The 230,686-nt window shown below is 60.8% G+C and carries 216 protein-coding genes, 1 tRNA gene and 2 pseudogenes (2 of these 219 cut by a window edge); 65 read left to right on the top strand and 154 right to left on the bottom strand.

Annotated elements, in window-relative coordinates:
* From J4E63_RS26025 to J4E63_RS25970, 12 genes are all read right to left on the bottom strand, one after another.
* Positions 1-18: the start of a phage tail assembly chaperone gene (locus tag J4E63_RS26025; protein ID WP_207283729.1), read on the bottom strand. 411 nt of this gene lie to the left of the window's left edge; only the first 18 of its 429 coding nucleotides appear in the window; the start codon lies at positions 16-18; the stop codon falls past the left edge of the window.
* A gap of 2 nt (positions 19-20) precedes the next feature.
* Positions 21-2,243: a phage tail protein gene (locus J4E63_RS31010; RefSeq protein ID WP_259334248.1), complete on the bottom strand. Its 2,223-nt coding sequence runs from the start codon at positions 2,241-2,243 to the stop codon at positions 21-23.
* Positions 2,244-2,879 carry a phage tail protein I gene (locus J4E63_RS26015; protein WP_092165883.1) on the bottom strand — a complete coding sequence of 212 codons (636 nt, stop codon included), beginning with the start codon at positions 2,877-2,879 and terminating at the stop codon, positions 2,244-2,246. It lies immediately after the preceding gene.
* Positions 2,876-3,871, bottom strand: coding sequence for a baseplate J/gp47 family protein (locus J4E63_RS26010; RefSeq protein WP_207283728.1), 996 nt, complete (start codon positions 3,869-3,871; stop codon positions 2,876-2,878). The genes J4E63_RS26015 and J4E63_RS26010 overlap by 4 nt, the downstream gene beginning before the upstream one ends.
* A complete protein-coding gene (locus J4E63_RS26005; protein WP_018607976.1) occupies positions 3,868-4,200 on the bottom strand; it encodes a hypothetical protein in 333 nt (110 codons plus the stop codon). Before J4E63_RS26005 ends, J4E63_RS26010 begins: the two co-directional genes overlap by 4 nt.
* 11 nt (positions 4,201-4,211) lie before the next feature.
* Positions 4,212-4,823, bottom strand: coding sequence for a phage baseplate assembly protein V (locus tag J4E63_RS26000; RefSeq protein ID WP_207283727.1), 612 nt, complete (start codon positions 4,821-4,823; stop codon positions 4,212-4,214).
* 3 nt (positions 4,824-4,826) lie between these two features.
* Entirely contained in the window at positions 4,827-5,339 is a 513-nt protein-coding gene (locus J4E63_RS25995) for a hypothetical protein (protein WP_207283726.1), read from the bottom strand.
* Positions 5,340-5,375: 36 nt separating this feature from the next.
* A complete protein-coding gene (locus J4E63_RS25990; protein ID WP_123342521.1) occupies positions 5,376-5,726 on the bottom strand; it encodes a phage holin family protein in 351 nt (116 codons plus the stop codon).
* Between the two features lie 130 nt (positions 5,727-5,856).
* Positions 5,857-6,285 (bottom strand): hypothetical protein, encoded by a 429-nt coding sequence (locus J4E63_RS25985; protein WP_207283725.1) that lies wholly within the window; start codon positions 6,283-6,285, stop codon positions 5,857-5,859.
* A 58-nt stretch (positions 6,286-6,343) separates the two neighbouring features.
* Entirely contained in the window at positions 6,344-6,925 is a 582-nt protein-coding gene (locus J4E63_RS25980) for a DUF642 domain-containing protein (protein WP_207283724.1), read from the bottom strand.
* Between the two features lie 4 nt (positions 6,926-6,929).
* Positions 6,930-7,118 (bottom strand): Com family DNA-binding transcriptional regulator, encoded by a 189-nt coding sequence (locus J4E63_RS25975; protein ID WP_192262318.1) that lies wholly within the window; start codon positions 7,116-7,118, stop codon positions 6,930-6,932.
* A 467-nt stretch (positions 7,119-7,585) separates the two neighbouring features.
* Positions 7,586-8,320 carry an XRE family transcriptional regulator gene (locus tag J4E63_RS25970; protein ID WP_003198297.1) on the bottom strand — a complete coding sequence of 245 codons (735 nt, stop codon included), beginning with the start codon at positions 8,318-8,320 and terminating at the stop codon, positions 7,586-7,588.
* Positions 8,321-8,856: 536 nt separating this feature from the next.
* Between J4E63_RS25970 and J4E63_RS25965 the strand changes: the two genes are divergently transcribed.
* From J4E63_RS25965 to fdxA, 3 genes are all read left to right on the top strand, one after another.
* Positions 8,857-9,198, top strand: coding sequence for a DUF6124 family protein (locus J4E63_RS25965; protein WP_060738978.1), 342 nt, complete (start codon positions 8,857-8,859; stop codon positions 9,196-9,198).
* Positions 9,199-9,771: 573 nt separating this feature from the next.
* Positions 9,772-12,339, top strand: a complete 2,568-nt coding sequence (mutS, locus tag J4E63_RS25960) for a DNA mismatch repair protein MutS (RefSeq protein ID WP_175459538.1) — start codon at positions 9,772-9,774, stop codon at positions 12,337-12,339.
* A 142-nt stretch (positions 12,340-12,481) separates the two neighbouring features.
* A complete protein-coding gene (gene fdxA / locus J4E63_RS25955; protein ID WP_207283723.1) occupies positions 12,482-12,805 on the top strand; it encodes a ferredoxin FdxA in 324 nt (107 codons plus the stop codon).
* A gap of 493 nt (positions 12,806-13,298) precedes the next feature.
* Here fdxA and rpoS read toward each other — a convergent pair whose 3' ends face one another.
* The 8 genes from rpoS to J4E63_RS25915 form a co-directional block, all read right to left on the bottom strand.
* A complete protein-coding gene (gene rpoS, locus J4E63_RS25950; RefSeq protein ID WP_047227588.1) occupies positions 13,299-14,306 on the bottom strand; it encodes an RNA polymerase sigma factor RpoS in 1,008 nt (335 codons plus the stop codon).
* 106 nt (positions 14,307-14,412) lie between these two features.
* Complete coding sequence (locus J4E63_RS25945; protein ID WP_060738980.1) at positions 14,413-15,258, bottom strand: peptidoglycan DD-metalloendopeptidase family protein; 846 nt, start codon at positions 15,256-15,258, stop codon at positions 14,413-14,415.
* A 211-nt stretch (positions 15,259-15,469) separates the two neighbouring features.
* Complete coding sequence (locus J4E63_RS25940; protein ID WP_161796107.1) at positions 15,470-16,105, bottom strand: protein-L-isoaspartate(D-aspartate) O-methyltransferase; 636 nt, start codon at positions 16,103-16,105, stop codon at positions 15,470-15,472.
* Positions 16,106-16,146: 41 nt separating this feature from the next.
* On the bottom strand, positions 16,147-16,896 hold the full coding sequence (surE, locus tag J4E63_RS25935) for a 5'/3'-nucleotidase SurE (protein ID WP_207283722.1): 750 nt from the start codon (positions 16,894-16,896) through the stop codon (positions 16,147-16,149).
* Complete coding sequence (truD, locus tag J4E63_RS25930; RefSeq protein WP_103308750.1) at positions 16,884-17,942, bottom strand: tRNA pseudouridine(13) synthase TruD; 1,059 nt, start codon at positions 17,940-17,942, stop codon at positions 16,884-16,886. The genes surE and truD overlap by 13 nt, the downstream gene beginning before the upstream one ends.
* Positions 17,939-18,412, bottom strand: coding sequence for a 2-C-methyl-D-erythritol 2,4-cyclodiphosphate synthase (gene ispF, locus J4E63_RS25925; RefSeq protein ID WP_192262321.1), 474 nt, complete (start codon positions 18,410-18,412; stop codon positions 17,939-17,941). The genes truD and ispF overlap by 4 nt, the downstream gene beginning before the upstream one ends.
* Before the next feature lie 43 nt (positions 18,413-18,455).
* Complete coding sequence (fghA, locus tag J4E63_RS25920; protein ID WP_192262322.1) at positions 18,456-19,301, bottom strand: S-formylglutathione hydrolase; 846 nt, start codon at positions 19,299-19,301, stop codon at positions 18,456-18,458.
* Between the two features lie 8 nt (positions 19,302-19,309).
* Positions 19,310-20,422, bottom strand: a complete 1,113-nt coding sequence (locus J4E63_RS25915; protein ID WP_207283721.1) for an S-(hydroxymethyl)glutathione dehydrogenase/class III alcohol dehydrogenase — start codon at positions 20,420-20,422, stop codon at positions 19,310-19,312.
* A 107-nt stretch (positions 20,423-20,529) separates the two neighbouring features.
* On the opposite strand from J4E63_RS25915, the gene J4E63_RS25910 reads away from it, so the two are divergent.
* Entirely contained in the window at positions 20,530-21,426 is an 897-nt protein-coding gene (locus J4E63_RS25910; protein WP_207283720.1) for a LysR substrate-binding domain-containing protein, read from the top strand.
* Positions 21,427-21,587: 161 nt separating this feature from the next.
* Here J4E63_RS25910 and ispD read toward each other — a convergent pair whose 3' ends face one another.
* From ispD to rpsB, 23 genes are all read right to left on the bottom strand, one after another.
* Positions 21,588-22,295, bottom strand: a complete 708-nt coding sequence (gene ispD, locus J4E63_RS25905) for a 2-C-methyl-D-erythritol 4-phosphate cytidylyltransferase (protein WP_207283719.1) — start codon at positions 22,293-22,295, stop codon at positions 21,588-21,590.
* Positions 22,292-22,570, bottom strand: a complete 279-nt coding sequence (ftsB, locus tag J4E63_RS25900) for a cell division protein FtsB (protein WP_003184873.1) — start codon at positions 22,568-22,570, stop codon at positions 22,292-22,294. The genes ispD and ftsB overlap by 4 nt, the downstream gene beginning before the upstream one ends.
* A gap of 171 nt (positions 22,571-22,741) precedes the next feature.
* The gene (gene eno / locus J4E63_RS25895; RefSeq protein WP_072408299.1) at positions 22,742-24,031 is read right to left on the bottom strand and encodes a phosphopyruvate hydratase; all 1,290 of its coding nucleotides are present in this window, start codon (positions 24,029-24,031) and stop codon (positions 22,742-22,744) included.
* Between the two features lie 246 nt (positions 24,032-24,277).
* On the bottom strand, positions 24,278-25,123 hold the full coding sequence (gene kdsA, locus J4E63_RS25890; RefSeq protein ID WP_053152762.1) for a 3-deoxy-8-phosphooctulonate synthase: 846 nt from the start codon (positions 25,121-25,123) through the stop codon (positions 24,278-24,280).
* A gap of 4 nt (positions 25,124-25,127) precedes the next feature.
* The gene (locus tag J4E63_RS25885) at positions 25,128-26,759 is read right to left on the bottom strand and encodes a CTP synthase (RefSeq protein WP_058542194.1); all 1,632 of its coding nucleotides are present in this window, start codon (positions 26,757-26,759) and stop codon (positions 25,128-25,130) included.
* Between the two features lie 274 nt (positions 26,760-27,033).
* A complete protein-coding gene (gene tilS, locus J4E63_RS25880; RefSeq protein ID WP_207283718.1) occupies positions 27,034-28,362 on the bottom strand; it encodes a tRNA lysidine(34) synthetase TilS in 1,329 nt (442 codons plus the stop codon).
* Between the two features lie 136 nt (positions 28,363-28,498).
* Complete coding sequence (locus J4E63_RS25875; RefSeq protein ID WP_060738991.1) at positions 28,499-29,446, bottom strand: acetyl-CoA carboxylase carboxyltransferase subunit alpha; 948 nt, start codon at positions 29,444-29,446, stop codon at positions 28,499-28,501.
* A gap of 149 nt (positions 29,447-29,595) precedes the next feature.
* The gene (gene dnaE, locus J4E63_RS25870) at positions 29,596-33,117 is read right to left on the bottom strand and encodes a DNA polymerase III subunit alpha (RefSeq protein WP_207283717.1); all 3,522 of its coding nucleotides are present in this window, start codon (positions 33,115-33,117) and stop codon (positions 29,596-29,598) included.
* A gap of 201 nt (positions 33,118-33,318) precedes the next feature.
* Positions 33,319-33,972 carry a ribonuclease HII gene (gene rnhB / locus J4E63_RS25865; RefSeq protein WP_192262326.1) on the bottom strand — a complete coding sequence of 218 codons (654 nt, stop codon included), beginning with the start codon at positions 33,970-33,972 and terminating at the stop codon, positions 33,319-33,321.
* Positions 33,969-35,099: a lipid-A-disaccharide synthase gene (gene lpxB / locus J4E63_RS25860; protein ID WP_207283716.1), complete on the bottom strand. Its 1,131-nt coding sequence runs from the start codon at positions 35,097-35,099 to the stop codon at positions 33,969-33,971. Before lpxB ends, rnhB begins: the two co-directional genes overlap by 4 nt.
* 2 nt (positions 35,100-35,101) lie before the next feature.
* Positions 35,102-35,878 carry an acyl-ACP--UDP-N-acetylglucosamine O-acyltransferase gene (gene lpxA / locus J4E63_RS25855; RefSeq protein WP_053118863.1) on the bottom strand — a complete coding sequence of 259 codons (777 nt, stop codon included), beginning with the start codon at positions 35,876-35,878 and terminating at the stop codon, positions 35,102-35,104.
* Complete coding sequence (gene fabZ / locus J4E63_RS25850) at positions 35,875-36,315, bottom strand: 3-hydroxyacyl-ACP dehydratase FabZ (protein WP_003184897.1); 441 nt, start codon at positions 36,313-36,315, stop codon at positions 35,875-35,877. Before fabZ ends, lpxA begins: the two co-directional genes overlap by 4 nt.
* Before the next feature lie 105 nt (positions 36,316-36,420).
* Positions 36,421-37,476: a UDP-3-O-(3-hydroxymyristoyl)glucosamine N-acyltransferase gene (lpxD, locus tag J4E63_RS25845; protein ID WP_092330646.1), complete on the bottom strand. Its 1,056-nt coding sequence runs from the start codon at positions 37,474-37,476 to the stop codon at positions 36,421-36,423.
* Positions 37,477-37,479: 3 nt separating this feature from the next.
* On the bottom strand, positions 37,480-37,983 hold the full coding sequence (locus J4E63_RS25840; RefSeq protein WP_003184901.1) for an OmpH family outer membrane protein: 504 nt from the start codon (positions 37,981-37,983) through the stop codon (positions 37,480-37,482).
* A 45-nt stretch (positions 37,984-38,028) separates the two neighbouring features.
* Entirely contained in the window at positions 38,029-40,404 is a 2,376-nt protein-coding gene (gene bamA / locus J4E63_RS25835) for an outer membrane protein assembly factor BamA (RefSeq protein WP_072408285.1), read from the bottom strand.
* A gap of 74 nt (positions 40,405-40,478) precedes the next feature.
* Positions 40,479-41,831, bottom strand: a complete 1,353-nt coding sequence (rseP, locus tag J4E63_RS25830) for an RIP metalloprotease RseP (protein WP_207283715.1) — start codon at positions 41,829-41,831, stop codon at positions 40,479-40,481.
* 52 nt (positions 41,832-41,883) lie between these two features.
* A complete protein-coding gene (gene ispC, locus J4E63_RS25825; RefSeq protein ID WP_207283714.1) occupies positions 41,884-43,074 on the bottom strand; it encodes a 1-deoxy-D-xylulose-5-phosphate reductoisomerase in 1,191 nt (396 codons plus the stop codon).
* Positions 43,071-43,877 carry a phosphatidate cytidylyltransferase gene (locus J4E63_RS25820; protein ID WP_207283713.1) on the bottom strand — a complete coding sequence of 269 codons (807 nt, stop codon included), beginning with the start codon at positions 43,875-43,877 and terminating at the stop codon, positions 43,071-43,073. Before J4E63_RS25820 ends, ispC begins: the two co-directional genes overlap by 4 nt.
* A complete protein-coding gene (gene uppS / locus J4E63_RS25815) occupies positions 43,877-44,632 on the bottom strand; it encodes a polyprenyl diphosphate synthase (protein ID WP_060739000.1) in 756 nt (251 codons plus the stop codon). The genes J4E63_RS25820 and uppS overlap by 1 nt, the downstream gene beginning before the upstream one ends.
* 13 nt (positions 44,633-44,645) lie before the next feature.
* The gene (frr, locus tag J4E63_RS25810; protein WP_060739001.1) at positions 44,646-45,203 is read right to left on the bottom strand and encodes a ribosome recycling factor; all 558 of its coding nucleotides are present in this window, start codon (positions 45,201-45,203) and stop codon (positions 44,646-44,648) included.
* A complete protein-coding gene (gene pyrH / locus J4E63_RS25805; RefSeq protein ID WP_024779012.1) occupies positions 45,200-45,943 on the bottom strand; it encodes a UMP kinase in 744 nt (247 codons plus the stop codon). The genes frr and pyrH overlap by 4 nt, the downstream gene beginning before the upstream one ends.
* A gap of 216 nt (positions 45,944-46,159) precedes the next feature.
* Positions 46,160-47,026, bottom strand: coding sequence for a translation elongation factor Ts (tsf, locus tag J4E63_RS25800; protein ID WP_060739002.1), 867 nt, complete (start codon positions 47,024-47,026; stop codon positions 46,160-46,162).
* A 195-nt stretch (positions 47,027-47,221) separates the two neighbouring features.
* Positions 47,222-47,959 carry a 30S ribosomal protein S2 gene (gene rpsB, locus J4E63_RS25795; RefSeq protein WP_003198231.1) on the bottom strand — a complete coding sequence of 246 codons (738 nt, stop codon included), beginning with the start codon at positions 47,957-47,959 and terminating at the stop codon, positions 47,222-47,224.
* A gap of 480 nt (positions 47,960-48,439) precedes the next feature.
* On the opposite strand from rpsB, the gene map reads away from it, so the two are divergent.
* The 3 genes from map to dapC all read left to right on the top strand — a co-directional run bounded on the left by map (position 48,440) and on the right by dapC (position 53,314).
* Entirely contained in the window at positions 48,440-49,222 is a 783-nt protein-coding gene (gene map, locus J4E63_RS25790; protein WP_053118843.1) for a type I methionyl aminopeptidase, read from the top strand.
* A gap of 53 nt (positions 49,223-49,275) precedes the next feature.
* Positions 49,276-51,978, top strand: a complete 2,703-nt coding sequence (locus tag J4E63_RS25785) for a [protein-PII] uridylyltransferase (RefSeq protein WP_207283712.1) — start codon at positions 49,276-49,278, stop codon at positions 51,976-51,978.
* Positions 51,979-52,114: 136 nt separating this feature from the next.
* Positions 52,115-53,314, top strand: a complete 1,200-nt coding sequence (gene dapC, locus J4E63_RS25780; protein ID WP_207283711.1) for a succinyldiaminopimelate transaminase — start codon at positions 52,115-52,117, stop codon at positions 53,312-53,314.
* Between the two features lie 250 nt (positions 53,315-53,564).
* Here the strand turns inward: dapC and J4E63_RS25775 are convergent, their stop codons facing one another.
* Together J4E63_RS25775 and J4E63_RS25770 are read right to left on the bottom strand one after the other, a co-directional pair.
* Entirely contained in the window at positions 53,565-53,924 is a 360-nt protein-coding gene (locus J4E63_RS25775) for a DUF6124 family protein (RefSeq protein WP_207283710.1), read from the bottom strand.
* Between the two features lie 344 nt (positions 53,925-54,268).
* Positions 54,269-55,915, bottom strand: coding sequence for a Na+/H+ antiporter (locus tag J4E63_RS25770; RefSeq protein ID WP_207283709.1), 1,647 nt, complete (start codon positions 55,913-55,915; stop codon positions 54,269-54,271).
* 298 nt (positions 55,916-56,213) lie between these two features.
* Between J4E63_RS25770 and J4E63_RS25765 the strand changes: the two genes are divergently transcribed.
* The 4 genes from J4E63_RS25765 to J4E63_RS25750 all read left to right on the top strand — a co-directional run bounded on the left by J4E63_RS25765 (position 56,214) and on the right by J4E63_RS25750 (position 59,423).
* Entirely contained in the window at positions 56,214-56,576 is a 363-nt protein-coding gene (locus J4E63_RS25765) for an ArsC family reductase (RefSeq protein WP_053119206.1), read from the top strand.
* Between the two features lie 32 nt (positions 56,577-56,608).
* A complete protein-coding gene (dapD, locus tag J4E63_RS25760) occupies positions 56,609-57,643 on the top strand; it encodes a 2,3,4,5-tetrahydropyridine-2,6-dicarboxylate N-succinyltransferase (protein ID WP_207283708.1) in 1,035 nt (344 codons plus the stop codon).
* Positions 57,644-57,816: 173 nt separating this feature from the next.
* Positions 57,817-59,022, top strand: coding sequence for an aminotransferase class V-fold PLP-dependent enzyme (locus J4E63_RS25755; RefSeq protein ID WP_207283707.1), 1,206 nt, complete (start codon positions 57,817-57,819; stop codon positions 59,020-59,022).
* Positions 59,019-59,423 (top strand): SufE family protein, encoded by a 405-nt coding sequence (locus J4E63_RS25750; RefSeq protein WP_207283706.1) that lies wholly within the window; start codon positions 59,019-59,021, stop codon positions 59,421-59,423. The genes J4E63_RS25755 and J4E63_RS25750 overlap by 4 nt, the downstream gene beginning before the upstream one ends.
* A 112-nt stretch (positions 59,424-59,535) precedes the next feature.
* Here the strand turns inward: J4E63_RS25750 and tcdA are convergent, their stop codons facing one another.
* A complete protein-coding gene (gene tcdA, locus J4E63_RS25745) occupies positions 59,536-60,348 on the bottom strand; it encodes a tRNA cyclic N6-threonylcarbamoyladenosine(37) synthase TcdA (RefSeq protein WP_404943344.1) in 813 nt (270 codons plus the stop codon).
* A 285-nt stretch (positions 60,349-60,633) separates the two neighbouring features.
* Between tcdA and dapE the strand changes: the two genes are divergently transcribed.
* From dapE to J4E63_RS25730, 3 genes are all read left to right on the top strand, one after another.
* Positions 60,634-61,785, top strand: a complete 1,152-nt coding sequence (dapE, locus tag J4E63_RS25740; protein WP_092202223.1) for a succinyl-diaminopimelate desuccinylase — start codon at positions 60,634-60,636, stop codon at positions 61,783-61,785.
* Positions 61,785-62,594, top strand: coding sequence for a putative RNA methyltransferase (locus J4E63_RS25735; protein ID WP_207283704.1), 810 nt, complete (start codon positions 61,785-61,787; stop codon positions 62,592-62,594). The genes dapE and J4E63_RS25735 overlap by 1 nt, the downstream gene beginning before the upstream one ends.
* Positions 62,595-62,678: 84 nt before the next feature.
* Positions 62,679-63,056, top strand: a complete 378-nt coding sequence (locus tag J4E63_RS25730; protein WP_116643089.1) for a hypothetical protein — start codon at positions 62,679-62,681, stop codon at positions 63,054-63,056.
* Between the two features lie 265 nt (positions 63,057-63,321).
* Here J4E63_RS25730 and J4E63_RS25725 read toward each other — a convergent pair whose 3' ends face one another.
* Positions 63,322-63,531, bottom strand: a complete 210-nt coding sequence (locus tag J4E63_RS25725; protein WP_003198198.1) for a cold shock domain-containing protein — start codon at positions 63,529-63,531, stop codon at positions 63,322-63,324.
* A gap of 234 nt (positions 63,532-63,765) precedes the next feature.
* Here J4E63_RS25725 and plsB point away from each other — a divergent pair, with 234 nt between their 5' ends.
* From plsB to J4E63_RS25705, 4 genes are all read left to right on the top strand, one after another.
* The gene (gene plsB / locus J4E63_RS25720) at positions 63,766-66,264 is read left to right on the top strand and encodes a glycerol-3-phosphate 1-O-acyltransferase PlsB (protein ID WP_207283703.1); all 2,499 of its coding nucleotides are present in this window, start codon (positions 63,766-63,768) and stop codon (positions 66,262-66,264) included.
* A gap of 187 nt (positions 66,265-66,451) precedes the next feature.
* Positions 66,452-66,823 (top strand): hypothetical protein, encoded by a 372-nt coding sequence (locus tag J4E63_RS25715; protein ID WP_092165823.1) that lies wholly within the window; start codon positions 66,452-66,454, stop codon positions 66,821-66,823.
* A gap of 95 nt (positions 66,824-66,918) precedes the next feature.
* The gene (locus J4E63_RS25710) at positions 66,919-67,314 is read left to right on the top strand and encodes a YbaY family lipoprotein (protein ID WP_207283702.1); all 396 of its coding nucleotides are present in this window, start codon (positions 66,919-66,921) and stop codon (positions 67,312-67,314) included.
* A gap of 33 nt (positions 67,315-67,347) precedes the next feature.
* Entirely contained in the window at positions 67,348-68,037 is a 690-nt protein-coding gene (locus J4E63_RS25705; protein ID WP_053118806.1) for a DUF4197 domain-containing protein, read from the top strand.
* A gap of 136 nt (positions 68,038-68,173) precedes the next feature.
* Here J4E63_RS25705 and J4E63_RS25700 read toward each other — a convergent pair whose 3' ends face one another.
* Positions 68,174-71,239 (bottom strand): efflux RND transporter permease subunit, encoded by a 3,066-nt coding sequence (locus J4E63_RS25700; RefSeq protein ID WP_207283701.1) that lies wholly within the window; start codon positions 71,237-71,239, stop codon positions 68,174-68,176.
* Positions 71,240-71,245: 6 nt separating this feature from the next.
* Positions 71,246-72,346, bottom strand: coding sequence for an efflux RND transporter periplasmic adaptor subunit (locus J4E63_RS25695; protein WP_103307891.1), 1,101 nt, complete (start codon positions 72,344-72,346; stop codon positions 71,246-71,248).
* Positions 72,347-72,440: 94 nt separating this feature from the next.
* On the opposite strand from J4E63_RS25695, the gene J4E63_RS25690 reads away from it, so the two are divergent.
* The gene (locus J4E63_RS25690) at positions 72,441-73,076 is read left to right on the top strand and encodes a TetR/AcrR family transcriptional regulator (RefSeq protein ID WP_207283700.1); all 636 of its coding nucleotides are present in this window, start codon (positions 72,441-72,443) and stop codon (positions 73,074-73,076) included.
* A 123-nt stretch (positions 73,077-73,199) separates the two neighbouring features.
* Here the strand turns inward: J4E63_RS25690 and J4E63_RS25685 are convergent, their stop codons facing one another.
* Positions 73,200-73,982: a class I SAM-dependent methyltransferase gene (locus J4E63_RS25685; protein ID WP_207283699.1), complete on the bottom strand. Its 783-nt coding sequence runs from the start codon at positions 73,980-73,982 to the stop codon at positions 73,200-73,202.
* Between the two features lie 91 nt (positions 73,983-74,073).
* On the opposite strand from J4E63_RS25685, the gene J4E63_RS25680 reads away from it, so the two are divergent.
* On the top strand, positions 74,074-74,694 hold the full coding sequence (locus J4E63_RS25680; RefSeq protein ID WP_207283698.1) for an energy transducer TonB: 621 nt from the start codon (positions 74,074-74,076) through the stop codon (positions 74,692-74,694).
* Here the strand turns inward: J4E63_RS25680 and J4E63_RS25675 are convergent, their stop codons facing one another.
* The 7 genes from J4E63_RS25675 to ppc all read right to left on the bottom strand — a co-directional run bounded on the left by J4E63_RS25675 (position 74,695) and on the right by ppc (position 82,091).
* The gene (locus J4E63_RS25675; protein ID WP_103307893.1) at positions 74,695-75,393 is read right to left on the bottom strand and encodes an extensin family protein; all 699 of its coding nucleotides are present in this window, start codon (positions 75,391-75,393) and stop codon (positions 74,695-74,697) included.
* Between the two features lie 16 nt (positions 75,394-75,409).
* Positions 75,410-76,231, bottom strand: a complete 822-nt coding sequence (locus J4E63_RS25670; RefSeq protein WP_207283697.1) for an oxaloacetate decarboxylase — start codon at positions 76,229-76,231, stop codon at positions 75,410-75,412.
* Positions 76,232-76,264: 33 nt separating this feature from the next.
* On the bottom strand, positions 76,265-77,125 hold the full coding sequence (locus tag J4E63_RS25665) for a DUF72 domain-containing protein (RefSeq protein ID WP_207283696.1): 861 nt from the start codon (positions 77,123-77,125) through the stop codon (positions 76,265-76,267).
* Complete coding sequence (locus J4E63_RS25660) at positions 77,125-77,433, bottom strand: hypothetical protein (protein ID WP_060739023.1); 309 nt, start codon at positions 77,431-77,433, stop codon at positions 77,125-77,127. Before J4E63_RS25660 ends, J4E63_RS25665 begins: the two co-directional genes overlap by 1 nt.
* 316 nt (positions 77,434-77,749) lie before the next feature.
* Positions 77,750-78,427 carry a tRNA (adenosine(37)-N6)-threonylcarbamoyltransferase complex dimerization subunit type 1 TsaB gene (tsaB, locus tag J4E63_RS25655; RefSeq protein ID WP_207283695.1) on the bottom strand — a complete coding sequence of 226 codons (678 nt, stop codon included), beginning with the start codon at positions 78,425-78,427 and terminating at the stop codon, positions 77,750-77,752.
* A 94-nt stretch (positions 78,428-78,521) separates the two neighbouring features.
* Entirely contained in the window at positions 78,522-79,169 is a 648-nt protein-coding gene (adk, locus tag J4E63_RS25650; RefSeq protein ID WP_192261557.1) for an adenylate kinase, read from the bottom strand.
* A gap of 291 nt (positions 79,170-79,460) precedes the next feature.
* A complete protein-coding gene (gene ppc, locus J4E63_RS25645) occupies positions 79,461-82,091 on the bottom strand; it encodes a phosphoenolpyruvate carboxylase (protein ID WP_103307895.1) in 2,631 nt (876 codons plus the stop codon).
* Positions 82,092-82,272: 181 nt separating this feature from the next.
* On the opposite strand from ppc, the gene J4E63_RS25640 reads away from it, so the two are divergent.
* The 3 genes from J4E63_RS25640 to J4E63_RS25630 all read left to right on the top strand — a co-directional run bounded on the left by J4E63_RS25640 (position 82,273) and on the right by J4E63_RS25630 (position 84,249).
* Positions 82,273-82,617, top strand: a complete 345-nt coding sequence (locus tag J4E63_RS25640; protein ID WP_003198166.1) for a hypothetical protein — start codon at positions 82,273-82,275, stop codon at positions 82,615-82,617.
* A gap of 378 nt (positions 82,618-82,995) precedes the next feature.
* Positions 82,996-83,409 carry a DUF4398 domain-containing protein gene (locus J4E63_RS25635; protein ID WP_003198164.1) on the top strand — a complete coding sequence of 138 codons (414 nt, stop codon included), beginning with the start codon at positions 82,996-82,998 and terminating at the stop codon, positions 83,407-83,409.
* A gap of 51 nt (positions 83,410-83,460) precedes the next feature.
* Positions 83,461-84,249, top strand: coding sequence for an OmpA family protein (locus tag J4E63_RS25630; RefSeq protein WP_207283807.1), 789 nt, complete (start codon positions 83,461-83,463; stop codon positions 84,247-84,249).
* Between the two features lie 178 nt (positions 84,250-84,427).
* Here the strand turns inward: J4E63_RS25630 and J4E63_RS25625 are convergent, their stop codons facing one another.
* The 15 genes from J4E63_RS25625 to J4E63_RS25555 all read right to left on the bottom strand — a co-directional run bounded on the left by J4E63_RS25625 (position 84,428) and on the right by J4E63_RS25555 (position 100,964).
* Positions 84,428-84,757, bottom strand: a complete 330-nt coding sequence (locus J4E63_RS25625) for a hypothetical protein (RefSeq protein ID WP_030139524.1) — start codon at positions 84,755-84,757, stop codon at positions 84,428-84,430.
* The gene (locus J4E63_RS25620; RefSeq protein WP_207283694.1) at positions 84,754-85,659 is read right to left on the bottom strand and encodes an alpha/beta hydrolase; all 906 of its coding nucleotides are present in this window, start codon (positions 85,657-85,659) and stop codon (positions 84,754-84,756) included. The genes J4E63_RS25625 and J4E63_RS25620 overlap by 4 nt, the downstream gene beginning before the upstream one ends.
* 148 nt (positions 85,660-85,807) lie before the next feature.
* Positions 85,808-87,085, bottom strand: a complete 1,278-nt coding sequence (locus J4E63_RS25615) for a flavohemoglobin expression-modulating QEGLA motif protein (protein ID WP_192261555.1) — start codon at positions 87,083-87,085, stop codon at positions 85,808-85,810.
* Between the two features lie 36 nt (positions 87,086-87,121).
* The gene (locus J4E63_RS25610) at positions 87,122-87,676 is read right to left on the bottom strand and encodes a hypothetical protein (RefSeq protein WP_207283693.1); all 555 of its coding nucleotides are present in this window, start codon (positions 87,674-87,676) and stop codon (positions 87,122-87,124) included.
* 151 nt (positions 87,677-87,827) lie between these two features.
* Positions 87,828-88,544: a TetR family transcriptional regulator gene (locus J4E63_RS25605; RefSeq protein WP_207283692.1), complete on the bottom strand. Its 717-nt coding sequence runs from the start codon at positions 88,542-88,544 to the stop codon at positions 87,828-87,830.
* A gap of 101 nt (positions 88,545-88,645) precedes the next feature.
* Entirely contained in the window at positions 88,646-90,148 is a 1,503-nt protein-coding gene (gene lysS / locus J4E63_RS25600) for a lysine--tRNA ligase (protein WP_060739030.1), read from the bottom strand.
* 108 nt (positions 90,149-90,256) lie between these two features.
* A protein-coding gene (prfB, locus tag J4E63_RS25595) for a peptide chain release factor 2 (RefSeq protein ID WP_095963568.1) occupies positions 90,257-91,352 on the bottom strand; the annotation gives its coding sequence in 2 pieces (ribosomal slippage) (positions 90,257-91,279 and positions 91,281-91,352; 1,095 coding nt in all).
* Positions 91,353-91,629: 277 nt separating this feature from the next.
* The gene (locus J4E63_RS25590) at positions 91,630-92,631 is read right to left on the bottom strand and encodes a PleD family two-component system response regulator (protein ID WP_060743078.1); all 1,002 of its coding nucleotides are present in this window, start codon (positions 92,629-92,631) and stop codon (positions 91,630-91,632) included.
* A gap of 43 nt (positions 92,632-92,674) precedes the next feature.
* Positions 92,675-93,685, bottom strand: a complete 1,011-nt coding sequence (locus J4E63_RS25585) for a chemotaxis response regulator protein-glutamate methylesterase (protein ID WP_207283691.1) — start codon at positions 93,683-93,685, stop codon at positions 92,675-92,677.
* Positions 93,682-95,946 (bottom strand): hybrid sensor histidine kinase/response regulator, encoded by a 2,265-nt coding sequence (locus J4E63_RS25580; protein ID WP_207283690.1) that lies wholly within the window; start codon positions 95,944-95,946, stop codon positions 93,682-93,684. The genes J4E63_RS25585 and J4E63_RS25580 overlap by 4 nt, the downstream gene beginning before the upstream one ends.
* Positions 95,943-96,611 (bottom strand): chemotaxis protein CheW, encoded by a 669-nt coding sequence (locus J4E63_RS25575; protein ID WP_207283689.1) that lies wholly within the window; start codon positions 96,609-96,611, stop codon positions 95,943-95,945. The genes J4E63_RS25580 and J4E63_RS25575 overlap by 4 nt, the downstream gene beginning before the upstream one ends.
* Entirely contained in the window at positions 96,608-97,873 is a 1,266-nt protein-coding gene (locus tag J4E63_RS25570; protein ID WP_207283688.1) for a protein-glutamate O-methyltransferase CheR, read from the bottom strand. The genes J4E63_RS25575 and J4E63_RS25570 overlap by 4 nt, the downstream gene beginning before the upstream one ends.
* The gene (locus tag J4E63_RS25565; protein ID WP_207283687.1) at positions 97,870-98,406 is read right to left on the bottom strand and encodes a chemotaxis protein CheW; all 537 of its coding nucleotides are present in this window, start codon (positions 98,404-98,406) and stop codon (positions 97,870-97,872) included. The genes J4E63_RS25570 and J4E63_RS25565 overlap by 4 nt, the downstream gene beginning before the upstream one ends.
* Positions 98,406-100,028 (bottom strand): methyl-accepting chemotaxis protein, encoded by a 1,623-nt coding sequence (locus J4E63_RS25560; protein WP_207283686.1) that lies wholly within the window; start codon positions 100,026-100,028, stop codon positions 98,406-98,408. Before J4E63_RS25560 ends, J4E63_RS25565 begins: the two co-directional genes overlap by 1 nt.
* A 225-nt stretch (positions 100,029-100,253) precedes the next feature.
* Positions 100,254-100,964, bottom strand: a complete 711-nt coding sequence (locus J4E63_RS25555) for a tellurite resistance TerB family protein (protein ID WP_060739037.1) — start codon at positions 100,962-100,964, stop codon at positions 100,254-100,256.
* Between the two features lie 183 nt (positions 100,965-101,147).
* On the opposite strand from J4E63_RS25555, the gene J4E63_RS25550 reads away from it, so the two are divergent.
* The 9 genes from J4E63_RS25550 to J4E63_RS25510 all read left to right on the top strand — a co-directional run bounded on the left by J4E63_RS25550 (position 101,148) and on the right by J4E63_RS25510 (position 110,245).
* Positions 101,148-102,062, top strand: coding sequence for a LysR family transcriptional regulator (locus J4E63_RS25550; RefSeq protein ID WP_060739038.1), 915 nt, complete (start codon positions 101,148-101,150; stop codon positions 102,060-102,062).
* Positions 102,063-102,267: 205 nt separating this feature from the next.
* Positions 102,268-103,725, top strand: coding sequence for a gamma-aminobutyraldehyde dehydrogenase (locus J4E63_RS25545; RefSeq protein WP_207283685.1), 1,458 nt, complete (start codon positions 102,268-102,270; stop codon positions 103,723-103,725).
* A 90-nt stretch (positions 103,726-103,815) separates the two neighbouring features.
* Positions 103,816-104,967, top strand: a complete 1,152-nt coding sequence (ydcS, locus tag J4E63_RS25540) for a putative ABC transporter substrate-binding protein YdcS (RefSeq protein WP_060739040.1) — start codon at positions 103,816-103,818, stop codon at positions 104,965-104,967.
* Between the two features lie 229 nt (positions 104,968-105,196).
* Complete coding sequence (locus J4E63_RS25535) at positions 105,197-106,234, top strand: ABC transporter ATP-binding protein (protein WP_207283684.1); 1,038 nt, start codon at positions 105,197-105,199, stop codon at positions 106,232-106,234.
* Between the two features lies 1 nt (position 106,235).
* Entirely contained in the window at positions 106,236-107,183 is a 948-nt protein-coding gene (locus J4E63_RS25530) for an ABC transporter permease (RefSeq protein ID WP_072408186.1), read from the top strand.
* Positions 107,173-107,991 carry an ABC transporter permease gene (locus tag J4E63_RS25525; RefSeq protein ID WP_060739043.1) on the top strand — a complete coding sequence of 273 codons (819 nt, stop codon included), beginning with the start codon at positions 107,173-107,175 and terminating at the stop codon, positions 107,989-107,991. The genes J4E63_RS25530 and J4E63_RS25525 overlap by 11 nt, the downstream gene beginning before the upstream one ends.
* 157 nt (positions 107,992-108,148) lie before the next feature.
* Positions 108,149-109,573 carry a gamma-aminobutyraldehyde dehydrogenase gene (locus tag J4E63_RS25520; protein ID WP_207283683.1) on the top strand — a complete coding sequence of 475 codons (1,425 nt, stop codon included), beginning with the start codon at positions 108,149-108,151 and terminating at the stop codon, positions 109,571-109,573.
* A gap of 146 nt (positions 109,574-109,719) precedes the next feature.
* Positions 109,720-109,983: a CopG family ribbon-helix-helix protein gene (locus J4E63_RS25515; protein ID WP_207283682.1), complete on the top strand. Its 264-nt coding sequence runs from the start codon at positions 109,720-109,722 to the stop codon at positions 109,981-109,983.
* Complete coding sequence (locus J4E63_RS25510) at positions 109,946-110,245, top strand: type II toxin-antitoxin system RelE/ParE family toxin (RefSeq protein ID WP_063322817.1); 300 nt, start codon at positions 109,946-109,948, stop codon at positions 110,243-110,245. The genes J4E63_RS25515 and J4E63_RS25510 overlap by 38 nt, the downstream gene beginning before the upstream one ends.
* A gap of 44 nt (positions 110,246-110,289) precedes the next feature.
* Here J4E63_RS25510 and J4E63_RS25505 read toward each other — a convergent pair whose 3' ends face one another.
* Positions 110,290-110,475: a hypothetical protein gene (locus J4E63_RS25505; RefSeq protein WP_003198116.1), complete on the bottom strand. Its 186-nt coding sequence runs from the start codon at positions 110,473-110,475 to the stop codon at positions 110,290-110,292.
* 361 nt (positions 110,476-110,836) lie between these two features.
* On the opposite strand from J4E63_RS25505, the gene J4E63_RS25500 reads away from it, so the two are divergent.
* Complete coding sequence (locus J4E63_RS25500; RefSeq protein ID WP_060739047.1) at positions 110,837-112,465, top strand: glucan biosynthesis protein D; 1,629 nt, start codon at positions 110,837-110,839, stop codon at positions 112,463-112,465.
* Positions 112,466-112,640: 175 nt separating this feature from the next.
* On the opposite strand, the gene J4E63_RS25495 is transcribed toward J4E63_RS25500, so the two are convergent.
* From J4E63_RS25495 to J4E63_RS25485, 3 genes are all read right to left on the bottom strand, one after another.
* Entirely contained in the window at positions 112,641-113,747 is a 1,107-nt protein-coding gene (locus J4E63_RS25495; RefSeq protein WP_060739048.1) for an NADH:flavin oxidoreductase/NADH oxidase, read from the bottom strand.
* Between the two features lie 332 nt (positions 113,748-114,079).
* Positions 114,080-115,789 (bottom strand): single-stranded-DNA-specific exonuclease RecJ, encoded by a 1,710-nt coding sequence (recJ, locus tag J4E63_RS25490; RefSeq protein WP_063322820.1) that lies wholly within the window; start codon positions 115,787-115,789, stop codon positions 114,080-114,082.
* A gap of 167 nt (positions 115,790-115,956) precedes the next feature.
* The gene (locus tag J4E63_RS25485) at positions 115,957-116,499 is read right to left on the bottom strand and encodes a YaeQ family protein (protein ID WP_060739050.1); all 543 of its coding nucleotides are present in this window, start codon (positions 116,497-116,499) and stop codon (positions 115,957-115,959) included.
* 147 nt (positions 116,500-116,646) lie between these two features.
* On the opposite strand from J4E63_RS25485, the gene J4E63_RS25480 reads away from it, so the two are divergent.
* A complete protein-coding gene (locus tag J4E63_RS25480; RefSeq protein ID WP_207283681.1) occupies positions 116,647-117,846 on the top strand; it encodes a CaiB/BaiF CoA-transferase family protein in 1,200 nt (399 codons plus the stop codon).
* A gap of 326 nt (positions 117,847-118,172) precedes the next feature.
* On the opposite strand, the gene J4E63_RS25475 is transcribed toward J4E63_RS25480, so the two are convergent.
* From J4E63_RS25475 to ffh, 11 genes are all read right to left on the bottom strand, one after another.
* Entirely contained in the window at positions 118,173-118,460 is a 288-nt protein-coding gene (locus J4E63_RS25475; RefSeq protein ID WP_207283680.1) for a DUF3509 domain-containing protein, read from the bottom strand.
* Between the two features lie 163 nt (positions 118,461-118,623).
* Positions 118,624-120,012 carry a transporter substrate-binding domain-containing protein gene (locus tag J4E63_RS25470; protein WP_103307909.1) on the bottom strand — a complete coding sequence of 463 codons (1,389 nt, stop codon included), beginning with the start codon at positions 120,010-120,012 and terminating at the stop codon, positions 118,624-118,626.
* 120 nt (positions 120,013-120,132) lie between these two features.
* On the bottom strand, positions 120,133-121,542 hold the full coding sequence (gene thrC / locus J4E63_RS25465) for a threonine synthase (RefSeq protein WP_063322824.1): 1,410 nt from the start codon (positions 121,540-121,542) through the stop codon (positions 120,133-120,135).
* A 104-nt stretch (positions 121,543-121,646) separates the two neighbouring features.
* Positions 121,647-122,951, bottom strand: a complete 1,305-nt coding sequence (locus tag J4E63_RS25460; protein ID WP_060739055.1) for a homoserine dehydrogenase — start codon at positions 122,949-122,951, stop codon at positions 121,647-121,649.
* A gap of 132 nt (positions 122,952-123,083) precedes the next feature.
* Entirely contained in the window at positions 123,084-123,815 is a 732-nt protein-coding gene (locus J4E63_RS25455; protein WP_092165745.1) for a DsbC family protein, read from the bottom strand.
* A gap of 282 nt (positions 123,816-124,097) precedes the next feature.
* A complete protein-coding gene (xerD, locus tag J4E63_RS25450; RefSeq protein WP_103307910.1) occupies positions 124,098-124,994 on the bottom strand; it encodes a site-specific tyrosine recombinase XerD in 897 nt (298 codons plus the stop codon).
* Between the two features lie 132 nt (positions 124,995-125,126).
* Complete coding sequence (gene rplS, locus J4E63_RS25445; protein WP_003175895.1) at positions 125,127-125,477, bottom strand: 50S ribosomal protein L19; 351 nt, start codon at positions 125,475-125,477, stop codon at positions 125,127-125,129.
* Positions 125,478-125,522: 45 nt separating this feature from the next.
* A complete protein-coding gene (gene trmD / locus J4E63_RS25440) occupies positions 125,523-126,296 on the bottom strand; it encodes a tRNA (guanosine(37)-N1)-methyltransferase TrmD (protein ID WP_170845966.1) in 774 nt (257 codons plus the stop codon).
* Positions 126,278-126,814 carry a ribosome maturation factor RimM gene (rimM, locus tag J4E63_RS25435; RefSeq protein WP_058544503.1) on the bottom strand — a complete coding sequence of 179 codons (537 nt, stop codon included), beginning with the start codon at positions 126,812-126,814 and terminating at the stop codon, positions 126,278-126,280. The genes trmD and rimM overlap by 19 nt, the downstream gene beginning before the upstream one ends.
* Before the next feature lie 5 nt (positions 126,815-126,819).
* Entirely contained in the window at positions 126,820-127,071 is a 252-nt protein-coding gene (rpsP, locus tag J4E63_RS25430; RefSeq protein WP_003198088.1) for a 30S ribosomal protein S16, read from the bottom strand.
* Positions 127,072-127,322: 251 nt separating this feature from the next.
* Positions 127,323-128,699: a signal recognition particle protein gene (ffh, locus tag J4E63_RS25425; RefSeq protein ID WP_207283679.1), complete on the bottom strand. Its 1,377-nt coding sequence runs from the start codon at positions 128,697-128,699 to the stop codon at positions 127,323-127,325.
* A gap of 195 nt (positions 128,700-128,894) precedes the next feature.
* Here ffh and J4E63_RS25420 point away from each other — a divergent pair, with 195 nt between their 5' ends.
* The 8 genes from J4E63_RS25420 (at position 128,895) to cmoB (ending at position 138,438) form a co-directional block, all read left to right on the top strand.
* The gene (locus J4E63_RS25420; RefSeq protein WP_092202315.1) at positions 128,895-129,707 is read left to right on the top strand and encodes an inner membrane protein YpjD; all 813 of its coding nucleotides are present in this window, start codon (positions 128,895-128,897) and stop codon (positions 129,705-129,707) included.
* Between the two features lie 12 nt (positions 129,708-129,719).
* Entirely contained in the window at positions 129,720-130,961 is a 1,242-nt protein-coding gene (locus J4E63_RS25415) for an HlyC/CorC family transporter (protein WP_207283678.1), read from the top strand.
* Between the two features lie 393 nt (positions 130,962-131,354).
* A complete protein-coding gene (locus J4E63_RS25410; protein WP_192261539.1) occupies positions 131,355-132,668 on the top strand; it encodes an MFS transporter in 1,314 nt (437 codons plus the stop codon).
* Positions 132,669-132,878: 210 nt separating this feature from the next.
* Entirely contained in the window at positions 132,879-135,293 is a 2,415-nt protein-coding gene (gene lon / locus J4E63_RS25405; RefSeq protein WP_259334247.1) for an endopeptidase La, read from the top strand.
* Between the two features lie 214 nt (positions 135,294-135,507).
* Positions 135,508-135,900 carry a protease inhibitor I42 family protein gene (locus J4E63_RS25400; protein WP_207283677.1) on the top strand — a complete coding sequence of 131 codons (393 nt, stop codon included), beginning with the start codon at positions 135,508-135,510 and terminating at the stop codon, positions 135,898-135,900.
* A gap of 2 nt (positions 135,901-135,902) precedes the next feature.
* Positions 135,903-136,538, top strand: coding sequence for a lysoplasmalogenase (locus tag J4E63_RS25395; protein WP_060739064.1), 636 nt, complete (start codon positions 135,903-135,905; stop codon positions 136,536-136,538).
* Positions 136,539-136,741: 203 nt separating this feature from the next.
* Entirely contained in the window at positions 136,742-137,485 is a 744-nt protein-coding gene (cmoA, locus tag J4E63_RS25390; protein WP_060739065.1) for a carboxy-S-adenosyl-L-methionine synthase CmoA, read from the top strand.
* Positions 137,482-138,438 (top strand): tRNA 5-methoxyuridine(34)/uridine 5-oxyacetic acid(34) synthase CmoB, encoded by a 957-nt coding sequence (gene cmoB / locus J4E63_RS25385; RefSeq protein WP_207283676.1) that lies wholly within the window; start codon positions 137,482-137,484, stop codon positions 138,436-138,438. Before cmoA ends, cmoB begins: the two co-directional genes overlap by 4 nt.
* A 119-nt stretch (positions 138,439-138,557) precedes the next feature.
* Here cmoB and tadA read toward each other — a convergent pair whose 3' ends face one another.
* The 8 genes from tadA to J4E63_RS25350 form a co-directional block, all read right to left on the bottom strand.
* A complete protein-coding gene (tadA, locus tag J4E63_RS25380) occupies positions 138,558-139,055 on the bottom strand; it encodes a tRNA adenosine(34) deaminase TadA (RefSeq protein WP_207283675.1) in 498 nt (165 codons plus the stop codon).
* Positions 139,055-140,431, bottom strand: a complete 1,377-nt coding sequence (locus J4E63_RS25375; protein ID WP_092464136.1) for a multicopper oxidase family protein — start codon at positions 140,429-140,431, stop codon at positions 139,055-139,057. The genes tadA and J4E63_RS25375 overlap by 1 nt, the downstream gene beginning before the upstream one ends.
* A gap of 153 nt (positions 140,432-140,584) precedes the next feature.
* Complete coding sequence (locus tag J4E63_RS25370; RefSeq protein ID WP_207283674.1) at positions 140,585-143,302, bottom strand: AAA domain-containing protein; 2,718 nt, start codon at positions 143,300-143,302, stop codon at positions 140,585-140,587.
* Between the two features lie 56 nt (positions 143,303-143,358).
* Positions 143,359-143,883 (bottom strand): AlpA family transcriptional regulator, encoded by a 525-nt coding sequence (locus J4E63_RS25365; protein WP_207283673.1) that lies wholly within the window; start codon positions 143,881-143,883, stop codon positions 143,359-143,361.
* Positions 143,884-143,887: 4 nt separating this feature from the next.
* Positions 143,888-144,163, bottom strand: a complete 276-nt coding sequence (locus J4E63_RS31005) for a hypothetical protein (RefSeq protein WP_103307916.1) — start codon at positions 144,161-144,163, stop codon at positions 143,888-143,890.
* 243 nt (positions 144,164-144,406) lie between these two features.
* The gene (locus tag J4E63_RS25360; RefSeq protein WP_060739070.1) at positions 144,407-144,814 is read right to left on the bottom strand and encodes a DUF6632 domain-containing protein; all 408 of its coding nucleotides are present in this window, start codon (positions 144,812-144,814) and stop codon (positions 144,407-144,409) included.
* A gap of 122 nt (positions 144,815-144,936) precedes the next feature.
* The gene (locus J4E63_RS25355) at positions 144,937-146,916 is read right to left on the bottom strand and encodes a lipopolysaccharide assembly protein LapB (RefSeq protein WP_207283672.1); all 1,980 of its coding nucleotides are present in this window, start codon (positions 146,914-146,916) and stop codon (positions 144,937-144,939) included.
* Between the two features lie 317 nt (positions 146,917-147,233).
* On the bottom strand, positions 147,234-147,791 hold the full coding sequence (locus J4E63_RS25350; protein ID WP_207283671.1) for a hypothetical protein: 558 nt from the start codon (positions 147,789-147,791) through the stop codon (positions 147,234-147,236).
* Between the two features lie 185 nt (positions 147,792-147,976).
* On the opposite strand from J4E63_RS25350, the gene J4E63_RS31000 reads away from it, so the two are divergent.
* Complete coding sequence (locus J4E63_RS31000) at positions 147,977-148,288, top strand: hypothetical protein (protein ID WP_259334246.1); 312 nt, start codon at positions 147,977-147,979, stop codon at positions 148,286-148,288.
* A 120-nt stretch (positions 148,289-148,408) separates the two neighbouring features.
* Here J4E63_RS31000 and J4E63_RS25345 read toward each other — a convergent pair whose 3' ends face one another.
* From J4E63_RS25345 to J4E63_RS25330, 4 genes are all read right to left on the bottom strand, one after another.
* A complete protein-coding gene (locus J4E63_RS25345) occupies positions 148,409-149,272 on the bottom strand; it encodes a class I SAM-dependent methyltransferase (protein ID WP_207283670.1) in 864 nt (287 codons plus the stop codon).
* 66 nt (positions 149,273-149,338) lie between these two features.
* Complete coding sequence (locus J4E63_RS25340) at positions 149,339-150,184, bottom strand: alpha/beta fold hydrolase (RefSeq protein ID WP_063321978.1); 846 nt, start codon at positions 150,182-150,184, stop codon at positions 149,339-149,341.
* 169 nt (positions 150,185-150,353) lie between these two features.
* Positions 150,354-150,731: an antibiotic biosynthesis monooxygenase gene (locus J4E63_RS25335; protein ID WP_072408112.1), complete on the bottom strand. Its 378-nt coding sequence runs from the start codon at positions 150,729-150,731 to the stop codon at positions 150,354-150,356.
* A 56-nt stretch (positions 150,732-150,787) separates the two neighbouring features.
* The gene (locus J4E63_RS25330) at positions 150,788-151,681 is read right to left on the bottom strand and encodes an NAD(P)/FAD-dependent oxidoreductase (RefSeq protein WP_207283669.1); all 894 of its coding nucleotides are present in this window, start codon (positions 151,679-151,681) and stop codon (positions 150,788-150,790) included.
* A gap of 105 nt (positions 151,682-151,786) precedes the next feature.
* Here J4E63_RS25330 and J4E63_RS25325 point away from each other — a divergent pair, with 105 nt between their 5' ends.
* On the top strand, positions 151,787-152,446 hold the full coding sequence (locus J4E63_RS25325; protein ID WP_207283668.1) for a TetR/AcrR family transcriptional regulator: 660 nt from the start codon (positions 151,787-151,789) through the stop codon (positions 152,444-152,446).
* A 68-nt stretch (positions 152,447-152,514) separates the two neighbouring features.
* Here J4E63_RS25325 and guaA read toward each other — a convergent pair whose 3' ends face one another.
* The 4 genes from guaA to J4E63_RS25305 form a co-directional block, all read right to left on the bottom strand.
* Complete coding sequence (gene guaA / locus J4E63_RS25320; RefSeq protein ID WP_045155136.1) at positions 152,515-154,092, bottom strand: glutamine-hydrolyzing GMP synthase; 1,578 nt, start codon at positions 154,090-154,092, stop codon at positions 152,515-152,517.
* A 79-nt stretch (positions 154,093-154,171) separates the two neighbouring features.
* The gene (gene guaB, locus J4E63_RS25315) at positions 154,172-155,641 is read right to left on the bottom strand and encodes an IMP dehydrogenase (protein ID WP_060739079.1); all 1,470 of its coding nucleotides are present in this window, start codon (positions 155,639-155,641) and stop codon (positions 154,172-154,174) included.
* 244 nt (positions 155,642-155,885) lie between these two features.
* A complete protein-coding gene (locus tag J4E63_RS25310) occupies positions 155,886-156,434 on the bottom strand; it encodes a sugar ABC transporter ATPase (protein WP_103307923.1) in 549 nt (182 codons plus the stop codon).
* A 66-nt stretch (positions 156,435-156,500) separates the two neighbouring features.
* Positions 156,501-157,268 carry a sulfite exporter TauE/SafE family protein gene (locus J4E63_RS25305; protein ID WP_207283667.1) on the bottom strand — a complete coding sequence of 256 codons (768 nt, stop codon included), beginning with the start codon at positions 157,266-157,268 and terminating at the stop codon, positions 156,501-156,503.
* A 245-nt stretch (positions 157,269-157,513) separates the two neighbouring features.
* Between J4E63_RS25305 and xseA the strand changes: the two genes are divergently transcribed.
* From xseA to leuA, 3 genes are all read left to right on the top strand, one after another.
* Positions 157,514-158,893, top strand: a complete 1,380-nt coding sequence (gene xseA, locus J4E63_RS25300) for an exodeoxyribonuclease VII large subunit (RefSeq protein WP_103307925.1) — start codon at positions 157,514-157,516, stop codon at positions 158,891-158,893.
* Between the two features lie 3 nt (positions 158,894-158,896).
* The gene (locus J4E63_RS25295) at positions 158,897-159,718 is read left to right on the top strand and encodes a peptidoglycan DD-metalloendopeptidase family protein (protein ID WP_207283666.1); all 822 of its coding nucleotides are present in this window, start codon (positions 158,897-158,899) and stop codon (positions 159,716-159,718) included.
* A gap of 461 nt (positions 159,719-160,179) precedes the next feature.
* The gene (gene leuA, locus J4E63_RS25290; protein WP_060739084.1) at positions 160,180-161,859 is read left to right on the top strand and encodes a 2-isopropylmalate synthase; all 1,680 of its coding nucleotides are present in this window, start codon (positions 160,180-160,182) and stop codon (positions 161,857-161,859) included.
* A 190-nt stretch (positions 161,860-162,049) separates the two neighbouring features.
* On the opposite strand, the gene J4E63_RS25285 is transcribed toward leuA, so the two are convergent.
* From J4E63_RS25285 to trmJ, 22 genes are all read right to left on the bottom strand, one after another.
* On the bottom strand, positions 162,050-162,463 hold the full coding sequence (locus J4E63_RS25285; protein ID WP_207283665.1) for a hypothetical protein: 414 nt from the start codon (positions 162,461-162,463) through the stop codon (positions 162,050-162,052).
* A 63-nt stretch (positions 162,464-162,526) separates the two neighbouring features.
* Positions 162,527-163,321 (bottom strand): amidohydrolase, encoded by a 795-nt coding sequence (locus J4E63_RS25280; RefSeq protein ID WP_192261526.1) that lies wholly within the window; start codon positions 163,319-163,321, stop codon positions 162,527-162,529.
* The gene (locus J4E63_RS25275; protein WP_103307927.1) at positions 163,309-164,457 is read right to left on the bottom strand and encodes a pyridoxal phosphate-dependent aminotransferase; all 1,149 of its coding nucleotides are present in this window, start codon (positions 164,455-164,457) and stop codon (positions 163,309-163,311) included. Before J4E63_RS25275 ends, J4E63_RS25280 begins: the two co-directional genes overlap by 13 nt.
* A 235-nt stretch (positions 164,458-164,692) precedes the next feature.
* A complete protein-coding gene (der, locus tag J4E63_RS25270) occupies positions 164,693-166,165 on the bottom strand; it encodes a ribosome biogenesis GTPase Der (protein WP_053118638.1) in 1,473 nt (490 codons plus the stop codon).
* Positions 166,166-166,299: 134 nt separating this feature from the next.
* Positions 166,300-167,451: an outer membrane protein assembly factor BamB gene (bamB, locus tag J4E63_RS25265; RefSeq protein WP_060739088.1), complete on the bottom strand. Its 1,152-nt coding sequence runs from the start codon at positions 167,449-167,451 to the stop codon at positions 166,300-166,302.
* Positions 167,444-168,085, bottom strand: a complete 642-nt coding sequence (locus J4E63_RS25260) for a tetratricopeptide repeat protein (RefSeq protein WP_003198017.1) — start codon at positions 168,083-168,085, stop codon at positions 167,444-167,446. Before J4E63_RS25260 ends, bamB begins: the two co-directional genes overlap by 8 nt.
* A 40-nt stretch (positions 168,086-168,125) precedes the next feature.
* Positions 168,126-169,415: a histidine--tRNA ligase gene (gene hisS / locus J4E63_RS25255; RefSeq protein WP_025212010.1), complete on the bottom strand. Its 1,290-nt coding sequence runs from the start codon at positions 169,413-169,415 to the stop codon at positions 168,126-168,128.
* Positions 169,416-169,439: 24 nt separating this feature from the next.
* The gene (ispG, locus tag J4E63_RS25250; protein WP_003185136.1) at positions 169,440-170,549 is read right to left on the bottom strand and encodes a flavodoxin-dependent (E)-4-hydroxy-3-methylbut-2-enyl-diphosphate synthase; all 1,110 of its coding nucleotides are present in this window, start codon (positions 170,547-170,549) and stop codon (positions 169,440-169,442) included.
* A 3-nt stretch (positions 170,550-170,552) separates the two neighbouring features.
* Entirely contained in the window at positions 170,553-171,578 is a 1,026-nt protein-coding gene (locus J4E63_RS25245; protein WP_207283664.1) for a RodZ family helix-turn-helix domain-containing protein, read from the bottom strand.
* Positions 171,578-172,336 carry a type IV pilus biogenesis/stability protein PilW gene (pilW, locus tag J4E63_RS25240; protein ID WP_060739090.1) on the bottom strand — a complete coding sequence of 253 codons (759 nt, stop codon included), beginning with the start codon at positions 172,334-172,336 and terminating at the stop codon, positions 171,578-171,580. The genes J4E63_RS25245 and pilW overlap by 1 nt, the downstream gene beginning before the upstream one ends.
* 12 nt (positions 172,337-172,348) lie before the next feature.
* Positions 172,349-173,497, bottom strand: a complete 1,149-nt coding sequence (gene rlmN, locus J4E63_RS25235) for a 23S rRNA (adenine(2503)-C(2))-methyltransferase RlmN (protein ID WP_053118626.1) — start codon at positions 173,495-173,497, stop codon at positions 172,349-172,351.
* A gap of 28 nt (positions 173,498-173,525) precedes the next feature.
* A complete protein-coding gene (gene ndk / locus J4E63_RS25230) occupies positions 173,526-173,951 on the bottom strand; it encodes a nucleoside-diphosphate kinase (RefSeq protein WP_042727994.1) in 426 nt (141 codons plus the stop codon).
* Positions 173,952-174,039: 88 nt separating this feature from the next.
* A complete protein-coding gene (gene iscX / locus J4E63_RS25225) occupies positions 174,040-174,240 on the bottom strand; it encodes a Fe-S cluster assembly protein IscX (RefSeq protein ID WP_060739091.1) in 201 nt (66 codons plus the stop codon).
* Positions 174,241-174,253: 13 nt separating this feature from the next.
* Positions 174,254-174,595, bottom strand: coding sequence for an ISC system 2Fe-2S type ferredoxin (gene fdx, locus J4E63_RS25220; protein ID WP_042727996.1), 342 nt, complete (start codon positions 174,593-174,595; stop codon positions 174,254-174,256).
* A gap of 3 nt (positions 174,596-174,598) precedes the next feature.
* Positions 174,599-176,461, bottom strand: a complete 1,863-nt coding sequence (hscA, locus tag J4E63_RS25215) for a Fe-S protein assembly chaperone HscA (RefSeq protein ID WP_207283663.1) — start codon at positions 176,459-176,461, stop codon at positions 174,599-174,601.
* A 50-nt stretch (positions 176,462-176,511) separates the two neighbouring features.
* On the bottom strand, positions 176,512-177,033 hold the full coding sequence (hscB, locus tag J4E63_RS25210) for a co-chaperone HscB (protein WP_060739093.1): 522 nt from the start codon (positions 177,031-177,033) through the stop codon (positions 176,512-176,514).
* Between the two features lie 8 nt (positions 177,034-177,041).
* On the bottom strand, positions 177,042-177,365 hold the full coding sequence (iscA, locus tag J4E63_RS25205) for an iron-sulfur cluster assembly protein IscA (RefSeq protein ID WP_003185155.1): 324 nt from the start codon (positions 177,363-177,365) through the stop codon (positions 177,042-177,044).
* A 24-nt stretch (positions 177,366-177,389) separates the two neighbouring features.
* The gene (iscU, locus tag J4E63_RS25200; protein WP_003185157.1) at positions 177,390-177,776 is read right to left on the bottom strand and encodes a Fe-S cluster assembly scaffold IscU; all 387 of its coding nucleotides are present in this window, start codon (positions 177,774-177,776) and stop codon (positions 177,390-177,392) included.
* Positions 177,777-177,819: 43 nt separating this feature from the next.
* Positions 177,820-179,034 carry an IscS subfamily cysteine desulfurase gene (locus J4E63_RS25195; RefSeq protein ID WP_060739094.1) on the bottom strand — a complete coding sequence of 405 codons (1,215 nt, stop codon included), beginning with the start codon at positions 179,032-179,034 and terminating at the stop codon, positions 177,820-177,822.
* A gap of 50 nt (positions 179,035-179,084) precedes the next feature.
* On the bottom strand, positions 179,085-179,576 hold the full coding sequence (gene iscR, locus J4E63_RS25190; RefSeq protein ID WP_003185160.1) for a Fe-S cluster assembly transcriptional regulator IscR: 492 nt from the start codon (positions 179,574-179,576) through the stop codon (positions 179,085-179,087).
* Between the two features lie 268 nt (positions 179,577-179,844).
* A complete protein-coding gene (cysE, locus tag J4E63_RS25185; protein ID WP_092165673.1) occupies positions 179,845-180,621 on the bottom strand; it encodes a serine O-acetyltransferase in 777 nt (258 codons plus the stop codon).
* A gap of 1 nt (position 180,622) precedes the next feature.
* Positions 180,623-181,393 carry a tRNA (cytosine(32)/uridine(32)-2'-O)-methyltransferase TrmJ gene (gene trmJ, locus J4E63_RS25180; RefSeq protein ID WP_038856918.1) on the bottom strand — a complete coding sequence of 257 codons (771 nt, stop codon included), beginning with the start codon at positions 181,391-181,393 and terminating at the stop codon, positions 180,623-180,625.
* A 144-nt stretch (positions 181,394-181,537) separates the two neighbouring features.
* Between trmJ and suhB the strand changes: the two genes are divergently transcribed.
* Positions 181,538-182,356, top strand: a complete 819-nt coding sequence (gene suhB, locus J4E63_RS25175) for an inositol-phosphate phosphatase (protein ID WP_003185165.1) — start codon at positions 181,538-181,540, stop codon at positions 182,354-182,356.
* Between the two features lie 498 nt (positions 182,357-182,854).
* On the opposite strand, the gene J4E63_RS25170 is transcribed toward suhB, so the two are convergent.
* The 6 genes from J4E63_RS25170 to queA form a co-directional block, all read right to left on the bottom strand.
* The gene (locus J4E63_RS25170) at positions 182,855-183,403 is read right to left on the bottom strand and encodes a glycine zipper 2TM domain-containing protein (protein ID WP_014336691.1); all 549 of its coding nucleotides are present in this window, start codon (positions 183,401-183,403) and stop codon (positions 182,855-182,857) included.
* Between the two features lie 117 nt (positions 183,404-183,520).
* Positions 183,521-184,435: a protein translocase subunit SecF gene (gene secF, locus J4E63_RS25165; RefSeq protein ID WP_106273613.1), complete on the bottom strand. Its 915-nt coding sequence runs from the start codon at positions 184,433-184,435 to the stop codon at positions 183,521-183,523.
* Positions 184,436-184,444: 9 nt separating this feature from the next.
* The gene (gene secD, locus J4E63_RS25160; protein WP_207283662.1) at positions 184,445-186,313 is read right to left on the bottom strand and encodes a protein translocase subunit SecD; all 1,869 of its coding nucleotides are present in this window, start codon (positions 186,311-186,313) and stop codon (positions 184,445-184,447) included.
* A 63-nt stretch (positions 186,314-186,376) separates the two neighbouring features.
* Positions 186,377-186,715, bottom strand: a complete 339-nt coding sequence (yajC, locus tag J4E63_RS25155) for a preprotein translocase subunit YajC (protein ID WP_007916913.1) — start codon at positions 186,713-186,715, stop codon at positions 186,377-186,379.
* Positions 186,716-186,758: 43 nt separating this feature from the next.
* On the bottom strand, positions 186,759-187,874 hold the full coding sequence (gene tgt, locus J4E63_RS25150) for a tRNA guanosine(34) transglycosylase Tgt (RefSeq protein WP_161951757.1): 1,116 nt from the start codon (positions 187,872-187,874) through the stop codon (positions 186,759-186,761).
* 14 nt (positions 187,875-187,888) lie between these two features.
* Positions 187,889-188,938 (bottom strand): tRNA preQ1(34) S-adenosylmethionine ribosyltransferase-isomerase QueA, encoded by a 1,050-nt coding sequence (gene queA / locus J4E63_RS25145; protein WP_027913127.1) that lies wholly within the window; start codon positions 188,936-188,938, stop codon positions 187,889-187,891.
* Positions 188,939-189,046: 108 nt separating this feature from the next.
* On the opposite strand from queA, the gene J4E63_RS25140 reads away from it, so the two are divergent.
* The 3 genes from J4E63_RS25140 to J4E63_RS25130 all read left to right on the top strand — a co-directional run bounded on the left by J4E63_RS25140 (position 189,047) and on the right by J4E63_RS25130 (position 190,699).
* Positions 189,047-189,131: transfer RNA gene (locus J4E63_RS25140), tRNA-Leu, on the top strand.
* A 230-nt stretch (positions 189,132-189,361) separates the two neighbouring features.
* Positions 189,362-189,691: a hypothetical protein gene (locus J4E63_RS25135; protein ID WP_207283661.1), complete on the top strand. Its 330-nt coding sequence runs from the start codon at positions 189,362-189,364 to the stop codon at positions 189,689-189,691.
* A 138-nt stretch (positions 189,692-189,829) separates the two neighbouring features.
* A complete protein-coding gene (locus tag J4E63_RS25130) occupies positions 189,830-190,699 on the top strand; it encodes a hypothetical protein (protein ID WP_207283660.1) in 870 nt (289 codons plus the stop codon).
* Positions 190,700-191,017: 318 nt separating this feature from the next.
* On the opposite strand, the gene J4E63_RS25125 is transcribed toward J4E63_RS25130, so the two are convergent.
* Complete coding sequence (locus tag J4E63_RS25125) at positions 191,018-192,403, bottom strand: IS4 family transposase (protein ID WP_207281278.1); 1,386 nt, start codon at positions 192,401-192,403, stop codon at positions 191,018-191,020.
* A gap of 325 nt (positions 192,404-192,728) precedes the next feature.
* Between J4E63_RS25125 and J4E63_RS25120 the strand changes: the two genes are divergently transcribed.
* On the top strand, positions 192,729-194,066 hold the full coding sequence (locus J4E63_RS25120) for a hypothetical protein (RefSeq protein WP_207283659.1): 1,338 nt from the start codon (positions 192,729-192,731) through the stop codon (positions 194,064-194,066).
* Positions 194,067-194,157: 91 nt separating this feature from the next.
* Here J4E63_RS25120 and J4E63_RS30995 read toward each other — a convergent pair whose 3' ends face one another.
* Together J4E63_RS30995 and J4E63_RS30990 are read right to left on the bottom strand one after the other, a co-directional pair.
* Complete coding sequence (locus J4E63_RS30995; protein ID WP_259334258.1) at positions 194,158-194,472, bottom strand: low molecular weight protein tyrosine phosphatase family protein; 315 nt, start codon at positions 194,470-194,472, stop codon at positions 194,158-194,160.
* Between the two features lie 11 nt (positions 194,473-194,483).
* Positions 194,484-194,675, bottom strand: a pseudogene (locus J4E63_RS30990) (hypothetical protein); the annotation flags it as partial.
* A gap of 688 nt (positions 194,676-195,363) precedes the next feature.
* Between J4E63_RS30990 and J4E63_RS25115 the strand changes: the two are divergent.
* The 3 genes from J4E63_RS25115 (at position 195,364) to J4E63_RS25105 (ending at position 200,214) form a co-directional block, all read left to right on the top strand.
* A complete protein-coding gene (locus J4E63_RS25115) occupies positions 195,364-197,322 on the top strand; it encodes an ATP-binding protein (protein WP_207283658.1) in 1,959 nt (652 codons plus the stop codon).
* A gap of 87 nt (positions 197,323-197,409) precedes the next feature.
* Positions 197,410-198,516, top strand: a complete 1,107-nt coding sequence (locus J4E63_RS25110; protein WP_207283657.1) for a protein kinase domain-containing protein — start codon at positions 197,410-197,412, stop codon at positions 198,514-198,516.
* Between the two features lie 9 nt (positions 198,517-198,525).
* Positions 198,526-200,214: a hypothetical protein gene (locus tag J4E63_RS25105; RefSeq protein ID WP_207283656.1), complete on the top strand. Its 1,689-nt coding sequence runs from the start codon at positions 198,526-198,528 to the stop codon at positions 200,212-200,214.
* An 800-nt stretch (positions 200,215-201,014) separates the two neighbouring features.
* Here the strand turns inward: J4E63_RS25105 and J4E63_RS25100 are convergent.
* Positions 201,015-201,374: a DUF6124 family protein gene (locus tag J4E63_RS25100; RefSeq protein WP_092223344.1), complete on the bottom strand. Its 360-nt coding sequence runs from the start codon at positions 201,372-201,374 to the stop codon at positions 201,015-201,017.
* Positions 201,375-201,893: 519 nt separating this feature from the next.
* Positions 201,894-202,460: a helix-turn-helix domain-containing protein gene (locus J4E63_RS25095; protein WP_103311147.1), complete on the bottom strand. Its 567-nt coding sequence runs from the start codon at positions 202,458-202,460 to the stop codon at positions 201,894-201,896.
* 150 nt (positions 202,461-202,610) lie between these two features.
* Here J4E63_RS25095 and J4E63_RS25090 point away from each other — a divergent pair, with 150 nt between their 5' ends.
* The 3 genes from J4E63_RS25090 to J4E63_RS25080 all read left to right on the top strand — a co-directional run bounded on the left by J4E63_RS25090 (position 202,611) and on the right by J4E63_RS25080 (position 204,645).
* Positions 202,611-203,393, top strand: coding sequence for an aldolase (locus J4E63_RS25090; protein WP_053152480.1), 783 nt, complete (start codon positions 202,611-202,613; stop codon positions 203,391-203,393).
* 19 nt (positions 203,394-203,412) lie between these two features.
* Positions 203,413-204,300: a dihydrodipicolinate synthase family protein gene (locus tag J4E63_RS25085; protein ID WP_207283655.1), complete on the top strand. Its 888-nt coding sequence runs from the start codon at positions 203,413-203,415 to the stop codon at positions 204,298-204,300.
* A gap of 84 nt (positions 204,301-204,384) precedes the next feature.
* Entirely contained in the window at positions 204,385-204,645 is a 261-nt protein-coding gene (locus J4E63_RS25080) for a Rho-binding antiterminator (RefSeq protein ID WP_207283654.1), read from the top strand.
* A 120-nt stretch (positions 204,646-204,765) separates the two neighbouring features.
* Here J4E63_RS25080 and J4E63_RS25075 read toward each other — a convergent pair whose 3' ends face one another.
* From J4E63_RS25075 to J4E63_RS25065, 3 genes are all read right to left on the bottom strand, one after another.
* Positions 204,766-205,449, bottom strand: coding sequence for a hypothetical protein (locus tag J4E63_RS25075; RefSeq protein WP_207283653.1), 684 nt, complete (start codon positions 205,447-205,449; stop codon positions 204,766-204,768).
* Between the two features lie 239 nt (positions 205,450-205,688).
* Positions 205,689-206,384, bottom strand: coding sequence for a hypothetical protein (locus J4E63_RS25070; protein ID WP_207283652.1), 696 nt, complete (start codon positions 206,382-206,384; stop codon positions 205,689-205,691).
* Between the two features lie 61 nt (positions 206,385-206,445).
* Positions 206,446-206,931 carry a DUF3592 domain-containing protein gene (locus J4E63_RS25065; RefSeq protein WP_207283651.1) on the bottom strand — a complete coding sequence of 162 codons (486 nt, stop codon included), beginning with the start codon at positions 206,929-206,931 and terminating at the stop codon, positions 206,446-206,448.
* Positions 206,932-207,213: 282 nt separating this feature from the next.
* Here J4E63_RS25065 and J4E63_RS25060 point away from each other — a divergent pair, with 282 nt between their 5' ends.
* Together J4E63_RS25060 and J4E63_RS25055 are read left to right on the top strand one after the other, a co-directional pair.
* Positions 207,214-208,407: a colicin E3/pyocin S6 family cytotoxin gene (locus J4E63_RS25060; protein ID WP_207283650.1), complete on the top strand. Its 1,194-nt coding sequence runs from the start codon at positions 207,214-207,216 to the stop codon at positions 208,405-208,407.
* The gene (locus tag J4E63_RS25055; protein WP_103311155.1) at positions 208,404-208,634 is read left to right on the top strand and encodes a hypothetical protein; all 231 of its coding nucleotides are present in this window, start codon (positions 208,404-208,406) and stop codon (positions 208,632-208,634) included. The genes J4E63_RS25060 and J4E63_RS25055 overlap by 4 nt, the downstream gene beginning before the upstream one ends.
* A 72-nt stretch (positions 208,635-208,706) precedes the next feature.
* Here the strand turns inward: J4E63_RS25055 and J4E63_RS25050 are convergent.
* Positions 208,707-209,072 (bottom strand): annotated as a pseudogene (locus J4E63_RS25050) (DUF6124 family protein).
* Positions 209,073-209,567: 495 nt separating this feature from the next.
* Here J4E63_RS25050 and J4E63_RS25045 point away from each other — a divergent pair.
* Positions 209,568-210,653 carry a sensor domain-containing diguanylate cyclase gene (locus J4E63_RS25045; protein WP_207283649.1) on the top strand — a complete coding sequence of 362 codons (1,086 nt, stop codon included), beginning with the start codon at positions 209,568-209,570 and terminating at the stop codon, positions 210,651-210,653.
* Here J4E63_RS25045 and J4E63_RS25040 read toward each other — a convergent pair.
* From J4E63_RS25040 to J4E63_RS25030, 3 genes are read right to left on the bottom strand one after another with little or no spacing between them, the layout of a single operon-like run.
* Positions 210,637-212,988 carry a TonB-dependent receptor gene (locus J4E63_RS25040; RefSeq protein WP_207283648.1) on the bottom strand — a complete coding sequence of 784 codons (2,352 nt, stop codon included), beginning with the start codon at positions 212,986-212,988 and terminating at the stop codon, positions 210,637-210,639. The genes J4E63_RS25045 and J4E63_RS25040 overlap by 17 nt on opposite strands.
* Before the next feature lies 1 nt (position 212,989).
* Entirely contained in the window at positions 212,990-215,377 is a 2,388-nt protein-coding gene (locus tag J4E63_RS25035; RefSeq protein ID WP_207283647.1) for a hybrid sensor histidine kinase/response regulator, read from the bottom strand.
* Positions 215,377-216,177 carry a helix-turn-helix domain-containing protein gene (locus tag J4E63_RS25030; protein WP_207283646.1) on the bottom strand — a complete coding sequence of 267 codons (801 nt, stop codon included), beginning with the start codon at positions 216,175-216,177 and terminating at the stop codon, positions 215,377-215,379. Before J4E63_RS25030 ends, J4E63_RS25035 begins: the two co-directional genes overlap by 1 nt.
* 399 nt (positions 216,178-216,576) lie before the next feature.
* On the opposite strand from J4E63_RS25030, the gene J4E63_RS25025 reads away from it, so the two are divergent.
* Positions 216,577-218,085 carry a hypothetical protein gene (locus J4E63_RS25025; RefSeq protein ID WP_207283805.1) on the top strand — a complete coding sequence of 503 codons (1,509 nt, stop codon included), beginning with the start codon at positions 216,577-216,579 and terminating at the stop codon, positions 218,083-218,085.
* Positions 218,086-218,281: 196 nt separating this feature from the next.
* Here the strand turns inward: J4E63_RS25025 and J4E63_RS25020 are convergent, their stop codons facing one another.
* From J4E63_RS25020 to J4E63_RS25010, 3 genes are all read right to left on the bottom strand, one after another.
* Complete coding sequence (locus tag J4E63_RS25020; RefSeq protein WP_207283645.1) at positions 218,282-218,827, bottom strand: DUF4256 domain-containing protein; 546 nt, start codon at positions 218,825-218,827, stop codon at positions 218,282-218,284.
* Positions 218,828-219,023: 196 nt separating this feature from the next.
* Positions 219,024-219,773 carry a hydroxypyruvate isomerase family protein gene (locus J4E63_RS25015; protein ID WP_207283644.1) on the bottom strand — a complete coding sequence of 250 codons (750 nt, stop codon included), beginning with the start codon at positions 219,771-219,773 and terminating at the stop codon, positions 219,024-219,026.
* Positions 219,774-219,814: 41 nt separating this feature from the next.
* The gene (locus tag J4E63_RS25010) at positions 219,815-220,468 is read right to left on the bottom strand and encodes an arylsulfatase (protein WP_060739121.1); all 654 of its coding nucleotides are present in this window, start codon (positions 220,466-220,468) and stop codon (positions 219,815-219,817) included.
* Between the two features lie 108 nt (positions 220,469-220,576).
* Here J4E63_RS25010 and J4E63_RS25005 point away from each other — a divergent pair, with 108 nt between their 5' ends.
* Together J4E63_RS25005 and J4E63_RS25000 are read left to right on the top strand one after the other, a co-directional pair.
* Positions 220,577-220,993 carry a VOC family protein gene (locus tag J4E63_RS25005; protein ID WP_207283643.1) on the top strand — a complete coding sequence of 139 codons (417 nt, stop codon included), beginning with the start codon at positions 220,577-220,579 and terminating at the stop codon, positions 220,991-220,993.
* 172 nt (positions 220,994-221,165) lie between these two features.
* Positions 221,166-222,215, top strand: coding sequence for a hypothetical protein (locus J4E63_RS25000; protein ID WP_207283642.1), 1,050 nt, complete (start codon positions 221,166-221,168; stop codon positions 222,213-222,215).
* Between the two features lie 200 nt (positions 222,216-222,415).
* On the opposite strand, the gene J4E63_RS24995 is transcribed toward J4E63_RS25000, so the two are convergent.
* A complete protein-coding gene (locus tag J4E63_RS24995; protein ID WP_207283641.1) occupies positions 222,416-223,129 on the bottom strand; it encodes a FadR/GntR family transcriptional regulator in 714 nt (237 codons plus the stop codon).
* Between the two features lie 97 nt (positions 223,130-223,226).
* Between J4E63_RS24995 and J4E63_RS24990 the strand changes: the two genes are divergently transcribed.
* Complete coding sequence (locus J4E63_RS24990) at positions 223,227-223,970, top strand: FadR/GntR family transcriptional regulator (RefSeq protein WP_060739125.1); 744 nt, start codon at positions 223,227-223,229, stop codon at positions 223,968-223,970.
* 123 nt (positions 223,971-224,093) lie between these two features.
* On the opposite strand, the gene J4E63_RS24985 is transcribed toward J4E63_RS24990, so the two are convergent.
* The 7 genes from J4E63_RS24985 to J4E63_RS24955 form a co-directional block, all read right to left on the bottom strand.
* Positions 224,094-224,816 carry an oligogalacturonate-specific porin KdgM family protein gene (locus tag J4E63_RS24985; protein WP_192261496.1) on the bottom strand — a complete coding sequence of 241 codons (723 nt, stop codon included), beginning with the start codon at positions 224,814-224,816 and terminating at the stop codon, positions 224,094-224,096.
* A gap of 131 nt (positions 224,817-224,947) precedes the next feature.
* Positions 224,948-225,715, bottom strand: coding sequence for an ABC transporter ATP-binding protein (locus tag J4E63_RS24980; protein ID WP_060739127.1), 768 nt, complete (start codon positions 225,713-225,715; stop codon positions 224,948-224,950).
* A 10-nt stretch (positions 225,716-225,725) separates the two neighbouring features.
* The gene (locus tag J4E63_RS24975) at positions 225,726-226,565 is read right to left on the bottom strand and encodes an ABC transporter ATP-binding protein (protein ID WP_103310123.1); all 840 of its coding nucleotides are present in this window, start codon (positions 226,563-226,565) and stop codon (positions 225,726-225,728) included.
* Positions 226,566-226,575: 10 nt separating this feature from the next.
* Positions 226,576-227,484 carry an ABC transporter permease gene (locus J4E63_RS24970; RefSeq protein ID WP_207283640.1) on the bottom strand — a complete coding sequence of 303 codons (909 nt, stop codon included), beginning with the start codon at positions 227,482-227,484 and terminating at the stop codon, positions 226,576-226,578.
* The gene (locus J4E63_RS24965; protein ID WP_207283639.1) at positions 227,484-228,521 is read right to left on the bottom strand and encodes an ABC transporter permease; all 1,038 of its coding nucleotides are present in this window, start codon (positions 228,519-228,521) and stop codon (positions 227,484-227,486) included. The genes J4E63_RS24970 and J4E63_RS24965 overlap by 1 nt, the downstream gene beginning before the upstream one ends.
* A gap of 34 nt (positions 228,522-228,555) precedes the next feature.
* Positions 228,556-230,178, bottom strand: coding sequence for an ABC transporter substrate-binding protein (locus tag J4E63_RS24960; protein WP_207283638.1), 1,623 nt, complete (start codon positions 230,176-230,178; stop codon positions 228,556-228,558).
* A 71-nt stretch (positions 230,179-230,249) separates the two neighbouring features.
* Positions 230,250-230,686, bottom strand: partial view of a mandelate racemase family protein gene (locus J4E63_RS24955; RefSeq protein WP_207283637.1) — the 3' portion only. Its footprint extends 718 nt past the window's final position; the window shows 437 of its 1,155 coding nt (coding positions 719-1,155); its start codon lies off the right edge, out of view; its stop codon occupies positions 230,250-230,252.

Genomic DNA, 230,686 nt, shown 5'->3' with positions numbered 1-230,686 from the left:
ACAAAAAAATACAGTCATGATCAATATCCCCAATATTCCCAGGTTCCAACGGTATTGCTGAGTGACACGGTGGAATTATTATTCACACAGACAGCGATAGAGGTCCTTGAAGAACCGTTAGGACGAGGCTGAGCATTCGACAAGCCTTGGCTATGGACTGCCCCTGAACCGGAAAGAAGTCCGTTTGGAAACGCTTTAGGTAGTGTGATAGTTAGGGTTGTATAAGCACCGCTCGCAATACTAGAGGCCGCGTTGAAGGTGCCCCATTGGCGAATCAGTCCACCCGGATAGTGCTGATATCCGCTCGCGCCGACCGATGCTTTGAAATCTTCATTGGTCACCCCTACCAGCCAAGCGGTCCACTCCCCCGCGTTTTGCATGACGCGCACGGCAAAGATCGGCGTCTGACCGCTGGACAAGCCTCCAGTAATCCGCTGAACCAGGTAGTTGTTACTAGCGTAGCCCTCGACAACAAGGCTGTAACGGACCGACGGAGACCAACCTGTCGGCAGGTTTAACAAGCCAGACAATGGAGTCAGATAATTACCGGGATTCAGATAATCATTCATATCGACATCAGTGCTTAGAAACCCGCGACCAACCCCAAAAGCGCCCGTCGTCAACATCGCACCAGGGGTAAAATCAAGCGGGTTAGCCTGTTTTGGCGTGTTGTTGCTACTCCATATCTGCGCCCAAGGAGTCCAGACTCCATTAGCAGTGCGCGTACGTATGCAGGTGATCGGCAGGATGGAATTCACCAAAGAATCCCAAACTTGCGTAGCCATGTTGCTGCTGCCGCGCTCCATGTGGAATACGGTGCCATTGGGGATCTGTCCCGTGCCTTGCTGGGCAGGGTATTCTGGCTTTGTTCCGGTGGTCGAAGCGCTAACCATGAACACGCCATTTTCTACGAGGTTGTCGATATTACCGGTGTAGCTGTAACCAGAAGCGCCCAGACCATAACGAGCCATGATGGCCCGAACCCCTCCATTGAATGTACTAGACAACGCATCCGGCACCGATCCGTTCTCCGCATACCAAGTGATGCCCGCGCCAGTGGACAACGTGATGCTGTCCATTGTCTTGAGCACCAACTGATTGGCGGCAATACCCGCTACATAATCCGTACCCTGCAGGACGATGGTTACGGTACCGCTCGACACGTTAAGTAGGTTGATAGTGCCGCCATTGAACCCCGTGCTTGCCTTCGGCAACGTGATATTCACCGGGTTGGCCGAGTTGATGATGAACGACCTACCGAACGCATCCGCAGTCAGAACGGTACTTGCGTCCAGCCCACCAACGCTTGAATGGTTACCGAGTGCGCGTTGCACAAACGCAGTCGTCGCGAGTTGCTGATTGTTGGTGCTGACCGGTGCAGTCGGAGCCGTCGGGACGCCCAGCAACGCGGGCGAATTGAGCGGCGCAAACCCTTGAGTGATGTTCTGAAACACCAACCCCGTAGCGCCCAACACAATCACACCATCGGTAACCAACTGCCAGATCGTGTTGGCAAGCGTCGCGCCCTCCTCCACCGAGACAATCAACCCCGAAGTCACGTCGACGCTCGCATCGGCATCCTTTGCCCGAACCCAAGCGCCGTTCGCAACCACGTAGATACCGTTGTCTTTCGCCAAGGTCTGGGACTTGACCAGGACCCGATTCCCAGCGATCACCGCAACACCATCGATGGCTTGCGCGCCACTCAAGACAATGTTGGCCGTCGTCGCCACCCGCACGGACTGTTTCCTGTCGAGCTTGGCCAATTCGTCGGCAACGTAGCTGGCAACCCAGGCCCGAGTCGCCTTGACCACCGTATCGTCGATAAGCAACGTCACCAGCTCGGCATTGCTGGTCTCAAAGATCGAGCGAATGTAGAACTCTTTCCCCGAACCGGACGTTGCCAGAATCGGCTTGAACGACTCCGGGTATTTGACGATGGCGTACAGGATGCCCGTATCCGTCCAGATCCCGGCCTCTCGCACATACCAGCCACCTACATCAGAAGGGATGGTGACCTCGGCCAGCAACCAGCTCGGGTTGGTTTCATCCTGGAACAGCGCATTGAGCGGCCCACGCCAGACTTCGCGCTTGAGTGCCGTCGCCGTTGCGGCCGGGTTGTATTCCGCGCCGCCGCCGTCACCAACGGAAATCTGCGACAGCTTGATGGGTGTGCCCGCTGCTTTGCAGGCGGTTTCGTAGGCGATCCCCGCATCGGTGAGCAGGGTGTAGTAGTCGGCCATTTAGGACCCCTGTGGATAAATAGTGGAGGTTTCGACGGTGTAGAGCCCAGCGGCCATGAAGGCCTGGCCCGAGGCTTCGAGCCCTTCGATGACAACCGGATAAACCGTGGTCAGTTCGCCGCACAGCGTCGCGGCGCCGATGACGTGCCTGCCGAAGGCCCTCAAGCCAACAGACACCGTCAAGGTGTCGCGTTCGCTCTTGGCATCGGCCAGGCGACGGTCGAGACGGGCGTCGATGGCTTCGCTGTAGGGTTGCTCGGTAAACGCCCTGACGGAAAAACTGTAGGGCGGGCCCGGTGGCGTTTGCTCATACCAGGCGCGTACTTCAGGCATCAGTTGCAAACCCTTGGCGGCATTTTCCAGCGCCTTTCGCGTCCCGGCCTGCCGGGCGGTGGGCCAGGCGAGTTCAACGGTCAGGCGCTTTTCAACTGCGGGCGCCGCGGAACTCCATTCACTGACCCCGCGGTCTGCTGCGAGATACGGCAGGAATGCGAGGGGCGTGGCCGCCGGGTTCATCAGCTCGGGAAATGGCGGATCGATGCGTTCGAGCAGCCGGGCGAAACCGAGATCCAGGGCCCGTTCCAGTGGCGAACTGTTGATCGGCAGCAGGCTCAGGCGAGGTGTGTCGTCACTCATAACGTGTCCACCTCGACCTCGACGCCCGTGCAGTACGGAGCTTGGAAAGCCGTCGTCACAATCGGTGCAAGCGGTTCGAGAATCTGGAGCTGAACCGCGCCGGCATTGTGCAGCGTGTAGTCGATCCAGCTCGGGTCCACTCGACCTTCCAATCGATGACACGCCTCGGCGTATTCCCGCAATTGCTGTTCGGCGGCAACCTGGGTCAAGCCCGAATCCGGGCCGGCATTGATCTTCGCCACGACGCGGATTTTGTAGGGTTTGATCTGCGCGCCCTGGACAATAACGAGGTCCGTTTCCGGTCGCACATCAGGCCGAGCGAAATGCTGGCGAACACCGTCGAGCAGCGTTTCGGATGGCGTCCCATCACCCTCACGGGACAACACCGTGACCGTGACCTGGCCCGGCGCCGTCCGGCGTGCGTTACCGTCCTTGACCTGCGCCGCACGACCGTCCGGGTCGAAGGTGTAGGTGACTGTCACCACACCGGCCGAGGCGTTTTCCACCTTCACGATGGGCCGTTCCCCCAAGGTAAAAATCTCCCGCCGATACTGCATCCGCGAGCCGGCTGCCGGGGCGTGGGGCGCCAGGTAATAACGCAACCGAGCGTCATCGTCGCTCTCGTAGACCGGTGGGATGGGCGGGAACGCCGCCGGGTCGCCCGGGTCGAGCAACTGACGTTCGAGCCCCATGTCCGCGAGGCGGGCATCGAGGTTGGTTCCGGTGGCCCACCACGCCAGCATCTGCTTGATGCGAGCGTTGTATTTGCGTTCGTGGGTTTGCAGCCGGACACAGAACGCCTCCAGGGCCAGGGTCAGCAGTTCGCTTTCGTTTTCGAGGCTGTCCACCAGCTTCGCCGCGCTGGCGGGAGAGCGTGCGGCGACGTACTCGACCACGAAGGTCTTGAACTCTGCAAGAAGGTCCTCGAATGCTTCGACGGTGACGATAGCCGGTTCCGCCAGTTGGTTCTGGCCGGGTATCAACATGCTCATGTCACCACCTCGAAAGTCTGTTTACGGTTTTTCCAGGTGCCAGCGAAACGCAGCAGCAATCCGGCACCCTGCCGGCTGGCGACAATGACCTGCGGCTCGAAATCATCGATGCCGTTGTCCGGGTTGTAGAACGCTTGGGCCGCGTGGCTCTGGGCGAGGATCAGCAGGTCGTCGCCGAGGTTTTGCCCCAGCAACTGCGTGAGTGCGCAGCCATACAACGGACGCTTCTGGCGAGTGCCCAACGGCGTGGTCAATGCACGGGTGGCGCGCTGCACGAACTGCAGCCAGTCGTCGACCGTGGCGCCGGTATTTCGATCGATTCCAATCATGAGGAAATCTCTTATGCGGTACTGATGACGCGTCCCTGGTGATCCACCACCGGGCCGCTCAGGTGCACACCGGAAGCGTCGAGCCGAATGCCGACGGCGCCGACTTGCAATTCGATGGCCTCGGCTGTCATCGCCAACCGCGACGAGCCAAGGTTCAACTGCAGGGCTTCACGAGAACCGCTGAACGCCGCCGGGCCGTTTTGCCAGTGCAGGACATGGCTGGCGTGGTCGTAGCCGTTTTCCGTACCGTCCTGATAGAGGCGCCGCGTCAGCGAGGCCTGGATCGAGACGGGCGGGAACTGACCGCCGTTGAGGCCGAACAACGCCACCGCCTGCCCGCCGCTCTCGCCGCCGCCATGGTTCAGCAACAGGCACTGCTCGCCCACGGATGGAATCCGCGACTCGCTCTGGGCGCCGGCGCTCGGGTTGAAAAAGCGGATCGCCGGTGTCAGCAACCCGCCATGGCTGACCTTGCAGGTATTGCTGGCCGCATCGACTTCCTGGCAAACGCCGATGCGGCAGAAACTCTCCGCACGTCGATGCAGGTCCTCCAGCTCGGTTTCCATCTGTGCCAGACGCTCGATGATCGGCCCCAGATGCATCCGTAACAACCCATCGAACATGGCTCAGCCCTCGAGTGCGGTGTATTGATCCGGGTCGTCGATGTTCGACACTTCCCAGGTACGGGCAAATTTCGGGATGCCCAACGGGTCCTCCAGCAGCGTCGGGCCGAGGTACAGGGTTTGGTTGAAGGAAAGGCTCCAGGCGCCGTACACCCGTGCTTCGTGGATGAACGTGGATGCGATGCCATCGATTTCCGTGGGCAGATCGCATTGATCGCCCGACAGGCCCCAGCGGTTATCCACGACCAGGTGTTTCAATTCACCGGCCAGATCGCAGGCCTCCCAGCCTGGAACGGCCATGACCACTTGCAGGGAAACCGTCAGGACATGGGCGATACGCCCGTCATTGGCGCGGCTGCCTGACGCATCGCGTTCAATGGCAATCAGCACCCAGGGTTGGTCGTCGGTGCCATCGAACTCCTGAGGGCTACCGACTTTCAAGGTGGGATAAGTGATGCGCAGCGTCTGGGCAATGGCAACAAACAGCTGCGACGGTTTTTCGATAAGGACGGACATTGATCGCCTCCTTGTGTATGGATCAGCGATGTGGGTTCACGGCTGGTCGGGAGGAACGTCCCGCGGTGGCACTTCGCAAACGCCGATCCGCTTGGCGACCCAGCGCTCGTAAAGACCGATCGCCACATCGGCACCGGCCATGGCGGTCAGGCAACCCAGGGCGCAGGCGCTCCAGATCGACATGCCGAGGGCATACAACAGCATGGTTGCCGAAACCCCGCAGACCACGCAGGCACCGGAGCGCAGCACCACGCGGCGCAGCAACGGCCAGCCACGGGCGCCCTCCTTGTCGGCGCGCCACATCTCGCCGGACACCCCGCCCACCAGGGCGAGCACGATGACCAGCCAGATCGGCATGTCCAGCAACGCTTGTTGCTCGTTTGTCATGTCTCGTTTCCTGGGGTGATTAAGATTGGGCGGGGAAGTTGTTTGAAGTTGAAAGAGACGTGGGTCGTTGCAACCCGTTAAGTCACTGGAAGCGGCGTTCAAACGTTTGTCAGGTCATTGAAGGCTGACATCACTTTGGCGCAGCGCAGGTCGCGCCTTTGTAAGTCATGGTGTAGGTGTAGTGTCTGTCCCAAGGCAGCGGCAGCGCACTGGGTGCTGCCCATTCCGCGTAGTTACCCGACATCGAACCTGCGGCGACGAACTTACCCATGGCAATGGTCGCGAGATTGTTGGCGCTCCCTGCACCCGGCATTGGCACACTCCCGTTCCATTGGAGATCGTCCCCGTTCTGGAACCATGCGCCCTTCCAGCCGGCCTGGGAGCTCGAGTACCAGGTATTGTCTTCTTTGAAACAGATCGTTTGGTTGGCATAAAAACCGCCACCCGGAACATGGTAGGAAGCGAATTGCCAGGAACCGACAGGCGAGGTTTCGGCAAACGCGTGGAGGGCCTGGGTCGCCAGGACGGCTGCGAGCAGCACGCTGAGCAATTTTTTCATTAATTGATTTCCTTTGGATAATTAAGCTTGACGGGATCGTGCGTAAGGCCAGCGACGTTTACAGTCGCTCGACAATGACGTTGTCGATAAAGGCGAAGTGAGCATTCGGATCCTGCTCATTCCAGAAGCTCAACGTGGTTTGATCGCTCACGGCGGTGAAATCGTAGGTTTTGGTTTCCCATACGGTCGCATCACTGGTGGCGACAGGGGTGTCGAAACGGGTGGTCTGGCCTGCCACCTTGACGTTGATGATGCCGGTCCCCGTGCGGTTCACGTACCTGGAACTGCCGGCACTGAACGTCAGGCGATAACGTGCGCCTACTACCGTATTGATGTTCTGCTGGATGCCACCGCCGTTTTGATAGGTGTAGTTGGCGAGATCGACGCTCATTACACCTTCGGCGGCGACCGAGCTGCCAATGGCAGCTCTGACATTGATGTACTCCACGCCTGACAGAAACGTGGTCCAACCGGTCACGAAGTCGGCTTGGGCCGGGGTATTCAGTACGCAGTCATTGCCACAACCTGGGGTTTCAAAGCTGCCGTTCACAACCAGGTTGGCTGCGAAGGCAGCACCGCTGGCCGCCAACAGCGCCATGGACAGAACGAACGAGCCGATAAGACGTTTGATTTTTTTCATGCGTTCACCTTAAGAGTCGATGTTTTTGCGCGGAGCATTCCGCATCCATGTCGCTCAAAGGCGATAACTCGAGGCTCAGGGCCTTCCCATGATTCAACGTCCCACACCGGGAACATTTGATCTGGAGTTCGGTGTTCTCGCCCACGCGGGCCAGAAGTCGTTTGCAGTGACCGCATCTGAAATCCTTCAGCATTGAAAGCCCTCCATTGGCGGCGGTGATGTGGTTGAACGCACCTCACGGTGCAGGCATTCCAAAAAGCCCGGTTGCCCAGGCTTTTCAGTAATGCGCTTGATCTTTCGGCGCGACTGGCGCGGTACGGATCCATTCAAATTGTTCCTCCGGCCGCGGTCCCTGCCCGCCGGATAACTGCTTCTGGTGCTTTACGCTGCACACCCGGGTCAGTTGCCAACCCTCTGAACCGTTAAGGCCGGTTCATCGCTGCCTGTTGGTGGAACTAAAGAGCTTTGTTGCCAGCCGCTTTGTCGAGCGGCTTGGACACAGAATATGCATGGATGCATATACAGTCAATGCGTAAATGCATTTATTTATGCACAAAAAATGCGTAGGCGCATAAGCCCCTCGTAAATACAGGGGTTGAGGGCTTTCGGGAGACGAAAAAAAACCCGCAAGGCGGCGGGTTTTATCTGACAGCGGAGGGGTTAACGGGCGTACATGCCCCACCAGAAGACGTGACCGAGGATGACGATTTGCTCGTCCTGCATTTCCTGGAACGTGTAGTCCTCATCCGGATGTTCGTCGCGGTTGAAGCTGCGCAGGCGGATGCCGGTGGGCAGGCGATAAAGCTGCTTCACCCGCAGTTGGCCGTTGTGATTGATGGCGTAGAGGTCACCGTCGACGATGTCGCCGATCCCGCATTTGCCTGCGTTCACCCCGACCGTGGCACCGTCGCGCAGCACCGGCAACATACTGTTGCCGCGCACCGTCACGCACTTGGCCTGGTCGAACTGCACGCCGTTATGGCGCAGGCTGCGCTTGCCGAAGCGCAAGCTTGAGCGCTCGCTTTCCTCGATGACGAATCTTCCTGATCCAGCAGCCAATTCAACCTCGCGCAGAAAAGGGACCGACACTTCGTCTTCTTCGACGGGTGTTTCGTCGTCCCACAGGCTTATGTCCTTGAGTTCGGAATGCGGCTCATCGCGGCGAGCATTGCCGGCGGGCACAACGTCCGCGCGCCCGCGCAACTGGTCGGTGCTCACGGCAAAATATTCGGCGATCTTCGAGATGTGTTTATCCGAAGGGTCGACGATCTTGCCGCTGAGGATCCGCGAGAGGGTGGACTGAGGCACGCCGGTACGCCGGTGAAGCTCCGTGGGGGAGATCCCGTGCTGATCGAGCAATGCTCTTAATACGGTAGAAACGTTGCGTTTTTGCATAACGCGCATAGTGCTTGTTCTTTTCGCAGAAGACAAATGCTGTTTTGCATAAATAGGCAATGCAGGCCTTTTGAATTCATTGTGGCGAGGGAGCTTGCTCCCGCTTGGGTGCGCAGCGCCCACAAAAAGGGTCTGCTGCGCAGCCCAGCGGGAGCAAGCTCCCTCGCCACGGAATCGCCCTACACTCCCTTAGGAAAAGGCTCCGCCCCCGTCCTTCAAATGTGCGACACCAGGCTACATCGCCTTGCGCCTCTGCCTACAACTGCGCCAGAATCCGCCGGCTTGTCCACCTTGGATCCCATCGGTACTTTGGACTCGTCACTGCCCATCAGTGATCGGGTTTAGTCGCTCGGTATTCCAAGGTGCTCATTGCTCCATTCAGTCAGGTACTTCTATTCCTGCGCTTGATGGTAGCTGTGCGCAGGGCGCCCTCGGGCGCGCCGGTTTCTTGGATCCCCGGTCGACTAACCTGCGTACAGCTGCCGCCCCTCGTTTAGTCGCGAGTGAGCGGTGGCTCAACTTCAAGGATCCATAGAATGCCGAAGAACACTCCAAATCCCCCGGACGATCACGTCTCCCGCAACACCAAGAAACTCGATGACGCGGCCACCCGCGCCCTGGACTATTACCTCAAGCCGAAAGCCGACAAAGAAACCTGCGACACACCCGACACCCTTTTCATCATCGCCCCCGACATCGACGCCGAGTGCCTGCTCGCCAACCTCAGCGAAACCCTGGCCTCGGCCAATGCGATGGTCAGTGACCTGGCGTTCGACCTGGAGGGCTCACGACGACATATCGCGTTGGGGGTCCAACAGATGATTGAGCTGGGCCAATTGCTGGCGAATCGGGCGTTGGATGTGGTTGAAGTGAGGTAGGCCTTCTAAGAGAAGCCCGAGCAATCACTGTGGGAGCGAGCTTGCTCGCGATAGCGGTAGTCCAGTTACCACCAAGTTGTATTGGCAGCCGTCATCGCGAGCAAGCTCGCTCCCACAGGGGAAACGCGGTCCCACCAAGAATCAGGTCGGCTATCAGGCCGCCTCGCGGTGGACGTTGATCTCGGCGCCCCATTAACCACGCTGGCTGAACGAAGGTATTGCGCAGTGGGCAACCCGGCATGGATGCCGGGTTAGCCGCGCTGGGCCATGGATGGCCCTTCGCGGCGGCCCACGGAGCAATGCCTTCGTTCAGGCATGCCGAGCCTAGGCGAGGCACCGAGTGGTGGGGCAAAAGCGCTTTGCTTACTTTCGCGCTCTTCGAAAGTGAGCCGCCGTAAGGGCGGAACCATAAGTAGCCGTTGCCGCAGCAACGGATATGCACACAATCCCAAACGCTGGGTAGCACCAGACCGCCCATGTTAACCTTGCGCCCATCGCGGAAAAGCCGGGCCAATGCCCCTCCTTTTGCCCCACACCTTTCAACGAGCTTCCCTGACACCCATGAATACAGCCGTGAACGACCTGTCCTCCCACACCCCGATGATGCAGCAATACTGGCGCCTGAAGAATCAGCACCCCGACCAGCTGATGTTCTACCGCATGGGCGACTTCTACGAGATCTTCTACGAGGACGCGAAGAAGGCCGCCAAGCTGTTGGACATCACCCTGACGGCGCGTGGGCAATCGGCAGGCATGGCGATTCCGATGTGTGGGATTCCTTACCACGCGGCGGAAGGTTACCTGGCGAAGCTGGTCAAGCTCGGCGAATCCGTGGTGATTTGCGAGCAAGTCGGCGACCCGGCCACCAGCAAGGGCCCCGTGGAACGCCAAGTCGTGCGGATCATCACCCCGGGTACGGTCAGTGACGAGGCCTTGCTGGATGAACGCCGGGACAACCTGATCGCCGCGGTGCTGGGGGATGAACGCCTGTTCGGCCTGGCGGTGCTGGACATCACCAGCGGCAATTTCTCGGTGCTGGAAATCAAGGGCTGGGAAAACCTGCTGGCGGAGCTGGAGCGGGTCAATCCGGTGGAGCTGTTGATCCCGGACGACTGGCCCAAAGACCTGCCGGCAGAAAAACGCCGTGGCGTGCGTCGTCGGGCGCCGTGGGATTTCGAGCGTGATTCGGCGCTGAAAAGTCTCTGCCAGCAGTTTTCCACCCAGGACCTCAAGGGCTTCGGCTGCGAAAACCTGACCCTGGCCATTGGCGCGGCCGGTTGCCTGCTGGCCTACGCCAAGGAAACCCAGCGCACCGCCCTGCCCCACTTGCGCAGCCTGCGTCACGAACGCCTGGATGACACCGTGGTGCTGGACGGCGCGAGCCGCCGCAACCTGGAACTGGACACCAACCTGGCCGGCGGGCGCGACAACACGTTGCAATCGGTGGTCGATCGCTGCCAGACCGCCATGGGTAGCCGCCTGCTGACCCGCTGGTTGAATCGGCCGCTGCGGGACCTGACCGTGCTGCTGGCGCGTCAATCCTCCATTACCTGCCTGCTGGATCGTTATCGCTTCGAGCAGTTGCAACCGCAGCTCAAGGAAATCGGTGACATCGAGCGAATCCTCGCCCGTATCGGCCTGCGCAACGCCCGTCCCCGTGACCTGGCGCGCCTGCGCGATGCCCTCGGTGCCTTGCCCGAACTGCAAGTGGCGATGACCGACCTCGAAGCGCCGCACCTGCAACAATTGGCGCGCACCACCAGCACCTACCCGGAACTGGCCGCGCTGCTGGAAAAGGCCATTATCGACAACCCACCGGCGGTGATCCGCGACGGTGGCGTGCTGAAAACCGGCTACGACGCCGAACTCGACGAGTTGCAAGCGCTGAGCGAAAACGCCGGACAGTTCCTGATCGACCTCGAAGCCCGGGAAAAAGCCCGCACCGGCCTGGCCAACCTCAAAGTCGGCTACAACCGCATCCACGGCTACTTCATCGAGCTGCCGAGCAAGCAGGCCGAGCAAGCCCCCGCCGATTATGTTCGCCGCCAGACCCTCAAGGGCGCCGAGCGCTTCATCACCCCGGAACTCAAGGCGTTCGAAGACAAGGCGCTGTCAGCCAAGAGCCGCGCCCTGGCCCGGGAAAAGATGCTCTACGAAGCACTGCTCGAGGACCTCATCAGCCAACTGCCGCCGTTGCAGGACACCGCCGGTGCCTTGGCGGAACTGGATGTGCTGAGCAACCTGGCCGAACGTGCGCTGAACCTGGACCTGAATTGCCCGCGCTTCGTCAGCGAGCCGTGCATGCGCATCAGCCAGGGTCGTCACCCGGTGGTCGAACAAGTACTGACCACGCCGTTCGTGGCCAACGACCTGAGCCTGGACGACAACACCCGCATGCTGGTGATCACCGGTCCGAACATGGGCGGTAAATCCACCTACATGCGCCAGACCGCACTGATCGTGCTGCTGGCCCACATTGGCAGTTTCGTCCCGGCGGCCAGTTGCGAATTGTCCCTGGTGGACCGGATTTTCACCCGGATCGGCTCCAGCGACGACCTGGCCGGTGGGCGTTCGACCTTCATGGTGGAGATGAGCGAAACCGCGAATATCCTGCACAACGCCACCGAGCGCAGCCTGGTGCTGATGGACGAAGTCGGACGTGGCACCAGTACCTTTGACGGCTTGTCCCTGGCCTGGGCAGCAGCCGAACGCCTCGCGCACCTGCGGGCCTACACGTTGTTCGCCACTCACTACTTCGAACTCACCGTATTGCCGGAAAGCCAGCCCCTGGTGGCCAACGTGCACCTCAACGCCACCGAGCACAACGAGCGTATCGTGTTCCTGCACCATGTGCTGCCCGGCCCGGCCAGCCAGAGCTACGGCCTGGCAGTGGCACAACTGGCCGGGGTGCCGAGCGAAGTGATCAGTCGGGCCCGTGAGCACCTGAGCCGCCTGGAAACCACCAGCCTGCCCCACGAAGCGCCACGCCCGACCAAGGGCAAACCGGCCGCACCGCAGCAAAGCGACCTGTTCGCCAGCCTGCCACATCCGGTGCTCGACGAGCTGGCCAAACTCGATCTGGACGACCTGACGCCACGCCGGGCGCTGGATTTACTCTATACATTGAAGACACGGATCTAACGCACAGGCTTTCAAGCTGTTAGAATCTCGCGCGGTTTGGGATGCTGCGGGCTTTTAGCCTGGTTCGCAGACTATCGCTCCCAAACCTTGCGAGCCCACCGTGAAGGGTCTTCGCTGCCGCCGCCTGAGGAGAGAATTAGAAATGACCTTCGTCGTCACCGACAACTGCATCAAGTGCAAGTACACCGATTGTGTAGAAGTCTGTCCGGTGGACTGCTTCTACGAAGGCCCGAACTTCCTGGTCATTCACCCGGACGAGTGCATCGACTGCGCCCTGTGTGAGCCGGAATGCCCTGCCGTGGCCATCTTCTCTGAAGATGAAGTGCCTGCTGGCATGGAGAATTTCATCGAGTTGAACGCCGAACTGGCGGACATCTGGCCGAACATCACCGAGAAAAAAGATTCCCTGCCGGATGCGGCTGAGTGGGATGGCAAGACTGGCAAGCTCGCAGACCTCGAACGCTGATCGTTCCTGCGCTCATCGAAAAGGCCCCTTGCGGGCCTTTTTGCTTTCTCGGATTCAAGAAATCGCAGGCAAAAAAAAGGGGCGGTTTGACCCGCCCACATTTTTTCCCTAATCCCTTTAATCCTATTCATCGTCCTGATGAATCGCGTCCTGCGATGTCCTTCCTTCCCATCATCCTTGACGGGTGTGTCTGTCCGTCGACACAGGACTGATATTAGTATTTTCCCAGGCGAGTGCAACGCGGCTGATACAGGTGGCTTGCTCTGTCACGCCACATTCACAAAATAAAAGTCTTTATAAATCATATAAGTACAAAAAAATAAGGACACTTATAGCTGTCTGTCCCGCCCATGAGGAACCGATCGCTTACGCAACACTAGGCAAAGGCTTACAAGTCGAACCTACAAAAATAGAGCGGCCCTGGAAAAACACCCCTTCGGAAACGGAAAAGCCCCGAACCAGTCGGGGCTTTTCTTGCTGCGCTGCAATCGGGTTATTGAAACAGCGACTCACTCGACAGGCCATTCTTCTCCAGGATCTCCCGGAGACGCTTGAGGCCTTCCACCTGGATCTGCCTGACCCGTTCACGGGTCAAACCAATCTCCAGGCCTACATCTTCAAGGGTGCTGCTTTCATGCCCCCGCAAGCCGAAGCGGCGGATCACCACTTCCCGTTGCTTGTCGGTCAGCTCCGAAAGCCACTGGTCGATGCTCTGGGACAGGTCATCGTCCTGCAACAGCTCGCATGGATCGGTAGGTCGATCATCGGTGAGGGTGTCCAGCAAGGTTTTATCCGAGTCCGGCCCCAGGGAAACGTCCACCGAGGAGACCCGCTCGTTGAGCCCAAGCATGCGCTTGACCTCACCCACCGGTTTTTCCAGCAGGTTGGCGATTTCCTCGGGTGACGGTTCATGGTCGAGTTTCTGGGTCAACTCGCGGGCGGCCCGCAGGTAGACGTTCAGTTCCTTGACCACATGAATCGGCAACCGGATCGTCCGGGTCTGATTCATGATCGCCCGTTCGATGGTCTGGCGGATCCACCAGGTCGCGTAGGTCGAGAAGCGGAAGCCCCGCTCGGGGTCGAATTTCTCGACGGCGCGAATCAGGCCCAGGTTGCCCTCTTCGATCAGGTCCAGCAGCGAAAGCCCACGATTGACGTAGCGTCGGGCGATTTTCACCACCAGGCGCAAGTTGCTTTCAATCATGCGTTTTCGACCGGCCGGGTCGCCACTTTGCGACAGCCGCGCAAAATGAACTTCTTCCTCGGGGGAGAGCAGTGGCGAGAAACCGATTTCATTGAGGTACAACTGGGTGGCGTCGAGCGCCCGGGTGTAATCGATGTACTTATGTTGTTTAAGTGAAGCGGAGTGTCTGGATTTGGCACGAACGGAAGGTGGAGTCGCCCCTTCATCATTCGACATCGAATCCATAGCGATGCCGGTCTCCATAAGGAGAACCTCATCGTCGATGTCAAACTCCGGCACTTCTTTACTGAGAGCCATTGTTATAGTCCTTTGGTGAGTTCGACCTCAAGCTCAAGCGACGCCTTTATCCTTGGCAACGCTGGAGCCTGTTCCCTCTACGTGACGGAACAGGCTGACAATCAAATCAACGACGTGGCAGGAATTGCAGCGGATCGACTGGTTTACCTTGTCGGCGAATCTCAAAGTGCAGTTTCACCCGGTCCGTTCCCGTTGATCCCATTTCGGCAATTGTCTGTCCGACCTTGACCTGCTGCCCCTCCCGAACCAACAGCCTGCGGTTGTGACCGTAGGCACTGACGTAGGTATCGCTGTGTTTGATGATCACGAGTTCGCCGTAGCCCCTCAAACCACTCCCGGCGTACACAACCGTGCCATCAGACGCGGCTAAAACAGGCTGTCCCAAATCCCCGGCGATATCAATTCCTTTATTCAAACTACCGTTTGAAGAGAATTTTCCAATGAGAACGCCATTAGAAGGCCATCCCCAGCCAGTCGGGGCGGGACCCGCAGGAGGCATCGGAGCAGGGGCCGGTTTGCTCGCGACGGACGGTATTACCGCTGTCCCAGACCCCGCCGGCCGGCGAATGACAGTGGTTTTGCTCGACGAGGAAGCCGTCGAACCGGACTGTGTCACCACTGCGGTAGGCGTTGAACCGCTACGGCCATCGAAGCGAATCGTCTGACCGGGGTGAATCGTATAAGGCGCAGGAATGTTGTTGCGTGCCGCGAGGGCCTTGTAGTCCCAGCCGTAGCGAAAAGCGATGGAAAACAGCGTATCGCCGCGACGGACTACATATTGGCCCGTCGTTACCGTAGGACGTTGAGGTGTTGCGCTGTTGCGATCGACAACCCGGACATTGCTCGACGGCGTACTGGAACAACCGACCAGCAAAGTGCTCAAGACAAGGCCAGTCACCAGGCGCTGAAAGCTCGTGATACCCATACGCTGCGCAATGACTGTGAGACTCACCCGCCGCTCCCTTTGTGGTGGCTGAAAAATTGGAGGCTGCCTGTCCAGGCAGCGTTCATACAAATATAGCTGGCAACCACTGCGCCTCTATTAATGAAGCGCAACGCGCCGCCGCACACGTTTGCTCGACGCCATTGGGCTCTGTTCAGCGAATCGGTGCCGCTGTAAGACACAGGCGTGGCCACGGAATTCAGCGCCTGTTTATAAATGCTCAGGCCAACGGTCCATTGAGCAACGGCACGAACCGCACCGCTCCCAGGACGTGTCGCGAAAAACCATGTTCTTCGCGCACGATCAGCATCAGTTGCTGGACTTCACCGGCGCCCACGGGAATGACCAGCCGTCCACCAGGGGCGAGCTGGTCCAGCAGGGCCTGGGGCACGTCGGTGGCCACCGCGGTCACGATGATGCCGTTGTAGGGCGCCAAGGCCGGCCACCCTTCCCAGCCATCGCCCCAACGAAACACCACGTTGCGCAGGTTCAGCTCCACCAGGCGTTCCTTGGCGCGATCCTGCAGCACCTTGATCCGCTCGACGGAAAACACCCGCTCGACCAGCTGCGACAACACCGCCGTCTGGTAACCCGAACCGGTACCGATCTCCAGCACCTTGTCCAGCGGCCCGGCCTCCAGCAGCAACTCGCTCATGCGGGCCACCATGTAAGGCTGGGAAATGGTCTGGTTGTGGCCGATGGGCAACGCCGTGTCTTCATAGGCCCGATGGGCCAAGGCTTCATCGACGAACAGGTGCCGCGGCGTGCGGCGAATCACCTCCAACACCTGGGCGTTGGACAGCCCCTCTTCGTAGAGACGCTGGATCAGTCGTTCACGGGTCCGCTGGGAGGTCATGCCAATCCCGCGGCGCATCATATCGTCTTGCTCACGAGCCATCAGCGCAGCCCCTCCAGCCAGCCATCGAGACTTCGAAAGGCGTCATTGAAGGTGCGGTCCAACTGCAACGGCGTGATCGAGACATAACCTTGCATCACCGCATGGAAGTCGGTGCCCGGCCCGCCGTCCTCCGCATCCCCGGCGGCGGCGATCCAGTAGCCGGCCTTGCCGCGTGGGTCGACCACGTGCATGGGCCTGGCAGCGCGGGCGCGGTGGCCCAGGCGAGTGAGCTGGATGCCACGGATATGATCGAGTGGCAGATTCGGGATATTCACGTTCAACACCGTACGTGGCGGCAGGTCCAGCGCACCGTGGGCTTCGACCAATTTACGGGCGAAGTAGGCGGCGGTCGGCAAGTTGTCGACCTGGCGTGAAACAAAGGAAAAGGCGAACGACGTTTTCCCCAGGAAGCGACCTTCCAGAGCAGCGGCGACCGTGCCGGAATACAGCACGTCATCGCCCAGGTTGGCGCCCAGGTTGATGCCCGATACCACCATGTCCGGCTCGCGCTCCAGCAAGCCGTTGAGGCCCAGGTGCACGCAATCGGTCGGGGTCCCGTTGAGGCTGATGAAACCGTTATCCAGATAGCAGGGGTGCAACGGACGGTCGAGCGTCAGCGAGCTGCTGGCGCCGCTTTTGTCCTGGTCCGGAGCGATTACCACGCACTCGGCAAAATCCGCCAGCGCAGCATAAAGCGCGGCAAGACCGGGTGCTGTCACCCCGTCGTCGTTAGAAATCAGAATACGCATGGGCTGTCCGTCTGCCCCACCGGCACCAGATCGACGAGTTCGCGCACCAAGACAGTGGCGAAACATCCGGCCGGCAGGACGAATTCCAATTGCAGAATGTCAGGCTGGGGATAATGCCACGACAGCCCGCCAATGGGCAGTCGCAGGATGCGACGTTCGTGACTCATTCCCGCGTTTATCAACCAGTCCCGCAGATCGGCCTCGCCCTCGGCGATGGCCTGTTCCAACTCAAAGGTCGCGCCAGCGGCAGGCGATGGTCCCTCACCCCACTGCGGCCCGGTCGGGTGTAGATCGAGGATCGCCAGGCGTGGGTCGCTGCATTCAGCCTCACCGGCCGGGAAAAAACTGCGGCTGTCAGTGAAGGCCAGCAAGTCGCCGACCTGCGCTTGTTGCCAGGTGCCATCGGCGACCCGCGCCGCCAACACCCGGTTGAACAGGAAGCTGCGGGCGGTGGACAACAGTCGCGAGCGTACATTGCGCTGTTCCGGCAAGGCCTTGCGCGCCGCCCAGGCACGGGCGTCGGCGACATTACCGCCGTCATGGCCGAAGCGCTGGGCGCCGAAATAATTGGGGATACCCTGGCGCATGATCTGTTGCAGCCGCGCCTCGATGGCGGCCACGTCCCCCTTGAACTGGGTCAGGCGCAGGGTGAAGCCATTGGCCGAGTGCGCGCCGCGTTGCAGCTTGCGTCGATGCCGGCCGGTCTTGAGGATCTTCAGCGTGTCGTTCTGCGCCGCCGACAGGTCGGGATCGGCCTTGCCCGGCAGTTGGACGCTGAACCACTGGCGGGTCAAGGCCTGGCGATCCTTGAGCCCGGCGTAGCTGACGGTGCGCAACGGCACGCCGGCGGCCTTGGCGATGCGCCGGGCGGCCTCTTCAGTGTTCAGGCCGCGCTTTTCCACCCAGATCCACAAATGCTCGCCATCGCCCGTCAACGGGATATCGAGCACTTCGTCGACCTGGAAATCTTCAGCGGTGGCCTTGAGGACCGCACTGCCCAGCGATGGGCCGTAGGCACGCGGCCCCAACAGTTCCAGTTCGGTCATGGGCGCAGCAACAAGGCAACGGAATGGACGGCGATGCCTTCTTCACGGCCGACGAAGCCAAGCTTTTCGGTGGTGGTGGCCTTGACGTTCACTTGGTCCAGCTCAACTTGAAGATCCTCGGCGATCAGGCGACGCATCGACTCGATGTGCGGCGCCATCTTGGGCGCCTGGGCGACAATGGTGTTGTCGACATTGCCGACTTTCCAGCCCTTGGCATGGATCAGCGAGACCACATGACGCAACAGCACACGGCTGTCGGCGCCCTTGAATTGCGGGTCGGTGTCGGGGAAGTGCTTGCCGATGTCACCCAGCGCCGCGGCGCCGAGCAAGGCATCGCTCAAGGCATGCAGCAGGACATCACCGTCAGAATGCGCGAGCAGCCCGAAGCCGTGTGCGATCCGCACGCCGCCCAGAGTAATGAAGTCGCCTTCAGCGAAACGGTGAACATCGTAGCCGTGGCCAATACGCATAAAAAAACGCCCCGATTTTTGTCAGGGCGTGATTCTACCTGCATTAGGCGTTTAGAGCGCGCGCATGATGCTGCAAGTGGTCGTCAATGAAGCTGGCGATGAAGAAGTAGCTGTGGTCGTAGCCCGGTTGCAGGCGCAACTCCAACGGATGGCCGGCGGACTTCGCCGCCTGTTGCAAGGCTTCGGGCTTGAGCTGGTTGGCCAGGAAATCATCGCGATCGCCCTGGTCCACCAGCAATGGCAGCTTCTCCTGCGCCTCGGCAATCAATGCACAGGCATCCCATTCCCGCCATTTCGAGCGGTCTTCTCCCAAGTAGCGGGAGAACGCCTTCTGGCCCCAAGGGCAATCCATTGGATTGTTGATCGGCGAAAAAGCCGACACCGAACCGTAACGCCCCGGGTTGCGCAAGGCGCAGACCAGCGCACCGTGACCGCCCATGGAGTGGCCACTGATGCCGCGCTTGTCCGAAGCCGGGAAATGCGCTTCGACCAGCGCCGGCAATTCCTGCACCACGTAGTCATGCATCCGATAGTGCCGCGCCCATGGATCCTGCGTGGCGTTCAGATAAAAGCCCGCCCCCAGGCCGAAGTCCCAGGCATTGTCCGGATCGCCCGGCACGTCGGCACCACGAGGGCTGGTATCCGGCGCGACGATGATCAGGCCCAGCTCGGCGGCCATGCGCTGGGCGCCGGCCTTTTGCATGAAGTTCTCGTCGGTGCAGGTCAGCCCGGACAACCAATACAGCACCGGCAACTTGCCGCCCTGCTCGGCTTGCGGTGGCAGGTACACGGCAAACACCATGTCACAACCAAGCACCTCGGAACGGTGCCGGTAGCGCTTGTGCCAGCCGCCAAAGCTTTTCTGGCAAGAAATGTTTTCCAGACTCATGACCGACCTCAGAAATGGATAACGGTGCGGATGCTCTTGCCTTCATGCATCAGGTCGAACGCCTTGTTGATATCTTCCAGGCCCATGGTGTGGGTGATGAAGGTATCCAGCGGGATCTCGCCCTTCTCGGCCATTTCCACGTAGCTTGGCAATTCGCTGCGCCCGCGTACGCCGCCAAAGGCCGAACCCCGCCAGACGCGCCCGGTCACCAACTGGAATGGACGGGTAGCGATTTCCTGCCCGGCCCCGGCCACGCCGATGATCACCGACTCGCCCCAGCCCTTGTGGCAGCATTCCAGCGCGGCGCGCATCAACTGGACATTCCCGATGCATTCGAAGGAGAAGTCCACGCCGCCATCGGTCATGTCGACGATGACTTCCTGGATCGGACGATCGAAGTCTTTCGGGTTGACGCAATCGGTGGCGCCCAGTTGCGTGGCGATTTCGAACTTGGCCGGGTTGATGTCGATGGCGATGATCCGCGCGGCCTTGGCCTTCACGGCGCCGATCACGGCCGACAGGCCAATGCCGCCCAGGCCGAAGATCGCCACGGTGTCACCCGGCTTGACCTTGGCGGTGTTGAGCACCGCGCCGATACCGGTGGTGACGCCACAACCCAGCAGACAGACTTTTTCCAGCGGCGCTTCTTTTGGAATCTTCGCGACGGAGATTTCCGGCAGCACGGTGTACTCGGAGAACGTCGAGGTGCCCATGTAGTGGAAAATCGTCTCGCCCTTGTAGGAAAAACGCGAAGTACCATCCGGCATCAGGCCTTTGCCCTGGGTGGCGCGAATCGCCTGGCAGAGGTTGGTCTTGCCCGACTTACAGAATTTGCACTGGCCGCACTCCGGCGTGTACAGCGGGATCACATGGTCGCCCACCGCCACCGAAGTCACGCCTTCGCCGATGGCTTCGACAATGGCGCCGCCTTCATGACCCAGGATCGACGGGAAGATCCCTTCCGGGTCGGCGCCCGACAAGGTATAGGCGTCGGTGTGGCAGACACCGGAAGCCACCACGCGCAACAGCACCTCGCCCGCCTTGGGCATGGCGACGTCGACTTCAACGATTTCCAGGGGTTTCTTGGCCTCGAAGGCAACGGCAGCGCGTGATTTGATCATTCCGGGACTCCAGCAAATAAATACAAGACCGGGAGTGTAATCCTCCGCCGGACAATGAATAATCCAGCCAAAAGCAAAACATTATTGCTGTACAGGGATAATCCTACATGTCCGATAACCGCTGGGAAGGCATCGACGAGTTTGTGGCCGTGGCCGAATGCAGCCAATTCACCGCTGCCGCCGAGCGTCTCGGGGTTTCGTCCTCCCATATCAGTCGACAAATCGTACGGCTCGAAGAGCGTCTACAGACACGCTTGCTGTACCGCAGCACCCGCCGGGTGACCCTGACCGAAGCCGGACAAACTTTTTTGCAGCATTGCCAGCGTCTGCAGGATGGACGCGAAGAAGCACTGCGAGCCGTCGGCGACCTGACCAGCGAACCCAAGGGCATGCTCCGCATGACCTGTGCCGTGGCCTATGGCGAACGGTTTATCGTGCCCCTGGTGACGCGGTTCATGGGGCTCTACCCGCAGCTGCGGGTCGACATCGAGCTGAGCAATCGCCCGCTGGACCTGGTGCATGAGAGCCTGGACCTGGCAATTCGCCTGGGTCGCTTGCAGGACTCCCGCCTGGTCGCCACGCGCCTGGCCCCCCGGCGCATGTACTTGTGCGCCTCACCCTCTTACCTGGAACGCTATGGCCGGCCCCACAGCGTGTCGGAACTGAGCCGCCACAATTGCCTGATCGGCAGCTCCGACATCTGGCAACTGGAGCAGAACGGGCGGGAATTTTCCCAACGGGTGCAGGGTAATTGGCGCTGCAACAGTGGGCAGGCAGTGCTCGATGCGGCGCTGCAAGGGGTGGGGTTGTGTCAGTTACCGGATTATTACGTGCTGGAGCATTTGCACAGTGGTGCGTTGATCTCGCTGTTGGAAGCCCATCAGCCGCCGAATACGGCGGTGTGGGCGTTGTATCCACAGCAGCGGCATCTGTCGCCGAAGGTGCGCAAGTTGGTGGAATATTTGAAGGAGGGGTTGGCGCAGCGGCCGGAGTATCGGGGATGACAGTGAATTTTATGTTGCCTGAACGATTGGTATCGCGAGCAAGCTCGCTCCCACAGGGGTTTATCGTCGAATGATGGGCACCGGTCCCCATTGTGGGAGCGAGCTTGCTCGCGATGGCGCCAGCCCAGATGCTGAAGATCTAACGAGGGGACAGGTCCCGCTTAATGCCGATTCGCCCAACGCTGGCGCAACCACTCCAGGTCTTCCGGCCGGGTGACCTTGATGTTATCCGAACGCCCCTCGATCAACCGAGGCGCCTGCCCCGCCCACTCCATGGCGGACGCTTCGTCGGTAATCACTGCATCCGCCACCAGGCTGTCGGCCAGGGCTCGGTGCAAGGCACCGAGGCGGAACATCTGCGGCGTGTAGGCTTGCCAGATCACGCTGCGATCAACGGTTTCCAGTACGCGGCCATGCTTGTCGACGCGTTTGAGAGTGTCGCGCGCCGGAACGGCCAGCAGGCCGCCGACCGGGTCGTTCGCCAACTCGCTGAGCAATGTGTCCAGGTCGGCCCGGCTCAGGTTGGGCCGTGCGGCATCGTGGACCAACACCCAATCGTGATCGTCGGCGCCCTGCCCGTGCAGATGCAGCAAGGCATTGAGCACTGAATCCGAACGTTGCTCGCCGCCGTCGACACGCTGGATGCGTGTGTCGCTGGCGCAGGCCAGGGTCGGCCAGTAAGGATCATCGTGTGCAAGGCTGACCACCACACCCTTGACGGTGGGATGGTCGAGGAAACAGCCGAGGCTGTGTTCGAGAATTGTGCGTCCGCCCAGTTGCAGGTATTGCTTGGGACGGTCGGCGGCCATCCGGGCGCCAACGCCCGCGGCAGGAATCACGGCCCAGAAGGCCGGCAAACGCATACTCATTGGGCCAACTGGTAGAGGGTTTCGCCCTCCTTGACCATGCCCAGTTCATGTCGAGCCCGCTCTTCAACGGTCTCCATGCCTTTTTTCAACTCTGTCACTTCGGCGTCCATCACCCGATTACGCTCCAGTAGCGCCTCGTTTTCGGCGTGTTGGTCGGCAATTTGCTGAGTCAGGTCGGCCACTTGCGCCAAGCTGCCATTGCCCACCCACAGGCGGTACTGCAGGCCGGCCAGCAACAGGAGCAAGACAAGAAACAACCAATTGGGACTGCGCATCGAATATCAGGTATCCAGTGAAAAAAGACCGCCATGCCAAACTTTGAAGCGTCTGATAGCACGAAGCCTGGAAGAACCAGGCTTGTGCTTGATAAGGCATCAGATTAGAGGCAAAACCGCCACCATGGGCGACTTTGCGACCAAACCCGCTGTCTTTTTACCATTTACCGCTTAGCCGCGAAACTCGGCGCGACCGTTGTACTTGGCCTTGCCATTCAATTGCTCTTCGATACGCAGCAGTTGGTTGTACTTGGAAACGCGGTCGGAACGGCACAGCGAACCGGTCTTGATCTGGCCTGCCGCAGTGCCCACGGCCAGGTCGGCAATGGTCGAGTCTTCGGTTTCGCCGGAGCGGTGGGAGATCACGGCGGTATAGCCGGCGGCCTTGGCCATCTGGATGGCTTCCAGGGTTTCGGTCAGGGTGCCGATCTGGTTGAACTTGATCAGGATCGAGTTGGCGATCTTCTTGTCGATGCCTTCTTTCAGGATCTTGGTGTTGGTCACGAACAGGTCGTCACCCACCAGTTGGGTCTTCTCGCCGATCTTGTCGGTGAGGATTTTCCAGCCAGCCCAGTCGGACTCGTCCAGACCGTCTTCGATGGAGATGATCGGATAACGTTCGGTCAGGCCCTTGAGGTAGTCGGCGAAACCTTCGGCGGTGAACACCTGGCCTTCGCCGGACAGGTTGTACTTGCCGTCTTCGAAGAACTCGCTGGCGGCGCAGTCCAGGGCCAGGGTCACGTCGGTACCCAGCTTGTAGCCAGCGTTGGCCACGGCTTCGGAGATCACTTTCAACGCGTCTTCGTTGGACGCCAGGTTCGGTGCGAAACCGCCTTCGTCGCCAACGGCAGTGCTCAGGCCACGGGCCTTCAGCACGGCCTTGAGGTGATGGAAAATCTCGGTGCCCATGCGCAGGCCTTCGGAGAAGGTCTTGGCGCCAACCGGCTGCACCATGAATTCCTGGATGTCGACGTTGTTATCGGCGTGCTCGCCGCCGTTGATGATGTTCATCATCGGCACCGGCATCGAGTAGACACCCGGGGTACCGTTGAGGTTGGCGATGTGCGCGTACAGCGGCAGGTCCTGATCCTGGGCAGCGGCCTTGGCAGCGGCCAGGGACACGGCGAGGATCGCGTTGGCGCCCAGGGTGGCTTTGTTCTCGGTACCGTCGAGCTTGATCATCGCGTGATCGAGGGCTTTCTGGTCGGCAGGGTCCTTGCCCAGCAACAGTTCACGGATCGGACCGTTGATGTTGGCGACGGCTTTGAGCACGCCCTTGCCCAGGTAACGGCTCTTGTCGCCATCACGCAGCTCCAGCGCTTCGCGCGAGCCAGTGGAAGCACCGGACGGCGCGCAGGCGCTGCCGATGATACCGTTGTCGAGAAGCACGTCCGCTTCAACAGTGGGGTTGCCGCGGGAGTCGAGAACTTCACGACCTTTGATGTCGACGATTTTTGCCATTGTTGTAAACACTCCAAAGTTGACTAGAACGTTGCAGAAAACTTGCTCGCGCTCAGCTGCGAAGCAGCCAAGCGCCTGGATGGGAGCGCTTCGCACTCCAGCGGGAGCAAGCTCCCTCGCCACAAAGAGCAAGGCTTGCCGACGATGAGCCCTGAAGGACACCATCGCAGGCCATGCTCCCACAAGAGCAGTGCGGCCAGCAGGCCAGAGCGATAATCGAGCGGTACTTTACCGGAGAAAACCGCGTTACGCGGTTTCTATCGTCGGAAAACCCTTGACCAGCTCATCCAATGCCTTGAGCTGAGACAGGAAAGGTTCCAGCTTGTTCAAGCGCAAGGCACAAGGGCCGTCGCACTTGGCGTTGTCCGGATCGGGATGGGCTTCGAGGAACAGGCCGGCGAGGGACTGGCTCATGCCCGCCTTGGCCAGATCGGTGACCTGGGCGCGACGACCGCCAGCGGAGTCGGAACGACCACCGGGCATCTGCAAGGCGTGAGTCACGTCGAAGAACACCGGGTACTCGAACTGCTTCATGATGCCGAAGCCGAGCATGTCCACCACCAGGTTGTTGTAGCCGAAGCTCGAACCACGCTCGCAGAGGATCAACTGGTCATTGCCGGCCTCTTCGCACTTGCTCAGGATGTGTTTCATTTCCTGGGGCGCGAGGAACTGGGCTTTCTTGATGTTGATCACCGCACCGGTCTTGGCCATCGCCACCACCAGGTCGGTCTGGCGCGACAGGAAGGCCGGCAACTGGATGATGTCGCAGACCTCGGCGACGACCGCGGCCTGGGCAGGCTCGTGGACATCGGTGATGATCGGTACGCCAAAGGCTTGCTTGATGTCCTGGAAGATCCGCATGCCTTCTTCCAGGCCCGGGCCACGGTAGGACGTCACGGACGAGCGGTTGGCCTTGTCGAAGCTGGCCTTGAACACGTAAGGGATACCCAGTTTCTGGGTCACCTTCACGTATTCCTCGCAGACCTGCATCGCCATGTCGCGGCTTTCCAGCACGTTCATGCCGCCGAACAGCACCATGGGCTTGTCATTGGCAATTTCGATGTCGCCGACGCGGATGATCTTCTGGGCCATCGTCTTATGCCTTTTTCTGGTGTTGAGCCAACGCGGCCTTCACGAAACCGCTGAACAACGGATGACCGTCCCGAGGCGTAGAGGTGAACTCGGGGTGGAACTGGCAGGCGACGAACCATGGATGGTCCGGGGACTCGACCACTTCCACCAGCGCGCCGTCACCGGAACGACCGGAGATTTTCAGGCCGGCCTCGATCAGTTGCGGCAGCAGGTTGTTGTTCACTTCGTAGCGATGACGGTGACGCTCGACGATCACATCCTTGGCGTAGCAATCGTGCACCTTGGAGCCGGCTTCGAGCAGGCATTCCTGGGCACCCAGACGCATGGTGCCGCCCAGGTCCGAGCTTTCGGTGCGCACTTCCACGGCACCGGTGGCATCTTCCCACTCGGTGATCAGGCCCACGACCGGATGGCCGCTGGCGCGATCGAACTCGGTGGAGTTGGCGTCTTTCCAGCCCAGCACGTTACGGGCGAACTCGATGACCGCCACTTGCATGCCCAGGCAGATCCCCAGGTAAGGCACCTTGTTTTCGCGAGCGTATTGCACGGCGGTGATCTTGCCTTCCACGCCCCGCAGGCCGAAGCCGCCCGGCACGAGGATCGCATCGGCGCCTTCGAGCAGGCCGGTGCCCTGGTTCTCGATGTCTTCGGAATCGATGTAGCGCAGATTGACCTTGGTGCGGTTGCTGATACCCGCGTGACTCATCGCTTCGATCAGCGACTTGTAGGCGTCCAGCAGTTCCATGTACTTGCCGACCATGGCGATGGTGACTTCGTGTTCCGGATTGAGCTTGGCATCGACCACGGCGTCCCATTCGGACAGGTCGGCGCTGGCGCATTGCAGGCCGAAACGCTCGACGACGAAATCGTCCAGGCCCTGGGAATGCAGGATGCCCGGGATCTTGTAGATGGTGTCGGCGTCTTCCAGGCCGATGACCGCGCGCTCTTCAACGTTGGTGAACTGGGCGATCTTGCGACGCGACGAGATATCGATCGGGTGGTCGGAGCGGCAGATCAGCACGTCCGGCTGCAGGCCGATGGAGCGCAGTTCCTTGACCGAGTGCTGGGTCGGCTTGGTCTTGGTTTCGCCAGCAGTGGCGATGTACGGGACCAGGGTCAGGTGCATCAGCATCGCGCGCTTGGCGCCGATTTCGAAACGCAACTGGCGGATGGCTTCGAGGAACGGCTGGGACTCGATATCGCCCACGGTCCCGCCGATTTCGACCATCGCCACGTCGGCGTCGCCGGCACCCTTGATGATGCGGCGCTTGATTTCGTCGGTGATGTGCGGGATGACCTGGATGGTCGCGCCCAGGTAGTCACCACGACGCTCCTTGCGCAGCACGTGTTCGTAGACACGGCCGGTGGTGAAGTTGTTGTTCTGGGTCATGGTCGTGCGGATGAACCGCTCGTAGTGGCCCAGGTCCAGGTCGGTCTCGGCGCCGTCGTGGGTGACGAACACTTCACCGTGCTGGAACGGGCTCATGGTGCCCGGGTCGACGTTGATGTACGGGTCCAGCTTGAGCATGGTGACCTTAAGTCCCCGCGCCTCCAGGATGGCCGCCAATGAAGCCGAGGCAATGCCTTTCCCCAATGAAGAAACAACACCGCCCGTGACGAATATGTAGCGCGTCATGAAAAACCCTAGAAGTCTGCGTTAAAGCGGTCCGAGCCGCCGGGGAAAGCGAAGGAAGGCCGAAGCCCCCGATCACCTGCATTAATCACAGTGCACCTTTCAAAAAAACCGCCGCGTTGGGACAGACCGGAAGTGAAATCACCGGTACGTTGCTCGCTACACATTTTTTGGAATCGCCCAGCAAAGACTGCTTGGTAATCGGCAACTCCTGCAATTCAGGCGAATCCACAGAAGTTGTATCAAGAAGGGAGCGTAGTCTACCGGAAAGCCCCTTTCAGCTCAAACCCAGATCTTGGTTTCCTGGTGTCCAGATCAATCGCCAACTGCCATCAGCTTGTGCATCGAGCCCGGCCAGGTTGGCCACCGCCAGCAATTGCTCGCCTTGATAAAGCAGCGGCAATCGGCCGCGAACGAACGCCGGCACGCCCTTTTCATTGAGCAAACGCTTGAGATCACGATGACCACGACTCGCTAACGCCAGCACCTCGCCGCCTTGACGATAGCGCACGCTAAGCGGCCCCGCAGGCGGCTGGCCGATAAGCACCACCTGACCGTTGCCCGGCAAGGGCAGCGGCAGCGCCGGATCTGCCCAGTCGACGGGGCCTGGCAGCGAACATAGCCAGTGGTCGGATAACCACCAGACCCGCCCGGCGGCCCGGTGCAGCTCGCCGTCGGCCAGGCGCCAGATGGGCCGGGCATCGTCCGCGGCATCGCGCAACGAGTCCCAGCCCGCCCAGTGATCGCTGTCGGGCAGCAGGGTCAGGGGGGCCAGCCAGTGGCTCAACGCGTTGCGCTGACGGGCCGGCGACAACGCCCGCAACGGCGCCAGCACCAGCGATGGCAGCCCAAGCCAGTCGAACGCACCTGGCGTCACGGCCTGGGACAAGTCGATCCGCGCCAAGTCGTCCAGCAAGCCTTGGGCTTCACCCATGTGCGCAGCACTTCGGGCCAGGGTCGCCGAGGCTTGCGGCCAGTGCGCGGCCAGCACTGGAAAAACCCGCTGGCGCAGGTAGTTGCGCGCGTACCGGTGATCATCGTTGGACGGGTCGTCGATCCAGCTCAAGCCCTGTTGCGTCGCATAGGCTTGCAGCTCGGCACGGGACACCTCGAGCAACGGCCGCAGCAGATGCCCCAGACCCAAAGGTCGCTGCCGTGGCATCGCCGCCAACCCCCTCACCCCTGCCCCCCGCAGCAGGCGAAACAACAAGGTTTCGGCCTGGTCATCACGATGCTGGGCGGTGAGCAGCACTTCATTGCCATGGAGGGCCGCCACGAACGCGCCATAACGCGCCTCCCGGGCAGCACGCTCGATACTGGCGCCAGGGCGCACTTGTACATTCACCACGTCCAGCGGTACGCCAAGAGCCGCACAGACCGAACGGCAATGATCCGGCCACGCCTCGGCCACTGCCTGAAGGCCGTGATGCACATGGATAGCACTCAACGCGGGCAGGGCGTGATGTTGCGAAAGGGTCGCGAGCAGGTGCAGCAGGACGGTGGAGTCGAGGCCGCCGGAGAAGGCGATGCGCCAGGTGGCGGCGTTGCGCCAGGGGGATAGCTGTGTGAGGAGCCGGGTGGGCAGGTCGATCCTGGGCTGATTCATAGAAACTGGCCTTCACACAAATCAAATGTGGGAGCGAGCTTGCTCGCGATTGGCGGTATATCAGTCAACTTATCTGTTGAATGTTAAACCGTTATCGCGAGCAAGCTCGCTCCCACACAGGGGTACAGCGCTTGGATCAGAGACCGTAGCTCATCAACCGCTCGTAGCGACGGGCCAGCAGCGCGTCGTTATCGAATTTCTTGAGCATCGACAACTGGGAACTCAGCTCGGCGCGGATCAGTGCCGCCGCCGCAGCCGGGTCGCGGTGGGCGCCGCCCACGGGCTCGTTGATCACTTTGTCGACGATGCCCAGGCCTTTGAGACGCTCGGCGGTAATGCCCATGGCCTCGGCGGCATCCGGCGCCTTCTCGGCAGTTTTCCACAGGATCGACGCGCAGCCTTCCGGCGAGATCACCGCATAAGTGGAATACTGCAGCATGTTCAACTGGTCGCAGACACCGATGGCCAACGCACCGCCGGAACCACCCTCGCCAATCACGGTGGCGATGATCGGGGTTTTCAGGCGTGCCATGACGCGCAGGTTCCAGGCAATCGCTTCGCTCTGGTTGCGCTCTTCGGCATCGATGCCCGGGTAGGCGCCCGGGGTGTCGATGAAGGTCAGGATCGGCATCTTGAAGCGCTCGGCCATCTCCATCAGGCGGCACGCCTTGCGGTAGCCTTCCGGACGCGGCATGCCGAAGTTGCGGCGCACCTTCTCGCGGACTTCGCGGCCTTTCTGGTGACCGATCACCATCACCGGCTGCTCGTCCAGGCGGGCAACGCCGCCGACGATCGCGGCGTCGTCGGAGAAGTGACGGTCGCCATGCAGCTCATCGAACTCGGTAAAGATGTGGTCGATGTAGTCCAGGGTGTAGGGACGACGCGGGTGACGTGCCAGGCGAGCGATCTGCCAGCTGGTCAGCTTGCCGAAGATGTCTTCGGTCAGCGTGCGGCTTTTATCCTGCAGACGAGAGATTTCATCGCCGATATTCAGCGAATTGTCATTACCGACCAAGCGCAACTCTTCGATCTTGGCTTGCAGGTCGGCGATCGGCTGTTCGAAATCAAGAAAATTCGGGTTCATAGGCGTCCGTCTTGGGTCGACGTCCAAGAGAGCTTGGGCCGGCCGGTTGTCTATTCGCGCCTACCTTAAGGGAGAGGCGCGTTCAGGTCGAGATTAAAAATTCGGGTCGAGATCAGGGGCATTCCGGTTTCAACAGTGGCCCCTGGCCGTCAACGGTATTGGAGGAAGACGTTGTCTTTGCCGAACTGGTCACGCAAGGCTTGAATCAACGCATCCGCCGGATCGATCCGCCAGCCTTCGCCGAACTGCAGCACGGCCTTGGCATCGGGGCGTACGTACTCCATGGTGATCGGGCAGGCACCGCGATGGCGCTTGAACAATTCGCCCAACCAGCGTAGCTGATCGCCCTTGAGGTCCTGGGTCTGCAACTTCAGGCGCAGGCTCTCGGCCAGGTTGGTACGGGCATCTTCCATGCTCATCACCCGCTTGACCCGCAACCGCAGGCCACCGGAGAAGTCATCGTTGCTGACCTCGCCTTCCACCACCACCATCGCGTCGGTCTGCAACAGCGACTGCGCCGAATGGAACGCATCGGCGAAGAGTGACGCCTCGATGCGCCCGGAGCGGTCGTCGAGGGTGATGAAGCCCATCTTGTCGCCCTTTTTGTTTTTCATCACCCGCAGGGCGATGATCATGCCGGCGACCGTCTGGGTGTCGCGCGCCGGCTTGAGGTCAATGATGCGCTGGCGGGCGAAGCGGCGGATCTCGCCTTCGTATTCGTCGATCGGGTGACCGGTGAGGTAGAGGCCCAGGGTGTCTTTTTCACCCTTGAGGCGTTCCTTGAGGGTCAGTTCCTTGGCCTTGCGATGGTTGCCGTAGACATCGGCGTCCTCCTCGACGAACAGCCCGCCAAACAGGTCGGCGTGGCCGCTGTCGTGGGTACGGGCGGTCTGTTCGGCGGCCTTGATCGCCTCCTCCATCGCCGCCAGCAACACCGCGCGGTTGCGGTCGATGTTGGCCTGGTAGGCCTTGGGCTCATCCTGGAAGTAAGGCCCGAGCCGGTCCAGGGCGCCACTGCGGATCAAACCGTCAAGGGTGCGCTTGTTGATGCGCTTGAGGTCAACCCGCGCGCAGAAATCGAACAGGTCCTTGAACGGCCCGTCCTGGCGCGCTTCGGTGATGGCTTCCACCGGACCCTCGCCCACGCCCTTGATCGCGCCGAGGCCATAGATGATGCGGCCTTCGTCGTTCACCGTGAACTTGAACTCCGAAGCGTTCACGTCCGGTGCGTCGAGGCGCAGCTTCATGGTCCGCACTTCTTCGATCAAGGTCACGACCTTGTCGGTGTTGTGCATATCCGCCGACAGTACCGCGGCCATGAATGGCGCCGGGTAATGGGCCTTCAACCATGCCGTCTGGTACGACACCAGGCCATAGGCGGCGGAGTGGGATTTGTTGAAGCCGTAGCCGGCGAATTTTTCCACCAGGTCGAAGATGTTGCCCGCCAGGTCCGCATCGATGCCGTTGTTCGCGCAACCTTCGATGAAACCACCGCGCTGCTTGGCCATTTCCTCGGGCTTTTTCTTACCCATGGCTCGACGCAGCATGTCCGCGCCGCCGAGGGTGTAGCCGGCCATCACCTGGGCAATCTGCATCACCTGTTCCTGGTACAGGATGATGCCGTAGGTCGGGGCCAGCACCGGCTTGAGGCCGTCGTACTGATAATCCGGGTGCGGGTACGCCAGCTCGGCGCGACCGTGCTTACGGTTGATGAAGTCATCCACCATGCCCGATTGCAGGGGCCCCGGACGGAACAGGGCCACCAGTGCGATCAGGTCTTCCAGGCAGTCGGGCTTGAGCTTCTTGATCAGCTCCTTCATGCCCCGGGATTCAAGCTGGAACACCGCCGTGGTTTCAGCTTTTTGCAACAGGCTGTAGGTCGGTTTGTCATCCAGTGGGATGAAGGCAATGTCCAGCGGCTCTTCGCCGACCTTGGCCCGGTCGCGGTTGATGGTTTTCAACGCCCAGTCGATGATCGTCAGGGTCCGCAGGCCGAGGAAGTCGAACTTCACCAGACCTGCGGCCTCGACGTCGTCCTTGTCGAACTGGGTCACCAGGCCGTCGCCTTCTTCATCGCAATAGATCGGCGAGAAGTCCGTCAGCTTGGTCGGCGCGATGACCACGCCCCCGGCGTGCTTGCCGACGTTACGCACCACGCCTTCGAGCTTGCGGGCCATCTCCCAGATTTCCGCGGCCTCTTCGTCGACCTTGATGAAGTCCCGCAGGATTTCTTCCTGCTCATAGGCCTTCTCCAGGGTCATGCCGACTTCGAAGGGAATCATCTTCGACAGGCGATCCGCCAGACCGTAGGACTTGCCCTGCACCCGCGCCACGTCACGCACCACCGCCTTGGCGGCCATGGAACCGAAGGTGATGATCTGGCTTACCGCGTTGCGGCCATATTTCTCGGCCACGTAGTCGATGACCCGGTCGCGGCCGTCCATGCAGAAGTCGACGTCGAAGTCGGGCATGGATACCCGTTCCGGGTTGAGGAAACGTTCGAACAGCAGGTCATATTCCAGCGGGTCGAGGTCGGTGATCTTCTGCACGTAGGCCACCAGCGACCCCGCACCCGATCCACGGCCAGGGCCCACCGGCACGCCGTTGCTCTTGGCCCACTGGATGAAGTCCATCACGATCAGGAAGTAACCGGGAAAACCCATCTGGATGATGATATCCAGCTCGAAATTCAACCGATCGACATAGACCTGGCGCTTGGCTTCGTAATCTTCGGTGGTGTCCTTGGGCAACAGGACACGGAGGCGTTCGTCGAGGCCGTCGAAGGACACTTTGCGGAAATATTCGTCGATGGTCATGCCATCGGGAATCGGGAAGTTGGGCAGGAAGTGCTTGCCCAGCTTCACTTCGATGTTGCAGCGCTTGGCGATCTCGACGGTGTTTTCCAGCGCCTCGGGCAAGTCGCTGAACAACTCGGCCATTTCCTCGGCGCTCTTGAGGTATTGCTGGTCGCTGTAGTTCTTCGACCGACGCGGGTCGTCGAGGGCACGGCCCTCACCGATGCAGACCCGTGTTTCGTGGGCTTCGAAATCTTCCCGCTTGATGAACCGCACGTCATTGGTCGCCACCAGCGGCGCGCCGATCTTGTCGGCCAGGGCCACGGCGGCATGCAGGTGCTCTTCGTCATTGGGACGGTTGGTGCGTTGCACCTCGATGTAGAAGCGGTCCGGGAACACCGCCATCCAGTCACGGGCCAGGGTCTCGGCTTCGTCGGGATTGCCGCTGAGCAGGGCCAGGCCGATTTCACCTTCCTTGGCTGCCGACAGCATGATCAGCCCTTCGCTGGCCTCGGCCACCCACTCGCGCTCGATGATGATCGAGCCGTTGCGCTGACCATCGATAAAACCGCGGGAGATCAGCTCGGTGAGGTTGCGATACCCCACGGCGTTCATCGCCAACAGGCTGATACGGCTCAGCGGCGCGTCCGGGTCCTTGTTCGACAGCCACAGGTCGGCGCCACAGATCGGCTTGATCCCGGCGCCCATGGCGGCCTTGTAGAACTTGACCAGCGAGCACATGTTGTTCTGGTCGGTGACCGCCACGGCAGGCATGTTCATGCCCACCAGGGTCTTGACCAGGGGCTTGATCCGCACCAGACCGTCGACCAGGGAGTATTCAGTGTGCAGGCGTAGATGAACGAATGAAGCCGGCATAGTGATCCTGCGTTAAGTCATGAAAACAACAAGGCCCGGATTGTACCGGGCCTTGGGTAAAACATCAGCCTGCAACCCATACCGCTCATTGAAGTGATTGAATCCGTGGCGAGGGAGCTTGCTCCCGCTGGGCTGCGCAGCAGCTCCCTTCTTATGGGCGCTTCGCCCCCAAGCGGGAGCAAGCTCCCTCGCCACAATGAATCAGGCGAATCTCTCGCTTTCGATCAACCCTTCACGGGCTTCATACGCCAGCCGCACCGGGGCGAACGAACGCCGGTGGATCGGCGTTGGCCCCAGGCGTGCCAGGGCTTCCAGATGAACGGGGGTCGGGTAGCCCTTGTGGCTGCCGATGCCGTAGCCTGGGTAGATCAACTCGAAGGCGCTCATCTCCCGGTCACGGCTGACCTTCGCCAGGATCGAGGCCGCCGCGATGGCCGGCACCTTGCCGTCGCCCTGGATCACCGCTTCGGCGCGCATCGACAGTTTCGGGCAGCGATTGCCATCGATCATCGCCAACTTCGGCGTGATGTGCAGGCCCTGCACCGCACGCTGCATGGCAAGCATGGTGGCGTGCAGAATATTGAGTTCATCGATTTCTTCGACTTCGGCCCGGGCGATGCACCAGCTCAGGGCTTTCTCGCAGATTTCGTCGTAGAGTTTTTCGCGACGGGCTTGCGTGAGCTTCTTCGAATCATTGAGCCCCAGGATCGGCCGGTTCGGGTCGAGAATCACCGCCGCCGTCACCACCGCGCCGCACAATGGGCCGCGCCCCACTTCATCGACACCGGCCACCAGTTCTTCCACTTCGGCAACCAGGTTGAAGTCCAGGCCCATCTGTAGCTTTACGTTGCTCATGGTTTTGCGCCAATCAGGGTCAGTACCGCGTCAGCCGCCTGGTTGGAGGCATCGCGACGCAGGGTACGGTGAATTTCGTCAAAGCCGCGAGTCTGCTCCTCGCCGCCGTCGATCAAGGGCGAGAGCGTGCTGGCCAGCGCCTCGGCGGTCGCATCGTCCTGCAGCAGCTCCGGCACCAACAGGCGTTGGGCCAGCAGGTTCGGCAAGGACACGTAGGGGCTCTTGACCATGCGCTTGAGAATCCAGAACGTCAGCGGCGCCAGGCGATAGGCGACCACCATCGGGCGTTTGTACAACAACGCCTCAAGGGTAGCAGTGCCGGAGGCAATCAACACCGCATCACAGGCCGCCAACGCGTCATGGGAACGGCCGTCGAGCAACGTCACCGGCAAATCGCGACCGACCAGCAGGGCTTCCAGCTGGACGCGGCGCTGCGGGCTGGCACACGGCAGGACAAAACGCACACCAGGGCGCAGCGCCAGAAGGCGTTCGGCGGCGTCGAAGAACAAGCCACCCAGGCGACTCACTTCGCCGCCCCGGCTACCGGGCATCAAGGCCACCAGCGGCCCATCGGGCAAGCCCAACGCCTGGCGAGCCGCCTCGCGATCGGCTTCCAGGGGAATGGTATCGGCCAGGGTGTGTCCGACAAACCGCACCGGCACGCCTTTCTCTTCGTAGAACCTGGCCTCGAACGGCAGCAGCGTCAGCATCAGGTCGCAGCCTTCGCGGATCTTCAGCACCCGCTTCTGCCGCCAGGCCCAGACCGACGGGCTGACGTAGTGCACGGTCTTGATCCCGGCCTGACGCAATTTGAGTTCGATATTGAGGGTGAAATCCGGTGCATCGATGCCGATGAACACATCCGGTTTTTCTTCGATCAGGGTCTGGATCAGTTTCTTGCGCCGGGCCAGCAGCTCGCGCAGGCGACCGAGCACTTCCACCAGGCCCATCACTGACAGGCGCTCCATCGGAAAATAGGAGGTCAGGCCTTCGGCCTGCATCAACGGCCCACCGACCCCGATGAATTCCACCGCGGGGTGCTGCGCCTTGAGCGCTCGCATCAGACCCGCGCCCAGAATGTCACCGGAAGCCTCTCCCGCCACCAGTGCAACGCGCACGTTAGCCATGGTCAGCGAGTGATGCCGCGGGTCGAAGACTGGATGGAGTCGCGGAAGATCGCGACTTCCGGGTATTGCGCCGACGCCTCGGCCAGTTCGGCGAGCGCCTGTTCGACGGTCAGGCCCTGGCGGTACACCACCTTGTAGGCACGACGCAGGGCCGTAATCGCCTCTTCACTGAAACCACGACGGCGCATGCCTTCGAAGTTCATGCTGCGAGCTTCGGCCGGGTTGCCGAACACCGTGACATAGGCCGGGACGTCCTTGCCGATGGCGGTGCCCATGCCAGAGAAGCTGTGGGCGCCGATGTGGCAATACTGGTGCACCAGGGTGAACCCGGACAGGATCGCCCAATCGTCCACGTGTACATGGCCGGCCAACGCGGTGTTGTTGACCAGGATGCAATGGTTGCCAATCACACTGTCATGGCCGATGTGTGCGTAGGCCATGATCAGGTTGTGGTCGCCCAGGGTCGTTTCGGAACGATCCTGGACGGTGCCACGGTGAATCGTCACGCCTTCGCGGATCACGTTGTGATCGCCAATGACCAGACGGGTTTCTTCACCTTTGTACTTGAGATCGGGCGTGTCCTCGCCTACCGAAGAAAACTGGTAGATGCGATTGTGCCGACCGATCCGGGTCGGCCCCTTGAGAATTACGTGGGGACCGATCACCGTACCCTCGCCGATTTCCACACCTGCGCCGACAATCGACCACGGGCCGACCTCGACATCGGCGGCCAGGACGGCCGTCGGATCGATGATTGCGCGAGGGTCAATCAAACTCATAGTTTGCGTTCCGCACAGATGATTTCAGCGGAGCAGACTGGCTTGCCGTCGACCGAAGCCTGGCATTCGAATTTCCAGATCTGGCGCTTGCAACTGATGAACTTGGCTTCGAGGATCAACTGGTCGCCCGGGGTGACCGGCTGGCGGAAGCGCAGCTTGTCGGAGCCGACGAAGTAATAGAGCGTGCCGTCGGCAGGCTTGACGTCGAGCATTTTGAAACCAAGGATCCCGGCAGCCTGGGCCATCGCCTCGATGATCAGGACGCCCGGCATGATTGGATGCGCGGGGAAGTGACCATTGAAGAACGGCTCGTTGATGCTGACATTCTTATAGGCGCGAATGCGCTTGCCTTCAACGTCCAGGTCCACCACCCGATCCACCAGCAGGAACGGGTAACGGTGAGGCAGGTATTCGCGAATCTCGTTGATGTCCATCATTTCGGGGGGAAGCCTATGTAAAGATTGGGAGCGCACGAGTGACGCGCACTCCGCTAGCAAATCAAGATGCCCTAACGGCTGTGCACACTTGATATGGAAATGGTATCAGCCATCTGATGAAGCATTACCGCCAGGGGTCACGTCCCCTACACGCTTTTCCACCTGCTTGAGGCGCCGCGCGATGTCGTCGAGCTGGCGGATACGCGCCGCGCTCTTGCGCCATTCGGCTGCCGGTTGCATGGCTGTGCCGGAAGAATAGGCACCCGGCTCGGTAATCGAGTGGGTCACCATGGTCATCCCGGTCAGGAACACGTTGTCACAGATGTCGATATGGCCCACCAGGCCCACGCCACCGGCGAGCATGCAGTGCTTGCCGATCTTGGTGCTGCCGGAGATGCCCACGCAGGCGGCCATGGCGGTGTGGTCACCGACCTGAACGTTGTGGGCGATCTGGATCTGGTTGTCGAGCTTGACGCCATTGCCGATGACCGTGTCGGCCAGGGCACCGCGATCGATCGCGGTGTTGACGCCGATCTCCACGTCATCGCCAATGGTGACACCGCCGATCTGGGCGATCTTCTGCCAGATGCCTTTCTCGTTGGCAAAACCGAACCCTTCGCCACCCAGCACGGCGCCGGACTGGATCACCACGCGCTTGCCGATGCGCACATCGTGATACAGGGTGACCCGTGGCGCCAGCCAGCCGCCTTCGCCGATCTCGCTGCGTGCGCCAATGAAGCAATGGGCACCCAACGTGACGCCAGCACCGATTCGGGCCGCGCTTTCAATGACCACGAACGGGCCGACGCTGGCGGTAGGGTCCACCACGGCATCTGCGGCGATCACGGCGCTGGGATGAATACCGGCGGCCGATGTCGGCTTGGGATCGAACAGATGGGAAATTCGCGCATACGCCAGGTACGGATCGGGCACGATCAGGGCATCGCCGGCAAACCCGTCGGCATCAGCGGCCTTGAGCAACAACGCGGCTGCCCGGCTGTCGACCAGGTACTTGCGGTATTGAGGGTTTGCCAGAAAGCTCAACTGAGCTGGGCCAGCCTCTTGCAAAGTGGCTAGCCCAGTAATTGTCTTCTCCGGGTCGCCACGCAGGGTGGCGCCGAGGAACTCGGCCAACTGGCCGAGCTTGATAGTCGCTGTCATGGATTACTTCAGCTGATTCATGCGCTCGATCACTTGGCGCGTGATGTCGTACTGAGGCTTGACATCGATCACTGCGCCACGCTCGAACACCAGGTCAAAACCACCCTTCTTGATGACTTCTTCCACTGCGCTATCGAGTTTCGGCTTGAGTTGCTTGAGCATTTCGCGGTCGGCAACGGCCTTCGCTTCGTTCAGCTCCTTGGACTGGAACTGGAAGTCACGGGCCTTTTGCTTGAATTCAAGCTCCAGACGCTCGCGCTCGCCCTGGGCCATCTTGTCGCCACCGGCGACCAGACGATCCTGGATGCCCTTGGCGCTGCTTTCCAGGCCTTTGAGCTTGGTCAGTTGCGGGCCGAATTTCTTCTCGGCATCCACGGCGTACTTCTTCGCCGCGTCGGATTCCAGCAGGGCCATCTGATAATTCAGCACGGCAATCTTCATGTCGGCAAAAGCCGGACCGGCGACCAGTACGGTCGCCAGGAGAACCAATTGAGTCAACTTACGCACGATGCACTCCTACAAAATCCATTGTCGTTGTCATGGGTCAGACGCTTAGAACGTCTGGCCGAGGGAGAATTGGAACACTTGGGTTTCAGCGTCATCCGGTTTCTTGATCGGCATCGCCAACGCGAAGCTCAAGGGACCCAGCGCGGTGACCCAGGTCACGCCCACACCCACCGAACTGGCCAGGTTGCTCAGGCTGATATCGTTGCACTGAGTATCGGACCTGGTGCCGTTGGCGTTGGTAGTGTCGCTGCACTTGGAGTCGAATACGTTACCCACGTCCCAGAATACCGAGGTACGCAGGGAACGCTGATCCTTGACGAACGGCATCGGGAAGAGGACTTCCAGACCACCCTGGATAAGGACGTTGCCACCGAACGGAAGCGGATCCTGATCCGGGTCGGCAATGGTGCCTGGATTGTTGCCCCGGCTCGGCGTACTGCGCGGGCCCAGGGTACTGTCCTTGAAGCCACGTACCGAGTTGAAACCACCGGCGTAGTAGTTCTCGTAGAACGGCAGGCCATCGGTGGAGCCATAGCCGTCACCATAGCCCAGCTCGGTGTGCAGGCGCATGGTGTAGTTGTCGGACAGCGGCTGGAACAACTGGCCACGGTAGTCGAGCTTGAAGAACGACAGGTCGCTGCCAGGGGTGGTGGTTTCGAACACCAGGCTCTGGGAGTGGCCACGGGTCGCCAGCACGCCCTTGTTCAGGGTCGACTCGGACCAGCCGGCAGACGCCTTGAAGTTCAGGTAGCTGTCGCCTTCCTTGTTCACGAAATCGAAGATCTCGTCGACGGTGTAGCGACCGGTGTTGATCTTGTCCTGCTGGGCCGTGAGGCCGAAGGTCAGGCGCGAGGTTTCGCTGATCGGGTAGCCGATGTTGGCGCCGACACCGTAGCTGTCCACCGCATAGCTGGAGATGTCAGAGTCCAGCTCGTCATAGTCGGTGGTGCGATAGAAGGCGTTGTAACCCAGGCTCACGCCGTCAGCGGTCCAGTAGGGGTCCACGAAACCGAAGTTATAGCGGGTCTGGTATTCGCTACGGGTCAAGCCAATGCTGACCTTGTTACCGGTACCCAGGAAGTTGTTCTGGGTGATCGAGCCACCGAGGATCAGGCCGGCGCTCTGGGCGAAACCGACGCTGGCGGTGATCGAGCCGGAAGCCTGCTCTTCGACGCTGTAGTTCACATCGACCTGGTCATCGACGCCCGGCACGGCCGGCGTCTCGACGTTGACTTCCTTGAAGAAGCCCAGGCGCTCCAGGCGGGTCTTGGACTGGTCGATCAGGTAAGTCGACGCCCAGCCACCTTCCATCTGGCGCATTTCACGGCGCAGCACTTCGTCCTCGGACTTGGTGTTGCCACGGAAGTTGATGCGGTTGACGTAGGCACGCTTGCCCGGGTCCACGGCGAACGTGATGTCGACGGTGTGGTCTTCATCATGCGGCTGCGGCACGCCGTTGACGTTGGCGAAGGTGTAGCCCTCGTTACCCAGGCGGCGGGTGATCAGCTCGGAGGTGGTGGTCATCAGCTTGCGCGAGAACACCTGGCCCTTCTGTACCAGCAGCAGCGACTTGACCTGGTCCTCGGGAACCTTCAGGTCACCGCTGAGCTTGACGTCACGAACGGTGTACTTCTCGCCTTCGTTGACGTTGACGGTGATGTAGACGTGCTTCTTGTCCGGGGTGATGGACACCTGGGTCGAAGCGATGTCCATGTTGATGTAGCCACGGTCCAGGTAGTAGGAACGCAGGCGCTCCAGGTCACCGGAGAGTTTTTCACGGGCGTACTTGTCGTCGTTCTTGAAGAACGACAGCCAGTTGGTGGTCTTGAGTTCGAACAGGTCGATCAGGTCTTCATCCGGGAAAACCGTGTTGCCCACCACGTTGATGTGCTGGATGGCCGCCACGGTGCCTTCATTGATGTTGACCTTCAGGCCGACGCGGTTGCGCGGTTGCGGCACCACTTCGGTGTCGACGGTGGCCGAGTAGCGGCCCTGGGCAACGTACTGGCGCTGCAGCTCGTTACGCACACCTTCGAGGGTGGCGCGCTGGAAGATCTCGCCTTCGGCCAGGCCGGATTGTTTCAGGCCCTTCATCAGGTCTTCAGTGGAGATCGCCTTGTTGCCTTCGATCTCGATACTGGCGACCGACGGGCGCTCGACTACCGTGATGACCAGGACATTGCCGTCACGGCCCAGCTGGATATCTTGAAAGAAGCCGGTCTTGAACAGCGCACGCGTGGATTCCACCAGGCGCCGATCATCCGCCTGCTCGCCGACGTTCAACGGCAAGGCACCAAAGACGCTACCCGCGGAGACCCGCTGGAGGCCATTGACGCGAATATCAGAGATAGTGAAGGACTCGGCGTGAACTTCGGCGATCATCAATACGGTGAGAACCGCAGTTAGCAGCAGACGTTTCATGAAGTCCTTTCTTATTCCAACTGGCAATAAACAAACTGCCGCAAAATGCGGCAGATTCGCAATTCAGCGAAGCGTTACAGACGACCCAGATCGTTGACGAGGGCAAGCAACATGACCCCGACTACCAAGCTGATACCGATCTGTATCCCCCAACCTTGCACCCGATCCGACAAGGGACGACCACGCGCCCACTCGATCAGATAAAACAGCAGATGCCCCCCATCCAGTACCGGAATGGGCAGCAAATTCAGAACCCCCAGGCTAATGCTCAGATAAGCAAGGAAATTCAGGAAATCAGCGACGCCCGACTGGGCAGAAGCGCCCGCCACTTTAGCAATGGTTATCGGTCCACTCAAGTTTTTTACCGAGAGCTCGCCGAACAACATTTTCTTGAGCGAGTCCAGCGTCAGGATGCTCATGGTCCAGGTACGACGCGCACCCTCGCCAATCGCCGCCACTGGGCCGAAACTGACCTCGCGGATCATTTCCGGTGGCCAGTCGACCGCCTTGACGCCTGCTCCCAGGTAACCGGTCGGCGCCTTGCTCTCGCCACGGGCGGCCAGGGTTACCGGGACGTCGATTGGAGCACCGTCGCGCTCGATGCGCAGCACAATTTTGGTATCAGGACGTACACGAACCGAATCGACCACCTGCTGCCAGTCGCCGACCGGCTGGCCGTCGAGGGCCAGCAACCGATCGCCGGTCTTCAGACCAGCCATCTGGGCCGGGCCTTTCGGGTCGAGTTCGGCGAGGATCGGCGGCAAGGCCGGACGCCATGGCCGGATCCCCAGGGAGCGGATCGGATCCGGCTCGTCCGCGCCCTTGAGCCAGTTGTCCAAGATGAGCTCGCGAGGCGAATCCACCGTGGAGCCCTGCTCGCGCACCATCAATTGCAACGAACCGCTCTCACCCAGGCGACGTACCAACTGCAGATTGACCGCCGCCCAGCCCGAAGTAGGCTCGCCATCGATGGCGACGATTTCCTGCCCGGCACCCAGCCCGGCACGGGCGGCAACGCTACCGGCCTCTACTCCACCGATGACCGGACGCACCTGTTCGCTGCCCAACATGGCCAGGCCCCAGAAAAACACCATGGCCAGCAGGAAGTTGGCGATCGGCCCCGCCGCGACGATGGCAATACGCTGACGGACGGTCTTGCGATTGAAGGATTGATCGAGCTGATCGGCCGGGACCTCGCCTTCGCGCTCGTCGAGCATCTTGACGTAGCCACCCAACGGGATGGCCGCCACGACGAACTCGGTGCCTTTCTTGTCGTGCCAGCGCAGCAATGGCATGCCAAAGCCCACGGAAAAACGCAGGACCTTGACGCCACAGCGACGCGCAACCCAGAAATGACCGAATTCGTGAAAAGTGACCAACACCCCCAAGGCAACCAGGGTGCCGACAATCATATAGAGCGCGCTCATCTGTTTTCTCCGCAATCCTGTCCAGGGCAACCCTGGCTAACGTATCGCAGCTTCAACGCCCGTGGCGCTGCAGCCATTGGCCCGCCAACTCGCGAGCCCTGGCATCCGCCGTAAATACTGTGTCGAGGTCATCGACCGAAACCACGGCCTCGAGATTCAAGACTTCCTCGATGATACTCGCGATCTCGAGGTAACGGACACGTCCATCGAGAAACGCGGCAACGGCCACTTCATTGGCAGCGTTCAACATGGCCGGCGCACTGTTGCCCGCCTCGGCCGCCTGGCGCGCCAGGCGCAGGCAGGGGAAGCGCTGCTCATCGGGCGCCTGGAAATCCAGGCGAGCGATAGCGAACAGGTCCAGCAGCGCAACGCCCGAGTCGATACGCTCAGGCCAGGCCAGGGCATTGGCGATCGGAGTGCGCATGTCCGGGTTACCCAACTGGGCCAGCACGGACCCGTCGACGTAATCCACCAGGGAGTGAATCACGCTCTGGGGGTGAATCACCACCTCGACCTGCGACGGCTTGGCATCAAACAGCCAGCAGGCCTCGATCAGTTCCAGCCCCTTGTTCATCATGCTGGCCGAATCCACGGAAATCTTGCGCCCCATGGACCAGTTCGGATGGGCACAGGCCTGTTCTGGTGAAACATGCACCAATTCTTCCAGCGGCGTCTGCCGGAACGGACCACCGGAGGCTGTCAGCAAAATACGCCGAACACCTACCGCGCCGAGACCACGGGAAAAATCCCGCGGCATGCATTGAAAAATCGCATTGTGCTCGCTGTCGATCGGCAGCAACACCGAGCCGCTCTTGCGTACAGCCTGCATGAACAGCGCGCCGGACATCACCAGCGCCTCTTTATTGGCCAGCAGGATCTTCTTGCCGGCCTCCACCGCCGCGAGGGTCGGACGCAGGCCCGCCGCACCGACAATCGCCGCCATCACGGCGTCGACTTCAGGGTCGGCAGCCACTTGGCAGAGCCCCTCCTCCCCTACCAGCACACGGGTTTGCAGGCCGGCTGCGCGCAAATCGTCCTGCAACCCCCGCGCCGCGCCAACCTCAGGCACCACGGCAAACCGCGGGGTGTGGCGAATGCACAACGCCAGCAATTCGCTCAAACGCGTGAAGCCACTGAGGGCGAAAACCTGGTAGCGCTCCGGATGCCGGCCAATGACGTCAAGCGTACTGAGGCCAATCGAACCGGTCGCGCCAAGGACAGTGATCTGCTGGGGGCGACTCACGATGCCGCCATCCACAACAGCACGGCAAAGATCGGGATTGCGGCAGTCAGGCTGTCGATGCGATCCAGCACACCACCGTGACCGGGCAACAGGTTACTGCTGTCCTTGATCCCGGACTGACGCTTGAACATGCTTTCGGTCAGGTCGCCGACCACCGACACGAATACGATCAGGGCGGCGCCAATAAGGCCCATGAACAGTTGCGCGACCGTCCAGTCCCGCACGAAACCGACCACCGTGGTGATCACCAGGCTCAAGGCCAGGCCACCATAGACCCCTTCCCAGCTCTTGCCAGGGCTGACTTTCGGCGCGAGCTTGCGCTTGCCGAAGGCCCGACCGGAGAAGTAGGCGCCAACGTCGGCCCCCCAGACCAGCACCATCACGGCCATGATCTGCCAGTTGCCCAACGGGCCTTGCTTGATCCAGATCAGCCCCTGCCAGGCCGGCAGCAGGATCAACAGGCCGATCACCAGCTTGGTCGCCGTATTGGCCCAATGATGCGTAGTCCGTGGATAGGTCAGGACCAGGAAGGTCGCCGTCGCCCACCACAGCACCGCGGCACCCAGCACCCAAGGCGCAAGGCCGGGCACCACGTACATGATGAACAGCATGGCCGCCACGGCCGTCGCATAGGTCACGCGCGCCGACTGCGCAGGAAAACCCGCCAGCCGCGCCCACTCCCATGCGCCCAAGGTCACGACCAGCCCGATGAACAGCGCAAAGCTGCCACCTTCGAGCAGGAAGAAACCACCCAGGGCGATAGGCAACAGGATCAAGGCAGTGATGATTCGTTGTTTAAGCATTAAACCCGGGCTCCAGCTTCGATCTGCTCGCTCGTTTTACCGAAGCGACGCTGACGGGAAGCGAAATCGGCCAGTGCGGTGCGCATGGCTTCGTGTTTGAAGTCCGGCCAGAACAGGTCGGAGAAGTACAACTCGGCATAAGCCAACTGCCAGAGCAGGAAGTTGCTGATGCGATGCTCGCCACCGGTACGGATACACAGGTCCGGCAATGGCAGGTCACCGGTCGCCAGGCAGGTCTGCAACAGTTCAGGGGTGATGTCTTCCGGGCGCAAGTGCCCGGCCTGGACTTCCCGCGCCAACCGCTGGGCAGCCTGGGCAATGTCCCACTGGCCACCGTAGTTGGCGGCGATCTGCAGGACGAACCGATTGGTGCCCGCCGTCGCAGCCTCGGCTTCGCGCATCGCCGCCTGCAACTCAGGATGGAAGCGCGAGCGATCACCGATGATGCGCAAGCTGATCTTGTTGTCGTTGAGGCGCTTGGCCTCACGACGCAGGGCCTTGAGGAACAAGTCCATCAAGGCGCTGACTTCATCGGCCGGCCGCTGCCAGTTCTCGCTGGAGAAGGCGAACAGGGTCAGCACCTCGACCCCCGCCTCGGCGCACACCTCGATGACCGCACGAACCGCATCGACCCCCGCCTTGTGCCCGGCGACGCCAGGCATAAAGCGTTTCTTGGCCCAGCGGTTGTTGCCGTCCATGATGATCGCCACGTGGCGCGGAACCGCGAACGGCACGGCCTGCTTGGTCTTTTCCATGAAAACGAGACCCTTATACGGCCATCAGGTCTTTTTCTTTCTCGTCCGTGGCCTTGGTGATCTGGGCCTCGGATTCTTTGGTCAGCTTATCGATATCAGCGATGGCACGACGCTCTTCGTCTTCACTGATTTCCTTATCCTTGACCAACTTCTTCAGCTCACCCAACGCGTCACGACGGATATTGCGCACAGCAACACGCGCATCTTCCGCTGCGCTACGGGCTTGTTTGGTGAAGCCTTTGCGCGTTTCCTCGGTGAGGGCCGGCATCGGGATCAGCAGCAACTCCCCCAAGTTAGTTGGGTTGAGGTTCAGACCGGCGCTCTGGATCGCCTTGTCTACAGCAGCGAGCATGTTGCGCTCGAAAGCCACGACCTGCAGGGTGCGCGAGTCTTTCACGGTGACGTTGGCAACGCTGCTCAGCGGTGTGTCAGTGCCGTAGTAAGGCACCATGACGCTGCCGAGGATGCTGGGGTGAGCCTTGCCGGTACGAATCTGGCCGAATGCGTGGTTCAGAGAGTCCAGGGATTTCTGCATGCGCTCTTGAGCGTCTTTTTTGATTTCATTGATCATTGTTGAACTTCCTCGATCAGTGTTCCTTCGGCGCCGCCATGGACGATATTCAACAGGGCACCGGGCTTGTTCATGTTAAAGACGCGCAGCGGCATCTTGTGGTCGCGGCACAGGCAGATAGCCGTCAGGTCCATGACACCCAGCTTGCGATCCAGCACTTCATCGTAGGTCAGATGATCGAACTTCTCGGCATGCGGGTCTTTGAACGGGTCAGCGGTATAGACGCCATCGACCTTGGTCGCCTTGAGCACGACATCGGCATCGATCTCGATCGCTCGCAGGCAGGCGGCCGAATCCGTGGTGAAGAACGGATTACCGGTACCGGCGGCAAAAATCACCACTTCCTTGGCGTTGAGGTGGCGCATGGCTTTGCGACGATCGTAGTGATCGGTCACGCCAACCATGGAAATGGCCGACATCACGATGGCCGAGATATTGGCACGCTCCAACGCATCGCGCATAGCCAGGGCGTTCATCACAGTGGCCAGCATGCCCATGTGGTCGCCCGTGACCCGATCCATGCCGGCCGCGCTCAGCGCCGCGCCACGGAACAGGTTGCCGCCGCCGATGACCAGGCCGACCTGAACGCCGATCCCGACCAACTGGCCAACTTCCAGGGCCATGCGATCCAGCACTTTCGGATCGATCCCGAACTCTTCCGAGCCCATCAGGGCCTCGCCGCTAAGCTTGAGTAGAATGCGTTTATAGCGAGCCTGATAACCACTGCCCTGCTGAGCCATTGCGAATCTCTCCTGCGGCGTATGTGTTCAAAAAATTCTTTGCAAGCTGTTTGCAGCCTGCGTTCACTCTAGCTTGACGCTGACACAGCGCCATCGGAACACGGCTTTGTAAGCCAGTTCCGACAGGAAACCAATAAAAATCGGCATCCCCATCCGAAAAGAGGCTGCGCGCGTTAAGCGGGCAGCCTCTTCTGGGCGACAGTTATGAAAACCGTCTTATTGCTTGCTGGCAGCAGCTACCTGGGCAGCAACTTCAGCAGCGAAGTCATCAACTGGCTTCTCGATGCCTTCGCCTACTTTGAAGTAGGTGAACGAAACGATTTCAGCACCGGCTTTCTTCGCCAGGTCGCCGACCTTGATTTCCGGGTTCTTGACGAAAGCCTGCTCAACCAGGCTGGCTTCGGCCAGGAACTTGGAGATACGGCCGCTGACCATTTTTTCTGCGATTTCAGCAGGCTTGCCTTTCAGCTTCTCTTCGTTCAGCTGCAGGAAAACGCCCTTCTCGCGCTCGATCGCTTCAGCCGAAACGTCCGAAGGCAGCAGGAACTCAGGGTTGGTAGCTGCCACGTGCATGGCGATGTCTTTCGCCAGCTCGGTGTCGCCGCCCTTCAGGACAACCGCAACACCGATCTTGTTGCCGTGCAGGTAGGTACCGACCACGTCACCTTCAACGCGAACCAGACGGCGGATGTTGACGTTTTCGCCGGTCTTGCCGACCAGGACCAGGCGTGCTTCTTCCTGGGACTCGATCAGCGGGGCTGCGTCGGTCAGTTTGTCAGCGAAAGCTTTTTCGACGCTGGCAGCGACGAATGCCTTGAAGTCATCCTGCAGAGCCAGGAAGTCGGTCTGGGAGTTGACTTCCAGCAGAACGGCAGCCTTGCCGTCGTCCTTGATGGCGATGGCGCCTTCAGCGGCGACGTTGCCGGCTTTCTTGGCAGCCTTGATGGCGCCCGAAGCACGCATGTCATCAATGGCTTTCTCGATGTCGCCGCCAGCCTTGGTCAAGGCTTTCTTGCAATCCATCATGCCTTCGCCGGTACGCTCGCGCAGTTCTTTGACCAACGCTGCAGTAATCTCTGCCATTTCAAAATCCTCTTGGATAGGTTTTCAACCATTCCACCCGATCGAACGGGCGATCAATTCTTCCTGGAAAACCACTGTTTATAGGCCACGGCAGGTTACAAACAGGTCACTGCGCTGGCGGCAAATGGTTTTCGAGGTGGCAAAAAGGGGGCCAAGCCCCCTTTTTGCTTACTGAGTCAACGCCAGGGGCGTCAATTACTCAGCGGCTGCTGCCGGAGCTTCTTCAGCGAAGACTTCGGTGCCGCCATTCACGTTGTTGCGACCACGGATCACAGCGTCAGCCATCGAACCCATGTACAGCTGGATGGCGCGGATGGCGTCATCGTTGCCTGGGATGATGTAGTCAACGCCTTCCGGGCTGCTGTTGGTATCGACAACGCCGATGACCGGGATACCCAGCTTGTTGGCTTCGGTGATCGCGATGCGCTCGTGGTCAACGTCGATCACGAACAGTGCGTCAGGCAGACCGCCCATGTCCTTGATACCGCCCAGGGAGCGGTCCAGCTTCTCAAGATCGCGAGTGCGCATCAGCGCTTCTTTCTTGGTCAGCTTGGCGAAAGTACCGTCTTCGGACTGGACTTCAAGGTCACGCAGACGCTTGATGGAAGCGCGAATGGTCTTGAAGTTGGTCAGCATGCCGCCCAACCAGCGGTGATCGACGTACGGCGAACCGCAACGTGCTGCTTCTTCAGCAACGATCTTGCCAGCGGAACGCTTGGTGCCGACGAACAGAATCTTGTTTTTGCCCTGGGCCAGGCGCTCTACGAAGGTCAGTGCTTCGTTGAACATCGGCAGGGTTTTTTCAAGGTTGATGATGTGGATCTTGTTACGCGCGCCGAAAATGTACTTGCCCATTTTCGGGTTCCAGTAACGGGTCTGGTGACCGAAGTGCACACCGGCCTTCAGCATATCGCGCATGTTGACTTGGGACATGATAGTTCCTTGATAAGTCGGGTTTGGCCTCCACGTATCCCAATGACCAACCAGCGGCTATATAAGCCGAGGCACCCAGGTCATCGTGTCGACACGTGTGTGGATTTAAGCTTACGGGGTCATCCCCGGAAAGCGGCGCATTTTATACCACAGCAAGGGCGAAAACGGAACATGGATTCTGAAATCCTCTGTGGCGAGGGGATTGTGGGAGCAAGGCTTGCCCCAATGTCGGTCAGTTAAGCCACAAACCTGTGGGAGCAAAGCTTGCTCGCGATTGGGGCAGGTCAGTCTACAACTGTGTCGACCGGTCTACCGCTATCGCGAGCAAGCTTTGCTCCCACTCGCCCTCGCCACAGAGTTCCAGGCCGGGAGCGCTTTGCCCCGATGGTCTGTTAGAATCGCCTCTTTCAGGGCTCGGCGTATCATCATCCGCCGCCCATTTCGTTTTGAACAGCGCCGTCGGGCGCAGAGAGAGCCTGTATGACCGTTACCCTCAAGACACCCGAGGACATCGCCAAAATGCGTGTCGCCGGCAAACTCGCCGCCGAAGTGCTGGAGATGATCGCCGACTACGTCAAGCCGGGCGTGACCACCGAAGAGCTGGACCGCATCTGCCACGACTACATCGTCAACGAGCAGAAGGCCATCCCGGCGCCGCTCAACTATAAAGGCTTCCCGAAGTCGATCTGTACCTCGATCAACCACGTGGTCTGCCACGGCATCCCCAACGAAAAACCGTTGAAGGATGGCGACACCCTGAACATCGACGTCACCGTCATCAAGGACGGCTATCACGGCGACACCAGCCGCATGTTCCATGTCGGCAACGTGCCGGAGTGGGCCCAGCGCCTGTCCAAGGTCACCCAGGAATGCATGTACATGGCCATCGAACTGGTGAAACCGGGCTGCCGCCTGGGGGACATCGGCGAAGTGATCCAGAAGCACGCGCAGAAGAACGGCTTCTCGGTGGTGCGCGAGTTCTGCGGCCATGGCATCGGCAAGGTGTTCCACGAAGAACCGCAGATCCTGCACTACGGCCGTGCCGGCACCGGCATGGAACTGCAGGCGGGCATGACCTTCACCATCGAGCCGATGATCAACCAGGGCCGCGCCGACACCAAGGTGCTGGGCGACGGCTGGACCGCCATCACCAAGGACCGCAAGCTGTCGGCCCAGTGGGAACACACCCTGCTGGTCACCGAGACGGGCTATGAAATCTTCACCCTGCGTAGCGATGACACCATCGCGCGCGTTTCCGCCTGATCCGAACCCAGCCTATAGATCCGATAGATATAGATAGAAAGGAAAGCCATTCAATGCCGCAGGTGGATCCCGAACTCTTCGACCGCGGCCAGTTCCAGGCTGAACTGGCCCTGAAGGCAAGCCCCATCTCGGCGTTCAAGAAGGCAATCCGCCAGGCCCACGAAGTGCTCGACCAGCGCTTTCGCAATGGCCGGGACATTCGCCGGCTGATCGAGGACCGCGCCTGGTTTGTCGATAACATCCTGCAAAAGGCCTGGGAGCAGTTCGATTGGAGCGAAGACGCCGACATCGCCCTGGTGGCCGTGGGCGGCTATGGGCGTGGCGAGCTGCACCCCTACTCCGACATCGACCTGCTGATCCTGCTGGACAGCGCCGACCATGAGGTTTTCCGCGATTCCATCGAGCGTTTCCTGACGCTGCTGTGGGACATCGGCCTGGAAGTCGGCCAGAGCGTGCGCTCGGTGCAGGAATGCGCCGAGGAGGCCCGCGCCGACCTGACGGTGATCACCAACCTGATGGAAAGCCGCACCATCGCCGGTCCCGAGCGCCTGCGCCAGCGCATGCTCGATGTCACCAGCACAGAGCACATGTGGCCCAGCAAGGATTTTTTCCTGGCCAAGCACGCCGAGCAGAAGGCCCGCCACCACAAGTACAACGACACCGAATACAACCTGGAACCCAACGTCAAGGGCTCGCCCGGCGGGCTGCGGGACATCCAGACGATCCTGTGGGTCGCCCGTCGCCAGTACGGCACGCTGAACCTGCGCGCCCTGGCCGGCGAAGGTTTCCTGGTGGAAAGCGAAAACGCCTTGCTGGCCTCGTCCCAGGAATTCCTGTGGAAGGTCCGCTACGCCCTGCACATGCTCGCCGGGCGCTCCGAGGACCGCCTGCTGTTCGATCACCAACGCTCCATCGCCGGCCTGTTGGGTTTCGAAGGGCAGGATGCCAAGCAGTCCATCGAAAACTTCATGCAGCAGTACTACCGCGTGGTGATGAGCATCGCCCAGCTCAGCGAACTGATCATCCAGCACTTCGAGGAAGTCATCCTCGCCCCCGAAGACGAAGAGCCGCCGCAGCCGATCAACTCACGCTTCCAACTGCACGACGGCTACATCGAAGCGCGCAACGCCAATGTGTTCCGCCGCACGCCCTTTGCCATGCTCGAGATCTTCGTGCTCATGGCCCAGCAGCCGGAAATCAAGGGTGTACGCGCCGACACCATCCGCCTGCTGCGGGAAAACCGTCATCTGATCGATGAAGATTTCCGTCACGACATCCGCAACACCAGCCTGTTCATCGAGTTGTTCAAGTGCAGGATCGGCGTGCACCGCAACCTGCGCCGGATGAACCGCTACGGGATTCTCGGGCGTTATTTGCCGGAGTTCGGTTTCATCGTCGGGCAGATGCAGCACGACCTGTTCCACATCTATACGGTCGATGCCCACACCCTGAACCTGATCAAGCACCTGCGTAAGCTGCAGTACACCCAGGTGTCGGAGAAATTCCCGCTGGCCAGCAAGCTCATGGGCAAGCTGCCCAAGCCCGAGCTGATCTACATGGCCGGGCTGTACCACGACATCGGCAAGGGCCGCCAGGGCGACCACTCCGAGATTGGCGCGGTGGATGCCGAGGCATTCTGCCAGCGCCATCAACTGCCCCTGTGGGACAGCCGGCTGATCGTCTGGCTGGTGCAGAACCACCTGGTGATGTCCACCACCGCCCAGCGCAAGGATTTGTCCGACCCGCAGGTGATCCACGACTTCGCCCAGATCGTCGGCGATGAAACGCGCCTGGATTACCTCTACGTGCTGACCGTGGCCGACATCAACGCCACCAACCCGAGCCTGTGGAACTCCTGGCGCGCCAGCCTGTTGCGCCAGCTCTACACCGAGACCAAGCGGGCCTTGCGCCGCGGCCTGGAAAACCCGGTGGACCGCGAAGAACAGATCCGCCGCACCCAAAGCGCGGCCCTGGACATCCTGGTACGCGGCGGCACCGATCCGGACGATGTCGAGCAGCTCTGGTCGCAATTGGGCGATGACTATTTCCTGCGCCACACCGCCGGCGACGTGGCCTGGCACAGCGACGCGATCCTGCAGCAACCGGCCGATGGCGGGCCGCTGGTGCTGATCAAGGAAACCACCCAGCGCGAGTTCGAGGGCGGCACGCAGATCTTCATCTACGCCCCGGACCAGCACGACTTCTTCGCCGTGACCGTGGCGGCGATGGACCAGCTCAACCTCAACATCCATGACGCCCGGGTCATTACCTCCAGCAGCCAGTTCACCCTCGACACCTACATCGTGCTCGACACCGACGGCGACTCGATTGGCGACAACCCGGCGCGGGTCAAGCAGATTCGCGACGGCCTCACCGAAGCCCTGCGCAACCCGGCGGACTACCCGACCATCATCCAGCGCCGGGTGCCGCGCCAACTCAAGCATTTTGCGTTTGCGCCACAGGTGACGATCCACAACGACGCCCAGCGCCAGGTCACCGTGCTGGAACTCAGCGCCCCGGACCGCCCGGGCCTGCTGGCGCGGATCGGCCATATTTTCCTGGAGTTCGACCTGTCGCTGCAAAACGCCAAGATCGCCACCCTCGGCGAACGGGTAGAAGACGTGTTTTTCATCACCGACGCTCACAACCAGCCGCTGTCCGATCCGCAACTGTGCAGCCGCCTGCAGGAGGCCATCGTCCGGCATTTGAGCGTCAACCAGGAACCGGATATCAACCTGACGCGCATCACTATCTGAATCAACGAACTGCCCCTGTGGGAGCGAGCTTGCTCGCGATGGCGGCGCAACATCCAGCATTGATGTTGCCTGACCCACCGCTATCGCGAGCAAGCTCGCTCCCACAAGGACCGCGCCCACATTGACGAGGCCCCCGATGAACAACGCTTTGAACCAGTTGCAGCCCTACCCGTTCGAAAAGCTCCGCGCCCTGCTCGGCAGCGTCACGCCCAACCCGGACAAACGCCCCATCGCGTTGTCCATCGGCGAACCCAAGCATCGCTCGCCCAGCTTCGTGGCTGAAGCCCTGGCCAGCAATCTGGAAAAAATGGCCGTGTACCCGACCACCCTCGGCATCCCGGAACTGCGTGAAGCAATCACCGGCTGGTGCGAGCGTCGCTTCAACGTGCCGAACGGCTGGCTGGACCCGGCGCGCCATGTGCTGCCAGTCAATGGCACTCGTGAAGCCTTGTTCGCCTTCACCCAGACCGTGGTCAACCGAGGCGACGACGCCCTGGTGGTCAGCCCGAACCCGTTCTACCAGATCTACGAAGGCGCGGCGTTCCTGGCGGGGGCCAAGCCGCACTACCTGCCGTGCCTGGACGCGAACGGCTTCAACCCGGATTTCGACGCCGTCTCGCCGGACATCTGGAAACGCTGCCAGATCCTGTTCCTGTGCTCCCCGGGCAACCCGACCGGCGCGTTGATCCCGGTAGACGTGCTGAAAAAACTCATCGCCTTGGCCGATGAGCATGACTTCGTGATCGCGGCGGACGAGTGCTACAGCGAACTGTACTTCGACGAACAGACCCCGCCGCCAGGGCTGCTCAGCGCCTGCGTCGAACTGGGTCGCAAGGATTTCAAGCGCTGCGTGGTGTTCCACAGCCTGTCCAAACGCTCCAACCTGCCCGGCCTGCGCTCCGGTTTCGTCGCTGGCGACGCGGACATCCTCAAGGGTTTCCTGCTGTACCGCACCTATCACGGCTGCGCGATGCCGGTTCAGACCCAACTGGCGAGCATCGCCGCGTGGAACGACGAAGTGCACGTACGGGCCAACCGCGCGCTGTACCGGGAGAAGTTCGACGCCGTGCTGGAAATCCTCAGCCCGGTGCTGGACGTGCAACGCCCCGACGGCAGCTTCTACCTGTGGCCGAACGTGGCCGGCGATGATGCAGCGTTCTGCCGTGACCTGTTCGAACATGAACACGTGACCGTGGTGCCGGGTTCCTACCTGTCCCGCGAAGTGGATGGCGTCAACCCGGGCGCCGGGCGCGTGCGCATGGCGCTGGTCGCGCCGTTGGCTGAATGCGTGGAAGCGGCGGAGCGGATCCGAGCGTTCATCCAGCGTCGGGGTTGATGGCTGTATCGGACTGAAGTGGACCGCTGTTGTGGCGAGGGAGCTTGCTCCCGCTGGGCTGCGCAGCGGCCCCAAGGCAGCCCACTCAATTTTCCTGACACATCGGGTTGTCAGGTTTTGGGGGCGCTTCGCGCCCCAGCGGGAGCAAGCTCCCTCGCCACAGGGGCTTGGTGTCGATTGGCATATTTGTGAACGACACAAATCCCCTGTGGGAGCGAGCTTGCTCGCGATAAGGCCGGCACTTACTGCATCAAGTCCGAAGCTCTACCCGATCCAACGCCTTGTTCGCCAGCAACGCCCCCAACTCAATCATCTGCGCCACTCCCAACGCCACATGCCGCCGCGAGCCGTCCAGGCCAAACGCCAGGTCGCTGAGCATCGCATTGGCCGAAGCCAGGGTTTCGCTGAGGTTGGCTAGCAAGGCTTCGGTATCAACGCTGTCCGACACGATGAACAACTGTACCGAAGGCTTGGGGTCTGACTCGCTGTCGTCAGGCTTGAGGTAATGATCCAGCGCACGATCAGCGGCTTCTTGCAGCTTTTCAGGGGCGTAGTCGCCGTAGGGGAAGGTGGAGGCAGGTTTGGGTGAGGTTTGAGATTCTTTGGTCATGAAACTGCTACCTAGAGCTGAAGTATTGGAAACCCTGCACTTAATAGCGCAGAAGCATGTGCTCCTAGGGAAAGTTCGGATTCTCACGTCCGGTCGCTGATTTGGCAGCGACACCCAAAGGCTAGAGCCCTCGCTTCCGACGGACAACCTTAAAAACTTGTCGGAAACTTCGGTGCGTCTGTCAGACCACCATCCCTGTGGCGAGGGAGCTTGCTCCCGCTGGGCTGCGCAGCGGCCCCAAAGCGGTCAACTCAATTTATCTGAAATACTGGGTTGTCAGGTTTTGGGGGCGCTTCGCACCCCAGCGGGAGCAAGCTCCCTCGCCACAATTAGCTTTGCGCAATCTATTTACCCAACCCCAAATTCGCCTCCGCCAGATCCAACTCCCCCAACACCTCACGCAGCACATCATCGCCAATCTGGTGATGACGGCTGAGGCGATACAACTCCAGCCGCTGCGCCCGAAAAGCCTTCAAGCGCAGCCGGCGCTCCAGCAGGTCCATCTCGAATGCCAGCGCCTGGGTTTCGGCGGAGTCGTTGAACACGTCGAGCTGATGACGATACTCGGACATCAACCGCGCCTTGACCTCGGTCGCCAACGCCGCCTGGGCTGCATCCGGCGTACTGCCCGCCTCGGTCGGTTCTTCCACTTCCAGCGCGCGGATCGCCGCTTCAGCGGTTTTGCGCCAGGCCTCGCGGACTTCATTGCGACGTTTGTCGTCGGGGCTTTTCTCGATGCCCCGCAGCAACAACGGCAAGGCGATACAAGCTGCGATCAACGACAGCAGAATCACCCCGGCGGCGATGAAGATCAGCAGGTCCCGCTCGGGAAACGCCTCGCCCGCGCTCAGTAGCAATGGCACCGACAGCACGCCCGCCAGTGTCACCGCGCCGCGCACGCCACCGAAAGTCAGCAACCAGCAAGAACGTGCGGTCGGCACCGGGGTCAGTTCGCCCTGGCCACGCCAGCGTCGCAACAGGCCGGACAGGCGCCAGATGCTTTGCACCCAGACAAACCGCAGCACCAACAACACCAGGAAAATCGCCAGCACATCCAGGCAACGGTAGAACAACGTCGGCCAGAGCGTGGTTTCGAGGCGGGTCACCGCCTTGATGATGTCCGGCAGTTGCAAGCCCAGCAGCAGGAAGATCAAGCCGTTGAAGGCGAATTCCAACAGCGACCAGACACTGCGATTGAGCAACCGCGTGCCGGTCTGGCGCGGCAGCAGGTCGAGCCAGCTCTGCATCATCCCCGCCGCCACCGCCGAGAGAATGCCCGAGGCGCCCAAGCGCTCAGCCAACACATAGGCGGCAAACGGCAGCAGCAACATGAACACCACATGGGTGGCCGGGTCGTCCCAACCCCGGGCAATCATCCACGCCCGCAGCCGGCCCAGCAGCCAACTCAGGGCCACACCGACCAGCAGGCCACCCACCGCCACCAACACGAACGTCAGGCTCGCGCTGGCCAGGGAAAACACCCCGGTGATGGCCGCCGCCAGGGCGAACTTGAACGTCACCAGGCCCGACGCATCGTTCATCAGCGCCTCGCCCTGGAGCATGTGCATCAACGGCGCAGGCAGACGGTCGCGGGCAATCGCCGACACCGCCACCGCGTCGGTCGGTGACAGCACCGCTGCCAGGGCAAAGGCCACCGGCAACGGGATACTTGGCAAGAGCCAATGAATGAAGTAGCCGGCGCCCACCACCGTGAACAACACCAGCCCCACCGCCAGGGTCAGGATCGGCCCGCGCAGGCGCCACAACTCGCGCTTGGGCATGCGCCAGCCGTCGGAGAACAGCAGCGGTGGCAGGAACAGAAACAGGAACAACTCAGGATCGAGGGCCACGTGCAGGCCCAGGGACGGCCAGGCCAGCACGGCACCGGCGCCGATCTGTACCAGGGGCAGCGGCAGCGGGATCAACCGTCCGATCAGGCGCGACACGCCTACCAGCATCAACAGGATCAGGACGGTATAAGCGCTTTGCATAACGGTTTCCACTGGCAGCGACACACATCCGGCAACAGCTTGCCGTTGAAGTGCCATATTAACCGCCTAGGATTAACTTGGCCGTTACACCTATGTCGCAGCCCACCTCCTGTGGGAGCGAGCTTGCTCGCGATAGCGGTGTAGCCAGTCGACATCAATGTTGGATGTAAGACCGCCATCGCGAGCAAGCTCGCTCCCACAGGTTTTGGTGTACATCAACCTGGGCCGTCGCGAAACTGTCCGGTCATGGCATAATCCTTCACCTTTTATTTCCAGCACCTGCAAAGGGGGCAGTTCCTTGACCGATTCAAGCAAAACGTTGCACCTTTTCGGCATCAAAGCCTGTGACACGATGAAAAAGGCGCGCACCTGGCTCGATGATCACGCTGTGCACTACGACTTTCACGACTACAAGACCGCCGGCATCGACCGTGAACACCTGACCCAATGGTGCAACGAGCATGGCTGGCAAGTGGTGTTGAACCGTGCCGGTACGACCTTTCGCAAACTCGACGACGAACGCAAAGCCGATCTCGACCAGACGAAAGCCATCGAACTGATGCTCGCCCAACCCTCGATGATCAAGCGCCCGGTGCTCGATCTCGGTGACCGAACCCTGATTGGCTTCAAGCCAGATATTTATGCGGCAGAGATCAAGTAAGCCTGCCCAGTCCATTTTGTAGAGGTAATTTCATGTCCACTACCCTGTTCAGCCTGGCCTTCGGCGTCGGCACTCAAAACCGTCAAGGCGCCTGGCTGGAAGTGTTCTACGCACAGCCGCTGCTCAACCCGTCGGCCGACATCGTCAAAGCCATCGCGCCGATCCTCGGCTACAGCGAAGGCAACCAGGCCATCACCTTCACCACCGCCCAGGCCTCGCAACTGGCTGAAGCCCTCAAGGGCGTCGATGCCGCACAAGCTGCCCTGCTGACCCGCCTGGCTGAAAGCCACAAGCCCCTGGTCGCCACCCTGCTGGCCGAAGATGCCCAACTGAGCTCCACCCCTGAGGCCTACCTCAAGCTGCACCTGCTGTCCCATCGCCTGGTCAAGCCCCACGGCCTGAACCTGGCCGGCATTTTCCCTCTGCTGCCGAACGTGGCCTGGACCAGCCAGGGCGCGATCGACCTGGCCGAACTGGCCGAGCACCAGCTCGAAGCCCGCCTGCGTGGCGAACTGCTGGAAGTGTTCTCGGTGGACAAGTTCCCGAAAATGACCGACTACGTGGTCCCGGCCGGCGTGCGCATCGCCGACGCCGCTCGGATTCGCCTGGGCGCCTATGTGGGCGAAGGCACCACGGTCATGCACGAAGGTTTCGTCAACTTCAACGCCGGCACCGAAGGCCCGGGCATGATCGAAGGCCGTGTCTCGGCGGGCGTGTTCGTCGGCAAGGGTTCGGACCTGGGCGGCGGTTGCTCGACCATGGGCACCCTGTCGGGTGGCGGCAACATCGTGATCAAGGTCGGCGAAGGCTGCCTGATCGGCGCCAACGCCGGCATCGGCATCCCGCTGGGCGATCGCAACACCGTGGAGTCGGGCCTGTACGTGACCGCCGGCACCAAAGTGGCGCTGCTGGACGAAAACAACCAATTGGTGAAAGTGGTCAAGGCCCGCGACCTGGCCGGCCAGCCCGACCTGTTGTTCCGCCGCAATTCCGAGACCGGTACGGTGGAATGCAAGACACATAAGTCGGCCATCGAGCTGAACGAAGCACTGCACGCCCACAACTAAGCTTCACACCACCACCTGTGGGGGCGAGCCTTTGTGGGAGCAGAGCTTGCTCGCGATGAACGATGACGCGGTCTTGCAGTTAAACCGTGTCGCGGCCATCGCGAGCAAGCTCGGCTCCCACAAAAAAGCCCGCTCCCACAGGGTCCGGCGTCATTCCAGCAGGGCCCGAAAGCATGTTGATCCAATCCCCCTGGCGTGCCGATTTCCCGGCCATCGCCGCCCTGCAACGGCAAGGCCAGACCTACCTGGACAGCGCCGCCACCACGCAAAAACCCCAAGCCCTATTGGATGCCCTGACGCATTACTACGCCAACGGCGCGGCCAACGTGCACCGGGCGCAACATTTGCCGGGCGCCCATGCCACCCAGGCGTTCGAGGACAGCCGCCTCAAGGCCTCGCAATGGCTCAATGCCGGAAACTGCGGGCAAGTGGTCTTCACCCACGGCGCCACTTCGGCGCTGAATCTGCTGGCCTACGGGCTGGAACATTTATTCAACCCGGGCGATGAGATCGTCATCAGCGCCCTGGAACACCACGCCAACCTGCTGCCGTGGCAGCAACTGGCCGAGCGCCGTTCGTTGACCCTGGTGGTGTTGCCACTGGATGCCGACGGCGTGATCGACCCTGGCGCCGCCGCCGAACTGATCGGTCCCCGTACGCGCTTGCTGGCGGTGAGCCAGTTATCCAACGTGCTGGGGGCCTGGCAGCCCGTGCCGGCGCTGCTGGCGCTGGCCAAGGCCCAAGGCGCACTGACGGTGATCGACGGCGCCCAAGGCGTGGTCCATGGCCGCCACGACGTGGAAGCGCTGGGCTGCGACTTTTACGTGTTTTCCAGCCACAAACTCTATGGCCCCGACGGGCTGGGCGTGCTGTTCGGCCGTACCGAAGCCCTTGGCAAGCTGCGCCATTGGCAGTTCGGCGGCGAAATGGTGCAACAGGCCGATTACCACAGCGCCACCTTCCGTCCGGCACCGCTGGGCTTCGAAGCCGGCACGCCGCCGATTGCCAGTGTGATCGGGTTGGGCGCGACCCTGGACTACCTGTCCGCCCTCGATCCGCAAGCGCTCATCGACCATGAGGCGGCACTGCACGACTACCTGCGCCATGGCCTGCAGGCCCGCAACGGTATTCGCCTGCTGGGCAACCCGCGCCTGGCCCTGGTCAGCTTCGTGGTCGAAGGCATCCACAACGCCGACCTGGCGCACCTGCTGACCGAGCAAGGCATTGCCGTGCGCGCCGGGCATCACTGCGCGATGCCGCTGTTCAAGCATTTGAAGCTGTCCGGGGCGATTCGCGTGTCGTTGGCGTTGTACAACGATTCCGCCGACATCGAACGGTTCTTCGAAGCCCTCGACCAAGCCTTGGAGATGTTGCGATGAACCTGCCAGCCGATGCCGCCACGGCGCTGCAGATCTTCCGGGACGCGTCAGGCTGGGAGCAACGGGCCCGGCTGCTGATGCAATGGGGCGAGCGTCTGCCGCCCCTGAGCGACGCGGACAAGTGCGAGGCCAACCTCGTCCACGGCTGTGAAAGCCAGGTGTGGTTGGTGGGTCGTTTGCACGACGGGCACTGGCAGTTTTGCGCCAGCAGCGATGCGCGGTTGATCCGTGGGTTGGTGGCGTTGCTGCTGGCGCGGGTCAACGGGCTGTCCGCCGAGGCATTGCAGCAGGTGGATCTGCCGGATTGGTTCAACCAACTGGGATTGTCGCGGCAGCTGTCGCCGTCGCGTAGCAATGGCTTGAATGCGGTGCTAAAGCGGATGTTTGAGTTGACTCAGTAACCGCAATCGCGAGCAAGCTCGCTCCCACAGGGGATTTGGTGTACGCAAATACTGCATTCAGCCCGATCCCATGTGGGAGCAAGCTTGCTCGCGATGAGGCCATCAGCCCCCCTCAAACCTGAGGCTTGGCCCTGTCAGCCGGTCGCCGCACACCCGCCACGATCTTATCCACAGCCTTGGTCGCCGCGACCATGCCAAACGTCGCCGTGACCATCATCACCGCACCAAACCCACCGGCGCAGTCGAGCTTGACGCCGTCGCCGACAAAACTCTTCTGCAAGCAAATACTGCCGTCCGGCTTCGGATAGCGCAGTTGCTCGGTGGAGAATACGCAGGGCACGCTGTAGTGGCGGGTCACGGTGCGGGAGAAACCGTAGTCGCGGCGCAAGGTGGAGCGCACCTTGGAGGCCAGTGGATCGTTGAACGTACGGTTGAGGTCGCAAACCTGGATCAGCGTCGGGTCGATCTGCCCGCCCGCGCCGCCGGTGGTGATGATCTGGATCTTGCGGCGCTTGCACCAGGCGATCAGCGCAGCCTTGGCGTTGACGCTGTCGATGCAGTCGATCACGCAGTCGATGTTCGGCGTGATGTACTCGGCCATGGTGTCGCGGGTGACGAAGTCCGCCACCGCGTGCACCGTGCAGTCGGGGTTGATCCCCCGCAGCCGCTCGGCCATCACTTCGACCTTGGGTTTGCCGACGGTGCTGTCCAGGGCGTGCAACTGGCGGTTGGCGTTGCTGACACAGACATCGTCCAGGTCGAACAGCGAGATCTCGCCCACGCCGCAACGGGCGATGGCTTCCGCCGCCCAGGAACCGACACCACCGACGCCGACGATCGCCACATGGGCCGCCCGCAGGCGTTCCAGGCCCTCAATGCCATACAAACGGGCGATGCCGGCAAACCGTGGATCTTCTGTACTCATGACCATTACCCCAAAAACCGGCGCGCATTATAGGGCTTTGTCTCGGCAATTTAAGCAAAACCTCTGTGGGAGCGAGCTTGCTCGCGATGGCGGTGTATCAGTCGACATCGATGCTGGCTGATCCAGCACCATCGCGAGCAAGCTCGCTCCCACAAGTTTTGTGTCACACACCGTCGGCATACTTGGGCCAATAGTGGTCGTTTTGCTATAAGATAACCGCCATTTTGCGCGAGCCAGCCCGCGCCTGCACAAGCCTTGCGTTCACACTATATTCCCGGAGTTTCCATGACGGCCCACGCCGACCTCTCGCCGACCCTGCAACTCGCCTGCGACCTGATCCGCCGTCCGTCCGTGACACCGGTGGATGCCGATTGCCAGAAACTGATGATGCAGCGCCTGGGCAACGCGGGCTTCACGCTCGAGCCGATGCGCATCGAGGATGTGGATAACTTCTGGGCCAGCCATGGCAAGCATGACGGCCCGGTGCTGTGTTTCGCCGGGCACACCGATGTGGTGCCGACCGGTCCGGTAAAGGCCTGGCAGCTCGACCCGTTCGATGCGGTCATCGACGAACAGGGCATGCTCTGCGGCCGTGGCGCGGCGGACATGAAAGGCAGCCTGGCGGCGATGGTCGTGGCGGCCGAACGGTTCGTCGCCGACTACCCGGACCACAAGGGCTCGCTGACCTTCCTGATCACCAGCGATGAAGAAGGCCCGGCCCACCACGGCACCAAAGCCGTGGTCGAACGCCTCAAGGCCCGTCAGGAACGACTGGACTGGTGCATCGTCGGCGAGCCGTCGAGCACCACCTTGGTGGGCGATGTGGTCAAGAACGGCCGGCGCGGCTCCCTCGGAGCGAAGCTGACCGTGCGCGGCAAGCAAGGCCACGTGGCTTATCCACACCTGGCGAAGAACCCGATCCACCTGGCCGCGCCCGCCTTGGCCGAATTGGCCGCCGAGCATTGGGACCACGGCAACGACTTTTTCCCGCCGACCAGTTTCCAGATCTCCAACCTCAATTCCGGCACCGGCGCGACCAACGTGATCCCCGGTGACCTGGAAGCGGTCTTCAACTTCCGCTTCTCCACCGAGTCCACCGTCGAAGGCCTGCAACAGCGCGTCGCCGACATCCTCGACAAGCATCAATTGGACTGGCACATCGACTGGGCCTTGTCCGGCCTGCCGTTCCTCACCGAACCGGGCGCGCTGCTCGATGCGGTGTCGTCGAGCATCCGGGATGTCACCGGGCGCGAGACCCAGGCGTCCACCAGCGGCGGCACGTCCGACGGTCGCTTCATCGCCACCATGGGCACGCAAGTCGTGGAACTCGGGCCGGTCAACGCGACCATCCACCAGGTCAACGAGCGTGTGCTGGCCGCCGATCTCGACGTGCTGACCGAGATCTACTACAAGACGCTGATCAAGTTGCTCGCCTGATGCTCGCCTGCCCGATCTGCAGTGAACCGCTGAACGCGGTGGACAACGGCGTGGTGTGCCCCGCCGGTCACCGCTTCGACCGCGCGCGGCAGGGTTACCTGAACCTGCTGCCGGTGCAGCACAAGAACAGCCGCGACCCCGGTGACAACCAGGCGATGGTCGAAGCCCGCCGCGACTTTCTCAACGCCGGGCACTACGCCCCGGTCGCCCGGCGCCTGGCGGAACTGGCCGCCGAGCGCGCGCCCGGGCGCTGGCTGGACATCGGCTGCGGCGAGGGTTACTACACCGCGCAGATCGCCGAGGCGTTGCCCCATGCCGATGGCTATGCCCTGGACATTTCCCGCGAGGCGGTCAAGCGCGCCTGCAAACGCAACCCACAACTGACCTGGTTGATCGCCAGCATGGCCCGAGTGCCGTTGGCGGACGGTTGCTGCCAGTTCCTGGCCAGCGTGTTCAGCCCGCTGGACTGGCAAGAGGCCAAGCGCCTGCTCAGCCCCGGCGGCGGCCTGATGAAGGTCGGCCCCACCGCCGGCCACCTGATGGAGTTGCGCGAGCGCCTGTACGACGAAGTGCGCGCCTACACCGACGACAAGCACCTGGCCCTGGTGCCGTCGGGCATGGTGCTGGATCACAGCGAAACCCTCGAATTCAAGCTGACCCTCGACAATGGCCAGGATCGCGCCAACCTGCTGGCCATGACGCCCCACGGTTGGCGCGCCAGCGCCGAACGCCGCGCCAGCGTGATCGAGCAGGCCGAGCCATTCGAGGTCACGGTGTCGATGCGCTACGATTATTTCGTTCTTCAATAACCTTTTTGATTCCGGGCCCCGGGCAACCGTTCGGGGCCAGTTAAATCCGCGAATGGATTTTTCAAGACCGCAGCGAGGACATCCATGCGCCAACCCGATATCGAGATTTACCTCAAAGACGCCGACGTCGACCACAAGGCCATCGCCGCCTGGCTCGGCCAGGCCCTGGGCCCGTGCAGTGACTGGGTACAGAAAGGCCAGACCTACAAGTGCAAGGCCGGCAGCATCCCCGTGACCTGGCTGCCCAAGGCCGTGGGCAAATGGAACAGCCTGTACCTGGAAAGCGACCAGACCCCGTGGGAAGACGACATCGCCTGCGCCCGCGCCGCCTTCGCCGCACTGAACGTCGAAGTGCGCTGCGCGCCTGGGTCATGGGTGGAGGAAGAAGGGGAAGAATCGGCGGACCGCTGGATTCGCATCAGCGTTGATGGGGAAGAAGAGATTACCTGGAAGACGGCGTGACGCGAAGAACCAATGGGGGAGCGAGCTAACTCGCGATAGCGGTCTGCCTGAGACGATGATGTTGAATGTACCGCCGTCATCGCGAGCAAGCTCGCTCCCACAGGGGATGTGTGGCGGGCACGAAATATGTGAACACCCATTCAAAACTGTGGGAGCGAGCTTGCTCGCGATAGCGGTAGATCAGCCAGATTAGAAGTGACTGACACGTCGCTATCGCGAGCAAGCTCGCTCCCACAATGGATTTTGTGTAGCCAGTGAATGCGGCTTACAACCCCACCACATCCTCAGCCTGCAAGCCCTTCTGCCCTTCCACGACCGCGTACTCGACCTGCTGGCCTTCGGTCAGGGAACGGTGGCCTTCGCCGCGGATGGCGCGGTAATGCACGAACACATCCGCCCCGCCTTCACGTTGGATGAAGCCGTAACCCTTGGCGTCGTTGAACCACTTCACACTGCCGGTTTCCCGTGCTGCCATGATGCTCACTCCCATTTTTATCTTATAAGTCGACTTTTCGATGGAAAGCCGTACGAACTTTCACCGCCGTCTGGCCGTCCATGGGAGGCCGGGGCGGTAACCTGCCGAGTATATGACACACGGAAAAACTCTCAACTGACTTTACTTCGGCGCTTTTTTGCCGATTTTCGATGAATCCGGCACACTAGCGGGCCCGAGCAGCCGCTCGGTTTTATCCACTCATGCAGAAGCCGTATGACCCGCTCCCCGTTCCGTCGTCTTGTGTTTGGCACCCTGCGCCGATTGTTGTACCTCTGGGTTCGCTCCGAGACCATCAACCAGTCGTCCTTTACCCTCAACCTCGACCGCAGTCGTCCGGTGTTCTACGTCCTGCAAGACCCTTCGCTCACCGACCTGGCGGTGCTCGACACCGAATGCACCAAGGCCGGCCTGCCCCGTCCGGTGCTGCCGGTCTCGGTGGGTAACCTGCTGGAACCGGCGGCGTTTTTCTACCTGACGCCGGCTCCGGACTGGATCGGGCGCCAGGACAAGCGCGGTGCGCCACCCACCCTGACGCGGCTGGTCGACGCCCTGACCCACAATGCCGCCGAAGACGCCCAGATCATCCCGGTCAGCGTGTTCTGGGGCCAGTCGCCCGACAGCGAATCCAGCCCCTGGAAGCTGTTGTTCGCCGACAGCTGGGCCGTCACCGGGCGCTTGCGCCGCCTGTTGAGCATCATGATCCTGGGGCGCAAGACCCGCGTGCAATTCTCCGCGCCGATCCACCTGCGCGAACTGATCGAACACGACAAGGGCCACGAACGCACCGTGCGCATGGCCCAGCGGATCCTGCGGGTGCACTTTCGCAACTTGAAAGCGGCGGTCATCGGCCCCGACATCTCCCACCGACGCAACCTGGTCAAGGGTCTGTTGAACCAGCCGCTGGTCAAGCAGGCGATTGCCGAGGAAGCCGAACGGGAAAAGATCTCCCCGGAAAAAGCCAAGGCCCAGGCCCTGCGCTACGGCAACGAGATCGCCTCGGACTACACCTACACCGCGATCCGTTTCCTGGAAGTGGTGCTGAGCTGGTTCTGGAACAAGATCTACGACGGCATCAAGGTCAACCACATCGAAGGCGTGCAGAACGTCGCCCAGGGCCACGAAGTCATCTATGTGCCGTGCCACCGCAGCCACATCGACTACCTGCTGCTGTCGTACCTGCTGTTTCGCAATGGCCTGACGCCACCGCACATCGCCGCCGGCATCAACCTCAACATGCCGGTGATCGGCGGCCTGCTGCGCCGAGGCGGGGCGTTCTTCATGCGCCGCACCTTCAAGGGCAACCCGCTCTACACCGCGGTGTTCAACGAATACCTGCACACGCTGTTCACCAAAGGCTTTCCGGTGGAGTATTTCGTCGAGGGCGGTCGCTCGCGCACCGGGCGCATGCTGCAACCCAAGACCGGCATGCTCGCCATCACCCTGCGCAGCTTCCTGCGCTCCTCACGCATGCCCATCGTGTTCGTGCCGGTCTACATCGGTTATGAGCGGGTGCTGGAAGGCCGCACCTACCTGGGCGAACTGCGCGGGGCCAGCAAGAAGAAAGAATCGATCTTCGACATCTTCAAGGTCATCGGCGCCCTCAAGCAGCGCTTCGGCCAGGTGGCGGTGAACTTCGGCGAACCGATCAAGCTGGCGGAATTTCTCGACGGCGAACAACCCGGCTGGCGCCAACAGGAACTGGGCCCGCAATTCAAGCCGGCCTGGCTCAACGCAACCACTCACCGCCTCGGCGAGCGCGTGGCCCGGCACCTGAACGAAGCCGCGGCCATCAACCCGGTCAACCTTGTCGCCCTGGCGCTGCTGTCCACCAGCCGCCTGGCCCTGGACGACCGCGCCATGGCGCGGGTGCTCGACCTGTACCTGGCGTTGCTGCGCAAAGTCCCGTACTCGCCCCACACCACCCTGCCCGAAGGCGACGGCCAAGCGCTGATCGAGCACGTGAAGGGCATGGACCTGCTGTCGGAACAGAGCGATGCCCTGGGCAAGATTCTGTACCTGGACGAGCAGAACGCGGTGCTGATGACCTACTACCGCAACAACGTGCTGCACATCTTCGCCCTGCCGGCGTTGCTGGCGAGCTTCTTCCAGAGCAGCTCGCGCATGAGCCGCGAACAGATCCTGCGCTACACCCATGCGCTGTACCCGTACCTGCAATCGGAGTTGTTCATTCGCTGGTCGCTGGAAGAACTGGACGGCGTGGTCGACCAATGGCTCGAGGCGTTTGTCGAACAGGGCCTGCTGCGTTTCGAAAACGACCTGTACCTGCGTCCGGCGCCGAGTTCACGGCACTTCGTGCTGCTGACCCTACTGTCCAAAAGCATTGCCCAGACCTTGCAGCGCTTCTACATGACCGTCTCGCTGCTGCTCAACAGTGGTCAGAACAGCGTCAGCGCCGAAGAGCTGGAAGACCTCTGTACCGTCATGGCCCAGCGCCTGTCGATCCTGCATGGTCTGAACGCACCGGAATTCTTCGACAAGAGCCTGTTCCGCCACTTCATCCAGACGATGCTGGACCTCGATGTGCTGCGCCGCGACGAGGCCGGCAAACTCAGCTACCACAAATTACTGGGCGAACTGGCCGAAGGCGCGGCCAAGCGGGTGCTGCCGGCGGAGATTCGCCTGTCGATTCGCCAGGTGGCGTTGCATCGCAGTGAAGATGCGGCGGAGATCGCCGTCAGCCCCGACCTTTGACATTTGCCGATCACTCACCTTGAGCATGGAACGGTTCTGGTGAGTGCTTCGGTCAATCGACAGGCGTACTCCGACGCTACGCAGCGGCCAAGGCGACGTCAAACGAAGAAAAGGCCTACAGAGAACTTTGGAGCAGGCCTCTAGGATGAGCCCACGTCAATGTCGACGTATTGAAAAGGAATTCAACATGAACATCATCACCCTCACCCTGCAACTGCCCGCAGGCTACGAACTCCCGGAAGCCGGCCGTGCCGAAATCAGTGTTCGAAATGCCGACGGTGTGCAGATCAGCACCAGTGGCGGCCAGGGCTCCAACATGGCGCCAAGGGAGCCGCTCCAGCAGCCGTGGCAATATCGCTTCCAGATCAACTCCGAGAGGGCGTCCGTCGGCGAGAAGCTCTCGGTAAAGGTGCAAATGTACCAAGGTGGTACCGCTCTTTTCCTTGATACCGAACAGGCCTTCACCTGGGATGGCGGCGATCAACACGTTGACATCCCCCTGAGCCTGGCGCCAGCATCGCTGGCTGAAACTGTTCAAGCGCCCGTGTTCGGTTCCTGAGCCGCGACGTTACGCAGGGATGCTTGGACGCAAATCCGCTAAATGCTCGTTGACGCCCATGTGTGGCTGGCGTCAACGAGCCAGGTGCTTCCCCCATGAAAAGACTCGCTCTGCTTGCATCCATGGCCATGCTGGCCGCTTGCCAATCGACAACACCATCCTCCGCGTCCCTCGACGGCGAAGTCTTCTATCTGCAACGCATCGCCCTGCCGCCCAACGCTACCTTGAGCGTTAGCCTGCAGGACGTTTCCCTGGCCGCCGCTCCTGCGGTGGTGCTCGATGAACAGAGCGGCCCGATCAAAGGCCAGGTCCCGCTGCCGTTCCACCTCAGTTATGATCCCGCCCAGGTCAAGCCCGGCCATCGTTATGCCGTGAGCGCCCGCATCGAAGTGGATGGCCAGTTGATGTTCATCACCACCGAACAACACGCCGTGCAACTCGATGGCAAGGATCCGCAGCCGTTGAAGATCCGCGTCAACGCCGCACGCTGATTGCTTTTTCCAACTTTTTTCAAGGATGCCATCATGCTCCGCTCTACCCTCCGTTTCACCGGCCTGTGCGCGGGCCTGTTGATCTGCGCCAATGCCATGGCCCTGTCCCTGGGCGACCTGTCGCAACAAGATGCCACGGGCGGCCTCAAGGACGCCTTGACCCAAGGCGCACAGGTGGCGGTCAAGCAACTGGGCACACCCGGCGGCTTCAGCAACAACCCGGATGTGAAAATCGAACTGCCAGGCAAGCTGGGCAAAGTCGCCAGCAAGATGAAGGCCTTCGGCATGGGTGAGCAGGTCGATCAACTGGAAACCAGCATGAACCAGGCTGCCGAGGCCGCCGTGGTCCAGGCTCAACCGATCCTGGTCAATGCCGTGAAGAACATGAGCGTGAGCGATGCCAAGGGCATCTTGAGCGGCGGCAACGACTCCGCCACGCAATACCTGAACAAGAGCAGCCGCGAGCAGATCCGCGCCAAGTTCCTGCCCATCGTCAAGCAAGCCACCGACAAGGTCGGCCTGGCCCAGAAATACAATGCCTTCGCCGGCCAGGCCGCGACGTTCGGCGTGCTGGATGCCAAGAGCGCCAACATCGAGAACTACGTGACCGAACAGGCGCTGGATGGGTTGTTCGAGATGATCGGCAAGCAGGAAGCCACCATTCGCCAGAACCCGGCGGCTGCGGCGACCAGTTTGGCGAAGAAAGTCTTCGGCACCCTCTGAGCCCCAACCCAAAACAACTGTGGGAGCGAGCTTGCTCGCGATAGCGGTATCAGCTTCAACATCTTTGTTGGCTGTTGCACCGCTATCGCGAGCAAGCTCGCTCCCACATTGGATCTGCGCTGGTCGCTGGATCGGTTCAGGTTTTCTTGACCCTGAACCACGCCGCATACAACGCCGGCAGGAACAACAGCGTCAACGCCGTGGCCACGATCAAGCCGCCCATGATCGCCACCGCCATCGGCCCGAAGAACAGGCTGCGTGACAGTGGGATCATCGCCAGCACCGCGGCCAGTGCGGTGAGCACAATCGGGCGGAAGCGGCGCACCGTGGCTTCGATGATCGCCTGCCAGGGCGCCAGGCCAGCCTTGATGTCCTGTTCGATCTGGTCCACCAGGATCACCGAGTTACGCATGATCATCCCCGACAGCGCGATAGTGCCGAGCATGGCGACGAAGCCGAACGGCTGGCGGAACACCAACAGGAACAGCGTGACGCCGATCAACCCCAGGGGTGCGGTGAGAAACACCATGGCCGTGCGGGAGAAACTGCGCAGTTGCAGCATCAGCAACGTCAGCACCACCACGATGAACAACGGCACACCGGCATTCACCGATTTCTGGCCGCGGGCCGAATCCTCTACCGTACCGCCCACCTCCAACAGGTAACCGTCCGGCAGTTCGGCACGAATCGGCTCCAGGGTCGGGAAGATCTGCTGGACCAGGGTCGCCGGTTGTTCCTTGCCGTAGATATCGGCCCGCACGGTCACGCTCGGCAGGCGATTGCGGTGCCAGATCACGCCCTCTTCGAAGCCGTATTCCAGGGTCGCGATCTGCGACAGGGCCACGCTCTGGCCGTTGTCGGTTGGTACCGCCAGGCTCGGCAGCAACGACAGCTCGGTGCGTTCATGCACCGTACCGCGCAGCAGGATTTCGATCAGTTCGTTGTCTTCCCGGTACTGGCTGACACTGGAGCCGGTGAGGGAGCTGCGCAGGAAACTCGCCAGGTCGGTGGTGCTGACACCCAGGGCCCGGGCGCGGTCCTGGTCGACGTTCAGGTACACCACCTTGCTCGGTTCTTCCCAATCCAGGTGCACATTGACCACGTAGGGGTTTTCGCGAACTTTCGTCGCCACTTTCCGCGCCAGGGCCCGGACTTCTTCGATGTGCTCACCCGTGACGCGAAACTGCACCGGATAGCCGACCGGCGGGCCGTTTTCCAGGCGCGTGACCCGCGAACGCAGGGTCGGGAATTGTTCGTTCAGGGTGGTGATCAACCAACTGCGCAACGGCTCGCGGTCTTCGATGGTCTTGGCCAGCACCACGAACTGGGCAAAGCTGGAAGCCGGCAGTTGTTGATCCAGCGGTAGATAGAAACGCGGTGAACCGGTACCGACGTAGGCCACGTAGTTGTCGATGCCGGCATGGTCCTTGAGCAGCGCCTCCAGGCGCTTGACCTGCTCGGCGGTATTGCTCAGGGAGGCACCTTCCTGCAGCTTTAAGTCGACCATCAGCTCCAGCCGCCCCGATGCCGGGAAGAACTGCTGCGGCACGAACCGGAACAACACCACCGAGCCGACGAACAACAGCACGGTCAGCAGGATGACGGTTTTGCGCCGACGCACGCACCATTCCACCATCCGCCGGACACGCTGATAAAACGGCGTGCCATAAGGGTCGGTCTGGCCGTCAGTCGTGCCATGTTTGGCCGCATGAATTTTCGCCAGGTCTGGCAGGAGCCTTTCCCCCAGGTACGGCACGAACACCACGGCGGCCACCCAGGACGCCAGCAACGCCAGGGTCACCACCTGGAAAATCGAACGGGTGTATTCGCCAGTGCCCGATTGCGCGGTGGCGATCGGCAGGAAGCCCGCCGCCGTGATCAACGTACCGGTGAGCATCGGGAATGCGGTGCTGGTCCAGGCGAAGCTGGCGGCTTTGATCCGGTCGAAGCCCTGCTCCATCTTGATCGCCATCATCTCCACCGCAATGATCGCGTCGTCCACCAGCAGCCCCAGGGCCAATACCAGCGCGCCGAGGGAAATCTTGTGCAGGCCGATCCCCAGGTAGTACATGGCGGCGAACGTCATCGCCAGCACCAGCGGAATCGCCAGGGCCACCACCATCCCGGTGCGCAGCCCCAGGGAGAAGAAGCTCACCAGCAACACAATCGTCAGCGCTTCCACCAGCACTTGGACGAACTCACCGACCCCGGTCTTCACCGCCGCCGGCTGGTCCGAAACCTTGCGCAATTGCATGCCGGCCGGCAGGGTGTTCTGGATACGGGCGAAGTCGGCTTCAAGGGCCTTGCCCAGAATCAGGATATCCCCGCCTTCCTTCATCGCCACGGCCAGGCCGATGGCGTCCTCGCCCATGAAGCGCATGCGTGGCGCTGGCGGGTCGTTGAAACCACGGCGCACGTCCGCCAGGTCGCTGATGCGGAACGTACGATCGCCGACCCGGATCGGGAAGTTGCGGATCTCTTCCACCGTCTGGAAGTTCCCCGAAACCCGCAGCTGCAAGCGCTCGCTGCCAGTCTCGAAGAAGCCCGCAGTGGAAACCGTGTTCTGCTCTTCAAGGGCCTGCTGGACTGCGGCCAAGGGCAGGCCGAGGGTCGCCAACTTCACGTTCGACAACTCGATCCAGATCTTCTCGTCCTGCAAGCCGAGCAGCTCGACCTTGCCCACGTCCTTGACCCGCTGCAGCTGGAGCTGGATGCGATCGGCGTAGTCCTTGAGCACGGCGTAGTCGAAGCCGTCGCCGGTCAGTGCGTAGATATTGCCGAAGGTGGTCCCGAACTCGTCGTTGAAGAACGGCCCCTGGCTACCCGGTGGCAAGGTGTGGCGGATGTCGCCGACCTTCTTGCGCAACTGGTACCACAGCTCGGGGATCTGCGCCGAATGCAGGGAGTCGCGGGCCATGAAGGTCACCTGGGATTCCCCTGGCCGGGAGAACGAGACGATCCTTTCGTAGTCGCCGGTTTCCATCAGCTTCTTTTCGATGCGCTCAGTGACTTGCCGCGAAACTTCCTCGGCCGTGGCGCCTGGCCAGTTGGTGCGGATGACCATGGCCTTGAAGGTGAACGGCGGGTCTTCGCTCTGACCGAGCTTGGTGTAGGAAAGCGCGCCGACGATGGCCAGCAACAGCATCAGGAACAGTACGATCTGGCGGTTACGCAGCGCCCATTCGGAAAGATTGAAACCCATCGCGGATTACTCCTTGGCCGTCAGGTTGACCACGCGGTTGGAGCGATCCACCGGCCGCACCTGCTGGCCGTCAAGGAGCACATGCACGCCGGCAGCCACCACCCAGTCATCGGGGCTGAGGCCTTCCAGCACCGGCACCGTCTTTTCGCCGAAGGCGCCGACCCGCACCGGGACTTTTTTCAAGGTGTTGTTGGCGTTGACCACCCAGACATACGTCGCGCCGTTTTCAGCGGTCAGGGCCGACAAGGGCACCGACAGCGGCACCTTGTCGGCAGTCTGGATAAACACTCGCGCGCTCTGGCCCAACTCGGCCGGAACGCTGCCGGCGGTGAAGGCCACGCGGGCGGCGAAGGTACGGGACTTGGGGTCGGCGGCGGGTGACAGTTCGCGAATACGCCCGCTGAAACGCTGGTCGGGCTGGCTCCACAGTTCGACCGAGACCGGCTGGCCGATCTTGAACCGGCCAAACCCCTGTTCCGGCAGACTGATCAGCACCTCACGCTCACCGTCGGTGGCCAGGGTGAAGACGGTTTGCCCGGCCGAGACCACCTGCCCGACTTCCACCGAACGCCGTGCCACCACGCCATCCTGGGGCGCACGCAACACCGAATAGCTGGCCTGGTTGTTGGCGACATCGAACTCGGCCTTGATCTGCTTGAGCCGTGCGGTGCCGGAGCGATAAAGGTTTTCGGCGTTGTCGTACTGGGAGCGGCTGACCATCTGCCGCTCCATCAAGGTTTTGTAGCGGTCACGCTCGGCGCGGACAAGGTTCAGGTTGGCCTCGGCGGCGGCGACCTGGGCACGGGTCGCTTCCAGTTGCAGGCGCACATCTTCGGGATCGAGCTCCGCCAACGGTTGATTGGCCTTGACCCGCTGCCCCTCCTCCACCAGTCGTCGGCTCACTTTGCCGCCAATGCGAAAGGCCAGGTCGGGCTCGAAACGGGCCCGCACTTCGCCGGGGTAACTGTCCATCGCCTGGGCCGACGGCTCGGGCTTGACCACCATGGCGGGGCGCACGGCGACGGGCACCGGCTCGTCATGACCGCACGCAGACAATAAAAAAACCAGGGCGACTGGCACGGCGAGGGGCAGGGCATAGCGGAACATGACAAGTGACCTTTCGCTAATGGTGCTTGGAATAATTATACTGGCGAGTATGTTATTAATAGCAAACTCACCAGTCCAGTATTAAAGCGAAGAAATGTCGAACAATCCTTCACCCCCCAGCGGCCCTGGTCGCCCCAAGGACCTGGCCAAGCGCCAGGCCATTCTCGACGCGGCGAAACGCCTGTTCCTGAGCATGGGTTATGCCAATACCAGCATGGACGCCGTCGCCACCGAGGCCGGGGTTTCTAAACTGACGGTCTATAGCCATTTCAACGACAAGGAGACGCTGTTTTCCGCTGCCGTGATAGCCAAATGCGAAGAGCAGGTGCCGCCGCTGTTTTATGAATGGCCCGACGGCGTTGCGATCGAACAGGTGTTGTTGAACATCGCCCGCGGGTTCAACCAACTGATCAACAGCGCCGAATCCCTGAACCTGCATCGGCTGATCATGGCCCTGGGCAGCCAGGACCCGAAGCTGTCGACGATTTTCTACGAAGCAGGCCCACAGCGGATGCTCTCAGGCATGGAGCGGCTGCTGACCAAGGTCAACCAGAGCGGTGCCTTGAGCATCGATAAACCGCGCAATGCCGCCGAGCATTTCTTCTGCCTGATCAAGGGCGCGGCGAATTTCCGGTTGTTGTCTGGCTGCGGCGAACCCCAGGAAGCGGAAGCGGCCGAGGCTCATGTGCAGGAAGTGGTGGGGTTGTTCATGCGGGCTTATCGGCCTTAGCTCGACCGGTAGCCTTGCGCGCTGGAAGGGCCTCATCGCGAGCAAGCTCGCTCCCACAGGGTTTGATGTGCACCACAGATCCAATGTGGGAGCGAGCTTGCTCGCGATGCAGGCGACCCGGCCTCAGGGCTTGAGCGCTTTCTTCGGGTAGATGTCGTAGCGACTGGATTTGCCATCGAGCCCATGGCTCGGCTTCGGCCCTTCGATGCACGGGGCTTTGCGCGGGCGCTTGACCACCACCCGGTGCGTCGCCAGGGCCAGGGCCGCGGCGAGCAGCGCCGGGGCGTCCGGGTCATCGCCCACCAGGGGGCGGAACAGGCGCATTTCCTTCTTCACCAGGGCGGTTTTCTCACGATGAGGGAACATCGGGTCGAGGTAGATCACCTGGGGCGGTTCGCCTTCCCAGTTGCGCATCACCTCGATGGAATTGCCCTTGAGCAAACGCATGCGCGCCACGATCGGCGCCACCTCGAAGTCCTCCGCCCCACGGGCCAGGCCATCCTCCAGCAAGGCGCCAATCAGCGGCTGGCGCTCGATCAGGCTCATGTCGCAGCCCAGGCTGGCCAGCACAAACGCATCCTTGCCCAACCCGGCCGTGGCATCCAGCACCCGCGGACGCACGCCCTGGGCGATGCCGACCGCCTTGGCGATCATCTGGCCGCTGCCGCCGCCGTACAAGCGCCGATGGGCCGCACCGCCTTCGACGAAGTCCACGCGCACCGGCCCGGGTGCATCCGGGCCCAACTGCTGCAATTGCAACCCCTGCTCACCGACCTGCAAGGCAAACTCGCCATCGTCCACTTGCAAAGGCAGGCCAAGCCGCTCGGCCCAGTGTTCGGCCTGCGGTTGGAAGGCCGGGGCCAGGGCCTCGACATGGATGCGGCAGGCCGCGGGTTGTTCATTCATGGAAACATGCTCAAAAAATTAAGGATCGGCAAAAACGGCCGATAACAACGGTGAACGGCATTTTGCCAGAGCTGAGCGTCGACCGAGAAAAATGTCAGACATTCAATCCACATCGATAGGCGTTATCTCCCCTTACGGCGATTACAGCCTGCGTAACACCCAAGCGCTGAGCGGCGTCAGTCACCTGTGGCAGGATTTTTTTGCCCGGGCCCTGGCCGATCAACTGGGTGATAACGCACCGGCGCCTGGCAGCTACCAGCCAGTGCCCCTCGATGAGGCTGTTGAACCGACCCTCGGCGCCGAGCTGCTGGCGCACATCGTCAGCCAGCGCACCTGTGAAGTGACCGAAACGCCGGTCAAGCCGCCTGAACCGCTGTTCCTGCCCATCGCCGAATTCGAACTCGACCTGCTGGACAAGCCCTTCCCGCCCTTCCCGCCGGAAGAAATCGCCGCCCAGCAAAAACAGCAGACCTTCGAAAGCAACTGGGTTCGCCCACTCGTCCTCGCCGCCGGCCAACCGCTGCCAGAACCAGGCCCGGCGCCACAACCGCGCCCATTGCATCTGCCAATCGCCGAGTTCGAACTCGACCTGCTGGACAAACCGTTCCCACCTTTCCCGGAAGAAGAACGGGTGGCGCAACAGAAACAACTGGACTTCGACACCCGCTGGGCGCGTCCGATCGTGCTGCAGAACCTGCGCATCGCCGCCTGATCAGCGACAGATCCACCATGGCCCCACGTCCAGATGAAAATGGTTGCGGTGCGCCGCGTTGTAATCCGGGCTCAAGACCACACTGAACATATCGCAGGCACCGTCCCGTGCCTGACGCAGAAAGCGCGCATCGGCATTGTCCTTGGGCCAGTCCCTGAGCACGCTGATCGTGCGCCCATCGGCCAGGCGAAACCCGGCGATATCCAACGCGCTGGCGGTGGCGTGCTGGCTACGCGCACCGCTCTCGCGACCGTACATGTTGCGGCAGGCGAAACTGCCGAGGTGATCGACCCGCGTCACTCTCTGCCCGTAGGCCGCCACTGCCGCCGGCTGCAACCCATGGCGCTCGAACAGCGCGAACGCCACCGCCAGCGGGCAACTGGCGAGGAAACTGCTGCTCAGCGCCACCTCACCGCCCTGCACCCTCAACACGTTGGTCAACGGGCACGTCGTATTGGCACCGCTGTCGGCCTGACGCGCGGTACGCAGCCCCGAGGTGGCGAGGGCCTGGTCACACAGCTGCGGGTCGTTGCGCAGGGCCATGAGTTTGAAGCGGGTCAGCAGGTTGGGCGCGAGATTGACGTCCAAGGGCGCCCAGGGATTCCATTGGGGCGGCAGCGCCACCCAGCCACGCCATACCGCCAGCACGGCAACGCCAACGAGCAGTGCCACGATCGCAAGAGCTTTCAAAAACCGCACGACAATGCCTCGGGCATCAACCCTTGAATAATTGGTTGGCCTGCTTGAACGGCATCGAGCGGCGCGTGAAGGTGAACGTGCCCTGCTCCTGGATTTCCTCGGCGGCGCGGAAGAACTCGTCATACGCGGCCAGGGCCAGCGCCGACCCGACACTGATGCGCTTGACGCCCAACTCGCTCAACTGCGCGACGGTCAGGTCCAGCGCCCCGGACATCAGTACATTCACCGGTTTCGGTGCCACGGCCTGCACCACTGCGAGCACTTGCCCGGCGCTGCTCAGCCCCGGGGCATACAGCACGTCGGCCCCCGCCTCCGCGAAAGCCTTCAAGCGGCGAACGGTGTCGTCCAGATCCAGATTGCCGTGCAGGAAGTTTTCCGCCCGAGCCGTCAGCAGGAAGGGATACGGCAAGCTGCGCACGGCCTCGGCGGCGGCCTTGACCCGCGCCACGGCATGGTCGAAGCAATAGATCGGACTGTCTTCGCGCCCCGTGGCATCCTCGATCGAACCACCCACCGCACCGGCCTGCGCCGCACGGAGCAGGTGACGCGCGCAATCCTCGGGGGCATCGGCAAAACCGTTCTCCAGGTCGACGGCCACCGGCAGGTCAGTGGCCGCCACAATCGCCCGCACGTTAGCCAACGTGTCCTCCAGGCCCAGCGCGCCATCGGGTCGGCCCAAGGAAAAGGCGTGACCGGCACTGGTGGTCGCCAAGGCTTCAAAGCCGAGGCTGGCCAGCATCCTGGCCGAACCGGCATCCCACGGGTTGGGAATGACAAAGGCCCCTTCGCGTTCGTGCAAGGCCTTGAACGCCTGGGCTCGACGAATTTGCGCATCCATGTAGTTCGCTCCTGAGCAGAGAGGGAGTGGGCCTCAGAGCAAACCCAGTTGCTCGGCGGCGGGCTCTCTATATAGCGCAGGCAGGGCCGGCAAGCCAGGCAATCGACTCATCAAACGCTCGTGAAAGCGTTGCGCGAGCCGGGCCGCCAGCCGGTTGTCGGCAGTGTGCAGGAAGATGTAAGGCGTGCGGCCCTCTTCGATCCAACCGGCGATTTTCTCCACCCAGGGCGTCAGGAACGGCTCGTTGGCTTCCAGCGCCGGATGGCCGATGAAGCGCACTTGCGGACATTGCGTGAACGCCGCCGGCCGGGGCGGCACGCGGGGCTTTTTCGATTGCGCGTGAAGCACGGCGGGATCAAGGGAGGTGCAACTGAACAAGGCCCGGGGATCAAGGCAGATGCGTTCGACGCCGCGATCGAGCAACAGCCGATTGAGGCGCCGCTCGGCGTCGCCCTTGGCAAAGAACTCATCGTGACGGACTTCCACGGCCAAGGGGCGCTGCAAGGCGTCGATGAACCCTGCCAGTTCCGCTAACCGATTCGGGGTGAAGGCCTTGGACAGTTGCAGCCAGTACGGCGCGACGCGCTCGCCCAGGGGGCTGAGCAATTGCAGGAAGGTTTCAGTGGCCGTCAGGCGCTCGCGCAAATCGCCATTGTGGCTGATGTCACCGGGAAACTTGGCGGTGAAACGGAAGTGCTCGGGCATGATGTCGGCCCAGCGCTGGACCGTGGCCGCAGACGGGCTGGCATAGAAGGTCGTATTGCCTTCCACGGCATTGAACACTTGGGAATAGAGATCGAGGAAGTCGGTGCTTTTGGCGTCCTGGGGATAAAGGTAATCGCGCCAGGCGTTTTCGCTCCAGGACGGACAGCCCAGGTAGTAAGGCAAGACCATCAGATGTAGAGATCGAGTCCCAGCACTTCCATATCCCAATCGACGAAGCCGGCGGTGCTCAGGTAGCTCGCCAGGGCCGTGGCGACACTGCGGCTCATCGCACGGTGATAAATCATGTCTTGCTGACGGGCGGGAAGATTGCTCAGGCGTTGCGCCGAAGCTTTGGCGGCGCGAGCGGCCAGTTGCTCCTCGGACGGAAACTCCAGGTCGCCTTCGATATCATCGAAGTTTTCCGGCTCAGTGGCTTTACCCGCACGAGGCCGACGCTTGATGGGGTAGGACTGGGATGGAAAGCCGTCTATACGCATAACAGAATGCTCGGTATCAATGATGGCAATTTAGCGGCACTTTCGCAGCCGCGCAAATGCGCAAGTGATAACTAGAACACATAAAGTCAAAAAGGTTTAAAAACGGGCCGAAAAAGTGACGACTGGCAATATTGAGTGTGACTTCTGGAGGCGCAAATGACTTTGTGGCGAGGGAGCTTGCTCCCGCTGGGCTGCAAAGCAGCCCCAATACCTGGACCAGAACGGTGCGAATGAGACTTTAGGGCCGCTTCGCGCCCCAGCGGGAGCAAGCTCCCTCGCCACAACGGTGTTCACTTGAATACCCGTCGCTGTCGAGTTACCGCTCGGACTTGGGTGTTGCAACCTTGTCTCGCAGGTACACCGGCTGCGCATCATCGGCTGGAATGGCTTCGCCCCGTGCCCAGGCGAAGCGGGCCAGGGCCAGCAGGTCTTCGGCGTGAGGCAGCAGGGTAGCGTCCTGGCCGGTCAGGCTGACGGCGATGCGCTCGCCGTAACCCCAACCGGTGCCGGCGCCGAACCAGTCACCGTCGGCCCCGCTTGGCAACGCCGCGGCCTCGGGTGGCAATACCGCCTCAGAACCGACCAGGCGCATCTCGCCGTCGGTTTCGCAGTAGCAGCCCCAGTACACCTCGTCCATACGCGCATCGATGGCCGCCGCCACCTGGCGGGCACCGTGCTCACGCATCGCCCGCTGGGCCAGCACCGCCAGGTTCGAGACCGGCAACACCGGCCGCTCCAGGGCAAAGGCCAGCCCCTGCACTACACCGATGGCAATGCGCACGCCAGTAAAAGCCCCTGGCCCGCGCCCGAAGGCAATCGCGTCCACCGCCTGCAAGCTCGTTCCGGCGTCGCTCAACAGTCGCTGGATCATCGGCAACAATTTCTGCGCATGCAGGCGCGGGATCACCTCGTAATGGCTCGTGACCTTGCCGTCGTGCAGCAAGGCAACGGAGCAAGCTTCGGTCGCGGTGTCCAGGGCCAGCAAGGTGCTCATCGATGTGTCCGTAAATCAGGTGGGAAAAAAGTGCGCCAGTATAAACAACTACGGCCCGCAAGCGGGCCGTAGTTGATGCAGCTGATCAGACTTTTCAGCTCAAGGCTGCAAGCACCTTGGCCGTGATCGCTTCAACCGAACCGACACCTTCGATGTGGCTGTACTTCGGCTTGCCATTGGCAGCCGACAGTTTCTGGTAGAAATCCACCAGCGGCTTGGTCTGGGAATGGTAGACCGACAGGCGGTGACGCACGGTTTCTTCGGTGTCGTCCTTGCGCTGCACCAGGTCTTCACCCGTCACGTCGTCCTTGCCTTCGGTTTTCGGCGGATTGTAGACGGTGTGGTAAACGCGACCGGAAGGCTCATGAACGCGTCGACCGGCAATGCGCTGGACGATTTCCTCGTCTTCGACGGCAATTTCAACCACCGCATCCAGCTCGACACCAGCAGTCACCAGGGCTTCAGCCTGGGGAATGGTGCGCGGGAAGCCATCGAACAGGAAGCCATTGGCGCAGTCGGGTTGAGCGATGCGATCCTTGACCAGGGCGATGATCAGGTCATCCGACACCAGGCCGCCGGCATCCATGATGCTCTTGGCTTGAACGCCCAGTGGAGTGCCCGCCTTGACCGCGGCGCGCAGCATGTCGCCAGTGGAGATTTGCGGGATACCGAATTTTTCGGTGATGAACTTTGCCTGAGTACCTTTACCGGCCCCGGGAGCTCCCAGCAGAATGACGCGCATCGATGTGCTCCTCAATTTTTTTATGTAAAACGCTCGGATTCGCCTCGTGGGGCCAATCTTCGAAAAACAGGATCGTGACCGCCCAAACGGCCAAAGGCTGATCAAGATACACAGCAGGCCCGACCCACACAAGCCGCCGAAAGTCGGAGTAACCCGCGCCCGATACGACCTTCGGAGGGGGTGGCGAGCGTCGCAACCGAACAACAAACTGTCGCCTGCTCGACCTGCCCCCTCCCCCTGCAGGCAACGCCCGGCAACACCGGACGAGCCGTTTCGGTGCGCTGCCTGATGTTAGCCGGTATTGCGCAAACCGGCGGCAATTCCCGCCACAGACACCAGCAACGCCTGTTCCACGGGGCTGCCCTGGGCCACATCCTGCTGCCGCGAGCGCGCCAACAGCTCGGCCTGCAACAGGTGCAACGGGTCGAGGTAGGTGTTGCGCAGGCGAATGAATTCCAGCGTGGCTGGGCTATGTGCCAGTAGCTGCGACTGACCGGTCAAGCCAAGGACCACCGAGCAGGCCTGCGACAATAGGTCGCGTAAATGCGCACCCAAAGGCAGCAGCCCAGGTTCCACCAAACGCTCGTCGTAAGAGCGCGCGATATCGGCGTCGGCCTTGGCCAGCACCATCTCCAGCATATCGATGCGGGTCCGGAAGAACGGCCATTGCTCGCGCATCTGCCCCAGCAACTCACCTTCGCCGCGCTCCAGGGCCTTGCTCAGTGCGGTTTCCCAGCCGAGCCAGGCCGGCAGCATCAGGCGGGTCTGGGTCCAGCCGAAGATCCACGGGATCGCCCGCAGGCTTTCGATGCCGCCGGCCCGACGCTTGGCCGGACGGCTGCCCAGGGGCAGGCGCCCGAGTTCCTGCTCGGGGGTGGACTGGCGGAAGTACTCGACGAATTGTGGGTTCTCCCGCACCACGGCGCGGTAGGCACTCACGCCGTCGGCCGCCAGTTCGTCCATCAAGTCCCGCCACTGCGGCGTGGGTGGCGGCGGTGGCAGCAACGTCGCTTCAAGCACCGCGGCGAGGTAAAGATTGAGGTTCTGTTCGGCGATGTCCGGTAGGCCGAATTTGAAACGAATCATTTCGCCTTGTTCGGTGGTGCGGAAACGCCCGGCCACCGAACCGGGTGGCTGGGACAGGATCGCCGCGTGCGCCGGACCGCCACCACGGCCCACGGTGCCGCCACGCCCGTGGAACAACAGCAGTTCGACTTGTTGCTCGCGGCAGATGTCCACCAGCCGCTCCTGGGCCCGATACTGTGCCCAGGCCGCCGCCGTGGTTCCGGCATCCTTGGCCGAGTCGGAATAGCCGATCATCACTTCCTGGGGGCCTTGCAGCCGTGAGCGATAGCCGGGCAGCAACAACAACCGCTCGATCACCGGCCCGGCGTTGTCCAGGTCGGCCAGGGTTTCGAACAGCGGCACCACCCGCATCGGCCGCAACACGCCGGCGTCCTTCAACAACAACTGCACGGCGAGAACATCGGAAGCCGCGCCAGCCATGGAGATCACATAGGAACCCAGGGACGCCGCCGGCGCCGCCGCCACTTCCCGGCACGTCGCCAACACTTCCGCGGTGTCGGCCGAGGGCTTGAAATGGGCCGGCAGCAGCGGGCGCCGGTTGTTCAGTTCCTCGAGCAGGAAGCTGATGCGCTGCTCCTCGTTCCAATCCTCATAGCGGCCCAGGCCCAGGTAGTCGGTTATTTCCGTCATGGCGGCGCTATGACGCGTCGAGTCCTGGCGCACATCGAGGCGCACCAGGAACAAGCCGAAGGTCACCGCCCGGCGCAGGCAATCGAGCAACGGCCCGTCGGCAATCACGCCCATGCCGCACTCGTGCAGGGAGTGGTAGCACAGCTCCAAGGGGTCCAACAGTTCGCGGTTGTGCTGCAGCACCTCGGCGCTGGCTGGCGTGGCGGCACTCAAGGAGGCGTGGGCCCAGTTGCGAGTGGCGCGCAGGCGTTCACGCAGTTGCTTGAGCACGGCGCGATACGGTTCGGCGCTGTCGCCGGCCTGGGCACGCAAGGCCTCACTGGCGTTTTGCATGGACAGCTCGGCCGCCAGTTGGTCGACGTCACGCAGGTACAGGTCCGCCGCCATCCACCGCGCCAGCAACAGCACCTCGCGGGTCACGGCGGCAGTGACATTCGGGTTGCCGTCACGGTCGCCGCCCATCCACGAGGCAAAGCGGATCGGCGCGGCCTCCAGCGGCAGACGCAAGCCGGTGGCGGCATGCAGGGCCTGGTCGGCCTTGCGCAGGTAATTGGGGATGGCCTGCCACAGCGAATGCTCGATCACCGCGAACCCCCACTTGGCTTCGTCCACCGGGGTCGGCCGGGTGCGGCGGATCTCTTCGGTGTGCCAGGCTTCGGCGATCAAGCGTTGCAGCCGTTCGTGAATCTGCGCGCGCTCGGCGCTGGTCAGGTCGCGGTGATCCTGGCCGGCCAATTGCGCGGCGATGGCGTCGTATTTCTGGATCAACGTACGGCGAGCCACTTCCGTGGGGTGGGCCGTGAGGACCAGTTCGATCTCCAGGCGCCCCAACTGCCGGGCCAGGGCCTCGGCACCATGGCCCTCGGCCCGCAACCGGGCGAGCAGCTCGGGCAGGACCCGTGCCTCGAAGGGCGCCGGTTGCGACTCGTCGCGACGGTGGATCAGTTGGTACTGTTCGGCAATGTTGGCGAGGTTGAGAAACTGGTTGAACGCGCGCGCCACCGGCAGCAATTCGTCCTCGCTCAGTTGGTTGAGGCTGGCACTGAGTTCGGCGTCCACGGAGCCGCGTCGGTCAGCCTTGGCCCCCTTGCGGATCTGCTCGATCTTGTCGAGAAACGTGTCCCCGTACTGTTCGCGGATGGTATTGCCCAGCAGTTCGCCGAGCAGGTGGACATCCTCGCGCAAGCGGGCATCGATATCGGTCATCAGCATTTCTCCAGCAAAAAAGTCCGGACAGCTCTTGGCTTAGAAGAGTGCCGATGCCCGTCGCTTATGACAAGCGACGAAGGGACTTTAAACCTTGTCCAACAAAGCTAGTCTCATGAGTAAGCCACACAACGGCTTGTCACTCACCGCGCCTGCCACGAGCAGGCTGATTGAGGTCATCATGAAAATTCGTGAGCTTGCCCAGCATTGGGAAGAAAACGCCAAGGGTCGCCTGACCCAGACCGGCTACACGATCCATCTGGACGTGGAAGCCGCCGCGCGCCTGGCAGCGATCTGCGACATGTACCCCAAGCGCCAGCCCGAGGAGCTGCTGGGCGAGCTGATCGGGGCGGCGCTGGAAGAGCTGGAAGCCAGCTTCCCCTATATCAAGGGTTCGCAAGTCGTGGCCACCGACGAAGAAGGTGACCCGCTGTACGAAGATGTGGGCCCGACCCCGCGATTCCTCGCGTTGTCCCGTCGCCATCTGCACGAACTTTCCTCGCAGAACGACAAATCCAAACACTGATTTCCCTACGGCGCAAATCTTGTAGGAGCTGCCGAAGGCTGCGATCTTTTCCCTGGCCCTTGAATCTCAAGCGAAAAGGCAAAAGATCGCAGCCTTCGGCAGCTCCTACGCGCGCGCCCTCCCAAAAAACGCACGTCTCCCTACGCCGGGAATACCGCTGCGCGCCCTGAAAGTTCAGCTTTTCTGCCACTGACCGATCAGTCAGTAATTCTTTTGGCGAATGGCCATCTTCGCTGAACTTTTGAAAAACGCCTCGGGTCACACCGAGTAACCATACTGGAACGGTTGTTTAAATAAACGCGCCTTGGCGCCAACGCCAAACCAGACGTCACGGCTTCGGTCCCAGCATGGATTTGTCGTTTTCTCAGGAGTTTTCCAATGGAGTTGAAGCCTATGAATACCTGCACTGCCAAACCCTCATCCACTGGCCTGCGCGGCTTGAAGTTGGCTGCCCTGGCGATCGGTAGCAGCTTCATTCTCGCCGGTTGCGCCGGTAATCCACCGTCCGAGCAGTACGCGGTGACCCAATCGGCGGTCAACAGCGCGGTCAGCGCCGGCGGCACCGAATTCGCCGCGGTGGAAATGAAATCGGCCCAGGACAAACTGAAGCAAGCCGAAATCGCCATGCATGACAAGAAGTACGACGAAGCCAAGCGACTGGCCGAACAGGCCGAGTGGGATGCCCGCGTCGCCGAGCGCAAGGCCCAGGCCGCCAAGGCCGAACAAGCACTCAAGGATTCTCAGAAAGGGGTTCAGGAACTGCGTCAGGAAGGCATGAACAAGGTTCAGTAAACCGTTCACGCCACGACGTACTTCTCATTGATAAAAGGACGACAGACTATGATGCACAAACACTTGATGATGCCCGCCCTGCTCGCTGCCTGCGTAGCCCTGGCCGCTTGCTCCCATGACCCGAACGCGAACCTGGAACAGGCGCGGACCAACTACAACGGTCTGCAGGCCGACCCGGCGGCGACTAAAGTGGCGGCCCTGGAGACCAAAGACGCGGCGGACTTCCTGGCCAAGGCCGACAAGGCCTACCTGGACAAGGAAGACGAAGCCAAGGTCGACCAGTTGGCCTACCTGACCAACCAGCGCGTCGAAGTGGCCAAGCAGACCATCGCCCTGCGCAACGCCGAAGCCGGGCTGAAAAACGCCGGCGACGAACGTGCCCGTGCGCTGCTCGACGCTCGCAACGCGCAGATCAAGCAACTGCAGGACAGCCTGAACGCCAAGCAGACCGAACGCGGCACCCTGGTGACCTTCGGCGACGTGCTGTTCGCCACCAACAAGTCCGACCTGCGCTCCAGCGGCCTGGTCAATGTGAACAAACTGGCGCAGTTCCTCCAGGAAAACCCGGACCGCAAGGTGATCATCGAAGGCTACACCGACAGCACCGGTTCGGATTCCTACAACCAGTCGCTGTCGGAACGCCGCGCGGGCTCCGTGCGCACCGAGCTGGTGAAGATGGGCGTCGACCCAGCCCGTATCGTGACCCAGGGCTACGGCAAGGAATTCCCGGTGGCTGACAATACCAGCGTCTCGGGCCGCGCCATGAACCGTCGTGTGGAAGTGACCATCTCCAACGACAACCAGCCAGTGGCCCCGCGCTCGACCATAAGCGCCAACTGATCGGCTGAGTGCAACAAAAAAGCCCCGCCTGACTTCAATCAGGCGGGGCTTTTTAATGAGTTGAGCCGGTCGTATCCCCCTGTGGGAGCGAGCTTGCTCGCGATGGCGGCAGGCCAGTCGACATAGGTGTTGACTGATCCACCGCTATCGCGAGCAAGCTCGCTCCCACAGGGAATTGTTACGGCTGAAGCTTCTGCGGCGTCTCCTGGCCCATGCAGCGCACCGCGCGTTTCTTCTCGTTGATCAGCACACCGGTCAGGCCTTTCTGCTCGGTGTCGAACAACACCAGTACACCGTCGATGCACTGGGCGACCTGGGGGGCCGGTTCCAGGGACACTTTGTAGTCCTCTCCCGGCACGGTCTTGAGCATGGTGAACTGGTTGAGCAGCAACGCGTCCTCGGGCTTGGCGAAGTGCAGGTAGCCGTAGTACCACAGCACAGCAACGGTGCCGAGGATGCTGCAGATACCGGTGATGATCAGGGGGATGGCGTTACGTTCTTCGCTCATTGCGGGTTCTCTGGTGATTCAACGGGTGATTTCGGGTAGTTCGGAACTTCGCCCAGGCGGCGCAGGCCGTCAAAGTACTGGGGGTCGTCGAGGTAGCGCAGCATCACGGTGCGCCAGGTCGGGTCGGCGAATGTCTGCACATGGCCGCCACGGGTCAATTGCAGAACCCGCGGTGGCGGCGCAGCTTGATACAGGCGAATGCCGTTGGAAAGAGGCACGATGGGATCGTCCAGGCTGTGGTAGATCAATTTCGGCACGCCATTCAATTGCGCCACGGAACTGATCGCGCTGTCACCGTCCGGCACCAGCCAGGACAACGGCACCTGAAACGGCCAGGTCAGCCACGATGTGCTCAGGGCAAACCGCCCGACGTCGCGGTAACTGGCCGGCACGCCATCGAGCACCAGGGCCTTGAGCTGCCGTTGCCGCTGTGGATGTTCCACCAGGTAATGCACCGCCAGCGCGCCGCCCAGGCTCTGGCCGAGCAGCACCAGCGGCTTGCCCTGGACCTCGGGCGACTGATCGAGCCATTGGAACGCGGCGTCGATGTCCTGGTAAATCGCCGGCAGGCTCGGCTCACCTTCGGACACACCGTACCCCCGGTAATCGACCATCAGCACCTGATAACCCTGCTCCGGCAACCACCAGCTCCCGCCCAGGTGCCAGGCCAGGTTGCCGCCGTTGCCGTGCAAATGCAGCACCGTGCCCTTGACCTCCACGCCTGGTTTGACGGGCAGCCACCAGCCTCGGAGCTTGAGGCCGTCAGCGGTGGTCAGGGTGACGTCGCGGTACTCGAGCTTGGCCCGCTCGGGGGTAAACGGCAGGCCGTGCTCGGGGTAGAACAGCAGTGAGCTGCAACCGCTCAGGGCCAGCAACAGGCACATGATGCCGAGGGTTCGCATCCGGTGAAACCTCGCAAGATCAAGGTTGAAACATAACCCCATTGTGGGAGCGAGCTTGCTCGCGATAGCGGTATGTCAGTCACGGCTGTGTTGACTGTCCTGATGCTATCGCGAGCAAGCTCGCTCCCACAGGGGGTGGGTATTGTGTTCAAAGGATATTGGAATAGTCCGCTTCGATCCGGTCCAGGCTCAGGTGGTTCAGGAAGTTGGAGAAACACATCCAGGCCGACAGGGCGTTCATGTCGCGGAACTGCTCGGGCAGGTACTTGGGCGGCACCACCAGGCCTTCGTCCACCAACTGGCGCAACGTGCGCATGTCCTCCAGGGTGGTCTTGCCACAGAACAGCAGCGGCACCTGCTCCAGCTTGCCTTTGCGCACGGCCAGCTGAATGTAGTTGTAAACCATGATGAAGCCCTTGAGGTAGGACAAGTCTTTGGTGAATGGCAGCCCGGTCGGCACCGAGCCACGGAACACCCGGCTGGCGTTGCCGTAGCTTTCGGCCATTTCAAAACCCTGCTCGCGGAAGAACTCGAAGACCTGCAGGAAATCGGCGCCCTCCTCCACCATGTGAATGGCCCGGGTGCGGTTGGTGAGCTTGCGCAGGCGGCTGGGGTAGGAGGCGAAGGTGATGATTTCCATCAGGATCGCCAGGCCTTCCTGGGTCACCGTGGACGAGGGCGGGCCCTTGGACAGGAAGGTGCAAATCGGCTGGTTCAGGCCGTTGAGGGTGGTGCCGACGTGCACCAGCCCTTCATGGACCTCCAGCGCCCGCACATCGCGTTCGTTGAACATCGCATCGGTGCGGATCTTGATGTAGTCCGCGCCCGCCGCCGCGTCGGCCACGATGCCATCGGACTCGAACACCCGGATGGTTTCCTCGGCTTCGCCGAACACCCGGTTGAGACGGTGTTGCAACAGGTTGACGGCTTCCTTGGCGCTGAGGACTTTCGGCTCGTCCTTGAGGTCGCCACGGCCATCGATGTTATTCAGATAATCGGAAAGCATCAGGCCCAGGTCGGCCAAGGTCGGGTCGCCGGCGTGGAAGGCATCGGAGGCCGCGCCATAGAGTTCCTGGGAGATCAGCCCGAAATCCTCGGTGCCACGGGCTTCGAGCATGCGCACCACCATGCGGTATTCCTTGCACATGCGGCGCATGATCTGGCCAACCGGGTTGAACTGCCCCAGTTGTCGGGTGATGTCGCGCTCGATGTTCTGGAACTCCAGCTTCACCTTGCTGGAATCGAAGGACAGTGGCCGGTTGAGGTAATAGTCGCGATCCACCGCAGGCATTTCCTTGCCCTTGGCCTTGAGAAATCCTTTACGGATGCTCTCGTCCCACTTCACCGCATCGAGGATGCGAATCGGCGTTTGCGCCAGCACAATGCGATCGGACAAGGTGCGTATCGTCTGCTGGTAATCGTCCACCCGGAACTCCTGTGAAAAAACGTCCGCTTGTAGCAATTATTGGGATTTGGCCAGTCGCTGGTAACGCACGGCTTCCGAGAACACATCGGAATTGGCCGGGTCGTCGAGGTAGCTGAAAACCTTGTTCATGTCGCTGTCCACCAACACGCCTTCGCCCTCCTCGCTCTGGTTCGGCTGGCCGCTGAGGAGCTTCTGGTCGATGGCCTGGTTGATCTGTTCCAGGTCCAGGTTGTAGACCACCAGTTCCTGTTTATCGGTCAATTCGAAACCGGCGATCAGGAAATGGCCACCATAGCGGGCCGGCACCTTGGCCGACAGGTACCAGCGGCTGCCATGACGGGAGACGGTCAGGGGAATGGCTTCGCGCTCATGGGGCCTGGCCCTGAAGTAGCTGATGGCCTGGTAGCGGTGCTTGCCGACCTGCGTCAGTTCCAGGTTCAACGGTTCACCCCAGGCATTGGTGCTGGTCCAGTGGCCGAGCAGGCCCGCGGGCGCGGCCTCGCTGTCAGGCAACGGCGCCTTGAACGACACCAGGCAGCCACTGAGCAGCAGCAACGACACGGCCAGTACAACGGCACGCCAGGCTTTCATTTGAACTCCCTATGGCAGGTGGCGCCTTGCCTTTGTGGCGAGGGAGCTTGCTCCCGCTGGGCTGCGCAGCGGCCCCCTTTTTTGGTGAGCGCTGCGCGCTCAAGCGGGAGCAAACTCCCTCGCCACAAGAGCTGTGGTGAACCCGTCGGGATTACACCGACGCCAGTACCAGGTGCATGTAGCGGGTCAGGATGCCGAGCATATCGTCATCGGCGACCGGCTCGGCGCCATTGAGCAAGCCCTGATATTCCATCCGTCCGATAATCGCCGTCAACACTTTGGCATCCTGTTGCGGATCACGCGAGCCCAATACCTGGAAAATATGACAGGTACCTTGCAGCAGGATCTGTTGATGGGAACGCACCAGTTCAGCCAGTCGGGGGTTGAGCAGCGCTTCCTGGCGAAAGGCCTGTTCGGCCATCAGGTATTCGCGGCGGGTGTGCAATTGGTGCTGCACATAGTCGGCGGCCAGGCGTGCCATATCGTCCGCCAGTTGCGAGCGGGATCCGGCGCTGCCGTCCCCGTAGGCGACCATTTCCCGCAGCAGGCCTTCCTTGTTGGTCCACAGCTTGGCCATGAACGCGGCACTGCGCTCCACATACTGGGCGAAGGTATCGGTGAGCAGGTCATCGATGTCCTTGAAATAATACGTGGTGGCCGACAGCGGCACGCCCGCTTCAGCGGCCACCGCGCGGTGACGCACCGCACGCACGCCATCGCGCACGACAATGCGCATGGCCGCATCAAGAATCTCCTGGCGACGCTGCTCACTGCCCTGTCGGCTGGCCTTGCGGCCCTGGTACTGAACACTTTCAGCGACAGCCGTGGCGACGCCCGCTGCACCTTCTGAAGCCATTGCACGATTCACGACAGGTCTTCCTCGCTCTTTGAAAAACTAACCAATTGATACGCTTGTACCAGACAGGCAATAAAAAGCCGCCCTTCCAGGCGGCTTTTTAGTTGAAGCACTTACGCTTGAGGCCGCATGTGCGGGAAGAGAATCACATCCCGGATCGACGGTGAGTTGGTCAACAACATCACCAGGCGATCGATGCCGATGCCTTCGCCGGCGGTCGGCGGCATGCCGTACTCCAGGGCGCGCACGAAGTCGGCATCGTAGTGCATGGCTTCGTCGTCGCCGGCGTCCTTGTCGGCCACCTGGGCCATGAAACGCTCGGCCTGGTCTTCGGCATCGTTGAGCTCGGAATAGGCGTTGGCGATTTCACGCCCACCGATGAACAGCTCGAAACGGTCGGTCACGCTTGGGTTTTCGTCGTTGCGACGGGCCAGCGGCGACACTTCGAACGGGTACTGGGTGATGAAGTGCGGCTGTTCCAGCTTGTGCTCGACCAGCTCTTCGAAAATCATCACTTGCAGCTTGCCCAGGCCTTCGAAGCCGAGCACCTTGGCGCCGGCCTTCTTGGCGATGGCGCGGGCCTTGTCGATGTCCTGCAGGTCGGCGGCGGTGATCTCAGGGTTGTACTTGAGGATCGAGTCGAACACCGACAGGCGCACGAACGGCTCGCCGAAGTGGAACACCTTGTCGCCGTACGGCACGTCGGTAGTCCCGAGAACAAGCTGCGCCAGCTCGCGGAACAGTTCCTCGGTCAGGTCCATGTTGTCTTCGTAGTCGGCGTAGGCCTGGTAGAACTCGAGCATGGTGAACTCGGGGTTGTGCCGGGTCGAAACGCCTTCGTTACGGAAGTTGCGGTTGATCTCGAAGACTTTCTCGAAGCCACCGACCACCAGCCGCTTGAGGTACAGCTCCGGCGCGATGCGCAGGAACATTTCCATGTCCAGGGCATTGTGGTGGGTTTCGAACGGCTTGGCCGCCGCACCGCCAGGGATGGTCTGCAGCATCGGCGTCTCGACTTCCAGGAAGTCACGCTTCATCAGGAAGCTGCGGATGTGGGCGATGACTTGCGAGCGCACGCGGAACGTCTGGCGCACGTCTTCGTTGACGATCAGGTCGACGTAGCGCTGGCGATAGCGCTGCTCGGTGTCGGTCAGGCCGTGGTGCTTGTCCGGGAGCGGGCGCAGGGACTTGGTCAGCAGGCGCACGCTGGTCATCTCGACGTACAGGTCGCCCTTACCGGAACGGGCCAGGGTGCCCTCGGCGGCAATGATGTCGCCCAGGTCCCAGGTCTTGACGGCGGCCAGGGTTTCTTCCGACAGGGTCTTGCGGTTGACGTAGACCTGGATGCGCCCGGTCATGTCCTGGATCACCATGAACGAACCACGATTGAGCATGATACGCCCGGCCACCTTGACTGGAATCGCCGCCTCGGCCAGCTCTTCCTTGGTCTTGTCCGCATACTGCTTCTGCAAGACGTCGCAGTAGGCGTCGCGGCGGAAGTCGTTGGGGAAGGCCTGGCCCTTGGCGCGCTCGGCAGCAAGCTTTTCCTTGCGCAGGGCGATCAGGGAGTTTTCTTCCTGTTGCAGGGCTTGCGGGTCGAGTTCTAGGTCGCTCATGTCTTTAAGGATTCCATCACAGGTTCGTTGCCCCCGGCCCGGGCCGGAGTTTGCGGGCGAGCCGCGCTTCTTGATGGAAGCGTGCCCGCCCGCCGCATGGGTGTCGCGTTACAGCCCTTGTTTGAGGCTGGCGATCAGGTATTCATCGATATCGCCGTCGAGCACCTTGTCGCAATCGCTGCGTTCGATGCTGGTACGCAGATCCTTGATCCGCGAGGCGTCGAGCACGTACGAACGGATCTGGTGACCCCAGCCGATGTCCGACTTGGTGTCTTCCAGCGCCTGGGACGCCGCGTTGCGTTTCTGCACTTCCTGCTCGTACAGGCGGGCCCGCAGCATCTTCATCGCGGTGTCTTTGTTGGCGTGCTGGGAGCGCTCGTTCTGGCAACTGACCACGGTGTTGGTCGGTACGTGGGTAATCCGTACCGCCGAGTCGGTGGTGTTGACGTGCTGGCCACCAGCCCCGGAGGAACGGTAGGTGTCGATGCGCAGGTCCGCCGGGTTGATCTCGATTTCGATGTTGTCGTCGATTTCCGGCGAAACGAACACGGCCGAGAACGAGGTGTGACGACGGTTGCCGGAGTCGAACGGGCTCTTGCGCACCAGGCGGTGCACGCCGATCTCGGTCCGCAGCCAGCCAAAGGCGTATTCGCCCTTGATGTGCACGGTGGCGCCCTTGATCCCGGCGACTTCACCGGCCGACAGTTCCATGATGGTGGCGTCGAAACCGCGCTTGTCAGCCCAGCGCAGGTACATGCGCAGCAGGATGTTGGCCCAGTCCTGGGCCTCGGTGCCGCCGGAACCGGCCTGGATGTCCAGGTAGGCGTTGTTCATGTCCATCTCGCCACTGAACATGCGACGGAATTCCAGCTTGGCGAGGTTCTCGTCGAGGCGTGTCAGCTCGGCGACGACATCGCCGACCGCGCCTTCATCGTTCTCTTCGACAGCCATGTCCAGCAGGTCGCGGCAATCGGCCAGGCCGCTGGACAACTCGTCCAGGGTCTCGACGATCTGCGCCAGCGCAGAACGCTCGCGGCCCAGTTCCTGAGCGTACGAAGGGTTGTTCCAGACATTCGGATCTTCAAGCTCGCGATTGACTTCGGTCAGGCGCTCATGCTTTTGATCGTAGTCAAAGATACCCCCGAATAGTTTCGGAGCGCTCGGACAGGTCCTTGATGGTGTTAAGGATCGGGTTGATTTCCATGGCGGGCAGCACTCGTTGGCGAACTTTTGAAAGCCGGCGAGTATAACGTAATCAAGCGCCAGCGGCAGCCCGCCTGGCGGCTTTAGGCATGAAACTCAGGGATATGGCTCAACACCGGCCCCGTGGCGAGGGAGCTTGCTCCCGCTGGGTTGCGCAGCAGCCCCAAAAGGAACGACTCAACTCATCTGATACACCGAGCCGCCTGGTTTCAGGCCTGCTGCGCAGCCCAGCGGGAGCAAGCTCCCTCGCCACAAAAGCGTCCATCATCGACCGAAGGTTATTCGACCCCCACCCGGTTCCGCCCATTGTGCTTGGCCAGGTACAGCCCCTTGTCCGCCGCCGAGATCAGTTGCCGGCAATCGCCACCTTGCTGCGGCGTGACGGTCGACACACCAATGCTAATGGTCAGGTTCTCGCCGCCGTCAGGCGTGGTATGGGGAATTTTCAAGGCGACGACGCTCTGGCGCAGTTTCTCGGCCATCAACCGGGCGCCGCCCGGCGAGGTGCCGGGCAGCACCAGGGCGAACTCCTCGCCGCCGTAGCGGGCCGGCAAGTCGGACGGACGGCTGCACGCCTCGCGGATCGCCGTGGCGACCTTGCGCAGGGCTTCGTCGCCCTCCAGGTGACCGAAGTTGTCGTTGTAGGCCTTGAAGTAGTCCACGTCGATCATCAGCAGCGACAGTTGGCTCTGGTCGCGCATCGCCCGGCGCCATTCCAGCTCCAGGTACTCATCGAAATGCCGGCGATTGGACAGCCCGGTCAGGCCGTCGGAGTTCATCAGCCGTTGCAGCACCAGGTTGGTGTCGAGCAGCTGCTGCTGGCTGACCCGCAGTGCGCGATAGGCCGCGTCGCGCTGCAACAGCATCATGTAGGAACGCGAGTGATAGCGGATGCGCGCCACCAGTTCGATGTTGTCCGGCAACTTGACCAGGTAGTCGTTGGCCCCGGCGGCGAACGCCGCGCTCTTGACCAGCGGGTCCTCCTTGGTGGACAGGACAATGATCGGGATATCGCGGGTGGCGGGATGGTTACGGTACTCGCGCACCAGGCTCAGGCCGTCGAGGCCGGGCATCACCAGGTCCTGGAGAATCACCGTCGGCTTGATGCGAATCGCCTGGGCGATGGCCTGGTGGGGGTCGGAGCAGAAATGGAAGTCGATGTTTTTTTCATTCGACAGCCCGCGCCGCACCGCTTCGCCGATCATCGCCTGATCGTCGACGAGCAAGACCATGGCGGCGTTCTCATCGCGCTTGAAATCGTCGAGCTGCAGGTCATTCATGATGGCTTACCTGGGGACGGCCTGGGAAGGCTCGCGGGGTTCTTCATGGGGTCACAATCTCCAACAGCCGTGGCGCGATGGCGTCCAGGGCAAGAATATGGACGGCGGCATCGATGGCGGCCGCTGCTTTGGGCATGCCATACACCGCGCTGCTGCGCTGGTCCTGAGCGATGGTCACATAGCCCTGCTGGCGCATGAGTTTAAGCCCTTGCGCACCGTCGCGGCCCATGCCCGTGAGCAATACGCCCACCGCGTCACCGCTCCAGTAATGGGCGACACTTTCAAAAAACACGTCGATGGAGGGCCGGTAGATCTCGTTCACCGGCTCGGCGGTGTAGGCCAGTGTGCCGTCCTTCAACAAACGCAGATGATGGTTGGTCCCGGCCAGCAACACCGTGCCACTTTGCGGCGTCTCGCCGTGCCGGGCCAGGCGCACCGTGTGGCCCGACACGCTGCCCAGCCACTCGGCCATGCCCGCGGCGAACACCTCGTCCACATGCTGGACCAGCACGATCGCTGGGGCAAAGTCCCGCGGCAACGCCTTGAGCAGCACTTCCAGCGCCGCCGGCCCGCCCGCCGATGACCCGATGGCCACCAGGCTCTTGCGCGACACCGCCGTACGCTGCGCCGCTGGCGCGGGGCGTTCATGCCTGTTGCGCTCACCGATCAGCCAGCCGATGTTGGCGATCTTGCGCAGCAGCGGCGCAGCCGCGTCCGCCGGATTACCGACACCCAGGGCCGGGGTATCGACCACATCCAGCGCGCCATGGCCCATGGCCTCGAACACCCGGTGGACGTTCTGCTGGCTGTCCCCGGTGACAATCACGATAGCGCAGGGGCTGTCGGCCATGATCCGCCGGGTGGCCTCCACACCATCCATGATCGGCATGAGCAGGTCCATCAGGATCAGGTCAGGGGTGTATTCGGCGCAGCGCTGCACCGCCTCGGCCCCGTTGACGGCCACCCAGACCAGCTGATGCGCCGGCTCGAACGCCAAGGCGCGACGCAGGGCCTCGACCGCCAGGGGCATGTCATTGACGATGGCGATCTTCAAGCGCGCGCCCCTCCGATCAGTTCAACCACGGCGTCAAGCAAGGCGTCGTCGTGGAAACTCGCCTTGGCCAAATAATAGTCGGCGCCGGCGTCGAGGCCACGGCGACGATCTTCTTCGCGATCCTTGTAGGACACCACCATCACCGGCAGCGACTGCAAGCGGTTGTCGCGCCGCAGCAGCGACACCAGTTCGATACCGTCCATGCGCGGCATGTCGATATCGGTGATCAACAAGTCGAAATCCTCTGAGCGCAATGCATTCCAGCCATCCATGCCATCCACCGCCACTGCCACGTCATAGCCGCGATTGAGCAGCAACTTGCGTTGCAGCTCGCGCACGGTCAGGGAATCGTCCACCACCAGGATCCGCTTGCGCGGGGCCTGGGCCTGGTTCTGCCGGGCGATGCGCTCCAGGCGCCCGGTATCGAGCAATTTTTCCACCGAGCGCAGCAGGTCTTCGACATCGATAATCAACACCACCGAGCCATCGTCGAGCAGGGCCCCGGCGGAAATGTCCTGGACCTTGCCCAGGCGTTCGTCCAGGGGCAGGACCACCAGGGTTCGCTCGCCGATGAACCGCTCCACCGCCACCCCGTAGATCGTCTCGCGCTCGCGGATCACCACGACCTTTAGGGTCTGGCCGCCGTTCTGCGTCGACGGGCGATCGAGCAACTGGCTGGCGGCGACCAAGCCGATATGCCGGCCTTCGTGCCAGAAATGCTGACGCCCTTCGACCTGGACGATGTCTTCCGGCGCCAGGTCGCACATGCGTTCGATGTGGGCCAGGGGAAAGGCGTACGCCTCACTGCCGACTTCCACCACCAGGCTGCGCACCACCGACAGCGTCAGTGGCACCTCGAGATGGAAACGACTGCCCTCCCCCGCCGTCTGCTCCAGCACCACCGCCCCGCGCAACTGCCGGACCATGTGCTGGACGGCGTCCAGGCCGACGCCGCGTCCGGACACTTCGGTGACTTTGTCGCGCAGGCTGAAACCGGGCAGGAACAGGAAGGTCAGCAGTTCCTCTTCGCTCAGGCTGGCGGCGGTTTGCTCAGGGGAAAGACCGCGTTCGACGATGCTGCGGCGCACCCGCTCCAGGTCCACCCCGGCGCCGTCGTCCACCAACTCCAAGACCAGCAGACCAGCCTGATGAGAGGCGCGCAGGCGGATCAGGCCTTCGGCAGGCTTGCCGGCCAGTACTCGTTGCTCCGGGGCTTCGATGCCGTGGTCCACGGCGTTGCGCAGCAAGTGGGTCAGTGGCGCTTCGAGCTTTTCCAGCACATCGCGGTCGACCTGGGTTTTCTCGCCTTCGATCTCCAGGCGCACCTGTTTGCCCAGGCTGCGGCCCAGGTCACGGACCATACGCACCTGGCCCGAAAGCACATCGGCGAACGGCCGCATGCGACAGGCCAGCGCCGTGTCGTACAGCACCTGCGCCCGTTGACTGGCCTGCCAGGCGAACTCATCCAGCTCGGCGGCTTTCTGCGCCAGCAACTGCTGGGTCTCGGCGAGCAAGCGGCGCGCATCGCCAAGGGCTTCCTGGGCCTGCAGGCTCAGGGCATGGTCCTTGAGGTGCACGTTCAGTTCTTCAAGGGCGCGCAAGCCAGTGCCTTGCTGGCGCTTGAGCCGTTGCAGCGTCGCCAGCCAGGGTTTGAGGCGCTGGGTCTCGACCAAGGACTTGCTCGACAGGTCGAGCAAGCTGTTGAGGCGTTCGGCCGTGACCCGCAAGACCCGCTCGCCGCCTTCGGTGACCCGTTTATTCTTCGAAGCCGGCTCCGGTGCCGCGAACGGTTCCGGCACGAGCAACTCGATATTGACGGGGTCGACAGGCACCTCGAGGCTTGTCGGTACCGGCGCTGGCAGTTGTGCAGCGTTGGGGTCGAGCAATCGCCCCATCAACGCCACATAGGCGTCGATATCCGGGGCGCCGACGTTGTTGCCCGGCGTGGCGATGCGCGTCAGCAGGTCGGTGCCTTGCAACAAGGCGTCGATGTGCTCGGCCCCCAGCACCAGGCGCCGCTCCTGGGCACCGACCAGGCAATCCTCCATGACGTGGGCCACGCTGACGCCAGCGTTCACCCCGACGATCCGTGCCGCGCCCTTGAGGGAATGCGCCGCGCGCATGCATGACTCGAGGTATTCGGCCTGGGTCGGATCGCGCTCCAGCGCCAGCAAGCCAGTGCTCAGCACCTGGACCTGGGCTTCAGCTTCCAGGCTGAACAGTTCCAGCAATGAGGCGTCGCGCATCTGGTCAGGGGTCATGACAGGCTCCGGGCCATGGCGGACAGCAGCTGTTCTTCATCCAGCCAGCGCAGGCTGCGGCCTTTGTAGGGCAACACGCCACGGGTGTATTTGCCCGCCGATGGCGAAGCGCTCGCCAGGATGCGTTCATCGATAGCGTGGATGCCGTCCACCTCATCCACCGGCACCACCACCGGCCCACCCTTGGCCGCGACAATCAACATGCGCGGCATGACCCGTGTACCGGTAACCGCCGCGCCGGGCTCCAGGTCCAACAGTTCCACCAGCGACAAACAGGCCACCAGTGCCCCGCGCACATTCGCCACGCCCAGCAAGGCCCGTGAGCGTTGGTGGGGCAACGAGTGGATCGGCTGCAACGGTGCCACTTCCACCAGGCTGCGCGTCGTCAGGCCCAGCCATTCCTCGCCGAGGCGGAACATCAGCAGCGAGCGCGTGACCACATCGTTGTCCACCGGAGCCAGGGACAAGTCCCGTTGATCCTGCGGCAAGGTATAACGGTCGAGCAGCCGGGTGGCGGCCGCCGAATACACCGAGCAATTGCGGCAGTGGATATGCTCGACCAACAGTGGACAGGATTTATCGCCATGCACCCCGATGCGGTTCCAGCAATCATCGATTGCCTGGGCATCGTCATGAGTGACGTTGTAAGAAGCCGAACCGCTCATCGTTTGTGCTCACTGTCTACCGTGCGCCCGCTACGGGCGGCGCGTTCCTGCAATCGACGGGCTCCGGCCGCGTCTCCCTGGGAAGCCAGCAGCGCCGCCAGATGCACCAGGGCCTCGGCGTGTTGCGGTTCAAGATAAAGCGCCTTGCGATAAAAACCCTGGGCTTCAAGCGCACTGCCGGCCATGTCGCTGAGCAGGCCCAGCCAATAGAACACCTGGGCGTTCGGCGCATGGCTGCGCAAATACTCTTCGCACGCCGCACGGGCCTCGGCGCTTTTGCCACCGTTGGCCAGGGCGGCGATATTGGCCAGCAAGGTCGCGGCGTCGCTGCTCTTGGGTGAGGCAATCGGCGTGACGTTCGCGGCAAACGGCCGCGGCCGAATCACCGGCGCAACGACCCGGGGCGGCGGCTGACGAACCGGCAACGGCGGCGGCATCAACGCCGGCAACGGTTGAGGCTCCACAGCCCCGTGGCGACTGAAGGCGAACGATTGGGCTATCCCGATCGAGCGCATGCCCAGGCGTCCCAGCAAGCTGCCCTCGGCGGGGCCGATAAACAGCACGCCTTCCTGATGAGTCAGGCGCTTGAGCACCTCGAACACCTGCTGCTGGGTCGGCTGGTCGAAATAGATCAGCAAGTTGCGACAGAACACAAAATCGTAAGGTGCCTCGTTCACCAGCAAGGCCGGATCCAGCAGGTTGCCCACCTGCAAGCGCACCTGTTCACGCACCCGTTCGCTGAGGCGGTAACCCTCGTCCGCGACGTCGAAATGCCGTTCGCGAAAACCCAGGTCGGCGCCACGGAAGGAGTTTTTGCCGTAGCGCGCGTCCTTGGCCCGCGCCACCGACAGCGGGCTGACGTCCAGGCCGTCGACCTTGAACTGATGTGGCCCCAGCCCCGCGTCGAGCAAGGCCATGGCGATGGAATATGGCTCTTCGCCCGTGGAGCACGGCAAGCTGAGAATGCGCAGCGCACGCAGGTGCTTGATCTCGGCCAGGCGCTTGACGGCCAGCCTGGCGAGGGTCGCGAAGGATTCCGGATAGCGGAAGAACCAGGTCTCCGGGACGATAACCGCTTCGATCAGCGCCTGCTGCTCCGGGGCCGAATGCTGCAGGGCCTGCCAATACTCATCAGCGGTTCGCCCGGGTACGGCACTGATCCGTTGGCGCACGGCCCGCTCGATGATCGCGGTGCCGACGGAGGTCACATCGAGGCCGATGCGCTCCTTGAGAAAATCGAAAAAACGCTGATCGTCGTTCATGGCGTTGCCCCGAGGTCGTCGAGGTCCAGCGGCGGCGCAGGAAACAGCAGCGCCCGAACGGACTCGTCGAGCAGGTCATTGACCCGCACCCATTGCAGCAATCCGTGAATATCCTCGCGTACGGGGCCGAGATACCGCGCCTGCCGATTGTCCAGGCCATAGGGTTTGAAATCGGCCGGATCACAACGCACGGTGTCGGTCGCCTGTTCCAGGATCAATCCCAGCACTTGCCCGGCTTGTTGCCCATCGCTTCGATAACGCACCAGCACCAGCCGTGTACTGGTCCGGGCCTCGGCATTCTGGCCGAACGTCAGGGCGCACAGGTCGATCACCGGCACCATCGTGCCGCGCCAGGCAAACACCCCCGCCACCCAGGACGGCGCCCGGGCAATCGGCTTGAGGGGCAAGCGCGGCAGCACCTCCACCACATCGATGGCCTGCAGGGCGTACCGTTCGTTGCCGATGCTGAACACCAGGAACAACGACTGGCGGGCCGTCGGTGCGGCGCCACGCCGGGTATCGATTTCGCCCATCAGACTTTGAAACGCGAGACGCCGCTGCGCAGCCCCACGGCGACCTGGCTCAGCTCGTCGATGGCGGAACTGGCCTGGCGCAGGGAATCCACGGTCTGGCTGCTGGCATCGCCCAGTTGCACCAAGGCGTGGTTGATCTGCTCCGCGCCGGTGGCCTGGGCCTGCATGCCTTCGTTGACCATCAACACCCGCGGGGCCAGGGCCTGGACCTGATGGATGATCTGCGACAGTTGCTCGCCGATCTGCTGCACTTCGGCCATGCCCCGGCGCACTTCTTCGGAGAACTTGTCCATGCCCATCACACCGGCCGACACCGCGGACTGGATCTCGCGCACCATCTGCTCGATGTCATAGGTCGCCACGGCGGTCTGGTCGGCCAGGCGCCGCACCTCCGTGGCCACCACGGCGAAACCGCGCCCGTACTCACCGGCCTTCTCGGCCTCGATGGCCGCGTTGAGGGATAGCAGGTTGGTCTGGTCGGCCACTTTGACGATGGTCACCACCACCTGGTTGATGTTGCCGGCCTTCTCGTTGAGGATCGCCAGCTTGGCGTTCACCAGGTCGGCGGCGCCCATCACCGAATGCATGGTTTCCTCCATGCGCGCCAGGCCCTGCTGGCCGGAGCCGGCGGCCACCGAGGCCTGGTCGGCGGCGGTGGAGACTTCGGTCATGGTGCGCACCAGGTCCCGGGAGGTGGCGGCGATTTCCCGGGACGTCGCGCCGATCTCGGTGGTGGTGGCGGCGGTTTCGGTGGCCGTGGCCTGTTGCTGGCGCGAGGTGGCGGCGATCTCGGTGACCGAGGTGGTGACCTGCACGGAAGAGCGCTGGGCCTGGGACACCAGCGAGGTCAGTTCAGCCATCATGTCGTTGAAGCCGGTTTCCACGGCGCCGAATTCGTCTTTGCGCGCCAGGTTCAGGCGCCCGCTCAGATCGCCGCTGCGCATGATCGCGAGGATCTCGACGATGCGGTTCATCGGCGCCATGATCGCCCGCATCAACAACAACCCGCACAGTACGGCGACGATCAGCGCAACCAGGAACGACAGGCCCATGGCGACCTTGGCCGCCGTCACCGCATCGCCAATGGTCTGGGTGGCGCTTTCCGCCAGTTCGCGATTACGCTCGATGATTTGATTCAAATGCGCGCGGCCACCGATCCATGCGGGCGTCAGGTCTTTCTCCAGCACCCGCCGTGCCCCCTCGTAATCCTTGCGCTGGTACAAGTCCAGGACCTTTGCCATCGCCTGATTGAACGCCAGGTGGAAGGCCTCGAACTCGTCGAACGAGGCTTGGTCGGCCGGGTTCTGGATCAACTTCTGGTAGTTCTGTATCTCTTCGCGCAGGTGCTGCTCGAAACCCTGGTAGCGGGCCTTGTCCTCGGCGGTGATTTCCCGGTTCCCCGAGAGGCCGACGATCTGTTGGGTCAGGACATAGCTGTCGACCCAGCCACCACGGATCATCGAACTGAAATACACCCCCGGCACCGCGTCGGTCCGGACCTTTTCTCCACTGTCCTGGATCTTCAACAACCGTGAATAAGAGACAACCACCATCAGCAGCATAATGGCGATGATCACCGCAAAACTCGCCAGGATGCGTTGGCGCAATGTCCAATTCTTCACAGTAAAACCTCGGGCACTTGAAATGCTGGGGAGTATAGCCGAGGGCAGCGTGGCGTCTGTATGGCCACGTGGGAGGATTTTGATCAAGTCGAGGATCGCGATGGAGCGTGTCCCTGTGGGAGCGAGCTTGCTCGCGATAGCGGTGTATCAGTCAAAAATGCTGTGACTGACCGGGCGCCATCGCGAGCAAGCTCGCTCCCACAGGGTAAAGCGTTGGGGGCTGTTCTAGGCGGTCGCCTGGCGCACCTGTTTTTCCAGTTCCACCTTCAACCCCGGCTCCAGCTTGAGTTGACGCGCCAGTTCGTCGAGGTAGGACTTCTCCATGAAGTTTTCCTCGTCCACCAGCATCACACTGGCGATGTACATTTCCGCGGCTATTTCCGGGGTGCTGGCGGCGCGGGCGACGTCGGTGGGGTCCAGGGGTTTGTTGAGTTCGGCGTGCAGCCAGTGTTGCAGCTCCTGGTCGTTGTCGAGCTTGGTGAATTCACCTTCGATCAATTGCCGCTCCCGCTCGTCCACATGACCGTCGGCCTTGGCCGCCGCCACCAGGGCCTTGAGGATCGCCTGGCTATGCTGTTCAACCTGTGCCGGGGGCACGCGGTCGAGGGTCTGCGGTTCGGTTTTCGGCGCGGTGCCCTGTTGGGCCTGCCAGTTGCCATAGGCTTTGTAGGCGATCACGCCCAAGGCAGCCAGGCCACCGTAGGCCAGGGCCTTGCCACCGAAGCTGCGGGCTTTCTTGTTGCCCAGCAACAGGCCCATGGCCCCGGCGGCCAGGGCCCCGCCGCCCGCGCCGGAAAGCATCCCGCCCAGGTTGCCGGAGCCGCCGAGCAACCCGCCCAGGCCACCGGACGATTTGCCTTGTGAGCCGCCAGCCTTGTTCTGCAACATTTCCTGGCCGGACTTGAGAAGCTGATCGAGCAATCCACGGGTGTTCATTTGTTGCCTCCACATTGTCGGGTCAACGTAAGGCCCCCAGCCTAGATCGAAAGTGCCCTGACGCCGCAGGCGAGATTGCTTCCAGATGTTGCCTGGCTCATTCAAAGACGCACTCACCTACCCTTCTAAAAAAACGATATACACTCCAACACATCGATAAAATCGCCCACCGGGTACATGCCCATGATGACCCTGCGTCAGATCCGCCACTTCATCGCCGTGGCCGAAACCGGCTCCATCTCCGCCGCTGCGCAAACGGCGTTCATTTCCCAGTCCACTCTGACCCTGGCGATCCAGCAACTGGAGCAGGACATCGGCGTCAGCCTGTTCAGCCGCCACGCCAAAGGCATGACCCTGACCCACCAAGGCCATCAATTCCTGCGCCAGGCCCATGTGATCCTGGCCACTGTCGACAACGCCAAGCGCAGCCTGCAACAAAGCACCGATCAGGTGGCCGGCCAAGTCACCATTGGCGTCACCAGCCTGGTCGCCGGCTATTACCTGGCGGACCTGCTCACCCGTTTCCAGCGTGCCTACCCCAACGTGGAGATCCGCGTGATGGAGGACGAACGGCCGTACATCGAGCATTTGCTGGTCAGCGGCGAAATCGATGTCGGGGTGCTGATCCTGTCCAACCTGGAAGACCGCCACGCGTTGCAGACCGAAGTCCTGACCCATTCGCCACACCGCTTGTGGTTGCCGGCACAGCACCCACTGCTTGAGCACGACAGCATCAACCTGGCCGACGTGGCCCGCGAACCGCTGATCCAGCTGAATGTCGATGAAATGGACCGCAACGCCCAACGCCTGTGGCGCGGCGCCGGCCTGCAACCGAGGGTCACCCTGCGCACCGCCTCGACCGAAGCGGTGCGCAGCCTGGTGGCGGCGGGATTGGGTGTGTCGATCCAGCCGGACATGACCTACCGCCCTTGGTCGCTGGAAGGCGACATCATCGAAGCCCGGCCGATTGCCGACCTCAACCAGACCCTCGACGTAGGCCTGGCCTGGCGCCGGGGCACGGCGCGACCGGCGTCGGTCGACCCGTTCCTGGCCGTCGCCCGGGAACAACCTCATGGCGGGCGCAAGCCATCTATTTAATCGAATGCAGCCTTGAGTATTTCGAATTTGTCGGCCTCGGGGCTGAGCACTAGTCTTGCTGCATCAGCACAATCCCTTGTGGGAGCGAGCTTGCTCGCGATGGCGGAGTGTCATTAAAGCAATTGTCGATGGATAGACCGCCATCGCGAGCAAGCTCGCTCCCACAGGTTCTGTGTTTCAACCGATACAAAAAGAGAAATCGGACATGGCTGGCACGCAAACCCCGTTGTGCACCGCGTTGCTGATCGACGGAGAGTTCGTTGCCGGCGAAGGCCTTGTCGAGCCGATCCTCAACCCGGCCACTGGTGAGGTGGTGGCTCACATCGCCGAGGCCAGCACCGAACAGGTGGAAGCCGCGATCCTCGCCGCCCATCGCGCCTTCGACGGCTGGTCGCGCACCACGCCGCAACAACGCTCGAACCTGTTGCTGGATATCGCCAGCGCCATCGAAAAGAACGCCGATGAGCTGGCCCGCCTCGAATCCCTCAACTGCGGCAAGCCGCTGCACCTGGCGCGCCAGGATGACTTGAGCGCCACGGTGGATGTCTTTCGTTTCTTCGCCGGCGCCGTGCGCTGCCAGACCGGCCAGCTCAGTGGCGAATACCTGCCCGGCTACACCAGCATGGTGCGCCGCGACCCGATCGGCGTAGTGGCGTCCATTGCGCCGTGGAATTATCCGATCATGATGGCCGCCTGGAAAATCGCCCCAGCCCTGGCCGCCGGCAATACGCTGGTGTTCAAGCCCTCGGAACATACGCCGCTGTCGATCCTGGCCCTGGCGCCGGCACTGGCCAGGATCCTGCCGCGAGGCGTCATCAATATCATTTGCGGGGGCGGCGAAGGTGTGGGCAGCCATCTGGTCAGCCATCCGAAAGTGCGCATGGTCTCGCTGACCGGCGACATCGTCACCGGGCAGAAGATCCTCCAGGCAGCGGCGAAAACCCTCAAGCGCACGCACCTGGAACTGGGCGGCAAGGCGCCGGTGATCGTGTGCAACGACGCCGACATCCAGGCCGTGGTCGAAGGCGTGCGCACCTACGGCTATTACAACGCCGGGCAGGATTGCACCGCAGCCTGCCGGATCTACGCCCAGGACGGGATTCACGACCGCCTGGTGGCCGAGCTCGGCGCGGCGGTCGGCAGCCTGCGCTTTGCCGGCAAGCGCGACGCCGACAATGAGATCGGCCCGCTGATCAGCACCCGCCAGCGCGATCGCGTGGCCAGCTTTGTCGAGCGTGCCCTCGGCCAGCCGCACATCGAACGCATCACTGGCGCGGCGGTGCATTCCGGCGCCGGTTTCTATTACCAACCCACGCTGCTGGCCGGCTGCAAGCAAAGCGATGAAATCGTCCAGCGCGAGGTGTTCGGCCCGGTCGTCACCGTGACCCGTTTCGACGAACTCAGCCAGGCGGTGGACTGGGCCAACGATTCCGAATACGGCCTGGCCTCCTCGGTGTGGACGCAGAACCTGGACAAGGCCATGCAGGTGGCGGCGCGGCTTCAATACGGCTGCACCTGGATCAACAGCCATTTCATGCTGGTCAGCGAAATGCCCCACGGCGGCCTGAAACGTTCGGGTTATGGGAAAGACCTGTCCAGCGATTCGCTCCAGGACTACAGCGTGGTGCGCCACATCATGGCCCGCCACGGCCAGCATCTGTAGCTAACAGAACTACTCTAATAACAGGCCAGCCATGGCGCTTCACCCGGTTCGAACACTGCCCCGACCATAATTAAAGCAAGAGGGATTTCCATGTACGCGCACAAGACCGTATTGCTCAGTGCACTCACCACGGCGCTGCTGACCAGCGTCAGCCTCCAGGCCGCCGAACCGCTCAAGGCCGTCGGTGCCGGCGAAGGCCAACTGGATATCGTTGCCTGGCCGGGTTACATCGAACGCGGCGAAAGCGACAAGGCCTACGACTGGGTCAGCGGTTTCGAGAAAGAAACCGGCTGCAAGGTCAATGTGAAAACCGCCGCCACGTCCGACGAAATGGTCAGCCTGATGACCAAGGGCGGCTATGACCTGGTCACCGCCTCCGGCGACGCCTCGTTGCGGCTGATTGCCGGCAAGCGCGTGCAGCCGATCAACACCGCGCTGATCGCCAACTGGAAGAATCTCGACCCGCGCCTGAAGGATGCGCCGTGGTACGTGGTCAACCAGCAGACCTATGGCACCCCGTATCAATGGGGCCCGAATGTGCTGATGTACAACACCGACGTGTTCAAGCAGGCGCCCACCAGTTGGAGCGTGCTGTTCAACGCCCAGGACCTGCCCGACGGCAAGCCGAACAAGGGGCGCGTGCAAGCCTACGATGGCCCGATCTACATCGCCGACGCGGCGCTGTACCTCAAGACCGCCAAGCCTGAGCTGGGCATCAAGGACCCGTACCAACTCGACGAAGCGCAATACAAGGCCGTGCTGGAATTGCTGAGGGCTCAGCAGCCGTTGATCCACCGCTACTGGCACGACACCACTGTGCAGATGAGCGACTTCAAGAACGAAGGCGTGGTGGCGTCCGGAGCCTGGCCGTATCAGGTCAACGGCCTGATGAACGAGAAGCAACCGATCGCCTCGACCATTCCGAAAGAAGGCGCCACCGGCTGGGCCGATACGACGATGCTCCACGCCGAGGCCAAGCATCCCAACTGCGCGTACAAGTGGATGGACTGGTCGCTGCAACCGAAAGTCCAGGGTGACGTGGCCGCGTGGTTCGGTTCCTTGCCTGCGGTGCCGGCAGCATGCAAGGGCAGCGAACTGCTGGGCGCCGAAGGCTGCAAGACCAACGGCTTCGATCAGTTCGACAAGATCGCCTTCTGGAAAACCCCACAGGCCGAGGGCGGCAAGTTCGTGCCGTACAGCCGCTGGACCCAGGACTACATTGCGATCATGGGTGGGCGCTAACTCGCATTAACCTGTTTGGGGGGGACATGGTTAGCCCTGTGGCGAGGGAGCTTGCTCCCGCTGGGTGGCGCAGCCACCCCAAAACCAGACAATGCGGTGGGTCAGGTCATACCGCGTCGGTCTGTTTCGGGCGTGCTGCGCATGCCAGCGGGAGCAAGCTCCCTCGCCACGGGATCGCATTCCAATCCCTGAAATTTCATACCCGCCCCGCTTTTTGGAGCCCCGCACCATGACGCTTGCAGTCCAGTTCACCCAGGTATCCCGTCAGTTCGGCGATGTGAAAGCCGTTGACCGGGTCTCCATTGATATCCAGGACGGCGAGTTCTTTTCCATGCTGGGCCCGTCCGGCTCGGGCAAGACCACCTGCCTGCGGCTGATCGCCGGGTTCGAGCAACCCAGTGCCGGCTCGATTCGCATCCACGGCGAAGAAGCCACCGGGCTCGCGCCGTACCAGCGGGACGTGAACACCGTTTTCCAGGATTACGCCCTCTTCCCCCACATGAACGTACGTGACAACGTGGCCTACGGCTTGAAAGTCAAAGGCGTCGCCAAGCCCGAGCGCATCCAGCGCGCCAACGAAGCCCTGGAAATGGTGGCCTTGGGGGGCTATGGCGAACGCAAGCCGGTGCAGCTCTCCGGCGGCCAACGCCAACGCGTGGCCCTGGCCCGGGCGCTGGTCAACCGTCCGCGGGTGCTGTTGCTCGATGAACCCTTGGGCGCCCTGGACCTGAAGCTGCGCGAACAGATGCAGGGCGAATTGAAGAAGCTGCAACGCCAGCTGGGCATCACTTTCATTTTCGTCACCCACGACCAGACCGAAGCGCTGTCGATGTCCGACCGCGTGGCAGTGTTCAACAAGGGGCGCATCGAACAGGTCGATACCCCACGCAACCTGTACATGAAACCGGCGACCACCTTCGTCGCCGAATTCGTCGGCACCTCCAACGTGATTCGTGGCGAGCTGGCCCGGGAACTGAGCGGTCATCCACAGCCGTTCTCGATCCGCCCGGAACACGTGCGTTTCGCCGAGGGCCCGTTGACCAGCGATGAGATCGAGGTCCACGGCCTGCTGCACGACATCCAGTACCAGGGCAGCGCCACACGCTACGAATTGAAACTTGCCAACGGCCAGACCCTGAACCTCAGCCAGGCCAACACCCAGTGGCTCGACAACGCAGCCCAGCACCAGACCGGCCAGCCCCTCAGCGTTCGCTGGGCCCGTGAGGCGATGGTCGCGCTGCACGACACCGTCAGTGGCGAGGTGTGAGATGAACACCCTGGCCATCACCCAAGCGCCTGCGCCCGGTTCGCCGCTGCGGCGTTTTGCCAACCTGCTGTACCGACGGCCCAACCTGTACCTGTCGATGTTGCTGGTGCCGCCGCTGCTCTGGTTCGGCGCGATCTACCTCGGCTCGCTGCTGACCTTGCTGTGGCAGGGGTTCTACACCTTCGATGACTTCACCATGGCGGTCACGCCGGACCTGACCCTGGCGAACTTCGCGGCGCTGTTCCAGCCCTCGAACTTCGACATTATTTTGCGCACCCTGAGCATGGCGATTGCCGTGTCCATCGCTAGCGCCATCGTCGCGTTCCCGATCGCCTACTACATGGCGCGCTACACCCGCGGCAAGACCAAGGCGTTTTTCTACATCGCGGTGATGCTGCCGATGTGGGCCAGCTATATCGTCAAGGCCTACGCCTGGACGCTGCTGCTGGCCAAGGGCGGCGTGGCGCAGTGGTTCGTCCAGCACCTGGGCCTGGGGCCGGTGTTGCAGTTCGTGCTGGGGATCCCAGGCGTGGGTGGCAGCACCTTGTCCACCTCGCACCTGGGGCGTTTCCTGGTGTTCGTCTACATCTGGCTGCCGTTCATGATCCTGCCGATCCAGGCGTCCCTGGAGCGCCTGCCGCCATCGCTGCTGCAAGCCTCGGCGGACCTGGGCGCCAGGCCACGCCAGACGTTCACGCAGGTGATCCTGCCGCTGTCGATCCCGGGCATTGCCGCCGGCTCGATCTTCACCTTCTCGCTGACCCTGGGGGATTTCATCGTGCCCCAGTTGGTGGGCCCGCCGGGTTACTTCGTCGGCAGCATGGTCTACGCCCAGCAAGGCGCCATCGGCAACATGCCTATGGCCGCGGCGTTCACGCTGGTGCCTATCGTGCTGATCGCGGTCTATCTATCCATCGTCAAGCGACTGGGAGCTTTCGATGCGCTCTGACTCTCAAGACCGAGCCTCGTGGGGCTTGCGGATCGCGGCGTGGGGCGGGCTGCTGTTCCTGCATTTCCCGATCCTGATCATCTTCCTCTACGCCTTCAACACCGAGGACGCGGCCTTCAGCTTCCCCCCCAAGGGCCTGACCCTGAAGTGGTTCAGCGTCGCCTTCTCGCGCCCGGATGTGCTGGAAGCGATCAAGCTGTCGTTGCAGGTCGCGGCCATCGCCACGCTGATCGCCATGGTGCTCGGCACCCTGGCTTCGGCGGCGCTGTACCGTCGCGACTTCTTCGGTAAACAGGGCATTTCGCTGATGCTGATCCTGCCGATTGCCTTGCCGGGGATCATCACCGGCATTGCACTGCTGGCGACCTTCAAGACCCTGGGCATCGAACCGGGGATGTTCACCATCGTCGTCGGCCACGCCACCTTCTGCGTGGTGATCGTCTACAACAACGTGATCGCCCGCCTGCGCCGCACCTCCCACAGCCTGATCGAAGCCTCGATGGACCTGGGCGCCGACGGCTGGCAAACCTTTCGCTACATCATCCTGCCTAACCTGGGGTCGGCACTGCTGGCCGGCGGGATGCTGGCCTTCGCGCTGTCGTTCGACGAAATCATCGTCACCACCTTCACCGCTGGCCACGAACGTACCCTGCCGCTGTGGCTGCTCAACCAGCTCAGCCGCCCGCGTGACGTGCCGGTGACCAACGTGGTGGCGATGCTGGTGATGATGGTCACGATGTTGCCGATATTGGGCGCGTACTACCTGACCCGTGGAGGTGAGAGCGTGGCCGGTAGCGGCGGGAAATAATCAACAGTGATCGCTCACTGGGGAACCGCAATCCTGTGGGAGCGAGCTTGCTCGCGAAGGCGTCGTGTCAGTCGCTGCAAAGGGTGAATGACCACCGCTATCGCGAGCAAGCTCGCTCCCACAGCGGACTTGGGAAAACATTCAAGAGGACTTGGACATGCAAACCAAACTGCTGATCAACGGCCACCTGGTAGACGGCGAAGGCCCCGGCCAGGCCGTGTTTAACCCCTCGCTGGGGCGAGTGCTGGTGGAAATCAACGAGGCTAGCGAAGCCCAGGTCGATGCCGCCGTGCGTGCGGCCGACAACGCCTTCGACAGCTGGTCGCAGGTGGCGCCCAAGGACCGTTCCCTGTTGCTGCTCAAACTGGCCGACGCCATCGAAGCCCACGGCGAAGAACTGGCGAAGCTGGAGTCGGACAACTGCGGCAAACCCCTTAGCGCCGCGCTGAACGACGAGATTCCGGCGATTGCCGACGTGTTCCGCTTCTTTGCCGGTGCCAGTCGCTGCATGAGCGGTTCGGCGGGCGGCGAGTACCTGCCGGGGCACACTTCGATGATCCGTCGCGACCCGGTGGGCGTCATCGCCTCCATCGCGCCGTGGAACTACCCGCTGATGATGGTCGCCTGGAAAATCGCCCCGGCCCTGGCCGCCGGCAATACCGTGGTGCTCAAGCCGTCGGAGCAAACCCCGCTCACGGCCCTGCGCCTGGCGGAACTGGCGTCGGAGATTTTCCCGGCCGGCGTGCTCAACGTGATCTTCGGCCGTGGGCAGACTGTCGGCAACCCGCTGGTCACCCACCCGAAAGTGCGCATGGTGTCGCTGACCGGCTCCATCGCCACCGGCTCGAACATCATTTCCAGCACGTCCGACAGCGTCAAGCGCATGCACATGGAACTGGGCGGCAAAGCCCCGGTGATCATTTTCGACGATGCCGACATCGACGCGGCCGTGGAGGGCATCCGCACCTTCGGTTTCTACAACGCCGGCCAGGACTGCACCGCTGCCTGCCGCATCTATGCCCAGCAAGGCATCTACGAGCAGTTCGTCGAGAAACTCGGCGCCGCGGTGGGCAGCATCAAGTACGGCCTGCAAACCGCATCCGACACCGAGATGGGCCCGCTGATCACCGCCCAGCACCGCGACCGCGTGGCCGCTTTCGTCGAGCGGGCCATCGCCCAGCCGCATATCCGCCTGGTCACCGGTGGCAAGACCGTGGACGGCAACGGGTTCTTCTTCGAACCGACGGTGCTGGCCGACGCCCAGCAAGATGACGAAATCGTCCGGCGGGAAGTCTTCGGGCCGGTGGTGTCCGTCACCCCGTTCCTCGACGAAGCGCAAGTGCTGGCCTGGGCCAACGACTCGGACTATGGCCTGGCTTCATCGGTCTGGACCGCCGACATCGGCCGCGCCCATCGCCTGTCGGCACGCCTGCAATATGGCTGCACCTGGGTGAACACCCACTTCATGCTCGTCAGTGAAATGCCCCATGGCGGTCAGAAACGTTCCGGCTATGGCAAGGACATGTCCATGTATGGGCTGGAGGACTACACGGTGGTGCGGCATGTGATGTTCAAGCATTGACGACAAGACAACGTTGGCAACACATGCTCGCGCCTGCCCGACGTTCGTCCTGCTAAGGTTTTCGTCGATCGGTGCACGCCCGCCGGTTGACGGAAATCCTGGCAGCACCTAGGGTGTCTACAACGTATACACCTTGGAGATCAGCCATGGCCTCGCCCGTTTTGTCCTTTCGTGTGGAAGAAGGTCTGGCCCAACAGCTGGACTTGCTGGCTGCCGCCACCGACCGCGACCGCCAATATCACCTCAAGCGTGCACTGGTTCGATATGTGGAAGCCGAATCCTGGCATCTGCAAGCCATCAGCGAAGGCATGGCCGATGCCGACGCTGGAAACCTGACCGATCTGGACGCCGTGAAGGCTAAGTGGGCAAAGCGTGCCGAGTATCGTACTGACCGACAAAGCACAGAGTGACCTCGACTCGATCCACGAACATTACCAAAGCGCTATCGGCGCAGAAGGCGCCGATGAGGTCATCCTCGCCATCCTGGAGACACTGCGCCAACTGCAACGCTTTCCCGGCTCGGGCCGTCCTTCGGTCGTTCCCGATATTCGAGAGCTGGTGCTGACACGCTACCCGTTCGTTGCCCCGTACCGGCTCGAGCAGGGACAACTGCAAGTCCTGCGGATACTGCACCAGCGCACCGAACGTCCCCAGGACTGGTCGGTGGAGTGATGTCGGCCGGCGCGCCTGCCCCGACCGCTCACCTGCGCCACGCTTCAAAACCGCGAAACACTCCTCATCGCATCCACCAGGTAGCGCATGGCGATGCGGTCGTTTTCCGACAACTCCCGATAGCGCTCCACCAGTCTCAATTCTTCAAGGCTGAGCCGGCGTGTCCTGCGCGGGTTGGTCAGGCCTGGAAAGATCCCCAGCATTTCGGTAATGCCCTGTATTTTTGTCATGAGTTGTCCTTCTTTACGTCGAGGTTGACCTGATAGCGCCGTCTGAACCCGGGTTAGATCGTCTATCACGCTAAAGAATAGGGAGGATTCAAAGCGTGAAAAGGGAGTTTTAGAGTAATTAGTCAAAAAAAGTTAAAATCGACATAAAAAAAGAAATAACTGTAAGAAAATTTGACCAAGCCACGCTTTCCTTTCTCTCAAAACCCGTATTTCCCCTATGATTTTGCGCCTCGGTGAACCGATCCAGCTCTCAGGCATCTGTTCTAACGTTCGTCGCGTTTGGCCAAAGGCATGTCCGAACTCATTTACCAATCTCTGTCGCCAGGATCGGCGCGGGATTGTTTCGAGAAAGGTTGTATTTATGCACCGCAGGAATCTGCTCAAGGCCTCCATGGCCTTCGCCGCCTACACCGGGCTGTCGGCCTCCGGGCTCATGGCCGCACGCGCCTGGGCCGCCGATCAGACTGCCGACGGCGAAGCCCGTCCCTTCGATTTCAACGGTTTGAAGGATCAGGCCCGGCGGCTGGCCGAGAGCCGCTACGTCGACACCAAGCAAGTCCTGCCACCCACTCTGGCGCAAATGTCGCCGCTGCAGTTCAACGCCATCCAATACGACGTCAATCACTCGTTATGGAATGACCTGGAAGGACGACAACTGGATGCACAGTTCTTCCATGTCGGCATGGGCTTCAAGCAGCCGGTACGCATGTACAGCGTCGACCCGAAGACGCGTATGGCCCGTGAGGTGCACTTCCGTCCGGAATTGTTCAACTATGAGAAAACCACGGTCAACACCTCGCAACTGACGGGTGACCTGGGCTTCGCCGGCTTTCGTGTTTTCAAGGCGCCGGAGCTGGATCGACACGACATCGTTTCGTTCCTGGGGGCCAGCTATTTCCGCGCCGTGGATGCCAGCGGCCAGTACGGGCTGTCGGCCCGCGGCTTGGCCATCGACACTTATGCCAAGAAGCGTGAGGAATTCCCGGACTTCACCAAGTTCTGGTTCGAAACCCCGGACAAGAACAGCACCCGCTTCGTGGTCTACGCCCTGCTCGACTCCCCCAGCGCCACCGGTGCCTATCGGTTCGACATCGATTGCCAGCCGACCCGGGTGGTGATGGAAATCGATGCGCACATCAATGCCCGTACCGCCATCGAGCAACTGGGTATCGCCCCCATGACCAGCATGTTCAGCTGCGGCACCGTCGAACGGCGCATGTGCGACACCATTCACCCGCAAATCCATGACTCCGACCGGCTGGCCATGTGGCGCGGCAATGGTGAGTGGGTCTGCCGTCCGTTGAACAACCCTGCCACCCTGCAATTCAATGCCTTCGCCGACAACAACCCGAAAGGTTTCGGCCTGGTGCAGACCGACCACGACTTTGCCAGCTACCAGGACACCGTGGACTGGTACAGCAAGCGTCCAAGCCTGTGGGTCGAACCGACGACAGCGTGGGGCGAAGGCTCGGTGGACCTGCTGGAAATTCCTACCACCGGAGAGACCCTGGACAACATCGTCGCGTTCTGGACGCCGAAAAAACCGGTGGCCGCCGGTGATTCGCTGAACTATGGCTACAAGCTCTACTGGAGCGCGTTGCCGCCGGTCAGCACCGACCTGGCCCACGTCGACGCCACCCGTTCAGGCATGGGCGGGTTCATCGAAGGCTGGGCACCGGGCGAGCATTACCCGACCGTCTGGGCACGTCGTTTCGCCGTGGACTTCAGCGGCGGCGGCCTCGACCAACTGCCGCCGGGCACCGGTATCGAACCGGTGGTGACCTGCTCCCACGGCGAAGTGAAGGACTTCAATGTGTTGGTGCTGGATGCGATCAAGGGCTACCGCATTACCTTCGACTGGTACCCGACCGACGACCGGGTGGACCCGGTGCAGATGCGCCTGTTCATTCGCACCAAGGACCGCACCTTGAGCGAGACCTGGTTGTACCAGTACTTCCCGCCGGCACCGGATAAGCGCAAGTATCCCTGACAGGGATCGGGTGCCTGGACTGGCCCTATCGCGAGCAAGCTCGCTCCCACAGGGTAGAACATCAATCTACTGTGGGAGCGAGCTTGCTCGCGAAAGCGGCAGTACAGGTACCAACGATTTCAGAGATGAAAAAGCCCCGGCCAATGACGACCGGGGCTTTTGTTTTATCGGGCACTCAATCGCGCAAATCCGACTCATGAATCGGCTGGTCCCGATGCGTGGCCCGCTGGTACTGCGCCGGCCACGTGGCCTTGCGGCCGCCCAGGTCATCATCGGCATGCAGGGCCCAGTACGGATCGCGCAACAATTCGCGGGCCAGGAAAATGATGTCGGCCTGGCAGGTGCGCAGGATGTGTTCGGCCTGGGCCGGTTCGGTGATCATGCCGACGGTGCCGGTGGCGATTTCCGACTCCTTGCGCACCCGCTCGGCGAAGCGTGTCTGGTAACCCGGGCCGGTGGGGATTTCCGCATTGGCGGCCGTGCCGCCCGATGACACATCGATCAGGTCCACCCCCAGCGCCCTGAAGCGGCGCGCCAGTTCCACGGTTTCATCCGGGTTCCAACCGTCCTCGACCCAATCGGTGGCGGAGACGCGAACGAACACCGGCAGCTCTTGCGGCCATACGGCCCGGATCGCTTCGGTGACTTGCAGCACCAGGCGGATGCGGTTCTCGAACGAGCCGCCGTATTGATCGCGCCGCTGATTGCTCAAGGGCGACAGGAACTGATGCAGCAGATAACCATGGGCCGCGTGGACCTCGACCACCTTGAAACCGGCCGTGAGGGCGCGCTTGGCCGAATCCACGAAGGCCTGGATCACCCCGGCGATCTGCCCTTCGTCCAACTGCACCGGCTGGGTGTGTTGCGGGTCGAAGGCAATCGGCGACGGACCGACCGGCACCCAGCCGCCATCCGCCGGTTTGACGCTGCCATGCTTGCCCAGCCAAGGTCGCCAGGTGCTGGCCTTGCGCCCGGCATGGGCCAGCTGTATGCCCGGCACGGCGCCTTGGGCGGTGATGAACCGGGTAATGCGTTGCAAGGGTTCGATCTGTTCATCGTTCCACAGCCCCAGATCCTGGGCAGTGATACGACCGTCAGCGGTCACGGCGGTGGCTTCGGTGAACACCAGGCCGGCACCGCCCACGGCGCGGCTGCCCAAGTGCACCAGGTGCCAATCGTTGGCCAGGCCATCGGTGCTCGAATACTGGCACATCGGCGATACCGCGATGCGATTGGGCAGGGTCAATTGGCGAAGGGTATAGGGTTCCAGCAGCAGACTCATGGGGCACCTCTCGAATCAGTGGGCAGGCTCCAGGGTTCTGTTTGAAAAGTCGACGAGTGACAAGAAGGTGCAACACCCGCCCCCGCGGGCAAAAAATTCGACAAGACGTCACAAGGGCTATCAAGCAGTGCTTAGAGCCTAGTCGACAACCCGGGAGGCGGGAGGGTTCAGAACTTAAAAACCGACGGTGTGACGCAATGGCGTACCCCTGTGGCGAGGGAGCTTGCTCCCGCTGGACGCGCCAGCGTCCCCTTGCGATGTGATGGCTGAAGTTCAGGGGGCCGCTTCGCAGCCCAGCGGGAGCAAGCTCCCTCGCCACAAAGACCCGTCGGCTAGCGCGGTTCGATATGGGCAATCATCAACTGCACCGTTTCCTGGCCGCGGAACTCGTTGAGGTCGAGCTTGTAGGCCAGTTCCACCCAGCGCACGGTAGGGTTTGGCCAGATCTCGCGGTCGATGCCGAAGGCGATGCCGTCGAGCTTCACCGAGCCGCACTCGCTCTTGAGAATGACCTTCAGGTGCCGTTCGCCCACCACGCGTTGTTCGACCAACTGGAACACCCCATGGAACATCGGTTCCGGGAAATGCTGGCCCCAGGGACCGGCATGGCGCAGCGCCCGGGCCAGTTCGAGGTGGAACTCCTCCACCGCCAGGGTGCCATCCGACAACAACCGGCCGGTCAGGTCTTCTTCGCGCAATTGCCGGCGCACTTCCGCGTCGAACGCTTCGGCGAACAACGGAAAATTCGCTTCCGGCAACGTCAGCCCCGCCGCCATGGCGTGACCGCCGTACTTGCTGATCAGGGTCGGATGCTGCGCCGCCACCACGCTCAGCGCATCGCGAATGTGAAAGCCCGGTACCGAGCGCCCCGAGCCCTTGAGCAAACCGTCCCCGGCATCGGCAAAGGCGATGGTCGGGCGGAAATAGCGCTCTTTCATCCGCGAGGCGAGAATGCCGATGACCCCTTGGTGCCACTGCGGGTCGAACAGGCACAAACCGAATGGCATCGACTCCACCGGCAGGTCCTTGAGCTGAGCCAGGGCTTCACGCTGCATGCCCTGCTCGATGGACTTGCGGTCCTGGTTCATGCCGTCCAGTTGTGCCGCCATCTCTCGCGCCAGGGCCGGGTCGTCGGTGAGCAGGCATTCGATGCCCAGGCTCATGTCGTCCAGGCGCCCTGCCGCATTCAGACGCGGCCCGAGGATAAATCCGAGGTCGGTGGAGGTAATCCGTGACGCGTCGCGCTTGGCCACTTCCAGGATCGCCTTGATGCCGGGCCGGGCGCGTCCGGCGCGAATCCGTTCCAGGCCCTGATGCACCAGGATCCGGTTATTCGCGTCCAGGGGCACCACGTCGGCCACGCTGCCCAGGGCCACCAGGTCGAGCAATTCGCCGATGTTCGGCTGGGGGGTGCTGGCATACCACCCCAGGCTGCGCAGACGCGCCCGCAGGGCCATCAGCACATAAAAAATCACCCCGACACCGGCCAGGGCCTTGCTCGGGAATTCGCAACCCGGCTGGTTCGGATTGACAATGGCATCGGCCGCCGGCAATTCGAGGCCAGGCAAGTGGTGGTCGGTGACCAGCACCTGGAGCCCCGCCGCTTTCGCCGCCGCCACGCCTTCCACGCTGGAGATGCCATTATCCACGGTGATCAGCAACTGCGGTTCGCGGGCCAGGGCGACTTCGACGATTTCCGGGGTCAGCCCGTAGCCATATTCGAAGCGATTGGGCACCAGGTAATCGACATGGGCTGCACCGAGCAGGCGCAACCCCAGCATCCCCACGGTGCTGGCGGTCGCGCCATCGGCATCGAAGTCACCCACGATCAGGATGCGCTGGCGCTGCTCCAATGCCGTCACCAACAGATCCACCGCGGCGTCGATCCCCTTGAGCTGCTGAAAGGGAATCAGGCGCGCCAGGCTCTTGTCCAGTTCAGCCTCGGACTGTACGCCGCGTGCCGCGTACAGGCGCGTCAACAGGGGCGGCAGGTCACCGAGAAATGGCAGGGTGTCGGGCAGTTGGCGGGGTTCTATGCGCATGGGGTGACGACATTTCTCTGGATAATCGTGAAAATTCTGGCAGGGAGCTTGTGTGGGAGCGAGCTTGCTCGCGAAAGCGGCGGCACATTCAACATAAATGCAAACTGATCTACCGTATTCGCGAGCAAGCTCGCTCCCACAATGAGTTCACTTGATGCCGGGGCGGTTCAACCACGCTCGCCCAGCAACCATTGCAGCTGGACTTCATGCTGGCCACGGTCGTCGGTCACGAAAATCGTGCCCTCGCTGATCATCACATCCCACTTGATCACCCGGGGCATGTCCTGGGCCAGGGTTTCGAGCACGTCCTGGGGCACGGCGGCGATGTTGACGTTCTTCAGGTTCTTGACCGCCGGGATCACCTTGCCTTCCCAGACCCGCAGGCTGCCATAGGCCAGCAGGCTGGTGCGCTCGGTCCGGCGCGAGCACCAGGTCAGGCGATCGGCATCCGGCTGGCCGACTTCGATCCAGTGCAGCACACGGTCATCCAGGCTTTTTTCCCACAGCGCCGGTTCATCGACGTCTGACAGACCACGACCAAACGCCAGCAGCTCGTTGTACCAGAACGCGTAGGCCAGCAGGCGCACGGTCATGCGCTCTTCGGTTTCCGAAGGGTGGCGGGCGATGGTCTGCTTCACATTCTCGTACACATTGCGGTCGAGGTCGGTGAGGTTCAGTTCAAACTTGTAGGTCGTGGACGGCTGGGCCATGAACGGGCTTCTTGATACGAGGAAAGGCGGCAAGTCTAACCGATGACGCAGGCAATCCACGAATTGCCGACCATCAACCTGCGGCGACCGGCCCTGGCCTATGATAAAACGCTCTATTCGTTCTGCCTTTGTCCTACAGGATCCGTCATGTCGCTTACTGCCAAACCCCTTGCCGGCGTCAAAGTCATCGAACTGGGCACCTTGATCGCCGGCCCCTTCGCCTCGCGCATCTGCGGCGAATTCGGTGCCGAAGTCATCAAGGTCGAATCGCCCGACGGCGGTGATCCGCTGCGCAAGTGGCGCAAGCTGTACGAAGGCACCTCGTTGTGGTGGTTCGTCCAGGCACGCAACAAGAAATCCCTGACCTTGAACCTCAAGCACCCCGAAGGCCTGGCGATCCTGAAAAAACTGCTCGGCGACGCCGACATCCTGATCGAAAACTTTCGCCCCGGCGTGTTGGAAAAGCTCGGCCTGGGCTGGGAGGTGCTGCATGCACTGAACCCGAAGCTGGTGATGGTGCGGCTTTCAGGCTTCGGCCAGACCGGGCCGATGAAAGACCAGCCGGGGTTTGGCGCGGTGGGGGAATCCATGGGCGGCCTGCGCTACATCACGGGGTTCGAAGACCGCCCACCGGTGCGCACCGGGATTTCCATCGGCGACTCCATCGCCGCCCTCTGGGGGGTGATTGGCGCATTGATGGCCCTGCGTCACCGGGAGATCAACGGCGGCACCGGACAAGTGGTGGACGTGGCCTTGTACGAGGCGATTTTCGCCATGATGGAAAGCATGGTGCCGGAGTTCGACGTGTTCGGTTTCATCCGCGAGCGCACCGGCAATATCATGCCCGGCATCACCCCCTCGTCCATCCACACCAGCGCCGATGGCAAGCACGTGCAGATTGGCGCCAACGGCGATGCGATCTTCAAGCGTTTCATGCAGATCATCGGCCGTGACGACCTGGCCAATGATCCGCAACTGGCCAGCAATGATGGCCGTGACAGCCGGCGTGACGAGCTGTACGGGGTCATCGATCGCTGGGTCAACGCGCTGCCGCTCGATAGCGTTATCGACCAACTGAACCAGGCCGGGGTGCCGGCCAGTCGGATCTTCAGCGCCGAGGATATGTTCAGCGACCCGCAGTTCCTCGCCCGTGAGATGTTTCTGCAGGCCAAGCTGCCGGACGGCAAGGCGTTCAAGATGCCGGGGATCGTACCGAAGCTCTCCGACACCCCGGGCACCTGCGAATGGGTCGGGCCGGCACTGGGTGAACACAACGCACAAGTGCTCGGTGAGCTGGGCTACGACCCACAGCAGATCGCCAAACTGCGCAGCGACGGCGCCATTTGAGGCACTGCAGGGAGGCAGTCACTGGAGATCAAACTGTGGGAGCGAGCTTGCTCGCGATGGCGTCAGATCAGCCGCATCGATATCGACTGACACTCCGCTATCGCGAGCAAGCTCGCTCCCACAAAAGCTTCCAGCGCCCGACAGAACACACCAAAAACATAAACGCCGGGCAAAAAGAAACCCCGAGAAGTGGGGAGACGACTCGGGGTTAAACGTGACCATTCAAGGTCCGTACAACAAGCGACAAGCACCGGAGCACAATGCTCGCTCTTGCTGGTAAAGGGTCTGACTGGTCAAGACGTAGGAAGGTTCCCACAAAAGCCCAGTCAATTCGCCGCGACCATGACCTTGTCGCGCGCCAGATTGCGCAGCGCCGCAATCACACAGGGCTCCAGGCGCCCCTCGGCAATCAGCACATCGCGATGCAGGCCATCGACTACGTCCGTCAACTGACGCTTGTCGGTCAATTGGGCCTGATTGAACACTCGCTCGACCATGATGACCTCGCTGGCATTCTTCAGCGTCACCCGGCATTCGCCCTTGGCGCCGGAGGGAGTCAGCGAGACCTGATACGGGCTCAAGGCTTCATTCAGCAATAGGCTGATACTTTCCATTCGCTCACCCTTCAATAGTCCGAAACAACTGCATGTGCACAGTAAATGACCGTGGGCCGCAGCAGAAAGTTCGTCAGCGCACCGAGCCGGCATGCCTTCAACCTGTTCAACCGAGCATGCGCGTCCAATATGACAGGCAAACAACAGCGCTCTGCGAGAGCCGTTACGAGGTGACGGCCGGCTCAGCCAAGCCCCTGTCGCAACGGCGCCACCGCCGCCCGACATCGGTCCAGCCGCCCAGAATGCCGCGCAGCTGGCCATCAGCCCCATAGAACGGCACCGACCAGTGATAGATTTCCCGCAATCCGCCGCTGAACATCAATTGCCGGTCGACGAATCGAGATTGGCCGGTGCGCAATTGCTCCATCACTTCCCCGTGCAGCAGCTCGGCGGTGGCCGGCGGGAATGATGCCGAGTCGGTAAGCCGCGTGCCCCGCAGTTTTTCGAAGCGGGTCGCAAACTGGTCTTCATAGCTTTTGTTGCACATGATCAGGCGCCCTTCCAGATCACAGATGAAAATCGGGTCGGGAATGGCATCCATCAAGGCCCGCTGGAGCATCAGCTGGTCCTTGAGGACCGCTTCGGCCTTGAGGCGTTGGTCGATCTGTATCTGCAGGCGGCGGTTCCACAGCAGGGACAAGAGGCCAAACACCACGACCACGGTCACACACCAGTAACCCCAGCGGGACATCCGCTCCCAGATCGATGGCGCCTGGACAGGAGTCGCACCGGCCATCCATTTCGAACGCAGTGCACGCATGTCCTCGGCGGGGAAGGCTTCCAGCGCTTTATTCAAGATACTCAACAGCACGGTCAGGTCCTGGCGCACTGCCAGGTAGTCCGGTTCCCACTTGCCCTCAAGGCCGCTGCCGACCTGCAACTGCCCGGCGGGATAGAGATGCACCCCGGTTTCATTTTCGATGGTGGCATAGGCTTCCCGGCTCTCCACCAACGCCCGCGCCTCGCCAAAGGTCTTGGTCGTACGCAATTTGATCGCCGGGTAATCGCGCCTGATTTCCGCCTCCAATGCATGCCGTGCCGGCAGTGCCAGGACCTTCCCTTCGAGCTGCTCCAGCGAATGGAGGGACGATTCCCCGTCACGGCCGACGAAGACCCAACCGGAACCACCGAATGCATGGCTGAAACTCAGGAAGTCCCGACGTTCTTCATTCATCGCCAGCAGGGTCGTCATGTCGGCTTCGCCATTCTCCAGCATTGTCAGCAACTCGCCGGGGGAGAACGATTCCCGATGCACGAACTCAAGGCCGGTCATGTGCGCGATGCGCTGGAGAACGTCGTGGTTCAGCCCATTCCACTGCCCCTGTTCGTTCTTGAACAGGTACAACGGAAACTGCATCGTGGCCACGATGACCCGGGGGTTCTCCTTGATCCACTTCAACTCCTGCGCGTCCAGCACCAGCCGTTCGCCAGGGTTGGGCGGTGGCGTTTCGAAAGCCGCCAGCGGCGCCGCGTTGCCTCCCTGCGTCCAGTACATCAGGGCCAGGCCCATTACCCAGCCCAGGGCCGGTTTGCCTTTGATAAAAAACGACATCTGCATTTCCTTCGAGATGACTCGCCCATCCCTCCAAGGGCGAAAACCCGGCCAGTTTGGCATGCAGAAACAAGAAAGCCCGTCAGGAGACGGGCTTCAAAATGTGACAGGTTTACCCGGTCAGAGAGGCTTGCCGCGATTGCCATGCTGGCTGACAAAGGCCTGCACGGCTTTCAAGTCGTTGGGCAACACGGTGCAACGCTCATCTCGCTCAAACAAATCAGAAAGATGCGCAGGCAGTTCGAGCGCTTTTCCTACACCGGCTTTCTCCACCGCTTCCGGGAACTTGACCGGGTGAGCGGTGCCCAGGATCACCATCGGGATATCCAGGCTGCGACGGCATTCACGGGCCGCCCTGACGCCGATGGCCGTGTGCGGGTCGAGCAGTTCGCCGCTCTGTGCGAACACCTCGGCGATGGTTTCGCAGGTCTGCTCATCGTCCACGGCCAGGGAGTCGAACAACTTGCGGGCTTCGGTCCAGCGCTCAGGCTCGACGCTGAAACCGCCGCCCTGGCGGAAGCTGTCCATCAGCCCGGCAATCGCCGCACCGTTGCGACCGTGCAGGTCGAACAGCAGGCGCTCGAAGTTCGACGACACCATGATGTCCATCGAAGGCGACAGCGTGGCGTGCAGGGTTTCCTTGACGTACTGGTTGCCGCTCATGAAGCGGTGCAGGATGTCGTTGCGGTTGGTGGCGACGATCAATTGGTTGATCGGCAGCCCCATATTGCGCGCCAGGTAACCGGCGAAGATATCGCCGAAGTTGCCGGTCGGCACCGAGAACGATACGGAACGGGCCGGACCGCCCAATTGCAGGGCCGCGTGGAAGTAATAGACGATCTGGGCCATGATCCGCGCCCAGTTGATCGAGTTCACCGCCACCAGCCGCGTGCCCTTGAGGAAGCTCTGGTCGGCGAAGCTGGCCTTGACCATTTCCTGGCAGTCATCGAAGTTGCCTTCGATGGCGATGTTGTGGATGTTGTCGCCGAAAATCGTCGTCATCTGGCGACGCTGCACTTCCGAGACGCGGTTGTGCGGGTGCAGGATGAAAATGTCGACGTTTTCGCAATGCTTGCAGCCTTCGATGGCCGCCGAACCGGTGTCGCCAGAAGTGGCACCGACGATCACCACGCGCTCGCCACGCTTTTGCAGCACGTAGTCCAGCAGGCGACCGAGCAGTTGCAGGGCGAAGTCCTTGAACGCCAGGGTCGGGCCGTGGAACAGCTCCATGACCCATTCGTTACCGTTGAGCTGACGCAGCGGTGCGATGGCATTGTGGGAAAAGACGCCATAGGTCTCTTCCAGGATCTTCTTGAAATCGGCGTCCGGGATGCTGCCGGTGACGAACGGGCGCATGACCCGGAACGCCAGCTCGTGATACGGCAGGCCGGCCCAGGAAGCGATTTCCTCCTGGGTGAAGCGCGGCAGGTTTTCCGGCACGTAGAGACCGCCATCCGTGGCCAGGCCGGCCAGGAGGACATCTTCGAAATTCAGGGCCGGTGCCTGGCCGCGGGTGCTGATATAGCGCATTTTTTGGCAAACCTTCGGTTTGAGCTTCAAGGTCAAGCTGCAAGCGACAAGTCAAAGCGGCTCGGCTTCTACTTGCGGCTTGCAGCTTATAACTTGCCGCTAAATTAATTCAAATGTTCGACGCGGATACGGACCACCGGCCCAACGACACCCTGGAGCGCTTCCAGCGCCGCAATCGCGTCGTTGATGCTCTGCTCGACCACCCGGTGGGTCAGCAGGATCATCGGCACCAGGCCGTCGTGTTCCTCGACTTCCTTCTGCATGATCGACTCGATGTTGATGCCGCGTTCCGAAAGGATACTCGCCACTTGGGCCAGCACGCCTGGATGGTCCTTGGCCTGGATACGCAGGTAGTAGGAGCTTTCGCACGCCTCGATCGGGAGAATCGGGTGCGCCGACAGCGAATCCGGCTGGAAGGCCAGGTGCGGTACACGGTTTTCCGGGTCCGAGGTCATGGCGCGAACCACGTCCACCAGGTCGGCAATGACCGAAGAGGCCGTCGGTTCCATGCCCGCGCCGGCGCCGTAGAACAACGTCGAGCCCGAGGCATCGCCGTTGACCATCACCGCGTTCATCACGCCGTTGACGTTGGCGATCAGGCGGTCGGCCGGGATCAGCGTCGGGTGCACGCGCAGCTCGATGCCGCTGGCGGTGCTGCGCGCCACGCCCAGGTGCTTGATGCGGTAGCCCAAGGCTTCGGCGTAGTTCACGTCAGCGGTGGTCAGCTGGGTGATGCCTTCGGTGTAGGCCTTGTCGAACTGCAACGGAATGCCAAACGCAATGGACGCCAGGATCGTCAGCTTGTGCGCTGCGTCGATACCTTCCACGTCGAACGTCGGATCGGCCTCGGCGTAGCCCAGGGCCTGGGCTTCGGCCAGCACGTCTTCGAAGGTGCGACCCTTCTCGCGCATCTCGGTGAGGATGAAGTTGCCGGTGCCGTTGATGATCCCCGCGACCCAGTTGATGCGGTTGGCCGACAGGCCTTCGCGGATCGCCTTGATCACCGGGATACCACCGGCCACGGCGGCTTCGAATGCCACGATCACGCCCTTCTCGCGGGCCTTGGCGAAAATCTCATTACCGTGAACAGCGATAAGCGCCTTGTTCGCGGTGACCACATGCTTGCCATTCTCGATGGCCTTGAGTACCAACTCGCGGGCAACGGTATAGCCGCCCACCAGCTCTATGACGATGTCGATCTCAGGGTTCGTGGCCACTTCGAAGACATCGTTGGTAATCGCAATACCGGTCGTCTGGAACTGAGGCTTTGGCGTGCGCATGGCAATTTGTGCCACTTCGATCCCACGCCCGGCACGACGAGAAATTTCCTCGGCGTTGCGCTGAAGTACGTTGAAGGTGCCGCCACCGACGGTACCTAACCCACAGATGCCTACTTTGACCGGATTCACTCTTGACTCCCCATGAAACGGCCGACGCAAGGTCGGCCGTGAAATACAGCCGCGAAGCTACGCGACTCTGTGTTTAACGGCCCGACGAATGTGTTCGTCGAGCCGTGATCTTCAAAAGCGCACCGCACATGATCATTTCGCGCCCAGGGCCAGTTTGGCCACTTGTGGCGCTGGCTGGTAGCCCGGAATTACCTGACCATCGGCCAAAACAATCGCCGGCGTACCGTTCACGCCTATTGACTGTCCAAGCGCAAACTGCTTGGAAACCGGGTTCTCGCACTTGGCGGCCTTGATTTCCTTGCCATCGACCATCTTGTCCATGGCCGCTTTCTTGTCCTTGGAGCACCAGACCGCCTGCAACTGTTCATCGCCCGGCGAACCCAGGCCCTGGCGCGGGAACGCCACATAGCGCACTTCGATGCCGCGCTTGTTCAGTTCCGGCACTTCGGCGTGCAGCTTGTGGCAATACGGGCAGGTAGTGTCGGTGAACACGGTGATGTGGGACTTGGTTTCGCCGATCGCCGGATAAACCACGGTTTCAGCGACGGGAATGCCGTTGATCAACTTGGAAATGCCCTGGCGCTCGGTCATCTCGGTGAGGTTGACCGGCTTGCCGTCCTTGAGCTCGAACAGGTTGCCCTGGACGATGTACTGGCCGTCGGCGCTGGCGTACAGCACGCGGCTGCCCTTGAGCTTGACTTCATACAGGCCGGCCATGGGGCTGGCCGAGATGGCTTCGATCGGCACTTCGAGCTGAAGGTTTTCCAGGCTTTTGCGGATAGCCTTGTCGGCCGCGTCGTCGGCGATGGCAAAGGTACTGGCCAACGCAATGGCGGCGGCGGTGAACATCTGGATCAAACGCATGAGGACTCCTGAGGCGAACAAATGAGACGGGAAACGCCGACCCGCAGATTCGGGTTCCAACCGCCCACTGTGCAAACCGACAAAGCCTACCACATAAGGCTGGCGTGGCCGAATGCCGCTGACGCACGACGCTTTTGTAAGCACACACAGGATTGATGTCGGCTGACACGCCGTCATCGCGAGCAAGCTCGCTCCCACAGAGATTTGTGGTGGACACCGCTCCAAAATGTGGGAGCGAGCTTGCTCGCGATGGCGTCAGCATTGACAACATCGCGGCAGATGTCAGCCCCGTGGATGATGCTTGGCATGCAAGTCCTGCAACCGCGCCCGGGCGACGTGGGTGTAGATCTGGGTGGTGGACAGGTCGCTATGGCCGAGCAGCATCTGCACCACCCGCAAGTCGGCACCGTGATTGAGCAGGTGCGTGGCGAAGGCGTGGCGCAAGGTGTGGGGCGAGAGGGACTTGCCGATCCCGGCCACCTTGGCCTGGTGCTTGATGCGGTGCCAGAAAGTCTGGCGAGTCATCTGCTCGCCGCGCAGGCTGGGGAACAGCACATCGCTGGGACGCCCGCCCAGCAACTCATGACGGGCATCGCGCATGTAACGCTCGACCCAGACAATCGCTTCCTCGCCCATCGGCACCAGGCGCTCCTTGCTGCCCTTGCCCATCACTCGCAGCACGCCCTGGCGCAGATTGACCTGTTCCAACGTCAAGCTGATCAACTCGGTGACGCGCAAGCCACAGGCATACAGGACTTCCAACATGGCCCGGTCGCGCTGACCGATGGCCTCGCTGAGATCGGGTGCCGCCAGCAGCGCTTCGACATCGGCTTCCGACAGGGACTTGGGCAGCGGACGCCCCAACTGCGGCATTTCCACACGCAAGGTCGGGTCTACCGCGATCAGCTTTTCCCGCAGCAAATAGCGATAAAACCCACGCAGACCGGAGAGAAACCGCGCGGTCGAGCGGGGTTTGTAGTTCTGTTCCAGGCGCCAAGCCAAGTGATCGAGGATCAACTCCCGGCCGGCATTGACCAGCTCCAGGTGATTTTCCTGCAACCAGCCGTTGAACAACGCCAGGTCGCTGCGGTAGGCATCGCGGGTGTTATCGGACAGGCCCTTCTCCAGCCACAGGGCGTCGAGAAACTGGTCTATCAGCGGATGATCGATGGCTGGCATAAGAACTCTTGAAGGATGCGGGCACACACGGCATCGAAATGGAAAATGAAGCTATGCAGGGTGCTCAAAGCGCAAATCGCAGGCAACAAAAAAGCAGCCCGCAGGCTGCTTTTTTTGCATCGGAAGCTGGACTTAAGCCAGTTTTTCCTTGATGCGAGCTGCTTTACCCGACAGGTCGCGCAGGTAGTACAGCTTGGCTTTACGTACGTCACCGCGACGCTTGACAGCCATGCTGTCGATTTGCGGGCTGTAGGTCTGGAAAGTACGCTCTACGCCAACACCGTTGGAGATTTTACGAACGGTGAATGCACTGTTCACGCCACGGTTACGCTTGGCGATAACGACGCCTTCGAACGCTTGCAGACGGGAACGGTCGCCTTCCTTCACTTTCACCTGGACGACAATGGTGTCGCCTGGGGCAAAGGTAGGGATTTCTTTGGTCATCTGCTCTGCTTCGAGTGCAAGGATGATTTTGTTAGTCATGCTGTGCTCCTAAGGCGAGTCGTCGGACTCACCATCGATACGTTGTTAACTATCGTCCCGCTCGCGGATGTATTCCTCGAGCAGCTTCTTCTCTTCTCCAGAAAGCGAGCGGCTTTCCAGAAGATCGGCGCGTCGTTCGTAGGTCCGACCAAGGGACTGCTGCAAACGCCAACGCCGGATGTGCGCGTGGTTGCCACTTAGCAACACGTCGGGAACACGCTGATCCGCATACACCTCCGGTCGGGTGTAGTGCGGGCAATCCAGCAGACCATCCGTAAAGGAATCTTCCTCAGCGGAATCCGCATGCCCTAAAGCTCCAGGCAGCAGTCGTGTAACCGCATCGATCAGGACCATCGCCGGCAGCTCGCCGCCAGACAGTACATAGTCGCCAATCGACCACTCTTCATCGACATGAGCTTCAATGAAACGCTCGTCAATGCCTTCATAACGGCCGGCAATCAGGATCAATGCATCCGAATTCGCCAGCTCGCGTACCGCCGACTGAGTCAGCTGGCGGCCTTGGGGCGACAGGTAGATCACCTTCGCACCCTCCCCGGCTGCCGTCCTGGCCTGAACCAGCGCATCTTCCAGGGGCTTGATCTTCATCACCATGCCCGGACCACCGCCAAACGGGCGATCGTCCACAGTGTGATGCCGATCCGTGGTGTAGTCCCGCGGATTCCAACAGGTGAGCTGCAACAGCTCCTGTTTCACCGCGCGGCTGGTTATGCCGTACTCGCTGATGGCGGAAAACATCTCGGGAAACAATGTGATGACTTCAACGCGCAAATTAGCCACGTTTAGAAATCCGCATCCCATTCCACCTTCATCTCGCCTGCGGCAAGGTCGACGGCCAACACGCATTGCTCGGTATAGGGCAACAGGCGTTCGCGATCATCCAGGCTGCCGACGCAAGGCTTGACCACCATGACATCGTTCGAACCGGTCTCGAGCAGGTGATCGATTTTCCCGAGCAATTGCCCGAGGTGGTCGATGACCTTCAGACCCACCAGCTGGTACCAGTAGTACTCGCCGTCGGTCAGTTCAGGGAACAGGTTGCGCGGCACGCAGATCTCATAACCGGCCAGAAGACGAGCTTCTTCACGATCATCGAGACCCTTGAGCTTTGCGACCAGGAACTTGTCGTTCCCGCGTCCGCTGACCAGCTCCACCTGTTTCACGCTACCTTCGCGCTTGAGCGTCCAGGTTTTGTAGTCCAACAGGTTCTTGATCGGATCAGTAAAGGAATACACCTTCACTTCGCCGCGAACGCCATGTACAGAATAGATCTTGCCGACAACGATCAAATCATCAGCATCTTTTGGCGTCGCGTTCATATTGCTCAGGCCGCAGCCTTAGCCGATTCCTTCAACAACTGAGCAACGCGCTCAGAAGGTTGTGCACCAACGCTCAGCCAGTAGGCTACGCGCTCTTGGTTCACGGACAGACGAACTTCCTGACCACGGGCAACAGGGTTGAAGAAACCAACCTGCTCCTTGTGGGAACCGTCACGCGGGTTGCGGCTGTCGGTTACGGTCAGGTGGTAAAACGGGCGCTTTTTGGAGCCGCCAAGGGCAAGACGGATTGTTAGCATGTGAACATCGTTCCTGTAGTCGGTGCTGCAAATCTAAATGCACAGCGGGCATAGGTGCCCGAAAGGCCGCATATTCTAAGGAATATCCGGACTTTTGCAAATGTCTTTTTCCGGCGCCATGCGCCATGCGATCAAGATTTGCCATAGAGCCGTCATGAAAAACGGCAGGTCAGCTCCCGCATAGCACGGGTTTGCTGGAGATCCCCGCATCCGTGCGGGGCAACGCCGGCATGACAGCCGGCGCAGATTCTTTACATTTTCGGCATGCCGCCGCCGGGCAACATACCGCCCATGCCGCGCATCATCTTGGCCATCCCGCCCTTGGCGGAGAATTTCTTCATCAACTTCTGCATCTGCTTGTGCTGCTTGATCAAGCGACCGATGTCCTGCACCTGTGTGCCGGACCCCATGGCGATGCGGCGCTTGCGCGAACCACTGATCAGCTCAGGGTCGCGGCGCTCGGCCGGGGTCATGGAGTTGATGATGGCTTCCATCTGCTTGAACTGCTTTTCAGCCGCGCCCTGGGCATTGCCCATCTGCGCCAGGTTCACACCACCGATGTTCGGCAGTTTGTCCATGAGGCCGCCAAGGCCGCCCATGTTCTTCATTTGTTGCAGCTGGTCGCGGAAGTCTTCGAGGTCGAAGCCCTTGCCCTTCTTCAGCTTCTTGGCCAGTTTGTCGGCCTTGTCCTTGTCGAGGGTCTGCTCGGCCTGCTCGATCAGGCTGAGCACGTCGCCCATGCCGAGGATGCGCGAAGCGATACGCTCGGGGTGGAACGGCTCGAGCGCTTCGCTCTTCTCGCCCATGCCGATGAACTTGATCGGCTTGCCAGTGATGGCCCGTACCGACAGCGCGGCACCGCCACGGGCGTCACCGTCGACCTTGGTCAGGATCACGCCGGTCAGCGGCAGTGCATCACCGAACGCCTTGGCCGTGTTGGCCGCGTCCTGGCCGGTCATGGCATCGACCACAAACAGGGTTTCCACCGGGTTGATCGCGGCATGCAGCGCCTTGATCTCGCCCATCATCTCTTCATCGATGTGCAGGCGACCGGCGGTATCGACGATGACCACGTCGATGAACTTGAGCTTCGCTTCCTTAATAGCCGCCTGGGCGATGTCCACCGGCTTCTGGCTCAGGTCGGACGGGAAAAACGTCACGCCGATGTCGTTGGCCAGGGTTTCCAGCTGCTTGATCGCCGCCGGACGGTAGATGTCCGCCGACACCACCATCACCGACTTCTTCTTGCGCTCTTTAAGGAAGCGCGCCAGCTTGCCGGCGGTCGTGGTCTTGCCCGCGCCCTGCAGACCGGCCATCAGCACCACCGCTGGCGGTACGGCGGCGAGGTTCAGGTCTTCGTTGGCGACGCCCATCAGGCTTTCGAGCTCGGCCTGGACGATCTTCACGAACGCCTGGCCCGGCGTCAGGCTGCGCGACACTTCGGTGCCGACGGCGCGTTCCTTGACCGAATTGACGAAGTCCTTGACCACCGGCAGGGCGACGTCGGCTTCGAGCAACGCCATGCGCACTTCGCGCAGGGTGTCTTTGATGTTGTCCTCGGTCAGTTTCGCCTTGCCGGTGACATGGCGCAGCGTCTGCGAGAGACGGTCGGTTAGGTTTTCAAACATGCGCGATCCTTTCAGGCCCAGATGAGACCGGGATAATGGCGGCCCAGACCGTGAAAAATGTGCTCGGCGAGCCTGCGGCGTGGGCAGGTCGCGGATTATAGCGAAGAAGCGTGCGGCGTACACCTGCTGTGGTCTTTCGTGTGGAGGGGGTTCTATGCCAAACTCAGCGCCTTTCGGGCTTGCCTAACAGGATTTATGCTCCCCTTGTCACCCAGCTTGCTTGCCACCCTCGCCGCCGCTTGCCTTTATGCCGCTGCGACCTTCTATCAAGGCACCCGCCTGGCCACCGGCGCCAAGGCGAACAAACGCCTGCTGGTCACGCTTGGCGTACTGGCGGTGCTCGGCCACGCGGCCAGCCTTTATACCCACCTGATGACGCCGATCGGCCTGGGCCTGGACTTTTTCAACGCCGCCAGCCTGATCGCCGTCGCCGTGATCGCCCTGACGTTGCTGGCCTGCTCGCGCATCCCGGTGGAAAACCTGCTGGTGCTGCTGTTCCCACTGGGGCTGGCCACGGTGTTGCTGGCGCAGTTCGCGCCGTCGGGCACCGTGCAGATCATCGACGAAGAGCCGGGCATCCTCGCCCACATCCTGCTGTCGATCCTCGCCTACGGCCTGTTCACCATCGCCGTGTTCCAGGCCCTGTTGCTGTTGGTGCAGGACCACCAGCTCAAGAACAAGCACCCCTCCGGGCTGATCCGCAACTTCCCGCCGCTGCAAACCATGGAAAGCCTGTTGTTCGGTTTCCTCTGGGCCGGCTGGAGCCTGCTGTCGCTGTCATTGATCTCCGGCTGGTTGTTCGTCGAGAACCTGTTCGCCCAGCACCTGGTGCACAAGACCCTGCTGGCCTGTCTGGCGTGGGTGGTCTTCAGCGTGCTGCTGTGGGGCCGCAACCGCCTCGGCTGGCGTGGGCACAAAGCGATTCGCTGGACCCTGGCCGGTTTCTGCCTGCTGATGCTGGCGTACTTCGGCAGCAAGCTGGTCCGTGAATACATCCTGCATATCTGACGGACGGCCCTGATGGATACGTTGCCCGTAGCGCCGTTGTTCGCCGTGCTGGTGGTGCTGATCCTCTGGTCGGCCCTGTTCACGGCCATCGAAGCCGCCCAGCAACACCTGCTGGCCCAGCGCACGGCTTCGCGCGCCAGTGACAAACCACTGGCGACACTGACCTTCCCGCTGCCCAGCCTGATCCTGTGCAATACCCTCTGTCGCGCCCTGGCCGTGGTCATCGGCACCTTGCTGGCGATTTTTACCTGGCTGGAAAACGGCCCCTGGGTCGCCTGGCTCGGCACCAGCGCCGCCCTGCTGGTGTTCGCCGACTACCTGCCGCGCACCCTGGCCACCCGCCAGCCCGACGCGGTGCTGGCACTGGGTAACACCTTGCTGGGCATACCGTTGAAGATCCTCTATCCATTTGCCTGGCTGCTGAATGGCGCCAGCCAGTTGTTGTTGCGTCCATTTACCCGCAAGCCCGGCATGGTGCAGCAGAGCGACGACGAAATGCCCGCGCCACCGCGCAGCGAGCAGGAGTCAGAGCAAGGCAGCGGCCGGCTGCATCCGATTTCCGGCATCCACGCCCTGGACAACATCACCGTCAACGATATCCTCGTGCCCCGCAGCGAGGTCGATGGGATCAACCTCGACGACCCCATCGGCGAGATCATCGAACAGTTGCGCCTGAACCGACGGACGCGCCTGCCGGTGTTCCACAGTGATATCAACCAGGTCGAAGCGGTGCTCAACACCCGCCAGATCCGTCACTTACTGGCGGACGCGAGCCTGACCAAGGAGGCGCTGCTGGCCGCCTCCCATGAACCCTACTTCGTGCCCGAAAGCACACCCTTGCAGCTGCAACTGCTGAATTTCCACAAGCAGCAGCGGCGCCTGGGCATGGTGGTGGACGAATACGGTGAAGTACTGGGCATCGTCACCCTGGAAGACATCCTCGAAGAAATCGTCGGCGAATTCGAGAGCGACCACAGCCTCGACAACCCTCACGTCCATCCCCAGCCCGATGGCCGCCTGATGATCGATGGCGCGGCGTCGATCCGCGAATTGAACAGGACCCTGGGCTGGCATCTGCCTTGCGACGGCCCCAAGACCCTCAACGGGCTGGTGACCGAAGCCCTGGAAACCATCCCCGAAAGCCCGGTCTGCCTGAAGATCGGGCGTTATCGCCTGGAAATCATCGAGACCGTGGACAACCGCGTCAGCCAAGTGCTGGCGTGGCATAACAGTTCGGTGCCCACGGCGCTCTAAACCCCTTTGTGGCGAGGGAGCTTGCTCCCGCTAGGCTGCGAAGCGGCCCCGAACCAGGCAGCGCGGTGTATTGGTCGGGCTGGGGTCGCTGCTTTGGGGTTGCTTCGCAACCCAGCGGGAGCAAGCTCCCTCGCCACGGGGTTCTGCGCAATGTGTGCGGACTCTCTTGTTGATTCGTTAGCCCCCTTCCTATACTCAACCCGCTTACCCAGCTCCGCCCGAACCCCGTGCCTACCCCGCGCCCGGTCGGTTCCGGCCAGACCATCGGCAAAATCCGCATCAGCCCTGGGACTGTTCCTACCCGAAACAGCGACGGGATACCCGCCCGCATCCCTGGGCGTTCGACCATAATAATTCGCTCCAACGGAGCACATGACTGTCAGGGATAACCGCATGACGACCGCTACCTGCAACGAGGCTGTGCCTGCCCAGCCGACCAACTCGGCCACTCGCGTGGCGACCGCGAGTTTCATCGGCACTGCCATCGAGTTCTACGACTTCTACGTCTATGCCACGGCGGCGGCCCTGGTGATCGGGCCGGTGTTCTTCCCACAAACCTCAGGCACCGCACAGATGCTGTCGTCCTTCCTGACGTTCGGCATCGCCTTCCTCGCCCGTCCGCTGGGTTCTGCGCTGTTCGGCCATTTCGGCGACCGGATCGGGCGCAAGTCGACGCTGGTGGCCTCCCTGCTGCTGATGGGCGTGTGCACCACGCTCATTGGCGTGCTGCCCGGCTACGCCAGCATTGGCGCCTGGGCGCCGATCCTGCTGTGCCTGCTGCGTTTCGGCCAGGGCCTGGGGTTGGGGGGTGAATGGGGCGGAGCGGCGCTGCTGGCCACCGAGAACGCGCCCAAGGGCAGGCGCGCCTGGTTCGGCATGTTCCCGCAACTGGGGCCCTCCATCGGCTTCCTGGCGGCCAACGGGCTGTTCCTGACCCTGGCCATGAGCCTGGACGACGAGCAATTCCGTGACTGGGGCTGGCGGATTCCGTTCCTGCTCAGTGCCGTGCTGGTGATCGTCGGCCTCTACGTGCGGCTCAAGCTCCATGAAACCCCGGTGTTCGCCAATGCCATGGCCCGCCAGGAGCGGGTCAAGGTGCCGTTGGTCGAGCTGTTCAGCCAATACTGGGCGCCGACCTTGCTGGGCGCCGCGGCGATGGTGGTGTGTTACGCGTTGTTCTACATCTCGACGGTATTTTCCCTGAGCTACGGCGTGTCCACCCTCGGCTACAGCCGCGAGACATTCCTGGGCCTGCTGTGCTTTGCCGTACTGTTCATGGCCGCCGCTACGCCGTTGTCCGCCTGGGCCAGCGACCGCTACGGCCGCAAACCGATATTGATCATCGGTGGCCTGCTGGCGATTGCCTCGGGTTTCCTCATGGAACCGTTGCTGACCCACGGTTCGACCGGCGGCGTGGCGCTGTTCCTGTGCATCGAGCTGTTCCTGATGGGGGTGACCTTCGCACCCATGGGCGCCTTGCTGCCGGAACTGTTTCCGACCCACGTGCGCTATACCGGCGCCTCGGCGGCCTACAACCTGGGCGGTATCGTCGGTGCCTCGGCCGCACCGTTCTTCGCCCAGAAACTGGTGGCGATGGGCGGCTTGAGCTATGTCGGAGGCTATGTTTCAGCGGCCGCGCTGCTCAGCGTCATCGCCGTGCTGTGCCTGAAGGAAACGCGCCACAACGACTTGAACCGGGTCGCCTGACGCGCCTCCCCGTAGGAGCTGCCGCAGGCTGCGATCTTTTGATCTTTCACTTGAGACTCAAGCGTCAGAGGAAAGATCGCAGCCTCGCTTCGCTCGGCAGCTCCTACGGGGTAAAACCGGCCAATGAAATAACCGTTAACAATCGCCCACCATTGAAACCACCCCCCACCTGCCCCATCTAAGACCCATACCCCATTGCGCAGGTGCCCCATGAGCGACCAGCACTCTACTGAAGCCACTAACGACTACGCTGATTCCGAACACATCGAACACACTTCCTCCGGCACCGGCCTGGCGTTGCCCGGCCAGAACCTGCCGGACAAGGTCTACATCATCCCCATCCACAATCGCCCCTTCTTCCCGGCCCAGGTGTTGCCGGTCATCGTCAACGAAGAACCGTGGGCCGAGACCCTGGAACTGGTGGCCAAGTCCGATCATCACTCCCTGGCGCTGTTCTTCATGGACACGCCCCAGGAAGACCCGCGCCATTTCGACACCTCGAAACTGCCGCTGTACGGCACGCTGGTGAAGGTCCATCACGCCAGCCGGGAAGGCGGCAAGCTGCAATTCGTCGCCCAGGGCCTCACCCGCGTGCGCATCCGCACCTGGCTCAAGCACCATCGCCCACCGTACCTGGTGGAAGTCGAATACCCGCACCAACCGAGCGAGCCAACCGACGAGGTCAAGGCCTACGGCATGGCGCTGATCAACGCGATCAAGGAGTTGCTGCCGCTCAATCCGCTGTACAGCGAAGAGCTGAAGAACTACCTCAACCGCTTCAGCCCCAACGACCCTTCGCCGCTGACCGACTTCGCCGCCGCGCTCACCTCCGCCACCGGCAATGAACTGCAGGAAGTGCTCGACTGCGTGCCCATGCTCAAGCGCATGGAAAAAGTGCTGCCGATGCTGCGCAAGGAAGTCGAAGTGGCGCGGTTGCAGAAAGAGATTTCCGCCGAGGTCAACAACAAGATCGGCGAACACCAGCGCCAGTTCTTCCTCAAGGAGCAGCTCAAGGTCATCCAGCAGGAACTGGGGCTGACCAAGGACGACCGCAGCGCCGACATCGAACAATTCGAGCAGCGGCTGGCAGGCAAAGTGCTGTCGGCCCAGGCGCAGAAGCGTATCGAAGAGGAGATGAACAAACTCTCCATCCTGGAAACCGGCTCGCCGGAATACGCCGTCACTCGCAATTACCTGGATTGGGCGACCTCGGTGCCGTGGGGCGTGTATGGCCAGGACAAACTCGACCTCAAGCATGCGCGCAAGGTGCTCGACCAGCACCACGCCGGCCTGGGGGACATCAAGGACCGCATCCTCGAGTTCCTCGCCGTCGGCGCCTACAAAGGTGAAATCAACGGTTCCATCGTGCTGCTGGTGGGCCCGCCGGGCGTGGGCAAGACCAGCGTCGGCAAGTCCATCGCCGAATCCCTGGGCCGGCCGTTCTACCGCTTCAGCGTCGGCGGCATGCGCGATGAAGCCGAGATCAAGGGCCATCGACGCACCTACATCGGTGCCCAGCCGGGCAAGCTGGTGCAGGCGCTCAAGGATGTCGAAGTGATGAACCCGGTGATCATGCTCGACGAAATCGACAAGATGGGCCAGAGCTACCAGGGCGACCCGGCCTCGGCGTTGCTGGAGACCCTTGATCCGGAACAGAACGTCGAATTCCTCGACCACTATCTGGACCTGCGCCTGGATCTGTCGAAAGTGCTCTTCGTGTGCACCGCCAACACCCTGGACTCGATCCCCGGCCCGCTGCTGGACCGGATGGAAGTGATCCGCCTGTCGGGCTACATCACCGAAGAAAAAGTCGCCATCGCCAAACGCCACCTGTGGCCCAAGCAACTGGCCAAGGCAGGTGTGTCCAAGGGCAGCCTGAGCATCAACGACAGCGCCCTCAAGGCCCTGATCGACGGTTACGCCCGTGAGGCAGGGGTGCGACAGTTGGAGAAACAGCTGGGCAAACTGGTGCGCAAGGCAGTGATGAAGCTGATCGACGACCCGAAAGCGGTGATCAAGCTCGGGCCGAAGGACCTCGAGGCTTCCTTGGGCAAGCCCGTGTTCCGCAACGAGCAGGTGTTGTCCGGCATCGGCGTGATTACCGGCCTGGCCTGGACCAGCATGGGCGGCGCGACCTTGCCGATCGAAGCGACGCGCATCCACACCCTCAATCGTGGTTTCAAGCTGACCGGGCAACTGGGAGAGGTGATGAAGGAGTCGGCGGAGATCGCCCACAGCTACGTCAGTTCGCACCTGAAGCAATTTGGCGGCGATCCGAAGTTCTTTGACGAGGCGTTCGTTCACCTGCACGTACCGGAAGGCGCCACACCCAAGGACGGCCCGAGCGCCGGCGTGACCATGGCCAGTGCCTTGCTGTCCCTGGCCCGCAACCAGCCGCCGAAAAAAGGCGTGGCCATGACCGGCGAACTGACCCTCACCGGGCACGTCCTGCCGATTGGCGGCGTGCGCGAGAAGGTCATCGCCGCGCGCCGACAGAAGATCAACGAACTGATCCTGCCGGAAGCCAACCGGGGCAACTTCGAAGAATTGCCGGACTACCTCAAGGAAGGTGTGACGGTGCACTTTGCCAAGCGGTTTGCGGATGTGGCGAAGGTGTTGTTCTGAGGGTTTTATAGCCGCTGTACCGGCCTCATCGCGAGCAAGCTCGCTCCCACAAGGTTTGGTGTGGATCACAAATGCTGTGAACACCACAAATCCCCTGTGGGAGCGAGCTTGCTCGCGATGGCGTCATCCGCAACAACACATCCCCACCTGACACACCCAGTAGCATCTTCGGTTATGCTCGCCGTTCGTCGTGAATGCCGGAGCCGTTGCCCTTATGTCCCTCACTCGCCTGCTCGTCCCCCTCAGCCTCGCCCTGCTGAGCGCCTGCGCCACGCAAACCAGCAACAACGTGACCGTGGAAAAACTGAGCCAGTGCCCCGTAAGGCTCAATAACGGACAGAACCTGATCCTGAGCCTGCCCAGCAACCCCAGCACCGGTTATCGCTGGGCGATCCAGGATTCGGCCGGTGGCGTGCTGAAGGGCTTGGGGCCGGAGGTTTATCGCAACCCGGAAGACGCCGGCATCGTTGGCGCCGCGGGTGTCTCGACCTGGCGCTTCCAGGCGTTCAACGCCGGCACCGGGCGCTTGCGCCTGACTTATCAACAGCCTTGGGCGCCGGAAGTGCCGCCCGTGGAAACCTTTGACTGCGCTATCGCGGTGAACTGACTGTGGGTTGGCTGATCCTCGCACTGATGGGTGCGGCCACCTACCTGTACGGCCTGGCCATGCATGCCACGCTGCTGTGCCTGCTGGTCAAGCCCATGCCGGTGCTGGCCCTGCTCGGCTGGCTGCACGATGCGCCGCCCAGCGAATATCGGCGCTGGATCAGCCTCGGGCTGATTTTCTCGCTGGTGGGCGATGTGCTGCTGGCCTGGCCGGGGGACCTGTTCGTGTTCGGCCTTGGGGCGTTTCTGCTGGCGCACCTGGCCTACCTGAAAGCCTACCTCAGCGACTGCCGCCGACCGGCGCTGCTGCCCTTGGCCCTGGCCTTGGGCATCGGCGCGGTGCTCCTGGCAATCCTGGTGTCGAGCGGTCTCGGGCCGTTGCTGGTGCCGGTGGTGATCTACGGCCTGGTCATCAGCGCCATGCTCTGGCGGGCGTTGGCACGACTGGGCACCGACGTGCCCAAGCGTTCGGCGTGGCTGGCCGCCACCGGGGCGCTGGCGTTTGTGTTTTCCGACAGCCTCATCGGCATCAACCGGTTCGTGCACCCCTTCCATGCCGCGCCTTACCTGATCATCGTCAGTTATTGGCTGGGCCAATGGGGCATTACAGCGTCGGCGTTCGCCCGAAAGCCACACTGAACAAAGCTCAATAATATGGGAGCAAAGGTTCTGTGGGGCACGGCTCTGTGGGAGCAAGGCTTGCCCGCGATGAACGATAATTCGGTCTTGCTATAGACCGCGGTGCCTTTATCGCGGGCAAGCCTTGCTCCCACAAAGCTCGCTCCCACTGGTTTTTTGGTTAAAATGCCGGCCTTTTCACCACCCATGCCGCTGGAACCGCCGTGAGCAAAGACCCCGATCGCCTATTCGCCCAGCCCCTGGCCCAAGTGCCGGACTTCGCCTTCAACGAGGACGTGGTGCGGGTGTTTCCGGACATGATCAAGCGTTCGGTGCCGGGTTACCCGACCATCGTCGAAAACCTCGGCGTGCTCGCCGCGCAATTCGCCCAGCCGGGCAGCGTGCTCTACGACCTAGGCTCGTCCCTGGGCGCGGTGACCCAGGCCCTGCGCCGTCATGTGCGCACCGACGGTTGCCGGGTGATCGCGGTGGATAACTCGGCGGCCATGGTCGAGCGCTGCCGTGAATACCTCAATGGCCAGGACTCGATGTTCCAGGAGCTGCTGCCGGTGGAAGTGGTCGAAGGCGACATCCTCGCCCTGACGTTCCAGCCAGCCTCGGTGGTGGCACTGAATTTCACCCTGCAATTCATCGCGCCGGACCAGCGCACCGCACTGTTGAGCCGCATCCGCCAGTCCCTGCTGCCGGGTGGCGCCCTGATCCTGTCGGAAAAATTGCGTTTCAACGATGCAGAGGAACACGCCCTGCTCACCGACCTGCACGTGGCGTTCAAGCGCGCCAACGGCTACAGCGAGCTGGAGATTGCCCAGAAACGCAGCGCCATCGAAAACGTCATGAAGCCCGACAGCCTCGAAGAGCACCGCGAGCGCCTCTTGGCGGCCGGCTTCTCGAAAGTCGTGCCGTGGTTCCAGTGTCTTAACTTCGCCTCGTTGATTGCCCTGCCATGATCGATCTGTCCCCCCTCGCCCGCCATCTGGCCGGCACGCCCCTGGCCGATTGGGCCGCGACGCTGCAGACGCAACTCGACAGCAAGATGGAAAAGGGCCACGGCGACCTGGAGCGTTGGCAAAGCGCCCTCGATGCGCTGCCGATTTTGCAACCCACCACCGTCGACCTGCTGAATGGCCTGACCCTCGACACCGATTGTTCCGACGAAACCCGTGGGCAAATGCGTACCGCGTTGATGGGCCTGTCACCATGGCGCAAAGGGCCTTTCGACCTGTTCGGCGTGCACGTGGACACCGAATGGCGCTCGGACTGGAAGTGGTCGCGGGTGGCTCCGCACCTGGATCTTGCGGGCAAGCGCATCCTCGATGTGGGCTGCGGCAACGGTTATTACATGTGGCGCATGCTCGGTGCCGGGGCGGACACGGTGATCGGCGTCGACCCCAACTGGCTGTTCTTCTGCCAGTTCCAGGCGGTACAGCGCTACCTGTCGCAGCCCAACGCCTGGCATTTGCCGTTCCCCTTCGAGGCCCTGCCAGCGGAACTGGAAGGCTTCGACACGGTGTTTTCCATGGGCGTGTTCTACCATCGCCGCTCGCCGATCGAACACTTGCTCGCCCTGAAGGATTGCCTGGTCAAGGGCGGCGAACTGGTGCTGGAAACCCTGGTGATCGAAGGCGACGAACACCAGGTGCTGGTGCCCGAGGACCGCTACGCGCAGATGCGCAACGTGTGGTTCCTGCCGTCGGTCCCGGCCCTGGAACGCTGGCTGCGCCGCGCCGGGTTCAGCGACGTGCGTTGCGTGGACGTGAGCCTGACGACCGTGGAAGAACAGCGCAGCACCGAGTGGATGAAGTATCAGTCATTGAGTGATTTCCTCGACCCCGCCGACCACAGCAAAACCATCGAAGGGCTGCCTGCGCCGATGCGGGCGGTGATTGTGGCGCGTAAATAAATCGTCCAACCACCACAAGCCCCCTGTGGGAGCGAGCTTGCTCGCGATGACGGCCGGACATTCAACAGACATGTTGCCTGACAGACCGCTATCGCGAGCAAGCTCGCTCCCACAGGGGATCAGTCTGAAGACTTGGCTCTTCGGGCCTTGAAGAACTCACTCAGCACCGTACTGCACTCCTCGGCCAACACCCCGCCCTCGAACATCACCCGATGGTTCAGGAACCCCTGGCTGAAAAACTGCCCCTGGCTCTGCACGATGCCGGCCTTGGGCTCCAGGGCGCCGTAGACGACCCGGGCGATGCGCGAGTGGACGATGAGGCCGGCGCACATGCTGCAGGGCTCCAGCGTCACATACAGGGTGCTGCCGGGCAGGCGATAATTGCTCACTGCCTGGGCGGCGGCGCGGATGGCGACCATTTCCGCATGGGCGCTGGGATCGTGGCCGCTGATCGGGCAGTTGAAGCCGCGCCCGATGATCTCGCCGTCCTGCACCAGCACCGCGCCCACCGGCACTTCCCCCAGGGCGGCGCCTTGGGCGGCGAGGGTCAGGGCTTCGCGCATGAAGTCCTGGTCACGACTGCGGTCGATGATTCTGGCGGGGCGAATCTGGCGCATCACGCCACCTCGATGGCGGCCATCAGGCCGGTTTCCATGTGGTCGATCACATGGCAGTGGAACATCCACACCCCTGGATTATCCGCCACCAGCGCCACCTGCGCCCGTTCGTTCTTGCCCAGCAAGTAAGTGTCAGTGAAGTACGGCACGACCTTGTGCCGGTTCGACGCGATCACCTTGAAGCTCATGCCGTGCAGATGGATCGGGTGCTGGTACTGGGTCATGTTCTTCAATTCGAAAATGTAGCTCTGGCCTTTCTTCAGCGTGGCGATCGGCCGATCGGCGCAAGTCTTGTCGGTGATGTCCCAGGCCTTGCCGTTGATCTGCCACAGGCTTGGCGGCTTGCCGTTGTCGACATTGACCGACACCGAGCCGACCCATTCGAAATTGAAGTTGAGTTTCTCCGCATTGGCCAGGTCCGGCTCGGACACCGGGTTGGCTGGCAGTGCCGGCGGCCACTGGGTCGGTGCGTCACTGTTGGGCACCGAACGCAAGGTGCCCAGGCGCACCGGGCCATTGCGCAACGACAACTCTTCGCCGGCCGGCGGCGCCTTGATCGCCAGGCAAATGCGCATGCCCGGGCCCAGCCAGTATTCCTTGCCCAGCGGCCGCGGTTCGATGGGGTTGCCGTCCAGCGCATAGATCTGCGCTTCAACGCCTGGGATGTTGATACGGTAAGTCAGGGTGTTGTCGAGGTTGAGCAAACGCACCCGGGTGATCTGCCCGGCCGGCAGATCGATCACAGCCTGCGGCACACCGTTGATGGTCGCCAGCCGACCGGCCGTGCCACCACGCGCCGCCTCACGGGGAATGCTGAACTCCACGAACTGGCCTTGTTCGTCCACATGCCAGCTCTTGAGGCTCAGAGTCTGTTCGTACTTGAAGCCAGTCGGCTCACGCTCTTCGATGATCAACGGTCCCACCAGCCCACGCCCGAGCTCTTCGCTGCTGTTGACGTGGGGGTGGTACCAGTAACTGCCGGCGTCCGGCACGCGGAATTTGTAGTCGAAATACTCGCCCGGCAGCACCGGCAGTTGCGAGACATACGGCACGCCGTCCATCTCCAACGGCAAACGGATCCCGTGCCAGTGAATGGTGGTGGCGACCGGCAGATGGTTGATGAAGCGCACCCGCAACCATTCGCCCTGGCGCACCCGCAGCTCGGTGCCCGGCGCCGAAGGGCCGAACGCCCAGGCCTGGGTCTTGTGCCCGGCCACCAGCTCCACGTCCAGGGGCGCCGCGATCAGTTCATAGTCGTGACCGGCCTCGGCGTCGGCCCGCTTGCCCAGCCAGTACCGCGACGCACCGCCTGCACCCACACCAACGACAACAAGACCGGCCAGGCCACCGAGTATTTGGCGACGGGTAAAGGACATGAACACAACCACCTATTGAATCCGCGCGAACCGTTGGGCCCGCAAAAGGCGAATACGATACACCCGCAATTGAGAAATATTAAGTGAAGGATTGTCGCGGCACTCGCCGTTGTCGTGGAGGCAAGGAGGGCCTCAAGCGCCCGGCAGCTCGATTTATCCCGCTGTGTCCTTTAGGACACCGGTTGCCCACTGCGTCACAAATGCCGCCACCCGCTCTTCAATACGACTTTCAACGGTTCGCAAGCGCAGCAAAGGGATACCGCACTTGCCCAAAATACTGTCTTTCAAGGCATCGAGCTTCGCCTGTTCAGGCGTGTCATGGCTGCCTCCGTCGACCTCTATCACCCCCAGCGGTGTTTTCCCAACCTTGAAATAGAGTACGAAATCACAACTGGAGCCGTTGTTCATGAAGTCCAGCTCCCGCGGGACCAGTCTCGCATTGGTGCTCGGGGCCACTTGCTTCAGCGGTATCTGCGAGTGGAACATGAGCCCTCGGCAGACTTCCTGCTCCAGCGTCTCACGCAGGATCTGCGCCACGATCCGCTCTGACTTGTAATCGGAATCTTCCCGCCGCAGCCGTTTATCGAGGCGTTCGAGCGATTGATCGTACTCCGCGTACAGCAGATCGAAGGCCGAGATCACTGGCGCGCGATGCACCTGCCTGTCCTCCGCGTAATACTCGATATAGCGCACCAGCGCCGCAATATGCCCATTGTTCGCCGTGAAGACATCATCTCCCGTGACCAACGTAAAACCGTTCTTGGCCCGAGACACTGCCACATTGACCATGCGCGGATCATCAACGAACGCCAGGAACTTCGGGGTGATGCTCTTTTTGTCCAATACCGTGGAGAAGACAATTTCGTCGCACTCGCGGCCTTGGAACTTATGCACGGTGTCATTGATGAAATCGTCCGGTAAAAGCGTCCCGGAAAGTGTGGCCTGTGCCCGGAAAGGCGCGATGAATCCCCTCCCATCCTTGCCCGTCCAGGCACTTTCGCCTTCACCGGCAAGCGTCGCCAGCAATGAATCCAGCTCCCGCAGGTTCGTGGTCTTTCGCGTGTGATTTCCCTTGGCTGTCACCAGCAACGACAGAGGCTTTTCCCCTCTGTCCTTCGTCATCGGGACCAACTGGTCGTCATAGAACTGCTGGTTACAAAACTGAATGATTTGCGGGTGGCAGCGATAGTGCTCCTTGAGTAGCGTCGTCGGAATGGAGCCGTTGAATACACGGATACACGAATCGAGCAGGCTGAATGTCTCGCAATCGTAGTGCTCCCTGTCCTGGGGCGCGGCCAGGCCCAGCCGTGCCGGGATATGCGCCAACTGTTTCCTGTCGCCAACGATGATCAGTTGCTTCGCGCAGCCTAACGCCAATATTCCCGGAACGATGTCCTGCTGCGAGGCCTCATCGATGATCACATAGTCGAGCATTGCCCCGGCTGGAAGCGAGTTGATGATCGAATGTGTACTGCTGGAAATGATCGGATAGCGCGTCACGAACTCATCGAATCTACGCTTGTAGGTCTTGGCTTCGAAGGGTGCGGGTGGCGGCACCTGTTGGTGCAGATGCTGCTTGAGGTATTTCATCGAAGCGCTGGTCAACTCATCCAGCAGTGCCTGGTAATTGCCGAGTCGCAACGCCTGCTGATGAGTTTCCAACAGTGCATTCTTTTCCTGCAGCGCCTTGTCGTAAAAATGGAGTTGTAGGCCATAGAACATTGACTGGCGCTTTTCCCAGTTATCGAACGGCCGGGTACGCAGAATCCTGAAGTTGAACAGCAGTTCGATTCTGTCCTTGACCCTGACGCGACTGCCTCCCAGGTGGGTCAGATAGGCCATCAGGTCCGCAGACTTCTGCGGGGTCAGCTTGTACCTGTCCAAGGGCGGAATCTGTACGCCGTTATCCTGTTGCCATTGCTGCAGATAGCGGCGCTCCACTTCCAGCTCATTGATTTCGAGCTGCAACTGCGCCACCGCATTGCGGGTACCCAGATAGCCCTTGAGCTGTTGCAGAACAATCTGGATCCGCTCCATCGAAGGCGCGGCTTCGGGAGTCACCGAGGGACGGGGACGTGGATTGGCGAAAAATGCCTCGCGATTTTCGGTGCTGCCCAGTTCGGCAACTAGGTAATCGAGCCCGGACTTGCGCAGTTTTTCGCAGACATTCGCCACAGCTGAATTGTTATTGGACACCACCGCCACCGTACTCTCACGTAACAGGATATTGGCGAGGATGTTCAGAATGGTCTGGGTCTTGCCAGTGCCGGGCGGCCCTTCGATCAAACTGATCTGTGAGGTGAAGGCCTGCTCGACGGCATGAAGCTGACTTTCATTGATGCCGAAAGGAAAGACGAAATTCCCCGCTTGTACCTGCCGTTCATTCTTCCCGATGCAGTAAGCGTGCAATGCCGTGTCTGCACACGGAAGTATTGAGTTCAACTGGCGCAGCACATTCTCGGCGATCAGCTTATCCACTGGTTTCGTGGCATGATCGACTCGGGCACTGGCCACGGAAAGGAAATAATGAAAGAGCGACTCTTCCTTCATCTTCGTCGGTGCGACAAGCTCGATAGCATCCAGCTTGAACACGTAATTTGTCGTCTTCCCGGAATACTGAACGACGGCATATTTCTCACCGTAGATCACGGCCTTCTCAATTGGACTGAGCACCGCGCTGCCCTTCTTACGCAGAAGCTTGTCACTCACTACTCGGGTTGGAACGACCTCACAGTCTTCAAGCGGACTTGGGAAGCTCTTGCCGGAAGGAAAGTGGCAAATCAACAAAAGTCTACCGTTCCTGTCACTCTTGATTGTCCAGTCGCTGATCTGCCGAGTCTTGTCTTCACCGCGCACGTTGATAAAAACCATATAATCCCTTACTCAGGCTTGTTCAAAGCCTGGACACGTCCATGTTGTCGGAATCCTTACCCAACCAAAGCTTCCAACTCTTTGGCAGCCAGGCTCGGTAACCGTCGGCCCTCTTTCGCAACGTTGACCTGGGAGGCCACCAGGGCCACGTCCAGCACGCTCTTGGTAAGCGTATAGCTGCCCTTTGCCTGCAGCCAGGTCAGAACGTCCGCCAAGTGCCAGATAGACGCACTTCCCTCGTGCACCGGCGTCGGGAAGCTGCTCGGATGAGCCAACATCAGCTTGCGCATGTTCTGCCGAGAGACACCTACGATCTCAGCTACGTCGGTTAGGCCCACCAAGTCAGGGGCAACCTCGATCAGTTTGGCCGACGGCACCGCGCGGCGGACGTCGCTCAGAGCGCTGAACACCGCCTTGACCGCATCGGGAGCCTCGCGAGTGAACTCAAGCGCCAGCCGCCCCGGCTGCCCAATGCCGACCAGGGCATCGTCACAGCCAGCTTCACCCAGCCGCTCGACCAGCTCATCCGAGGCACAGTCATCGTCAGCAAGCTGATATTTCAAGGTAAAGGTATATTCCATCGTTCTATTCCTCAGCAGCGTCATCAGCGCCACACCTATTGCGATGCGTGGTGCAATTGTCCACGACGCGTCGCAATGCTCGCGCATGATTGCCAGGGTTCTTCGGCGTGCTCCATATCGATGTGATGCAGAACTCACCACAGCGGCACTCCTCGTCGTTGTATGGACAATAAGTCCGCCCCCAGGCGTGGCTGCCGCCGACTTCTACGCGCCACCCCAACGCTTCGGCATGTCTCAACGCTTCTTCGACTTCCTTTTTCGGATGCGAGGGACGAATCATCAGTGGCCTCCAGTATTCGCATGACCTGCAAGGTTGTCAAATGACAACCAAACTCCTCCCTTGGATAATAAGCACTTCTCGGCAAACTCGATGAGGGCAGAATCGTAGCGAAAGGTGACGACACCGAGCGGCTTTCAGCGACAAGTCCCAGGGCACCGCTGAGAAAAATCGGGATGACCACCCAAATGGAAAAGCCCTGGAGAGTTCATCCACAGGGCTTTCAGGCACGCCGCAACGCAAGGATCAGCCCGCCAATAAACGCGCCTTCTCGCCCCGAGGCGTGAAGAACGCCAGCGCCGCCGCGACGACGAACAGTGCGGGCACGTCGCCGAGCAGATGGCCGTAATGGCTCATCCCGTCCATACCGACACCAAAGGACTGCACGGCCATGATCGCGCCGTGCACGACGCTCGACCATACGGTGAACCAGATCAGGCTCAAGTGCCTCATCGGATCACGGGAAGCCCTCAGCAGGAACACGCCCAGGGTGGCGTAGAGACCGACAATCATCAGCGGATAGTCGGAATGGCCGCTGTGCCAAGTCCAACCGGACGGCCAAAGGATCATCAGGGGCCAGATCGCGAACACGGCGATCAGCCCCACAACGATTAAAACGATACGTAACGCGGCAAGTCGTTGGGTGTCATTCATGGCAGGCTCCTTATTCCGGCGTGTCTGTCGCCGTAACTGGACGCCCTTGAGTATAGGACTCTCCTCGGACATGCCCCCTTCAACCCGCACCGTCAGTCGCCCTGACGGTGGTCGAGAGCCCCTTATTCGCTGATTCGCGCCAGCCAGACCTTATGTTCAGGCCGTGTATCAGCGGGCAAGTCCCGAATGTAGGCGTGTAACTCTGCCTGCATACCGAACACCCTCCATATCAGCGGAGCCAAGCGCAATACAGGGCTGCGCGCCTGTTCCAACTCACGCAGCAATTGCAGGCTGCGCTCTTTGTATTCGGCGAGTGCGTCCGACTGGTAATCGAAGGCTTTGCCCAACCCGGAGATGTACATCAATTTTGCGACTTCAACCGTCGGCCAGTGGAGGGCCATGTTGAGCGGCCAGTCGAGCATGGCGCGCTCCCCCCACATCGCGGACTTGGGCATATGCCCGTTCGCCAGCAACGTCAACGTGAAGGCCTGGCCCAGTTCTGTCAGGTACACCGGCAGGACTTCGGCCGTGGGATGCAGGTAGAACGAATCCAGTGGTGTCTCGCGCCTCAGTCCAATGCCGGCCAGCAAGCGCGTCTCAAGATCGAGTACCAGCGCACCGATGTCTGCTGTCACCGCGCTGCCGCTTTCGGCGGCCTGCTGGGTGCGGGTCGCGCAGTCCCAGAGCTTCAGGGAAATCTGCCATTGGGCTTGATCACCTTCACCCGAACAGCCGATCTCGCCGGTAACGAAGGACTTCATCGTCGGCGGCACGATATCGAAAAGCGCGTGGCCGTCGGCTTCACACCCCGATAGCACCGGGCCGCCGCCTTCCACGATTTGGATGTAACAAGTGCCTACATGGTCGCTCCAGTAGTGCACGGCTTCAGACAGGTAAAGAGGAATCGCGCGCGCGAAGCGCCCCAGTTCATCCTCCCGTTGCGATTCGGCGCGCTCTGATCCGTCCGTGCTTTTGGATAGCGCGAAGAAGCCGATTGCCGATGCTCCTTCCGGTTTCTGCGCAAAGAACCAGTCGGCGTTGCGCAAACCGTAGTGCCAGATCGGCTGGCTCAATGCCAACGTCGCGAACCTCAGGCTTTCAGGATCCACCGGCACGCCTTGGTCGTCCTGCTTGTGCATTTGCAGGAAGGCTTGGGCAAACTGATCGAGTTGGCTTTTGATCGGTGCAAAACCCAGGGCATACAGGCGGGCGAGCAGCGCCTCGCCTTCGACCGCATTCCCGAGTGCCTGATAGGCGCGCAGCAAGTTGATACCGGCCATGGGGTCGTGTTTGCGTTCATCGTAGACAGGCCCGACCAACTCAACGATCAGTGGGATCTGGCCGTTGTTACCCAAGTCGCCCGAGATCATCATCAGGGCATTGCCGTCGAAGGTACCCGCCGTCAGCACCTGCGCGTAAAACCTGCGTGCCGACTCGACGTCCTTCTGTTCCAGGCAATGACGCGCCAACCACAATGGCGCACGCCAACTGCCGGGTAACGCCGCCACGGAACGCAGCGCCTCGAGATAGCCCGCCTCGCCGGCCCTTTCCCGCTGCATGGCTGCCCACCACAACAGGCCGTTCTCCAGGTTGGGGTCGGCCTGGATCGCGCGCCAAAGCGTTTCATCGGCAAGCACTGGCTCGCCTCGCTCGCTGAAGACCTTGGCCAGGTTGGTCAGCAAGGTACCCGTCGCGCCCACTTTCGCCATCCCCGTGCGCAGCGTGTTTTCGGCGGCATCGAGCTGGCCGTTCTCCATCAGCACAATGCCCTGGATGACATGGCTGCGCTCGGGATTGCTGTCGATCTCGACAAGTTGCGCAGCGGCCGGGATCAAGTCAGCGACAAAGCCATCATTCAACCCCGAGATAATCAGGCTGTAGAGCTCGTCGGCAGAACGCCATTTCTCCTGCAGGTTTGGCAGGAAGACTTGGTCGCGCCACTCGTTGCGGGTGATCTTCATCTCACGACCGTAGCTGTCATAGACCGTGATAAGTTCATTGTCGGCCGGCTGGGGCGGCGTCGCCTCAGGGTGCGCAGAAGAAACAGGTGCCGAAGTACGGGACTTCTTACCGCCCAGGGCGGACAGGATGCGTTTGAACATAAGGGCAATGACACCGTTTCTGAGTTTATCGGCACGGTGTTCTTGGGATGGAAGTTTGCAGTCTTCTTGTGAGCGACCGACAGCTTTGCGCATTCACTTGCAGAGAGCGACAAACGTGGACAAGCCAAGAGCAACGATGGGGGAAGTTGGCATTTAAGCACAACTTCAAACACGACTTTGCGCAGCCGCTGGGCACAGACACCTTGGAAACGTCTATCCCCCTGTGGCGAGGGAGCAAGCTTCCTCGCCACACTGATAGGTTGCCGAATGCCTTATTGGAAAGTTCTTATCGTCATGAAAAGACTATCCCTGCATGGTCAGTTTGCGTCGGCATCCTTTTTGGGAACGCCAATGGTTTTGCGTTCACCCGTTGCGGAGACTTCGTACACGCTCATGACCCAAGTGTCGGCGATCACGGTTTCAACCAGGTAATTCTTCTTGGCTTGCGGCGTGAATTGCTGCGCAACAGGCTGCTCCTTGTCGAACGGCGTGGGCATGGGAATACCGTTAAAGGTAAACGGTTTGTCCTTGACCTCCCCTTTCACGTACACCGTTTTGTCCGATTCGACCAGTTGACTGATGCTGTCGGTCCCACCGGCGATTTTCTTCAGATAAGCCGGTATGCGCTTGAAGTAAGCAGAGTCATAAACCCGCTCACCCGCGCTCATGAATCCAGTATTGGCATACCCGTACAGGTAACTGACAGGACGATCACCCTCACCGCCTATGGTACGGAAAGTCACGCTGGCTTGATGGTCATTCATGGCCAGTGGAACGACCGGCCCTGAAGTAAGATCACCCGCCTGACGGCTGCTGCAGCCGGTCATGACAAGGGCGAAAGTGATTGCTAATGGAAACGCCAAAGAAGTTTTCATTCGATCCCTGAACAGTTTAAAAAGGACTGTATAGAAGCATTTGCAGAGCGGAAGTTCCCTGTACGCTGTCGGTGCTGCTGTGGAATTGCCCCGTCTGCCAACGCCACGCTGATCCTACACCACTGGAGAGACTCATCCGACGGCGTCTCACACTTTATCCGAGTCAAACCATAAGGAATAACGCCATGTGCACGAGGAGCCTGTTGCTGAGTTTGTGCGCAGTGTTACTGGTTGGCTGCACGGGAAGGGGCTTTCAACCGCCGCCTGGGGACTTCACACAATGGTACAAAAAGGGGGTGTCCCAATCGGGCGTCGACAACGCCATGCGTGCTTGCGGGTATACCAATCTTGATGGCGCGGGAGACACCTCGCCGATTGATGTTGTGCTGACTCGGTTCTACTGCATGAAAGACGCAGGGTTCTCGCGCAGGGACAATCTCGACCTGTGCAAGGAAGGGCGCATCGGCGAATCACCGGTGTGCGAAGGCCGCCGGTAACGTTTTCGAGTGTCGTGAAAACGCTGTAAACGGCGGCTTCCAAGCCAGAAGGGGCAGCAATCCGACCGGCCAAAGACACCCCGCGCCACCGAGCGGGGGCGTCCTCCCTGTTACTCCCTGTCAGCTTGCCGGATTGCGTGCCGTGACGATCCACGCCGCGCCGTCGATCATCACCGACCGCTCGCCGGGGAGGCCCGCGAAGGCGGCACGAACCGCGGCCCAGGCGCGGGCGCGGATGTCGTCGGGCTGATCAGCGAGCACAAGCGACAGCGGGCCGCCCTCGAACGCCATCTTCACCCCGTCGTCGATCGCTTCGTCCCGCGTCCCGCCCTCGCCGAACGGGATGGAAGCATCGAAGGGCGCGATAGCGATATCGGTGAAGCCGGCCGCCGTCAGGATGCGTGTCACCCGCCCCCGGTCGCCAAACGAGAATGGGCCGGGCGCTTCGGGATCGGGCGGTGCGGTCAGTGGGACGATGCCCTTGATCGCGCCCATCGGCAGGCGCACCCAATCGTTCTCGGCCACGCCACGCCAGCAGACGAAAGCGACCCGCCCGCCCGGCCGAAGCGCGCGTCGCATATGGGTGAAGGCCCCTGTCGGATCGTCGAAGAACATGACTCCGAAGCGCGAGAACAGGATGTCGAACGCGCCCGCGGGCAGCTCGGCGCGGCTGGCGTCGGCTACCCGGAACCGGGCCGGCGTATCCTGGGGTGCCAGTGCGCGCGCTCGGCCGATCAGCGGTTCGGATATGTCCACGCCCAGCACATGGCCGCCCGCGCCGACGCGGCCAGCCAGATCCAGACTCGACGCGCCCGCGCCGCAGCCGACGTCCAGCACGCGTTCGCCCGTGGCGGGCGCGGCGGCTTCGATCGCGGCCTGGCCGAACACCGCAAACATGGCGTCGAGCCGGGCCTGGTTGGCGGCCCAGTACTCACCGCTTTGGCCATTCCAGTCGGCGACCTGAGGGGCTTTTTGCTCTGTCATGACATCTCCTCGTTTTGATTCGTTCTTGACCAGCGCCCCTTTGATCGAGGCAAGGAGGAAAGGACGCTACTTGGCCCATGCCGCGATCCGTTCCGCGATCGCCTCAGGGGCCTCGATGTGCAGGAAGTGACCAACGCCGGGGACGACCTCCATCGCGTGCGGGGCGGCGAACCGATGTCGGTCGTCGACCTGCGCGGGGAGGATGCAGCCGTCGTTGGCACCGTGAAGCTGCAACAGGGGCACCGTGATCGGCTGAGACATGCGGCGCGTCGCACCAATCATGCCGGGGCGCAGCATCGCCCGGTAATACTTTAGGGGCGCGGGCATGCTCTTGCGCAGATGCTCGTGTAGCTCTGCCTTGAGAGCGGGATCGAGCGAGAAGCCGGGCGACCACTGACGCCAGAGGCGGTCGATGAAGGCGAGATCGCGGGCGGTGGCGATCCAGCCGCTTCCAGGTAGTTGAAAGAGCCCCATGTACGAGCTCCGGCGCAGTTGAGCGGGGTGCGTCAGCCGGCTCATGAACGTGAGCGGATGAGGGATTGCGAGCGCGACCGCGCGTTCGATCCGCTCCGGCGCGGTGACGCAGGCGTCATAGGTGATCAGGGCGCCCCAGTCGTGACCAATCAACTCCACGGCTCGCCCCGGAGACCAGCGGTCGATCAGCGCGAGCACGTCGCTGGTGAGGGCTGCGAAGTCGAACGGGCCTGCGGTCGGGGACGGTGAGTAACCGCGAAGCCAGGGTGCGATGACGTGACGGCCACGGCGGCCGAGCTCGGCAAGGAAGGGCTTCGCGGTCGGCGGATGATCCGGGAAACCGTGCAAGACGATCGTCGGTTGACCATCGGGATCACCCCCCTTCAGCGCATGAAAGGTGCCGTGTGGCAGGTCGAAAGTGACGTGTTCGAACTCCATGTGTGTCAGCCTTTTTTCAAGAGTGGTCGGGCGAGAATGCTGATGCTGGCTTCGGTTTTTCTGGTCTTGGACATGTGCGCCTCCATGCTCATCTCCAATCTGTGCTCTCAAGCCGGCATCGACTGCTGGGCGAAGGTACCCGCCATCGCGCCTTGCCATATTTCTGGAGTCAGGCCGTGCAAAAGCCGGGGACGGCAACCTTCTGGAACAAGTGCGGGGTGGCTACGACGGATGACGGATAGGCCGAAACCTTCGCGACGAATTCGGGACGAGCGAAGGCATCGCGGAGCGTCTCGGTGGACTCCCACACCACATAGTTCAGGAACGTCGGGCTATCACCGATCGCTCGGTGCAATTGGGTGGAGATGAAGCCCGGCTGCTGCTTCAGGGTTTCGCCTGCCGCCTTGAAGGCGTCCAGGAAGCCCGCTTCGTCGGCGGAACCGACCGTGAATATGTTGATAAGTACGATTGGCGCGGCCGAGATGCCGAGTTGGCGCTCAAGCGGGAATTTATCGTCTAGCGGCTTGAATTTCTTCAGGACTTCCATGGTGGCACTCGCGTCTGTTGTGAAATTGGAATTGGCGTGATCGATGCTGCTTGATCTCAAACCAGCATCGACTGCTGGGCGGAGATACCCGCCGTCGCGCCTTGCCATGATGCCGTGGTGACCGAGGGCATTGCGAGGCTGGCGAGGTCGCCGGCGGCGTAGATGCCGGGCACGCTGGTTTCGCGGCGCTCGTCGACCTTGAGGACGATGCCCTGGGGCGTATCGACCGTGGCGAGACCCAGCGATTCATGCAGGCGTGCGGACGGCTTGTTGCGCGGATGCGCGAACAGGATGTCGACCGCGACAGAGGAGCCAGCGTCGAGCCTGACGGTGGCGTTATGGCTCTCGTCATGGTCGATTTCGGTGACCCGGCCATCGACGACAGGGATGCCACGGCGCGCCAGATCGGCCCGGATGTCGGGTGGAATGTCGTGACCATTGGCAAAGACCGTCAACGTGTCAGTCCAATCGTGGTACAGCCTGACGTAGTTGTGCGACATTGGGCCGGACCAGACGAGGCCCCAATGCCGGCCGGCAACTTCAAAGCCGTCGCAATAGGGGCAAGGCACGATGGAGGTGCCCCAGCCTTCGGCAAAGCCGGGAAGTTCAGGCATCTGGTCGGCGACGCCATAGCTCAGGATCAGGCGGCGCGCCCTCAGGGTTTCGCCCTCGCCCGTGAGGACGGAGAAATCGTCGATGGCGCCGGAGACGCTCTCGGCCCGGGCAGTGACCAGCTGGATCGTGGGATAGCGCGCCAGCTGCTGCCGCGCCTCGGCCAGGATCTCCAGCGGTGGCTTGTGGTCGTGGCCGAGCAGGCCATGGGAGTGGTCGGCGAAGCGATTGCGCGGCAGGCCGGTATCGAGGACGGTGACCTTGCGGCGGGCACGGCCGAGTTGCAGGGCGGCGGCAAGCCCGGCAAAGCTGCCGCCGATAATGATGACGTCATTCATGATGATGGGCTCCGCGCTGTGGATGAAGGGAGATCGCTTGCACAATTAAGAAACTAGGAAGTACCATAATTCACGAATTTAGATACTGTCAAGTACTGGAATTTTATGACCGAACACAGTCAGGCCCGACGCGGCCGGCCCGCCAACGATGCGCTAGGCCAGACGATCATCGACGCCGCGGGCGAACTTTTTGTGGAATTGGGTTTTCAAGCGACGACAATGGACAAGGTCGCCCAGCGGGCGAAGATATCCAAACTCAGCATCTATCGGCACTTCGAGAACAAGGAGGCGCTGTTCAGCGCGGCCATTGCTGCCCACTGCCAGCAGTTTGCACCACAGGCCCTTTTTGCAGGCGTCGACGGTTCAGCCGAAGATCAGCTCATGGCGGTGGGAACAACCTTGCTTCGCACGCTGTTGAGTCCGGACGTGCGCAGTGTCGAAGCCATGATCATGGCCGACAAGACGAATCAAAAGTCGTTAAGCAAGCGCCAATACGAAGCCGGTCCCGCCTATATCATCGCGCAAATCGAGGCCCTGCTACGTCAGCTGCACGCGAAGGCGGCTCTGAACGTGCCCGACCCTCGCCAGTCCGCCCGCTTGTTTGCCGCACTGATCAAAGGATCCGATCTCCTGATCATCGCGCGCTTCGATGAAGCGAGAGCGGAGGACGACAACGAAATCGAATCCTATTGCCGGTCGGCCGTCGCCATGTTCATCGCCGCGCACGCGACGCGAGCTGCGACCGATCAGACAATGCCAGGCTGAAAACGCAAAAAGCCCGCAGTTACGCGGGCTTAGAGATGCTTTAGTGCCGGTCTATGCCGGACGCGGGATCATTCCCACTCAATCGTCGCCGGCGGCTTGCTCGACACGTCATACGTGACGCGGGAGATGCCTTCGATTTCGTTGATGATGCGCCCGGAAACGGTTTCCAGCAGCTCGTACGGCAGGTGTGCCCAGCGAGCGGTCATGAAGTCGATGGTTTCCACGGCACGCAGGGCCACGACCCAGGCGTAACGACGGCCATCGCCAACCACGCCCACCGATTTCACCGGTTGGAACACCACGAATGCCTGGCTGACCTTGTGGTACCAGTCGGCCTTGCGCAGTTCTTCGATGAAGATGTGGTCGGCGCGACGCAGCAGGTCGGCGTATTCCTTCTTCACTTCACCGAGGATCCGCACGCCCAGGCCCGGGCCCGGGAAGGGGTGGCGGTAGACCATGTCGTAGGGCAGGCCCAGCTCCAGGCCGAGGCGACGCACTTCGTCCTTGAACAGTTCGCGCAGCGGCTCGACCAGCTTGAGGTTCATTTCCTCTGGCAGGCCGCCGACGTTGTGGTGGGACTTGATCACGTGGGCCTTGCCGCTCTTGGCGCCGGCCGACTCGATCACGTCGGGGTAGATGGTGCCCTGGGCCAGGTACTTGATGTTGTCCAGCTTGCAGGATTCGGCATCGAACACGTCGATGAAGGTGCGGCCGATGATCTTGCGTTTCTTCTCCGGGTCGGACTCGCCGGCCAGGTTGTTCAGGAACTGCTCTTCGGCGTTGGCGCGGATCACCTTGACGCCCATGTTCTCGGCGAACATGGCCATCACTTGCTCGCCTTCGTGAAGACGCAGCAGGCCGTTGTCGACGAAGACGCAGGTCAACTGGTCGCCGATGGCCTTGTGCAGCAATGCGGCAACCACCGAGGAGTCCACACCGCCGGACAGGCCCAGCAGCACGTTGTCGGTGCCGACCTGGGCACGGACCTGGGCGATGGCGTCTTCAGCGATTTTCGACGGGGTCCACAGGGCTTCGCACCCGCAGATGTCGAGGATGAAGCGCGACAGGATGCGGCCGCCCTGCTTGGTGTGGGTCACTTCAGGGTGGAACTGCACGCCGTAGTAACGGCGATCATCGTTGAACATGCCGGCAATCGGGCAGCTCGGGGTGCTGGCCAGGATGTGGAAGTCTTCCGGCATCTTGGTGACCTTGTCGCCGTGGCTCATCCACACGTCCAGGCCGAACAGGCCGTCGGCGTCGACGTGGTCTTCGATGCCGTCCAGCAGGCGGCTCTTGCCGACCACGTCGACGCGGGCATAACCGAACTCACGCAGGTCCGAACCTTCGACCTTGCCGCCCAGCTGTTCCGCCATGGTCTGCATGCCGTAGCAGATACCAAAGACCGGCACGCCCAGGTCGAACACGGCTTGCGGGCAGCGCGGGCTGTCGGCTTCGTGCACGGACTCGGGGCCGCCGGCGAGGATGACGCCTTTCGGAGCGAATTCGCGAATCGCTTCGTCATCCATGTCGAACGGATGCAGTTCGCAGTACACGCCGATTTCACGCACGCGGCGGGCGATCAGCTGGGTGTACTGGGAACCGAAGTCGAGGATCAGGATGCGGTGAGCGTGAATGTCGAGGGCCATGACTCATTCTCATGTAGTGAATCAGAAACAACTCGGGGCTGAATGAACAGCCCCGGTGATTAACGTTTTGCTGGAAGCCTTAACCTACGCGGTAGTTCGGCGCTTCCTTGGTGATCTGCACGTCGTGGACATGGGACTCGGCCATGCCGGCGCCAGTGATGCGCACGAATTCCGGCTTGGTGCGCATCTCTTCGATATCGGCGCTGCCGGTGTAGCCCATGGAAGAACGCAGGCCGCCCATCAGTTGATGGATGATGGCGCTCAGGGTGCCTTTGTACGGCACGCGACCTTCGATGCCTTCCGGCACCAGCTTCTCGGCACCCGCGGAGGAGTCCTGGAAGTAACGGTCGGAAGAGCCCTGGGCCTGGGACATGGCGCCCAGCGAACCCATGCCGCGATAAGCCTTGTAGCTACGGCCCTGGAACAGTTCGATCTCGCCCGGTGCCTCTTCGGTGCCGGCGAACATCGAACCCATCATCACGCAGTAGGCACCGGCGACGATGGCCTTGGACAGGTCACCGGAGAAGCGGATACCGCCGTCGGCGATCAACGGCACGCCCGTGCCTTCAAGGGCGGCGGCGACGTTGGCGATGGCGCTGATCTGCGGCACGCCGACACCGGCGACGATACGGGTGGTGCAGATCGAGCCAGGACCGATACCGACCTTGACCGCGTCGGCGCCGGCTTCGGCCAGGGCCTTGGCGGCTTCGCCGGTGGCGATGTTGCCGCCGATCACCTGCACGTCAGGGAAGTTCTGCTTGACCCAGCGAACGCGGTCGATCACGCCTTTGGAGTGACCGTGGGCGGTGTCGACCACCACCACGTCAACGCCGGCATTGACCAGGGCAGCGACGCGGTCGCCGGTGTCCTTGCCGGTGCCGACCGCAGCGCCGACGCGCAGACGACCCTGGTCGTCCTTGCTCGCCAGCGGGTAGGCCTTGGCTTTTTCGATGTCGTTGACGGTCATCATGCCCTTGAGGGCGAATTTGTCGTCGACGATCAGCACGCGCTCGATACGGTGCTTGTGCAGCAACTCGCGGACTTCGTCCTTGTTGGTGCCTTCCTTGACCGTGACCAGGCGCTCTTTAGGCGTCATCACTTGGCGAACGGAAGCATCGAGACGGTTCTCGAAACGCACGTCACGGGAGGTGACGATGCCGACCAGGTCGCCATCGTGCAGTACCGGAACGCCGGAGATGTTGTGCATGCGGGTCAGTTCGAACAGATCCCGGACCGTGGCGTCAGCCTCGATGGTGATCGGATCCTTGACCACGCCAGCCTCGAACCGCTTGACCTTGCGCACTTCGGCGGCCTGCTGTTCGATGGTCATGTTCTTGTGGATGATACCGATACCGCCTTCCTGGGCCATGGCAATGGCCAGACGAGCTTCGGTCACGGTGTCCATGGCGGCGGAAACCAGGGGGATATTCAGTTCGATGCCACGGGTGAGACGGGTTTTGAGACTGACTTCGTTAGGCAGTACTTCGGAATAACCGGGCACTAGGAGAATGTCGTCGAAGGTCAGAGCTTCTTGGCTGATACGCAGCATCGCGGGGGCTCCCGAGCGGGAAAATGGAAGCGCGCCATTATACTCATGGACCCCGTCTGGCTCAATGTAAAACTCTGTCTATTATTGGCGGGCTGATTGACGGGCTAAATCACCGCCCGCTTGCCAACACATATTCCCTGTGGGAGCGAGCTTGCTCGCGATAGCGGCATATCAGTCAACACCGTATCAACTGCCCCGACGCCATCGCGAGCAAGCTCGCTCCCACAGAGGCTCATCGGCGCCCTTACAACTCCACCCTCACCCAACTCACCGGCTGATCGAGCCAATCGGCGAACTCATCGAGAAAGTCCTGCTTGAACCCCGCCTCCAGCCAGTTGTTGAAAATGAACCCCAGGTTGGAAAAGCCGCACGGCTGCAGGAACAGAAAACCATTGATGTCATCTTCATGGCCGCATTCGGGGCAGGTGAAGTTGTCGGTGCGCGCGGGCATCCAGTCTTCCAGGCTTTCGAACAACGCTTCGCCGACTTCCTTGCGGCACTCGGCGCAACCGGCTTCTTCGAGAAAGCCCTTGGCCGGTGTATAGATGCAGCGCTTGGTGATGATCTCCAGGCCATTGATCGCTTCGCCGAACGGCAAGGCATCGGGGTGCAGGACCACCGCCCGTGCGCCAGGGGCGATGGCGTGGGCCATGCGATTGCCGGTGCGCCCGCAGGTGGTCAGTTGTTCTTCGACGATATTTTTGCGCACCAGCCAGCGCACGATCGCCCGGGCCCGGGGCTCGTGGACCGGCAGGGTGGAAATTTTCGGGACGATGATGCTTTGCGAATTCATGACGAGGCCTGGAGGTTCCCATGGGGGCGAATAAAGGCCGGCAGCTTAATCCCTGGCCGAGCCAGGTCAAGCACTAAGGTAACGCCCGATCAAGGCAATGCCGCTGGCGAGCACCAGCCAGGTCACCAAGCGCACGAACGCCTCGCGCGACAACCTCATGGTCAGGCGACGACCCACCCACAGCCCCAGCGCCATGGCCGGCAACAAACACAGCGCCAGTACCAACAAGGGTAGCTCGGCATACACACCGGCGACGATAAACAGGCTCAAGCGCACCACGGTGCTGCAACTGATCAAGGCACTTTGCGTGGCCCGGGCCGGGTCCTTGGGCAGGCGGCTATTCAAGTAAATGGCATATAAAAAGCCGCCACTGCCAAACAACGCCCCGAACATCCCGCCCACCGTGCCCATCGGAAACGCCCACCGCGATGACAAATGCGTCGGCCGGGTTTTTATCAACAGGCTATAGATGGCATAGCTGCTGATGAACAGCCCCATCAACAGCAACAACAGGTCGGACTTGAGGTTGAGCAGGAAAATCACCCCCAGGGTGCAGCCCAGTGCCATGCACGGCAGCAACCGCAGCAGCTCCGGCCGGGACACGTCCCGACGCGATGGCAACAGGTTGCCGAAGGCCGCGACAAAATCCAGCAGGACCAGCAGCGGGATGATCTTCGACAAGGGCATGAACAGCAGCAGGATGGGCGCCGCCACCAGCGCCGTGCCGAACCCGGCGATGCCGAACACGATGTAGGCCAGGGCAATGGCCGAGCCGATCACCAGCCATTCCAGGGGGGCAAATGCCCACTGGCCCAACCACGACAGAAGATTCATCCGGCACTTCCTTGATGACGAAGCGGCGACTTTAGCCAGATGTGTCGGGGCATATCCAGCATTTGTGGTGACAGCTCCACCGCTATCGCGAGCAAGCTCGCTCCCACATTGGATTTCCATTGGATTCAAATGCTGTGTACGACACAGAACCCTTGTGGGAGCGAGCTTGCTCGCGATGCAGGCGACTCGGTCTAATTCTCTGTACACATGGAGATTCAGCTACAAATGCCCTTATCATGCCGCCCATGATTAAAGATCCCTTTGCCCGACTGGGCCTGGACCGCGAGGTCCTGACTGTCAGCCAGCTCAACGGCCGTGCGCGGGTGTTGCTTGAAGACGTGTTCAGCAACATCTGGGTCGAGGGCGAGATTTCCAACCTTGCCCGTCCGGCCTCCGGCCACGTGTATTTCACCCTCAAGGACAGCGGTGCCCAGGTGCGTTGCGCGCTGTTCCGGCAGAATGCCGCGCGGGTGCGCCAGGCCTTGAAGGACGGGCTGGCGGTGAAAGTGCGCGGCAAGGTTTCGCTGTTCGAAGGCCGTGGCGATTATCAGTTGATTCTCGACACGGTGGAGCCGGCCGGCGATGGCGCCCTGCGCCTGGCCTTCGATGCCCTGAAGGAAAAACTCAGTGCCGAGGGCCTGTTCAGCGCCGAACGCAAGGTACCGTTGCCGGCCCATCCGCAACGCATTGGCATCATCAGTTCGCCCACCGGCGCGGTGATCCGCGACATCATCAGTGTGTTCCGCCGCCGGGCGCCGCAGATTGCCCTGACCCTGATTCCCACCGCCGTGCAAGGCCGCGAAGCCACCGGGCAAATCGTCCGCGCCCTGAAACTGGCCGATGCCCGTGGCTTCGATGCGCTGATCCTGGCCCGGGGCGGCGGTTCGCTGGAAGACTTATGGTGCTTCAACGAAGAAGCCGTGGCCCGGGCGGTGGATGCCTGCGTCACGCCAATCGTCAGCGCCGTCGGCCATGAAACCGACGTGTCCATCAGCGATTTCGTCGCCGATGTGCGCGCCCCGACCCCGTCCGCCGCCGCTGAACTGCTGGCGCCGGATGCCGGCGACCTGGTGCGCCGGGTCGAAAGCCTGCATCGCCGACTGGTGATGCGCATGCGCGACCGGCTGATGCGCGATCAATTGCGCCTCGAAGGCCTCACCCGACGCCTGCGTCATCCCGGCGAACGCCTGCGCCAGCAAGCCCAGCGCCTCGACGACCTGGACATGCGCCTGCGCCGGGCCTTCGAACGCAACCTCAATACCCGCCGCGAGCGGCTGATCCGCCTGGAAACCCGCCTCGCCGGGCAACACCCGGGCCGACAGTTGGCCATGTTGCGCCAGCGCCTGGACAGCCTGGCCGAACGCCTGCCCCGGGCCATGCGTGAAGGGCTCAAGGCGCGCCGCGTGCAATTGCACAACCAGATGCAGACGCTGCACATCGTCAGCCCCCTGGCGACCCTCGGCCGCGGCTACAGCATTTTGCTCGACGAACGCGGCCATGCGATCCGCAGCGCCGGGCAAACCCAGACCGGCCAACGGCTGACCGCCAAGCTCGGCGAAGGCGAACTGCTGGTGCGGGTCGAAGACAATCACCTGACGCCAGTCACCCTTTCTTTACTGGACTGATTCATGCCGCGATATCTCGCCCCATTGTTCTTGCTGTGCCTGACCTTCAATGCCCACGCCGACAGTTACATCACCCGTTTGTTGAACAAACCGGTGCCCGGCGGCGTGGCCGTGGTGGACCTGGGCAGCGCGGCCCAGGCACCCAAGGCCACTTATCAGGGCAAGCCGGTGCTGGTGGTCAAGGAACAGCAGAACTGGCTGGCGATTGTGGGCATCCCGCTGACGGTGCAACCCGGCACCCAACAGATCAGCAGTGGCGGCAGCACCCAGCCGTTCGTGGTCGGCTATAAAAAGTACCCCGAGCAACACATCACCCTGAAGAATAAACGCCAGGTCAACCCGAACCCGGCGGACCTCAAGCGCATCGACGCCGAGCTGGCGGTGCAACTGAAGGCCTACCGCAGCTTCAGTCCGAACATCCCCAGCAACCTGTTGCTGGACAAACCGGTCAACGGCCCGCTGTCGAGCAAGTTCGGCGTGCGCCGCTTCTTCAACGGCGAAGAGCGCAACCCCCACGCCGGCCTGGACTTCGCCGTGCCCGCCGGTACACCGATCAAGACCCCGGCCGCGGGCAAGGTGATCCTCACCGGCAATTATTTCTTCAATGGCAATACGGTGTTCGTCGACCACGGCCAGGGTTTCATCAGCATGTTCTGCCACATGTCGAAGATCGACGTGAAGGTCGGCCAGCAATTGGCCCGGGGCACCGTGGTGGGCAAGGTCGGCGCCACCGGCCGCGCGACCGGGCCGCATATGCACTGGAATATCAGCCTGAACGATGCGCGGGTGGATCCGGCGATTTTCATCGGTGCTTTCCAACCCTGAGATGTGTGCTGGGGCTACCGGCCTCATCGCGAGCAAGCTCGCTCCCACATTGGGATGTGTTGTGAACACCCCTTTGCAACCCACAGAGATCCCTGTGGGAGCGAGCTTGCTCGCGATGACGGCAGCCGCATCACTACTCGCCTATGAATTGCCAAGCTCAAAACATCGACGCAATTTCCAATATCAACATCTCGAATATGCGCGATTAAATCTCGTAAACCCGCTCAAAAGCAGAACTTCTCTCAATTTTTTCCGACTGCTTGCGATCCGCCGTTCACGCGGTTAGGGTTGGAGCATGAAAACCTCTCACACCCTCATCCAGCTTCGCCAGCACCGCAGCCTGTGCCTCGTCAGCGCACGACTGCCGGGCTGAATCGTGGCACCTCGTCCAGGCTTCAAGCCACCCCATTCGAACCACCGGCAGGCCGCCTTTTTCCGGCCACGACAATAAGGATTTCCCCATGAGCATGCTCAAAGACCCGTCTTCCAAATACCGCGCCTTCCCGACCATCAACCTGCCGGATCGCACCTGGCCGTCGAAGACCATCACCGCCGCGCCGATCTGGTGCAGCTCCGACCTGCGCGACGGCAACCAGTCGCTGATCGAGCCGATGGACGCGGTCAAGAAGCTGCGCTTCTGGAAAACCCTGGTCGCGGTGGGCGTGAAGGAAATCGAGGCATCGTTCCCGGCCGCTTCCCAGACCGACTTCGACTTCGTGCGCACCCTCATCGAAGAAGGCCACATCCCGGACGACACCACCATCCAGGTGCTGACCCAGGCCCGTGAAGACTTGATCGCCCGTACGTTCGAATCCCTGCGCGGTGCGAAAAAAGCCATCGTCCACCTGTACAACGCCACCTGCCCGTCGTTCCGCCGCATCGTGTTCAACCAGGACAAGGAAGGCGTGAAGGAAATCGCGGTGAACGCGGCCAAGCTGTTCGTCAAATACGCCGCCCAGCAGCCGGAAACCCAATGGCAGTTCGAATACTCGCCAGAAACCTTCAGCGCCACTGAGCTGGAGTTCGCCAAGGAAGTCTGCGACGCGGTGATCGAAGTCTGGAACCCGACGCCCGAGCGCAAGGTAATCCTCAACCTGCCCGCTACCGTGGAAGTCGCCACCCCGAACATCTACGCCGACCAGATCGAGTGGTTCCACCGCAACATCACCCGTCGTGACAGCGTGCTCATCAGCCTGCACACCCACAACGACCGTGGCACCGGCGTGGCCGCCACCGAGCTGGGTCTGATGGCCGGCGCCGACCGTGTCGAAGGCTGCCTGTTCGGCAACGGCGAACGCACCGGTAACGTCGACCTGGTGACCGTGGCGCTGAACCTCTACACCCAGGGCATCAACCCGGAGCTGGACTTCTCCGACATCGACGGCGTGCGCAAAGTGGTCGAGGAATGCAACCAGATCCCGGTGCACCCGCGTCATCCGTACGTCGGCGACCTGGTCCACACCGCGTTCTCCGGCTCGCACCAGGACGCCATCCGCAAGGGCTTCGCCCAGCAGAAACCGGACACCCTGTGGGAAGTGCCGTACCTGCCGATCGACCCGGCCGACATCGGTCGCAGCTACGAGGCGGTGATTCGCGTCAACAGCCAGTCGGGCAAAGGCGGTATCGCTTACCTGCTGGAACAGGAATACGGCATCAGCCTGCCGCGTCGCATGCAGATCGAGTTCAGCCAGGTGGTACAGCGCGAAACCGATCGCCTGGGCCTGGAAATGACCGCCCAGCAGATCCACGGCCTGCTGCAGCGTGAATACCTGCAAGCCAACACCCCGTACGCGCTGGTCAGCCATCGCCTGCAGGAAGAGAACGGCAACAGCGCCGTAGAGGTGGAAGTGGCGAGCAAGGGCCAGGGCGAGACCAATCTGCACTGGCGCGGCAAGGGCAACGGCGCCCTGGAAGCGCTGGTGGCCGGCCTGCCGATTCCGGTAGAGATCATGGACTACAACGAACACGCCATCGGTGCCGGCACCAATGCCAAGGCGGCGGCCTACATCGAACTGCGAGTCAACGGCGAGCGTGCGGTGCATGGCGTGGGTATCGATGAGAACATCACCACGGCGAGCTTCAAGGCGCTGTTCAGTGCGCTGAACCGCTCGCTGAGCCAGCCGGAAGCCAAGGCAGCCTGATTCCTGGGCTGAAATGCAAAAAGGCCCCGGGGTGTGAACCCTGGGGCCTTTTTGTTTGGCTGATGGTTGGGTGCTGACTGTACTGGCCTCATCGCGAGCAAGCTCGCTCCCACAGTGGATCTGTGGCCACCATAAATCCACTGTGGGAGCGAGCTTGCTCGCGATGACGGCCTGTCAGACAACCAAACTGTCAGGCATGGGTATCGACAGAAACGGTCATGGCCTGCAACAACGACGCCCGCAAGGTCTGCAGCATCGCCTGGGTACCCATGATCTGGGTCTGGATGGCCATGGCCTGCTGGGCCTTCTGCTCTTCGTTGGCCTGGCTTTTCTGGACCCGGGCCAACTGGGCTTGCTGCTGAGCCAGCAGTTTTTCGGCCTGCTCGATCTGCTTTTTCAGTTGCTCAATGATGTCCACACCGCCGCTGGCGGGAGCGCCAGCGACATTCGCGCCGCGGGTATCGACCTGCAGTGTCTTGTCCTTGTCGTCGGCGTCAGTCGATGTCACTGGACTGACCGCTTTCTCTTCTTCAGCCCCGCGGATGGAAACTTTAGGGGCTGACAACGGATAAGGGTTTACGGTGGTTGCGCTGATACTGGTCATAGGGACTTCTCCTTGGCTGACCGGTTATCGGCACGCAACACCGTTCCTTGAGGCTGAATCGTTTCAATTCGTGAATTCGAAGCGATCGGCATCCAGGTTCGCCGGAAACCGCGTGCGATACGCCGCCAGGTCCGCCGCCTTCAAACACACCGTGAACACGCCATCCGCGTCACCGGCGCTGAGCAAGGTTTCACCCTGGAAATCCAGCACCTGGCTGTCACCGGTGTAGGCGAAGCCCTTGCCGTCGGTGCCGACGCGATTGACCGCCGCCACGTAGCACAGGTTCTCGATCGCCCGGGCCGGCAGCAGCCGGTTCCAGTGCATACGCCGCGCTCCGGGCCAGTTGGCGGTGTACAGCAGCAGGTCGGTGTCCTCGGCGTCGCGGCTCCACACCGGAAAGCGCAGGTCGTAGCAAATCAACGGGCGAATCCGCCAGCCCTTGAGTTCGAACAGCACCTGTCGCTCACCCGGCGTGTAGTGGTTGTGCTCGCCGGCCATGCGAAACAGATGGCGCTTGTCGTAATGCAGCACTTCACCGTCCGGTCGCGCCCACAGCAGGCGATTGCGATGGCTGCCGTCGCCGGCCTGGACGATCACGCTCCCGGTGATGACAGCATCCAGTTTCTTCGCCTGGTCCTTGAGCCAACGACTGGTGGGGCCGTTTTCCGGCTCCGCCAGGGTCTCGGACTCCATGGAAAAACCCGTGGTGAACATTTCCGGAAGGATGATCAGGTCAGCCCCGCGCGCCTGCTCGAGAAGCGCTTCGAAATGCTCCAGGTTGGCCTCGCGGTCGTGCCAGGCCAGGGTGGTCTGGACCAGGGCAATGTCGAGGTCCGGCAACGCGCTCAAATCACGCATAGTTTTTCCGCCGCTTCGCGCAGCGTCTCCTCGCGTTTGGCAAAGCACAGGCGCACCAGGCGCTGGCCTTGGGGTGGGTCCTGGTAGAACACCGAGATCGGAATCGTCGCCACGCCATGCTCGCGGGTCATCCACACCGCCATGTCGACGTCATTGAGGTCCGGGCGAATCCGCGAATAATCCACCAACTGGAAATAAGTGCCGGTCACGCGCTTGAAGCTGAACCGTGACGGGGCCAGCAGGTCGCAGAACAGGTCGCGCTTGGCCTGGTAGAAATCCGGCAGTTCGTCGACGTGCTCCGGATGTTCGGCCATGTAGTCGGCCAGGGCGTACTGCAACGGCGTCACGCCGCAGAAGCTGACGTACTGGTGCACCTTGCGCAGCTCTGCCGTCAGGGCCGCTGGGGCCACCACGTAGCCGGTTTTCCAGCCAGTGACGTGGTAGGTCTTGCCGAACGAGCTGACCACGAAGGCGCGGCGGTACAGTTCTTCGTGGGCCAGGACACTGGCGTGGGCGACGCCGTCGAACACCAGGTGTTCGTAGACCTCATCGCTGACCAGGTAGATGTCACGGTCGCGAATCAGTGTCGCCAATTGATCGAGTTCGGCGCGGCTGATCAGGGCGCCGCTGGGGTTGTGCGGCGAGTTGAGGATGATCATGCGCGTGCGCGGGCTCAGGGCTTCGCCGAGCTTCTCGAAGTCGATGGCGAAGTCATCCAGGCCCAATGGCACATGTATGCAGCGCCCACCGGCCAATAGAACGGAAGGCTCGTAGCTGTCATAGCTAGGGTCGAAAACGATCACTTCGTCACCGCTGTGGACCACCGCCGCGATGGCACAGAAAATCGCCTGGGTCGCGCCAGGGGTCACGGTGACCTCTTGATCGGCATCGACGTTGGCGCCGTAGCTACGGGCGATCTTCGCCGCGATCTGCTGGCGCAGCGCCGGCAGGCCGGTCATCGGTGAGTACTGGTTATGGCCTTGAGCAATGTGCCGGCCAACCGCATCGCGCAGGGCCTGCGGGCCATCGAAATCGGGAAAGCCCTGGGACAGGTTCAGCGCACCCGTCTGCGCGGCGAGCTGGGACATCTGGGTGAAAATCGTGATACCGACGTTCGGCAACTTGCTGGTGATCATGGAGGGTCCCTGCTCTGCACCCGGCTCTGGTGCGGCGCGGGAGAGCTCGAGGATAGCCCAATCGCCGGGCATGAAAAAGGGTGCCACAAAGGGCACCCTTCTCACACTGACACAACTCATACCCTGTGGGAGCGAGCTTGCTCGCGATGGCGGTGGATCAGCCTGCATCCCTGTTGATGTACTGCCGCTATCGCGAGCAAGCTCGCTCCCACAGTGGATCTGCGGTGACTATCGATCAACGCTTGTCGCGGCGCTTCTTGTCGGCCTTCTTGTGGTGCGACATCAAGCGGCGCTTCTTGTTGACCTGGCGGTCGGTGAGCGTGTTCTTGTTGCCTTCGTACGGGTTCTCGCCACCCTTGAACTCGATGCGGATCGGCGTGCCGACCAGCTTCAGGACGCGACGGTAGGTGTTTTCCAGGTAACGGACGTACGACTTGGGCACCTTCTCGATCTGGTTACCGTGGATCACGATAATCGGCGGGTTGGCACCGCCCAAGTGGGCGTAGCGCAGCTTGATCCGACGGTTGTTGACCATCGGTGGCGCGTGCTCGCCTACCGCATCTTCGAGGATCTGGGTCAGGCGGTTGGTCGGCCAGCGGGTGACCGCCGACTTGAACGAGTTCTGCACAGAAGCGTAGAGGTTGCCCACGCCCGTGCCGTGCAGGGCCGAGATGAAGTGGATGTCGGCGAAGTCGACGAAGAACAGCCGGCGCTGCAATTCGACCTTGACGAAATCCCGCTCGCTCGGCGTCATGCCGTCCCACTTGTTGATCGCGATGACCAGCGCACGCCCGGCTTCCAGGGCGAAGCCCAGCAGGTTCAAGTCGTGATCGACCACGCCTTCGCGGGCGTCCATCACGAAGATCACCACGTTGGCGTCTTTGATCGCCTGCAAGGTCTTGACCACGGAGAACTTTTCAACTTCTTCGTGGATCTTGCCGCGCTTGCGCACACCGGCGGTGTCGATCAGCGTGTACTTCTCTTCGTTACGCTCGAAGGGAATGTAGATGCTGTCACGGGTGGTGCCCGGCTGGTCGTAGACGATGACCCGGTCTTCACCGAGCATGCGGTTGACCAGCGTCGACTTGCCCACGTTGGGACGGCCGATGATCGCGATCTTGATCCCGTCTTTTTCGCTCGGGCCCGGAATGCGCTTGGCTTCCTCACCCTCGGCAACGATCTCTTCCTCGCCCTCTTCCGGTTCTTCCGCGTCGTCCTTGGGGAAACTCTCCAGGGCGATTTCCAGCATCTGGGTGATGCCACGACCGTGGGCGCCGGCGATCGGGATCGCCTGGCCCATGCCCAACGGGGCGAACTCGGCGCGGGCCATGTCCGGGTCGATGTTGTCGACCTTGTTGGCGACCACGTAGGAACGCTTGTTACGCTTGCGCAAATGCTCGGCGATCATCTGGTCGGCGGCGGTAAAACCAGCCTTGGCGTCTACCAGGAACAGCACCACATCGGCTTCTTCAATGGCGAGCAGCGACTGCTCGGCCATTTTTTCGTCCATGCCGTGTTCATCACCGGAGATGCCGCCGGTGTCGACCAGAATATAGGTACGCCCTTGCCACTTGGCCTCACCGTATTGGCGATCACGGGTCAGACCGGACAAGTCGCCGACAATGGCGTCGCGAGTCCTGGTCAGGCGGTTGAACAAGGTGGACTTGCCGACGTTCGGTCGGCCCACCAGGGCGATTACGGGAACCATGCGGCTCTCCACTTCGTTATTTCAGAAAATACAAAAGCCGCTGCGAGGCAGCGGCTGGTGCTCGGGGCAGTCTGTGCAAGCCCTGCAAACCTTGAGAACAAGGCCGCTTGGGGGGATTAGCCCCAAGCATAGTCTTACTTGATGGTCAGGGCTTCCAGTTTGCCGCTGTTGCCATACACATAAATCATGTTGCCCACCACCAGCGGACGGGCACGCAGGCCGTCGCTGTCGATGCGCTCACGGCCGACGAAACGACCGTCCACCTGGCTGAGCAGGTGCAGGTAACCTTCCAGGTCACCCACTGCGACGTAGCTGGAGAACACTTCCGGGGCCGACAGTTGACGACGGGCCAGGGAGTCGTTGCTCCACAAGGCGGTGGTTGAACGCTCGTCAACGCCTTCGACGGTGCCCGAGGACAGGCTCACGTAGACGCTGCCAAAGCCCTGGGCGACACCGGCGTAGCTGGACGCATCGCGCTGCCACAACGGACGACCGCTTTCCAGGTCCAGTGCCGCCACGCGGCCCTGGTAGCTGGCGACGTACAGCGTACCGCCGGACAGCAGCAAGCCGCCGTCGATGTCGACCACACGCTCCAGTTCCGAACGACCTTGCGGGATCGCTACGCGCTGTTCCCAGACCGGCACGCCGTTGGAAACATCCAGCGCCACCACTTTACCGGTCGACAAGCCAGCCACCGCCAGGCGGTTGGTGACGATCGGCGCGCTGGTGCCGCGCAGGGTCAGTACCGCCGGGGTGCTGTCGTACAGCCAGCGCTGGTTGCCGGTGGCGGCATCCAGGCCGATCAGGCGGTCGTCCTGGGTCTGGATCACCACCACGTCACCGTTGGTGGCTGGCGGTGCGAGCACTTCGCTGGTCACGCGGGCGCGCCATTTCTCTTCACCGCTGCTCGCGTCCAGGGCGACGATCTCGCCCTTGAGCGTGCCGATCATGACCAGGCCGTAACCCACGCCAACGGCGCCGGAAACGGGCAGTTCAAGATCTTTCTCCCATTTGACGTCGCCATTGCTGCGGTCCATGGCCATGACCACGCCCGTGACGTCGCCGGCATAGATGGTGTCGCCATCGATGGCCGGCACCAGCATGTTGTAGGTTTCACCCTGGCCATCGCCGATGGAGCGGCTCCACTGCTTCTGCAGCACGACTTCTTCTTTGAAGTCGGTCAGTTCGGCTGGCGGCAGTTCTTTCTTGCTGTTGCTGCTGCAACCCGCGGCCAGAATGGCCAGGGCCAGCAATGCTGCATGTTTCCACTGGATCACGTCACGCATCCCCTTTGGCCAGGTCGTCCAGCTTGATTTGCAGGCCACCGACTGCGGCTTCATCCGACAGCGCAGCCTTGGCTTTTTGGTAGGCCGCATGGGCCTCATCGGCACGGCCCAGCTGTACCAGCAGGTCGCCCTTGAGTTCTTCGCGGGTCGCCAGGAACGCCTTGTCGGCATCGCCGTCGAGCAGCTTCAAGGCGTCTTCGGCCTTGTTCTGTGCCGCCAGCACCTGCGCCAGGCGCTGACGCGCCACTTCGCCCAGGGTCGGGTTGGCCGGTTTGTCGACGATACCTTTGAGCTCGGTGGCCGCGTCGTCCAACTTGCCGCTGTCCACCGCCACCTTGGCCACGAACAGGCGACCGTACTGCGCGTAGGCAGTGCCGCCGAATTCCTTGTCCAGCTTGCCGGCCAGGTCCGCCACGCGGGCCGCGTCAGGCTTGCCATCCGGGGTCAGGGTGGTTTCCAGCAATTGCTGGTAGAGCACCGAGGCGCCTTGCGACTGGTTGCTCTGGTATTTCTGGTAGGCCTGCCAGCCGAACACGATGACCAGCGCCAACAGGCCGCCAGTGACCAGCGGCTTGCCGTTGCGCGTCCACCAGTCCTTCAAATCCGCCAGCTGTTCATCTTCGGTACTCGACACCCCAATACTCCTTAATCGCTAAATCGGCTGTTTGACAGCTTCAACCCTGCACGACGCAGGTGGCCAGGTGTGCAGCAAGCGCATCCCAGGCAATGCTTTGTTGTTCGCCCTGGCCACGCAGGGGTTTGAAACCTACCACTTGTTGGGCCAGTTCGTCGTCACCGAGGATCAGTGCATACAGCGCACCGCTCTTGTCGGCCTTCTTGAATTGGCTCTTGAAGCTGCCGGCGCCGGCGTTGATCTGCAAGCGCAGGTTGGGCAACTGGTCGCGGATCCGCTCGCTCAACGACAAGGCGGCCAGTTCGGCGGCCTCGCCAAAGGCGCACAGGTAGACGTCGACCTGACGGGACAGTTCTTCGGGTACCTTGTCCAAGGCTTCCAGCATCAGCACCAGGCGCTCGATGCCCATGGCAAAGCCCACGCCCGGGGTCGGCTTGCCGCCCATCTGCTCCACCAGCCCGTCGTAGCGGCCGCCGGCACATACAGTGCCTTGGGCGCCGAGTTTGTCGGTGACCCACTCGAAGACCGTCTTGCTGTAGTAATCCAGGCCGCGAACCAACTTGGGGTTGATCACGTAGGGAATGCCCACGGCGTCCAGGCGCGCCTTCAGCCCTTCGAAGTGCGCACGGGATTCGTCGTCGAGGTAGTCGGCCATTTTCGGCGCGTCGACCAGGACCGCCTGGGTGTCGGCATTCTTGGTGTCCAGCACGCGCAGTGGATTGGTCTTCAGACGGCGCTGGCTGTCTTCGTCGAGCTTGTCCAGGTGCGCGGAAAGAAACTCCACCAACGCTTCACGGTAGCGGCCACGGGACTCACTGGTGCCCAGGCTGTTGAGCTCGAGCTTGACCGCGTCACGCAGCCCCAGCTCGCCCCACAGGCGCCAGGTCATGACGATCAGCTCGGCATCGATGTCCGGACCTTCGAGGTTGAACACTTCCAGGCCAATCTGGTGGAACTGGCGATAACGGCCTTTCTGCGGACGCTCGTGACGGAACATCGGGCCGACGTACCAGAGCTTCTGCACCTGGCCGCCGCCGGTGATGCCGTGTTCGAGCACTGCACGCACGCACGCCGCCGTGCCTTCGGGGCGCAGGGTCAGGGAATCGCCGTTGCGGTCGTCGAAGGTGTACATCTCTTTTTCGACGATGTCGGTCACTTCACCGATGGAGCGCTTGAACAGCTCGGTGAACTCGACGATCGGCATGCGGATCTGCCGGTAACCGTAGTTATCCAGCAGGCGCGCCACGGTGCCCTCGAAATAGCGCCACAGGGGCGTCTGCTCGGGCAGGATGTCGTTCATGCCACGAATGGCTTGCAGAGACTTGCTCACAGGTAATCCTTAAATTCGTTCGACTCAACCACGCGCAATCACTGCAGCGTCGGCTTCGACCTTTTCGGCCGCTTTCTGGCGAATCAGCCGTTCCAGCTCATCCACCAGATTGTCATTCGTCAGTTTCTGCGACGGCTTGCCGTCGATGTAAATCAGGTTCGGTGTACCGCCAGTCAGGCCGATATGGGCCTCCTTGGCTTCGCCCGGCCCGTTGACCACGCAACCGATCACCGCGACATCCAGTGGCACCAGCAGGTCTTCGAGGCGCCCTTCCAGTTCGTTCATGGTCTTGACCACATCGAAGTTCTGCCGCGAGCAGCTCGGGCAGGCGATGAAGTTGATGCCACGGGAACGCAGGTGCAGGGACTTGAGAATGTCGTAGCCGACTTTCACTTCCTCGACCGGGTCAGCCGCCAACGAGATGCGGATGGTATCGCCAATCCCTTCGGCGAGCAGCATACCGAGGCCGACGGCGGATTTCACCGTGCCCGAACGCAACCCACCGGCTTCGGTGATGCCCAGGTGCAGGGGCTGGACGATTTCCTTGGCCAGCAGGCGGTAGGCTTCGACGGCCATGAACACGTCGGACGCCTTCACGCTGACCTTGAAGTCCTGGAAATTCAGGCGCTCCAGGTGCTCGACGTGGCGCAGGGCGGACTCCACCAGCGCCGCCGGGGTCGGTTCGCCGTATTTCTTTTGCAGGTCTTTTTCCAGGGAACCGGCGTTCACACCGATACGGATCGGGATGCCCCGGTCGCGGGCCGCATCCACCACGGCACGTACACGGTCTTCGCGACCGATGTTGCCCGGGTTGATGCGCAGGCAATCGACGCCCAATTCGGCCACGCGCAGGGCGATGCGGTAGTCGAAGTGAATGTCGGCGACCAAAGGCACCTTGACCAGTTGCTTGATCTTGCCGAACGCCTCGGCGGCGTCCATGTCCGGCACGGAAACGCGCACGATGTCGACACCGGCGGCTTCCAGGCGGTTGATCTGCGCGACCGTGGCGGCCACGTCATTGGTGTCGCTGTTGGTCATGCTCTGCACAGCGATAGGCGCATCGCCGCCCACGGGCACGTTACCGACCCAGATCTTTCGGGATTCGCGACGCTTGATTGGAGATTCGCCGTGCATGACTTATTGACCCAACTTCAGGCGAGCGGTCTCGCCACTGGTGAACGGAGCGATGTCGACCGGCTGGCCGTTGTAGCTGACCTGTGCGCCACGGGCATAACCCAGGCGTACGGCAAACGGCGGCTTGCCATTGACGGCGGTGCTGTCGCCCTTGCGCTTGAGGCCGCTGAACAGCACCTTGCCGTTGCCGTCGGTGATCTGCGTCCAGCAGTCGGCGACAAACTGGATCTGCACCTGGCCTTCACCCGCGACTGGCGCCGGGGTCGGGGCCGCTGGAGCTGCCGGGGCGACTGGAGCGGTAGGCGCGGCGTGGGTCGCAGGCGCAGCCGCGGTCGGTGCTGGCGTACTCGGCGCGGCCGGGGCCGTGGCAATCGGTGCGCTGCCGGTGTTCGGGGCAGTCGGCGTGGTCGGTGCTGGAACAGCCGGCTCGGCACCGGCCTGGGCATCGGCGTCGTCCTGGCTTTGTGGCAACGCCAGGGCGGTTTCGCCTTCGGTCTGGCCTTCGATGACAGCCTGGTCTTCCGGCTCGTCCAGCGGATGGATCTGGGTGGTGCCGTCAGCGCCCTCGACCTCGACGTGCTCGGGGTTCATGGCGACGGGCTCCTTGTTGCGCAAGGACGCCTGGTCCTGCCACCAGACAAAACCGCCACCGATCACCGCGATCAGCAGCAACAGGCTGACGATTCGCAAAATGGTGTGGGAAACGCGAACCGGTTCCTCGATGCGCCCCAGGCTGTGCACATTGCTGCCCTGGGCATCGGAACCGGTGTATTGATCGAATTGCTGGACCAGCACGGTCTGGTCCATGCCGAGCAACTTGGCATAGGCGCGGATGTAGCCCCGGGCGAAGGTGTGCCCGGGCAGCTTGTCGAACGCGCCCGCTTCCAGATTGCCGAGGGAAGCCACGGTAAGATTGAGCTTGAGGGCCACTTCGGCCAGCGACCAACCATTGCTTTCGCGGGCTTGACGCAGGGTCTCACCGGGATTTACGCGAGTCGCTGCTACAACTTCGGGATGCGCCGCTTTCATCATTGCTCCGACAGGTATTGCTGATATTCCGGCGTACCGGGATAGAGTCTTTTGAGTTGCAAGCCGTAACTCGCAGCTTTGTCGCGATCTTCAAACACATGTGCCAGCCGAACGCCGAGCAATAGACTACGTGCATTTTGCTCGCTCAGCAGGCTAAAACGCTCGTAGTAGTCACGGGCGGGCACATAATGCCTGTCTTCGTAAGACAACTCAGCCATTTCCAGCAGCGCCCGCGGTTGCTGGCGGTTGAGCCGCAGCGCCTTTTCGAGCTGCTGGCGGGCCAGGTCACGCTGGCCCAACTGCGCGGCCGTCATGCCGAGGTTCTCGAACACCCGCGAACGCTCAGGGTAAAGGGTATCGGCGGCAGCCTGCTCGAAGCGCTCGTAGGCTTCCTTGTAGCGTTTCTGCTCGAAAAGAAAGCTGCCGTAGTTGTTCAGGATCCGTGCATCCTGGGGCCGGCCGGCCAACGCCTTGCGAAAATGCTGGTCGGCCAGTTCCGACTCCATCTCGGCCTGGAATACCAGGGCCAGAGCCGCGTTGGCATCCGGGTCGGAATCGTCCAGCTCCAGGGCCTTCTTGAGCGGCACCTTGGCCCGTTCGGTCATGCCCTGCTGCAGGTAGCCGATGCCCAGTTGCACATAGGCCACACGTGCCTCGTCACGCCCTTTGCTGGTCTTCATCGGGTTGTAGTCACCCGACAGGACACAACCGGAACAAAGGCCGGCCAACAGCAAAACGAGCGCGAAGCGCAGGGACATAGAGTTCCTCTCTTAGTGACTGTTCGCAGCGTTTTGCACTGCATCGTCCGCGGCGTTCAACTCACGCACGGCAATGTAGCGTTCGCTGCGACGGGTGCGATCCAGCACCTGTCCTACCAATTGGCCACAGGCGGCGTCGATGTCTTCGCCGCGGGTGGTGCGCACGGTGACGTTGAAGCCAGCGTGGTGAAGCTGATCCTGGAAGCGACGAATCGCGTTGTTGCTCGGACGCTCGTAACCGGAATGCGGGAACGGGTTGAACGGGATCAGGTTGATCTTGCACGGGATGTTCTTGAGCAGCTCGATCATCTCGACCGCGTGCTCGACCTTGTCGTTCACATCCTTGAGCAGCGTGTACTCGATGGTCAGCACGCGTTTTTCGCCCAGGGACGACATGTAGCGCTGGCACGACTCGAGCAGCATCTTAAGCGGATACTTCTTGTTGATCGGCACCAATTGGTTACGCAATGCGTCATTGGGTGCGTGCAGCGACAACGCCAGGGAGACGTCGATGTGCTTGGCCAGCTCATCGATCATCGGCACCACGCCAGAGGTGGACAGGGTCACGCGGCGCTTGGAGATGCCGTAGCCCAGGTCGTCCATCATCAAGTGCATGGCGGAAACGACGTTGTCGAAGTTCAGCAGCGGCTCACCCATGCCCATCATCACCACGTTGGTGATGGCACGGTCGACGGTCGCCGGGACGCTGCCAAAGGATTTGTTGGCAATCCACACCTGGCCGATCACTTCGGCGGCGGTGAGGTTGCTATTGAAGCCTTGCTTGCCGGTGGAGCAGAAACTGCAATCCAGGGCACAGCCTGCCTGGGACGAAACGCACAAGGTGCCGCGCTTGCCCTGGGGAATGTAGACGGTCTCGACGCAGCTGCCGGACGCCACGCGCACCACCCACTTGCGGGTGCCGTCGCTGGAAATGTCCTGGCTGACCACTTCGGGGCCGCGAATCTCGGCAACAGCCTTGAGCTTTTCACGCAGGGCCTTGCCGACATTCGTCATGGCGTCGAAGTCGTCGACGCCAAAGTGGTGAATCCATTTCATCACCTGGCCGGCACGGAAACGCTTCTCCCCGATCGAGTCGAAGAATTTCTCCATTTCCGGCTGGGTCAGGCCCAACAGGTTGGTTTTGCCGTTCGATGTAGTCATGGATTCACCTTCACTCAAAAGCCTGGGCTTAGCGAGTGGTTACTTCAGTAGCGGAGAAAAAGTAAGCGATTTCGCGAGCAGCAGCGGCTTCGGAGTCCGAACCGTGGACGGCGTTGGCGTCGATGGACTCGGCGAAGTCAGCACGGATGGTGCCGGCAGCAGCTTCTTTAGGGTTGGTGGCGCCCATCAGCTCACGGTTGCGAGCGATGGCGTTTTCGCCTTCGAGCACCTGAACGACAACCGGACCGGAAGTCATGAAGGCAACCAGCTCACCGAAGAAACCGCGCTCGCTGTGCTCGGCGTAGAAGCCTTCGGCTTCGGCTTTGGACAGTTGCTTCATTTTCGAAGCTACAACGCGCAGGCCAGCGTCTTCGAAGCGGGTAACGATCTTGCCGATCACGTTTTTAGCAACGGCGTCAGGCTTGATGATGGAGAAAGTACGTTGAACAGCCATGGTGTAACTCCAGAAACGGTAATTTGCGAAAAATTAAACCCGCGAATTATACGCGGGTTCAGGGGTATTGCCTAACCTGCCAGGTCGATCAGTCGATTTCTTCGATCCAGAGCGTCTGGACCGCTTCCAAGACCTTCTCGCCACAACGGCCAGAGGTATTGTCGAAATCGGGTAGCTCCATGATCCAGCGCTGCAAATCGACAAAATTCACAGCCAGCGGATCCACGTCCGGCTTGGCTTCGGCCAGTTCTTCTGCGATGCGTTGAACATCATTCCAACCATAGCTCATGACAGTGTCACCATCAGTGCGGCGCTTCGGCCGCATGGTTAAGCGAATATTTCGGGATTTCGACCACCAGGTCCTCGGTGCCGACCTTGGCCTGACAGGTCAGGCGCGACGTCGGCTCCAGGCCCCAGGCCCGATCAAGATAGTCCTCTTCCAGCTCATCGGCCTCATTCAGCGAGTCGAAACCCTCGCGAATGATGCAATGGCACGTGGTGCAGGCACAAACGCCGCCGCAGGCGCTCTCGATCTCGATGTGGTTGTCATGGGCCACTTCAAGCAGGGACTTGCCGGTTTCGGCCTCTACCACCATACCGTCCGGGCAATGCTCGGCGTGTGGCAGAAAAATGATCTGCGGCATCAGTTATTCCTCGATTTCATTCAGGTTGCGCCCCGCCAGGGCGGCTTTCACCGTCGAGTCCAGGCGGCGGGCAGCAAAGGCGTCGGTGACGTGCGACAGACGCTTGGTCTGCTGCTCGATGGCATAACCATCGGTGCCTTTGATCAATTCGGACAGTTCCTGCATCTGCAGCTCGATGACCATGCGCTCTTCAGCGTCAAGCAAGCGGTCGCCGTCAGCTTCCAGGGCACCTTGCACGGCTTCGATCAGGCGCTGGGCGTCGACCTGTTGCTCGCGCAGCACACGCGCCACCTTGTCGTCGCTGGCGTGCTGGAAGGAATCCTTGAGCATCTTGGCGATTTCGCCGTCGGTCAGGCCGTAGGACGGCTTGACCTGGATGCTCGCCTCCACGCCCGAAGCCAGTTCGCGGGCGGAGACGTTGAGCAAACCATCGGCATCGACCTGGAAGGTCACGCGGATCTTCGCCGCACCGGCCACCATCGGCGGGATGCCGCGCAATTCGAAGCGGGCCAGGGAACGGCAGTCGCTGATCAGTTCACGCTCGCCTTGCAGCACGTGGACCATCATGGCCGACTGGCCGTCTTTATAGGTGGTGAAGTCCTGGGCGCGGGCAACCGGGATGGTGGTGTTGCGTGGAATCACCTTCTCCATCAGGCCGCCCATGGTTTCCAGCCCCAGGGACAACGGAATCACGTCGAGCAACAGCAGTTCGCCGCCGTCGCGCTTGTTGCCGGCGAGGGTATCGGCCTGGATCGCGGCGCCGATGGCGACCACCTGGTCCGGGTCGATTTCGGTCAGCGGCTGGCGGCCAAAGGCCTCGGCAACGGCTTCGCGAACCCGAGGCACGCGGGTCGAACCACCAACCATGACCACGGCTTTCACATCTTCAAGCTCGACACCGGAATCGCGCACGGCACGGCGGCAGGCCTTGAGGCTGCGGGCAACCATGGGTTCGATCAGGGCATCGAAGGCTTCGCGGGTCAGCGCGGCTTTCCAGTCGCCATAAGCGACTTTAACGGTGGCGGCGTCGGTCAAGGCTTCCTTGGCGGCGCAGGCGGTTTGCAGCAGGTGGCGTTGCGCACCCGGGTCGAGGTCGGCGGACAAGCCGGCTTGCTCGATGATCCAGCCGGCGATGGCGTGGTCGAAGTCATCGCCGCCCAGGGCGCTGTCGCCACCGGTGGCCAGGACTTCGAAAACACCGCCGGTCAGGCGCAGGATCGAAATATCGAATGTACCGCCGCCCAGGTCGTAGATCGCGACCAGGCCTTCGGCATGCTGGTCCAGGCCATACGCCACGGCAGCGGCAGTCGGCTCGTTGAGCAGGCGCAGCACGTTAAGGCCGGCCAGCTTGGCGGCGTCCTTGGTGGCTTGGCGCTGGGCGTCGTCGAAATAGGCCGGGACGGTAATGACCGCGCCCACCAGTTCACCGCCCAACGCCGCTTCGGCGCGCTGGCGCAGGACCTTGAGGATGTCGGCGGAAACCTCGACCGGACTTTTCGGGCCCTGCACGGTTTCGATGAACGGCATGTGGGATTCGCCGCCGACGAAGCGGTACGGCAGCTGGTCGCCCAATTGCTTGACGTCGGACAGACCACGACCCATCAAGCGCTTGACCGAGACAATGGTGTTCAGCGGGTCGGCGGCGGCGGCCAGCTTGGCCGACTCGCCCACTTCGACGCGGTCGGCGTGATAACGCACGGCGGACGGCAGGATCACCTGCCCCTGCTCATCGGCCAGCGGCTCGGAAAGACCGCTGCGCAAGGCAGCGACCAGGGAATTGGTGGTACCCAAGTCGATCCCGACAGCCAGGCGACGCTGGTGCGGTTGTGGACTTTGGCCGGGTTCGGCGATCTGCAGTAGGGCCATCGTAATCAGGACTTATCTGTAATCAGGCGTGCGACCGGAGCGGCACTGGGTTAATCGTCGAGGCGCTCTTCTAGCTGGCGCACTTCGTAGGTGAGCTTGTCGAGGAACTGCATGCGCCGCATCAGGCGTTCGGCCTGTTCGCGTTGCGCGGCATCGTTCCAGCAGGCTGCGAAGCTTTCGTTCAGTGTTTGCTGGGCGTCTTTCAAGCGCCGCTTGAATACCGCGACACCGGCCAGGTCGGCGCTGTCCTGCAGGTCCTCGAGTTCTTCGCGCCACTGCATCTGCTGCAGAAGAAACTCGGGATCGTGGACCGTGACCTCCAACGGCAACTCATGGCCGCTGATGGCGAGCAGGTAACGCGCGCGCTTGGCCGGGTGCTTGAGCGTCTGGTAAGCCTCGTTGAGGTTCGCCGACTGCTCGAGCGCCCGCCGCTGCTCCGCCTCGGAGGCATCGGCAAAGCGGTCGGGATGGACGCCACGGGCCAATTCAAGATAACGCGCGGACAACTGCTCGAGATCCAGCTGGAATGCAGGCTGCATCTGGAACAACGCAAAATGACAAGGAGTACCCACAAGCCGCCTCAGATGTTGAAGCTTTCGCCGCAGCCACATTCACCGCGCACGTTGGGGTTGTTGAACTTGAAGCCCTCGTTCAACCCTTCCTTGACGAAATCCAGTTCGGTGCCGTCCAGGTACGTCAGGCTTTTCGGGTCGATGATCACTTTCTGACCATGACTTTCGAACACCTGATCGTCTTCGCCCACTTCGTCGACGAATTCCAGTACATAGGCGAGACCAGAACAGCCCGTGGTGCGTACACCCAGGCGGATACCCTCACCCTTGCCGCGCCCCGCAAGTGAGCGCTGGATATGGTTAGCTGCCGCTTCTGTCATCTGGATAGCCATGGAAAACTCCTTACCGTACGCGGATCAGATCAAGCCTTTCTTCTGCTTGTAATCGCGAACGGCGGCCTTGATGGCGTCTTCGGCGAGTACCGAGCAGTGGATCTTCACTGGCGGCAGGGCCAGTTCTTCGGCCAGCTGGGTGTTCTTGATGGTTTCGGCTTCATCAAGGGTCTTGCCCTTCATCCACTCGGTGGCCAGGGAGCTGGACGCGATGGCCGAACCGCAGCCGTAGGTCTTGAACTTGGCATCTTCGATGATGCCCTGCTCGTTGACCTTGATCTGCAGGCGCATGACGTCGCCGCACGCCGGGGCGCCGACCATGCCGGTGCCGACATCAGGATCCTGCGCGTCCATCTTGCCGACGTTGCGCGGGTTCTCGTAGTGGTCGATGACCTTTTCGCTATATGCCATTTGCTTCAATCCTCATCAGTGAGTCGCTCTGGTGGCGACTTCTTCAGTGCGCCGCCCACTCGATTTTCGAAATGTCGACGCCGTCTTTGTACATGTCCCACAGCGGCGACAGAGCGCGCAGCTTGGTAACGGCCTCGCAGACTTTCTGCGCGGCGTAATCGATTTCTTCTTCGGTGGTGAAACGGCCGAAGGTAAAGCGAATGGAGCTGTGGGCCAGTTCGTCGTTGCGGCCCAGGGCGCGCAGTACGTACGAAGGCTCCAGGGACGCCGAGGTGCACGCCGAACCGGACGACACGGCCAGATCCTTGAGCGCCATGATCAGCGACTCGCCTTCAACGTAGTTGAAGCTCAGGTTCAGGTTGTGCGGTACGCGGGCGGTCAGGCTGCCGTTGACGTAGAGTTCTTCGAGGTGCTCGACCTGCTTGAAGAAGCGGTCGCTCAGGGCCTTGATGCGTACGTTCTCGGCCGCCATGTCTTCCTTGGCGACGCGGAAGGCTTCGCCCATGCCGACGATCTGGTGGGTCGCCAGGGTACCGGAACGCATGCCACGCTCGTGACCGCCGCCGTGCATGGTCGCTTCGAGGCGAACACGCGGCTTGCGGCTGACGTACAGCGCGCCGATGCCTTTAGGGCCGTAGGTCTTGTGGGCCGAGAACGACATCAGGTCGACTTTCAGCTTGGACAGGTCGATGTCGACCTTGCCAGTGGATTGCGCGCCGTCGACGTGGAACAGGACGCCCTTGGAGCGGGTCAGTTCGCCGATGGCCGCGATGTCGTTGACGGTGCCGATTTCGTTGTTCACGTGCATGATCGAGACCAGGATGGTGTCGTCGCGCAGGGCGGCTTCGACCATGGCCGGGGTGATGATGCCGTCTTCACCGGGCTCGATGTAGGTGACTTCGAAGCCTTCACGCTCCAGTTGGCGCATGGTGTCCAGGACAGCCTTGTGCTCGATCTTGGAGGTGATCAGGTGCTTGCCCTTGGTGTGGTAGAAATGCGCGACACCCTTGATTGCCAGGTTGTCGGATTCGGTGGCACCGGAGGTCCAGACGATTTCACGCGGGTCGGCGTTGACCAGGTCGGCGACCTGGCGACGGGCGTTTTCGACCGACTCTTCGGCCTTCCAGCCAAACACGTGGGAACGGGACGCCGGGTTACCGAAGTTTCCGTCGACCAGCAGGCATTCACTCATTTTTTGCGCAACACGCGGATCAACCGGGGTGGTCGCAGAGTAATCAAGGTAAATCGGCAATTTCATGGACTTTCTCCTAAATCAGGCTGGCTGGCGTTCCGCGTGCTCTGCGGCAGTCATTCGACGGCGGACGCTTCAATCTTGTCCAGGTGCGGCGCCTTGCTGTTGCAACGGCGCTGGTCCTGACGCTGGGCTACTTCTTGCACCTCACGGCGAGTTACAAGGTCAGCCAAGCTGATACCGCTCAGAAATTCGTGAATCTGCAGGCTGAGGTCACACCACAAGTGGTGGGTCAGGCAAGTATCGCCGCCATGGCAGTCGCCAAGGCCCTGGCATTTGGTCGCATCGACCGATTCGTTCACCGCATCGATCACCTGGGCGACCTGGATGCCTTGCATGTCCCGCGACAGCTGGTAGCCGCCGCCGGGGCCGCGAACGCTGGAGACCAGGTTGCTGCGGCGCAGCTTGGCGAACAGCTGTTCAAGGTAAGACAGGGAAATGCCCTGGCGCTCGGAGATATCGGCCAGGGACACCGGCCCGTGCTGCGCATGCAATGCCAGATCGAGCATTGCGGTCACGGCGTATCGGCCTTTTGTAGTCAGTCGCATGGACAATTACCACGGAGTTCGGAATGGGGGCGAGTATGCAATTCCCGAGTATTTAAGTCAAGTATAAGACCTAGTGCTTTACTCAGGTTTACCCGCGAAAGAGCGGGCGCATGATAGCAAAGGCTGGTTGGCGGCGACCAGTGATACCGCGTTATCGTTTATCGCGAGCAAGCTCGCTCCCACAGGAGGGGCTTTGGTGGATGCACAATTTGTGTACACCACAGATCCCCTGTGGGAGCGAGCTTGCTCGCGATGAGGCCACCCGGGCTCAGCTGGCCTGGCTTTCGTCCTTGTCCTTCACACACGCAAAGTCTTCCTCGCGCAGTTCAGGCAGGTCCTTGGCACAGTAATTACTGCCCAGGTCCTTCAGGGCGCCGCACATCCCCTCCAGGCGCCCATCGACGGCCTGCAGGTGATCGAGCAACTGGTTGATGGCCCGGGCGACCGGGTCGGGCATGTCTTCGCCGACACCGTAGGCGTCGAAGCCGATCTTCTCGGCCATGGCCTTGCGGCGAGCATCCTGCTCCTCATCGGACTTGACGATGATCCGCCCCGGAATCCCCACCACGGTCGCACCCGGCGGCACGGCCTTGGTCACCACGGCGTTGGAGCCGACTTTCGCCCCCGCCCCCACCGTGAACGGCCCGAGCACCTTGGCACCGGCACCGACCACCACGCCGTCTTCCAGGGTTGGGTGACGCTTGCCTTTGTTCCAGCTGGTGCCGCCGAGGGTCACACCCTGGTACAAGGTCACGTCGTCGCCGATCTCGGCGGTTTCACCGATGACGATGCCCATGCCGTGGTCGATGAAGAACCGGCGACCGACCTTGGCGCCCGGGTGGATCTCGATCCCGGTCAGCCAGCGGCCGAAGTTCGAGACCAGCCGCGCCAGCCACTTCCAGCCCATGTTCCACAAGGCGCCGGACAGGCGATGGATCCAGATGGCGTGCATGCCCGGGTAGCAGGTCAGCACTTCAAAGGCATTGCGCGCCGCCGGGTCACGATGGAAAACACTTTGGATATCTTCACGCAAACGTTCGAACATTTTATTTCTTCCGCTTAATCAGCTCGCCACGGGCCGCCTTCTGGGTTTCCGTGAGGATGCCGCGCAATATATTCATCTCCGCCCGGCTGACCGAGCTTCGTCCGTACAACCGACGCAGGCGCGCCATCAAGTGCCGCGGCTTTTCCGGGTCGAGGAACTCGATGTCCACCAGGGTCTGCTCCAGGTGCTCATAGAATCGTTCCAGCTCGTCCATGGTCGCCAGTGTCTCACTGCGCGGCGACGTGACCTCGGTTTTTTCGACTTTGCTGGGCTTGCCTTCGGCCGCCAACCAAGCCATGCGCACTTCATAACTCAACACCTGCACCGCCGCCCCCAGGTTCAAGGAACTGAACTCGGGGTCGGAAGGGATATGCACGTGAAAGTGACATCGCTGCAGCTCGTCATTGGTCAGGCCGGAGTCTTCACGGCCGAACACCAGGGCGATTTCAAAGCCTTGCGCGGCCTCTTCGACCACTTTGGTGCCGCATTCCCGGGGGTCGAGCAGCGGCCAGGGAATACGCCGGTCGCGGGCGCTGGTACCAAGCACCAGGTTGCAACCCACCAGGGCATCTTCGAGGGTGGCGACGACTTGCGCGTTGGCCAGGATGTCACCGGCACCAGAAGCACGGGCGTCGGCTTCGTGATGAGGAAACAAGCGCGGCTCGACCAGCACCAGGCGCGACAGGCCCATGTTCTTCATGGCCCGCGCAGCTCCGCCGATGTTACCCGGATGGCTGGTATTGACCAGGACGACACGAATGTTCTGCAACAAGGGGGGCGCTCTCGAACACGATAAAGGGAGCAAATCTTACAGAAGCACCTACCGTTAAGCTATGAAAGCGAACACCAACCTTCTCCTGAGAAAACTTTCTGATAGAATGCGCGGCTTTCTTTAACAACCTTAGGTGACACATCCATGCAGCCCATGCTGAATATCGCGCTGCGCGCCGCCCGCAGCGCCAGTGAACTGATCTTCCGCTCCATCGAGCGCCTGGATACCATCAAGGTCGATGAAAAAGACGCCAAGGACTACGTGTCCGAGGTCGATCGCGCCGCCGAGCAAAAGATCGTCGACGCCCTGCGCAAGGCTTACCCGAACCACTCCATCCTCGGTGAAGAGACCGGCATGCACGCCGGCACTGGCATCGAAGGCGAAGAGTACCTGTGGATCATCGATCCGCTGGACGGCACCACCAACTTCTTGCGCGGCATTCCTCATTTCGCTGTCAGCATCGCCTGCAAGTACCGTGGCCGCCTGGAACACGCCGTTGTGCTTGACCCGGTTCGCCAGGAGGAATTCACCGCCAGCCGTGGCCGTGGTGCCCAGCTGAACGGTCGTCGCCTGCGCGTCAGCGGTCGCACCAGCCTGGACGGCGCCCTGCTGGGTACCGGCTTCCCGTTCCGTGATGACCAGATGGACAACCTGGACAACTACCTGGGCATGTTCCGCGCCCTGGTCGGCCAGACCGCCGGCATCCGCCGCGCCGGTGCTGCGAGCCTGGACCTGGCTTATGTGGCTGCGGGTCGTTTCGATGCATTCTGGGAGTCGGGCCTGTCCGAGTGGGACATGGCAGCGGGCGCCCTGCTGATCCAGGAAGCGGGTGGTTTGGTGAGCGACTTCACCGGCGGCCACGACTTCCTCGAAAAAGGCCACATCGTTGCCGGCAACACCAAATGCTTCAAGGCTGTGCTGACTGCTATCCAGCCGCATCTGCCGGCTTCGCTGAAGCGCTAAGCTTCGGTTAGAGAAAAAAGCACCTTTCGGGGTGCTTTTTTTATGCCTGTATGTTTTCACCACTCAGCTCAGCTGTGAACACTCCGTGGCGAGGGAGCTTGCTCCCGCTGGGTTGCGCAGCAGCCCCTAGATTTTGCGGTCGCTGCGCGACCGAGCGGGAGCAAGCTCCCTCGCCACAATGGATATCCCCTGAACATGGATGCAGACTGATCCACCGCTATCGCGAGCAAGCTCGCTCCCACAGGATGGACTGCCCCCACACCAATCTGACTTTTGGGGTCAGTCCAGGGGAATTGGGATTGGCACAGGTTTATATCCACTGGAGATCCAGTGTGGGAGCGAGCTTGCTCGCGATGGCTGCAGCACATTCAACACTGATACAAGCTGACCCACCGCTATCGCGAGCAAGCTCGCTCCCACAAGGGGGGGTGGCGGTGAGCCAGGAAATCGGGGCACAAAAAAAGCACCCCGAAGGGTGCTTTTTTCACAGCGGTTGGATCACTGGGCTGGTTCGTTCTGGCCGAGGATCAGTTGGCCTTCCTTGCTCACCGGGATCTGGTTGCCCGGGTCGCGGTCCATGCGGACTTTGCCTTCTTTGCCGTCGAGCATGTAGCGAACGTCGTAGCCTACCACCTTGTCGCTGATGTCATTGACCGTGTTGCAGCGCGTCTGGGTGGTGGTGTAGGTGTCGCGCTCCTGCATGCCTTCCTGAATCTTGTTACCGGCATAACCACCACCGGCCGCACCCGCCACGGTGGCGATTTTCTTGCCGGTGCCGCCGCCGATCTGGTTACCCAGCAGGCCACCGGCTACGGCGCCCAGCACGGTGCCGGCGATCTGGTGCTGGTCCTGGACTGGCTTCTGCCGAGTCACGGTGACGTCCTTGCACACTTCACGCGGGGTCTTGATTTGGGTCTTGACCGGTTCCACGGCCAGTACTTGCGCATACTCAGGGCCACTCTTTACCAAGCTGTAGGTGGCGACCGCGCCACCGGCTGTTACACCGACAGCACCCAATACCGCACCAACCAGCATCGATTTGTTCACTTGAACCTCCTGACCATCACAAGCGGATTAATCCGCGCTTCTCCCAGCCTTGGAGCATAAAAAAAGGCGCGAGTTCAACTCGCACCTTTTCAGCGGTGACGGGTGGAGCGACGAGCCTTATGGGCGGTCGTCCACTTCCGTTTCGGTGGCCGCAGGAGGAATCAGGTCCTCGGTACTCAGGTTCAGCCAGATCAGCACCACGTTGGCGATGTAGATCGACGAGTAGGTACCCGCCAATACACCGACAAACAGCGCAATGGAGAAACCGAACAGGTTGTCGCCACCGAAGATCAGCAGCGCTGCAATCGCCAGCAAGGTGGAGATCGACGTCGCCATGGTCCGCAGCAGCGTCTGGGTGGTCGAGATGTTGATGTTCTCGATCAGGGACGCCTTGCGCAGCACACGGAAGTTCTCACGCACCCGGTCGAACACCACGATGGTGTCGTTGAGGGAGTAACCGATGATCGCCAGCACCGCCGCCAGCACCGTCAGGTCGAAGGTGATCTGGAAGAACGACAGGATGCCCACGGTCACGATCACGTCGTGGATCAGCGAGACAATCGCACCCACCGCGAACTTCCACTGAAAGCGGAAGGCCAGGTAGATCAGGATGCCGCCCAGCGCCATCAGCATGCCGAGGCCGCCCTGGTCGCGCAGCTCTTCACCTACCTGCGGGCCGACGAACTCGACGCGCTTGACCTGAGCCGGGTTGTCGCCGCCAGCCTTCTGCAAGGCCTCGGCCACTTGGTGGCCCAACTGCGGGTCTTCACCCGGCATGCGCACCAGCAGGTCCGTCGTCGCACCGAAGCTCTGCACGATGGCATCGCTGTAGCCCGATGTCGCCAGTTGCTCACGCACCTTGGTGACATCGGCCGGACGCTCGTAGGTCAGCTCGATGAGCGTACCGCCGGTGAAGTCCAGGCCGTAGTTCAGGCCCTTGTGGAACCAGCTGAACAACGCCAGTACGGTAAGGAACAATGTGACGCCGAACGCAACGTTGCGAACGCCCATGAAGTTGATTGTACGTAACATGGCAGCCCCTTAAATCCACAACTTCTTGAAGTCACGACCGCCAAAGATCAGGTTGACCATTGCGCGGGTCACCATGATGGCCGTGAACATCGAGGTAAAGATCCCGAGGGACATGGTCACTGCGAAGCCCTTGACCGGGCCGGTGCCCATGGCGAAGAGAATCCCGCCCACCAGCAACGTGGTCAGGTTGGCGTCGAGGATCGCGGTGAATGCCCGGCCGAAGCCTTCGTTGATCGCACGTTGAATCGTCATGCCCGCGGCGATCTCTTCACGTATCCGCGAGAAGATCAGCACGTTGGCGTCCACCGCCATGCCCATGGTCAACACGATACCGGCGATACCCGGCAGGGTCAGCGTAGCACCCAGCAGCGACATCAGCGCCAGCAGCATCACCATGTTCACCGCCAGAGCGACGGTGGCGATGATGCCGAAGAAACGGTAGATGGCGATGATGAACAGCGACACGAACAACATGCCCCACAGCGATGCATCGATACCCTTGGTGATGTTGTCGGCACCCAGGCTCGGGCCGATGGTGCGCTCTTCAGCGAAGTACATCGGCGCGGCCAGGCCACCGGCACGCAGCAGCAGGGCCAGTTCCGAGGATTCACCCTGGCCGTTCAGGCCGGTGATGCGGAACTGGCTGCCCAATGGCGACTGGATGGTCGCCAGGCTGATGATCTTCTTCTCTTCCTTGAAGGTCTGCACCGCGACGTCTTTCTCGACGCCGTCGACCACTTGCCTGGTGTAGGTGGTGGTCGGCTTCTGCTCGATGAAGATCACCGCCATGCTGCGACCGACGTTGCTGCGCGTAGCGCGGCTCATCAGCTCGCCGCCGTGGCCGTCGAGGCGAATGTTCACCTGTGGGCGACCCTGCTCGTCGAAGCCCGCCTGGGCGTCGGTCACCTGGTCACCGGTGATGATCAGGCCACGCTCGATCTGCGCCGCCGGACGATTGCCCTCACGGAACTCGAAGCTCTCGGAAGTGGCCTTGGAAGCACCCGGCTCAGCGGCCAGGCGGAATTCCAGGTTGGCGGTCTTACCGAGGATACGCTTGGCTTCGGCCGTGTCCTGCACGCCCGGCAGCTCAACCACGATACGGTTGGCGCCCTGGCGCTGCACGATCGGCTCGGCCACACCCAGTTCGTTGACGCGGTTACGCACCGTGGTCAAGTTCTGCTTGATGGAGTATTCGCGGATTTCCGCCAGCTTGGCTGGGGTCATCGCCAGACGCAGCACCGCCTGACCATTGAGATCGGCCGGCACAATGTCGAAATCGTTGAAGTTCTTGCGGATCAGCGCACGGGCCTGCTCGCGGGTATCTTCATCGCTGAAGCCCAGCTGAATGGCACCGTTGAGTTGCGGCAGGCTGCGATAGCGCAGGCGCTCTTTACGCAGCAGGCTCTTGACGTCGCCTTCGTAGACTTTCATCCGCGCGTCGAGGGCTTTTTCCATGTCCACTTCCAGCAGGAAGTGCACACCGCCGGACAAGTCCAGACCCAGCTTCATCGGATGGGCGCCGAGCTTGCGCAGCCATTGCGGGGTGGTCTGGGCCAGGTTCAGGGCTACGACGTAATCGTCGCCCATGGCCTTGCGCACCACGTCCTTGGCTGGCAGTTGGTCTTCAGCCTTGACCAGGCGCAACAGGCCGCCCTTGCCGTGTTCGGCCACGGACGATGCCTTGACGTCGATCCCGGCCGCCTTGAGCGCTGCGCTCGCACGGTCCAGATCGGCCTGGGTGACCTGCAGCGCAGTGCTTGCGCCACTGACCTGAATGGCCGGGTCATCCGGGTATAGATTGGGAGCGGAATAAATCAGACCGACCGCCAGCACCGCCAGGATCAGTACATATTTCCACAGAGGGTATTTGTTCAGCATCACGCCGCCCGCTTATGACGCGGGGCGCCTTGCGCGCCCCGTCGATTGAATAGAAGTTGTTACTTAGATCGCTTTCAGTGTGCCTTTTGGCAACGTGGCCGCGATAGCGCCCTTCTGGAACTTCATTTCAACAGTGTCGGACACTTCCAGTACCACGAAGTCATCGGCCACTTTGGTGATCTTGCCAGCGATACCGCCGGTGGTAACCACTTCATCGCCCTTTTGCAGGCTGCTCAGCAGGTTCTTCTGCTCTTTGGCGCGCTTGGCCTGTGGACGCCAGATCATCAGGTAGAAGATGACCAGGAAGCCGACCAGGAAAATCCACTCGAAACCGCCGCCCATAGGGCCGGCAGCAGCAGGTGCAGCCGCGTCAGCCATGGCATTAGAGATAAAAAAGCTCATTTAGCACTCCAGTTGCAAGTATTGAATCTAGGGATCGGAAAACTCAGTCCAAAGGCGGTACAGGCAACCCGCGCTTGGCATAGAAGGCCTCGACAAAGGCGGCCAATGTACCCTGTTGGATAGCCTCGCGCAAACCAGCCATAAGCACCTGATAATGGCGCAAATTGTGGATGGTATTGAGCATACTGCCGAGCATTTCGCCGCACTTGTCCAAATGATGCAGATAAGCGCGGGAGAAGTTCTGGCAGGTGTAGCAATCGCACGTCGGATCCAGCGGCGAATCATCATGGCGATGGAACGCGTTACGGATCTTCAGCACGCCAGTGTCGATGAACAGATGCCCATTGCGGGCATTACGGGTTGGCATCACGCAATCGAACATGTCCACCCCGCGGCGCACACCCTCAACCAGATCTTCCGGTTTGCCAACGCCCATAAGGTAACGAGGTTTGTCAGCGGGCATTTCCCCTGGCAGGTAATCGAGCACCTTGATCATCTCGTGCTTGGGCTCACCCACCGACAAACCGCCGATGGCTAGGCCGTCGAAGCCGATCTTGTCCAGGCCTTCCAGCGAGCGCATGCGCAGGTCGCGGTGCATGCCGCCCTGGACGATGCCAAACAGCGCCGCGGTGTTTTCGCCATGGGCATTCTTCGAACGCTGGGCCCAGCGCAACGACAGCTCCATGGACACCCGCGCCACGTCTTCATCGGCCGGGTACGGCGTGCATTCGTCGAAGATCATCACGATGTCCGAGCCCAGGTCGCGCTGCACCTGCATCGACTCTTCCGGGCCCATGAACACCTTGGAACCGTCCACCGGAGAAGCGAAGGTCACGCCCTCCTCCTTGATCTTGCGCATCGCGCCCAGGCTGAACACCTGGAAACCGCCGGAGTCGGTCAGGATCGGGCCTTTCCACTGCATGAAATCGTGCAGGTCGCCGTGGGCCTTGATCACTTCCATGCCCGGGCGCAGCCACAAGTGGAAGGTATTGCCGAGGATGATTTCCGCGCCAATCGCCTCGATGTCCCGTGGCAGCATGCCCTTGACCGTGCCGTAGGTGCCCACCGGCATGAACGCCGGGGTTTCCACGGTACCGCGGGGGAAGGTCAGACGACCGCGACGAGCCTTGCCATCGGTGGCGAGCAACTCGAAGGACATGCGACAGGTGCGACTCATACTGTTTCCTCGGGTCCGCGTGGCGCGGGGTTACGGGTGATGAACATCGCATCACCGTAGCTGAAAAAGCGGTATCCATGCTCGACGGCGGCCTTGTAGGCGGCCATGGCTTCGGGATAACCGGCGAACGCCGAAACCAGCATCAACAACGTGGATTCGGGCAAATGAAAGTTGGTGACCAGGGCATCGACCACATGGAACGGCCGGCCCGGGTAGATAAAGATATCGGTGTCGCCACTGAACGGCTTGAGCACGCCATCGCGCGCGGCGCTTTCCAGGGACCGCACGCTGGTGGTCCCCACCGCCACCACCCGCCCACCGCGAGCGCGACAGGCCGCCACGGCATCGACCACTTCCTGGCTCACTTCCAGCCATTCGTTGTGCATGTGGTGGTCTTCGATACGCTCGACCCGCACCGGCTGGAACGTGCCAGCGCCAACGTGCAGCGTCACGAACGCGGTCTCCACGCCCTTGGCGGCAATCGCCTCCAGCAACGGCTGATCGAAATGCAACCCCGCCGTCGGCGCCGCCACCGCCCCCAGGCGCTCGGCGTACACGGTCTGATAACGCTCGCGGTCCGAACCTTCGTCCGGACGGTCTATATAAGGAGGCAATGGCATGTGCCCGACACGGTCGAGCAGCGGCAACACCTCTTCGGCAAACGCCAACTCGAACAACGCATCATGCCGCGCCACCATCACCGCCTCGCCGCCACCGTCGATCAAAATCGACGAACCCGGCTTGGGCGACTTGCTGGAGCGCACATGGGCCAGCACACGATGACTGTCCAGCACCCGCTCCACCAGAATCTCCAGCTTGCCGCCGGAGGCCTTCTGGCCAAACAACCGCGCCGGAATTACCCGGGTATTGTTGAACACCATCAAATCGCCCGGGCGCAAATGCTCAAGCAAATCAGTGAATTGACGGTGAGCCATGGCACCGCTGACCCCATCCAGGGTCAACAGTCGACTGGCGCGACGCTCGGCCAGAGGGTGGCGAGCGATCAGCGAATCCGGGAGTTCGAAGGTAAAGTCAGCAACACGCATGATGGGGTTCGTCTAGCAGGGCCGGAAAGTCTAGCGGAATTATCAAAAATTCACCATGAAACGTGATTGACCAACGGTAGGCACCTCTCTATACTTCGCCGCCATTGAGCCCTGATGGCGGAATTGGTAGACGCGGCGGATTCAAAATCCGTTTTCGAAAGGAGTGGGAGTTCGAGTCTCCCTCGGGGCACCATCTTAAAGAAAGACCTTGAAATTCAAGGTCTTTTTTTTCGTCTGCAAAAAAGTGTCTACCGTGCCCACACCCACAAGAACACCACAACCCCTGTGGCGAGGGAGCTTGCTCCCGCTTGAGCGCGAAGCGCTCACAAAGATCTCACGACCTCCACCAATGCTCCGCCTTGCGACGCCCAATTGACCCAGCTCCACCGCCCCTCCTCACCCGCTGACAAAGGACTTCACCCCATGGAATTGCTGCTGGAAACAGTCGCTCTTTACTCCCTCAAGCTGGCCTATGAGACAGAAGGTCACAGCCCGATCCTGCGGGATGATCCGTTGATGGGCGGGTGTGATCGGGAAGTCTTTGGATTGTTGGTCCGGCGAGGGGATGTGGCTGGGATTCAGGATGAGATTGGTCGGTGCTTGAATTTGGCGTTGGGGGCCGTTGGAGGCCCCGATACGGTACTCGGCACCGAACTTCAGCGGCTGACTGCAGAGTTCCATACTGCACAAACAACCGAACAGCTTCAGGCACCGCTCAGCGCACTTAAGAACTATCTGAAAGATATTCTATGAAGGAGTGATCGCCCCCACGCCCCGAGTGGAAATGCATTCAGTGACGCTCCACATCGCAGTTAGTAAGCAAACACTTATAATCCATCTAAGCAGATTTATCCATACACAAAAGTCAGCACTTACAATAAAGAGCCCCCTATGAACAAAGAAGACACGGTGAAGTGGCTGGACTACCTCGATCGAAAAATCAAAGCAACCCGCTATAAACTCCGAGCATTAGTTTATTCGGATAACAGTTTAGAGACTACAAACCACTTCCAACTAAATGGATTCGAGCTAACTCTATCACCTCTACCATTAGAGACTTCGACAAGAGGAGACATAGAAGGACTATCTCCAGCCTTTGAATGTCAAGTAATCTCAAGCGCAGACTCGCACAGAGGAGGTAATAATTTTGACATTCATGAATGCCTAGATCGCGTCATGCCCCTCCTTGGATTCAAATATCGCCTCTCAACAAGTTACTCTCAGTGGGAAGAGTATGAAGGTCAATGGCTCGAGGTAAACAGCTTTGGCGGCTATGTTACCTTCCAAAACATCCATAAAGAATTACGCCGCCCGGATATTCAAAAAATTGTTGAGGCCTACGAGCTTACCTCAACACGAACAGACAAACGATCAAAGAAATCCGCCACCATTAGAAAACGACTTAAAGAAGCGCTTGAGCTTGAAGACGTATCCAAAAGATTCAGTTTCCTATCGTATTACAATATAATCGAAATAATTTCAGATGACATGGCATCTTCCAAATCCATCCCATCTTCTAACCCAGTGGCTATCGACATATCAAGACATTCGCTCAGTACAAAAGGAAGCCAGCGCACAAAAATATATTTCTTGCTACACGCAATCATTAACGACTTCGACTTGAACGACTCAATCGCTCTTGCAGATGTACGCAATGACTTGGCACATGGCGAGCTCACCGTATCCCAAGAACAGCTTGAATTGTGCAAAAAAATCGCCTATTGGAGCTCTGACAACTTTGCACTGGAGGTCGCACGGTAATCACACAGCATATCAATATGAAGGGGTGATCCGCCGCGACAGTGGATCGTTCCTACGCTCCGCGTCGCTTGCGGGATTGTGCTCGCCGCCAGTTACGGGCTCTCTCCATGGTCATTTTCTCATGAGTACCGAGCTCAGCAGCCACGGTAATACGAGGCGGCGAGATAGTAAGCGTGAACTGGGATTGTGGCTAGTGTGGGTGGCGCTGGATAGCTGTGGTTGGGGCCCGCTAGTGCTATCGATTCGGGATGCAAGGAGCGAAAGGGGGACAGATCTATTTCAGTCAGCTAGGAAAAATAGATTCGTCCCGAATGGCACTTACTTAACCTTCTTCGGGTGTCCATTCTTCCTGACCTCGCCCCTTGCTGATCGACGTGTTTTCATCAGCATGGGGTAAGGCTTGGGTCTTCGTTTTATGGCTCGCGGCTCAATTCTGCCTGGACGCCTACCGACGCGCTTCTGGGCAATCAGCTCAAGCAGATTGAGCATCTTGTCCTCTTGCTCTTGAGCCCCGTACTGCCTCAACGCAAGGCACAGCTGAAGGCTATGCTTGAAGCTCAGTTCGCGAGGCAGGCAGTCGACTAACAGAGCTGATTGCGTCATGAGCATCCGTATCAGGTTGTGCGCCAACAAGTAAATCCATAACTCTTTGACGGCCATATCCGGCGTCTTGCAGCTCAGTGCTTCAAGCCCCAGCGTAGTCTTGAGGTTGCGCAGATCCAACTCCACATGCCATCGATCCTTGAACAGGGATTTGAGGGACGCTTTGGGCACTTGCTGCGGGCAACTCAAAGTGGTGACCAGGATTTTCCCTCCGGCCTTCAACTCACGTACCGTCAGCGTTTCAGGTGCCCTTTCGTAATAGGCCTGACTCATCCAGGACGGCTTTGCCTTTGGTTTTTTCAGTTCAACCAAATGATCTTCCGACCCCAAGGACCTCCCCAACTGAAAGTCCGTGCTACGCCGTCGAGCGCCATATTGTTCGAACACCCCGTCCACGCCTCGATGCTGCAGTTCACACAGTAAAAAGTAGGTGGCGTAGTAGGCATCGCCCAGCACAATGTCACCTCGCTCCAAGGTATCAAGCATGGTTCTGAGTAACGTCTGTTCATCGCCTCCTTTACCGCGAAAACGTCCCAACGAGGCGTCCAAAACAGCACCGCTGGCGAGGCAAACAATCCCCACTAAACGGCAGATGGGAAAGCCCAGTCCGGCCTTCTGCCCACGAGATTGCGGGTAGGCCTCTTGGTTGGCCGGCGTATCCGGCAGGGTCACCGTAGTGCCATCCACGAGACGAACGGGTCGCCCCATCCAACGCCACGATGACGGACCCCGGTTGCTCATTGATGACCCCGTGGAGCGCAACAAGGTTGAAACCATCTCCACCGGCAACCGCGCTCTGGCTTTACAGTAGGCACCGGTATGAACGCTGTTGGGTTTCAAACCCTCGCAGGAGCGTTTGATGGATAAATCATTCACGGCATTCTGGCAGGACCGATCGGCGCTCATTGCCTGGGACAAAAACATGGACAGCGTTTCGGTCGGGGGAAATAGCCGCTGGCGATGCTTGGGTATCGACGACTCGACACCCCGCAATAACTCAGGATCGGAGAGCAGCTTGAAGAAAGCATGAGCATTGCTGTTCGTGGCGTGCTGGCGCATACGGTGCTGTTGATGTCGGACGATTTGGCGTCTACGATTCACTCGGGCTGTGTCCTTGCTTGATCGGTGTGTGTTCGCAACTATCACCGTAGACCAAGGCCAGCCTTTTTTCATTTTTTCGCAGTCGTATCAGCTAGTTAGCTGTTAAGTAAGTGCCATTCAGATTCGTCCCCTTTCTTCCCGAGTTCGGTGGAGTGATCGATCAGTTCCTAACCGCGCTCCGCAAAGCAACGAGGATCTGTAACGATATCTTCCACGACGAAGACGAACTCGTCGTCTGTCTGCGCGCCTACTCGGACGCAAGAATTTCATCCACAGGTCTTCTACGGAACCACGGAATGACTAAATAATTGAAGGACTCAAATTGATGTCAATTTCGATAGAGGATTTTTTCCACCCTTACGTAAAGTTTCTCCACGGCGCGGCCTACAACCTGCACCAGATCCTGGAAGGCCTTGGCGTCGTATCATCGACCTTCACCGGGCGTAACGACGCCGGGCAAATCATCGGAACTTACTGGTCGCCCGATGAAGCCATGGTGATCACGCTGGGCTATCTGATGATGCTGTCACTGCTGCTGATCCCCTTGCTGGCAGCAACAGCCTTTACCGCGAGCAAGAAGCGAGGCGTGCTCATCTTCTTCGTGCTCCTGTTCCTACCCGGTGTGTTGAACTGCCTGGGCCTTTTCCCAACCATCAATTACCTGCCTATTCGTTACACCATCAATGGCGTTGGGAAGCTGGGCAGCGAAGTCGGACTGATTCCCCTGTTGATGCTTTGCGCCCTCACCGGATGGGCTGTCATGGTCCTTATTTATGACAACCTCAACCTCACCGAACGCTTCCGACAGCTATACGATCACTTCTGGTTTCCGCTGGCATTGGTCGCAGCGGTGTTCTTCGTGGCGGACAACGGCGCCAATGAAGACGCCGCATTGCTGAAGGAAGCGACAGCGAGCATCCAGGACGCCAGCGCGTTCCTGTTGGGCCAGATCAGGCGCTACGATGATTACTGTAAGGCCAATGGCCTGGGTGACCTGAAGTCGTGCCAGTGGAGCAGCGATTCACAGTGGACCTTTACTCACATCAAGGAAGGTGAAGCCAGCTACTTCATGGATTACGCGCCGGACGACTCCAAAGGGTTCTACGCCGCGAATAGAAGAACCCTAAGCGATGAGGACATGATCGCCATTCGCACAGAGATCAACGACTACAACCAACGGTTGTGCCCCGTGAAGCACTTTTCCAATGGCATGTCGCGCTCATCGCCGCTCTCCAGCACCTGTGAGTACGTCCCCCGTGGCTATTGCTCGGTCAACCCTGATGCTCCGCCGGGACTCGTAGACAAAAATATCAGCAGCCACACCGTAGCCTTGGCCAGCGAATGCATCATTCCCTGGCTCGCCGGTGCCAAGCCTTCCTTAAAGCAGTTGTCGGCACTAGTCAGCCAACATGACAAAGCCAAGAATCAGCGTTGGCTGTATTTCCTTGCTGTCGCTGTGGCGGTCGGAGCAAAAGTGGCCTTGGCGACTACCAAGCTGTGTTTGATTGATACACGGCCTGTGGCTGATAGGCGTCGCGTTTTTAGGGCTGCACGGCATCGCTTGGGCCAGTGCCTTCGTGTGCTGAAACGCCTGCTGGTTGGTTCTGGCCGCTTAGCATGGTTCGCTGCGACCCACGTATCCAAGCTGGTTAAACGGGGGTAGCACGGCGGGATCAACCTTCTACCGTTGATCATTTCGCCTAGCCATTGAGGAAAGGAGCGGCTCGTGAAGATTGCCCTAAATACTCAAATACTCAAATACACAGGTACGACGTCACCGATCGCTCAAGCATGTCCACCAGCTCAGGATCCATGAAGCGATAGTCATCGGGAATATCCAGAACATGCAGCTGCTTGTGCTCAAGCAGCCGAGCGTACTCTGCCCGTAGACGATGCTCGTGCTTGCGCTCCATCACAAAAATGACATCGGCCCAACAGATATCCGCTGTGCCGATAGGATTGCGTGCGTTGGGGCTAGCGCCCGCCGAACGAGTGCTGAAGCCGGGACGTCGACGCCAGATCGCCTCCCCGGTAGGGCTGCGCCATTGGTTACGACTGCAAACGAACAGGAGATTAGTGACTCTTGATCCAACAGTTGGCGGGTGGGGCGGATGGGATAGCTCATACCGAGCTGACGCGCCCGGTGCAGCTTGTCGGCACGAGTGTAGATTAGCTTCCAGTTCTTTTCTGGTTTTGAGTTCTGCGGGCTAATCGCTTCGCGCCCATTGTGCTTGCGGGACTGTGCGCGTCTCCAGCTGCGGGTCCTTTCCATAGTTGTTTACTCGTGAGTACCGGGTTCAGCAGCCGCGGTAATACGAGGTGGTGGGATGGTAAGCGTGAATTGGGGGGGCTAGTGTGGGCGAGGTTGGATAGCTGTGGTTAGACGGTCCGCAACGGCTGTCGTTTCGGGATAAAAATAAGGGAGTGGTGTCGCTCCCCCTTTTCCACTCAATCATCCAATTGATTTTAATGATAATTTTACTTATTAATTTAGGCCCTCCGCACCATTGTTCAGCTCTGTTGCAGGCTGAGACCTTTCTTCCAAACGATCCCGACTGCTAACACGGATGTTCCCACTCGAGGCCAGAAACTTCACCGCCCTGCCTAAACGAGACATCCCTCACCTTTCCTCCTGCCTCCAAGCGACCACGGGCTAAACATTAGCGAAACGGAGAACGTCTTCGCTCCCCTGTTCAGAGCGAAAAAAGCAAATGCAACCCAAAAGCATTCACATCAATGAAACGGCTCTGTCCAAACGGCCATGTCTGTAGTAGCGTTATGCCGTCCCTCCCAATCTTAACCATGCGGGGTGAAGCCTACTTCTCTCCAAGGACTAAATGCGACTGGCTTCAATATTTAGCGGCCCTTGAATAGGACTTTAGGGTTATGGATATAGGACATAGTATTGAACAAATCATGCCCCACCGCTTTTCTGATAATTGGACTCAAGGAGGAAACTAATGGAACAGGCATGCTTATTTGGACCAAAATTTTTAGAGAAATTTGTTGGGCGAAATATTCTGTACGACCCTAAAGTAGCTATTGTCGAATTAATCGCGAACTCATGGGACGCAGGAGCAAGCGAAGTCAAAATAACTTGGCCTACTCCGGAAAATGAACAACACTTCTCCATCAGCGACAATGGTACTGGGATGTCCGAGGAAGAATTTATTTCTCGATGGAGAACATTGGCGTACGATAGAATTTCATCTCAAGGCGACAACATAATTATCAATAACAAAAAACGCACAGTTTTTGGAAAAAACGGGATAGGAAGGTTCGCAGGCTTTTGTTTTGGAGAGCGTTACGTAGTAGAAACCATAAATAATGGAACATTAATTCAGTACGAAGTAACTATAGAGAACGTCTCGACCCCCTTCAGAACAAACAAACTTAAGTCAGAAAAAACCTCAAAACCTAATGGAACTCGCATTTTTGTATCCGAAGCGGCTCCTTCCAGAATTCCAGAAAGTACAATCCTATCTGAAATAGGTATGAGATTTTTGACAGACCCGTCATTCTCTTGTTACGTAAATGGCGTAAAAGTGGACTTCTCCAACATCCCCGAAACGAATATCTCAGTCAATGAAATCAATCTCGAAAAAGATAAAAAACTCAAAATAAAAATAATAGACACAATAGAATCCGATAAAACAACAAAACAGCACGGCGTGGCTTGGCATGTGAATGGTCGATTAGTAGGTGAAGCAAACTGGAAAGATAATGGTTTCGACGAAATAATTGACGGAAGATCTGCTGAAGCCAAACGCCACACATTCATTATTGATGCAGACTTTCTCAGTAAACAAGACGCAATCAAGGCTGACTGGACAGGCTTCAACGACACACCAGATTTTAATAAAGCTCGAGACGCAAGTTTTGAATTCATAAAAGCTCACATTCTAGGTCAAACACAACAAAAGCGGGAGCAAACCTTAAGCAGTATCAAGCAGAAGCAAAACATTCAGATAAGTAACTTAACTCCTCTGCGGAAGGAGCGCTGGGAAAAGGTAATTATAAAAGTTCAAGAAGAGTGCCCCAGCCTTTCAGAAAAAGATCTACTAAAAATCTCCGAGATATTAGTAAGCCTAGAAAAATCAGATAACAAGTACTCATTGATAAGCAAACTGCATGAGTTAAAACCTGACCAACTAGACAGCCTACACAATATCCTCAACGATTGGAGCCTAGATTTAGCCAAAGAAGTATTAGACGAGCTACAGATCCGCCTTAAACTTCTTGATGAACTAAAAGAAAGAGTTCTAGACACCAACACGAGAGAAGTTCAAGATCTACAGCCTCTTTTCCATCAAGGACTTTGGATTTTCGGACCTGAGTATGAAACAATCGAGTTCACCTCAAATGAAGGAATGACAAAAGTAATACAAAAGCTGTTTAAATCTGACGATATTGGAAGTAGGAATCGACCGGACTTTGCGATTCTTCCAGATAGTACCGTGGGGACGTACTGTTATCCAACATACGATAGCGACGGCGGCGAGATAGGGATTGACAAATTAGTAGTAGTGGAGCTTAAAAAACCAGGAGTAGCGATCAGCACAGACGAAAAAGCTCAATGCTGGAAGTATGTTAGCGAGCTGATAAAAAAAGGGTTGATCAGCAGAACTACAAGAGTTACGTGCTTTGTTTTGGGCAACGAAGTGGACCCCTTCGAGAAAGAGGCTCGGCGAGACAATGATAATTGCATTATCCAACCCATGGATTATCAAATTGTTATAGCACGGGCTAAAAGTCGTCTTCTGAAACTTTATGACCGAGTCAAGGGCGCCCCTTTTTTAGAGGAGCAGCGTATCGCGCTTGGGCAGTCAGCACAAAACCAACTTCCTTTTTTAGAAGATGATAATGCATACGCAACCCAACGACTCCAGGCCACAGTCTCTGGAGCACCACTAATTTAGAAGGGGGCACTTCCTGGACGTAACCTGCTAAAACACTAAATATTACAGAATGAAATTCCGCACGGATCCATACTTAGGGAGCTAATGATGAGTGTAGCTAACGTTAATCCAGCAGAACGACTGAGCGGCACCGCCTTGGAAGGTGGATGGCAGGTAGGAAATATGATTCCTACAGGGCGTCGCAGCGGCGGCACGGGCGGATTTTTTTCAGTTTCATATGAAGTTGCAAGCGGTGAACGAAAAGCTTTTTTGAAAGCATTTGATATATTAACACCTATTAACAATGCGGTAGCCGCTGGGGAAACATTCACTACTACGCTCTTGGCTCATTTGCAGGCTTACGAATTCGAAACCAAGCTTCATTCGATCTGCGCCGATAAAAACATGAAAAGGATAGTTAAGATACTATCACACGGACAAGTAAACCTACCTCCTTTTCCTGGCGAGCAAATTAGTGCAGTTCCATACATGATAATGGAATTGGCGGATGGCGGGGATGTTAGGAATTACATAGGTAGCTCTGAATATATCGATTTATCAGTAAAACTATATTACTTGCGAGATGTAGCGTCAGGACTAATACAATTACACGGAGCCGAAATTGCTCATCAGGACCTCAAGCCTTCCAATGTAATGATTTTTGGTGGTGCCACAGCCAAAATTGGAGATCTGGGCCGTGCAAGCAAGCGAGACATAAACAGTAGCAATGACCTTTATAAAATAGCAGGAGATTATGCATATGCTCCTCCAGAACAGCTATACGGCTACCAGTTAGACAATTGGTATGATCGACGTCAAAGATGCGACCTGTATCAGTTTGCCTCATTAATAAGTTACTTACTCTTCTCTGCAAGCTTGAATACCATGTTAAAAAACAGGCTCCCCCCGCAACTTGTACCAATAGCATGGGGAGGAACGCATGCTTCCTACATCGACGCGCTCCCTCATTTAATAAAAATATTTAATGAGGTGCTTCAGGAGTGGGAAAAAGAACTCCCGACCTGGCTAGCCCCTGAAATCATCGATATTCTTCAGCAATGTGGCACACCATCTTTTAGTGAGAGAGGATCAAAAAAAACTTTAAGCTCCCAACCCTCTAATCTTGGGCTTAATAGGTTTGTCTCACAATTTGACAGGCTTGGTTTCAAAGCCACTATCGAAGCTCGCAAAATCTTGAAAGTTACAAAACCCTGAGGATGCATCATGAAGCATCTTGACACAGATAGAGATGTATTACCTGCTTGGATGACATCACACAGCGTGGCGGGAATGCCTGAATTAAATTCGGTAAAAAAAAATAAAACGCACTTCAACATAGAGAGATCAGCCCCAGATATTCTTAAGGAGTTCCATGCTACCCAAACCGTTGGTATCGCTACAGAACTTCTCAACGTCGCAATTATAGAAAACGATCAAGAAAATGCTGACATCGCTGCACAATTCCTTAAAGACAAACGACTTCTATCACCTTCATTAATAAAGCTCCTACATAACCCATGGGACTTTCAAGTCCCGGACAAGCCCACCGAACACCCAATATCGATATTAAAAAAACAGCTTAAGCTTTCAAATAACAACCCTCTTATATGGGCCGATTTATCCAGAGAATATGCCATCTTCGGAGAACAGGAGAGATCCATAAAAGCAATGCTGGCGGCCCTACATTATGCGAACGATCACCGTTGGATCACTCGTATTGGAGCACGAGTTTTTGTGCACTTTAACGAACCCGACCGGGCCCATTACACACTTCTAAAAAATCCCAGCATAAAGGCTGACCCATGGCTGATTGCCACCGAAATGGCTGTTTCCCGTAAAGCCAACAGACAATCCAAACTGCTTTCAAACGGAAGAAATTTATTAGAATCAAACATTCCTCCTGTACACATGTCTGAACTAGCAAGCTCTTTTGGCACCTTAGAACTTTTGAATGGTGCAGAAAAAAAAGCAAAAAGTTTTTTTAAACAATCACTGCTAGCCCCCAACCAAAACTCTCTAGCGCAAGCTAAATGGGCAGAGCGAAATTCGAGATTAAAAAATCTAGTTAACGTACCCTTAGACTCACACATAGTTGCTTATGAAGCTCAGTACTGGGAGGCCTATAGTAAGCAAAATATACCGCTTGCTATGGAGTTCGCGAAAGCATGGTACAACCAAGAGCCTTACTCAAGCGGCCCAGCAATTGCAATATCCTATTTAGCCGCCCTGCTAGACGATTATAAACTGCTACTACAGATCACTACCAAAGGGCTAGTGGCCAATCCACACAATTCAACATTAAAACTAAATCAGATTTTTGCTTGGATCGCAAGTACGGACATAAACCGAATCGCTAGCGAAAAACCTAATTTTATTGATAAGACCCTACGAACTCTTGACTTGTTAGCGGAGCACGATGACTGGTCACTAAAAGCGCATGCCTTAGCAAACACAGGAATGCTCCACTACCGCACAGGCAATTTAGAAACTGGACGACTGCAATATAATCTAGCTGAAGAAATATATGAACGGCACGCTCCAAATTTCAAATTTGTACTTTTGGTTAATCATCTACGAGAAGCTTTAATATCAGATGCAAACTGGGCCCAAGAAATAATGATGAAAGCTGCTGCACTTACAAAAAAAACAGACACTACAGAAAATCCTGGTGCAATTTTTTATTTCAGAAAAATTGAAAAACTATCTAATAAATCTGGCAGCTGGCTATTTAAGTTCAAACATGAAGGATCCACACATCTAATTGCAGAAGAACTGAGCAATGGGCACTCCAACATAAAGCAAGTAACGCCTATAGACCTAGAATCAAAATTCTGGCTACCTGAACGCTTTTCCAGTAAAGAAATTTTTCGCCCATTTACTCTAAGCGCCCCCACAACCAAAAAAAAGCCCTAACGAAAGCCTGCTACCACAAAACACGCACGATACTTTAAGTTAAACTTAAAGCAGCAATCAACGCAGAAAACATAAATCTTGATGCAGACTTATAAAAACACAATACTATCTTATCCACCTCGTATACAATCTTACCCGGGCATAAAAAACCTCACTCATTTAGACACCTCATGCCCGGGTATTCTTTGCCCCACCTCACAATATCCAAAGCCCGGCTCGCCAACAGCTCACTCATCTCTATCACCTGCAAAATCCCAACGCAACACGCCGCCTAGCCCCATCGTAAAAGTGGACAATGAAATGAATTCGTCCCCGTTTCCCTTATGTCACAACCATGATTCTAACTCTCATTAAAAGCCCCCCCAAAAACCTTAACTAACTATCATTACGGACTGCATCCAGTTCTGCATACTTGCTTATTTTTATTTTGCCTCAGGCGAAGGAGCTCGGCATATCTATTGATTCGTGACACTTTTATCATCTGACAACCAATAAAGATCTGTTTAGAGAGAGGAGTTAGCTATGATGATTGAAGACAACTTCAAGACTTATAACAATGGCGACAAAATACAGATCAGATCTGAACCTAGGGGAGCAAGTATAAAACGGGTTTATTTTCAATCGGTATATACCGGATTCTTAAACTATCAAAATATAAATTTTCAGCGGTACTCGATAGAGCTTTCGGCTCTTACCCGCATAGAAGCGCAATAGTAAAAATCTTAAAACCAAGGTATAAAATGACTCTTCTCTAAAAAGGTCTTGTTAAACAAGACCTTTTTTGTTGCTGCCGCTAGTGACTACCTCACCTCAACAATATCCAACGCCCGATTCGCCAACAATTCACTCACCTCAATCACCTGCAAAATCCCCAACGCAACCCGCCGCCTTGACCCATCCAGATCAAACGCCAAATCACTGATCATCGCATTCGCCGAAGCCAAATTCTCACTGAGATTCGCAAGCAAACACTCAGAATCAACCCCCGGATCAATTCGAAAAATGGAGTCCGACTTGTCAGACGTTTCGCTCTTAGGCTTAGGCTTCAGGTAGTAATCCAACGCTCGTGTGGCAGCGTCGTCGATTTTTTTGTTGCGGGCAGATTGGGCGCGGGACGTAGGTTCGTCTGCCGCAGGAGGATTTGGAGTAACTTTTACCATCGTCTTGCTTCCTGTAGTAGGAGCCATCACCCACTCGCTGCTAAACGATGGGAGGCAGCTGTACGCAGGTTAGCAGACCGGGGAAACAAGAAACCGGCGCGTCCGGGGACGCCCTGCGCACAGCCACCATCAAGTGCAGGATGGGGAATCCTGACTGGATGACGCCTTGCACAACCTGTTTCACCGCGAGCTGCTAAACCCGATCACTGACAATCAGTGACAGGTCCAAAACTACCGACGCAGCCCCAGGCGCACAAGCCGGCGGATTCTGGCGTAGTTGTAGGCAAAGGCGCAAGGCGCTGTGGCTTGGCGGGCCTTCGTCGCCGTTGTCTGTCGGTCTGTACTGACAGACGCCGCTCGACTGGTCTGAGCAGAGGTCCGATGCCGTTCAATTGAGGCTGTCGGAAGGTCTGTGGCGAGGCGCTTATAGGAGGGGGCTGCTGCGCAGCCCAGCGGGAGCAAGCTCCCTCGCCACAGTTCATTGTTTTGCTTATCTGAATGGCATTGCGATTGGAGCCACTAGGCGCCCTCGCCCTTCTCCCCAGACTCATCGCTGTGCACCACCACCAGCAACTGCGCCTGAACATCCCCCACCGAACGCAGGCGATGGGGTTTCTGCGCATTGAAATGCAGGGCATCGCCACGGTTCAGCAGCACGCGCTCGTTCATGAAGTCCACTTCCACCTGCCCCTCGTGCACGAACAGGAACTCCTCTCCGGTGTGTTCCTTGAACGCGTGATGGGCCGTGAATTCGGCGGCCGGGTAGAGGATGAAAGGCAGCAGGCTGCGCTCGGACACTTGATGGGCCAATACCGCGTATTCGGAGCTGCCGCTGCTCGCCGCGAGGGATTGGCGGTCTTCACTGCGCACCAGGCTGTAGCTGTCGAGAGAGACGTTTTCTTCGGAGAACAGCTCCTCGACTTTCACGCTCAGGGCCTTGGCGAGCTTGAGCGCCGTGGCGATGGAGGGCGTGCTCAAGCCCCGCTCCACCTTGGACAGGTAGCTCTTGGTCATCCCGGTTTTTTCGGCCAGGACGTCCAGTGTCATGCCGAGTTTTTTCCTGAGCAATTTCAAGCGAATGGACATAGGTAACCAACATTTCCAGAGAAACGGACAATCTGCGATTGCAAATGACACTTTGTGTCATATAGTCTATTTAGTGTCATTAGCACCTTCCTTTCACAGCTTCCATGACGCGGATCAAGAACGGTCAAAGAACGAATCAGGAGAACGGATATGAGCAAGACACTGGCGACGCCCAAGGACCAGTTGGTCCAGCATGCTGTTAATCAGATGCAGAAAACACTGCCGGATAATACGTGGACTGTACGACAAAAGCTGGCCCTGACCTGCCGCATCCTGTTCGAGAACGGCCACGACTCGGGCTTGGCGGGGCAGATTACCGCGCGCGGGCCGCAGCCTGGCACCTATTACACCCAGCAATTGGGCCTGGGCTTCGATGAAATCACCGCCGGCAACCTGTTGCTGGTCAATGAAGACCTCGAGGTGCTGGAGGGCCATGGCATGCCCAACCCGGCCAACCGCTTTCACACTTGGGTCTACCGCGCCCGGCCGGATGTGAATTGCATCATTCACACCCATCCGACCCACATCGCTGCGCTGTCGATGCTGGAAGTGCCGCTGCAGATTTCCCACATGGACCTCTGTCCGCTGTACGACGACTGCGCCTTCCTGGAGGGCTGGCCGGGTGTGCCGGTGGGTAACGAGGAAGGCGAATTGATCGCCGGTGCCTTGGGTGACAAACGCGCCATCCTGCTTTCCCACCACGGCCAGTTGTCCACCGGTGCCACCGTGGAAGAAGCCTGCAACATCGCCCAACTGATCGAACGCGCCGCAAAGCTGCAATTGCTGGCCATGGCCGCCGGCGAGGTGAAACCGATCCTGCCTCACCTGGGCCGCGAAGCCCACGACTGGATCGCCCGGCCCAAGCGCCACGCGGCCGCCTTCAACTACTACGCCCGGCAGACCCTGCGTCAACACGCCGATTGCCTGAACTGAACCCACCAGGAGCGAAGCCATGTCTACCCCCAACATCCACGGCATCATCGGCTACACCATCACGCCCTTCTCCACCGACGGCCAGGGCTTGGACCTGGACGCACTGGGCCGGTCCATCGACCGTCTGATCGACAGCGGCGTGCATGCCATCGCGCCCCTGGGTAGCACCGGCGAAGGCGCCTACCTGAGCGACGCCGAGTGGGACCAGGTCAGCGAGTTCAGCATCGCCCGCGTCGCCGGCCGGGTGCCGACCGTGGTCAGCGTGTCTGACCTGACCACCGCCAAGGCGGTACGCCGCGCACGTTTTGCCCAGGCGAAGGGCGCCGATGTGGTGATGGTGTTGCCGGCCTCTTACTGGAAACTGAGCGAGGCGGAAATCCTCGCGCACTACCAGGCCATCGGCGCCAGCATCGACCTGCCCATCATGCTCTACAACAACCCCGCCACCAGCGGCATCGACATGTCGGTGGAGTTGATCCTGCGGATTTTCAACGCGGTGGATAACGTCACCATGGTCAAGGAAAGCACTGGCGACATTCAGCGCATGCACAAGCTGCAGTTGCTGGGCGAAGGCCAGGTGCCGTTCTACAACGGTTGCAACCCACTGGCGCTGGAGGCCTTCGCGGCCGGGGCCAAGGGCTGGTGCACCGCTGCGCCGAACCTGATCCCGCAGCTCAACCTCGACCTGTACGCCGCTGTCCTGGCCAACGACCTGAGCCAGGCCCGGGCGTTGTTCTATCGTCAATTGCCGCTGCTGGACTTCATCCTCAAGGGCGGTTTGCCCGCCACCATCAAGGCCGGTTTGCGTACTCTTGGCCTGGAGGTTGGCGACCCACGGCTGCCGGTTTTTCCACTGGATGACGCCCGTAACGAGCAACTGCAGGCGATGTTGAAACAACTGCTCTGATTCGCGAAGGGCGCTGAGTTCTAATCTTGCGACGGACAGGTGGCGCCCTAACCTGTCCGGTCGCTCCATTGGGTGTCACATGAGATGAAGACCTATCAACCGTTGAACTGCGACCTGCATGATTACCTGGAGATTGCCTGCCTGTACGGCTACACGCTGGACATCGAACTGACTGACGGCCAACGCCTGACCGCCCGTGCGATCACCACGCGCACCGCCTCCACGCGGGAGGAGTTTCTTGAGGTGGAAACTGCGGAAGGTCGCCGAGAGATTCGACTCGATCAGTTGCTGGCGATTACGCCGCAGGATGACAACGCCAGGTTTGGTCGGGTTGTGTTGGCGTAGCGGAGTCTGCCGGGCGGGGAGGTTTTGGGGCTGCTGCGCAGCCCAGCGGGAGCAAGCTCCCTCGCCACGGGGAAACTGCCTGCCGTCCCCTTTCGATAAGTGCCGGGGGTGCTTTGGTCGTCAGGACGGAGGATAGGCCTCGTTAAAGGCCCCGGCAAAATCTTCCGCCTTCGAAAAGAGCAGCATCTCCACGTCACCGATCTCCACATCCAGTTTTCGGGAGACGTTCACCAGCAACTGGATGTAAGTCGAGTAGACATCGGTCGTTGCAATTCGAATCCAGCGCTGTTCACGCGCCTGGGTTTTCAAGCGGGGCCAACAGGCGTTGAGGTGGGTGTTTCGACCCGCCAAGTGCGGAAACCACCAGCGTTGCTCATCGCTGTGAAGTATCTGTAGAACGTTCAGGGAAAATGCGACCCGCGCATCGAAGATGGCGTGTTCGGTTGGATTCGAGAATGCCGCCACCTTCGACCATGAGGCGATGCCGTTGTGCTTGTCCGGCACCCGCCCCTGTGACACGGTCTGAACGTAGCCTTGCATCGTTGCGAGCTTATTTCCGCCAATACCTCCCCACACGCGCACCGCGTAGTCTGCGAGGGCCATTCGTTGTTCGGGCGACGTGGTCCATTCCTGGGCAACATGTCGCTTCAGGGCGCGCGCTTTTTCGTACCAGTTCGAGCCATCGATCTCCCATTTGAATGAATGGTGGACGAGAGCGGTATCGAACGTCCAGGTATAGGTATGGGGAAGTGATGGCAAGTGCTGTGTAGCGTAGGAAAGCAGCGCATTTTCGAGAGACTGCATGGACGAGACCACGTATTGGACGAGGTCGAGATATTAGATGACTCCCGGTCGAGCAGCGAGTTTTCCTGCTTCGCGTGTAGAGAGAAGCCACGGCACCAACTGAGAGTGCCTAGGCCGGTACCACCTCACCCGCTTGCTCCAACGCCAATCGATGCAAGGTGACAGCCGCCAGTTCCAGGCCATGACCCCACGCCCACCTGGGCGGTACCGGGGTCAACTCCTGCGGTTTGCCTGAACCTTTACTGCTTCAAATCTTCTATCAGCTTACCCACCGCCAAATCAGACACCCGGGAAAACGCCGCCCGCAGTGCTTCGGGATCGGTGGCGTACTGCTCAGGGGTATAAGCGAGGGTGTTGCTTTCATTGAAGGGTGAAATGGTGTTGAAGTTGCGCCAAACCGAAGTGCCACTGCGTTTCATGGAGCCGTTGACGCCAATGACGGGGTACAGCACGGAGCTGTAGTTTTTCAGGCTAAGCCCCCACTGCGAGACCATGATTTCAACGTCGGCATCAGCTCGTTCACCTTCCGCCACAATGGTGAACATCCCTTCTTGCTTGATACGCCTCTCGAAGCTTTCACGCACCAGTTTGCCCATATCGATACCGTGGGCGTGCATGTTGTTCAGAATCGCTTGGGAAATATCCATTGTCGCGCCGTCGGCCGCCTTCGTGCCCACGACCGAGCCGGCACCTGTCAATGCGTTTGTGCCAGCGCTGGATGCGCCGGACGCCATACCCGCCGCGGCACCTGCTCCGGCCCCCAGCCCGGCCCCCCACGCCTGGGTCATGCTCGTGTACTTGAAATTTTCTACCGCAAAGTACACAGGAAGGATCTTGATCGTTTTGATCTGGTGGCGATCCTCAACACTCAAAGACTTGGTTACACAGCCGGAAAGCAGAACGAGCGAAAGCAACGCGAGCATCAACTTTTTCATGGGAGGGGAAACCGATTACCTGGATGAATGAGGGCTTTGGGCACCATGACCGACAACCGTTTCAATAGAAGCGGTCTTCTTCCTTCATGCGATAAATTCTTCCGAAGGTTGCGAAGGAAATCCCGAGGAATACCAATGTCAGCACCACTCCGCCTGCCATGATGAAGAAGCCGGAGCGATACGTGTGAAGCTCGGTGGCGATACTGCTGATTTGCGGAAACCAACGTGAGTAGAGCAGCGGAACGTCACCCCCTACCTCGTACTGATCATGTTCGTTATAGCGTTGGTCCACGTATTCGTCTTCATGGACTTGTTGATCACCGTCGGCATACCGGTAGTGGATGATGATGCCGTTAGCATTCATCGGGATGCTTTCCAGTTGCGTCACGCTGCCGTTTACCTCGACGGCACTCCATCGGATCGCCCCATAAATGGACCCGGAGTGTTTCGCCAGGGAGGCCAGGACCAGGAGCACACAGCACGCAACGGTAAGCAGGACTATTCGGTTATAGAGTTGATCTTTTTCAGCTTCACGTGGGTAAAACATACTCCGGTCCTTCGTATGAGATTCGTCCGCAACCCTATCGGCGTGTGATCCGGCAACTTGAGTTTCACCAGCATTTTGCCCTTATCCCTCAGGTTTCGCCGAACAGGGAAAACCTGGTGGTTTGTTCAGGAATCCAATTCTCTGCGCACAAGAAAGGCCTAGCTGCGCAAGACCTACCTGTATTGAGGAAACCGGAACAACCACTTCAAGAAACCTCCTACATCGCGCCCTTCTCTTGCCGCGTTAGCGTCTGTCCTGCATTTAGCGGACGAGACTCACTACGTGGCGACACGCGAAAAAGACATCCCCCAGGTTCGCAACCCGCCCGGCGGTGACGGGCATCACCTCACTTATCGGGACATGAGCGCCAGCGAACTGGCCGAGCGCGACGCCCTACAGCAGGCTCATGAAGCCATGCTTGCCCGCCAGGCAGCCTACGAACAAATGCGCTGGGCCACGGTGGATAGCAAGCCGTTATCCAGCATGACCGGAAGCGTGTTTGCCAAGAGCTGCAAGCTCCCCAACGGCATCATCGATTACAGCAACCCCAACGGCTACGTCCCAGCGGATCTGGTCAAGCAGTACGGCGATCTCATGTGGCTCGGGGGCAGAAGCACCGACCCGTCCGGCACGATCCCCCTCAAGCGGATCGGCGCTGGCACGGTACCCGCTACCTTGGGCAGGCTCGCGCTGGGCGGTTCGGCAACTTCCGCGGCTGCCGCTGCCAGCGGCACCGTCGGGGCAGCTCTGCTGACAGGTATCGTCGCCCTACTCTGGCCGTCCAATCTGGGCGACAGCGCGCTTTACAGCGAAGATCAGTTACGCGACCTCAAGCAGGCCCGTAGCCGCATGCGCCTGAGCATCGAGCAGCAAGCCGACGGCAGTCTCAAGGGGTATGGCTTCTACACCGGACAGAACCGCGATTGGGAAATGGTCGATGTTGTCCAATTCACCCCGCGGGCCGATCAATTCGTCGCCGACCTGGGTGATGGCATCGAGCTGATCTGGACCCCGGCCACCGACCCGTCCGACACCCTCGGCATTCCTGCCCTGGAAGCGGCGCCACAGGCACCTAACATCTGGATCTATCCGCCAACGCCGGTGGCCGACAGCATCATCGTCGATCCGATCTATCCGCCGGAGTACAGGGATTTCATTCTGGTGTTTCCGGCGGATTCGGGGGGTCGGCCGGTTTATGTGGTGCTGAGTGTTCCGGGGGATCATAAGTACTACAAGCCCCCACCACTGCTTCCTGCGTTTCCAGACGCTACGATTGCTCCTTCCAAAACCTTTGTACGTGGTGGTGGCGTTAAACGTCGAAGATGGAAGGATCGTAAAGGCAGGATTTATGAATGGGACTCACAGCACGGTGCCATAGAGCTGTACACAAAACAGGGTCAACACCTTGGCGAGTTTGATCCGATGACTGGCGAACAAACCAAACCCGCCGATCCGACAAGGAAAGTAGAAAAATGAAGCCCGTCGTTGAAATTTTTGACCAGACTACCGAAGAGCTAATACAGACCGTGGAAGTCCCAAACGTATACATGGACCCGTTGGCCGCACTTATGGGCTGGACAAAGCCTGAAGATTTTTGCTTTGTCTACGACCTGTCACCACAGCAGATAACGACCATAGAAGAGTGGACTCACACAATCATTCATGGCGATAACCGCATCATTCAAATCGTCTGCCTTGAATGACGAATGCGGTCATTTTTTTGAAAAAGGTCTTGTTAGACAAGACCTTTTTCTTATACCGCTGTAGCTGAGTCGCTACCTCACCTCAACAATATCCAACGCCCGATTCGCCAACAATTCACTCACCTCGATCACCTGCAAAATCCCCAACGCCACATGCCGCCTTGACCCATCCAGATCAAACGCCAAATCGTTGATCATGGCATTCGCCGACGCCAGGTTCTCACTGAGATTCGCAAGCAAACATTCAGAATCAACCCCAGGGTCAATCCGTAAAATGGAGTCGGACTTGTCAGACGTTTAGCCCTTAGGCTTGGGCTTCAGGTAGTAATCCAAGGCACGAGTGGCCGCTTCGTCGAGCTTTTTGTTGCGAGCCGATTGGGCACGTGATGTGGGTTCGTCTGTATCTGTAACTGGAGGATTCGGTGTAATTTTGACCATAGCCTTAGCTCTCTTGGTTGGGCGACGTCCCGCTCGCGACTAAACGATTGGGAGGCAGCTGTACGCAGGTTAGTCGACCGACGAGCTAAGAAATCGGCGCACCCGGAGGCGCCCTGCGCACAGCCACCATCGAGTGCAGGTATGGGATACCTGACTGATGGACGCTTGAGCGACTTAGCAACGACGGGCGACTAAACCCGATCACTGAAGAGCAGTGACAGGTCCCAAACTACCGATGCAGCCCAAGGCGAACAAGCCGGCGGATTCTGGCGTAGTTGTAGGCAAAGGCGCAAGGCGACGTCGGCTGGCGAGTTGCGGCCGCCCAATGACTGACAGCCACGGCTGACGTTCCTACAACCCACGCAAAAAATCTTTCCACTCCATCCCTTCCCGCAAAGCCTCCATCCGCTCCAGCAAAGCCCCCCACAAATCCCTACCTCGATAATGCCTTCTTTCCACACCCCCTAGCGCTGCAACCGAGCACCGTGTGCCCCCATGAACCTACGCACCTTCATCCGTCGCTACTGCCTGGATTCCAGGCTCGCCACGAATGCCCTGGCCCGCCTGCACCGGGCGCTTTCCTCCCTGGTCCGCTACCTGGCGCAACAAGGCTTCGAGGACAAGACCTGGCCGGCCACCCGCGACGAAGGTGCCCTGGACCGTCGTCTCGACACCGTGCGCCCGGAACTGGCCGCAACGGTGTTCAGCCACGCTCGGGAAGGGGCCATCCTGGTTGACCCGTACGGTCGGGTCATCGCCGTGAACGAGGCCTTCACGCGGCTCACCGGTTACGGCCAAGACGAGGTGCAGGGTCGGGAGTTGAATTCCCATCGCATGGTGCGTCGGCTCGCGGCGTTTTATGCGCCGATGAAGAATGCGCTGGATTTCCACGGGCATTGGTCTGGTGAAATTCAAAGCAATCACAAGGATGGCCGGGAGATGACGTCGCGCATCAGCATCAGTGCCGTGCACGACCGGTATGGGAACGTTCAGCACTATGTGGCGTTGTTCAGCGACATGACGCAGATGAAGCAGCGCCTGCAGTTACTGGAGCGTGACGCTCGGTATGACGCGCTCACGCAACTGCCCAATCGGTTGCTGTTGACCGAACGGATGCGCCAGGCCCTGGGCAAGGCCGCTCTCTATCAGCAGAAAGTGGCCATCGCGTTTATCGACCTCGATGGGTTCAAGGCGCTCAACGACAGCTATGGGCATGACTGGGGTGATCGGGTGTTGCAGATTGTCGCGACACGGATCAATGCCACGTTGCGTGAAGGCGATACCTTGGCGCGGCTCGGTGGCGATGAGTTCGTGGCGGGGCTGGTGGATTTGCAAGCGGTGGAGGACAGCGAGCCGTTGCTCAAGCGGATGCTGGCGGCGGCCAATGCGCCGATCGTGATCGGTGCGCAAACGGTGGAGATTGCCGCCAGTATCGGCGTGGCGTTTTTTCCTGAGCATGGGCAGGAGGTCGATGGGCTGATCAGCAAGGCGGACAAGGCGATGTACCTGTCGAAAAAGGCCGGCGGCAATCGTCTGGCGTTTTGTCCGACGCGGTTTATTTCGCTCAATAGCGAAGCCTGACGGTGGTGCCGAGGGTTCGTTCGCTGCCGGTCATGACACCATAGTCACCGGCGCCGAGCAGTGAATAGACGGCGGTGATGTAGTTGCGGTCGAAGACGTTACGCACCCAGCCTTCCACTTCCCAGGCACGGTCCTGGCTGCGCAGGCCCAGGCGCAAATTGGTCAGGCCGTAGCTGGGTTGATAGCTGCCTTCGCCGCCTTCGAGGGTGCCGGAGTAGCCGGTGCGGAAGCTGTAGTCGATGCCGCTGAAGGCTTCCAGCCCATAGGGCAGCGGATGGGTGTGGTCGAGGCCGCTGCGGAGGTTCCATTCCGGCGCGTTGTAGAGCCGGTCGCCGCTGAGGTCACAGGTCCATTGGCCCGAGGCCGGCGGGCACGGGGCGTTGGGGAAGCTGCGGTAGCGCGCGTCGCTCCAGGCCAGGCCCAGTCGCCCGGTGAGTCGGGGGGTGAGTTGCCAGGCGGAATCCAGCTCGATGCCGCGCAGGCGGACCTTGCCGACGTTGATCAGATTGTCCCGCAGCGGTGGGGCGAGCATGGACGTCGGCGGGCTGTAGGTGAGCGCCTGGTAGTTGTCGACGTCGGTCTGGTAAACGGCAAGATCAAGCAATGCGCGCTCATCCCAGAAACGCGTCTTCATGCCCAGTTCCAGGGACGTGGCCCGCTCAGGCTCGAAGGTGGGTGCGGTGAACGGGCCGACCACGTCGAAGTTGATGCCCCCGGCCTTGTAGCCCCGCGACCAACTGACGTAGCCCATCACTCCATCGCTGAAGCGGTAGCTGGCGCTGAGGAGGCTGGAGACGTTGTTTTCTTTTATCGAATCCTCGCGGTAATAAGCACCACCGAGGGCGATGTCGCGCAGCAACTGTCCACCGGCCTGGAACACCGGCGGCAAACCTGTCAGCGGGGCGAGGTTGCTGACGTCGCGGGAGACCCAGCCGTCCTTGCGCTCCTGGCTATAGCGCAGGCCGCCGGTGAGCTCCAGCGGGTCGATCGGGCGCCAGGAGAGCTGGCCGAAAATGGCTCGGCTGTCGCCCTTCTGTTCGCCGTCATAGCGTTGCCGGGCGCCGTCCAGCAGCATCGCCGGCACCTGCTTCGGATCGGTGAACGTGATGCCGTAGAGCTTTTGCAATTGCTCCAATTGATCGCCGACGAACCAGGGCGCGGCGTCCTTGCCGAATTCGGCGTCGATCTCCCGGTCGAGCTGTTGGCGCAGGTAATAGAGCCCGGCCACATAGTCGACGGACGAACCGGCCGTGCCGGACAGGCGCCATTCCTGGCTGAACTGCCGGTGGCCCAGCTCGGTTTCGGACTGGGCCACGGACAGCGCGGTGCTGTCGCTGTCGCGGGTGGCGCGGTAGTCCCAGTCGCGGTAGGCGGTGATGCTGGTCAAGCGCATTGCCTCGTCCAGGTCCCAGTTCAACTCCAGTGACACACCGTTCTGCAAGGTTTGCGGATGGCCCGGCGCGTCGATGCGTGTCTCGCGCTTGTAAGGGTCGGGCTCCGCCAACGGATAGCCGAGGAACTGGGCGCGCTTGCGGGTCTGCTGGCTGTAGTGATTGACCAGCAGGACGTTGCCGGCTTCGTTTTGCTCGGCATAGTCGGCGATCAGGCGGGCGCTGAAGTCGGCGGTCGGCGTCCACAGCAACTGACCGCGCAGGCCTTGGCTGTCGGCGTCGCCGAGGCGGGCGCCGTCTTGCAGGTTTTCCACGGCGCCATCGGTGGCGCTGTCGAAAACATTGAGTCGGCCGGCCAGCACATCGTCCTGCAACGGCCCGGAAACCGTCCCGCGATATTCCCGCAGGCCGCGCTCGCCGTAGCTGGCTTCGAGGTTGGCCTCGGGCTGGAACGTTGGTTGGCGAGTGATGATGTTCAGCGCGCCCGCGGTGGTGTTCTTGCCGAACAAGGTACCTTGCGGCCCGCGCAGCACTTCGATGCGCTCGATGTCCATCAACTCGGTGAAGGCCATGCCCTGGCGCGCCTGGTAAACGCCATCGACGTAGGTGCCGACGCTGCCTTCCAGGCCATCGTTGTAGGCGGTGGCGCCGAAGCCGCGCAGGCCGAAGCCGGCATAACGGGCGTCGTGACCGGACACTATCAAGCCGGGCACGCGCTGTTGGACGTCTTGCAGACGGTGCAGGCCGGCCTCGTCCAGTTGCTCGCCGTAGAGGACGTTGATCGGGATCGGCACCTGTTGCGGGTCTTCCTCGCGACGGCGAGCGGTGACGGTGGTGGCGTCGAGCGTGAGGGCGCTGGGCGCCGCTTGTTCGGCCTGGACCGACGCCCAGGGCAACATCGAAAGGCCGCCGAGCAGGAACAACCGGTAACCCAAACCCGGCATCCTAGTGCTCCCGAGCCAACGCGCGACGCGTGCTGTCCGGGCAGGACAGAGCCTTGACCCACGCCAGCAATTCACGGCTGTCGGCGGGCTTGAGCAGGACCGCGTCGAAGGCCAGGTCCGCTGGATAATCCTGCGGCCTGCGCGGCGGCACCGCCGAATAGAGCATCACCGGCAGATGGCGCCAGCGTTCGCGCACTTGGCGCAGCAGTTCCCAGCCGTCCATGCCGGGCATCATCTGGTCGCTGATCAGCAGGTCGATTGGCTTCTGCGCCAGGCAGGCCAAGGCGTCTTCGCCGTTCGCCGCCATGCTTACGTCAAAACCGTAGCCGGCCAGCAAGTCGTAGAGCCATTCGCTGTTTTGCTCGACGTCGTCCACCAGCAGAACGTGTTTGCCCTGGCCGTCGAGCGGCGTGGCATTGTTGTCGACGAGGCCGTTTTCCAGGTCGTGTTCTTGGGCGCAGTTCAGTTGCAGGCGAAAGCTGAAGTGGCTGCCCTGCCCGGTGGCTTGGGGTTCGAGGCGGCTGTCCATGCGTTCCAGCAGTTGCGTGACGATGGACAGGCCCAGCCCGCTGCCTTCGTAGCGCTGGGCATTGCGACCGCGGCGGAACGGTTGCAGCAGTTGTTCGAACTCTTGCGGGTCGATGCCGATGCCGGTGTCGGTCACGCTGAAACGCAGCTCCACGGTGTCGACGGTGGCCCCTGGAGCCGCGCTCACTTCGAAGCGGATCTGGCCGTTGCGGGTGAATTTCGCCGCGTTTGCCAGGAGGTTCATGAGCACCTGCCGAAGGCGTTTGAAGTCGGCCTCCACCAGTGGCGGCAGGTCATCCGCCAGCACCGCTTCGAAGGTGTTGCCCTGGCGTGCGGCGAGAAAGCCCGCTTCGTCTGCGACCTCTTTGAGGAAGCCGTAGAGGTAGCCCGGCGCGAGTGTCAGTTGCATCTGCTCCAGCTCGCCACGGGAGAACTCGAGCATCTCGTCGATCAGCTCCAGTTGCTGGCGGGCGTTGCGCTCGATCGTGGCTTGATAGTCGCGGTTCGGTCCGGCGTGCAGCAGACGCGCATAGTCGATGATGCGCACCAGCGGCGAGCGCAAGTCGTGGCTGATTCGCGCCATCAACGCGCTGCGGGCCGCCAGGGAGTCGCGCAACTGCGACGTGCGCAGGGCCACGGTGCTTTCCAGGCGTTCGTGCTCGGCCTGGCGTTGTTGTTCGAGGGTGGCCAGGGCGTTTTTTTCGCGGTTGCGGCTGCGGGCCACTTCCATGATCAACGTGCACACCAGCAACGCCACGCCCGGTAGTGTGGACGATAAGCTGTATTTGCTTTGGGGCGACTGCCAGGGCAATTGTTCCTGGGGGAAAAGCATCCGCATCAGCAATTGCGCAAGCAAGAGCCCCGACACCAGCCAGGCCAGCCAGCTGTAGCTCAGGCGTCTGCGCCAGGCCATGAACAGCGTGACGAGCAGCACCCCGTAGAAACTCAGGAGGGAGATCTGGACGATCTGCGCGCCCTGGACGGGATCGACTTTCAACCACCAGAGTCGCCCGAGCACACACCCCGACAGCGGCAGCCAATAGCTCCAGCCAATGACTTTGGGCAGGACGGACACCTGCAACAGCACGCGGAAGTAGGCGAGGAACAGGACGAACGAAATTGCGCTGGCGCAGGTCAGCAACTCCCGTGTCCAGCCCAGCGCGGTGGGCCAATAGATCAGGTAGCCGTTGAGGATGCAGGTCAGCAGGATGTAGCTCAGGACCGCGCCCGCATTCACGCTCAGCAACCGGGAGCGCAGGATCCAGCCGACGATGAAGCCGAATGGCACGACCAGCAGGACAATGCCGAGGGTGAGTCCGTCGCTCAAGTAGGTCTGTTGCTGACTGCGCAGCAGCGCCGGCTCGGACCACAGCTCCGGCTCCAGCAACATTTGGAAGTTGCTGGTCACGCGGACGAACACCGTGACGCGCTCCCCCGCCGCCAGCGAGACCGGGAACGCCGGCTGACGCGCCGCCGGTTGGGGCCATTCGGCCAAGGGATAGGCGGCTCCGGCGTGGGCGTCATGTCCCGACTGGTACACACGGATGTCTTCCAGGCGCGGCGCCCCGATCACCAGCAGGCGCGAACACGACACAGCGCTTGAGTTGGTGAGCTGCACTGTCAACCAGAAGGCGGAGCGGCTATAGCCTTGGGTCGGCCAGCCTGGGGTTGCGGCGTTGAAACGCGTTTCGGGCAGTCGGGCGACGTCTTCCAGGCTCAAGCTGGCTTGGGTGTCTTCGAAAATCTGTATCGCGGGCATCAGCTCCAGATGGTCCGCCCGGCAGATATCCACAGGCGTGGCGTGCAGCAAGCCTGTGGATAACAACGCTGTCGCCAGCAATAACAACTGTAGGAGGCGCATCAGGCACGCCCGGCCGACTCGGTTTCGGTGATACCCAGGGCTTGCTGGCGAAACTGGCTGGGCGTCATGCCGATTCGCTGGCGGAAGGCCGTGGTGAAGTTGCAGGCGTTGCGAAAACCCACCAGTTCGGCGACGTCCTGCACGCTCATGGCGCTTTCGGAGAGCAAATCCTGGCCGCGCCGCAATCGGGCGTCGCGAATGTAGGCGAACACGGTCAGCCCCAGGTGCTCGCGAAAGATCCGCGAGAGGCGCTTCTCGTGAGTGCCGACTTTTTGCGCCAACTGGACCAGGGAAGGCATGTCATCGAGGTGTTTTTCGATCAGTCGCATCGCGGCGCGCAGGACGATCTCATCGCCCTCTGGCTCCGGGTCGGCCGGGCTGGCTTGAGCGGTGGGCGGCGCGCGCCAGGTCAGTTGCAGGTGGATCTTGATACGCGCCAGCACTTCCTCCGGCGCGCAGGATTTGGGGATGTAATCCACCCCGCCGACGGTCAGCCCTTCCAGGCGCTCGATTGAGCTGTTGGCCGAAGACAGGAACAGAATCGGCGTATGCCGGGTCGCCGGCGCCTCGCGCAACAGCCTGCACAGGCTGAAACCGTTCATGTGCGGCATGTGCACGTCCAGCACAATCAGGTCCGGGCGCAAGGCCAGGGCCCGCTGATAACCCTGGTGGGCATCGCTGGCCAGGGAAATGCGCCAGGGTTGCGCCTTGAGCAGGACGAGCGTTGCGCGAATATCCTCCGGGACGTCGTCGATCAGCAGGATATGCGGCTCGGACCACGCCGCCGCGCTTGCCTCCATAGCCGTCCGCCTTTCGTATCGTCCGTCGTCCATTCGCTACGTTCTCTTATCGTGCGTTTGCCAATTAATTGCCGGAAAGCAACGGTATTGCAAAGCCAATCGATGGATCGGTAAAAATCGTTATACCGATAGCGGCAGCTCCGGCGAAGACTTGAAGGTGCCGAGAATACCTGTGGGAGCGAGCTTGCTCGCGATAGCGGTATACCAGCCGCCATCGATGTGCCTGACCTGACCCTATCGCGAGCAAGCTCGCTCCCACAGTGGACTGTGCCCATCGCTTTGGGGCTGCTGCGCAGCCCAGCGGAGCAAGCTCCCTCGCCGCGGGTTTATTGGATTGCTCAAGGTCGGCGGTGTGCGGCTAAGATGGCGCGCAGAGAAACCACAAGGAAGACAGGCGTGATGCAATCGCAATTCGATCCGTTGGTTCATATCGATTGGAAAACACCGGGCAGCGACTTGCTCGAGCTGTTGCAGCATTACTATCCCGACATCGGTGTGTTTGCCGGCCCGGGGTTCGAGGCGCTGTTGGATGAGCTGTCCAACGAGATGCCCGAGGTCTGTTTCGAGGCGCTGGTGCCGCTGTTGGCGGGTCAAGGTTATGACTTGTGGAACCTGGACGCCGGTGGCGATGATTATCGGCCGGTGATTGTTCTGGTCGATCAGCGCGAGGCCTTTGCCCGGCACTGGCAGGGCCAGCGCGGCGAGCCGAGGTTCACGGCGAGTTTGATCGAGCCGCCCAAGCCTGCCGCCGTCGAGCGTAAACCGGCCAAACCCAAGCGCAGCAAGGTGAAGTGGCTGCAGGAAGTCCATGACTATCCCGGCGCCACCTATGTGCATGAATACAACTACCGCAACGGTTGGGCCGCCATCACCGAGCAGGACGAAGACCAGTGGTTGTGCTTTCTGATCGATTACAACCAATGGCCGCCCGCCGAGCAGGACATGCTCGAACACCGGGCCGATGGCGTGGACGGCGCGGACCTTCAGCTCGTCGATGCCGATGCCCGGCGCAGCCTGTGGAAACGTCGGGTCATACGCGGCGATTACAGTGCGGACGAGCGCTACCAATACGAAATTCGTCAAGGCGATGAGATTGCCGCGTTCGGGCCTGCCGGGGTGCAATGGCCGGAGTTTGAACAGCCCTGCGTGGTGGTGGGCTCGGAGATATTCGAACGTCAGCGCATCTACGAACCCGAGCATTTGACGCGGATCTGGCGGATCACGGCGGACAGCAGCGAGGTGATTTTCGAGTACGCGGATGAACTGACGATCCTGCCCATCGGCCCTCGCCGTTTGCTGTTCATGCAACACAACGGGGCGAAGTGCTGGGTCTGGAATCAAGACCCGCCACAACAAGCCATCGTCGCCCGGGCGATGCCCGCCGAGGGCTATAAACTCAGGGCGTCAACGGCTTACCTGGGGGGTGACGAGATCCTGCTGTTCAGCGAAGGCGCGCGGCAGAACCTTGAGCATTCGGGTTATCAGGAGACGGTGCTGTTGGTCTGGCGCTTCAACTTCATGACCGGTGCCAAGACCAAGGCGACGCTGGACGGTTTCGGCAGTGAACTGCGCCAGGACACGCGTTTGCTCGTCACCCAGCCTAAGCAGGTCATTACGTTGCGCACCTTTCATGGGCAGCTTCATGTTGCCCGGGGGCATGGGAATTGGTGGGTGTGGAATTACCGCGCTAATACGTTCGGGTCGCAGACGCTGGCGTGGTTCTGGAATCAGGACAGTAACGAGGTGGTGAAGCTGTCGACCAAGGACATTCCGCGGATCAAGCCAGATGTTCGTTATGTACCGGCGCAGGATCGCTACCTGGCGTTCGAGACGGCGTTTGTGGCGCGGCTGCCGGAATTCAGCGAGATGGTTGAGGCCAAGGGGGGTGAGGTTTTGGTTTTTGAGTGAGGGGCTTCTGCCGCATTTCCTTCGACCGTACGCTATCACCGTGGCGAGGGAGCTTGCTCCCGCTCGGCTGCGCAGCAGTCGTAAAACCTGCTGATGCCGCTCTTCCTGGCACACCGTGGTGGATGGCTTTGGGACTGCTGCGCAGCCCAGCGGGAGCAAGCTCCCTCGCCACGGGGTTAGCGGTGATGTTGAGGGCTCAAACCCGCAGCAACCCGCGAAACCCTCGCGCCGCGTAATACGACTGCACACCATTGTGGTAAACGAACACCCGGCCATAACGAAAGTCACCGAAAATCGCTCCTCCGAGGGCGCGAAGCTCTGGAGGGGTTGCCAGCCAGCTGGACGTCTTGGCGTCGAACTCACCGAGGGTCTGCAGGGCTCGGTATTGGTCTTCCGTCAGCAGGGCGATGCCCATCTTTTCGGCCATTTCGATGGCACTGCCTTTGGGCTTGTTCTCCTTGCGCGCTTCCAGCGCCGCGCGGTCGTAGCAAAGGCTTCGGCGCTCGGTCGGACTTTCTTTGGCGCAATCGCAGAAGGTGACAGCGCCGGTGTTCGGGTCGAGGCCAATCACGTCTGGCTCACCGCCGGTGGCTTCCATGGCCTGGAGGGACTCCAGGGCATTGGGGTTGTTTTCGAGCCGGCTCTGGACGTCGGCCCAAGGGATGTCGGGGTGATGGTTGAGGTTTTGTTCGAAGCGGGTTTTCAGGGTTTGGATGAGGTTGTCTTGTTCTTGTTTTTTCATGGTGTGGAAGTCCGTGGGTGATCGGTTGCCGATTCCGCGCCTGGTTCAAGAATACCTAGGATAGACATACGGCAGATTTCCCACAGACATGGTCGCTTTTTTGTGGGAGCGAGCTTGCTCGCGATGGCGGTGTATCAGCCAGCAGATTGGTTGACTGTGAATCCGCTATCGCGAGCAAGCTCGCTCCCACAGGGGGTCAGGCGTTGAACTGCTTGATCCAATCAAGGCCTGCCACGGTAGAGCTGATGGGGCGGTACTCACAGCCGATCCACCCTTGGTAGCCACGCCGCTCCAAGTCTGCGAACAAAGCCGCAAAATCCATATTCCCCGTCCCCGGTTCATGACGCCCCGGGCAGTCGGCAATTTGCACATGGACGGTTCGGTCATAGAAGCGAGCCAGCACATCCGCCACATCCCCGGTCAACCGTTGGGCGTGGTAAAGATCGAGGATCAGCCCGACACTCGGGAAAGTCTCCAGCACTTGTTGCGCCTTGGTGAAGTCGGACATGTAATAGTCCGGCATCTCCTGCACACAGATGACTTCAATCAGCGGCCGCAAACCCTGGTCCTCAAGGTATTTGACGGCGTACTCCAGGTTGCGCTCATAGATAAGCGCGGCGTCTTCCTGAATCGTAACGCCCGACATGATGTGGACATCCGAACACGCCAGCGCCTTCGCATAGCGAGCAGCCTGGAGCAAGCCGCTGCGAAACTCCTCGTCCTTGCCGTGCAAGGCTGCGATGCCTTTGGTCACGCCAGCCGGTGCGGCGAACTGGATCAACGGCAGGTTGTGTTGAGTCAGATGATCGGCCAGAAGACTGGCATCGAATTCGTAGGGCGAAGGGAACTCCACCGCGCGAAAACCCGCAGCAGCGGCGGCTTCGATGCGTTGTAGAAAAGGCACCTCATTGAATTGAAAACCGAGGTGAGCGTTGAACTTGGGCATTGGGTCAATCATCCATCCTGGGAAGAAACGAAATCATCTGTTCAGAGCAACTTGTGCAGCGCCAGCACCGCACTGTCGGGCGTCGTCAATACTGGCAGACCGGAGCGGGCCTGAGCTTGCCCGGCGGCGCTGGTCATCGAAAACTGGGCGAAACATATCAGGTCGCAGCCCTCGACCCGGGCGGCCATTTCCACGATGGCGGCATCGTGGGCTTGCGGGTTGCCGTCTTTCAACGCCTGCAATGCACCCGGAACGAAATAGGGCACCACTTCGACCACGCGGCCACTGCGCTCTGCCGCTTGCTTGAACTCGGGCATCATCGAGGTAATGGTGGGTTCGAACGTTGCCAGCACAGCAATGCGCGATGCCTGGCTCAGTGCCTGCTCGATCATGGCTTCGTTCGGCTTGAGCACCGGAATGGCCACCTCGGGTTTAATCAGGTCGATGGCATCGCCAAACGCCGAGCAGGTAAACAGAATGGCATCCGCCGCGCTTTGTACGGCGTACTGGGAAAGCGTAAGGAAGCGAGCTTTCATGCTCGTGGTCAACTCGCCCTCTTCCACCCGGTCCTGGGGCAGCGAGTCCTCAAGCAGATTGATGATCCGTGCCTGCGGCCAATGCCGGGCAAAAGCAGCGGTGATGGGCTCGATCGCCAAAGGGGTTGCATGGATCATAAAAATTCGTGGAGCCTTCATGCTTATGCCATTCTCCAGATCATGTTTTTTGCACGGTATCAGAAGCCCCGATAGCGTGTGGAATTCCTGTGGCAATAAACAATGCGGTACTGAGCACATGAGGCCCGTATGAAGAACTTCACGATTCAACGTATTGACCACATCGTCCTGCGCGTAAAGGACCTCGAGCGCAGCCTCGCTTTCTACACATCGGTGCTCGGTTGCGAGCTGAAGAAGCGCCGGGACGATCTAGGCATGCTTCATCTGGGCACCGGTGTTTCGATGATTGACCTGGTTGCCGTGGACGGCCCCCTCGGTCGCCAGGGTGGGCCGGCAGCGGGAAAGCAGGGGCACAACGTCGATCACCTGTGCCTGCGGATCGAGCCGTTTGATGAACCAGCCCTTCTCGCGCATTTGGCTTCGGCGGGCCTGACCGTTGAGAAGGCGCAGATGCGCTATGGCGCGGAGGGCAAGGGCTGGTCGATTTACTGCTTCGATCCGGACGGCAACCAGATCGAGTTGAAGGGCCCGACGCTGGAGCCCTGAGCTTCAACTGGCGGGTAATCCCCCTGTGTGGGCTTGCTCGTGTCTGGATCGGTGATGTTGACTGTGCCGGCGTCATCGCGAGCAAGCTCGCTCCCACAGGAGGTCGGTGATGGACGCAGTAGTGGCACTTCAGTAGCATTCGCTCACTTTATCGATCCTTCAAGGATGACTCATGCTCGCCCTGCCTCGCCGTCTTGTCCCGTCGTCAGCATTGTCCGCGTTGTTCGTATTGCTCGGCGGTTGCAGCGTCAACGGCAGTTACCCCGACGCCACCGAACCGGACGCTGCCAAGTTGCGATTCGTCGCCAATACCAGCAACGCCACGCTGGATTATTTCGATGCCGCCCATTGCGACGGGCAAACCACGGGCATTCTCAACAATCTGCTGCTGAGCGATACCGCGCGGCGGGTGGGGATGAGCGTTCCGGCGCCCAAGGATGCCAAGGGCTATCTGGAGGTCAAGTTCAAGCCCGGTGAGCAGATTTACCTGCGCACCAACATGAACAGCGGTTATGCCGTGTGCGGCAAGGGCTTCAACTTTACCCCCGAGGCCAATGCCGAATACGAGGTGACCTTCAAGTCCGAGAAAAATCTCTGCCTGACTCAGTTGCAACGCCTGCAACGGGTCGACGGCAAGGACGTGCGCACTCCGATCCCGATCCTGAAAAAAGATTTTCCCGCCTGCGCCGGTCGCAACGCGCTGTTTCCCAAAACCTACCCGGACACGCCCCATCGCCTGGAGCTGATGAACCGGGTCATCGATAAAAGCCTGGTCGTCACTGTGAAAACCGATCCGGCCAAGGAAAAAGTCGAGAGTTACTCGCCAGAGAAACTCGACACTTTGATCAGCGAACGCAAGGCCAAGCTCGGCTTCGACCTGCCGCCTGACTACTGGACGCTGTACCGGGAAAACCTGAAGACATTTGGCGATGACATGGCGCAGAACAAGGCGCGCTCGCTGGAGCGCTTCAAAGATGAATACCAGACGCGCCTGCGGCAGGTGAAGGATGAGCAATTGGAACAATGGGCGCTGCCCAAAACCGCCAATGCCAAGCCGGAGAAAGCCGAGATCGATCTGGACGTCGCGATGATGGTGGAGTACTTCCGGATCGGGAATGGGGTGACGGTCGAAGCGGTAGGTCATCACTTGGAAAGGATGGCGCAGATGGATGAGCGTTACGGGGTTTGTGCAAGGTTTGCGGAGTGCTGGAAGCGCAACTAGCAGCCATGGCTGTAGCGCCGTCATCGCGAGCAAGCTCACTCCCACAGGGGGACGGTGGTGGACACAGCATTTGCACACACCCGAGATCAAAAACTGTGGGAGCGAGCTTGCTCGCGATGGCGGTGTGTCAGCCGCATCAATGTTGACTGATCCGCCGCTATCGCGAGCAGGCTCGCTCCCACAATGTTCTGCGGTGGAGGTTATTGCGCCGTCAACTCCACCACACCCCGAACCCGCTGCTGCATATTGATCAAATGCAACCGCATCGACGCCCGCGCCGCTTGCGCATCATGCCGCGCCAATGCCGCGTAGATCTGCTCCCGCTCACGCACCACCAACGCCCGATTTTCATCCGTCACCGCCGGTCCGGCCTGTTGCACCACGGCGATCAACGTATTGCCCACATGGGCCATGGCGTCGATGAAAAAGCTGTTGCCGGTGCACTGGGCGATCTGCAGATGAAATTCGAAATCGACCCGGGCGCTTTCGTCATCCGTTAAGTCAAAAGCATTTGCCGCGTCGAGCGCCTCACGCATCGCCTGCAACTGCTCCGGTGTGGCCCGTTGTGCGGCGATGCCGGCGGCTTCCACTTCCAGGCTCAGGCGCAGTTCGATCACGGCGAGCGCATCGTAGGCGCCGCCCTTGACGTGTTTGCTGCCCTGGAAATCCCCCGGGCGGGCGGTATCTACCACGAAGGTGCCGATGCCGTGACGGGTTTCCACCAAACCTTCGGCCTGGAGCCGCGACATGGCTTCGCGGACCACCGTCCGGCTGACGCCGCGTTCCTTGATGATGACTTGTTCGGTGGGTAACTTGCTGCCCGCAGGCAGTTCGCCGGCCAGTATCTGCTGCGTCAGGTCGACCACCAGTTGTTGAGTCATGCTCAGGCGTCGATCGGGTGTGACACGGTCCATTGCACCTATCCATTAAAGCCAGACGATCGCGGCATTATAGCCGCGACCTTGCGCCAAAACTCACTATAATGCCCGCTGATCACCCAAGAGCAAGCCGATGACGGATCAAGCGTTATCTCCACTGAACAAGCCACGCCGCCTCGCCGAAACACTGGTCGACCGCTTTGCCCAGCGCATGCGCGACGGCACCCTCAAGTGTGGCGAAAAGCTTCCCACCGAAGTGCATATCATGGAGGCCGAAGGGGTCAGCCGTTCAGTGGTGCGCGAAGCGCTGTCGCGCTTGCAGGCGGCGGGGCTGGTGGAAACGCGCCATGGCGTCGGCACCTTTGTCCTCGACATGCCAGCACCGGAGGGCTTCACCTTGGGGCCGGCGACGATTGCCACGTTGTCGGATGTGCTCAACCTGTTGGAGTTTCGCCTGAGCCTGGAAGTCCAGGCCGCGGGCATGGCCGCGCAACGCGCAACCCCCGAAGCCCTGGCCGAACTGGCCCAGGCGCTGGAGGCGTTGCTGCAAGGGCCGGAAAAGTCCGGTACCACCATCAATGCCGATTTCCAGTTCCATCTGAAAATCGCCAAGGCGGCCGGCAATTACTACCTGATCGATATCATGAAGCACCTGGGCACGAAGCTGATCCCCCGTACCCGGATGAACTCCGCCTATTCCGGGCAAAGTGACCGCAGTGCTTATCTTCAGGGGATCAACGCCGAACACCAGCAGATCTTCGACGCCATCGCCAGCGGCAATGTCGATGCGGCGCGGGCGGCCATGTACCTGCATTTGAGCAACAGCCGCATGCGCCTGTGTGAAACGCAACAGCGCCAGGCGTTCTACAACGAGTAAGCCCTGCCCCTGTGGGAGCGAGCTTGCTCGCGATGGCGGTGTGTCAGCCACATTAATGTTGACTGATCCGCCGCTATCGCGAGCAAGCTCGCTCCCACAGGTTGATCCCGGTGCTTCAACAACTTAGAAAAAGTTGTATTGAATACCGACCCGCAGACGCAGTTGGCGATCACTGTCGACGGAGTTGACCTTGATATCACCCACTTCAAAGAACGGCGCCCAGCGTTTGTCCCACTTGTACTTGACCACGGCATTCTGCTCATAGTCGTCGGTGCCGCCGTTATAACGGATGTAGTTGGCATCGAAGTACGTCAGTTGATATTCATACGCCCACGGCCCCTGGTTCGCGTAGTTGATGTACACGTCGTAGCGATGGATCTTCTGGTCGTCCTGTCCGTTGTCCGGCACATCATGATCGACCTTGTCACGGTCGAGCTTGGAGGAGTCGTAGCGGTAGCGTCCGGCGATGCTCAGCTCCTTGGTGATCTTGTAGCCCAGGCGCATGCCCATCTTGTAGGTGGTGGACTCCTCGTCGCTTTCCATGGCGAACGAAGGCGTGAGCGTCCAGCGATCATTGAGCTTGTGCTGGTAGTTGACGGTGAATTCATGGCCGCTGCCGACGGTGTTGTCGAAGGCAACGTCTTCGCGATCACCGGCGGTCTTGTATTTGAGTTCCCCTTCCAGCCCCACGCCGTTGTCCAGCCGCATGCCAAACTTGGCGCGGTCGGCGTGCATGCGGGTTTGTTCCGCATATTGGTGGCGTACGTTGATATAGCCAGTATCGGCCATGGCAACGACTGAAGTGAACAAGGAAGCGAGGGACAGCGCGACAAGTGTCTTTTTCATGTTTTTTTATTCTTGTTAGTTGAGTTATTAGTTGGGTTGAACGCCAAATCACAGGCGAGCGCGTGCGCGGCATTGAAACCTGCGGTTCAACGTCTTCTACGGGTTAAAACACGTGCAACGAACGAGTTACCTCAAACAGCGATAGGTATTCGCTGTATGTCCCGACTGGCTTGCACCAGCAAACGGGTGTACGCATGGGTGGCGCCATCGCTAGCCAGCAGATGGCTGTCGAGCGTCTCCACCACCCGGCCCTGCTGCATCACCGCCAGCCGATCACACAAATGCGCCACCACCGCCAGATCGTGGGTGACCATCAGGTAGGTCAACCCTTCCTGGCGACGCAAGTCGGCCAGCAGGTTGAGGATTTCCGCCTGCACCGAGACATCCAGCGCCGAGGTCGGCTCGTCCAGCAACAGCACCCGGGGCCGCAGGATCAGCGCCCGGGCAATCGCCACGCGTTGGCGCTGACCACCGGACAACTGGTGCGGATAGCGGAAGCGAAAGCTGTCGTTCAAGCCGACCTTGCGCAGGATCTCGCTGACCTTCTGCCCACGCCCATCGATGCCATGGATGCGCAGCGGTTCCTGCAACGCGGCGTCGATGGTGTAGCGCGGATGCAACGAGGCATACGGGTCCTGGAACACCATCTGCACCGTGCGGTAGTGGTTCAGCGGCAGGTTGCGCGTCACGGCCTGGCCGGCGACCCGCAGTTGTCCGCTCCAATGCTGGTACTGCCCGGCCAGGCAGCGCAGCACGGTGGTCTTGCCCGAACCGGACTCCCCCACCAGGCCGAATGCCTCGCCTTCGCCCACGCTCAAATCGACGTCGTGCAGTACCGCGTTCAATGCCGCGCCGGTGCCAAAACTGAGGTTCAGGCCGGCGATTTCAATCATGCTCATGACAGGCTCCTCAAGCGTTCAACCAGAGTGGGTCGCGCTGCAGCACTGGCAGCGTGGCACGCGGATGGTCCAGGCTCGGCAACGCGGCCAACAGGCCTTGGGTGTAGGGATGGGTGGCGTGATCCAGGTCGGCGGCGGCAATCGACTCGACCACGCGGCCGGCGTACATCACCAGCACGCGGTCGCAGAAACTCCTCACCAGGTTCAGGTCGTGACTGATGAAGATCAGCCCCAGGTCACGCTCGCTGACCAACTCCTCCAGCACATTGAGCACTTGTCGACGCACCGATACGTCCAGCGCCGAAGTGGGTTCGTCGGCGATGATCACCTGGGGATCGGTGATCACCATCATGGCGATCATGATCCGCTGGCCCATGCCGCCCGAGACCTCGTGGGGGTACAGGTCGTAGACCCGCCGGGGATCGCGAATGTGCACCTTGGCGAGCATGTCCAGGGCCCGTTCGCGCGCTTCGCGATGGGGCACCTTGTGATGGGCCAGGTACGCCTCGGCGATCTGTTCGCCAACCCGCACCACCGGGTTCAGCGAGTATTTCGGGTCTTGCATGATCATCGACATGCGCGCGCCACGAATCGCCTGGATCTGCTTTTCGCTGGCGGCCAACAGGTCGATATCGGCGAAGCGCAAGGTCTTGGCGGTGACCCGCGCCGTCGGCGGATGCAGGCGTAGAAGACTGCGGCCAACGGTGGATTTGCCCGAGCCGGACTCGCCGACAATGGCGAGTTTTTCTCGCCCCAACGTGAACGACACATCACGCACCGCCTGCGAGGTTTTGCCGGCGTTGCGAAATTCCACGCACAAGTCCTGTACCGCAAGTTTTATCTCAGTCATGGGCTGTTCCTCAGGATTGGCTGCGTGGGTCGAGGACGTCGCGCAAGCCGTCGCCCAACAGGTTGAAGGCCAGGCTGACCAGCATGATCGCCGCACCGGGCGCCGCCACCAGCCACCAGCTTTCGAGCATGTAGCGCCGCCCGGTGGAGATCATCGCGCCCCACTCCGGCAGCGGTGCCTGGGCGCCAAGGCCGAGAAAGCCCAGGGCGGCGGCGGTGAGGATGATGCTCGCCATGTTCATGGTCAGGCGGATGATCACCGACGACAGGCACATCGGGATGATGTGGCGCAGGATGATGCGGGTGCTCGACGCGCCCTGAAGCTGCACCGCGACGACGAAGTCCGCGTTGCGCAGCGGCAGTGTTTCGGCGCGGGCGAGCCGGGCAATCGGCGGCCAGGCCGTGAGTGCGATGGCGATTACCGCATGCTCCAATCCCGGGCCGAGAGCGGCGATGAAGGCCAACGCCAGGACCAGGCTGGGGAACGAGATGAAGATGTCGGTGATGCGCATGAACAGGCTGTCGACCCAACCGCCGAAGTAGCCGGAAACCGTGCCGACCAACAGGCCGATGGGGCCGACGATCACCGTCACCAGCAAGACGATGTACAAGGTGATGCGCGAGCCATACACCAGCCGGGCGAAGACATCGCGACCGTATTCGTCGGTGCCGAACCAGTGCACGCCGCTGGGTGCCTGCAAGGCCCCGGCGAGGTTCTGCAACAGCGGATCGTGGCCGGCGATCCACGGCGCGAAGACCGCGACCAGGATCAGGGTCGCGACGACGATCAGGCCGGCGAAGGTCATCGGGTTGCGCAGCAAAAATCGCAGCAGGCGCACGGTGCTGGCGACCAGCGCTGCCGTACTCGAAGCGGGCAGCGCGGCACTGCCGGCTGCGCTGGAAGCAAGGGGCAGGTTCATTAGCGAGTCCTCGGGTCGAAGATCTTGTACAGCGCATCGCTGATCAGGTTCAGCGTCACGAAGATGAGGCCGATCAGCAGGACGCAGGCCATCACCGCGTTCATGTCACCGAGCAGCAAACTGCTGGTCAGGTACTGGCCGAAGCCCGGCCAGGCGAACACGGTTTCGATCAACACCGCCCCTTCCAGCAGGCCGCCATAAGCCAGGGCGACGATGGTCAACAACTGCACGCGAATGTTGCCGAAGGCATGGCCCCAGACGATGCGGCGCTGGGACAAGCCCTTGACCCGGGCGGTGATGATGTACTCCTGGGACAGTTGCTCGAGCATGAAGCTGCGAGTCATGCGGCTGATATAGGCGACCGAGTTGAAGCTGAGGATCACCGCCGGCAACAGGATGTGCCGCAGCGCGCTGCGAAAGGCCTCCCAGTCGCCGGACCAGGCGGTATCGATCAACAACAATCCTGTGTGTTTCGGGATCAGCCCGTCATAGGCCAGGCCGATGCGCCCGACGCCGCCAGCCCAACCCAGCCAGGCGTAGAACACCAGGAAGGCCATCATGCCGATCCAGAAAATCGGCGTGGAGTAACCGAACAGCGTGATCAGCCGCGCGACATGGTCACCGGCACGGCCCTGGTGGGTCGCGGCGTAGACACCCAGCGGCAAGCCCGCCAACACGCCGAACAGAATGGCCAGGGTGGCCAGTTCCAAGGTGGCCGGGAAGACTCGGGCGATGTCGGTGATGACCGGATTGCCGGTCAGCAAGGCCATGCCGAAGTCACCGTGGAGCAAGTCGCCGAGGTAGATCGCGAACTGGGTCCACAACGGCTTGTCCAGGCCCAGTTCTTTGTACACCTGGGCGTAGGCCGAGGCGTCGGCGTCCGGGCCGACAATGGCCAGCACCGGATCCAGGGGCATCACTCGCCCGATGAAAAAGGTCAGCAGCAGCAACCCCAGCAGCGTCACCGCCACCGAGCCGCTGCGCCGGGTCGCCGAAGCGGCCCGGGTGGTCCAGATTGAAAAGGATGCAGTCGACATGTTCATTCCTGCCTTGGCCCTGTGGCCGTCGATTTCAGCGCTGCTTGTAGACGTCCCGAAGACGCGTGGTGGCGGCGGTGTGGCCGATGTAGTTGCGCACGTCGGCGTGGATCACCACTTCGTCCACCATCTGTGAAAGCGGCATGATCGCCCCGGCCTGTTGGTCGTAGAGGGTCTGGATCTGCCCATAGATTTCGCGCTGGCGCTCGGGGTCACGTTCGCGCTCGGCTTGCTCGATCAGTTGATTGAGCTGCGGGTTGAAGAACGAGGTGCGCCAGCCCTGGAAGTTGCTCAGCTTGGCTTCGGTGCGGTTGTCCGGGTTGTACACCAGGGCCCGCAGGCTCGAGTGGGGATGCCGCTCCGCCCCGCCACCGCCACGCCCGACGAGGATGTCGAACTGACGGTCGCGCATCGCCCCGTAGATCTGGTTGCCGGTGCCGGTGATGATCGTCGCCTGGATCCCCGCCTGGGCCAGCGTCGCTTGCAAGCTGGTGGCGATGTTGATGAACGGCGGATCGGTCAGCGAACGGATGGTCACCTTGAAGCCTTCGGCATGCCCGGCCGCCGCCAACAGCCGCTTGGCCTCGGCCACGTCCAGGCGATAACCCGGATCGTCCAGGCGTGCCGGCAGCCCCAACTGCAAGGGCCGCTGATTGATCACGCCGTAGTGCGGCATGACCACGTCGTTGATGCCCTGGTAGTCGATCAGCAGGCGGATGGCCTGGCGTACGCGGATGTCTTGGAACAACGGCTGCTGCATGCTCATCGCCACGTAGTACAGCGTGCCGCGGGCGATGCTCTGGATGCGCACTTCGTCGACCTTGCCCAACGCCTTGATGTCGGTGGCGGCCATGCCGCGGGCGACGTCCAGGTCACCGCGCTCGACCATCAGGCGCAGGGCCTGGGACTCGGTCATGTTGCGCATGATCACCCGGCGCAACTTCGCCGCGCCGCGCCAATAGTCGTCATTGCGACTCATCAGGATCACGTCGTTGGCCCGCCAGATGTCGAGCTTGAACGCGCCGGAGCCGGCCGTGTGCGTCGCCAGCCACGCCGCGCCTTGGTCGTCGCCGACCTGATGTTGCAAGGCGACCGAGCGATCGATGATGAAAGCACTGGGAGAGGTGGCCAGGGTGTTGAGCACCAGCATCGGGTCAGTGACGCGTGGCAACTCCATGACAAAGGTGTGCGGCCCTTCGGCGCGCATCAGTTTGACGACGTTTTCGGCGGTGAAACCGTAGGCTTTCCAGGTGGAAGCCAGGGCGCGGTTGAGGGTGACAACGCGCTGCAACGACCAGGCGACGTCTTGGGCGGTGAGCGGCGCGCCGGAGTGAAAACGCACGTCGTCGCGCAATTGGAAGGTCAGCCGCATGCGGTCGGGGCTGACGTCCCAGGTTTTCGCCAGGGCCGGAATCAGCGTGTCCGGCTGCGCCGCGTCCTGCTCCAGGAGCATGTCGTAGACGTTGGCGTTGACCTCGGCGACCTCCAGCCCCGTCGCCGCGGCAGGGTCCAGGGACAGCAGGTTGATCATGCTCATGCCCACCACCAATTGGTCGGGGGGCGTTTCGCCTTGGGCCAGGCTGACGGGCACCTGCACTGCGCACAGGGCCACGGTGACACACAGCAGCCTGGTCAGGCGCTTGGGCCAGAGATTCATGGTTCAGTCCTTTCTTATATTTATAAAGACTTGTCGCCCGGGCAGCCATCGACCTCAGGCGTGGAACAGGATCAATGTCGAGATATGGTGTTGGCCTCGATATACGCGAAGTTGATGTCCTCGCCCAACCCCGGCCGGTCGGACAGGTGTACAAAACCCTCGGCGTCCATGGGGTCGACGATGCTGTTGAGGTGCGCCGGGACGTCTTCATAGTCGAGGAACGGGTGCAACAGGCCGCGCTCGTACCAGCGGCAGTTGCTGATCGCCCCGACCACCGCCAGGTTCGCCGCGCCATTGCCGTGCACTTCGCAGTCCATGCCGAACGACTCGGCCAGGTGCGCGACCTTCAGGCACGGCCCGATACCTCCGACCCCGGCCACGCCGGCGCGCAGGATGTCACAGGACTTCTGGGTGACCCAACTGGCGCGGCTATGGAACTTGCCGGCGATGCTCTCCGGGCCCAGCACCGGGATGTCCAGGTTGGCGGCCAGCCAGGCATAGGACTCCG

Source organism: Pseudomonas sp. FW300-N2F2 (assembly GCF_017351655.1).
Lineage (GTDB): Bacteria > Pseudomonadota > Gammaproteobacteria > Pseudomonadales > Pseudomonadaceae > Aquipseudomonas > Aquipseudomonas fluorescens_AA.
This window is presented reverse-complemented; position numbering and strand designations above follow the sequence as displayed.

Coding starts and splice junctions, on each gene's coding strand:
- fdxA (WP_207283723.1), top strand. CDS start 12,482: ATGACCTTCGTCGTCACCGACAACTGCATCAAGTGCAAGTACACCGAT.
- cysE (WP_092165673.1), bottom strand. CDS start 180,621: ATGTTCGAACGTTTGCGTGAAGATATCCAAAGTGTTTTCCATCGTGAC.
- recJ (WP_063322820.1), bottom strand. CDS start 115,789: ATGCGCATAGAACCCCGCCAACTGCCCGACACCCTGCCATTTCTCGGT.
- ppc (WP_103307895.1), bottom strand. CDS start 82,091: ATGACCGATATCGATGCCCGCTTGCGCGAGGATGTCCACCTGCTCGGC.
- J4E63_RS25685 (WP_207283699.1), bottom strand. CDS start 73,982: ATGAATGAACAACCCGCGGCCTGCCGCATCCATGTCGAGGCCCTGGCC.
- J4E63_RS25115 (WP_207283658.1), top strand. CDS start 195,364: ATGGAACAGGCATGCTTATTTGGACCAAAATTTTTAGAGAAATTTGTT.
- fdx (WP_042727996.1), bottom strand. CDS start 174,595: ATGCCGCAGATCATTTTTCTGCCACACGCCGAGCATTGCCCGGACGGT.
- J4E63_RS25275 (WP_103307927.1), bottom strand. CDS start 164,457: ATGATCACCAGCAAGTTGCCGAACGTCGGTATCACGATTTTCACCCAG.
- J4E63_RS25875 (WP_060738991.1), bottom strand. CDS start 29,446: ATGAACCCGAATTTTCTTGATTTCGAACAGCCGATCGCCGACCTGCAA.
- truD (WP_103308750.1), bottom strand. CDS start 17,942: ATGACCGAACTGGAACTGTTGGGGCCGCGTGCCTACGGCCCATCGCTG.
- J4E63_RS25375 (WP_092464136.1), bottom strand. CDS start 140,431: ATGTCCTTTACCCGTCGCCAAATACTCGGTGGCCTGGCCGGTCTTGTT.
- J4E63_RS25030 (WP_207283646.1), bottom strand. CDS start 216,177: ATGGAGGCAAGCGCGGCGGCGTGGTCCGAGCCGCATATCCTGCTGATC.
- yajC (WP_007916913.1), bottom strand. CDS start 186,715: ATGAGCTTTTTTATCTCTAATGCCATGGCTGACGCGGCTGCACCTGCT.
- J4E63_RS25495 (WP_060739048.1), bottom strand. CDS start 113,747: ATGAGTCTGCTGCTGGAACCCTATACCCTTCGCCAATTGACCCTGCCC.
- J4E63_RS25940 (WP_161796107.1), bottom strand. CDS start 16,105: ATGACCTCCCAGCGGACCCGTGAACGACTGATCCAGCGTCTCTACGAA.
- iscA (WP_003185155.1), bottom strand. CDS start 177,365: ATGGCTATCCAGATGACAGAAGCGGCAGCTAACCATATCCAGCGCTCA.
- tilS (WP_207283718.1), bottom strand. CDS start 28,362: ATGAATCAGCCCAGGATCGACCTGCCCACCCGGCTCCTCACACAGCTA.
- J4E63_RS25530 (WP_072408186.1), top strand. CDS start 106,236: ATGAACACCCTGGCCATCACCCAAGCGCCTGCGCCCGGTTCGCCGCTG.
- tsaB (WP_207283695.1), bottom strand. CDS start 78,427: ATGAGCACCTTGCTGGCCCTGGACACCGCGACCGAAGCTTGCTCCGTT.
- lon (WP_259334247.1), top strand. CDS start 132,879: ATGAGCGACCAGCACTCTACTGAAGCCACTAACGACTACGCTGATTCC.
- ispG (WP_003185136.1), bottom strand. CDS start 170,549: ATGCACGGCGAATCTCCAATCAAGCGTCGCGAATCCCGAAAGATCTGG.
- iscR (WP_003185160.1), bottom strand. CDS start 179,576: ATGCGACTGACTACAAAAGGCCGATACGCCGTGACCGCAATGCTCGAT.
- J4E63_RS25620 (WP_207283694.1), bottom strand. CDS start 85,659: ATGCGAACCCTCGGCATCATGTGCCTGTTGCTGGCCCTGAGCGGTTGC.
- xseA (WP_103307925.1), top strand. CDS start 157,514: ATGATTAAAGATCCCTTTGCCCGACTGGGCCTGGACCGCGAGGTCCTG.
- J4E63_RS25330 (WP_207283669.1), bottom strand. CDS start 151,681: ATGAATGACGTCATCATTATCGGCGGCAGCTTTGCCGGGCTTGCCGCC.
- J4E63_RS25065 (WP_207283651.1), bottom strand. CDS start 206,931: ATGTTTTACCCACGTGAAGCTGAAAAAGATCAACTCTATAACCGAATA.
- J4E63_RS25350 (WP_207283671.1), bottom strand. CDS start 147,791: ATGAAAACTTCTTTGGCGTTTCCATTAGCAATCACTTTCGCCCTTGTC.
- J4E63_RS25070 (WP_207283652.1), bottom strand. CDS start 206,384: ATGAAAAAGTTGATGCTCGCGTTGCTTTCGCTCGTTCTGCTTTCCGGC.
- J4E63_RS25505 (WP_003198116.1), bottom strand. CDS start 110,475: ATGACAAAAATACAGGGCATTACCGAAATGCTGGGGATCTTTCCAGGC.
- J4E63_RS25090 (WP_053152480.1), top strand. CDS start 202,611: ATGAGCAAGACACTGGCGACGCCCAAGGACCAGTTGGTCCAGCATGCT.
- J4E63_RS25520 (WP_207283683.1), top strand. CDS start 108,149: ATGCAAACCAAACTGCTGATCAACGGCCACCTGGTAGACGGCGAAGGC.
- bamB (WP_060739088.1), bottom strand. CDS start 167,451: ATGCGTGACGTGATCCAGTGGAAACATGCAGCATTGCTGGCCCTGGCC.
- J4E63_RS25730 (WP_116643089.1), top strand. CDS start 62,679: ATGCGCCAACCCGATATCGAGATTTACCTCAAAGACGCCGACGTCGAC.
- J4E63_RS25640 (WP_003198166.1), top strand. CDS start 82,273: ATGAAAATTCGTGAGCTTGCCCAGCATTGGGAAGAAAACGCCAAGGGT.
- J4E63_RS25415 (WP_207283678.1), top strand. CDS start 129,720: ATGGATACGTTGCCCGTAGCGCCGTTGTTCGCCGTGCTGGTGGTGCTG.
- rpsP (WP_003198088.1), bottom strand. CDS start 127,071: ATGCTAACAATCCGTCTTGCCCTTGGCGGCTCCAAAAAGCGCCCGTTT.
- iscX (WP_060739091.1), bottom strand. CDS start 174,240: ATGAGCTATGGTTGGAATGATGTTCAACGCATCGCAGAAGAACTGGCC.
- J4E63_RS25770 (WP_207283709.1), bottom strand. CDS start 55,915: ATGCAAAGCGCTTATACCGTCCTGATCCTGTTGATGCTGGTAGGCGTG.
- kdsA (WP_053152762.1), bottom strand. CDS start 25,123: ATGGCCCAGAAGATCATCCGCGTCGGCGACATCGAAATTGCCAATGAC.
- J4E63_RS25055 (WP_103311155.1), top strand. CDS start 208,404: ATGAAGCCCGTCGTTGAAATTTTTGACCAGACTACCGAAGAGCTAATA.
- guaB (WP_060739079.1), bottom strand. CDS start 155,641: ATGCTGCGTATCAGCCAAGAAGCTCTGACCTTCGACGACATTCTCCTA.
- J4E63_RS25075 (WP_207283653.1), bottom strand. CDS start 205,449: ATGCAGTCTCTCGAAAATGCGCTGCTTTCCTACGCTACACAGCACTTG.
- eno (WP_072408299.1), bottom strand. CDS start 24,031: ATGGCAAAAATCGTCGACATCAAAGGTCGTGAAGTTCTCGACTCCCGC.
- J4E63_RS25480 (WP_207283681.1), top strand. CDS start 116,647: ATGTCGCTTACTGCCAAACCCCTTGCCGGCGTCAAAGTCATCGAACTG.
- leuA (WP_060739084.1), top strand. CDS start 160,180: ATGAGCATGCTCAAAGACCCGTCTTCCAAATACCGCGCCTTCCCGACC.
- J4E63_RS25485 (WP_060739050.1), bottom strand. CDS start 116,499: ATGGCCCAGCCGTCCACGACCTACAAGTTTGAACTGAACCTCACCGAC.
- J4E63_RS25040 (WP_207283648.1), bottom strand. CDS start 212,988: ATGCCGGGTTTGGGTTACCGGTTGTTCCTGCTCGGCGGCCTTTCGATG.
- J4E63_RS25360 (WP_060739070.1), bottom strand. CDS start 144,814: ATGAATGACACCCAACGACTTGCCGCGTTACGTATCGTTTTAATCGTT.
- lpxA (WP_053118863.1), bottom strand. CDS start 35,878: ATGAGTTTGATTGACCCTCGCGCAATCATCGATCCGACGGCCGTCCTG.
- J4E63_RS25135 (WP_207283661.1), top strand. CDS start 189,362: ATGGAATTGCTGCTGGAAACAGTCGCTCTTTACTCCCTCAAGCTGGCC.
- J4E63_RS31000 (WP_259334246.1), top strand. CDS start 147,977: ATGTGCACGAGGAGCCTGTTGCTGAGTTTGTGCGCAGTGTTACTGGTT.
- J4E63_RS25885 (WP_058542194.1), bottom strand. CDS start 26,759: ATGACGCGCTACATATTCGTCACGGGCGGTGTTGTTTCTTCATTGGGG.
- uppS (WP_060739000.1), bottom strand. CDS start 44,632: ATGGAAAAGACCAAGCAGGCCGTGCCGTTCGCGGTTCCGCGCCACGTG.
- J4E63_RS24975 (WP_103310123.1), bottom strand. CDS start 226,565: ATGACTGAGATAAAACTTGCGGTACAGGACTTGTGCGTGGAATTTCGC.
- cmoB (WP_207283676.1), top strand. CDS start 137,482: ATGATCGATCTGTCCCCCCTCGCCCGCCATCTGGCCGGCACGCCCCTG.
- ispD (WP_207283719.1), bottom strand. CDS start 22,295: ATGAGTATGCGTTTGCCGGCCTTCTGGGCCGTGATTCCTGCCGCGGGC.
- J4E63_RS25500 (WP_060739047.1), top strand. CDS start 110,837: ATGCACCGCAGGAATCTGCTCAAGGCCTCCATGGCCTTCGCCGCCTAC.
- J4E63_RS25715 (WP_092165823.1), top strand. CDS start 66,452: ATGAACATCATCACCCTCACCCTGCAACTGCCCGCAGGCTACGAACTC.
- iscU (WP_003185157.1), bottom strand. CDS start 177,776: ATGGCATATAGCGAAAAGGTCATCGACCACTACGAGAACCCGCGCAAC.
- J4E63_RS25990 (WP_123342521.1), bottom strand. CDS start 5,726: ATGACAAACGAGCAACAAGCGTTGCTGGACATGCCGATCTGGCTGGTC.
- J4E63_RS25015 (WP_207283644.1), bottom strand. CDS start 219,773: ATGCCCAAGTTCAACGCTCACCTCGGTTTTCAATTCAATGAGGTGCCT.
- J4E63_RS25020 (WP_207283645.1), bottom strand. CDS start 218,827: ATGAAAAAACAAGAACAAGACAACCTCATCCAAACCCTGAAAACCCGC.
- J4E63_RS24985 (WP_192261496.1), bottom strand. CDS start 224,816: ATGAAAAAGACACTTGTCGCGCTGTCCCTCGCTTCCTTGTTCACTTCA.
- pyrH (WP_024779012.1), bottom strand. CDS start 45,943: ATGGCTCAGCAGGGCAGTGGTTATCAGGCTCGCTATAAACGCATTCTA.
- J4E63_RS25535 (WP_207283684.1), top strand. CDS start 105,197: ATGACGCTTGCAGTCCAGTTCACCCAGGTATCCCGTCAGTTCGGCGAT.
- J4E63_RS26010 (WP_207283728.1), bottom strand. CDS start 3,871: ATGAGCATGTTGATACCCGGCCAGAACCAACTGGCGGAACCGGCTATC.
- J4E63_RS25410 (WP_192261539.1), top strand. CDS start 131,355: ATGACGACCGCTACCTGCAACGAGGCTGTGCCTGCCCAGCCGACCAAC.
- J4E63_RS25340 (WP_063321978.1), bottom strand. CDS start 150,184: ATGGAGTTCGAACACGTCACTTTCGACCTGCCACACGGCACCTTTCAT.
- secD (WP_207283662.1), bottom strand. CDS start 186,313: ATGCTGAACAAATACCCTCTGTGGAAATATGTACTGATCCTGGCGGTG.
- J4E63_RS26005 (WP_018607976.1), bottom strand. CDS start 4,200: ATGATTGGAATCGATCGAAATACCGGCGCCACGGTCGACGACTGGCTG.
- J4E63_RS31010 (WP_259334248.1), bottom strand. CDS start 2,243: ATGGCCGACTACTACACCCTGCTCACCGATGCGGGGATCGCCTACGAA.
- J4E63_RS25670 (WP_207283697.1), bottom strand. CDS start 76,231: ATGGATGCGCAAATTCGTCGAGCCCAGGCGTTCAAGGCCTTGCACGAA.
- rnhB (WP_192262326.1), bottom strand. CDS start 33,972: ATGAGCAACGTAAAGCTACAGATGGGCCTGGACTTCAACCTGGTTGCC.
- J4E63_RS25005 (WP_207283643.1), top strand. CDS start 220,577: ATGAAGAACTTCACGATTCAACGTATTGACCACATCGTCCTGCGCGTA.
- J4E63_RS25105 (WP_207283656.1), top strand. CDS start 198,526: ATGAAGCATCTTGACACAGATAGAGATGTATTACCTGCTTGGATGACA.
- J4E63_RS25590 (WP_060743078.1), bottom strand. CDS start 92,631: ATGAATGACCTGCAGCTCGACGATTTCAAGCGCGATGAGAACGCCGCC.
- J4E63_RS25725 (WP_003198198.1), bottom strand. CDS start 63,531: ATGGCAGCACGGGAAACCGGCAGTGTGAAGTGGTTCAACGACGCCAAG.
- dnaE (WP_207283717.1), bottom strand. CDS start 33,117: ATGCCGGCTTCATTCGTTCATCTACGCCTGCACACTGAATACTCCCTG.
- J4E63_RS25000 (WP_207283642.1), top strand. CDS start 221,166: ATGCTCGCCCTGCCTCGCCGTCTTGTCCCGTCGTCAGCATTGTCCGCG.
- suhB (WP_003185165.1), top strand. CDS start 181,538: ATGCAGCCCATGCTGAATATCGCGCTGCGCGCCGCCCGCAGCGCCAGT.
- bamA (WP_072408285.1), bottom strand. CDS start 40,404: ATGAAACGTCTGCTGCTAACTGCGGTTCTCACCGTATTGATGATCGCC.
- J4E63_RS25080 (WP_207283654.1), top strand. CDS start 204,385: ATGAAGACCTATCAACCGTTGAACTGCGACCTGCATGATTACCTGGAG.
- J4E63_RS25980 (WP_207283724.1), bottom strand. CDS start 6,925: ATGAAAAAAATCAAACGTCTTATCGGCTCGTTCGTTCTGTCCATGGCG.
- lpxD (WP_092330646.1), bottom strand. CDS start 37,476: ATGACAGCGACTATCAAGCTCGGCCAGTTGGCCGAGTTCCTCGGCGCC.
- J4E63_RS25550 (WP_060739038.1), top strand. CDS start 101,148: ATGATGACCCTGCGTCAGATCCGCCACTTCATCGCCGTGGCCGAAACC.
- J4E63_RS25355 (WP_207283672.1), bottom strand. CDS start 146,916: ATGTTCAAACGCATCCTGTCCGCCCTGGGCGGTAAGAAGTCCCGTACT.
- J4E63_RS25755 (WP_207283707.1), top strand. CDS start 57,817: ATGTTGATCCAATCCCCCTGGCGTGCCGATTTCCCGGCCATCGCCGCC.
- rlmN (WP_053118626.1), bottom strand. CDS start 173,497: ATGACTACATCGAACGGCAAAACCAACCTGTTGGGCCTGACCCAGCCG.
- J4E63_RS25400 (WP_207283677.1), top strand. CDS start 135,508: ATGTCCCTCACTCGCCTGCTCGTCCCCCTCAGCCTCGCCCTGCTGAGC.
- J4E63_RS25975 (WP_192262318.1), bottom strand. CDS start 7,118: ATGCTGAAGGATTTCAGATGCGGTCACTGCAAACGACTTCTGGCCCGC.
- J4E63_RS25630 (WP_207283807.1), top strand. CDS start 83,461: ATGCACAAACACTTGATGATGCCCGCCCTGCTCGCTGCCTGCGTAGCC.
- J4E63_RS25045 (WP_207283649.1), top strand. CDS start 209,568: ATGAACCTACGCACCTTCATCCGTCGCTACTGCCTGGATTCCAGGCTC.
- tgt (WP_161951757.1), bottom strand. CDS start 187,874: ATGTCCTTCGAGTTGCTCGCCACCGATGGCAAGGCTCGTCGCGGTCGT.
- lysS (WP_060739030.1), bottom strand. CDS start 90,148: ATGAGCGACCTAGAACTCGACCCGCAAGCCCTGCAACAGGAAGAAAAC.
- J4E63_RS25085 (WP_207283655.1), top strand. CDS start 203,413: ATGTCTACCCCCAACATCCACGGCATCATCGGCTACACCATCACGCCC.
- J4E63_RS25910 (WP_207283720.1), top strand. CDS start 20,530: ATGTCCGATAACCGCTGGGAAGGCATCGACGAGTTTGTGGCCGTGGCC.
- J4E63_RS25785 (WP_207283712.1), top strand. CDS start 49,276: ATGCCGCAGGTGGATCCCGAACTCTTCGACCGCGGCCAGTTCCAGGCT.
- J4E63_RS25110 (WP_207283657.1), top strand. CDS start 197,410: ATGAGTGTAGCTAACGTTAATCCAGCAGAACGACTGAGCGGCACCGCC.
- rpoS (WP_047227588.1), bottom strand. CDS start 14,306: ATGGCTCTCAGTAAAGAAGTGCCGGAGTTTGACATCGACGATGAGGTT.
- J4E63_RS25965 (WP_060738978.1), top strand. CDS start 8,857: ATGCCGAAGAACACTCCAAATCCCCCGGACGATCACGTCTCCCGCAAC.
- dapD (WP_207283708.1), top strand. CDS start 56,609: ATGTCCACTACCCTGTTCAGCCTGGCCTTCGGCGTCGGCACTCAAAAC.
- guaA (WP_045155136.1), bottom strand. CDS start 154,092: ATGGCCCTCGACATTCACGCTCACCGCATCCTGATCCTCGACTTCGGT.
- trmD (WP_170845966.1), bottom strand. CDS start 126,296: ATGGGATGCGGATTTCTAAACGTGGCTAATTTGCGCGTTGAAGTCATC.
- ftsB (WP_003184873.1), bottom strand. CDS start 22,570: ATGCGCAGTCCCAATTGGTTGTTTCTTGTCTTGCTCCTGTTGCTGGCC.
- adk (WP_192261557.1), bottom strand. CDS start 79,169: ATGCGCGTCATTCTGCTGGGAGCTCCCGGGGCCGGTAAAGGTACTCAG.
- J4E63_RS25010 (WP_060739121.1), bottom strand. CDS start 220,468: ATGAAGGCTCCACGAATTTTTATGATCCATGCAACCCCTTTGGCGATC.
- J4E63_RS25570 (WP_207283688.1), bottom strand. CDS start 97,873: ATGAACGACGATCAGCGTTTTTTCGATTTTCTCAAGGAGCGCATCGGC.
- J4E63_RS25035 (WP_207283647.1), bottom strand. CDS start 215,377: ATGCGCCTCCTACAGTTGTTATTGCTGGCGACAGCGTTGTTATCCACA.
- J4E63_RS25575 (WP_207283689.1), bottom strand. CDS start 96,611: ATGAGCGGTTCGGCTTCTTACAACGTCACTCATGACGATGCCCAGGCA.
- J4E63_RS25295 (WP_207283666.1), top strand. CDS start 158,897: ATGCCGCGATATCTCGCCCCATTGTTCTTGCTGTGCCTGACCTTCAAT.
- J4E63_RS24995 (WP_207283641.1), bottom strand. CDS start 223,129: ATGGACCGTGTCACACCCGATCGACGCCTGAGCATGACTCAACAACTG.
- ydcS (WP_060739040.1), top strand. CDS start 103,816: ATGTACGCGCACAAGACCGTATTGCTCAGTGCACTCACCACGGCGCTG.
- J4E63_RS25100 (WP_092223344.1), bottom strand. CDS start 201,374: ATGGTAAAAGTTACTCCAAATCCTCCTGCGGCAGACGAACCTACGTCC.
- rplS (WP_003175895.1), bottom strand. CDS start 125,477: ATGACTAACAAAATCATCCTTGCACTCGAAGCAGAGCAGATGACCAAA.
- J4E63_RS25660 (WP_060739023.1), bottom strand. CDS start 77,433: ATGCGTATAGACGGCTTTCCATCCCAGTCCTACCCCATCAAGCGTCGG.
- frr (WP_060739001.1), bottom strand. CDS start 45,203: ATGATCAATGAAATCAAAAAAGACGCTCAAGAGCGCATGCAGAAATCC.
- J4E63_RS25985 (WP_207283725.1), bottom strand. CDS start 6,285: ATGAAAAAATTGCTCAGCGTGCTGCTCGCAGCCGTCCTGGCGACCCAG.
- J4E63_RS25555 (WP_060739037.1), bottom strand. CDS start 100,964: ATGAACACCCGTGGATTGCTCGATCAGCTTCTCAAGTCCGGCCAGGAA.
- map (WP_053118843.1), top strand. CDS start 48,440: ATGACCGTTACCCTCAAGACACCCGAGGACATCGCCAAAATGCGTGTC.
- J4E63_RS25545 (WP_207283685.1), top strand. CDS start 102,268: ATGGCTGGCACGCAAACCCCGTTGTGCACCGCGTTGCTGATCGACGGA.
- J4E63_RS25610 (WP_207283693.1), bottom strand. CDS start 87,676: ATGAAAGCCTGGCGTGCCGTTGTACTGGCCGTGTCGTTGCTGCTGCTC.
- tsf (WP_060739002.1), bottom strand. CDS start 47,026: ATGGCAGAGATTACTGCAGCGTTGGTCAAAGAACTGCGCGAGCGTACC.
- J4E63_RS25120 (WP_207283659.1), top strand. CDS start 192,729: ATGTCAATTTCGATAGAGGATTTTTTCCACCCTTACGTAAAGTTTCTC.
- pilW (WP_060739090.1), bottom strand. CDS start 172,336: ATGTCCCTGCGCTTCGCGCTCGTTTTGCTGTTGGCCGGCCTTTGTTCC.
- J4E63_RS25285 (WP_207283665.1), bottom strand. CDS start 162,463: ATGACCAGTATCAGCGCAACCACCGTAAACCCTTATCCGTTGTCAGCC.
- plsB (WP_207283703.1), top strand. CDS start 63,766: ATGACCCGCTCCCCGTTCCGTCGTCTTGTGTTTGGCACCCTGCGCCGA.
- J4E63_RS25310 (WP_103307923.1), bottom strand. CDS start 156,434: ATGAATTCGCAAAGCATCATCGTCCCGAAAATTTCCACCCTGCCGGTC.
- ispF (WP_192262321.1), bottom strand. CDS start 18,412: ATGCGTATTGGCCACGGCTACGATGTTCACCGTTTCGCTGAAGGCGAC.
- J4E63_RS25565 (WP_207283687.1), bottom strand. CDS start 98,406: ATGGGCGAAATCGATACCCGGCGTGGCGCCGCACCGACGGCCCGCCAG.
- J4E63_RS25345 (WP_207283670.1), bottom strand. CDS start 149,272: ATGACAGAGCAAAAAGCCCCTCAGGTCGCCGACTGGAATGGCCAAAGC.
- thrC (WP_063322824.1), bottom strand. CDS start 121,542: ATGCGCTATATCAGCACCCGCGGCCAGGCACCGGCCCTGAATTTCGAA.
- J4E63_RS25245 (WP_207283664.1), bottom strand. CDS start 171,578: ATGAAAGCGGCGCATCCCGAAGTTGTAGCAGCGACTCGCGTAAATCCC.
- J4E63_RS25325 (WP_207283668.1), top strand. CDS start 151,787: ATGACCGAACACAGTCAGGCCCGACGCGGCCGGCCCGCCAACGATGCG.
- J4E63_RS31005 (WP_103307916.1), bottom strand. CDS start 144,163: ATGATTCGTCCCTCGCATCCGAAAAAGGAAGTCGAAGAAGCGTTGAGA.
- fghA (WP_192262322.1), bottom strand. CDS start 19,301: ATGAGTCTGGAAAACATTTCTTGCCAGAAAAGCTTTGGCGGCTGGCAC.
- J4E63_RS25305 (WP_207283667.1), bottom strand. CDS start 157,268: ATGAATCTTCTGTCGTGGTTGGGCCAGTGGGCATTTGCCCCCCTGGAA.
- secF (WP_106273613.1), bottom strand. CDS start 184,435: ATGTTACGTACAATCAACTTCATGGGCGTTCGCAACGTTGCGTTCGGC.
- xerD (WP_103307910.1), bottom strand. CDS start 124,994: ATGCCAGCCATCGATCATCCGCTGATAGACCAGTTTCTCGACGCCCTG.
- J4E63_RS25365 (WP_207283673.1), bottom strand. CDS start 143,883: ATGGAATATACCTTTACCTTGAAATATCAGCTTGCTGACGATGACTGT.
- J4E63_RS25095 (WP_103311147.1), bottom strand. CDS start 202,460: ATGTCCATTCGCTTGAAATTGCTCAGGAAAAAACTCGGCATGACACTG.
- J4E63_RS25515 (WP_207283682.1), top strand. CDS start 109,720: ATGGCCTCGCCCGTTTTGTCCTTTCGTGTGGAAGAAGGTCTGGCCCAA.
- J4E63_RS25475 (WP_207283680.1), bottom strand. CDS start 118,460: ATGGAAAGTATCAGCCTATTGCTGAATGAAGCCTTGAGCCCGTATCAG.
- J4E63_RS25705 (WP_053118806.1), top strand. CDS start 67,348: ATGCTCCGCTCTACCCTCCGTTTCACCGGCCTGTGCGCGGGCCTGTTG.
- dapE (WP_092202223.1), top strand. CDS start 60,634: ATGACGGCCCACGCCGACCTCTCGCCGACCCTGCAACTCGCCTGCGAC.
- rseP (WP_207283715.1), bottom strand. CDS start 41,831: ATGAGCGCGCTCTATATGATTGTCGGCACCCTGGTTGCCTTGGGGGTG.
- J4E63_RS25710 (WP_207283702.1), top strand. CDS start 66,919: ATGAAAAGACTCGCTCTGCTTGCATCCATGGCCATGCTGGCCGCTTGC.
- rimM (WP_058544503.1), bottom strand. CDS start 126,814: ATGAACGCGACGCCAAAAGATGCTGATGATTTGATCGTTGTCGGCAAG.
- J4E63_RS25635 (WP_003198164.1), top strand. CDS start 82,996: ATGGAGTTGAAGCCTATGAATACCTGCACTGCCAAACCCTCATCCACT.
- J4E63_RS25280 (WP_192261526.1), bottom strand. CDS start 163,321: ATGCGTGATTTGAGCGCGTTGCCGGACCTCGACATTGCCCTGGTCCAG.
- ffh (WP_207283679.1), bottom strand. CDS start 128,699: ATGTTTGAAAACCTAACCGACCGTCTCTCGCAGACGCTGCGCCATGTC.
- tadA (WP_207283675.1), bottom strand. CDS start 139,055: ATGCGCCAGATTCGCCCCGCCAGAATCATCGACCGCAGTCGTGACCAG.
- J4E63_RS24960 (WP_207283638.1), bottom strand. CDS start 230,178: ATGAATCTCTGGCCCAAGCGCCTGACCAGGCTGCTGTGTGTCACCGTG.
- J4E63_RS25970 (WP_003198297.1), bottom strand. CDS start 8,320: ATGCAAAAACGCAACGTTTCTACCGTATTAAGAGCATTGCTCGATCAG.
- J4E63_RS26015 (WP_092165883.1), bottom strand. CDS start 2,879: ATGAGTGACGACACACCTCGCCTGAGCCTGCTGCCGATCAACAGTTCG.
- J4E63_RS25775 (WP_207283710.1), bottom strand. CDS start 53,924: ATGACCAAAGAATCTCAAACCTCACCCAAACCTGCCTCCACCTTCCCC.
- J4E63_RS24980 (WP_060739127.1), bottom strand. CDS start 225,715: ATGAGCATGATTGAAATCGCCGGCCTGAACCTCAGTTTTGGCACCGGC.
- J4E63_RS25735 (WP_207283704.1), top strand. CDS start 61,785: ATGCTCGCCTGCCCGATCTGCAGTGAACCGCTGAACGCGGTGGACAAC.
- ndk (WP_042727994.1), bottom strand. CDS start 173,951: ATGGCTGTTCAACGTACTTTCTCCATCATCAAGCCTGACGCCGTTGCT.
- J4E63_RS25130 (WP_207283660.1), top strand. CDS start 189,830: ATGAACAAAGAAGACACGGTGAAGTGGCTGGACTACCTCGATCGAAAA.
- J4E63_RS25665 (WP_207283696.1), bottom strand. CDS start 77,125: ATGGTCTTGCCTTACTACCTGGGCTGTCCGTCCTGGAGCGAAAACGCC.
- J4E63_RS25525 (WP_060739043.1), top strand. CDS start 107,173: ATGCGCTCTGACTCTCAAGACCGAGCCTCGTGGGGCTTGCGGATCGCG.
- lpxB (WP_207283716.1), bottom strand. CDS start 35,099: ATGGCTAACGTGCGCGTTGCACTGGTGGCGGGAGAGGCTTCCGGTGAC.
- J4E63_RS25625 (WP_030139524.1), bottom strand. CDS start 84,757: ATGAGCGAAGAACGTAACGCCATCCCCCTGATCATCACCGGTATCTGC.
- J4E63_RS25335 (WP_072408112.1), bottom strand. CDS start 150,731: ATGGAAGTCCTGAAGAAATTCAAGCCGCTAGACGATAAATTCCCGCTT.
- J4E63_RS25680 (WP_207283698.1), top strand. CDS start 74,074: ATGTCAGACATTCAATCCACATCGATAGGCGTTATCTCCCCTTACGGC.
- J4E63_RS25820 (WP_207283713.1), bottom strand. CDS start 43,877: ATGCTTAAACAACGAATCATCACTGCCTTGATCCTGTTGCCTATCGCC.
- J4E63_RS24970 (WP_207283640.1), bottom strand. CDS start 227,484: ATGAACCTGCCCCTTGCTTCCAGCGCAGCCGGCAGTGCCGCGCTGCCC.
- queA (WP_027913127.1), bottom strand. CDS start 188,938: ATGCGTGTTGCTGACTTTACCTTCGAACTCCCGGATTCGCTGATCGCT.
- J4E63_RS26000 (WP_207283727.1), bottom strand. CDS start 4,823: ATGTTCGATGGGTTGTTACGGATGCATCTGGGGCCGATCATCGAGCGT.
- J4E63_RS25915 (WP_207283721.1), bottom strand. CDS start 20,422: ATGATCAAATCACGCGCTGCCGTTGCCTTCGAGGCCAAGAAACCCCTG.
- J4E63_RS25690 (WP_207283700.1), top strand. CDS start 72,441: ATGTCGAACAATCCTTCACCCCCCAGCGGCCCTGGTCGCCCCAAGGAC.
- J4E63_RS25195 (WP_060739094.1), bottom strand. CDS start 179,034: ATGAAATTGCCGATTTACCTTGATTACTCTGCGACCACCCCGGTTGAT.
- J4E63_RS25470 (WP_103307909.1), bottom strand. CDS start 120,012: ATGTCGTTTTTTATCAAAGGCAAACCGGCCCTGGGCTGGGTAATGGGC.
- J4E63_RS25995 (WP_207283726.1), bottom strand. CDS start 5,339: ATGTCCGTCCTTATCGAAAAACCGTCGCAGCTGTTTGTTGCCATTGCC.
- tcdA (WP_404943344.1), bottom strand. CDS start 60,348: ATGAGTACAGAAGATCCACGGTTTGCCGGCATCGCCCGTTTGTATGGC.
- J4E63_RS25025 (WP_207283805.1), top strand. CDS start 216,577: ATGCAATCGCAATTCGATCCGTTGGTTCATATCGATTGGAAAACACCG.
- J4E63_RS25370 (WP_207283674.1), bottom strand. CDS start 143,302: ATGGTTTTTATCAACGTGCGCGGTGAAGACAAGACTCGGCAGATCAGC.
- der (WP_053118638.1), bottom strand. CDS start 166,165: ATGGTTCCCGTAATCGCCCTGGTGGGCCGACCGAACGTCGGCAAGTCC.
- fabZ (WP_003184897.1), bottom strand. CDS start 36,315: ATGATGGACATCAACGAGATTCGCGAATACCTGCCTCACCGTTACCCG.
- J4E63_RS24990 (WP_060739125.1), top strand. CDS start 223,227: ATGACGGATCAAGCGTTATCTCCACTGAACAAGCCACGCCGCCTCGCC.
- J4E63_RS24965 (WP_207283639.1), bottom strand. CDS start 228,521: ATGTCGACTGCATCCTTTTCAATCTGGACCACCCGGGCCGCTTCGGCG.
- J4E63_RS25455 (WP_092165745.1), bottom strand. CDS start 123,815: ATGCGTTTGATCCAGATGTTCACCGCCGCCGCCATTGCGTTGGCCAGT.
- rpsB (WP_003198231.1), bottom strand. CDS start 47,959: ATGTCCCAAGTCAACATGCGCGATATGCTGAAGGCCGGTGTGCACTTC.
- J4E63_RS25700 (WP_207283701.1), bottom strand. CDS start 71,239: ATGGGTTTCAATCTTTCCGAATGGGCGCTGCGTAACCGCCAGATCGTA.
- surE (WP_207283722.1), bottom strand. CDS start 16,896: ATGCGTATTCTGATTTCTAACGACGACGGGGTGACAGCACCCGGTCTT.
- J4E63_RS25580 (WP_207283690.1), bottom strand. CDS start 95,946: ATGACCCCTGACCAGATGCGCGACGCCTCATTGCTGGAACTGTTCAGC.
- J4E63_RS25420 (WP_092202315.1), top strand. CDS start 128,895: ATGCTCCCCTTGTCACCCAGCTTGCTTGCCACCCTCGCCGCCGCTTGC.
- J4E63_RS25750 (WP_207283706.1), top strand. CDS start 59,019: ATGAACCTGCCAGCCGATGCCGCCACGGCGCTGCAGATCTTCCGGGAC.
- J4E63_RS25695 (WP_103307891.1), bottom strand. CDS start 72,346: ATGTTCCGCTATGCCCTGCCCCTCGCCGTGCCAGTCGCCCTGGTTTTT.
- dapC (WP_207283711.1), top strand. CDS start 52,115: ATGAACAACGCTTTGAACCAGTTGCAGCCCTACCCGTTCGAAAAGCTC.
- hscA (WP_207283663.1), bottom strand. CDS start 176,461: ATGGCCCTACTGCAGATCGCCGAACCCGGCCAAAGTCCACAACCGCAC.